The 226,532-nt window shown below is 62.0% G+C and carries 225 protein-coding genes, 2 tRNA genes, 3 pseudogenes and 1 riboswitch (2 of these 231 cut by a window edge); of the genes and pseudogenes, 120 read left to right on the top strand and 110 right to left on the bottom strand.

Annotated elements, in window-relative coordinates:
- The 5 genes from J2857_RS06100 to J2857_RS06080 form a co-directional block, all read left to right on the top strand.
- Positions 1–592 carry the 3' portion of a metallophosphoesterase family protein gene (locus J2857_RS06100; protein WP_210009090.1) on the top strand. It extends 251 nt beyond the left edge of the window, so the window shows 592 of its 843 coding nt (coding positions 252–843); its start codon lies beyond the left edge, outside the window; it ends in the stop codon at positions 590–592.
- Between the two features lie 22 nt (positions 593–614).
- Complete coding sequence (locus J2857_RS06095) at positions 615–1,910, top strand: ABC transporter substrate-binding protein (protein WP_210009089.1); 1,296 nt, start codon at positions 615–617, stop codon at positions 1,908–1,910.
- Between the two features lie 81 nt (positions 1,911–1,991).
- Positions 1,992–2,942, top strand: a complete 951-nt coding sequence (locus tag J2857_RS06090) for a carbohydrate ABC transporter permease (RefSeq protein ID WP_210009088.1) — start codon at positions 1,992–1,994, stop codon at positions 2,940–2,942.
- On the top strand, positions 2,932–3,795 hold the full coding sequence (locus J2857_RS06085) for a carbohydrate ABC transporter permease (RefSeq protein WP_210009087.1): 864 nt from the start codon (positions 2,932–2,934) through the stop codon (positions 3,793–3,795). The genes J2857_RS06090 and J2857_RS06085 overlap by 11 nt, the downstream gene beginning before the upstream one ends.
- Before the next feature lies 1 nt (position 3,796).
- On the top strand, positions 3,797–4,537 hold the full coding sequence (locus tag J2857_RS06080; RefSeq protein WP_210009086.1) for a tyrosine-protein phosphatase: 741 nt from the start codon (positions 3,797–3,799) through the stop codon (positions 4,535–4,537).
- A gap of 35 nt (positions 4,538–4,572) precedes the next feature.
- Here J2857_RS06080 and J2857_RS06075 read toward each other — a convergent pair whose 3' ends face one another.
- Positions 4,573–5,550: a S1C family serine protease gene (locus J2857_RS06075; protein ID WP_210009085.1), complete on the bottom strand. Its 978-nt coding sequence runs from the start codon at positions 5,548–5,550 to the stop codon at positions 4,573–4,575.
- 102 nt (positions 5,551–5,652) lie between these two features.
- Positions 5,653–6,447: an NAD-dependent epimerase/dehydratase family protein gene (locus tag J2857_RS06070; RefSeq protein WP_210009084.1), complete on the bottom strand. Its 795-nt coding sequence runs from the start codon at positions 6,445–6,447 to the stop codon at positions 5,653–5,655.
- A gap of 233 nt (positions 6,448–6,680) precedes the next feature.
- Between J2857_RS06070 and J2857_RS06065 the strand changes: the two genes are divergently transcribed.
- From J2857_RS06065 to J2857_RS06030, 8 genes are all read left to right on the top strand, one after another.
- Positions 6,681–7,433: a FadR/GntR family transcriptional regulator gene (locus J2857_RS06065; protein WP_210009083.1), complete on the top strand. Its 753-nt coding sequence runs from the start codon at positions 6,681–6,683 to the stop codon at positions 7,431–7,433.
- A 75-nt stretch (positions 7,434–7,508) separates the two neighbouring features.
- A complete protein-coding gene (gene kdgD / locus J2857_RS06060; RefSeq protein WP_210010055.1) occupies positions 7,509–8,414 on the top strand; it encodes a 5-dehydro-4-deoxyglucarate dehydratase in 906 nt (301 codons plus the stop codon).
- A 4-nt stretch (positions 8,415–8,418) separates the two neighbouring features.
- Complete coding sequence (locus J2857_RS06055; protein WP_210009082.1) at positions 8,419–9,555, top strand: mandelate racemase/muconate lactonizing enzyme family protein; 1,137 nt, start codon at positions 8,419–8,421, stop codon at positions 9,553–9,555.
- Positions 9,555–10,421 (top strand): amidohydrolase family protein, encoded by an 867-nt coding sequence (locus J2857_RS06050; RefSeq protein WP_210009081.1) that lies wholly within the window; start codon positions 9,555–9,557, stop codon positions 10,419–10,421. Before J2857_RS06055 ends, J2857_RS06050 begins: the two co-directional genes overlap by 1 nt.
- Positions 10,422–10,503: 82 nt before the next feature.
- A complete protein-coding gene (locus J2857_RS06045) occupies positions 10,504–11,475 on the top strand; it encodes a TRAP transporter substrate-binding protein (RefSeq protein WP_210009080.1) in 972 nt (323 codons plus the stop codon).
- A gap of 85 nt (positions 11,476–11,560) precedes the next feature.
- Positions 11,561–12,082, top strand: coding sequence for a TRAP transporter small permease (locus J2857_RS06040; RefSeq protein WP_037083455.1), 522 nt, complete (start codon positions 11,561–11,563; stop codon positions 12,080–12,082).
- A complete protein-coding gene (locus J2857_RS06035; protein ID WP_210009079.1) occupies positions 12,082–13,362 on the top strand; it encodes a TRAP transporter large permease in 1,281 nt (426 codons plus the stop codon). Before J2857_RS06040 ends, J2857_RS06035 begins: the two co-directional genes overlap by 1 nt.
- A 69-nt stretch (positions 13,363–13,431) precedes the next feature.
- Positions 13,432–14,865: an aldehyde dehydrogenase family protein gene (locus J2857_RS06030; RefSeq protein WP_210009078.1), complete on the top strand. Its 1,434-nt coding sequence runs from the start codon at positions 13,432–13,434 to the stop codon at positions 14,863–14,865.
- Positions 14,866–14,923: 58 nt separating this feature from the next.
- On the opposite strand, the gene msrA is transcribed toward J2857_RS06030, so the two are convergent.
- The 8 genes from msrA to J2857_RS05990 all read right to left on the bottom strand — a co-directional run bounded on the left by msrA (position 14,924) and on the right by J2857_RS05990 (position 23,057).
- Entirely contained in the window at positions 14,924–15,448 is a 525-nt protein-coding gene (gene msrA, locus J2857_RS06025) for a peptide-methionine (S)-S-oxide reductase MsrA (RefSeq protein ID WP_210009077.1), read from the bottom strand.
- Positions 15,449–15,521: 73 nt separating this feature from the next.
- Positions 15,522–16,214 (bottom strand): hypothetical protein, encoded by a 693-nt coding sequence (locus J2857_RS06020; protein ID WP_210009076.1) that lies wholly within the window; start codon positions 16,212–16,214, stop codon positions 15,522–15,524.
- Between the two features lie 8 nt (positions 16,215–16,222).
- The gene (locus tag J2857_RS06015; RefSeq protein ID WP_210009075.1) at positions 16,223–17,275 is read right to left on the bottom strand and encodes an ABC transporter ATP-binding protein; all 1,053 of its coding nucleotides are present in this window, start codon (positions 17,273–17,275) and stop codon (positions 16,223–16,225) included.
- A gap of 33 nt (positions 17,276–17,308) precedes the next feature.
- A complete protein-coding gene (locus tag J2857_RS06010; RefSeq protein ID WP_210009074.1) occupies positions 17,309–18,151 on the bottom strand; it encodes a carbohydrate ABC transporter permease in 843 nt (280 codons plus the stop codon).
- Complete coding sequence (locus J2857_RS06005) at positions 18,141–19,073, bottom strand: carbohydrate ABC transporter permease (protein ID WP_210009073.1); 933 nt, start codon at positions 19,071–19,073, stop codon at positions 18,141–18,143. The genes J2857_RS06010 and J2857_RS06005 overlap by 11 nt, the downstream gene beginning before the upstream one ends.
- A gap of 10 nt (positions 19,074–19,083) precedes the next feature.
- Positions 19,084–20,358, bottom strand: a complete 1,275-nt coding sequence (locus J2857_RS06000; RefSeq protein ID WP_210009072.1) for an ABC transporter substrate-binding protein — start codon at positions 20,356–20,358, stop codon at positions 19,084–19,086.
- A 51-nt stretch (positions 20,359–20,409) separates the two neighbouring features.
- Entirely contained in the window at positions 20,410–22,011 is a 1,602-nt protein-coding gene (locus J2857_RS05995; protein WP_210010054.1) for an FAD-dependent oxidoreductase, read from the bottom strand.
- Positions 22,012–22,025: 14 nt separating this feature from the next.
- The gene (locus tag J2857_RS05990) at positions 22,026–23,057 is read right to left on the bottom strand and encodes a LacI family DNA-binding transcriptional regulator (RefSeq protein WP_210009071.1); all 1,032 of its coding nucleotides are present in this window, start codon (positions 23,055–23,057) and stop codon (positions 22,026–22,028) included.
- A gap of 108 nt (positions 23,058–23,165) precedes the next feature.
- Here J2857_RS05990 and J2857_RS05985 point away from each other — a divergent pair, with 108 nt between their 5' ends.
- On the top strand, positions 23,166–23,828 hold the full coding sequence (locus J2857_RS05985) for an SGNH/GDSL hydrolase family protein (protein WP_210009070.1): 663 nt from the start codon (positions 23,166–23,168) through the stop codon (positions 23,826–23,828).
- Positions 23,829–23,892: 64 nt separating this feature from the next.
- Here the strand turns inward: J2857_RS05985 and J2857_RS05980 are convergent, their stop codons facing one another.
- From J2857_RS05980 to J2857_RS05945, 8 genes are all read right to left on the bottom strand, one after another.
- Positions 23,893–25,074 carry a mandelate racemase/muconate lactonizing enzyme family protein gene (locus J2857_RS05980; RefSeq protein ID WP_210009069.1) on the bottom strand — a complete coding sequence of 394 codons (1,182 nt, stop codon included), beginning with the start codon at positions 25,072–25,074 and terminating at the stop codon, positions 23,893–23,895.
- A 10-nt stretch (positions 25,075–25,084) separates the two neighbouring features.
- Positions 25,085–25,996 (bottom strand): dihydrodipicolinate synthase family protein, encoded by a 912-nt coding sequence (locus tag J2857_RS05975; RefSeq protein ID WP_210009068.1) that lies wholly within the window; start codon positions 25,994–25,996, stop codon positions 25,085–25,087.
- Positions 25,993–26,829, bottom strand: coding sequence for a carbohydrate ABC transporter permease (locus J2857_RS05970; protein ID WP_210009067.1), 837 nt, complete (start codon positions 26,827–26,829; stop codon positions 25,993–25,995). Before J2857_RS05970 ends, J2857_RS05975 begins: the two co-directional genes overlap by 4 nt.
- A 1-nt stretch (position 26,830) precedes the next feature.
- Positions 26,831–27,763, bottom strand: a complete 933-nt coding sequence (locus J2857_RS05965; protein ID WP_210009066.1) for a carbohydrate ABC transporter permease — start codon at positions 27,761–27,763, stop codon at positions 26,831–26,833.
- Between the two features lie 185 nt (positions 27,764–27,948).
- Entirely contained in the window at positions 27,949–29,220 is a 1,272-nt protein-coding gene (locus J2857_RS05960) for an extracellular solute-binding protein (RefSeq protein ID WP_210009065.1), read from the bottom strand.
- 85 nt (positions 29,221–29,305) lie between these two features.
- The gene (locus J2857_RS05955; protein WP_210009064.1) at positions 29,306–30,112 is read right to left on the bottom strand and encodes an SDR family NAD(P)-dependent oxidoreductase; all 807 of its coding nucleotides are present in this window, start codon (positions 30,110–30,112) and stop codon (positions 29,306–29,308) included.
- The gene (locus J2857_RS05950) at positions 30,109–31,203 is read right to left on the bottom strand and encodes an ABC transporter ATP-binding protein (RefSeq protein ID WP_210009063.1); all 1,095 of its coding nucleotides are present in this window, start codon (positions 31,201–31,203) and stop codon (positions 30,109–30,111) included. Before J2857_RS05950 ends, J2857_RS05955 begins: the two co-directional genes overlap by 4 nt.
- A 17-nt stretch (positions 31,204–31,220) precedes the next feature.
- A complete protein-coding gene (locus J2857_RS05945; RefSeq protein ID WP_210009062.1) occupies positions 31,221–32,945 on the bottom strand; it encodes an SMP-30/gluconolactonase/LRE family protein in 1,725 nt (574 codons plus the stop codon).
- A gap of 142 nt (positions 32,946–33,087) precedes the next feature.
- On the opposite strand from J2857_RS05945, the gene J2857_RS05940 reads away from it, so the two are divergent.
- From J2857_RS05940 to J2857_RS05920, 5 genes are all read left to right on the top strand, one after another.
- Positions 33,088–34,239, top strand: a complete 1,152-nt coding sequence (locus tag J2857_RS05940; RefSeq protein WP_210009061.1) for a mandelate racemase/muconate lactonizing enzyme family protein — start codon at positions 33,088–33,090, stop codon at positions 34,237–34,239.
- Between the two features lie 18 nt (positions 34,240–34,257).
- Positions 34,258–35,181: a 2-dehydro-3-deoxygalactonokinase gene (locus tag J2857_RS05935; RefSeq protein WP_210009060.1), complete on the top strand. Its 924-nt coding sequence runs from the start codon at positions 34,258–34,260 to the stop codon at positions 35,179–35,181.
- A 2-nt stretch (positions 35,182–35,183) separates the two neighbouring features.
- Entirely contained in the window at positions 35,184–36,113 is a 930-nt protein-coding gene (locus J2857_RS05930) for a 2-dehydro-3-deoxygalactonokinase (RefSeq protein ID WP_210009059.1), read from the top strand.
- Positions 36,114–36,125: 12 nt separating this feature from the next.
- On the top strand, positions 36,126–36,746 hold the full coding sequence (locus J2857_RS05925; protein ID WP_210009058.1) for a 2-dehydro-3-deoxy-6-phosphogalactonate aldolase: 621 nt from the start codon (positions 36,126–36,128) through the stop codon (positions 36,744–36,746).
- Between the two features lie 94 nt (positions 36,747–36,840).
- Positions 36,841–37,491, top strand: coding sequence for a class I SAM-dependent methyltransferase (locus tag J2857_RS05920; protein ID WP_210009057.1), 651 nt, complete (start codon positions 36,841–36,843; stop codon positions 37,489–37,491).
- Positions 37,492–37,498: 7 nt separating this feature from the next.
- On the opposite strand, the gene J2857_RS05915 is transcribed toward J2857_RS05920, so the two are convergent.
- On the bottom strand, positions 37,499–38,350 hold the full coding sequence (locus tag J2857_RS05915; protein WP_038588004.1) for a MurR/RpiR family transcriptional regulator: 852 nt from the start codon (positions 38,348–38,350) through the stop codon (positions 37,499–37,501).
- Positions 38,351–38,578: 228 nt separating this feature from the next.
- Here J2857_RS05915 and murA point away from each other — a divergent pair, with 228 nt between their 5' ends.
- The 10 genes from murA to J2857_RS05865 all read left to right on the top strand — a co-directional run bounded on the left by murA (position 38,579) and on the right by J2857_RS05865 (position 50,136).
- Positions 38,579–39,835, top strand: coding sequence for a UDP-N-acetylglucosamine 1-carboxyvinyltransferase (gene murA, locus J2857_RS05910; RefSeq protein WP_210009056.1), 1,257 nt, complete (start codon positions 38,579–38,581; stop codon positions 39,833–39,835).
- Positions 39,832–40,716, top strand: a complete 885-nt coding sequence (locus J2857_RS05905; protein ID WP_210009055.1) for an N-acetylglucosamine kinase — start codon at positions 39,832–39,834, stop codon at positions 40,714–40,716. The genes murA and J2857_RS05905 overlap by 4 nt, the downstream gene beginning before the upstream one ends.
- Positions 40,717–40,897: 181 nt before the next feature.
- Positions 40,898–41,821, top strand: a complete 924-nt coding sequence (gene murQ / locus J2857_RS05900; protein WP_210010053.1) for an N-acetylmuramic acid 6-phosphate etherase — start codon at positions 40,898–40,900, stop codon at positions 41,819–41,821.
- Positions 41,822–41,898: 77 nt separating this feature from the next.
- Positions 41,899–43,419, top strand: coding sequence for an ABC transporter substrate-binding protein (locus J2857_RS05895; RefSeq protein WP_210009054.1), 1,521 nt, complete (start codon positions 41,899–41,901; stop codon positions 43,417–43,419).
- A gap of 38 nt (positions 43,420–43,457) precedes the next feature.
- Entirely contained in the window at positions 43,458–44,420 is a 963-nt protein-coding gene (locus tag J2857_RS05890) for an ABC transporter permease (RefSeq protein WP_210009053.1), read from the top strand.
- On the top strand, positions 44,420–45,259 hold the full coding sequence (locus J2857_RS05885) for an ABC transporter permease (protein WP_210009052.1): 840 nt from the start codon (positions 44,420–44,422) through the stop codon (positions 45,257–45,259). Before J2857_RS05890 ends, J2857_RS05885 begins: the two co-directional genes overlap by 1 nt.
- Positions 45,256–47,001, top strand: a complete 1,746-nt coding sequence (locus J2857_RS05880) for an ABC transporter ATP-binding protein (RefSeq protein ID WP_210009051.1) — start codon at positions 45,256–45,258, stop codon at positions 46,999–47,001. Before J2857_RS05885 ends, J2857_RS05880 begins: the two co-directional genes overlap by 4 nt.
- Before the next feature lie 13 nt (positions 47,002–47,014).
- Complete coding sequence (locus J2857_RS05875) at positions 47,015–48,040, top strand: serine hydrolase domain-containing protein (protein WP_210009050.1); 1,026 nt, start codon at positions 47,015–47,017, stop codon at positions 48,038–48,040.
- Positions 48,041–48,051: 11 nt separating this feature from the next.
- A complete protein-coding gene (locus J2857_RS05870; RefSeq protein ID WP_210009049.1) occupies positions 48,052–49,167 on the top strand; it encodes an anhydro-N-acetylmuramic acid kinase in 1,116 nt (371 codons plus the stop codon).
- A gap of 48 nt (positions 49,168–49,215) precedes the next feature.
- Entirely contained in the window at positions 49,216–50,136 is a 921-nt protein-coding gene (locus tag J2857_RS05865; RefSeq protein WP_210009048.1) for a DMT family transporter, read from the top strand.
- A gap of 6 nt (positions 50,137–50,142) precedes the next feature.
- On the opposite strand, the gene J2857_RS05860 is transcribed toward J2857_RS05865, so the two are convergent.
- The 5 genes from J2857_RS05860 to J2857_RS05840 all read right to left on the bottom strand — a co-directional run bounded on the left by J2857_RS05860 (position 50,143) and on the right by J2857_RS05840 (position 54,876).
- On the bottom strand, positions 50,143–50,886 hold the full coding sequence (locus J2857_RS05860) for an ABC transporter permease (protein ID WP_210009047.1): 744 nt from the start codon (positions 50,884–50,886) through the stop codon (positions 50,143–50,145).
- The gene (locus J2857_RS05855; protein ID WP_210009046.1) at positions 50,883–51,821 is read right to left on the bottom strand and encodes an ABC transporter ATP-binding protein; all 939 of its coding nucleotides are present in this window, start codon (positions 51,819–51,821) and stop codon (positions 50,883–50,885) included. Before J2857_RS05855 ends, J2857_RS05860 begins: the two co-directional genes overlap by 4 nt.
- A complete protein-coding gene (locus tag J2857_RS05850) occupies positions 51,818–52,984 on the bottom strand; it encodes an ABC transporter permease (RefSeq protein ID WP_210009045.1) in 1,167 nt (388 codons plus the stop codon). The genes J2857_RS05855 and J2857_RS05850 overlap by 4 nt, the downstream gene beginning before the upstream one ends.
- Positions 52,985–53,077: 93 nt before the next feature.
- Entirely contained in the window at positions 53,078–53,989 is a 912-nt protein-coding gene (osmF, locus tag J2857_RS05845; RefSeq protein WP_210009044.1) for a glycine betaine ABC transporter substrate-binding protein OsmF, read from the bottom strand.
- A 200-nt stretch (positions 53,990–54,189) separates the two neighbouring features.
- Positions 54,190–54,876, bottom strand: coding sequence for a GntR family transcriptional regulator (locus tag J2857_RS05840; RefSeq protein ID WP_210009043.1), 687 nt, complete (start codon positions 54,874–54,876; stop codon positions 54,190–54,192).
- Between the two features lie 155 nt (positions 54,877–55,031).
- Here J2857_RS05840 and araD point away from each other — a divergent pair, with 155 nt between their 5' ends.
- On the top strand, positions 55,032–56,762 hold the full coding sequence (gene araD / locus J2857_RS05835) for an L-arabinonate dehydratase (RefSeq protein ID WP_210009042.1): 1,731 nt from the start codon (positions 55,032–55,034) through the stop codon (positions 56,760–56,762).
- Positions 56,763–56,786: 24 nt separating this feature from the next.
- Positions 56,787–57,512: a ribonuclease activity regulator RraA gene (locus J2857_RS05830; RefSeq protein ID WP_210009041.1), complete on the top strand. Its 726-nt coding sequence runs from the start codon at positions 56,787–56,789 to the stop codon at positions 57,510–57,512.
- Positions 57,513–57,539: 27 nt separating this feature from the next.
- On the opposite strand, the gene J2857_RS05825 is transcribed toward J2857_RS05830, so the two are convergent.
- Positions 57,540–58,784 (bottom strand): ROK family transcriptional regulator, encoded by a 1,245-nt coding sequence (locus J2857_RS05825; RefSeq protein WP_210009040.1) that lies wholly within the window; start codon positions 58,782–58,784, stop codon positions 57,540–57,542.
- A 315-nt stretch (positions 58,785–59,099) separates the two neighbouring features.
- Between J2857_RS05825 and J2857_RS05820 the strand changes: the two genes are divergently transcribed.
- The 14 genes from J2857_RS05820 to J2857_RS05755 all read left to right on the top strand — a co-directional run bounded on the left by J2857_RS05820 (position 59,100) and on the right by J2857_RS05755 (position 72,831).
- Positions 59,100–60,125 (top strand): sugar ABC transporter substrate-binding protein, encoded by a 1,026-nt coding sequence (locus tag J2857_RS05820; RefSeq protein ID WP_210009039.1) that lies wholly within the window; start codon positions 59,100–59,102, stop codon positions 60,123–60,125.
- A gap of 143 nt (positions 60,126–60,268) precedes the next feature.
- Positions 60,269–61,333 carry an ABC transporter permease gene (locus J2857_RS05815; protein WP_210009038.1) on the top strand — a complete coding sequence of 355 codons (1,065 nt, stop codon included), beginning with the start codon at positions 60,269–60,271 and terminating at the stop codon, positions 61,331–61,333.
- A 2-nt stretch (positions 61,334–61,335) separates the two neighbouring features.
- Positions 61,336–62,115, top strand: a complete 780-nt coding sequence (locus J2857_RS05810; protein ID WP_037083513.1) for an ATP-binding cassette domain-containing protein — start codon at positions 61,336–61,338, stop codon at positions 62,113–62,115.
- Between the two features lie 595 nt (positions 62,116–62,710).
- Positions 62,711–63,328 carry an HAD-IA family hydrolase gene (locus J2857_RS05805; protein ID WP_210009037.1) on the top strand — a complete coding sequence of 206 codons (618 nt, stop codon included), beginning with the start codon at positions 62,711–62,713 and terminating at the stop codon, positions 63,326–63,328.
- 18 nt (positions 63,329–63,346) lie between these two features.
- The gene (locus J2857_RS05800; protein WP_210009036.1) at positions 63,347–64,417 is read left to right on the top strand and encodes an ABC transporter ATP-binding protein; all 1,071 of its coding nucleotides are present in this window, start codon (positions 63,347–63,349) and stop codon (positions 64,415–64,417) included.
- An 86-nt stretch (positions 64,418–64,503) separates the two neighbouring features.
- Positions 64,504–65,697 (top strand): extracellular solute-binding protein, encoded by a 1,194-nt coding sequence (locus J2857_RS05795; RefSeq protein WP_245363028.1) that lies wholly within the window; start codon positions 64,504–64,506, stop codon positions 65,695–65,697.
- A gap of 60 nt (positions 65,698–65,757) precedes the next feature.
- A complete protein-coding gene (locus tag J2857_RS05790; protein ID WP_210009034.1) occupies positions 65,758–66,678 on the top strand; it encodes a carbohydrate ABC transporter permease in 921 nt (306 codons plus the stop codon).
- A complete protein-coding gene (locus J2857_RS05785; protein ID WP_210009033.1) occupies positions 66,675–67,538 on the top strand; it encodes a carbohydrate ABC transporter permease in 864 nt (287 codons plus the stop codon). The genes J2857_RS05790 and J2857_RS05785 overlap by 4 nt, the downstream gene beginning before the upstream one ends.
- A 178-nt stretch (positions 67,539–67,716) precedes the next feature.
- The gene (locus tag J2857_RS05780) at positions 67,717–67,866 is read left to right on the top strand and encodes a hypothetical protein (protein ID WP_210009032.1); all 150 of its coding nucleotides are present in this window, start codon (positions 67,717–67,719) and stop codon (positions 67,864–67,866) included.
- A 361-nt stretch (positions 67,867–68,227) separates the two neighbouring features.
- Positions 68,228–70,054, top strand: a complete 1,827-nt coding sequence (locus J2857_RS05775) for a BTAD domain-containing putative transcriptional regulator (protein ID WP_245363027.1) — start codon at positions 68,228–68,230, stop codon at positions 70,052–70,054.
- 95 nt (positions 70,055–70,149) lie between these two features.
- Positions 70,150–70,305 (top strand): hypothetical protein, encoded by a 156-nt coding sequence (locus tag J2857_RS05770; RefSeq protein WP_210009030.1) that lies wholly within the window; start codon positions 70,150–70,152, stop codon positions 70,303–70,305.
- Positions 70,306–70,577: 272 nt separating this feature from the next.
- Positions 70,578–71,849 (top strand): YcaO-like family protein, encoded by a 1,272-nt coding sequence (locus tag J2857_RS05765; protein WP_245363026.1) that lies wholly within the window; start codon positions 70,578–70,580, stop codon positions 71,847–71,849.
- Positions 71,846–72,586, top strand: a complete 741-nt coding sequence (locus J2857_RS05760) for a TfuA-like protein (RefSeq protein ID WP_210009029.1) — start codon at positions 71,846–71,848, stop codon at positions 72,584–72,586. Before J2857_RS05765 ends, J2857_RS05760 begins: the two co-directional genes overlap by 4 nt.
- Entirely contained in the window at positions 72,583–72,831 is a 249-nt protein-coding gene (locus J2857_RS05755) for a hypothetical protein (protein WP_210009028.1), read from the top strand. Before J2857_RS05760 ends, J2857_RS05755 begins: the two co-directional genes overlap by 4 nt.
- A 15-nt stretch (positions 72,832–72,846) precedes the next feature.
- Here the strand turns inward: J2857_RS05755 and J2857_RS05750 are convergent, their stop codons facing one another.
- Complete coding sequence (locus J2857_RS05750) at positions 72,847–73,275, bottom strand: helix-turn-helix domain-containing protein (protein WP_210009027.1); 429 nt, start codon at positions 73,273–73,275, stop codon at positions 72,847–72,849.
- Between the two features lie 344 nt (positions 73,276–73,619).
- Between J2857_RS05750 and J2857_RS05745 the strand changes: the two genes are divergently transcribed.
- The 8 genes from J2857_RS05745 to J2857_RS05710 all read left to right on the top strand — a co-directional run bounded on the left by J2857_RS05745 (position 73,620) and on the right by J2857_RS05710 (position 82,173).
- Positions 73,620–74,654 (top strand): ABC transporter substrate-binding protein, encoded by a 1,035-nt coding sequence (locus J2857_RS05745; RefSeq protein WP_210009026.1) that lies wholly within the window; start codon positions 73,620–73,622, stop codon positions 74,652–74,654.
- A gap of 26 nt (positions 74,655–74,680) precedes the next feature.
- Positions 74,681–75,475 (top strand): ABC transporter ATP-binding protein, encoded by a 795-nt coding sequence (locus J2857_RS05740; RefSeq protein ID WP_245363025.1) that lies wholly within the window; start codon positions 74,681–74,683, stop codon positions 75,473–75,475.
- Complete coding sequence (locus tag J2857_RS05735; protein ID WP_210009025.1) at positions 75,472–76,305, top strand: ABC transporter permease; 834 nt, start codon at positions 75,472–75,474, stop codon at positions 76,303–76,305. The genes J2857_RS05740 and J2857_RS05735 overlap by 4 nt, the downstream gene beginning before the upstream one ends.
- Positions 76,306–76,425: 120 nt before the next feature.
- Entirely contained in the window at positions 76,426–77,784 is a 1,359-nt protein-coding gene (locus J2857_RS05730; RefSeq protein ID WP_210009024.1) for an FAD-dependent oxidoreductase, read from the top strand.
- A complete protein-coding gene (locus J2857_RS05725; protein WP_210009023.1) occupies positions 77,781–78,938 on the top strand; it encodes a CaiB/BaiF CoA transferase family protein in 1,158 nt (385 codons plus the stop codon). The genes J2857_RS05730 and J2857_RS05725 overlap by 4 nt, the downstream gene beginning before the upstream one ends.
- Positions 78,935–79,711, top strand: a complete 777-nt coding sequence (locus tag J2857_RS05720) for an enoyl-CoA hydratase-related protein (protein WP_210009022.1) — start codon at positions 78,935–78,937, stop codon at positions 79,709–79,711. The genes J2857_RS05725 and J2857_RS05720 overlap by 4 nt, the downstream gene beginning before the upstream one ends.
- Positions 79,712–79,849: 138 nt before the next feature.
- Positions 79,850–80,773, top strand: coding sequence for a LysR family transcriptional regulator (locus J2857_RS05715; RefSeq protein WP_210010050.1), 924 nt, complete (start codon positions 79,850–79,852; stop codon positions 80,771–80,773).
- Positions 80,770–82,173 carry an amidohydrolase family protein gene (locus J2857_RS05710; RefSeq protein WP_348635663.1) on the top strand — a complete coding sequence of 468 codons (1,404 nt, stop codon included), beginning with the start codon at positions 80,770–80,772 and terminating at the stop codon, positions 82,171–82,173. The genes J2857_RS05715 and J2857_RS05710 overlap by 4 nt, the downstream gene beginning before the upstream one ends.
- Here the strand turns inward: J2857_RS05710 and fdxA are convergent.
- A complete protein-coding gene (fdxA, locus tag J2857_RS05705) occupies positions 82,170–82,508 on the bottom strand; it encodes a ferredoxin (RefSeq protein ID WP_210009021.1) in 339 nt (112 codons plus the stop codon). The two genes, J2857_RS05710 and fdxA, sit on opposite strands and share 4 nt — an antisense overlap.
- Before the next feature lie 194 nt (positions 82,509–82,702).
- On the opposite strand from fdxA, the gene J2857_RS05700 reads away from it, so the two are divergent.
- Positions 82,703–84,505, top strand: a complete 1,803-nt coding sequence (locus J2857_RS05700) for an adenine deaminase (protein ID WP_210009020.1) — start codon at positions 82,703–82,705, stop codon at positions 84,503–84,505.
- Between the two features lie 12 nt (positions 84,506–84,517).
- Here J2857_RS05700 and J2857_RS05695 read toward each other — a convergent pair whose 3' ends face one another.
- The 19 genes from J2857_RS05695 to J2857_RS05605 all read right to left on the bottom strand — a co-directional run bounded on the left by J2857_RS05695 (position 84,518) and on the right by J2857_RS05605 (position 105,038).
- Positions 84,518–85,915: a M20/M25/M40 family metallo-hydrolase gene (locus J2857_RS05695; protein ID WP_210009019.1), complete on the bottom strand. Its 1,398-nt coding sequence runs from the start codon at positions 85,913–85,915 to the stop codon at positions 84,518–84,520.
- 80 nt (positions 85,916–85,995) lie between these two features.
- Positions 85,996–86,853, bottom strand: a complete 858-nt coding sequence (gene nadC / locus J2857_RS05690) for a carboxylating nicotinate-nucleotide diphosphorylase (RefSeq protein WP_210009018.1) — start codon at positions 86,851–86,853, stop codon at positions 85,996–85,998.
- 3 nt (positions 86,854–86,856) lie between these two features.
- Positions 86,857–88,398 carry an L-aspartate oxidase gene (locus tag J2857_RS05685; RefSeq protein WP_210009017.1) on the bottom strand — a complete coding sequence of 514 codons (1,542 nt, stop codon included), beginning with the start codon at positions 88,396–88,398 and terminating at the stop codon, positions 86,857–86,859.
- Complete coding sequence (nadA, locus tag J2857_RS05680; protein WP_210009016.1) at positions 88,395–89,366, bottom strand: quinolinate synthase NadA; 972 nt, start codon at positions 89,364–89,366, stop codon at positions 88,395–88,397. The genes J2857_RS05685 and nadA overlap by 4 nt, the downstream gene beginning before the upstream one ends.
- A 68-nt stretch (positions 89,367–89,434) precedes the next feature.
- A complete protein-coding gene (locus tag J2857_RS05675; RefSeq protein WP_210009015.1) occupies positions 89,435–90,337 on the bottom strand; it encodes an NUDIX hydrolase in 903 nt (300 codons plus the stop codon).
- A gap of 97 nt (positions 90,338–90,434) precedes the next feature.
- A complete protein-coding gene (locus J2857_RS05670) occupies positions 90,435–91,379 on the bottom strand; it encodes an ABC transporter substrate-binding protein (protein ID WP_210009014.1) in 945 nt (314 codons plus the stop codon).
- A complete protein-coding gene (locus J2857_RS05665; RefSeq protein ID WP_210009013.1) occupies positions 91,376–92,158 on the bottom strand; it encodes an ABC transporter permease in 783 nt (260 codons plus the stop codon). Before J2857_RS05665 ends, J2857_RS05670 begins: the two co-directional genes overlap by 4 nt.
- Before the next feature lie 136 nt (positions 92,159–92,294).
- Positions 92,295–92,398, bottom strand: a riboswitch (TPP riboswitch).
- 68 nt (positions 92,399–92,466) lie between these two features.
- On the bottom strand, positions 92,467–94,155 hold the full coding sequence (locus tag J2857_RS05660; protein ID WP_210009012.1) for an ABC transporter permease subunit: 1,689 nt from the start codon (positions 94,153–94,155) through the stop codon (positions 92,467–92,469).
- Positions 94,152–95,201: an ABC transporter substrate-binding protein gene (locus J2857_RS05655; RefSeq protein ID WP_210009011.1), complete on the bottom strand. Its 1,050-nt coding sequence runs from the start codon at positions 95,199–95,201 to the stop codon at positions 94,152–94,154. The genes J2857_RS05660 and J2857_RS05655 overlap by 4 nt, the downstream gene beginning before the upstream one ends.
- A gap of 21 nt (positions 95,202–95,222) precedes the next feature.
- Positions 95,223–96,248, bottom strand: coding sequence for an ABC transporter ATP-binding protein (locus tag J2857_RS05650; RefSeq protein ID WP_210009010.1), 1,026 nt, complete (start codon positions 96,246–96,248; stop codon positions 95,223–95,225).
- Entirely contained in the window at positions 96,238–97,869 is a 1,632-nt protein-coding gene (locus J2857_RS05645; RefSeq protein ID WP_210009009.1) for a CocE/NonD family hydrolase, read from the bottom strand. Before J2857_RS05645 ends, J2857_RS05650 begins: the two co-directional genes overlap by 11 nt.
- A 5-nt stretch (positions 97,870–97,874) precedes the next feature.
- A complete protein-coding gene (locus J2857_RS05640; protein ID WP_210009008.1) occupies positions 97,875–98,690 on the bottom strand; it encodes a creatininase family protein in 816 nt (271 codons plus the stop codon).
- A gap of 22 nt (positions 98,691–98,712) precedes the next feature.
- Positions 98,713–100,227, bottom strand: a complete 1,515-nt coding sequence (locus J2857_RS05635) for a class I adenylate-forming enzyme family protein (RefSeq protein WP_210009007.1) — start codon at positions 100,225–100,227, stop codon at positions 98,713–98,715.
- Positions 100,228–100,367: 140 nt separating this feature from the next.
- Positions 100,368–101,351 carry a LysR family transcriptional regulator gene (locus J2857_RS05630; protein ID WP_210009006.1) on the bottom strand — a complete coding sequence of 328 codons (984 nt, stop codon included), beginning with the start codon at positions 101,349–101,351 and terminating at the stop codon, positions 100,368–100,370.
- 136 nt (positions 101,352–101,487) lie between these two features.
- Positions 101,488–101,748, bottom strand: coding sequence for a cell division topological specificity factor MinE (gene minE, locus J2857_RS05625; RefSeq protein ID WP_007759331.1), 261 nt, complete (start codon positions 101,746–101,748; stop codon positions 101,488–101,490).
- Positions 101,745–102,560, bottom strand: coding sequence for a septum site-determining protein MinD (minD, locus tag J2857_RS05620; protein WP_038543948.1), 816 nt, complete (start codon positions 102,558–102,560; stop codon positions 101,745–101,747). Before minD ends, minE begins: the two co-directional genes overlap by 4 nt.
- A 31-nt stretch (positions 102,561–102,591) precedes the next feature.
- On the bottom strand, positions 102,592–103,320 hold the full coding sequence (gene minC, locus J2857_RS05615) for a septum site-determining protein MinC (RefSeq protein ID WP_210009005.1): 729 nt from the start codon (positions 103,318–103,320) through the stop codon (positions 102,592–102,594).
- Positions 103,321–104,115: 795 nt separating this feature from the next.
- Positions 104,116–104,262 carry a DUF1127 domain-containing protein gene (locus J2857_RS05610; RefSeq protein WP_210009004.1) on the bottom strand — a complete coding sequence of 49 codons (147 nt, stop codon included), beginning with the start codon at positions 104,260–104,262 and terminating at the stop codon, positions 104,116–104,118.
- Between the two features lie 257 nt (positions 104,263–104,519).
- Positions 104,520–105,038: a Dps family protein gene (locus tag J2857_RS05605; RefSeq protein ID WP_210009003.1), complete on the bottom strand. Its 519-nt coding sequence runs from the start codon at positions 105,036–105,038 to the stop codon at positions 104,520–104,522.
- Positions 105,039–105,503: 465 nt separating this feature from the next.
- On the opposite strand from J2857_RS05605, the gene J2857_RS05600 reads away from it, so the two are divergent.
- Both J2857_RS05600 and J2857_RS05595 read left to right on the top strand, forming a co-directional pair.
- Positions 105,504–105,740, top strand: a complete 237-nt coding sequence (locus tag J2857_RS05600) for a BrnA antitoxin family protein (RefSeq protein WP_210009002.1) — start codon at positions 105,504–105,506, stop codon at positions 105,738–105,740.
- Positions 105,741–105,811: 71 nt separating this feature from the next.
- On the top strand, positions 105,812–106,897 hold the full coding sequence (locus J2857_RS05595) for an ornithine cyclodeaminase (RefSeq protein WP_210009001.1): 1,086 nt from the start codon (positions 105,812–105,814) through the stop codon (positions 106,895–106,897).
- Positions 106,898–106,951: 54 nt separating this feature from the next.
- Here the strand turns inward: J2857_RS05595 and J2857_RS05590 are convergent, their stop codons facing one another.
- Positions 106,952–107,206 carry a DUF982 domain-containing protein gene (locus J2857_RS05590; RefSeq protein ID WP_052753938.1) on the bottom strand — a complete coding sequence of 85 codons (255 nt, stop codon included), beginning with the start codon at positions 107,204–107,206 and terminating at the stop codon, positions 106,952–106,954.
- 193 nt (positions 107,207–107,399) lie between these two features.
- Here J2857_RS05590 and J2857_RS05585 point away from each other — a divergent pair, with 193 nt between their 5' ends.
- From J2857_RS05585 to rfbA, 6 genes are all read left to right on the top strand, one after another.
- Positions 107,400–109,739, top strand: coding sequence for a PBP1A family penicillin-binding protein (locus J2857_RS05585; RefSeq protein ID WP_432420142.1), 2,340 nt, complete (start codon positions 107,400–107,402; stop codon positions 109,737–109,739).
- A 170-nt stretch (positions 109,740–109,909) separates the two neighbouring features.
- Positions 109,910–109,983, top strand: a tRNA-Gln gene (locus J2857_RS05580).
- 297 nt (positions 109,984–110,280) lie between these two features.
- On the top strand, positions 110,281–110,877 hold the full coding sequence (gene rfbC, locus J2857_RS05575; RefSeq protein WP_210010047.1) for a dTDP-4-dehydrorhamnose 3,5-epimerase: 597 nt from the start codon (positions 110,281–110,283) through the stop codon (positions 110,875–110,877).
- A gap of 28 nt (positions 110,878–110,905) precedes the next feature.
- Positions 110,906–111,964 carry a dTDP-glucose 4,6-dehydratase gene (gene rfbB, locus J2857_RS05570; protein WP_210009000.1) on the top strand — a complete coding sequence of 353 codons (1,059 nt, stop codon included), beginning with the start codon at positions 110,906–110,908 and terminating at the stop codon, positions 111,962–111,964.
- A complete protein-coding gene (rfbD, locus tag J2857_RS05565; protein WP_210008999.1) occupies positions 111,961–112,890 on the top strand; it encodes a dTDP-4-dehydrorhamnose reductase in 930 nt (309 codons plus the stop codon). Before rfbB ends, rfbD begins: the two co-directional genes overlap by 4 nt.
- Before the next feature lie 4 nt (positions 112,891–112,894).
- Positions 112,895–113,803, top strand: coding sequence for a glucose-1-phosphate thymidylyltransferase RfbA (rfbA, locus tag J2857_RS05560; protein WP_210008998.1), 909 nt, complete (start codon positions 112,895–112,897; stop codon positions 113,801–113,803).
- Between the two features lie 21 nt (positions 113,804–113,824).
- On the opposite strand, the gene J2857_RS05555 is transcribed toward rfbA, so the two are convergent.
- The 12 genes from J2857_RS05555 to J2857_RS05500 all read right to left on the bottom strand — a co-directional run bounded on the left by J2857_RS05555 (position 113,825) and on the right by J2857_RS05500 (position 126,036).
- Positions 113,825–115,879, bottom strand: coding sequence for a response regulator (locus J2857_RS05555; RefSeq protein WP_245363021.1), 2,055 nt, complete (start codon positions 115,877–115,879; stop codon positions 113,825–113,827).
- Positions 115,880–116,110: 231 nt separating this feature from the next.
- Positions 116,111–116,734 (bottom strand): cytochrome c oxidase assembly protein, encoded by a 624-nt coding sequence (locus J2857_RS05550; RefSeq protein WP_210008997.1) that lies wholly within the window; start codon positions 116,732–116,734, stop codon positions 116,111–116,113.
- Complete coding sequence (locus J2857_RS05545; protein WP_210008996.1) at positions 116,731–117,114, bottom strand: hypothetical protein; 384 nt, start codon at positions 117,112–117,114, stop codon at positions 116,731–116,733. The genes J2857_RS05550 and J2857_RS05545 overlap by 4 nt, the downstream gene beginning before the upstream one ends.
- Positions 117,111–119,627 carry a cytochrome c oxidase subunit I gene (gene ctaD, locus J2857_RS05540; RefSeq protein WP_210008995.1) on the bottom strand — a complete coding sequence of 839 codons (2,517 nt, stop codon included), beginning with the start codon at positions 119,625–119,627 and terminating at the stop codon, positions 117,111–117,113. Before ctaD ends, J2857_RS05545 begins: the two co-directional genes overlap by 4 nt.
- On the bottom strand, positions 119,624–120,676 hold the full coding sequence (gene coxB / locus J2857_RS05535) for a cytochrome c oxidase subunit II (protein ID WP_210008994.1): 1,053 nt from the start codon (positions 120,674–120,676) through the stop codon (positions 119,624–119,626). The genes ctaD and coxB overlap by 4 nt, the downstream gene beginning before the upstream one ends.
- Positions 120,677–120,807: 131 nt before the next feature.
- Complete coding sequence (gene arsK, locus J2857_RS05530; protein WP_210008993.1) at positions 120,808–122,034, bottom strand: arsenite efflux MFS transporter ArsK; 1,227 nt, start codon at positions 122,032–122,034, stop codon at positions 120,808–120,810.
- On the bottom strand, positions 122,031–123,425 hold the full coding sequence (locus tag J2857_RS05525; RefSeq protein WP_210008992.1) for an NAD(P)-binding domain-containing protein: 1,395 nt from the start codon (positions 123,423–123,425) through the stop codon (positions 122,031–122,033). Before J2857_RS05525 ends, arsK begins: the two co-directional genes overlap by 4 nt.
- Before the next feature lie 55 nt (positions 123,426–123,480).
- Positions 123,481–123,801 carry an ArsR/SmtB family transcription factor gene (locus tag J2857_RS05520; protein WP_210010045.1) on the bottom strand — a complete coding sequence of 107 codons (321 nt, stop codon included), beginning with the start codon at positions 123,799–123,801 and terminating at the stop codon, positions 123,481–123,483.
- A gap of 141 nt (positions 123,802–123,942) precedes the next feature.
- On the bottom strand, positions 123,943–124,368 hold the full coding sequence (arsC, locus tag J2857_RS05515; RefSeq protein ID WP_210008991.1) for an arsenate reductase (glutaredoxin): 426 nt from the start codon (positions 124,366–124,368) through the stop codon (positions 123,943–123,945).
- A 2-nt stretch (positions 124,369–124,370) separates the two neighbouring features.
- Positions 124,371–125,075: an aquaporin gene (locus J2857_RS05510; RefSeq protein WP_210008990.1), complete on the bottom strand. Its 705-nt coding sequence runs from the start codon at positions 125,073–125,075 to the stop codon at positions 124,371–124,373.
- Positions 125,072–125,581: an arsenate reductase ArsC gene (locus J2857_RS05505; RefSeq protein WP_210008989.1), complete on the bottom strand. Its 510-nt coding sequence runs from the start codon at positions 125,579–125,581 to the stop codon at positions 125,072–125,074. The genes J2857_RS05510 and J2857_RS05505 overlap by 4 nt, the downstream gene beginning before the upstream one ends.
- Before the next feature lie 104 nt (positions 125,582–125,685).
- Entirely contained in the window at positions 125,686–126,036 is a 351-nt protein-coding gene (locus tag J2857_RS05500; protein ID WP_210010044.1) for an ArsR/SmtB family transcription factor, read from the bottom strand.
- An 87-nt stretch (positions 126,037–126,123) separates the two neighbouring features.
- Here J2857_RS05500 and J2857_RS05495 point away from each other — a divergent pair, with 87 nt between their 5' ends.
- Positions 126,124–126,531 (top strand): hypothetical protein, encoded by a 408-nt coding sequence (locus tag J2857_RS05495; RefSeq protein ID WP_210008988.1) that lies wholly within the window; start codon positions 126,124–126,126, stop codon positions 126,529–126,531.
- Between the two features lie 447 nt (positions 126,532–126,978).
- On the opposite strand, the gene J2857_RS05490 is transcribed toward J2857_RS05495, so the two are convergent.
- From J2857_RS05490 to J2857_RS05470, 6 genes and pseudogenes are all read right to left on the bottom strand, one after another.
- On the bottom strand, positions 126,979–128,184 hold the full coding sequence (locus J2857_RS05490) for a DNA cytosine methyltransferase (RefSeq protein WP_210008987.1): 1,206 nt from the start codon (positions 128,182–128,184) through the stop codon (positions 126,979–126,981).
- Positions 128,181–129,359 (bottom strand): HNH endonuclease, encoded by a 1,179-nt coding sequence (locus J2857_RS05485; protein ID WP_210008986.1) that lies wholly within the window; start codon positions 129,357–129,359, stop codon positions 128,181–128,183. Before J2857_RS05485 ends, J2857_RS05490 begins: the two co-directional genes overlap by 4 nt.
- A 130-nt stretch (positions 129,360–129,489) precedes the next feature.
- Positions 129,490–129,891 carry a very short patch repair endonuclease gene (locus J2857_RS05480; protein WP_210010043.1) on the bottom strand — a complete coding sequence of 134 codons (402 nt, stop codon included), beginning with the start codon at positions 129,889–129,891 and terminating at the stop codon, positions 129,490–129,492.
- 128 nt (positions 129,892–130,019) lie between these two features.
- The gene (locus tag J2857_RS05475; protein ID WP_210008985.1) at positions 130,020–131,525 is read right to left on the bottom strand and encodes a hypothetical protein; all 1,506 of its coding nucleotides are present in this window, start codon (positions 131,523–131,525) and stop codon (positions 130,020–130,022) included.
- 21 nt (positions 131,526–131,546) lie between these two features.
- A pseudogene (locus tag J2857_RS31475) lies at positions 131,547–131,705 on the bottom strand (DUF6538 domain-containing protein); the annotation flags it as partial.
- Between the two features lie 107 nt (positions 131,706–131,812).
- Positions 131,813–131,888: transfer RNA gene (locus J2857_RS05470), tRNA-Ile, on the bottom strand.
- 239 nt (positions 131,889–132,127) lie between these two features.
- On the opposite strand from J2857_RS05470, the gene J2857_RS05465 reads away from it, so the two are divergent.
- Positions 132,128–132,877 carry an SIMPL domain-containing protein gene (locus J2857_RS05465; protein WP_210008984.1) on the top strand — a complete coding sequence of 250 codons (750 nt, stop codon included), beginning with the start codon at positions 132,128–132,130 and terminating at the stop codon, positions 132,875–132,877.
- A gap of 166 nt (positions 132,878–133,043) precedes the next feature.
- Here the strand turns inward: J2857_RS05465 and J2857_RS05460 are convergent, their stop codons facing one another.
- The 6 genes from J2857_RS05460 to J2857_RS05435 all read right to left on the bottom strand — a co-directional run bounded on the left by J2857_RS05460 (position 133,044) and on the right by J2857_RS05435 (position 137,334).
- Complete coding sequence (locus J2857_RS05460; protein WP_210008983.1) at positions 133,044–133,400, bottom strand: hypothetical protein; 357 nt, start codon at positions 133,398–133,400, stop codon at positions 133,044–133,046.
- Positions 133,401–133,554: 154 nt separating this feature from the next.
- Entirely contained in the window at positions 133,555–133,977 is a 423-nt protein-coding gene (locus tag J2857_RS05455) for a secondary thiamine-phosphate synthase enzyme YjbQ (RefSeq protein WP_210008982.1), read from the bottom strand.
- 81 nt (positions 133,978–134,058) lie between these two features.
- Positions 134,059–134,412 (bottom strand): DUF1428 domain-containing protein, encoded by a 354-nt coding sequence (locus J2857_RS05450; protein ID WP_037076181.1) that lies wholly within the window; start codon positions 134,410–134,412, stop codon positions 134,059–134,061.
- A gap of 148 nt (positions 134,413–134,560) precedes the next feature.
- On the bottom strand, positions 134,561–134,959 hold the full coding sequence (locus tag J2857_RS05445; RefSeq protein WP_210008981.1) for a DUF427 domain-containing protein: 399 nt from the start codon (positions 134,957–134,959) through the stop codon (positions 134,561–134,563).
- 115 nt (positions 134,960–135,074) lie between these two features.
- Positions 135,075–136,115 (bottom strand): zinc-dependent alcohol dehydrogenase family protein, encoded by a 1,041-nt coding sequence (locus J2857_RS05440; RefSeq protein ID WP_210008980.1) that lies wholly within the window; start codon positions 136,113–136,115, stop codon positions 135,075–135,077.
- A 124-nt stretch (positions 136,116–136,239) separates the two neighbouring features.
- Positions 136,240–137,334 carry a DUF930 domain-containing protein gene (locus J2857_RS05435; RefSeq protein ID WP_210008979.1) on the bottom strand — a complete coding sequence of 365 codons (1,095 nt, stop codon included), beginning with the start codon at positions 137,332–137,334 and terminating at the stop codon, positions 136,240–136,242.
- Positions 137,335–137,577: 243 nt separating this feature from the next.
- On the opposite strand from J2857_RS05435, the gene J2857_RS05430 reads away from it, so the two are divergent.
- The 3 genes from J2857_RS05430 (at position 137,578) to J2857_RS05420 (ending at position 138,857) form a co-directional block, all read left to right on the top strand.
- Entirely contained in the window at positions 137,578–138,063 is a 486-nt protein-coding gene (locus tag J2857_RS05430; RefSeq protein ID WP_432420141.1) for a TetR/AcrR family transcriptional regulator, read from the top strand.
- A gap of 5 nt (positions 138,064–138,068) precedes the next feature.
- Positions 138,069–138,413: a DMT family transporter gene (locus J2857_RS05425; protein WP_210008978.1), complete on the top strand. Its 345-nt coding sequence runs from the start codon at positions 138,069–138,071 to the stop codon at positions 138,411–138,413.
- 204 nt (positions 138,414–138,617) lie between these two features.
- Complete coding sequence (locus J2857_RS05420; RefSeq protein ID WP_210008977.1) at positions 138,618–138,857, top strand: DUF2798 domain-containing protein; 240 nt, start codon at positions 138,618–138,620, stop codon at positions 138,855–138,857.
- A 68-nt stretch (positions 138,858–138,925) separates the two neighbouring features.
- Here J2857_RS05420 and rpoD read toward each other — a convergent pair whose 3' ends face one another.
- The 3 genes from rpoD to J2857_RS05405 all read right to left on the bottom strand — a co-directional run bounded on the left by rpoD (position 138,926) and on the right by J2857_RS05405 (position 144,272).
- A complete protein-coding gene (rpoD, locus tag J2857_RS05415; RefSeq protein ID WP_210008976.1) occupies positions 138,926–140,989 on the bottom strand; it encodes an RNA polymerase sigma factor RpoD in 2,064 nt (687 codons plus the stop codon).
- Between the two features lie 656 nt (positions 140,990–141,645).
- Positions 141,646–143,649 carry a DNA primase gene (gene dnaG, locus J2857_RS05410; RefSeq protein ID WP_210008975.1) on the bottom strand — a complete coding sequence of 668 codons (2,004 nt, stop codon included), beginning with the start codon at positions 143,647–143,649 and terminating at the stop codon, positions 141,646–141,648.
- 170 nt (positions 143,650–143,819) lie between these two features.
- Positions 143,820–144,272: a GatB/YqeY domain-containing protein gene (locus tag J2857_RS05405; protein WP_373426834.1), complete on the bottom strand. Its 453-nt coding sequence runs from the start codon at positions 144,270–144,272 to the stop codon at positions 143,820–143,822.
- A 327-nt stretch (positions 144,273–144,599) separates the two neighbouring features.
- Here J2857_RS05405 and carA point away from each other — a divergent pair, with 327 nt between their 5' ends.
- A complete protein-coding gene (carA, locus tag J2857_RS05400) occupies positions 144,600–145,805 on the top strand; it encodes a glutamine-hydrolyzing carbamoyl-phosphate synthase small subunit (RefSeq protein WP_210008974.1) in 1,206 nt (401 codons plus the stop codon).
- Between the two features lie 95 nt (positions 145,806–145,900).
- Positions 145,901–146,251, top strand: a complete 351-nt coding sequence (locus J2857_RS05395; RefSeq protein ID WP_210008973.1) for an antibiotic biosynthesis monooxygenase — start codon at positions 145,901–145,903, stop codon at positions 146,249–146,251.
- A 31-nt stretch (positions 146,252–146,282) separates the two neighbouring features.
- On the opposite strand, the gene J2857_RS05390 is transcribed toward J2857_RS05395, so the two are convergent.
- Both J2857_RS05390 and J2857_RS05385 read right to left on the bottom strand, forming a co-directional pair.
- Complete coding sequence (locus J2857_RS05390) at positions 146,283–147,680, bottom strand: MATE family efflux transporter (RefSeq protein WP_210008972.1); 1,398 nt, start codon at positions 147,678–147,680, stop codon at positions 146,283–146,285.
- A 127-nt stretch (positions 147,681–147,807) separates the two neighbouring features.
- Positions 147,808–149,067 carry a TCR/Tet family MFS transporter gene (locus tag J2857_RS05385; RefSeq protein ID WP_210008971.1) on the bottom strand — a complete coding sequence of 420 codons (1,260 nt, stop codon included), beginning with the start codon at positions 149,065–149,067 and terminating at the stop codon, positions 147,808–147,810.
- Positions 149,068–149,346: 279 nt separating this feature from the next.
- Here J2857_RS05385 and J2857_RS05380 point away from each other — a divergent pair, with 279 nt between their 5' ends.
- Positions 149,347–149,826 carry a DUF2938 domain-containing protein gene (locus tag J2857_RS05380; RefSeq protein ID WP_210008970.1) on the top strand — a complete coding sequence of 160 codons (480 nt, stop codon included), beginning with the start codon at positions 149,347–149,349 and terminating at the stop codon, positions 149,824–149,826.
- Here the strand turns inward: J2857_RS05380 and J2857_RS05375 are convergent.
- Positions 149,823–150,146, bottom strand: coding sequence for an ArsR/SmtB family transcription factor (locus J2857_RS05375; protein WP_210008969.1), 324 nt, complete (start codon positions 150,144–150,146; stop codon positions 149,823–149,825). The genes J2857_RS05380 and J2857_RS05375 overlap by 4 nt on opposite strands.
- Before the next feature lie 47 nt (positions 150,147–150,193).
- Here J2857_RS05375 and J2857_RS05370 point away from each other — a divergent pair, with 47 nt between their 5' ends.
- Complete coding sequence (locus J2857_RS05370; RefSeq protein WP_210008968.1) at positions 150,194–150,676, top strand: SRPBCC family protein; 483 nt, start codon at positions 150,194–150,196, stop codon at positions 150,674–150,676.
- 131 nt (positions 150,677–150,807) lie between these two features.
- Here J2857_RS05370 and ypfJ read toward each other — a convergent pair whose 3' ends face one another.
- The 3 genes from ypfJ to J2857_RS05355 all read right to left on the bottom strand — a co-directional run bounded on the left by ypfJ (position 150,808) and on the right by J2857_RS05355 (position 153,647).
- Entirely contained in the window at positions 150,808–151,656 is an 849-nt protein-coding gene (gene ypfJ, locus J2857_RS05365) for a KPN_02809 family neutral zinc metallopeptidase (RefSeq protein ID WP_432420150.1), read from the bottom strand.
- A gap of 151 nt (positions 151,657–151,807) precedes the next feature.
- A complete protein-coding gene (locus J2857_RS05360; protein ID WP_210008966.1) occupies positions 151,808–153,019 on the bottom strand; it encodes an MFS transporter in 1,212 nt (403 codons plus the stop codon).
- 145 nt (positions 153,020–153,164) lie between these two features.
- Positions 153,165–153,647 (bottom strand): DUF2306 domain-containing protein, encoded by a 483-nt coding sequence (locus J2857_RS05355; protein WP_210008965.1) that lies wholly within the window; start codon positions 153,645–153,647, stop codon positions 153,165–153,167.
- Positions 153,648–153,764: 117 nt separating this feature from the next.
- Here J2857_RS05355 and J2857_RS05350 point away from each other — a divergent pair, with 117 nt between their 5' ends.
- Entirely contained in the window at positions 153,765–154,565 is an 801-nt protein-coding gene (locus J2857_RS05350) for a LytTR family DNA-binding domain-containing protein (RefSeq protein WP_210008964.1), read from the top strand.
- A 17-nt stretch (positions 154,566–154,582) separates the two neighbouring features.
- Here the strand turns inward: J2857_RS05350 and J2857_RS05345 are convergent, their stop codons facing one another.
- On the bottom strand, positions 154,583–155,674 hold the full coding sequence (locus J2857_RS05345; RefSeq protein WP_210008963.1) for a phosphatase PAP2 family protein: 1,092 nt from the start codon (positions 155,672–155,674) through the stop codon (positions 154,583–154,585).
- Between the two features lie 257 nt (positions 155,675–155,931).
- Here J2857_RS05345 and carB point away from each other — a divergent pair, with 257 nt between their 5' ends.
- Entirely contained in the window at positions 155,932–159,420 is a 3,489-nt protein-coding gene (carB, locus tag J2857_RS05340) for a carbamoyl-phosphate synthase large subunit (protein ID WP_210008962.1), read from the top strand.
- A 56-nt stretch (positions 159,421–159,476) separates the two neighbouring features.
- Here the strand turns inward: carB and J2857_RS05335 are convergent, their stop codons facing one another.
- Positions 159,477–160,517, bottom strand: coding sequence for an endonuclease/exonuclease/phosphatase family protein (locus J2857_RS05335; protein WP_210008961.1), 1,041 nt, complete (start codon positions 160,515–160,517; stop codon positions 159,477–159,479).
- A 106-nt stretch (positions 160,518–160,623) separates the two neighbouring features.
- On the opposite strand from J2857_RS05335, the gene J2857_RS05330 reads away from it, so the two are divergent.
- A complete protein-coding gene (locus tag J2857_RS05330) occupies positions 160,624–161,832 on the top strand; it encodes a T6SS phospholipase effector Tle1-like catalytic domain-containing protein (RefSeq protein ID WP_210008960.1) in 1,209 nt (402 codons plus the stop codon).
- An 11-nt stretch (positions 161,833–161,843) separates the two neighbouring features.
- Here the strand turns inward: J2857_RS05330 and J2857_RS05325 are convergent.
- Positions 161,844–162,070 (bottom strand): annotated as a pseudogene (locus J2857_RS05325) (putative DNA modification/repair radical SAM protein); the annotation flags it as partial.
- 239 nt (positions 162,071–162,309) lie between these two features.
- Here J2857_RS05325 and greA point away from each other — a divergent pair.
- Both greA and J2857_RS05315 read left to right on the top strand, forming a co-directional pair.
- Positions 162,310–162,786, top strand: coding sequence for a transcription elongation factor GreA (greA, locus tag J2857_RS05320; protein WP_024164099.1), 477 nt, complete (start codon positions 162,310–162,312; stop codon positions 162,784–162,786).
- A 31-nt stretch (positions 162,787–162,817) separates the two neighbouring features.
- Positions 162,818–163,876 (top strand): glycosyltransferase family 4 protein, encoded by a 1,059-nt coding sequence (locus J2857_RS05315; RefSeq protein ID WP_210010040.1) that lies wholly within the window; start codon positions 162,818–162,820, stop codon positions 163,874–163,876.
- Here the strand turns inward: J2857_RS05315 and J2857_RS05310 are convergent.
- Positions 163,860–164,885, bottom strand: coding sequence for a glycosyltransferase (locus tag J2857_RS05310; RefSeq protein ID WP_210008959.1), 1,026 nt, complete (start codon positions 164,883–164,885; stop codon positions 163,860–163,862). The genes J2857_RS05315 and J2857_RS05310 overlap by 17 nt on opposite strands.
- 343 nt (positions 164,886–165,228) lie before the next feature.
- Here J2857_RS05310 and J2857_RS05305 point away from each other — a divergent pair, with 343 nt between their 5' ends.
- Complete coding sequence (locus J2857_RS05305) at positions 165,229–166,008, top strand: glycosyltransferase family 25 protein (protein ID WP_210008958.1); 780 nt, start codon at positions 165,229–165,231, stop codon at positions 166,006–166,008.
- 27 nt (positions 166,009–166,035) lie between these two features.
- On the opposite strand, the gene J2857_RS05300 is transcribed toward J2857_RS05305, so the two are convergent.
- The gene (locus J2857_RS05300) at positions 166,036–166,518 is read right to left on the bottom strand and encodes an Lrp/AsnC family transcriptional regulator (protein ID WP_245363019.1); all 483 of its coding nucleotides are present in this window, start codon (positions 166,516–166,518) and stop codon (positions 166,036–166,038) included.
- A 219-nt stretch (positions 166,519–166,737) separates the two neighbouring features.
- Here J2857_RS05300 and trxB point away from each other — a divergent pair, with 219 nt between their 5' ends.
- The 4 genes from trxB to J2857_RS05280 all read left to right on the top strand — a co-directional run bounded on the left by trxB (position 166,738) and on the right by J2857_RS05280 (position 170,700).
- Positions 166,738–167,712: a thioredoxin-disulfide reductase gene (trxB, locus tag J2857_RS05295; protein ID WP_210008957.1), complete on the top strand. Its 975-nt coding sequence runs from the start codon at positions 166,738–166,740 to the stop codon at positions 167,710–167,712.
- Positions 167,713–167,727: 15 nt separating this feature from the next.
- Positions 167,728–168,624 carry a LysR family transcriptional regulator VtlR gene (locus tag J2857_RS05290; protein WP_348635672.1) on the top strand — a complete coding sequence of 299 codons (897 nt, stop codon included), beginning with the start codon at positions 167,728–167,730 and terminating at the stop codon, positions 168,622–168,624.
- A gap of 618 nt (positions 168,625–169,242) precedes the next feature.
- Positions 169,243–169,539 (top strand): ArsR/SmtB family transcription factor, encoded by a 297-nt coding sequence (locus J2857_RS05285; protein ID WP_007757092.1) that lies wholly within the window; start codon positions 169,243–169,245, stop codon positions 169,537–169,539.
- Between the two features lie 39 nt (positions 169,540–169,578).
- Complete coding sequence (locus tag J2857_RS05280) at positions 169,579–170,700, top strand: alkene reductase (protein WP_210008955.1); 1,122 nt, start codon at positions 169,579–169,581, stop codon at positions 170,698–170,700.
- A 54-nt stretch (positions 170,701–170,754) separates the two neighbouring features.
- Here J2857_RS05280 and J2857_RS05275 read toward each other — a convergent pair whose 3' ends face one another.
- Positions 170,755–171,765 (bottom strand): NAD-dependent epimerase/dehydratase family protein, encoded by a 1,011-nt coding sequence (locus J2857_RS05275; protein WP_210008954.1) that lies wholly within the window; start codon positions 171,763–171,765, stop codon positions 170,755–170,757.
- 90 nt (positions 171,766–171,855) lie between these two features.
- Between J2857_RS05275 and J2857_RS05270 the strand changes: the two genes are divergently transcribed.
- Complete coding sequence (locus tag J2857_RS05270) at positions 171,856–172,764, top strand: LysR family transcriptional regulator (RefSeq protein WP_210008953.1); 909 nt, start codon at positions 171,856–171,858, stop codon at positions 172,762–172,764.
- Positions 172,765–172,769: 5 nt separating this feature from the next.
- On the opposite strand, the gene J2857_RS05265 is transcribed toward J2857_RS05270, so the two are convergent.
- Positions 172,770–173,033 carry a DUF2188 domain-containing protein gene (locus J2857_RS05265; RefSeq protein WP_210008952.1) on the bottom strand — a complete coding sequence of 88 codons (264 nt, stop codon included), beginning with the start codon at positions 173,031–173,033 and terminating at the stop codon, positions 172,770–172,772.
- A gap of 230 nt (positions 173,034–173,263) precedes the next feature.
- Between J2857_RS05265 and J2857_RS05260 the strand changes: the two genes are divergently transcribed.
- From J2857_RS05260 to J2857_RS05245, 4 genes are all read left to right on the top strand, one after another.
- On the top strand, positions 173,264–174,367 hold the full coding sequence (locus J2857_RS05260; RefSeq protein WP_210008951.1) for a calcium:proton antiporter: 1,104 nt from the start codon (positions 173,264–173,266) through the stop codon (positions 174,365–174,367).
- Between the two features lie 169 nt (positions 174,368–174,536).
- The gene (locus J2857_RS05255) at positions 174,537–175,655 is read left to right on the top strand and encodes a 5-methyltetrahydropteroyltriglutamate--homocysteine S-methyltransferase (RefSeq protein ID WP_210008950.1); all 1,119 of its coding nucleotides are present in this window, start codon (positions 174,537–174,539) and stop codon (positions 175,653–175,655) included.
- A gap of 106 nt (positions 175,656–175,761) precedes the next feature.
- Complete coding sequence (locus J2857_RS05250; RefSeq protein WP_210008949.1) at positions 175,762–176,184, top strand: DUF3597 domain-containing protein; 423 nt, start codon at positions 175,762–175,764, stop codon at positions 176,182–176,184.
- Between the two features lie 231 nt (positions 176,185–176,415).
- Positions 176,416–177,642: a PQQ-dependent sugar dehydrogenase gene (locus J2857_RS05245; protein ID WP_210008948.1), complete on the top strand. Its 1,227-nt coding sequence runs from the start codon at positions 176,416–176,418 to the stop codon at positions 177,640–177,642.
- Between the two features lie 138 nt (positions 177,643–177,780).
- Here the strand turns inward: J2857_RS05245 and J2857_RS05240 are convergent.
- A pseudogene (locus J2857_RS05240) lies at positions 177,781–178,045 on the bottom strand (type II toxin-antitoxin system Phd/YefM family antitoxin).
- Positions 178,046–178,145: 100 nt separating this feature from the next.
- Positions 178,146–179,348 carry a pyridoxal phosphate-dependent aminotransferase gene (locus tag J2857_RS05235; RefSeq protein ID WP_037076262.1) on the bottom strand — a complete coding sequence of 401 codons (1,203 nt, stop codon included), beginning with the start codon at positions 179,346–179,348 and terminating at the stop codon, positions 178,146–178,148.
- A gap of 216 nt (positions 179,349–179,564) precedes the next feature.
- Here J2857_RS05235 and J2857_RS05230 point away from each other — a divergent pair, with 216 nt between their 5' ends.
- Together J2857_RS05230 and J2857_RS05225 are read left to right on the top strand one after the other, a co-directional pair.
- Positions 179,565–180,515: an EAL domain-containing protein gene (locus J2857_RS05230; protein ID WP_210008947.1), complete on the top strand. Its 951-nt coding sequence runs from the start codon at positions 179,565–179,567 to the stop codon at positions 180,513–180,515.
- A gap of 531 nt (positions 180,516–181,046) precedes the next feature.
- On the top strand, positions 181,047–181,262 hold the full coding sequence (locus tag J2857_RS05225) for a cold-shock protein (protein WP_003494703.1): 216 nt from the start codon (positions 181,047–181,049) through the stop codon (positions 181,260–181,262).
- An 82-nt stretch (positions 181,263–181,344) separates the two neighbouring features.
- Here the strand turns inward: J2857_RS05225 and J2857_RS05220 are convergent, their stop codons facing one another.
- Together J2857_RS05220 and J2857_RS05215 are read right to left on the bottom strand one after the other, a co-directional pair.
- Entirely contained in the window at positions 181,345–181,992 is a 648-nt protein-coding gene (locus J2857_RS05220; protein ID WP_210008946.1) for an MBL fold metallo-hydrolase, read from the bottom strand.
- A 70-nt stretch (positions 181,993–182,062) separates the two neighbouring features.
- Positions 182,063–182,284, bottom strand: a complete 222-nt coding sequence (locus tag J2857_RS05215) for a hypothetical protein (RefSeq protein ID WP_210008945.1) — start codon at positions 182,282–182,284, stop codon at positions 182,063–182,065.
- Between the two features lie 167 nt (positions 182,285–182,451).
- Between J2857_RS05215 and J2857_RS05210 the strand changes: the two genes are divergently transcribed.
- The 5 genes from J2857_RS05210 to J2857_RS05190 all read left to right on the top strand — a co-directional run bounded on the left by J2857_RS05210 (position 182,452) and on the right by J2857_RS05190 (position 186,546).
- The gene (locus J2857_RS05210; protein WP_210008944.1) at positions 182,452–183,099 is read left to right on the top strand and encodes a DUF1236 domain-containing protein; all 648 of its coding nucleotides are present in this window, start codon (positions 182,452–182,454) and stop codon (positions 183,097–183,099) included.
- Between the two features lie 245 nt (positions 183,100–183,344).
- Entirely contained in the window at positions 183,345–183,821 is a 477-nt protein-coding gene (locus J2857_RS05205; protein WP_210010039.1) for a MarR family winged helix-turn-helix transcriptional regulator, read from the top strand.
- Positions 183,822–183,835: 14 nt separating this feature from the next.
- Positions 183,836–184,534, top strand: coding sequence for a response regulator (locus tag J2857_RS05200; RefSeq protein WP_210008943.1), 699 nt, complete (start codon positions 183,836–183,838; stop codon positions 184,532–184,534).
- Positions 184,535–184,565: 31 nt separating this feature from the next.
- On the top strand, positions 184,566–185,945 hold the full coding sequence (locus tag J2857_RS05195) for an ATP-binding protein (protein ID WP_210008942.1): 1,380 nt from the start codon (positions 184,566–184,568) through the stop codon (positions 185,943–185,945).
- Between the two features lie 19 nt (positions 185,946–185,964).
- On the top strand, positions 185,965–186,546 hold the full coding sequence (locus J2857_RS05190; RefSeq protein ID WP_210008941.1) for a DUF1349 domain-containing protein: 582 nt from the start codon (positions 185,965–185,967) through the stop codon (positions 186,544–186,546).
- A gap of 45 nt (positions 186,547–186,591) precedes the next feature.
- Here J2857_RS05190 and J2857_RS05185 read toward each other — a convergent pair whose 3' ends face one another.
- From J2857_RS05185 to J2857_RS05170, 4 genes are all read right to left on the bottom strand, one after another.
- The gene (locus J2857_RS05185; RefSeq protein WP_210008940.1) at positions 186,592–186,933 is read right to left on the bottom strand and encodes a tRNA-binding protein; all 342 of its coding nucleotides are present in this window, start codon (positions 186,931–186,933) and stop codon (positions 186,592–186,594) included.
- A 10-nt stretch (positions 186,934–186,943) separates the two neighbouring features.
- Entirely contained in the window at positions 186,944–187,762 is an 819-nt protein-coding gene (gene proC / locus J2857_RS05180) for a pyrroline-5-carboxylate reductase (protein WP_210008939.1), read from the bottom strand.
- Complete coding sequence (locus J2857_RS05175) at positions 187,762–188,262, bottom strand: YbjN domain-containing protein (protein ID WP_046631097.1); 501 nt, start codon at positions 188,260–188,262, stop codon at positions 187,762–187,764. Before J2857_RS05175 ends, proC begins: the two co-directional genes overlap by 1 nt.
- 1,018 nt (positions 188,263–189,280) lie before the next feature.
- Positions 189,281–189,535: an accessory factor UbiK family protein gene (locus J2857_RS05170; RefSeq protein WP_037076291.1), complete on the bottom strand. Its 255-nt coding sequence runs from the start codon at positions 189,533–189,535 to the stop codon at positions 189,281–189,283.
- A gap of 221 nt (positions 189,536–189,756) precedes the next feature.
- On the opposite strand from J2857_RS05170, the gene lgt reads away from it, so the two are divergent.
- The 8 genes from lgt to J2857_RS05130 all read left to right on the top strand — a co-directional run bounded on the left by lgt (position 189,757) and on the right by J2857_RS05130 (position 196,865).
- On the top strand, positions 189,757–190,614 hold the full coding sequence (gene lgt / locus J2857_RS05165; protein WP_373426836.1) for a prolipoprotein diacylglyceryl transferase: 858 nt from the start codon (positions 189,757–189,759) through the stop codon (positions 190,612–190,614).
- Positions 190,615–190,629: 15 nt separating this feature from the next.
- Positions 190,630–191,730, top strand: a complete 1,101-nt coding sequence (locus J2857_RS05160) for a class I SAM-dependent methyltransferase (RefSeq protein WP_210008937.1) — start codon at positions 190,630–190,632, stop codon at positions 191,728–191,730.
- Positions 191,731–192,086: 356 nt separating this feature from the next.
- A complete protein-coding gene (gene pgeF / locus J2857_RS05155; protein WP_210008936.1) occupies positions 192,087–192,881 on the top strand; it encodes a peptidoglycan editing factor PgeF in 795 nt (264 codons plus the stop codon).
- A gap of 1 nt (position 192,882) precedes the next feature.
- A complete protein-coding gene (locus J2857_RS05150) occupies positions 192,883–194,034 on the top strand; it encodes a M24 family metallopeptidase (protein ID WP_210008935.1) in 1,152 nt (383 codons plus the stop codon).
- 81 nt (positions 194,035–194,115) lie between these two features.
- Complete coding sequence (locus J2857_RS05145; RefSeq protein WP_210008934.1) at positions 194,116–194,886, top strand: hypothetical protein; 771 nt, start codon at positions 194,116–194,118, stop codon at positions 194,884–194,886.
- A gap of 150 nt (positions 194,887–195,036) precedes the next feature.
- Positions 195,037–195,969: a ribose-phosphate pyrophosphokinase gene (locus J2857_RS05140; protein WP_210008933.1), complete on the top strand. Its 933-nt coding sequence runs from the start codon at positions 195,037–195,039 to the stop codon at positions 195,967–195,969.
- Positions 195,970–196,031: 62 nt separating this feature from the next.
- Positions 196,032–196,493: a Kazal-type serine protease inhibitor family protein gene (locus J2857_RS05135; RefSeq protein WP_210008932.1), complete on the top strand. Its 462-nt coding sequence runs from the start codon at positions 196,032–196,034 to the stop codon at positions 196,491–196,493.
- A 114-nt stretch (positions 196,494–196,607) separates the two neighbouring features.
- Positions 196,608–196,865, top strand: a complete 258-nt coding sequence (locus J2857_RS05130; RefSeq protein ID WP_037076303.1) for a hypothetical protein — start codon at positions 196,608–196,610, stop codon at positions 196,863–196,865.
- Between the two features lie 10 nt (positions 196,866–196,875).
- Here the strand turns inward: J2857_RS05130 and J2857_RS05125 are convergent, their stop codons facing one another.
- Positions 196,876–198,939 carry a putative bifunctional diguanylate cyclase/phosphodiesterase gene (locus J2857_RS05125; protein WP_210008931.1) on the bottom strand — a complete coding sequence of 688 codons (2,064 nt, stop codon included), beginning with the start codon at positions 198,937–198,939 and terminating at the stop codon, positions 196,876–196,878.
- A gap of 136 nt (positions 198,940–199,075) precedes the next feature.
- The gene (locus J2857_RS05120) at positions 199,076–200,521 is read right to left on the bottom strand and encodes a hypothetical protein (protein WP_210008930.1); all 1,446 of its coding nucleotides are present in this window, start codon (positions 200,519–200,521) and stop codon (positions 199,076–199,078) included.
- A gap of 243 nt (positions 200,522–200,764) precedes the next feature.
- Between J2857_RS05120 and J2857_RS05115 the strand changes: the two genes are divergently transcribed.
- The 6 genes from J2857_RS05115 to prmB all read left to right on the top strand — a co-directional run bounded on the left by J2857_RS05115 (position 200,765) and on the right by prmB (position 207,051).
- Positions 200,765–201,370, top strand: a complete 606-nt coding sequence (locus J2857_RS05115) for a 50S ribosomal protein L25/general stress protein Ctc (RefSeq protein ID WP_210008929.1) — start codon at positions 200,765–200,767, stop codon at positions 201,368–201,370.
- Between the two features lie 217 nt (positions 201,371–201,587).
- On the top strand, positions 201,588–203,963 hold the full coding sequence (locus J2857_RS05110; protein ID WP_210008928.1) for a bifunctional diguanylate cyclase/phosphodiesterase: 2,376 nt from the start codon (positions 201,588–201,590) through the stop codon (positions 203,961–203,963).
- A gap of 67 nt (positions 203,964–204,030) precedes the next feature.
- Positions 204,031–204,756, top strand: a complete 726-nt coding sequence (locus J2857_RS05105; protein ID WP_210008927.1) for a substrate-binding periplasmic protein — start codon at positions 204,031–204,033, stop codon at positions 204,754–204,756.
- Between the two features lie 78 nt (positions 204,757–204,834).
- The gene (gene pth, locus J2857_RS05100; RefSeq protein ID WP_210008926.1) at positions 204,835–205,563 is read left to right on the top strand and encodes an aminoacyl-tRNA hydrolase; all 729 of its coding nucleotides are present in this window, start codon (positions 204,835–204,837) and stop codon (positions 205,561–205,563) included.
- 5 nt (positions 205,564–205,568) lie between these two features.
- Positions 205,569–206,018, top strand: a complete 450-nt coding sequence (locus J2857_RS05095) for a GNAT family N-acetyltransferase (RefSeq protein WP_210008925.1) — start codon at positions 205,569–205,571, stop codon at positions 206,016–206,018.
- Positions 206,019–206,103: 85 nt separating this feature from the next.
- Entirely contained in the window at positions 206,104–207,051 is a 948-nt protein-coding gene (gene prmB, locus J2857_RS05090; protein WP_210008924.1) for a 50S ribosomal protein L3 N(5)-glutamine methyltransferase, read from the top strand.
- A 3-nt stretch (positions 207,052–207,054) separates the two neighbouring features.
- Here prmB and clpS read toward each other — a convergent pair whose 3' ends face one another.
- From clpS to J2857_RS05075, 3 genes are all read right to left on the bottom strand, one after another.
- Positions 207,055–207,363, bottom strand: a complete 309-nt coding sequence (gene clpS / locus J2857_RS05085) for an ATP-dependent Clp protease adapter ClpS (RefSeq protein ID WP_210008923.1) — start codon at positions 207,361–207,363, stop codon at positions 207,055–207,057.
- A gap of 96 nt (positions 207,364–207,459) precedes the next feature.
- Complete coding sequence (locus J2857_RS05080) at positions 207,460–207,864, bottom strand: type II toxin-antitoxin system VapC family toxin (protein WP_306873235.1); 405 nt, start codon at positions 207,862–207,864, stop codon at positions 207,460–207,462.
- Complete coding sequence (locus J2857_RS05075; RefSeq protein WP_210008922.1) at positions 207,861–208,118, bottom strand: AbrB/MazE/SpoVT family DNA-binding domain-containing protein; 258 nt, start codon at positions 208,116–208,118, stop codon at positions 207,861–207,863. Before J2857_RS05075 ends, J2857_RS05080 begins: the two co-directional genes overlap by 4 nt.
- A gap of 137 nt (positions 208,119–208,255) precedes the next feature.
- Here J2857_RS05075 and ychF point away from each other — a divergent pair, with 137 nt between their 5' ends.
- Genes ychF through J2857_RS05060 form a run of 3 tightly spaced genes read left to right on the top strand, consistent with a single transcriptional unit; the run spans position 208,256 to position 210,315 of the window.
- Entirely contained in the window at positions 208,256–209,359 is a 1,104-nt protein-coding gene (ychF, locus tag J2857_RS05070; protein ID WP_210008921.1) for a redox-regulated ATPase YchF, read from the top strand.
- Between the two features lie 21 nt (positions 209,360–209,380).
- Entirely contained in the window at positions 209,381–209,851 is a 471-nt protein-coding gene (locus J2857_RS05065) for a MaoC family dehydratase (protein WP_210008920.1), read from the top strand.
- Complete coding sequence (locus J2857_RS05060) at positions 209,848–210,315, top strand: MaoC family dehydratase (protein ID WP_210008919.1); 468 nt, start codon at positions 209,848–209,850, stop codon at positions 210,313–210,315. The genes J2857_RS05065 and J2857_RS05060 overlap by 4 nt, the downstream gene beginning before the upstream one ends.
- A gap of 49 nt (positions 210,316–210,364) precedes the next feature.
- On the opposite strand, the gene J2857_RS05055 is transcribed toward J2857_RS05060, so the two are convergent.
- The 4 genes from J2857_RS05055 to petA form a co-directional block, all read right to left on the bottom strand.
- Entirely contained in the window at positions 210,365–210,904 is a 540-nt protein-coding gene (locus J2857_RS05055) for an adenine phosphoribosyltransferase (RefSeq protein WP_210008918.1), read from the bottom strand.
- Positions 210,905–211,017: 113 nt separating this feature from the next.
- Complete coding sequence (locus J2857_RS05050) at positions 211,018–211,893, bottom strand: cytochrome c1 (protein ID WP_210008917.1); 876 nt, start codon at positions 211,891–211,893, stop codon at positions 211,018–211,020.
- A 27-nt stretch (positions 211,894–211,920) separates the two neighbouring features.
- Complete coding sequence (locus tag J2857_RS05045; protein ID WP_210008916.1) at positions 211,921–213,192, bottom strand: cytochrome b; 1,272 nt, start codon at positions 213,190–213,192, stop codon at positions 211,921–211,923.
- Between the two features lie 14 nt (positions 213,193–213,206).
- The gene (gene petA, locus J2857_RS05040) at positions 213,207–213,785 is read right to left on the bottom strand and encodes a ubiquinol-cytochrome c reductase iron-sulfur subunit (RefSeq protein ID WP_210008915.1); all 579 of its coding nucleotides are present in this window, start codon (positions 213,783–213,785) and stop codon (positions 213,207–213,209) included.
- Between the two features lie 392 nt (positions 213,786–214,177).
- Between petA and J2857_RS05035 the strand changes: the two genes are divergently transcribed.
- Positions 214,178–215,116: an endonuclease/exonuclease/phosphatase family protein gene (locus J2857_RS05035; protein ID WP_210008914.1), complete on the top strand. Its 939-nt coding sequence runs from the start codon at positions 214,178–214,180 to the stop codon at positions 215,114–215,116.
- A gap of 9 nt (positions 215,117–215,125) precedes the next feature.
- On the opposite strand, the gene J2857_RS05030 is transcribed toward J2857_RS05035, so the two are convergent.
- On the bottom strand, positions 215,126–216,988 hold the full coding sequence (locus J2857_RS05030) for an ABC transporter ATP-binding protein (protein ID WP_210008913.1): 1,863 nt from the start codon (positions 216,986–216,988) through the stop codon (positions 215,126–215,128).
- 129 nt (positions 216,989–217,117) lie between these two features.
- On the opposite strand from J2857_RS05030, the gene J2857_RS30860 reads away from it, so the two are divergent.
- Together J2857_RS30860 and J2857_RS05025 are read left to right on the top strand one after the other, a co-directional pair.
- Positions 217,118–217,333 (top strand): CopG family ribbon-helix-helix protein, encoded by a 216-nt coding sequence (locus tag J2857_RS30860; RefSeq protein ID WP_373426833.1) that lies wholly within the window; start codon positions 217,118–217,120, stop codon positions 217,331–217,333.
- Positions 217,333–217,611 (top strand): type II toxin-antitoxin system RelE/ParE family toxin, encoded by a 279-nt coding sequence (locus J2857_RS05025; protein WP_210008912.1) that lies wholly within the window; start codon positions 217,333–217,335, stop codon positions 217,609–217,611. The genes J2857_RS30860 and J2857_RS05025 overlap by 1 nt, the downstream gene beginning before the upstream one ends.
- Before the next feature lie 59 nt (positions 217,612–217,670).
- Here J2857_RS05025 and J2857_RS05020 read toward each other — a convergent pair whose 3' ends face one another.
- Complete coding sequence (locus J2857_RS05020; protein WP_210008911.1) at positions 217,671–219,527, bottom strand: ABC transporter ATP-binding protein; 1,857 nt, start codon at positions 219,525–219,527, stop codon at positions 217,671–217,673.
- A gap of 380 nt (positions 219,528–219,907) precedes the next feature.
- Between J2857_RS05020 and J2857_RS05015 the strand changes: the two genes are divergently transcribed.
- The 3 genes from J2857_RS05015 to J2857_RS05005 all read left to right on the top strand — a co-directional run bounded on the left by J2857_RS05015 (position 219,908) and on the right by J2857_RS05005 (position 221,524).
- Entirely contained in the window at positions 219,908–220,387 is a 480-nt protein-coding gene (locus J2857_RS05015) for a tRNA (cytidine(34)-2'-O)-methyltransferase (protein ID WP_210008910.1), read from the top strand.
- Positions 220,388–220,458: 71 nt separating this feature from the next.
- Entirely contained in the window at positions 220,459–220,938 is a 480-nt protein-coding gene (gene soxR, locus J2857_RS05010; protein WP_281068609.1) for a redox-sensitive transcriptional activator SoxR, read from the top strand.
- Positions 220,939–221,041: 103 nt separating this feature from the next.
- Complete coding sequence (locus J2857_RS05005) at positions 221,042–221,524, top strand: hypothetical protein (RefSeq protein ID WP_245363018.1); 483 nt, start codon at positions 221,042–221,044, stop codon at positions 221,522–221,524.
- Between the two features lie 9 nt (positions 221,525–221,533).
- Here J2857_RS05005 and J2857_RS05000 read toward each other — a convergent pair whose 3' ends face one another.
- Positions 221,534–221,791 carry a hypothetical protein gene (locus tag J2857_RS05000; protein ID WP_037076370.1) on the bottom strand — a complete coding sequence of 86 codons (258 nt, stop codon included), beginning with the start codon at positions 221,789–221,791 and terminating at the stop codon, positions 221,534–221,536.
- Between the two features lie 175 nt (positions 221,792–221,966).
- Here J2857_RS05000 and hemF point away from each other — a divergent pair, with 175 nt between their 5' ends.
- The 3 genes from hemF to J2857_RS04985 all read left to right on the top strand — a co-directional run bounded on the left by hemF (position 221,967) and on the right by J2857_RS04985 (position 223,570).
- Complete coding sequence (gene hemF / locus J2857_RS04995; protein WP_210008908.1) at positions 221,967–222,881, top strand: oxygen-dependent coproporphyrinogen oxidase; 915 nt, start codon at positions 221,967–221,969, stop codon at positions 222,879–222,881.
- A gap of 127 nt (positions 222,882–223,008) precedes the next feature.
- The gene (locus J2857_RS04990; protein ID WP_245363017.1) at positions 223,009–223,275 is read left to right on the top strand and encodes a hypothetical protein; all 267 of its coding nucleotides are present in this window, start codon (positions 223,009–223,011) and stop codon (positions 223,273–223,275) included.
- Between the two features lie 103 nt (positions 223,276–223,378).
- Positions 223,379–223,570 (top strand): DUF1059 domain-containing protein, encoded by a 192-nt coding sequence (locus J2857_RS04985; RefSeq protein ID WP_037076377.1) that lies wholly within the window; start codon positions 223,379–223,381, stop codon positions 223,568–223,570.
- A 79-nt stretch (positions 223,571–223,649) separates the two neighbouring features.
- Here J2857_RS04985 and J2857_RS04980 read toward each other — a convergent pair whose 3' ends face one another.
- The 3 genes from J2857_RS04980 to J2857_RS04970 are packed head-to-tail and all read right to left on the bottom strand — an operon-like array spanning position 223,650 to position 226,164.
- Positions 223,650–224,912 carry a CCA tRNA nucleotidyltransferase gene (locus J2857_RS04980; protein WP_210008907.1) on the bottom strand — a complete coding sequence of 421 codons (1,263 nt, stop codon included), beginning with the start codon at positions 224,910–224,912 and terminating at the stop codon, positions 223,650–223,652.
- Positions 224,909–225,544: a CoA pyrophosphatase gene (locus J2857_RS04975; RefSeq protein WP_210008906.1), complete on the bottom strand. Its 636-nt coding sequence runs from the start codon at positions 225,542–225,544 to the stop codon at positions 224,909–224,911. The genes J2857_RS04980 and J2857_RS04975 overlap by 4 nt, the downstream gene beginning before the upstream one ends.
- Positions 225,541–226,164 (bottom strand): DUF1285 domain-containing protein, encoded by a 624-nt coding sequence (locus tag J2857_RS04970; protein WP_210008905.1) that lies wholly within the window; start codon positions 226,162–226,164, stop codon positions 225,541–225,543. The genes J2857_RS04975 and J2857_RS04970 overlap by 4 nt, the downstream gene beginning before the upstream one ends.
- Before the next feature lie 201 nt (positions 226,165–226,365).
- Here J2857_RS04970 and J2857_RS04965 point away from each other — a divergent pair, with 201 nt between their 5' ends.
- On the top strand, positions 226,366–226,532 hold the start of the coding sequence (locus J2857_RS04965; RefSeq protein ID WP_210008904.1) for an AAA family ATPase. The gene runs 847 nt beyond the window's last position; 167 of the gene's 1,014 nt are visible here — the first part of the coding sequence; its start codon is at positions 226,366–226,368; its stop codon lies beyond the right edge, outside the window.

The following is a 226,532-nucleotide window of genomic DNA, read 5'->3' as shown; positions in this document are numbered from 1 at the left end:
TCACGACACCCGCCCCGGCTTCTACGAGGGCATGGGCATCGAGGCGCATGATCCGGATGCGCCCTACGACCACGACACGATCATCGACGGCATCCACATCATCACCATCGACTCGACGACGCCCGGCCTGATCGGCGGCACGATCGATCCGGAACAGTTCGACTGGCTCGCCTCGACGCTCGACAGCCATCCCGACCTGCCGAAGCTGATCGTCGTCCACCACCCGCCGGCACTCGGCGAGGAAGCCGATGCCACCCACTGGCGGACGATCCATTTCCCGCAGTCGGAACGTTTTCGCGAACTGCTGAAGGGCCGCAACATCATCGGCATCCTGAGCGGCCATATCCATCACGACCGCGTCTCGGTTTGGCACGGCATCCCGGTCGTCGTCGGCACCGGCCAGCACGCCGCCACCGACATCCTGCGCACCGACATCCTGCGCATGGTGCGCGGCGCCTCCTTCGGCATCGGCACCATCCGTCCGTCCGGCCTCACCATGGCCTTCGTGCCGCTGCCGTCCGATCGCGCCGAGCTCAACACCTATCCGCTCGAACTTCTGATGGCCCGGGCAATGCCCGTCGCCGCTGAATAACCCTCACCCGGAGACACGCAAAATGCTGCGCAGAAACACGCTCAAGCTTCTGGCGACGCTCACCGCCGCCTCGATGTTTCCCTTCGGCGCTTTCGCCGAAATGCCCGCCACGGTCGACAAGCCGGTCACGATCAGCTTCTACAACTACAACCTCGCGTCCGCCGGCATCGGCTCCGAGGCCACCAAGGAACTGATCGCCGGCTTCGAGAAGAAATTCCCGAACGTGAAGGTCGAGACGGTCGCCGTGCCGTCGAACGAGATCATCAACCGCGTCCAGGCAGATATCGTCGCCGGCAAGCAGCCGGACGTCGCCCAGCTGACCTTCCGCGACCTGATCTTCATCGCATCCGACCTCGGCGGCAATGCGCTTGAGGACATGGTGAAACCGGCTGAACTGAAGGACCATCTCGCCGGCATGATCCCCAAAGGTCTCGAACTCGGCAAGGTAGACGGCAAGACCTATGGTCTCGCCTACACTTTCTCGACGCCCGTCCTTTATTACAACGGCGACCTCTTCAAGCAGGCAGGTCTGGACGCGAACAACCCGCCCAAGACCTGGGCCGACGTCAACATCGCCGGCAAGGCGATCAAGGAAAAGACCGGCAAGAACGGCTTCTTCCCGGGCGCTTACGGCCCGAGCGACGGCACTTTCGTCTACCAGGCGATCGTCATGTCGAACGGCGGCAGGGTGCGCGACGGCAACAAGCTCACTTACGCGGACAAGAATGCTGCCGAGGCCGTCAAGATGCTGCGCGACATGGTCGATAGCGGCGCCCATGCCAGGATCGATCCGGCCAGCGGCTCGGATACTTTTGCAGCCGGCAATCTCGGGATGTTCGTCTATACGACTGCGGTGCTTGGCTCCTACAAGAAGGCCGCCCAAGGCAAGTTCGATCTGCGCATCGCCCCGATGCCGTCCTTCGGCGAAAAGCCGACCGCTCCGACCAATTCCGGCAGCGCACTGTTCGTCTTCAGCAAGGACCCGGTCAAGCAGCGTGCGGCTTACGAACTCCTCAAGTATCTGACGAGCAAGGAAGCCTATACGGTCATCACCAGCAAGATCGGCTACCTGCCGCTGCGTCTCGATATCGTCGACGACCCGAACTATCTCGGCCCGTGGGTCAAGGAAAATCCGATGTTCCGCGCCAACCTGGAACAGCTGAACCGTCTCACGGCCAACGTCGCCTTCCCCGGCCCGAACTACCGCCAGGTCGAGAAGATGATGATGGACTCGGTGCGCGAAGCCGTCTTCGGCAAGGGCGATCCGGTCGCAACGCTGAAAGCCGCCCAGGACCAGGGCCAGGACCTGATGCCGTAACCAATCACGAGGAGATGCCGGGCGGGTCTCGCTTTCCCGTCCGGCATCGTTGTCCCTTCGGGGACCTTTCGGGGAAATTTCATGACCGACATCCAGGCCGATTTCGCAAGACCGCTCGCCGTTGCCCGGGCGCCCGCGGCTGGCCGCCAGCGCGGCCCATTCACCGTGCAGCCCTGGCTCTATCTGGCCCCGGCGCTGTGTCTCCTCATGATGTGGACCTATGTGCCGTTGGTCGAGGCCTTCCAGCTCTCGTTCTACCAGTGGAACATGCTGCCGACCTCCCCGCAGCGCTACGTGGGCCTCACCAACTACCAGCGCCTGTTCGCCTTGCCCGAAATGCGCGCCGCCCTCTGGAACACGCTTTTCTACATTCTCGGCCTCTTCCCGATGTCGGTGATCATTCCGCTCTTCGTGGCGATCTGGACCCAGGATCTCGAGGGCCGCGCGCGGACGATTTACCGCGCGCTGATCTTCGTGCCGATGATCGTCGCCCCCGTGGTCGCCGCCATCCTCTGGCGCTGGCTGCTCAACGAGGACCAGGGGCTGATCACACTTGGCCTGGAGACGATCGGTCTCGGCCGCATCGGTTTTCTGACCGACCCGAACTATGCGCTTGCGACCCTGACCTGGATCACCGGCTGGAAGCTGATCGGCTTTTCCACCCTGCTGTTTTCCGCCGCCAATGCCGGCATCAACGCCTCCTATATCGAGGCAGCACGCATCGACGGCGCCAGCCGCTGGGGCATCATCCGCGATATAAGACTGCCGCTGCTGTCGCCGACCATCCTGCTTCTGTCGATGATGACCATCCTGTTCGGGGCGCAATGGAGCTTCGCCTATATCAACGTGCTCACCAATGGCGGCCCGCTGAAATCGACCACCAACATCTTCTACCTGCTCTGGGAATACGGTTTCCAGACCATGTCGGCCGGCTGGAGTTCGGCGGCCGGCATGATCGCCTTTGCCGGTTTTGCGGTGGTTGCAGCGGCCTGCATGTGGCTCACGAAAAGGTTCGCGGTCTATGACAATTGACGTTTCGCCTGATCTTGCCTCGCTTGCCACCGCCGGGCCGAAGGCTGGCCATGCCCGCCGGTTGGCTGTGCATGCTGTCATGATCGTCCTGTCTTTCCTGTCGATCTTTCCGATCTACTGGATGATCGTCACCTCGCTTCGGCCAGAGAACGAGATCTTCTCCACCTCGCTCTGGCCGTCCAACCCCTCGCTCGAAAACTATGTCTTCGTGCTGACCCGCATTCCGATGATCGGGATGCTGATCAACACCACGATCGTCTCGGCCGCGACGGCCCTCCTGCAGGTGGTCACCGGCCTGTTTGCGGCTTATGCGCTGGTCCGCTGGCGCATGCGCCTTTCCGGCGTCATCCACGGGCTCATCGCGCTTTCCTGGCTGGTGCCCTTCCAGGTGACGATGATCCCCAACTACGTGCTCGCCTCGCGGCTCGGTCTTCTGGATACGCTGACCGGTCTCATCGTGCCGAATGCGGCGCATGCCTTCGCCATTCTGCTGCTCTACAACGCGATGCGTTCCTTCCCGACCGAAATCCTCGAAGCGGCGCGCATCGACGGCACGAGAAGCTGGAAGATCCTCTGGCAGATCGTCGTGCCGAACATGGGCGCACCGATCGCCTCGCTGTCGATCATCGCCTTCATCTCCGCCTGGAACGAATATTTTTGGCCGCTGCTGCTCTCGCGCAAGCCGGAAAACTCGGTCGTCCAGATCGGCCTCCAGATGTTCATGACCCAGGAGGGCAATCTCTGGGGACCTCTGATGGCCGCTGCCACACTCGCCAGCCTGCCGATCCTGATCATCTACCTGGTCCTGCAACGCCACGTCATCGAATCCTTCATGAAATCCGGAATCCGCTGAGATGCTGAGTTACGAACGCCTGATCGCGCTGGAAGGCGCCCACAATGTCCGCGACCTCGGCGGTTACAGGACTGCCCGCGGCGGCCTGACCCGCTGGCGCTCGATCCTGCGCGGCGACGCATTGCACCGCCTGAGCGAGGCCGATATCGACACCTTGCTGGACAACGGACTGACCACCGTCATCGACCTGCGCAACGCCCACGAGATCGCCGCCGAGGCCAATCCGTTCGCGGGCCATGCCGAAGTGCGCTACCATAACACGCCGCTGTTTTCGGCACTGGCGCCGGTGGAGATGATGGCAAATGCCGCAGTGAGCTTCGGCATGGGCGACCGTTACTGCCAGGCGATCGACGACTGCCAGCCGGCCATCGCCGAAGTCTTGAAAACCATCGCCGACGCGCCCGAAGGCGCCGTGCTCTTCCACTGCAGCGCTGGCAAGGACCGCACCGGCGTGATTTCGGCGCTGCTGCTCGCCAATGCCGGCGTCGATGAGACGACCATTATCGAGGATTACGCCCTGACAGCGACGATTTCCGGTCCGCTGATCGCGAGGCTCAGGGATCGTGCCCTCGGCCGCGGCACCCCCGCAGCTCTCGTCGATATCGTGCTCGCTTCGGAACCGCGCAGCATGCGCCAGGCGCTCGACCATATCGGCAAGAACTACGGCAGCGTACGGGACTACCTCGTCCATCTCGGTTTCGACGAACCGGCGATGGAGCGGTTGAGAAGCCGTCTGTCTTAAGGCAGGGCGCCTCGGCTGACAGCCTCTCCGGGCTGTCATGCGCCGTTATGCGGCCGGGCGGCGGGAACGAGCACGCGATCGACGATCCGTGAGTCGAGATCGTAGACGGAGATCGGCGTGTCCTTGCCGATCCGGGTCCCGTCCAGGAGACGGATCAGATCGTCGGCGCCGCCGACCGGCTGGCCGTCGATCGCCAGGATGAAATCGCCTTCCTTCAAACCCGCTTTGTCAGCCGGGCTGCCCGCATCGATGCGGCGGATGCGCACCGTCGTCTCCTGCGTCATCCCGGCCTTCACCGCCACACGGCGCGGCAGCGCGGTCGTATCGACGACGATGCCGATGAAGGCGCGCCGCACATGCCCGAAACGCAGGATCTCCGAGACGACGAAATTGGCGGTGTTGGAGGCGACCGCAAAGGCAATGCCCTGCGCGCCGCGGATGACCGCGGTGTTGACGCCGACCACCTCGCCGGAAGCCGAGACCAGCGGTCCGCCGGAATTGCCCGGATTGAGGGCGGCGTCGGTCTGCACCACGTCGTCGATCAGCCGGCCCGTGGACGAGCGCATCGAGCGGCCGAGCGCGGACACGACGCCTGAGGTCACCGACCAGTCGAAGCCGAGCGGATTGCCGATTGCAATCGCGATATGGCCGCGCCGCAACTTCTGGGAATCACCAAGCCGTGCCCAGGCCTGAACGTCCATGTCAGCACGCACCAGCGCGATATCGGTGTCAGCGTCGCGACCGAGAACAGCGCCCTGCCCGACCGCACCGTTGGCGCTGCGGATGCGCACCGTCTTGGCGTCGGAAACGACATGATGGTTGGTGATGATCAGGCCATCGGGCGAAATCGCAAAGCCCGACCCATGGCCCCCTTGGCCGGCAACGCCGCCGAGCCGCTCGATGCGGCTAACGGCAGGACCGACGCGGTCGACCGCGCCGGCAACCGTCTCCGAATAGGCGTCGAGAAGGACGCTATCCTCGGGGACGGGAGGATTAATATCGATAAATCCCATGACAAGAACTCCACAAAACACCTTCTAAGAGAGGAGAAGGTTTTAGTAGGAGCTGATGTGGTGGGTTCGAAAGCCGGAAACAAGAACCCGGCAATCGCCGGCTCAGTCCTCCGAAAAGATCGGGTCCTGAGTGAACATGCCGCCCTGATAGATGGCAGCCGGCGACGTCGGTTCCGGACGCCCCTTGGCATCCAGCTCGGCGCGGAAGCGCTCGGCATTGTCCTTCGGTTTCCAGCCGAGATAGGAGGCGTGGGAATTGTCCCACCACTTGCTATCATTATCGGAAATGCCCCAGATGATTGGGCAGCCGAGCATCGGCGCGCGGAAAACGCAGTCGATCAGGGACGCGAAATCGTCATAGGACATCCAGCCGGACAGCATGCGGTGGTTGATCGGTTTTTCGAAGCAGCTGCCGATCCTGACGAGCGCCGTCTCCTGGCCGAATTTTTCGAAATACATGCGCGCCAGAGCCTCGCCGAAACATTTCGACACCCCGTAGAGACCGTCCGGCTTCATCGGAGCCTTGACGTCGATATGCTCGTCCTGGCGATAGAAGCCGACGACGTGGTTGGAGCTGGCGAACAGGATGCGCGGCTGACCGTGGGCGCGCGCCGCTTCGTAGAGATTGTAGAGGCCGAGCAGGTTGGCGTTGAGGATTTTCGAGAACTTGTCCTCCACGGAGATGCCGCCGAGATGCAGGATACCGTCGCAGCCCTCGACCAGCTTCATGACCGCATCCGGGTCTCCGAGGTCGCAGGTGACGACTTCCTCATTCGGCCCGGGAGTGCCGATATCGACGATGTCCGAGAGGCGAAGCGTCTCGGCAAAACCGGCAAGTCGCGAGCGCATGGCGCGTCCGAGGCCGCCGCCGGCACCGGTGATCAAAAGTCTTTTCAAGAAATCATCCTCCGAAAGCGGCCCGTCGACCGCGGCAATCCAGTTCATTGGCCAGTTCATCGGCCGGTTTGTCGGCCGGTTTGTCGGCCAACTTGTTCGTGACAAGCGTCGATACTTATCATACATGTTGAGAAAGCTCGGTCAACAAGTCGGGGCCTGTGTGGCGCAGCGGCTCAGCTTGACATTCGAGTTGGCGCCATAGTGTGATGCGGCGCCGAGCAGGGAGGAATGAAATGAGCGTTGAAACCAGACTCGATACCGGCAGGGGATCGAGGACGCTTGTTTCCCGCCTCGGAGAAACGCTGCGTCAGGCGATTGCGGCAGGACAGTTTCCGCCGGGCTCGCGCCTGCCAAGCGAAGCGCAGCTGACCGAGGCGCATGGCGTCAGCCGCACCGTCGTGCGCGAGGCAATCGCATCTCTGCGCGCCGACCGGCTGGTGGAGGCGCGTCAAGGCGCCGGCGTCTTCGTGCTGGAGCCTTCGCGTAACGTGCAGCCGGTCATGCTGTCGCTCTCGAATATCGATCTCGCCCGCGTATCCTCGATGATCGAGCTCCTGGAGCTTAGAACCGCGGTGGAAGTCGAGGCCGCGGGGCTTGCCGCCCTTCGTCGCTCGCCCGCGCAGGAAGAGGTCATCCTCGATCGTCATTATGCGGTCCGGGCCTGTCTCGAAGCGGCAAAACCGACCAGCGAGGCGGACTTTGCCCTGCATCTGGCCATCGCCGAGGCGACCAACAATCCCCGGTTTCGCGAATTCCTGACGATGATCGGCCGCAGCCTGATTCCGCGCGCAGCCCTGCGCCCGGACGATTCGGAGGCCGACCAGGCGACCTATATCAAGCTGCTCGACGAGGAGCACAACGCCATCGTGGTGGCGATTTCCGACGGTGACGAAGAAGGCGCCCGCGACGCCATGCGCCGGCATCTGCGGGGTGCGCAGCTGCGTTATCGCACCCTCCTGCGCGAGCTCCGTGAATCTGTAAGATGACTTGTTGACACAAGTCAGCGCAACCTGTACGACAATTTCTGTCTGGAGGAGACGCTTACAGAGGAAATCCGCATGATGACGCCTGAAGAAATCAAGGTCGCACTTGGTGCCGGCCTGCTGTCCTTTCCCGTCACCCATTTCGACACGGAAGGCCAGTTCCAGCCGGAAAGCTATCGCCGCCATGTGGAATGGCTGTCGGGCTACGACGCACCGGTCCTGTTTGCCGCCGGCGGCACGGGCGAATTCTTCTCGCTGTCCCCCAATGAAGTTCCCGGTATTGTTTCAGCCGCCAAGGAAGCCGCTGGCAAGACCGCGATCGTCTCCGGCTGCGGTTTCGGCACCCAAGTCGGCGTCGAGATGGCCCGTGCCGTCGAAAAGGCCGGCGCCGATGGCATCCTGCTCCTCCCGCACTACCTGATCGATGCGCCGCAGGAAGGCCTTTACCAACATGTGAAGCGCATCTGCCAGTCGGTTGGAATAGGCGTCATGGTCTATAACCGCGACAACTCGATTCTGACCGTCGACACGCTGAAGCGCCTCTGCGACGAATGCCCGAACCTGATCGGGTTCAAGGACGGCAGCGGCGATATCGGGCTTGTCCGACAGATCACCGCCACGATGGGTGACCGGCTGATGTATCTCGGCGGCATGCCGACCGCCGAACTCTTCGCCGAAGCCTATCTCGGCGCCGGCTTCACCACCTATTCCTCGGCGGTCTTCAACTTCGTGCCGGGTCTTGCCGTCGATTTCTACAAGGCGCTGCGCGCCGGCAACCGCGCCCGCTGCGAGGAGATCCTCAAGGACTTCTTCTATCCCTTCATGGCGATCCGCAACCGCCGCAAGGGTTATGCCGTCGCCGCCATCAAGGCTGGCGTGCGCCTGCAAGGCTTCGATGCCGGCAAGGTGCGCCCGCCGCTCGACGACCTGACGGCGGAGGAAGAAGAGATGCTCCTGAAGCTCATCGGCCCCTGGAAGCGGTGATCCCATGAAGATCGTTTCCGTTCGCACCCATCTCCTCGAACACAGGCTCGACGTCGCCTTCGAAAGCGCCTCGATGCGCTTCGATCGCCGCGCCCATGTGCTCGTCGAGATCGAGTGCGATGACGGTACGATCGGCTGGGGCGAATGCCTCGGCCCTGCCCGGCCGAATGCCGCCGTGGTCGCAACCTATGCGAACTGGCTGATCGGCGAAAACCCGCTCGAAACCGAAAAGATCTGGGCGCGTCTCTATAACGCCCTGCGCGACCAGGGCCAGCGCGGCCTTGCCGTCACCGCACTGTCTGGCATCGACATCGCGCTCTGGGACATCAAGGGCAAGCATTTCGGCGTGCCGGTCTCGATCCTGCTCGGCGGTCGGTTCCGCGAGAGCGTCAAGGCCTATGCGACCGGCAGCTTCAAGCGCGACGGCGTCGATCGCGTCGAGGACAATGCGACGGATGTCGCCCGCTATTGGGGTGAAGGTTTTCACGCCAGCAAGATCAAGATCGGCTTCGGCGTCGAGGAGGATTTGCGCGTCATCCGCGCCGTGCGCGACGCCGTCGGTCCCGACATGCGGCTAATGGTCGATGCCAACCACGGTTATGACGCCATCGAGGCGATCAGGTTCGGCCAGGCGGCGGCAGAACTCAACATCGACTGGTTCGAGGAACCCGTCGTGCCCGAACAGCTCGCCGCCTATCGCGAAGTCCGCGCCCGCCAGCCGATCCCGGTTGCCGGCGGCGAGACCTGGCACAGCCGCTGGGGCATGCGCGAGCCGGTGGAAACCCGTGCCGTCGATATCCTCCAGCCCGACCTTGCCGGTGTCGGCGGCTTTACCGAAGCCAAGCGCGTCGCCGATCTCGCCTCGCTGCATGGCATCCGCGTCGTACCGCATGTATGGGGCACCGCTGTCCATATCGCCGCCGCATTGCAGTTCATGGCGGCGATGATCCCGAGCCCGGTTCGGGTCAATCCGATCGAACCGATCCTCGAATTCGACCGTACCCACAATCCGTTCCGTCAGGCGGTGATCAAAACCCCGATCGAACACGAGCGCGGCGTGGTGCAGATCCCGAACGGCCCAGGCCTTGGAATCGAAATCAACCGCGATGCGCTCAAAGAATTCCGCATGGGAGATATCTGATGCTCGTTCGCACCCTTTCCGGCACGCCCCCCCAGACCAGACTGCCAAAGGGCGCGATCGACACTCAGATGCATGCTTATCTGCCGGGTTTTCCATCGCTCCCCGGCGGTCCCGGCTTGCCTGCGGGAGATTTGCCAACGCCCGCCCAATATCTCGAGTTCATGCGCTGGATCGGCATCGATCGGGTGATCGTCACCCAGGGCAATGCCCAGCAGCGCGACAATTCCAATCTCAACGCCTGCCTTGCGGAATTCGGTTCGATCGCCCGCGGCGTCTGCGTCATCGACAGCACCACGTCGGAAGCCGAGCTGGATAGCCTCGCAGCGGCCGGCAATGTCGGCGCCCGCATCATGGACCTGCCGGGCGGCGCGGTGAACCTGTCGGAACTCGAAGCCGTCGACGCCAAGGCTGCCTCCCGCGACTGGATGGTCGCCGTCCAGTTCGACGGTAGCAACATTCTCGACCACGAAGAGCGTCTGAAGAACCTGAAGTCCCGCTGGGTCTTCGATCACCACGGCAAGTTCTTCGCCGGCGTCACGCCCGACAGCCCGCAGGTCGACGCCGTCAAGCGCCTCATTGACGGCGGCAAATGTTGGTTCAAGTTCGCCGGCGTCTACGAATCCTCGAAGGCTGGCGGCCCGGACTATGCCGATGTCGCCGCGGTCGCCCGGGAAATCGCCAAATATGCACCGGAACGCATCGTCTGGGGCACCAACTGGCCGCATAACCTCGCCCGCGAACAGGCCGATTATCCGGATGACGCGGCGCTGACAGATACCGTGCTCGGCTGGTTCCCCGACGATGCGGCACGCGAGCTCGCGCTCGTGAAAAACCCCGAAGAACTTTACGGCCTGCCCGCCCGATAGACGGCAAGGGAGGCCCGGGGAAGACTGATAGATTCAACGACCGGGGCGTGGAGGCTCCGGCGCTCACCCAGAGGAGGACAACATGAAACTCACGAAACTGCTCGGCCTTGCCTTCGGCCTCGCGCTCGGCGCGACGGCCGCCAATGCACAGGTTACCCTGCGTTCCGCCGACATCCATCCGGACGGTTATCCGACCGTCGATGCCGTGAAATACATGGGCGAACTGGTCTCCCAGCGCACCAATGGCCGCATCAAGATCCAGGTGATGAACAACTCGGTACTGGGCGGTGAAAAAGACACGATCGAGCAGACCCGTTTCGGCGTCATTGATATGAACCGCGTCAATGCTGCGCCGTTCAACAACCTCGTGCCGCAGACCACCGTTCTCGGCCTGCCCTTCCTGTTCCGCTCGACCGAGCACATGCACAAGGTCGTCGACGGCCCGATCGGCGACGAAATCCTGAAGGCCTTCGAACCGCACGGCCTGATCGGCCTTGCCTACTACGATTCCGGCGCGCGCTCCTTCTATACGACCAAGAAGCCGATCACCAAGCTTGCCGACCTGAAGGGCATGAAGATCCGCGTCCAGCAGTCAGATCTCTGGATCGCCATGATGCAGGCCTTCGGCGCCAACCCGACGCCGATGCCGATGGGCGAAGTTTATTCCTCGCTCGAAACCGGTGTAGTCGACGGCGCGGAAAACAACTGGCCTTCCTATGAATCGGCCCGCCACTACGAGATCGCCAAGAACTACACGCTGACCGAACATTCGCTGAACCCGGAAATCCTGGTCATGTCCAAGATCTCCTGGGACAAGCTGACCCCGGAAGACCAGAAGATCTTCCGCCAGGCGGCCAAGGACTCCGTCGTCAAGATGCGCGAACTCTGGACGGCTCGCGAAAAGACCTCGGAAGCCAAGGTTCGTGCCGGTGGCGCCAACGTGATCAAGGTCAACAAGGACGAGTTCTCGGCCGTCATGAAGCCGGTCTACGACAAGTTCGTCACCGATCCGAAGCAGAAAGCCCTGCTGGAACAGATCCAGGCCGTCAAGTAAGCCGACCGGAGACCGGCCCTCGCCAAGAGGGCCGGTTTTTTTCTTGCATATCCGGCAGCCTTGCTGCCGCGAAGAGGACAGGATCATGAGAAACTTCATGCTGGCCATAAAGCCCTATCTGGGCGGGCTTAGCCGCATATCACTTTATATCTCCGGCATCGGCATGATCGCCATGACCCTCATCGTCGGCTGGCAGGTGTTCGGGCGTTATGTCCTGAACGACTCGCCGAGCTGGTCCGAGCCGCTGTCGCTCTATCTGATGTCCTGGTTTATCATGCTCGGAGCAGCCGTCGGCGTGCGCGAGAGCGTGCATCTCGGACTCGATATCGTTCGCTACGTCATGCCGCCGGCAATCCAGAAGGCCATGGACCTCCTGAGCCTGGGCCTGATCGTGTTCTTCGGCATCGGCATGGCCTATTATTCGACGCTGCTGGCCATGGGGACCTGGTCGGCCACCATTCCCGTTCTCGGCTGGCCGGGCGGCACCGACTTCTTCCCGATGATCGTCGGCGGCGCCATGATCTCCCTTTTTGCTCTGGAGCGCTTCGTCGACGTCGCCATCGGCGAGGAAGTTGCTGCCGACGTCCTCGTGCAGGAGGCTGCGTAATGGCCTATGCCATTCTTTTCGGTTCGTTCACATTCCTCATGCTCATCGGCATGCCGATCGCGTTCTGCCTCGGCATCGCATCCTTCGCGACGGTCCTCTACATAGGCCTGCCGCCGATCGTCGTCTTCCAGCAGCTGAATTCCGGCATGAACGTCTTCGCCATGATGGCGATCCCGTTCTTCATCTTCGCCGGCGACCTGATGGTGCGCGGCGGCATTGCTCAGAGGCTGATCCGCTTCGCGGCAGGCCTTGTCGGCCACATGCGCGGCGGTCTCGGCCAGGTCAACGTCGTCGCCTCGACATTGTTCGGCGGCATTTCCGGCTCGGCCGTGGCGGACGCGTCGGCCGTCGGCGGCTTGATGATCCCGCAGATGGCTGCGCGCGGTTATGACAGGGACTATGCAGTCAACGTGACGGCCAACGCCGCCATCATTGCGCTGATGATCCCGCCCTCGCACAACATGATCCTCTATTCGATCGCAGCAGGCGGCAACGTCTCCGTCGCCGACCTCTTCACCGCCGGCATCGTTCCCGGGCTGCTGCTCGCCGGCGCGCTGATGGTCACGGCCTGGTGGGTTGCCGTCAAGCGCGGTTATCCGGCCGATCCCTTCCCGGGCTTCGCCCGTGTCGGTTATTACCTGCTGGCCTCGCTGCCGGGCATCCTGCTGATCGCCATCATCTTCGGCGGCGTCCGCTCCGGCGTGTTCACGGCAACGGAAAGCTCCTGCATTGCCGTTCTCTACGCCTTCCTCGTCGCCATGCTCGTTTATCGCGAACTGAACTGGGACGGTTTTATCGAGGCCGTGATGGGTGCCGTGCGCACCACCGCGATGGTACTGCTGGTCATCGGCACCGCCGCCTCGTTCGGCTGGCTGATGGCGTTCCTGCAGGTCCAGACGCTGATCATCGCCGCGATCGGAGCGATCTCGGACAATCCGATCATCGTGCTCCTGATGATCAACGTCATCCTGCTGGTCCTCGGCACGTTCATGGACATGGCGCCCATGGTCATCATATCGACGCCGATCCTGCTGCCCGTCGTCAAGGCCTTCGGCATCGATCCGGTCCATTTCGGCGTCATCATGATCCTCAATGCCGGCATCGGTCTCAACACTCCGCCGGTCGGAACCGTGCTCTTCGTCAGTTGCGCAGTCGGCGGCATCACGATACGTGAAGCGATGCGTACGATCTGGCCTTTCTTCGGAGCCAGCATCGCAGTATTGCTGCTCGTGACTTACATCCCTGCCCTGTCGCTCTGGCTGCCAAGCGTTTTCAGATGAGCGACTGAACAAGCTTTATCTGCCGGTCCCGCCCCCATGGCGGGACCTTTCACATGAAAGGAGAGGTCCATGACCATCTACCAGAACCTGATCGCCGGCGAATGGGTCGGCTCCGACGCTTCCAAGAACATCAATCCCTCCGATACGAATGACATCGTGGGCATGTATGCTCAGGGCGGCGCCGACGACGCCAGGCAGGCGATTGCCGCCGCCAAAGCCGCTTTCCCGGCTTGGTCGCGCTCCGGCATCCTGGAACGCCACGCGATCCTCAGAAAGACCTCCGACGAGATCCTCGCCCGTAAGGAAGAGCTCGGCGCGCTTCTCGCGCGCGAGGAAGGCAAGATCCTTCCCGAAGCGATCGGCGAAGTCACCCGCGCCGCCCAGATTTTTGATTTCTTCGCCGGCGAAGCGCTGCGCCTGACCGGCGAAATGGTTCCGTCCGCCCGTCCGAACATCGGCGTCGAGATCACCCGCGAACCGCTCGGTGTCATCGGCATCATCACGCCCTGGAATTTTCCGATCGCCATCCCGGCCTGGAAGATCGCTCCGGCGCTCTGCTATGGCAACACGGTCGTCTTTAAGCCTGCTGATCTCGTGCCGGGATGCGCCTGGGCAATCGTCGATATCCTGCATCGCGCCGGTCTGCCGAAGGGCGTGCTGAACCTTGTCATGGGCCGCGGCTCGGTGGTCGGCCAGGCCATGCTCGACAGCCCGGATCTCGCCGGCATCACGTTTACCGGCTCCACCGGCACGGGAAAACGCGTCGCACTTGCCTCGATCGAGCATAACCGCAAGTTCCAGCTCGAAATGGGCGGCAAGAACCCGATGGTCGTCCTCGACGACGCGGACCTCAACGTCGCCGTCGAAGCCGCCGCCAATTCCGGTTTCTTCTCGACCGGCCAGCGTTGCACCGCTTCGTCCCGCCTGATCGTAACCGAAGGCATCCACGACAAGTTCGTCGCAGCACTCACCGAGAAGCTGAAGACGCTCAACGTCGATAACGCCATGAAGGCCGGCAGCCATATCGGCCCGGTCGTCGACGACAAGCAGCTGAAGCAGGATACCGACTATATCGAGATCGGCAAAAACGAAGGCGCCAAGCTCGCCTTCGGGGGCGAACTCGTCAAGCGTGACACGCCCGGCTTCTATCTGCAGCCGACGCTGTTCACCGAAGCGACCAACCAGATGCGCATTTCGCGCGAGGAAATCTTCGGACCGGTCGCATCGGTCATCCGGGTGAAGAACTACGAGGAAGCGCTGGCAACCGCCAATGACACGCCGTTCGGCCTCTCCGCCGGCATCGCCACCACCAGCCTCAAGCATGCGACGCATTTCAAGCGCAACTCCGAGGCCGGCATGGTGATGGTCAACCTGCCGACCGCCGGTGTCGATTTCCACGTGCCGTTCGGCGGCCGCAAGGCCTCGTCCTTCGGCCCACGCGAACAGGGCAAGTATGCCGCTGAATTCTTCACCGTGGTGAAGACCGCCTACACGCTGGCCTAAACAAAAAAGGCGCTGTCATTTCGAAATGGCAGCGCCTTCTATTCAGAAATCGAGATACTTATTCGGCAGCAGCCACGCTGGCGCGCTTCGGCAGCTTCCAGTTCGGACGCGGGAAATGGCAGGTATAGCCATTCGGATAGCGCTCCAGGTAGTCCTGATGCTCCGGTTCGGCCTGCCAGAAATCACCGACCGGCTCCACTTCCGTCACCACCTTGCCCGGCCACAGACCTGAAGTATTCACATCGGCGATCGTGTCTTCGGCGACGCGTCTCTGTTCGTCGTTCTCGTAGTAGATAGCCGAGCGATAGCTCATGCCGATATCGTTGCCCTGGCGGTTCTTCGTCGACGGATCATGGATCTGGAAGAAAAACTCCAGGATATCGCGATAGCTGGTCTTGGCCGGATCGAAAATGATCTCGATCGCCTCGGCATGGGTGCCGTGATTGCGGTAGGTCGCGTTCGGCACGTCGCCGCCGCTATAGCCAACGCGGGTCGAAACCACGCCGGGCAGACGCCGGATCAGGTCCTGCATGCCCCAGAAACAACCACCGGCCAATACGGCCCGTTCGGTAGACGTCGTCATGCTTTCCTCCTTCGGTTTTGGATTTGCCTTAAAATGGCGATCCGACGGAAGAAATTCAATCCATCTCCACCACTCAACCGGCCGCCGCCTCGACGATCGGGCGAACCGCCGCTTCCAGGCTCTCAGGCGTCGTGCCTGTGACGATGACACCGAGCAGCGGCGCCGCAATGCCGGCCGCCTTCAGCTTTGCCATATCGTCGGCCACGAAACGCTTCTGGCTCGGGGCGATGACGGGAATATCGGCCTTCGAGGTGATTTCCCCGTAGCGGTCGAGATCGGCCTCGTTGAGCGGCCTGGCGTAATCGGCAAACGACGCGACCGAAGCCTCCATCATCGCGCCGGGAATGGCGACGATGGTCTTCAAATCCTCGTCAGTGCTTTTTTCGCCCAGCGCCGGGATCGGACGGAGCTTCGATTGCAGCAGATGCGGCTGAAGATGGTCGAAATAGACGTTGAAACCTTCAAAACCCAGATCCGCCAGGGCATCGAGCTCATTCAGGGTCGGCACCGTCTCCTGGCCGGCCATCACCAGCAGCGGCACCCCGAGCGTCGAAAGCTTTTCAAAAAACGGCCGTTCCTGCGAAAAGCTGCCGAAGGTCGTGCCGGTGGCGCGGTGGTAGGCGTTGAGATGCACCTTGATGGCAAATGCCCCTGCCCCGATCGCCGCCTTGGCGAGATCGAGATCATGGCGAGCGAGCGACACGATGACCGGGAAATTGCCGCCGCGCAGCGCCCTGGTGAGCTTGGTTTCAGGATAATCAGGCATGATAAGCCTCAGTTCAGCCGCTGGCCGTCATCGGCCGCGAAGAGATGGATATTGTTGAGCTCCGGCCACATGCGGATCGTTGCTCCGGGCGAGAGCGACACGCGCTCACGAAACACGCCGGTCACCAGCGTCTCGCCGAGCTTCATGGTCACCTGCGTTTCCGAGCCCATCGGCTCGACCAGCACGATTTCCGCAGGCACGCCGGTCTCATCCAGGGCAAAGTGTTCCGGCCGGATGCCGTAGACGGCCTTTCGGCCCATGTGCCCAAGCGCTGTTTCGGGTATCGGCAGCATGACGCCGGGTGCCGTAAAACCCTCCGACGTGATCGTGCCGGTGAGGAAATTCATCGACGGCGAGCCGATGAAGCCGGCGACGAACTGATTGGCCGGCCGGTCGTAGAGGTCGAGCGGCGCACCGATCTGCTCGACCCGGCCGCCGTTCAGCACGACGATCTTGTCGGCCATGGTCATCGCCTCGACCTGGTCGTGGGTCACATAGATGGTGGTCGTCTTCAGCCTCTGGTGCAGGCTCTTGATCTCCCCGCGCATGACCACACGCAGCTTGGCATCGAGGTTCGACAGCGGCTCGTCGAAGAGGAACACCTTGGGATCGCGCACGATCGCCCGCCCCATGGCGACGCGCTGGCGCTGGCCGCCGGACAGCTGGCGTGGGTAGCGGTCCAGCAGCGGCGCGAGGCCAAGGATGTCGGCTGCCCATTTCACCCGTTCGGCAATCTCCGCCTTGCTGCCGCCGCGATGTTCCAGCGAGAAGCCCATGTTGGTCGCAACCGTCATATGCGGATAGAGCGCGTAATTCTGGAAAACCATGGCAATGTCGCGATCCTTCGGATCAAGGTCGTTGACCACCCGCCCGCCGATCTTCACCTCGCCGCCGGTGATCGTCTCCAGCCCAGCGATCATCCTCAGCAGCGTGGATTTGCCGCAGCCGGATGGTCCGACCAGTACGACGAATTCGCCGTCGGTGATGCCGAGATCGATGCCGTGGATGATGTCGACGGCGCCATAGCTCTTGCGGACATTGGAAAGGGTAACTTCAGCCATCAATCATATTTCCGTTTCTTCAGCCCCGGGATTTCAGCCCTTGAGGCCGGTATGCGCGAGCCCTTCGACGAATTGCTTCTGCGCGATGATGAAGACGATGAGAACGGGGAGCGCCGTCAGGGTCGCTGCGGCAAGCTGGATGTTCCACATCGGCCCGCCATAGGCGTCGGTATATTGGGTCAGCGCCTGCGGCAGCGTGAATTTGTCGGCGCTCGACAGGAACACGATCGGCTCGAGATAGAGGTTCCAGGAGTGCAGGAAGGTGAAAATCGCCACGGAAGCGAGCGCCGGCCTTGCAAGCGGAAGCGCGATCTTCCGAAAGATCTTGAAGCGCCCGAGGCCATCGACGCGCGCCGCCTCTTCGAGCTCGGCAGGCAGCGCAATGAAGAACTGCCGCATCACGAAGGTAGCGAACACGCTCGGCGCGCCGAAGATAGGCACGAGAATCAAAGGCCAGTGGGTGTTGACCATGCCGGCCTTCAGGAACATCTGGAACAGCGGCACGATCGTCACTTCCGACGGGATCAGCAGCCCCAGCAGCACGACCATGAAGATCGTATTGGCGAACGGAAACCTGATGCGCGCGAAGGCATAGCCAGCCATGGAGGAGACGACCATCGTGCCGACCGTCACCAGCGCCGCGATATAGGCCGAATTCCAGTACTGCTTAACGAAGGGCTGCAGTTCGAAGACCTTGGAATAGGTTGTCCAGTCATAGCTTTCCGGCACGAGCTGCGGCGGAAAGGCAAAGATGTCGCTGATCGGCTTCACCGACGACGTCACCATCCACCAGGTCGGAAAGACGAAGGGGACCAGGAGAACGCAGAGCAGGCCGTAGAGAAAAACCTGCATGCGCGGGGAGAGCTCAGCTTTCATAAAAGACGATCCTCTTGCGCATCTGCCACTGGGCGAAGGTCAGCACGGCGACGATCGCGAACAGCACGATCGACAGCGTCGAGCCGTAGCCGAAGAGGTGGAACTGGAAGGCCTGCTGGTAGAGGTAATAGACGAGCACTGTGGTCGTTAGACCCGGCCCACCTTGGGTCAGCACCGCGATCTGCGCGAACACCTGCAGCGACCCGACGATGGTGATGATCGAGGTCAGCAGGATGGTCGGGCTGATCAGCGGCAGGGTGATGCGGCGGAACTGCTTGAAGCGCGGCGCACCGTCGATGCGGGCGGCCTCGTAGAGTTCGTTCGGCACGCCCTGGAGGGCGGCCAGGAACAGGATCATGTTGAGGCCGACATTCTTGAACACCTGCACCACGATCACCGAGATCATCGCCGTCACCGGTTCACGCAGCCAGTTCGGCCCCTCGATGCCGAAGACGAGCAGCACGCCGTTGATGCCGCCGTTCTTCTGCAAGAGGAAACCCCAGACGATCGTCCAGGCGACAAGCGACACGACGACGGGCGAGAAAAACAGCGTGCGGAAGATGGTGATTCCGGCGAGCTTTTGGTTGAGCAGCACCGCGAGCAGCAATGCCAGGCTCAGGTTGAAGATCACCAGCCCCGCGGAAAAGATCGCCGTCGCCCCGAGCACCGAAGGCAGGTTCGTGTCCTCGAGCAGCATCTGGTAGTTGGTGGCGCCGGTATAGGTGAAGGTATTGGCGAGTACGTTCCACTCGTGCAGCGAATACCAGAACACCAGGCAGAGCGGGATCAGCACGAAAAGCGTGATCCCGATCAGCTGCGGGGCGATGAAGAGAAAGCCGGCGAGGCTGTCGCGCCGCGCGACCGTCCAGAACGACGATGAGGAGCGGCCTTCCGGACGGGCGGTTTGCTGCGCGACAGCCATCAGTTTGTCCTCAGCGCTTCAGAAGCGGGCCGATCTGGCCGCAGATCTGCTGGAGGGCCGCCGGGATATTCGCATCCGGGCGCCAGACGGCATCGAGGCCGGAGCGAACCGCCTGCTGGATCTGCGCAAAGCCCGTATGACCCGGAATGACCTTGCCGGTGGCGATGCCGGAGATCACGACCTTGTCGATCTGTTCCTGGCTGAGCAGCGGATTGGTCTTCTTCAGGACCTCGGCGTTCAGCAGGGATTTGCGGGCCGACGGGAAGAACTGGCTGAGTTTGGCCGAATTTTCCGGGTTCGTCATATAGGCGACGAATTCGGCGGCCGTCTTGGCGTTCTTGCCCGCCTGCATGACACCGACGCCGGCCTGGCCGATCAGCGCATAGTTGCCGGCCGGTCCCTTGGGCAACGGCACGAGATCCCAGGCGAAAGGCTTGTCCTTCGGCAGCAGCGAGGCGCGGCTGATCTGCGTGATCGTCATCGCCGCATTGCCGGCGAAGAAGTCGACGCTTTCGCCGGGACCCGGCATTGCCTTGTTCTTGAAGGCCGCCTCATGGATGAAGGTCAGTGCATCGACCATCGGCTTTTCGGTCATCGTGCAGGTCTTGCCGTCGGCGCTCCAGGGCGAGGCGCCCCAGCCGTTCCAGATGGAAGCGAGGTTCTGCCAGGTCTGGTAATTGAAGTCGCGAACGATCAGGCCGCCCTTGCCCGGGACCTTGCCGACGGCAGCGGCCGTAGCGATGGCGTTGTCCCAAGTCCACTGGTTGGCGGCGATCATTTCTGCCGGCGTCTTGACGCCGGAGGCCTTGATGAGGTCGTTATTGACGAACATCGCAAACGGCGAGGTCGAGAACGGATAGGCAAACAGCTTGCCGTCCTTGGTCCAGCGCTCGGCGGCCGTCGCGCTCAGTTCTTCCGCGTTATAGCCCTTGGTGGCCTTGAGCGTATCCGTCAGCGGATAAAGCGCGCCGGAATTGACGAAGTCATAAGCGGCGGTTTCGAATATCCAGGCCATGTCGGGCGCATTGCCGCCGGCGATCTGCGTGGTCAGCGCCGTCGTATAGGTTTCGAACGGCAGCGACTCGTAGGTCACCGTGACATTCGGATGGTCCTTCTTGAAGCCGGCGGCGATCTCGTTGAAGAGCTTCAGATGCGCCTCGTTGGCGCTCCAGATCGTCATGCGCAGGTTGACCGCGTCCTGCGCGTTGGCGATGCCGCTCCAGCAGAGCGGCACGGCCAGGGCCAGTGCCGCGACCGCAGATTTCAAAGTCCGATGATAGTTCATTCCCGTTCCTCCTCCAAAGGTTGGTTTTGTTGGACAGGCCTGCGACCGTCCTTAATAGGCCGCGATATCCGGCCAGCGCATTTCGATGCCTTCGCGGCTGAGCTCTCTCTGGAAATTCTGGAGCTTCTCGTCGTTTTCCTGGACCTGATGGGGCGTCAGTTGCTTGTCGAGGCAATGGGCGGCGAGCATGCCGGCGACCTCGCCGACGTTCCATTCGACCGGGTGCAGCCGGTAGCAGCCATTGGTGATGTGGGTGGTGCCGATATTCTTGCCGGCGGGGATGAGGTTCTTCACCCGCTGAGGCAAAAGCGCACCGAGCGGAATCTCGAACGGGCAGGACGGTACGTCGATATAGTTGTCGCCGCCGGTCGAGGGATGCAGGTCGATGCGGTACATGCCGATGCCGATGCTGTCGCGGTAGTTGACCGCGCCCTTCTCTCCGCGCACCGAATAGGAAAGGTCCTGCTCGACGATGCGGGTGACCGGCTTGATGCGGCGGCTCTCACGGATATAGGGAGCCATGGCGAGCCCATGCTCGGTGCCGGTGATGTCGCCGCGCAGGCGAAGCCCCGGAAAACCCTGGCCGCCATCGACGCGCGGCGCTTCGGTCTGCAGCCAGTAGAACAGCGAGTAGGAAAGGTCGGCCGCGGCTTTCAGCTGCTTTGCCTTGTCCTCTTCGGAAAGGTCGATAATCGTCCCTTCCATATAGTCGATCATCGGCCAGTTCACGAGGCAGATATCAGAAGCATAAGCGCCGGGCACGAAGTTGTTGCGCGCGGCGATGCGGCGGAAGATCCACAGGTTCTCGTCACCGCCGCCCTTGCGCTGGTCGGCATCGACGGCGAGCGGATCGTCATTGGGATTGGGCGTGAACGAGCGGGTGGTGAAGTCCAGCGTGCGCGGATGCGGCGCGGTGAAGCCGAGCAGCGGGCCACCCCAGAAATGCGGCTGGTACTTGCGCCAGTAGTCGTAGTTCTCCGGCTTTTCGATCGTCTGGTCGCCGTCGACGTGATCGATCGCAAAGCAGATCGACACGGCCTGGACATTGTCCGGCTGCGCCTCTGACGGCGCACTCGGCTCGCCAGTGTCGGATTGGGCCTCGAAACCCTTCACATATTCCGTACCGGTCATCGGCAGCAGGTCACCGAGCTCGGTGGCATCGAGAATATAGGCGGCGGAAATGGTGATCTCGCGGCCGGTGTCGCGATGACGGACTGTGACGGAACGCACCGTATCGCCTTCGACGTCGGCTGCCACAGGACGGTATGGCTGCAGCACTTTCAGCTTGCCGGCGCCGCGATAGGGCGCAAGCATCGCCTCCATCACGGCAAGGCTGACGCGCGGTTCGGCGCAGATGCGGCTGACCCAGCCGGCACCCGGATTGAGGTCGCCCCAGGCGCGCGCGCCCTCGGTCAGCGGATAATGGTCGCGGTAATATCGGCGGATGCCTTCCCGCAGCTTCCTGTAAGAGCGGGTGATGCCGAACTGTTCGACCCAGGTGTGCTCGTCGGAAGGTACTGCCTGGCTGGTCAGCTGGCCGCCGATCCAGTCGAACTCCTCGGTCATGATGACGTTGCGGCCGGCCCGGCATGCGCCGAGTGCTGCCGCAACACCGCCAAGGCCGCCGCCCACCACCAGAATATCCGTATGCATCTCTGTCACGTTGATCACGTCCGTCTTTTTGCGGGTCCGAGGGTTTCCCCCTCGACCGGTTCACAGGTCAGAAGAATTTGGCTGCCAGGCTCGCCGCGCTCGATGCGGCGCACCAGCATGGCAGTCGCCTGCCGGCCCATCTCCTCGCGGGGGATGTCGAAGGCGGTGAACTGCACATGGCTGCGCTCGGCGCGGATATGGCTACCAAGCACAACAGCGGAAAAGTCACCCGGGATAGACAGGCCGCGCTCACGGGCGGCTGCCTCCACGCGCACCGCATCGGCAAGTTCGACGAAGAAGGCCACGGTCGCACCGCAGCCGAGAAGAGCGTCGAGGATCTCCTCCGCCGCACGTCCGACCGTTTCGACATGCAGCACGAGTTCGAGACCGTCACCGAGCGCACCATAAAAGCCCGACCACCGATCGGCAGTCGATTCCGCCGGTCCCGGCGGGCCGATATAGGCGAGCTTCGAATGCCCGAGCGCCCTTGCCTTCTCGACCAGCGCACGTGTGCCGTTGGCATAGTCGCCGCCGACATAGGGAACTGGCCCGCCGGCATCCTCGCGTCGGCCTATCGCCACGAACGGATAGTCGCCCCCCACCAGCCGCGTCAGCTCTTCGCGATCGAACTCGCGGCCGAGCACGAGGCAGCCGTCCGCGATCCGCAGCCGGTTGCCGTCCGCAAAGATTTTTCGATCCTGTCCGACGCCGGCGCCGGTCAGGAGCAGAAGGTCGTAGTTCTGGATCTGGGCCTCCTCCTCGATGCCGAGCAGGAAGGGCGTGAAAAAGTCCGCCTGGGCGCTGGGAAATGCCGGCTCGTAGGTGAACACACCCAGAATGCGATTGAGCCCCTTCGCCATCCGGCGCGCAATCGGATCGGCGACATAGCCCGTCGTGCGGATGACATGCTGGACGCGTTCGCGAGTCTCCTGCGGAATGCGCGCCAAAGCGGTCGGCGCACCGTTCAGCACAAGCGAAACGGTTGCCTGGCTGACGCCGGCAAGCTTCGCAATATCGTGCTGAGTCAAACGCTTAGGCGCGGCCACGCAACATCCTCCCACTCTCCTCTTGACTGCTAATACGCATTAGCAGCTAATACGTATAAACAGGATTACCTCGGCAGCTGTCAAGCGGGAAAATGAAGGAGGAAATTGATGATATTTGCGGAGCATCTGAAATCGCTGGAGATTTCCGGCATCCGCGTATTCGGCGACAGCATCACCGCCGGCTTCAACGCCTCCCGCCCAGAACTTGCCTGGCCGGCGCTGTTTGCCGGTGCGGTCGATGGCTTCCCGATCCGCAATCACGCCATCCCGGGAACGGTGTTGCAGGGTTCAAGGTTCGCCGAGGGAAAGCCGAGGCCGAACAATGGAGTCGGGAGGTTTGTTCAATCACTTCTTGATCGGCCGCACGAGGACGCGATCCTGATCCTTTATGGTTACAATGACGCCCGCTACACCGCGGCCCCCGAAACGATGAACGTCGCAAGCTTCGTGCGGGATTATAGCCGTATCCTGAAGGCGCTGATCGCCGCCGGCCACGGGCCACGGATCGCGATCGGCAGCCCGCCCTATGTTCCGGGTGCCGGATTCTCGGTTGGAAGTGCGGGGTTCACCGGCCAGACTCGCCGGGGTTTTGAGCGTTATGTGGAAGCGGTCCGCGATCTTGCTGGGCAATTCTCGGTTTTTTACGCCCCGGTCTACGAACGGATGATGGAGCACGACGACGGCCTCCTCACCTCGCCCGACATCACCCACCCCAACGACGCCGGCCACCGGGTGATCTTCGAAGCGTTCCGGGATGCAGCACGGCGATGATCTCAGGCGCCGCGCCACAGTCTCCATAAGGTGACAGGCCCATCAGCAGTCAGCGCCGATCCTGTCACCGTCTGACAACAAACTCGAACACTTCCTCCTTCGGCTCGACGCCGAGGCCTGCACCGGTCGGCACCACATAGGTGCCCTCGACCGACGCCATGTCGCCCTTCGTATAGGTAAGGTTCCGGTCGAAGATCGAGTGCTGGTATTCGTGATAGGGGACGTTCTGCAGTGCCGACGACGCCTGCAGGCTGGCCGCCATGAAGATGCCGACGCTGATCGAGGCATGCGGCATGATGTTCATGTGAAAGGCCTGCGCCATCTGGCCGATGCGGATGAATTCCGTGATGCCCGTATGGCCCATTTCCGGCTGTACGATGCTCATCGCCCGCTTCTCGAAACGCGGCCGGTATTCGTAGGTGGTGCGCAACTCCTCGCCGAGCGCCAGCGGCACGCCGATACCGGCCGCCACCCGCGCCTGGCCTTCGAGGTTTTCCGGCTGGACCGGCGCTTCTGCGAAATAGAGATTGTACGGCTCCAACCGGCGGATGATGCGGATCGCCTCACCCGCCTCGAACTTCCAGTGCAGATCCACCATCAGGTCGATATCGGGGCCGACGGCTTCGCGTAAGCTCGCCATTTCCCTGACGATATCCTCTTCGGAAACGACTGCGGCGAACTTGATGCCCTTGTAACCCTTGCCGACCCAACAGGCAGCAAGGTCGCAACGCTCCTTCAGCGTCGCCTTTGGCAGGCCAGAGACATAGGCGCGGATCGTATCATGCCGCCGCCCTCCGAGCAGCGTCGAGACCGGTATGCCAAGGTTCTTGCCGGTGAGATCCCAGAGCGCGATGTCGACGCCCGCCAGCGCATCGAGATAATAACCGCCGAAGAAACCCCTCACCCGCATCAGGTCGTAGAGGTCTTCGTGGATGACCGCCGCATCCCCCGGATCGCGACCGATGATGACCGGGCCGAGTACGTCGTCGATGATCGCCTTGGTCGCCTCCGGCGCGACGATCCCATAACACTCGCCCCAGCCGACCTTGCCGCTCTCGCCGGTGACCTTGATCAGCAGCGTCATGTCGGTCGAGGGATAGATGGTGCGGTTGCCCTTGCGGATCAGGTAGCCGCGCGCGTTGATCGCCTCGCCTTCCTTGAGCGGCCCGAGATAGGGTACCTCGCGGGGAATGGAGATGATGAAGGTCTCGACCGAGACGATCGCATCGACGACGTTTTTCGGCATGGGTCTCGGCTCAGTTAGGCTTGTGATTGGTATAGGGCAGATCGGCCTCCGCCAGAAGCAGCGCCAGTTCCTTGGCGTCGCCTTCGTCGAATTTCGGACCCTTGCCGCGCACGAACGTGTGTCTGATCACACCACGGCGGCGCAGCACTTCCTTGGTCATGTGCATGCGGAAGATCGCCTGGAAATTCAGGAGCGGCAGCGAAACATTGTAGAGTTTTCGCGTGGTCGCCACATCGCCGTTCTGCCACGCGTGGATCATCTGGGCGTGGATATCGGCAAGCTCGGCAGCCGGCATGGTGCCTGCCGCCCCGCGCGCCAGTTCGTCCGTGACGTAACGTCCGCCGGCACCGCCGAAGATCGCATCGAGAGAACCGTTGGCCGCCGCCTTGATGCGGGTCAGGTGCTGGCCGCAGGGCGCGGTCTCTTCCTTGACATAGCGGATTTCCGGCACTGCATTGGCAACGGCCGCGACCTCTTCCGGCGTCAGCCCCGCGCCAATCGGCTTCGGCTGGTTCTGCAGCATGATCGGCACGCCGGCATTGGCGGCCACTTGCCTGAAATAGGCCGTCTGAGCGGCAATATCGTTACCGAGCGACAAGGGCGCCATCACCATAGCCGCCCCTGCCCCGATCTCGGCCGCTTGCGCCACATGTCTCGCCGCAGCCTTCGGATCCGGATCGCTGGCGCCGATGATGATCGGGATGCGCCCGCCGATCCGCTCCGCAAGCAATTCCACCTGCCGCTTGCGTTCCTCCGGCGTCAGCGTGTCCACTTCGCTGGCGACCCCCGGATACACGACGCCGTCCACGTTGCTCTCCAGCGCGAAGTCGATGACCGACAGGAAATCCGCCTCGTCGATCGAACCGTCGTCTCGAAACGGGGTGGGAAGAACGGGGAAAGCTCCGGCTAAAATCTTGCTCATTTGACTGCTCCGGCGGTGACGCCCTGAATGAAATAACGTTGGAGGAACATGAAGGCCGCGACGATCGGGGCGGACGCGATCAGCGAAGCCGCCATGGCGCCGCCCCAGTCGGAATTGACCTCGTTGAGATAGGTGAGAAGCAGGCCGGGCCCGATCGTGCGCTTCTCGTCCGAGACGATCAGCGTCATAGAATAGAGAAGGTCGTTCCAGGACCACATGAAGGAATAGAGGAAGACAGTGACGATCGGCGGGATCGAAATCGGGATGACGATCGTGTGGAAGATGCGCAGGTCGCTCGCGCCATCCGCCCGCGCCGCGTCGATCAGTTCGTCCGGCACCTGGGTAAAGTAGCTGTAGAGCATGTAGGTCGAGACCGGCAGCGCGAAGACGATATAGCTGAGGATCAGCCCCGGCCGCGTATCGAGCAGGTTCATCTCGCTCATCAACGGGTAGATAGAGATCAGCAGCAGGCCGAACGGAAACATCTGCGCCGACAGCATGAACAGCATCACCGGCTGGCGACCGAAATAACGGTATTTCGCAAAGCTGAAGCCGGCATAGAGCGCCAGAAGCGTCACCAGCGCGGCGCTGCAGGTCGAGGTGATCAGGCTGTTCATCAGATACATCGGCAGTTTGCCTGCGGTCAGCGCCCGAATGAAGTGCTCAAGGCTCGGCATGGTCGGGAACGGTGTCGGCACGACCCGGTAAAGCTCGGCATTCGCCTTCAAGGACGAAATCACCAGCCAGTAAAGCGGGAAGAACAGGAAGAAGCCGATCACAGCAAGCGCCGCAAAGAAGACAATCTTGGCCTGTCGGGAGGAAAGATCGAACATCTCAGTTTCCTTTCACCAGCATGCGCAGATAGAGGAAGGCGGGTGGCAGGAGTGCCGCGACCCACAGCACGCCGACGGCGGACGCAAAGCCAATATCCCACTGCTCGAAAGCCCGGCGATAGACCTCGACGGACAGAACCGTCGTCGCCCGTACGGGCCCGCCGCCGGTCAGCGCATAGATCGTGTCGAACTGCTGCAGGTTGCCGATCACCCCGAGAACGACGACGATCATCAGGACCGGGCGAAGGTGCGGCAGGATATGGTCGCGCAGCACCGCCCAGTTGCCAGCACCGTCGACGCGGGCCGCATCGATCTGCTCCTTGTCGAGGTTCTGCAGGCCGGCGAGGAAGAACGACATGAAGAGCGGGATGGAGAGCCAGATCTTGGTCAACACCACCGCCAACATCGCGCCTTCAGGCGTCGACAACCAGGCCTGCGGGTAGTCGATCAGGCCAAGCTCCATCAGGAAGGCGTTCAGTACTCCGTAACGGGAATTGAAGATCCACCCCCAGATGAAGGCGCTGACAGTCGAGGGCAGCACCCAGGGCAGCAGCGACATCGAGCGCAACACGGCGCGGCCGGCGAATGGCTGGTTCATGATCAGCGCCCAGCCGAGACCGGCGGCCAGCGTTCCGGTCGTCGTCAGCGCCACATAGATGGCGGTCGTCCAGAACGCCGCCCAGACATCCGGGTCCGAAGCGATCTTGTAAAAATTCTCGAAACCGATGAAGCGCGGCTCCATCATCTCGACGGTGTATTCGAACAGAGACAGGCCAAGTGCCGACAGGAACGGATAGAGGATGACCGCCGCAAAGGCGACTGCCGCCGGCAGCAGCAGAAGAAGCCCGATGCGGTTCTGCCCGGCTTTCAAGCCGCCGCGGTTCGCATGCGGCGAGACCGGATAGGCTCCGACATTGTTTTCGATCACGGCCATGAGGTCATTTCCTGTAGATATCATTATGCCAGCAAGCACAGAGCACGACGCCCCCTCACCCGGCCTCCGCTATGCTCGGCCACCCTCTCCCCGCTGGGGAGAGAAGGGATGGCGACGGCGCCGCATATCTCTTCTCCTCTCGGGGAGAAGGAGCCGGCAGGCGGATGAGGGGGGCCTCGACCGACCTATTCCGACTTCTTCGCCTTCTCCATGCTTGTCGTCAGCCGAGCCTGCATGGACTTGATGGCATCGTCCGCCGACTTCTGGCCGAGCAGCGCGCCCTGCACTTCCTCGCCGATGATGTTGGTGAGGTCGGCCGCATTCGACCAGATGCCGACTTCGTTACGGCGTGCGTCACCTGTCGCGGCCGACCAGTTCTTGAGATAGGCGTCGTCGGCAACGGCCGCGCGGGCGGACTTGGTGACCGGCAGGGCGCTCATCTTCAACGGAAGGTCCGTCTGCACCTTGTCCGAAATGATGTAGGTCAGGAACTTGTCGGCAGGATCATCTGCCTTGGCCTTGCCGCCGGCGGCGAACTGCACGAGCAGATGCCCCCACTGGACGGAAACAGGCTTGTCACCGGCCTTCAGCACAGGTGTCGGCATTGGCAGGACATTGGCGTCGAAGGCCTGACCCTTGCCGGAGAAATCACGCAGGAAGGTGCGGGTTTGCGGCGCGTCGAGATAGAAGGCTGAAGCGCCCTGCGCCAGCAGCCGACGCGAGTCCGGGCGGTCTATTTCCGGGGCCGCCAGACGGTCCTTCAACAGGCCGACCATGAAGCCGAGCGCATCGCGGCTCTGACGACTGTCGACGACGACCTTGCCGGCGTCATCGATGATCCGGCCGCCATGCACCCAGTTCCAGACCATGAAGTCGATCAGGATCGAGCCGTTGTTCTTGGTCGCCATCGAATACGGCACCGAGTTAGGCACCTTGTCGCGCACGGCGACCAGAGCCTTCTTGAAGTCGTCGACGGTCTTCGGCGCATCATTGATGCCGGCTTTGGTCAGCACTTCCCTGTTGGCCACCATGCCGATCGAGCCGGACAGAAGCGGCAGTGCAAGCTGCTTGCCGTTGATATTGCCCATGGCGAGCGCGTCCGGCGCGAAAGCCGCTTCGAGCTTGTCCTTGCCGTAGACCGTGTTCAGGTCGACCAGATTGTCGAGGCTCGCAAAGGTCGGCAGCCAGCGTTCTGAAAGCTGGGCGATGTCAGGCAAAGTCTTCGACCGGGCGCGCAAAAAGATGTTCTTCTGCATGTCGCCCCAGGCGAAGCCGAGCGGCTCGACCGTCAGCTTCTCGGCCTTCTGAAAATTATCCAGGACGCCCTGGACGATCGCCTTGTTGGCCTCTTCCGCGTAGGTGAAGCTCATGAAGCTGAGATCGGCTGCCTTCGCGGCACCCGAGCCGAGCGCAAGCGCGACGGCGGCAGTGCCGATCAGTCTGGTAAAGGTATTCATCAGATCCTCCCGAAACGATGATGATGGAACTCTGTTTCAACTTGAAAAAGGTCAAGCGGCGAGCGCCGTATCCGCCTTGCCCTCGTTAGACGACGCCTCCATCGACGATGAATGTCTGTGACGTGATGAGGCGGGAATCATCCGCCGCCAGAAACAGCGCCATGCGGGCGATATCGGGCGGCAGCAGATGCTCCTTGAGGCACTGGACCTCGAGGTATTCGGAAAACTTGCCCTGGTAGACACGCTTGGCGCGCTCCACCTGGCGCTCGGTCAGCACCCAGCCGGGCGCGATCGAATTGACGCGGATATTGCGTGTCCCCAGTTCGCGGGCGAGCGACTTGGTCATGCCCATGACGGCAGATTTTGCAGTCGTATAGAAGATCAGGCCGGCCGCCCCGCGCATCCAGGAGATCGATCCCATGTTAATGACCGACCCGCCGCCGGCCTCCGCCATTTCCGGCACGACGGCCTGCACCGCGAAGAACTGATGGCGCAGGTTGGTCCGGAAACGCTCGTCCCAGTATTCCGGCGTAACCTCTTCGAGCGGCTTGCGGTCGTCATTGCCGGCGTTGTTGACGAGCACCCGGATAGGTCCGATCTCGGAGCGGAGTGCCTCGATCCCTTCCTTCAGGGCGTCGATGTCACGCAGATCCGCGGCGCGGTAAAATGGCTTGTTGCCGGTCTTCCTTGCGACGATCTCGGCCGTCTCGTCCGCCATATTGGCATGAAGTTCGAGGAACCCAACCTTACAGCCCTGGGCGCAAAAATGTTCGACCAGTGAGGCACCGATGCCCGATCCGCCGCCGGTGATCAGTACGCCCTTGGCCTTGAGGCTCGGGTACTTCGCGGCCTCGACCTCGACCTTTGCGATAAGTTCAGGATGGATAGTCATGCGGCCTCCAGGGCAACGGGACGCGCGGAGGCAAGCGAAAGGCCATCAGCGGAAAAGACGTGGATCATCGCCGGATCGACATATACGCCGATCGGCTCGCCCCGTTTGACGGCGCGGTCGCCGGACAGACGGACGACCACCATGTCTTCGGCACCTTCGAGCGCCACGTAGGCATAGGTGTCGCTGCCGAGGTGCTCGGTCATGGTGACGATACCGGCAAGCGAATCCGGTATCCCGCGGCTCACCAGTTCCACATGTTCCGGCCGGATGCCGATTTCGACGGGTGAAGAAGACAGGTCGCGTGGCAAGCGGACTTCGCCACCCGGCACGGCAAAGACACCCTCACCCTTCCTGGCGCCGAGGCCTAGGAAATTCATCCGCGGCGAACCAATGAAGCCCGCGACGAAACGGTTGACCGGCTTGTTGTAGAGATCGAGGGGTGAGCCTATCTGCTCGACCCGGCCGGAATTCAGCACGACGATCTTGTCGGCCAGTGTCATCGCCTCGATCTGGTCGTGGGTGACGTAGACCATCGTGGTCCCGAGCGTGTCCTTCATCCGGGCGATCTCGATGCGCATCTCGACACGCAGTGAAGCGTCGAGGTTCGAAAGCGGCTCGTCGAACAGAAAGATACGCGGTTCGCGAACGATGGCGCGGCCGATCGCGACGCGCTGGCGCTGGCCGCCGGAGAGCTGGCGGGGCTTGCGTTCCAGGTAAGTGTCGATGCGGAGTTTCTTGGCCGCCTGTGCGACACGGGTGTCGATCTCCGCCTTCGGTGTGCCAGCAAGCCGCAGCGCATAGCCCATGTTCTCGGCAACCGTCATGTGCGGATAGAGCGCATAGGACTGGAAGACCATGGCAATGCCGCGTTTGGCGGGCGGCACGTCGTTCACCAGCTCACCGTCGATCGCCATCTTGCCCGAGGTGATTTCGTCGAGCCCGCAGATGAGCCGCAGCAGCGTCGACTTTCCGCAGCCCGACGGCCCGACGAAGGCAACGAATTCACCGTCCTCGACCGTCAGGTCGATGCCCTTCAGCACCTCGGCCGAACCGAAGGATTTACGGATGTCTTTGAGTTCAAGCTTGGCCATTGATGTCTCTTGATTTCTCAGCCCGCGAACATCTGTGCCGCCTGGCCCTTGATGCCGGTGTCGATGGAAAACACGCTGCCGGAGAGCGGCGCTTCGGAAAGCTGCGCTGCCGACAGCCGGATACGGGCGGAAGTCACGAACAGGGTCTGCATGTCGGGACCGCCGAAGACGCAGCTCGTCGGACGCGGTATGGGCAGGTTGATCACCCGCTCCACCTTGCCCTGCGGATCGTATCGGGTAACGCACCAGCCGTCCCAATGTGCGATCCAGACGAAACCTTCCGCATCGACCGTCATGCCGTCCGGCTTGCCTTCCGCCTCCGGCACGGTGATAAAGGTCCGGCGATTGGCGACTTCGCCGCTTTCGATATCGAAATCATAGGCATAGACCGTCTGCCGGTTGGTATCGGTGAAGTAGAAGGTGCGGTCGTCCGGGCTCCAGCCAAGCCCGTTCGAGACGTGGAAACCGCGATCCATCTCCTGCGAGCGCCCGTCCGGATCGATCCGCCACAGCCGCCCCTGGTCCGGCGTCGTGTCGATCGCCAGAGTACCGGCCCACAGCCTGCCGCGACGGTCGCATTTGCCGTCGTTGAAGCGATTGCCGGGGCGATCGGATTCCGGCCGCGAGATTGTCGTGATGTCGCCGGTCGAAAGATCGATGCCGCGGATCTCGCCATGCATGGCTGCAACGAAACCGCCGCGGGAGCGTGGGATCACGAAGCCGATCAGTTCCGGCACTTGCATGGACGTATAGGTGCCCTTGGCGGGGTCCCCGGTATGGACGGCCGGCGCCAGGATATCGACGAAATAGAGTTTCTTGTGCTCCGGCGACCAATGCGGACCTTCGCCGAGGAAAGCGCTCGCAGGAATGACGCAGCGCACATCGGCGCGATCGGGGCCGAGCGGACGCGGCTTGACCGCAAGCGACATGGGGAATTCTCCAAAATTACCGGATGTGCGGCGCGCCGCTTCGATGACGTCGCGGCCGAAGGCGTGCAGCCGGTCGACCGGCAGGCGGAAGGACGGCCCGATGATGCCGATCGCGCCGATCGGCTCGCCGCGATGGTTGAGGACGGGGGCTGCGACCGAGGAAATGCCGATATGTTGCTCATCGACCGAGACGGCGTAACCGCGCGCCTTGGTGAGATCGAGCTGGCGGCTGAGCTCTTCGGCGTTGACGATCGTGTTCGGGGTCAGCCGTTCCAGCTCGATGCCGTCGAGCAGCGCGCGACGTTTTTCGAGGGAAAGATGCGCCAGGATCGCCTTGCCGAGGCCACTGGCATGCGGTGCTGCGCGCGATCCGACGCCGTTGTTAAGGCGCAGCGGCTGCGGCACTTCCCGCTGATCGATGTAAAGGACGCTGCCACCGTCAAGCACACCGAGACGGATCGCCTCGCCCGTCAGGTCGCGAAGCCGCGCCAGTTCCGGCTCGGCAGCGCCGCGCAGGTCGAAATTGTCCCAGACCTTGTGCGCCCACTGGAAGAGCCGTGGCGCCAGGCGATAGACCTGGTCGCGGGTATCGAAGTGAAGTAGCCGCTCGTCGACAAGTGCCTGCAGCAGCCGATGCAGCGTGCCTTTTGGCAATTGCGTCTGGTCGAGCAGGTCGGTGAAGCGCAGGCCGCGGACTTCCGCCGCCACCGCATCGACGATCTGGATGCCGCGGGTCAGCGCCTGGACGCCCGGCACGCCGCCCGTATCGTTGGCGGCATCCTTGTCGATCGCTTCCAATTGTACCTTGGCCATGCCCTCTCCCTGGACGACGATTTCTGGTGCCGCTCCCACAGCATGCCGCCTCGCTCTTGCCAAGAGAGTTATCTTGGAACTAAGTTCCATGTCAACAGCGAAACTGAAGCGGCCATTGAACGGTCGTCCATGGGAGGGTATTTTGCGCATTACCAAAGTGGACCACTGGCTGGTCCGTATGCCGTTTACCGAGGACATTCTCTGGGGTTCCGGCCGGCGAATTGGCACGACGCGGCTAATCTGCCGAATCGAGACCGATGCCGGGATCATCGGCTGGGGCGAGACGATCTCGCTGATCGCCAACGTGCCGGCGGTGTTTGCCGATATCGTCGCGCCGCTGGCGATCGGATATCCGGTCGCGGATGCGGAGCGGTTCCACCGCCATGTGCTCGGCGCCGGCTTCTATCACCATAAGCGTGCGGCGGTGATGGCGATCTGCGCCATGGAAATGGCAATGTGGGACGCGCTCGGCAAACAGGCGAACCTGCCGCTCCATGCCATGTGGGGTGGCCGCTGGCGCAAGGATGTCGAGGCCGCCGCCTATCTCTTCACCAACGATCCCAAAGGTCTTTCGGAGCGCCTGAAGCGTTTCCTCGATCTTGGATACACCACCTTCAAGGTGAAGATCGGCTTCGATGAAAGGACCGACATCACGCTCGCGGAGACCTCCAGAAAGGTGATCGGCGACCATCCGCTGCGGCTCGACGTCAACGGCGCATGGAACCCGGCAACCGCCAAGCGCCAGCTCGAAAAGTTGAAGGCCTTCGATCCCGCCTATGTGGAACAGCCACTGGAACTCGACGACCTTGCCGGCCATGCGGCTCTCGTCGCAAACTCCTCCGTGCCGATCGCGCTCGACGAAAGCGCCTATACCCTCTCCGACGTCGGTAACATCATCCGCGCCAATGCCGCCGATGTCGTGCTCCTCGATCCGCATGAGGCCGGCGGCCTGTGGCAGACGATCAAGGCTGCCGCGATCTGCGAGGCGGTCGGCATCCCGGTGACGCTGCATTCCGGCGCCGAACTGGCCCTGTCGCAATCGGCCTATATCCATCTCGCGGCATCGCTTCCCAACATGTCGATCGCCATCGATACCGAACGCGCCTATCTCGGCGGCGATATCTCGCCCAATCCGCCAGTGCTGAAAGGTGGCCGGTTCAAGGTACCGGAAGGGCCAGGCCTCGGCGTCGAGATAGATATCGAAATGCTCGAAAAATACCGCGTGCCCGGCATTGCCGGCGCCTATCTCGATACCGAGCGCAAGGACTGGTTCCCGGTCAAACCCGCTTACTGATTCCTTGAGGATTATTTCATGTATATTGCAATCGAATGGACCTCCGCCGCCTTCCGTGCACTGCTTCTCGACGACGAAAAAGCACTCGGAGAAAGGAAGAGCGATCGCGGCACCACCAAGGTCGCTGCCGGCGATTTCGAGACCGCGCTCAGGGAAGAGCTCGGCGAGTGGACCGACAAGGCGGAAAAGATCCTGTTCTCCGGCATGGTCACCAGCCGCAACGGCTGGATCGAAAGCCCCTTCGCACCGGTGCCGGCTGGGCCTGCGGATTTGTTGGCCCAAGCTGTGACACATCAGGTCGAAGGCCTCCCCCCGCTGATCTTCCTGCCCGGCATCGCCCAGACGAAGCCACTTCCAGACGTGATGCGCGGCGAGGAAATGTCGCTCTTCGGCCTCCCGGCAACCGACGGCATCTTCGTACTGCCCGGTCCTCATGCCAAATGGGTGACAATGAAAGGCGGTCGCATCACCGCGATCACCACCTATATGTCCGGCGAGATCCTCAATCTGCTCAAGAAGGATTCGCTTGTCTCGCGCCTTATCCCGGCAACCTACGAGGCGCGCCCGGAAGCCTTTCGCCGTGGCGTCCAGACAGCGCTTGAACAAGAGACCCTGCCCGGTCGCATCCTCGCCCGCGTCTTTTCAGCGCGCAGCCTCGTCCTGTTCGACCGTCTGGCGCCGGAAGAGATCGCCGACTACCTGGCCGGCCTGATGATCGGCGCGGAAATCTCCGAGGCGCTCGGGCAGGACAAATCGAAGAAAATCAACGTCGTCGGTCACGCAGCGCTCGCCGAGCATTACAAAGCGGCGCTCGAGATCTTCGGGGCGGGCGCTAATCTCGTCACGCCCGACATCGCCGCCGGTTTCCGCCGGGTCGCCTCTCGACAGGGTGATAGGTCACGGGCTATCGAAGGGGCGAAAGCCGCTTCGGGAGAAATGTGACCATGCCCAAACCCACCTCGATCATCCTCGATTGGGGAACGAGCTCGCTGCGCGCCATGCTGGTTTCGGAAACAGGCGAAACGCTCGATACCCGCGATACGTCGAGCGGCGGCATCCAGTTCGTCAAGGACGGCGCCTTCGAGCAGGCGTTGATGGAAACGGTGGGCGAATGGTTTTCGGCGCACGGCCCCCTGCCCGTCCTGGCAAGCGGCATGATCACCAGCCGCAACGGCTGGGTCGAAGTACCCTATGTGGATACGCCCGGCGGGATCGCCGAGCTTGCCGCCGGCACGCGCAAACTCGCCCTTCAGAACGGCGCCGTCATCACCTTCCTGCCCGGCATGCGCGATCCGGCCGCCAAGCCGTTTCCGGATGTGATGCGCGGCGAGGAAACCCAGATCGTCGGCTACGGCCTCGACCGCGACCGCACCCTGGTCCTACCCGGCACCCATAGCAAATGGGCACGGGTCAAGGACAACCGCATCGACGGTTTCCAGACCTACGCGACCGGCGAGGTATTTGCGCTTCTGACCAAACATTCGTTCATCGCCAAGGCTCTGGAGCCGAAGCCCGGTGCCGAACCGGACTGGCAGAACTTCGATCGCGGGGCGGAATTTGCAGCCAGCGATTCGGCGGCCGCCGATGCCTTCCTGTCGGCAATCTTCAGCGCCCGCACCGGCATTCTCGACGGCAAATTGAAACCTGATGATATCCTCGACTACGTCTCCGGCCTCGTCATCGGCTCGGAATTCCGTCAGGCCCGTGCCGCCGGCTGGTTCAAGAACGGCGACACGATCGGCATCGTCGGCAACAACGTGCTCAACAGCCGCTACGGCCGGATCGCACCCCTGTTCGGCCTGACGGTCGAACCCGGTCCGGAAAACGCCGCGAAACGCGGCATCATGCTGATCGCGGCCGAAGCCGCGCAATAAAGGAGTTTCGAGATGACCTTCGAAGAGGCGCTCAGGGCATGCAATCTCGTCGCAATCCTGCGCGGCATCAAGCCAGAGGAGGCTGAAAGCGTCGGCGAGGTGCTGATCGAGGCCGGCTGGCGGATCATCGAAGTGCCGCTCAACTCCCCCGATCCGCTGAAGAGCATCGAAAAGCTCGTCAAACGTTTCGGGGACCAGGCCCTGATCGGAGCCGGCACCGTGCTGACACAGGCCCAGGTCGCCGACGTTGCCGCGACCGGCGCCAAGGTGATCATCTCGCCGAATGCGAATGTCGAAGTCATCAAGGCCAGCCGCGCGGTCGGCATGGTGAGCCTGCCCGGCGTCGCGACCCCGACGGAAGCCTTCGCAGCGATCGGGGCCGGCGCGACCGGCATCAAGGCTTTTCCGGCGGAAGCGATCCCGCCTTATGTCATCAAGGCGTGGAAGGCGGTACTGCCCAAGGAGATCCCGGTGCTCGCCGTCGGAGGTGTCACACCTGAAAACATGGCCGTCTACGCGCAGGCAGGCACGGCCGGCTTCGGCATCGGCTCCTCCCTTTACAAACCCGGCGCCGACATCGCCTCCATCCGCGAGAAAGCGAGAGAGTTCATCGAAGCAATGCGCGCGCTGTAACATCAGAAAACCCGTCGCAAATCCGTCGTGAAGCGGAACTATCGTTTTCGTCCTGAGTTTCAGCCGACCCATGGCAAGCCGGAGGGGGACGATCTTGGCAGTGATCCGCAACAGCGCCGAACATCAGCAGAAAGTGTATGAACGGTGGGCGCCGGTCTACGACCGGGTCTATCGCGGCTTGCTGCGCGACGGGCATCGCACGGTCGCAAGGCTCGCCGCCGAGGCCGGACGAGACATTCTCGAAATCGGCGTCGGCACCGGGCTCGTATTGCCATATTATCCGAAACATTGCCGCGTCACCGGTATCGATCTTTCCGAACACATGATCGCCAAGGCGCGTGAGAAGGTCGCCCGTAACCGTCTTACTCATGTTCAGGCGCTGCGGGTCATGGATGCGCACAACCTGGACTTTGCCGCCCGCTCGTTCGATGTCGTCTGCCTGCCCTTCGTCATCACCCTGATCCCGGATCCGGAACGGGCGCTCGACGAATGCGCCCGCGTCCTGCGTCCCGGCGGCGAGATCATCGTTGCGAGCAAGCTCGGTGACGGGCGCGGTCTGCAAGGCGCAATCGAACATGCCGTTGCGCCATTGGTACATCGGGTCGGGTGGAGTTCCTCCTTCCGCATCGCCCGGATCGTCGAATGGGCCGAGCGTCGCGGGGATTTCGAAGTCGCGGAGATCCGGCGCGTGTTTCCGAATGGCTTCTTCAAGGTGATGCGCCTCAGGCATCGCCTGGCCGCCTGACCTTGGGTCACTTTGCCTTCAGGACCGAGACCGCCAGTTCGCTGTTATGGACATATTCATTGGCGTCCGGCTGGCGTTGGACGAGCAGGATGAACAGCAAGTCCGTCAGCATCAGTTGCGCGTCGCGCGCGGTAATGGACGACGACCGCACGCGTTCCTCGTCGGCCACCGTATAAAGCCGGATATCCGCAGCCTGCATCAGCGGATTTCCGTTGAGGCCGGTAATGGCGATCACCGTCGCGCCGCGCTGGCGCGCCAGTTCGGCAATCCTCAGCGTCTCGAAACTGGTGCCGGAATAGGAAAGTGCCAGCAGTACGTCCTGGCTGTTGAGCGTCGAGACATTCGCCATCTGCACATGGCTGTCGCTGTCATGCAGCACATTGCGCCCGAGCTTCATCAGCTTGTAGGAAAAGTCGCGCGCGACCAGCGACGAAGCCCCAACGCCGGCCATATGGATGCGGCGCGCATCGTTGAGAGCCGTCAGCGCCCGCTCGATCTCCTGTTCGTTGTTGACCGCAAGCGTCTGCTGCATGGACAGCATCTTGCTGCCGATCAGCTTCTGCAGGATCGTCAGATAACTGTCGCCGACCTCGATCGAGCCGTGGATCATGCCGGGAGGTGCATGCCATTCCTGCGCCTTCGCCTCGCTGACGGCGAGCTTCAGCTCCTGGTATCCGGCAAAACCCAGCTTCTGGCTGAACTTCACGACGCTCGACTGGCTGCGCCCCGTCTCGGCGGCAAGCGCTGCCGAGGAAAGCCGCAGCATCTGGTCCGGATTGTCGAGGATGAACTGGCCGATCTCCCGGTCCGCCGGTGCCATATCCTCGATCTGCGCGTTGATCTTCTTTAAGACTGACATGCGTTCCTTCAGAAGCTTCCCGATGCGGTTTTGGCGATGGTGGAGGATATCACCGCAACGGTCGTCCGCAACAGCGTTTCCATCCCCGAGCCGAGGATGAATTATCGCAGATAATGCCGCGCAAAGGAATAAAAAATTCCGAATGATTGACAGGGGCGCCTTGTGGTTTAGTTTCGAGGGAGCGCAGATTGTTTTGAGATTCACTGCACCTCTTCGACAGGTTTCGTCATGGACAGATTACGGATCGTCGGCGGTCATCGGCTCCAGGGAGCCGTCACCATTGCCGGGGCGAAAAACGCGGCGCTCCCGCAGATTGCGGCAACGCTGCTCAGTCCCTACCCGGTCGAGCTCACCAACCTGCCGCAGGTCAGCGATGTGGAAAACATGCTGGGGGTCGTCGAGCTCCATGGCGCCGCCATCACCCGCACCGGCCATTCCACCATCGTCGATGCCAAGGCAATCGTCTCGAAGGAAACTTCCTACGACACCGTCCGCAAGATGCGCGCCACCGTGCTCGTGCTTGCACCGCTGCTCGCCCGCTTCGGCCAGGCACGCGTCTCGCTGCCTGGCGGCTGCGCCATCGGTGCGCGCCCAGTCGACATGCATATCAAGGCGCTCGCAGCGCTAGGGGCGGACATCGATATCGAGAACGGCCTGATCGTCGCCTCGGCATCGGGCGGCCTGAAGGGCGGACGCATCGTGCTTCCCTCCCCCTCCGTCGGTGCCACGGAGACGGCGATGATGGCCGCCACCGCCGCCAAGGGCGAAACCGAGATCCTCAACGCCGCCCGCGAACCCGAAGTCGGCGATCTCGCCGCCTGCCTGATCGCCATGGGTGCACGCATCGAAGGCGCCGGCACCCATCGCATCCTGGTAGAAGGCTCGACCACCTGGCAGCCGGCGAAGCATCACGGCATTCCCGACCGGATCGAAGCCGGAACCTACGCGGTCGCAGCCGCCATTACGGGCGGCATGCTGGAGCTCACCAACGCCCGGCTGGAGAACATGGCCTCCATCGTGCAGGTGCTGGAAGCAATGGGCGTCAGCATCTGGCCGAGCGATCGCGGCCTCGTCGTTTCGCGCGAAGGTCCGCTGAAGGCGACCGATATCACCACCGAGCCCTATCCGGGTTTCCCGACCGATCTTCAGGCGCAGTTCATGGCGCTTGCAGCCTGTGCCGAAGGTGCATCGCTGATCCGCGAAACCGTCTTCGAAAGCCGCTTCATGCACGTGCCGGAACTGATGCGCCTCGGCGCCAATATCGCGTTGCAGGGCACCACCGCACTGGTACGCGGCGGCGCCCCGTTGAAGGGAGCGCAGGTGATGGCGACGGATCTGCGCGCCTCCGTCTCGCTGGTGCTCGCCGGGCTGGTTTCCTCGGGTGAAACGGTTATCAACCGCGTCTACCATCTCGACCGCGGATACGAACAACTCGACCGCAAGCTTGGCCAATGCGGAGCCGATATCGAGCGGATCAGCGCATGACGGCCGGAACGGAACGCTTTTTCCTCGGCGTCGATGGAGGCGGTACCGGCTGCCGCGCCCGTATCGAGGACCAATCCGGCTCTGTCCTTGGCCAGGGCCTTTCCGGCCCTGCCACGACGCGGCTCGGTATCGAAGAAGCCTGGGCCTCGATCTCGCGCGCGTTCAATGCCGCCTTTGATGAAGCCGGGTTCGGGTCCGACGAGATAGCCCGCACCCATGTGGGCATCGGGCTTGCTGGCACCGGTCGCAAGGGTTCGGTCGAGGCCTTGAAGGCGATCCCCCACAGGTTCGCCAGCATCGATTTCGTCAGCGACGGAATGGGCGCCTGCCTCGGCGCCCATTCCGGCCGCGACGGCGCGATCGTCATCGCCGGCACCGGCTCGATCGGGCTCGGTTTCGCCGAAGGACGCAGCCTGCGCGTCGGCGGATACGGATTTCCCATTTCCGATGAAGGCAGCGGTGCAGATCTCGGCCTGAAAGCGGTACAACTGGCACTCCGGGCTCACGACGGACGGATTGAGAAAACCGCCCTCCTGATCGAGGTCATGCAGCGCTTCCAGAACGATCCTTTCGAAGCCATAGCCTGGATGGACCGTTCGTCCGCCACGGACTATGCCTCGCTTGCGCCGATGGTGATGCGGCATGCGGACCAGGGTGATTCCGCCGGCCGTCGCATCGTCCAAAGTGCTGCCGAACAGATCGACACGCTGGTCCGCACGCTGTTCGATCAGGGCGCTCCGCGCGTTACCCTGCTTGGCGGCCTGTCGAGCCCGCTGGAGGCCTGGCTGGCGCCCGACGTCCGCCGCCGCCTGAAGCCCGCAGACGGCGATGCCGTCTCAGGCGCGATCATCCTTGCCCGCCAAGCTGTCAAAGCCTCCTGAACCGCAATCCCGCCTTCAGAAAAGGCGGAGTGATGTGGAATAATATATTCCAATTTTCCATTGACTCATGGAATGGATGATCCTAATCCTCAAGGAAAGGATAACAAAGGGTGAGGAGCAACATCGTATGACGCCGATCCTGCGAAGCGCTGCGCCGCCCTCCGATCTCGAAGGCAGGGTCATGAGCGACGAACGGCTGATATCCGAACTGGAAAGACTGGTTTCGGAAGACCGCAATCCCCGCTCCATGGATATCGATCTCCTGCCGACAGTCGATGTCCTTCGCGAGATCAACGAGGAAGACCAGGGCGTTCCCGCGGCCGTGGAGAAGGTGATCCCGCAGATCGCCGAGGCCGTGGAGGAAATCGTTCGCGCTTTCCAGAAGGGCGCCCGGCTGGTCTATATCGGCGCCGGCACCAGCGGCCGCCTCGGCGTACTGGATGCCTCTGAATGCCCGCCGACCTTCAGCGTCCCGGAAGGCATGGTCGTCGGTCTGATCGCCGGCGGCAGCCACGCCCTCCAGCACGCCGTCGAAGGCGCAGAGGACAGCCCGGAACAGGGCCAGCAGGATCTCGCCGACATCGGCCTGACCGCAGACGACGTCGTTGTCGGCATCGCCGTCAGCGGCCGCACGCCTTACGTCATCGGTGCCTTGAACTATGCCAAGGGGCTTGGGGCGAAGACGGTCGCCCTCTCCTGTAATCCCGATGCCGTCATCGCCGATATTGCCGATATTGCCATTTCGCCGGTCGTCGGCCCGGAAATCCTCACCGGCTCGACCCGGCTGAAATCCGGCACGGCCCAGAAGCTCGTACTCAACATGCTGACTACGGCGAGCATGATCCGCATCGGCAAGAGCTATCAGAACCTGATGGTCGACCTGCATGCCAGCAACCAGAAGCTCGTCGCCCGCGCCGCCCGCATCGTCATGCAGGCAACCGGCTGCACGACGGAAGAGGCGCGCCGCGTGCTTGACCTCACCGGCAACGACGTCAAACTGGCGATCCTGATCGCGCTGACGGGAATGGATGTCGATACGGCGCGCGGGGCGCTCGACGATGCCGGAGGCTTCCTCCGCAAGGCAATTGATGGGAAGACAGCGTAAAGCTGCTGAATGACGGACCGCTGCTCGAATGTGGCTGGTCGAGACGACGAACAGATATCAAGAGAGGGAGAATAAAAATGGGAAGACATCTTTCGACTAAACTGCTGTCCGGCCTTGCGCTGGCGGTCACCATCGGCGCAACCGCAATCGCCTCGCCGGCCTCCGCCGCGTCGCTGAAAATGGCCTGGAAGCAGGATGCGACCGGCCTTGATCCGCACAAGCAGACCGCATTTTCTTCGATCCGCCTGCTGGAACTGATCTATGAACCCCTCGTCCGTTTCGACAAGGACCTGCAGATCGTCCCGGCCGTCGCCGCTTCGTGGGAATTTGCGCCCGATGCCAAGCAGATCACGTTCAAGCTCAACCCGAGCGCAAAATTCCAGGACGGCAAGCCGGTGACCGCAGCCGACGTGAAGGCTTCCTTCGAGCGCCTTCTCGACGAAAAGACTGCAGCCGCCGCGCGCGCCAACTTCCTGTCGATCGCTTCGATCGAGACCCCCGATCAGGCGACCGTCGTCTTCAAGCTGTCGCAGCCGGACGTGCCGTTGCTGACCGCCATGGCAAGCATTAACGCGGCGATCGTACCGGCAGCTGAAATCACCGCCGGCACGATCGGCACCAAGGCGCTTGGCTCGGGCCCGTTCAAGCTCGACAAGTGGGAGCCGAATTCCAGGGAAACGCTCTCCGCCAACAAGGACTGGGCCGGCGGCAAGATCGCCATCGACGGCATCGATATCAGCGTCCTGCCGGACGAAACCGCAATTCTCGCGGCGCTGCGCACCAAACAGGTCGATTTCGCGCTGATCAACGATCCGCTTGTGGCGACCCTCGTGCCGAAGGAAACAAGCCTGGTCCTCAACCGCACGCCGGTTCTCGCCTACCACGTGCTGCAGATGAACCCGTCCCGCAAGCCGATGGACGTGCTCGCCGTGCGCCAGGCGATCTCCTGCGCCATCGACCGCAAGGACGTGCTCGATACGGCCTCCGTCGGCGAAGGCAAGGTTACCGGTCCGCTGACCATGCCCGGCTACACGTCCGATGCCAGCACGCTGTTCTGCTACAAGCAGGACATCGCCAAGGCGAAGAAGCTGATGGCTGATGCAGGTTTTGCGAACGGCTTTACCGCGACCGTCATCGCCGCCAACGGCGAACCCGCGACCGCTGCCGCCGAAGCGCAGGTTCTGCAGTCCCAGCTCGCCGAAATCGGCGTCAAGCTCAACATCAAGATGATGGAGCTCAACGTCTATGTCGACGCCTGGCTGAAGGGCGATTTCGATATGGCGGTGGCGCTGAACGGCGGCCGGGCCGATCCCTATTCCATGTACAACCGTTACTGGACCAAGACCGGCAACCTGCAGAAGGTCACCAACTACATCGACGACACGCTCGACGGCCTGATGCAGAAGGGCCGCGTCGAGACCGATCCTGCCAAGCGCAAGGTCATCTTCGCCGACTTCGAAAAGCACCTCGTCGAAGTCGCTCCGTGGGCCTGGCTCTACACGTCCTACAGCTACACCGCACAGCAGAAGAACGTTCAGGGCTTCGTACCGACGCCGGAAGGCTCGCTGTTCGGCCTGAGCAAAGTCACCCTGCAGTGATGTTTGCCTGACGTTACGTATACGAGGTTGGTTGACCCATGAACTATCTGACGCGACGGCTTCTGACGTTTCCGCTCGTCATGCTCGGGGTTTCCATCCTCGTGTTCGTCGCAATCCGCTTGGTGCCGGGCGACGCGATCACCGCGATGCTCGGCACCGAAGCCGGCCTGCTGACGCCGGCGCAGCGGGCGGCGCTCTCTGCCTATTTCGGCATCGACAAGCCGATCCTGGTACAATACTGGAGCTGGCTTCTGGGCGTCCTGCAGGGCGATCTCGGCATTTCCGTGATCCACGGCAAGCCGGCTCTGGCCATCATCCTCGAACGTTTTCCGTTGACGCTGCAGCTCGCATTGATGTCCATGTGCGTGGCGCTTCTCGTCGGCCTGCCGGCTGGCGTATTTGCCGCCACCCGCAACGAAAAGATGTCCGATCTTGCAGTGCGGATCTTCGCAATGATCGGCCAGTCGACACCGAACTTTGTCGTCGGCCTGCTGATCATCTATGCTCTCTCGGCCGGCTTCGGCATCCTGCCGACGATGGGTGAGTTCACGCCGCTATTCACCGATCCGCTACGCAATCTCGGCCAGATGATCCTGCCTGCGGTGACACTCGGCTTCGCTTTCGCCTCCTCCGTCACCCGCATTTCGCGGTCCGCCATGCTCGATGTGCTGAGCGACGACTATGTCCGCACGGCCCGCTCGAAGGGCGTGCCGAAGCGGAGCGTCATCTGGCGCCATGCCCTGCCGAATGCGCTGATCCCGGTGGTCACCCTGAGCGGCGTCGAATTCGGCTACCTGCTCGGCGGCGCCGTGCTGGTGGAGCAGATCTACGCTCTTCCCGGCCTCGGCCGCCTCGTCCTCGAAGCGATCCTGCAGCGTGACTATGCGCTGGTGCAGGGCTGCGTTCTGTTCATTGCCTTCAACTTCATGGTGGTCAATCTGCTCGTCGACCTCGCTTATGTGACGCTCGATCCGCGCATCCGGCTCGGAGAGAGCAAGTGATGTCGATATTGCGTGCAATTTTCAGCCATCCCAGCGGCAGGATCGGCGGTACGATCGTTGTGATCTATCTCGCCGTCGCGCTGCTCGGCATGTTTGACGTCACTCCCTACAGTCCGCTGCAGCAGTTCCGCATCGACAGGCTGCACGCGCCGAACGCGGTCTATTGGATGGGCACCGACCTGTTCGGCCGCGATATCGCGAGCCGGCTGATGAACGGCATCGGCCAGTCCTTCCTCGTCGCCTTCTGCTCGGTGGCGATCGCGACGTTTGCCGGCACCATACTCGGCCTTACCGCCGCCTGGTTCGGCAAGGCCTGGGACGGCCTCGTGATGCGCATCATGGACGTGCTGCTCGCTTTCCCGGCCATCCTGCTCGCCCTCCTCATCATCGCCGTTGTCGGCCCAGGTACCTGGACCAGCGTGGCTGCGATCGCCATCGTCTATACGCCGATCTTCACCCGCGTCGTGCGCGGCCCGGCCCTCTCCATCAAGGCTCGCGAATTCGTCGATGCGGCGCGCACCTTCGGCTCAAGTAGGCGCTATATCCTGACCCGGCACCTTCTCCTCAATCTCGTGGCACCACTGACGGTTCAGGTCACGCTCGCTTTGGCATGGTCGCTGCTGACCGAAGCCGGCTTGAGCTTCCTCGGCCTCGGCACCCAGCCGCCGGCCTCCTCGCTCGGACTGATGCTTGCCGACAGCCGCAACCTGATGGAAAATGCGCCCTGGATGCTGATCTTCCCGGCGGTCGCCATCATGATCAGCATTTTAGGCTTCAACCTGCTCGGCGACGCTTTGCGCGACATCCTCGATCCCAAGACGCGGAGGTCCGCTCCATGACGCCGCTTCTCTCGGTATCGAACCTGCGCGTCGGTTTCGGGCGCAATCCCGAAGCCAACGAGATCGTCAAGGGCGTCAGCTTCGACCTCGATGCCGGCGAGACGCTGGCGATTGTCGGCGAAAGCGGCTCCGGCAAATCCGTCACCGCGCTCTCCGTCAACCGGCTGGTGGATTTCGGCGGCGGTCGCATCATCGGCGGCTCGATCACCCTGAAACGCGCCGACGGCAGCGTTCTCGACATCACCAAAGCCGGCGAGCCGGTGCTCGAAAAGATCCGCGGCTCCGAGATCGGCATGATCTTCCAGGAGCCGATGACCTCGCTGAACCCGGTCCTGACGATCGGCCGCCAGATCGAGGAATCGTTTCGCCTGCATCGCGGGCTGACCGGCAGGCAGGCGACGGCCGCGGCCAAGGACGCACTCGACCGGGTACGCATTCCCGACGCGGCACGGCGCCTCAAATACACCCCGAACCAGCTTTCCGGCGGCATGCTCCAGCGGGTCATGATCGCCATGGCACTGGCCTGCAATCCGCGCCTGCTGATCGCCGACGAACCGACGACCGCGCTCGACGTCACCGTCCAGGCGCAGATCATGGCGCTGCTCGGGGAACTGAAGCGCGAGACCGACATGGGGATGATCTTCATCACCCATGACATCGGCCTCGTGGCCGGTATCGCCGACAAGGTCATGGTCATGCAGGCCGGCGAAGCGGTCGAGCAGGGACTGCTTGGTGATGTCCTCGACCAGCCGAAACATCCCTATACCCAGCATCTCCTGAGCGCCGTGCCGCATTTCGAATCCGGCCGCGCCGCGCGTTCCGATTTCAACCGCGAGCAGTCCGAAGCAATCGTCCCTGCCCTGACGGTCGAGGGCCTGACGGTTCGCTTCAAGGTGGCCGGCAGCATTCTCAGCCGTTCGCCGGGCTCGGTCCACGCGGTCGAGAATGTCGGTTTCGACCTGATGCCGGGCGAGACGCTGGCGATCGTCGGCGAAAGCGGCTCCGGCAAATCGACCACCGCCCGCGCCATCTTAGGTCTCGTGAAGCCCACCCGCGGCAGTTTTTCCGCCAACAACGGAACGATCGTGGATGGCAGCGATCCTTCCGTGCAGATGGTCTTCCAGAACCCCTATGCCTCGCTCAATCCGCGGCTGCGGATCGACAGCATCCTTGCGGAACCGGTGATCGCCGCCGGCGGCCGGATCAATGCCGAAACGCGCGCGAAAATGGTGGCGCTGCTGAAGCGCGTCGGCTTGCCCGAAAACAGCCTGCTGCGTTACCCGCACGAATTCTCCGGCGGCCAGCGCCAGCGCCTCTGTATCGCCCGCGCGTTGATGCTCAATCCATCGATCGTGGTGCTCGACGAAGCGGTTTCGGCGCTGGACGTCTCGGTACAGGCCAAGGTGCTGGAACTGCTGGTCGATCTGCAGCACGAATACGGCCTCGCCTATCTCTTCGTGTCACACGACATGGCTGTCGTCGAGCGTATCGCCCATCGCATCGCCGTGCTCTATGCTGGCCAGATCGTCGAGATCGGTAATGCCGCATCGGTTCTGTCCGACCCGCAGCATTCCTACACGAAGCGGCTGATTTCCGCCGTCCCGAGCATCGAGCGCCGCAACCAGCATTTCGAACTCGACACGCGCCAGGTCCCGTCGCTGGTCCGTCCGCAGGGCTTCGAACCGCCGCCCGCCGAATGGCGAACCTATGGACGCGATCACCGGGCACGAGCGGAAGCCTGAGGATGTAACGATCATGAACGATAAAGCTTCCGCCAGTCCCGAACTTGCCACCGTCTTCGAACGCGCCTTCGCCCCACTGACGCAGTCCGTCGCCGATAATCGCATCCCGGGCGGTGTGCTGGGCGTTGTCGACCTGAAGCACGGCCGCATGACCCGCGCCATCGGCTCGGCCCAATTCGTTCCCACTCAACGTCCGATGACCTTGGACACCTGGTTCGACCTCGCCTCGCTCACCAAGGTGATCTTCACCACGGGGCGCATCCTGAAGCTTGCCGACGACGGCGTGATCGATCTCGACGCGCCGCTCACCACGCTGCTGCCGGACCTGCGCCAGTACAATGCCGAGGCCTGGGAACGGAAGATCACCTTCCGCCAATGCCTCGGTCACCAGACGCCGTTTCCGGGCGTCGAGCCGATCTATACCTATGGCCGCGATCCGGATCTGCTCCGCGCCTTCATCCTGCAGCGCGAATGGAAAGCGGGCCCGCCGGTCTATTCCGACATCAACTTCATCCTGCTCGGCTTCGCGCTCGAACGGCTGGCGAAAAAGACGATCCGCGACATCGATCCCGGGCCGGGCTTTGCCTGGTCCGCCGATCCGGAAAACGCCGCCGCCACCGAAGACTGCGCCTGGCGGCACCGGGTTCTCTGCGGCGAAGTGCACGACGAGAACTGCGCGGCGCTGCAGGGTTCCGGCCATGCCGGCCTGTTCGGCACCGTAACGTCCGTTCTGGACTTCGCCGAAAGCCTGCTCGACGGCACCGGCGCCTCCAGGAACGCGATCGCATTGATGCGCACGCCGCTCTCCAACAGACGCACCCACGGCTGGGAACATCCCTTTGCCGACTGGTGGGGCGGCGAGCTGTGCGGTGCCGGCACCATCGGCCATACGGGCTTCACCGGCACCAGCCTGTTGATCGATTTCGACAAGGGCCGCGCCGTGACCCTGCTCACCAACCGCATCCATCCGACCCGCCATTTCGACAGCGGCATCCTGACGCTGCGCCAGGCGGTCTGCAATCTCGTCAATCAACCTTGAGGAACCAGACTATGGAGCCAATCTGGGCCGTCGGCCTGATGACCGGAACCGTTCTCGACGGCAATATCGACGTAGCGCTCCTGAAGACCGACGGCGAAACGATCGAGACCTTTGGCGCCTATACGCTTGCCCCGTATCGGCCGGAAATCCGCGCGCTGCTGGAGGAGACGCTGGCGCAGGCCCGCGTCTGGAATTTCGAAGGCCCCGATCCGGCGATCTTCAAAGAGGCGGAAGAGGCACTGACAAAGGCACAGTCCTATGCCGTCAGGGAACTGGTCGAAAGCACCGGGCTGACCATGGCCGATATCGGCATCGTCGGTTTCCACGGCCAGAGCGTGCTCCACCGCGCGCCGACGAAGGAGCGGATCGGCGACACCCGCCAGCTCGGCGATGGCGAGTTGATGGCCTCGATTCTCGGCACCAAGGTCGCCTACGACTTTCGCTCGGCGGACGTGCGCGCCGGCGGCCAGGGCGCCCCGCTTGCCGCCGCCTACCATTCCGCTCTGCTGCGTGGCGTCGATACCAGCGGCGATACGGCCGTGCTCAATCTCGGCGGCGTTGCCAACATCACTTGGTGGGACGGCAAGGACCTGATGATCGCCTTCGATACCGGCCCTGCCAACGCACCCCTCAACGATTTCATCAAAGCGCGCGGCCTCGGCGAAATGGACCACAACGGCGCACTCGGCGCCTCTGGCATCGTCGATGAGGAACGCCTCGCCAAACTGCTTGAGCATCCCTATCTCGCAGCGCCCTATCCGAAATCGCTCGACCGCTTCGACTTCACCGCCGCCATGGCGGACGGTCTTGATGACGCCACCGGCGCGGCGACCCTGTCGGCCTTCACCGCTTCCGCTGTCGGCAAGGCGCTCGATCTCCTGCCGCATCGGCCGAAGCGGCTGATTGTCAGCGGCGGCGGGCGTCACAACCCGACGATCATGTCGATGATCGAAAGCCGAGCGGGCGTCAAAGCCGTCTCCGCGGATACGCTCGGCTGGCGCGGCGATGCGGTCGAGGCCGAGTGTTTCGCTTTCCTCGCGGTCCGCGTGCTGCGCGGCATGCCGATCAGCTTCCCGACAACCACCGGTGCACCAAAACCCTTGCAAGGTGGCAGGCTCGCCGGGTAAGTCCCGGCTTTCGAATTGCAGGATCAGAGTCGGGAGCGGCCGGACGTCATGAACAAAAGAGCCTCTTCCGCCCTCGGCGGCAATGCCGTGCTGGCCGGCGTTCTGCTGTTTCTGCTTGGCGCCTTCATGTTCTCGCTGAACGACGCCATGGGGAAATGGCTGGTCGCGAGTTTCTCGGTCGGCCAGGTTCTGGTGATCCGCTCCTTCGGCGCCTTCTTCGTGCTTGGCCCGATGATCGCCCGCCAGCCGATCTCGACCTTGTACAAGGTCGAACGAATTCCGCTGCAGGTGCTGCGCATCGTGTTCGCCACCGGCGATCTGGCGCTGTTTTATGCGGCCGTAATCTATCTGCCCCTTGCCGACGTAATGACCTTCTACATGGCCGGGCCAATTTATGTGGCGGCCCTCTCTCATTTCCTGCTCGGCGAGCGGATCGGCTGGCGGCGCTGGCTCGCCGTCCTCATCGGGTTCGTCGGCGTCGTGATCGCGCTTCGGCCTTCTTCGCAGATGTTGGCATGGCCTTCCGTCTTCGGCCTCGTCGGCAGCCTGTCCTTCGCGCTCACCCTGGTCCTGAACCGCAGGCTGCGCGCGACGACCGATGCGACGCTCGTTACCTGGCAGACGGTTGCCGGCCTCGTTGCCGGCATATTTCTCAGCATCGGCCACTGGAGCCCGTTCAATGTCGGCGAATTGCTGGCGCTGCTGCTGCTCGGCGTCGTCGCCTGCATCGCCCATCTCCTGATCACCCGCTCATTGAAGCTCGCGCCTGCCTCCGTGCTCGCGCCGCTGCAATATACGCTGCTAGTCTGGGCGGTCATTCTCGGCTGGCTGTTCTTCGGCGACCTGCCAGATGCGCAGACCTGGATGGGCGCGGGCATTATCGTCATCGCCGGTCTGTTCATCTTCCACCGCGGCAACCTGAAAGAGGATGTGGAACCGGTCGTGCCGACTGATTCCAGCCACGGTTGACAAAGCTCAGGCCGAACCCGTCCGACGGGCCAGCATGCCTTCGATCGCCGAGAGCCCGTCATAGATCAGCACGGCCAGCGCGCCGACGATCAACCCGCCCTGCAGCACGAAGGCGAGGTTATTGGATTGCAGCCCGGCGATGATCACCTCGCCGAGCGTCTTTGCCGCAACCGTCGAACCGATCGTCGCCGTGGCAAGGCTGATCACCACCGAAAGCCGGATGCCCGCGACGATCACCGGCAGCGACAGCGGCAATTCGATCTGCATCAGACGCTGGAAATTGGTCATCCCCGCCCCGCGCGCCGCCTCGATCACCGAGCGCGGCAGGTTGGTCAGCGCCGTCAGCGTGTTTTCGAAGATCGGCAGCAGGCCGTAGAGAAACAGCGCGATCAACGTCGGCTTCTCGCCGAAACCGACAGCCGGCACGGCAAGCGCCAGCACCGCGACCGGCGGAAAGGTCTGCCCGATATTGACGAGGCTGCGGGAGAGCGCCAGGAACTCCGTCCCGAACGGCCTCGTGACGAGGATCGCCAGAAGCACGGCGATGATCGTCGCAGCCAGCGTCGCGATAAAGACCGTCCGTAAATGCAGGAGCGCTAGGCTGAGCAGGCTGCCCTGATTGTAGATCGCCGGTGCGTTCTGCTGCACGAGCGGCTTCAGCAACGGCTCGAAACTTCCCGGCGACAGCAGGAAGGCGATCAGCACCACAAGCAGCAGGCCGCGCAGGATGGTCGGCGCCCAAGCCCTCATCGCGGCCTCGCAGCACGTTTGAGGATCGCGTCCAGCGTCACCCGGCCCATCGGCACACCGTTCTTCGAGATGACCGGGAGCGCATCTCGGCCGCTCCAGATCAGATCGGCAAGCGCCTCCTGCTGGCTCCTGTCCTCGCTAATCGGCGCGCCGTCCGCATCGCCCGGCTCTGCCGCAGCACCGGTCTTGGCGATAGAAAGCAGCCGGAACGGCCGCTCCGCATCGCCGATCAACGTTTCGACGAAAGGCGTGGCCGGCGATCGCACCAGTTCGGCCGGCGGCCCGTATTGCACCACCCCGCCCTTGTCCATCACCGCGATCTTGTCGGCCAGATGAAAGGCCTCGTTCATATCGTGGGTGACAAGCACGATCGTCGTGCCGAAATGTTTCTGGATCGCCAGCAGATCCTCCTGCGCCTTGGCGCGGATGATCGGGTCGAGTGCTCCGAAGGGCTCGTCCATCAGAAGCACGTTGGGTTCGGCTGCAAGCGCCCGCGCCACGCCGACACGTTGCTGCTGGCCGCCGGAAAGTTCGTGGGGATAACGGGGGCCGAAGGTCTTCGGCTCAAGTTGGAAGAGCGTCAGCAATTCCTCGACCTTGGCGTCGATGCGGGCCTTCTTCCAGCCGAGCAGGCCCGGCACCGTCGCGATATTCTGCGCCACCGTCCGGTGCGGGAAAAGCCCGTGCCCCTGGATCGCGTAACCAATCCGACGCCGCAATTCGTAACCGGGGATCGACCGGTTGTCCTCGCCGTCAAGCCGGATCGCGCCTTCACTTGCCTCCACCAGCCGGTTGATCATCCGGATCAGCGTCGTCTTGCCGGAGCCCGAGGTACCGACGACGACCGTGACGGTGCGCGGCTCGATCACCATCGAGACGTTGTCGACGACGGGTACCCCATCGTAGCGCTTGGAAATGGCGTCGATCTCGATCATGCGGATCTGGCTCCGTTGGGGACGAGGGAGTTCATCTCGATCAGCGCGTCGAGGACGACGGCCGAGGCAAAGGCGAGCACCACGGTCGGCACGGCGCCGAGCAGCACGAGATCCATCGCCGTCTGGCCGATGCCCTGAAAGACGAACACGCCAAAGCCACCGCCGCCGATCAGCGCGGCAATCGTCGCCATGCCGATATTCTGGACGAGGACAATGCGGATCGCCGTCAGGATGACCGGCAGCGCCAGCGGAAACTCGATCTTGAACAGCCGCTGGCGACCGGTCATGCCGATGCCACGAGCCGCGTCATTAGCGGCACGCGGCACGCCGGCGAGTCCGACGACGGTATTGGCGACGACAGGCAGCAGCGAATAGAGAAACAGCGCCACGAAGGCCGGAGCCACCCCGATGCCGCGGATGCCGATCGCGGCCGCCCCCGGCACATTGGTGGCGATCCAGCCGAGTGGCGCGATCAGGACGCCGAAAAGCGCGATCGACGGAATCGTCTGGACGAGGTTCAGCGTGTTCAGCACGCCATCCCTCAGCGGCGCCACCCGATGACAGAGAATGCCGAGCGGCAGCCCGACCAGGACTGCGGCAAACAGTGAGCCAAGCGCCAATTCCACATGCTTGCCCGCCTCGACCCAGAAGACATCGGCGCGGCCGGAATATTCCTTCATGATCGACAGCCCGTTCCAGCTCCCCGACATCAGCAGCGCACCGATCGCCACCGCCGCCAGAAGCAAAAACAGGACCCGCATCCCCGGCGGCGGATCGAGCCGCGTGATCGCATCGGCCGCCAGAAGCGCGAAGGCGAACAGCAGGATCCAGAAGCCTGAAGCGGGTGACACCCGGGCATAGGTATTGCCGGCCGGTGTCAGGAATGTCGCGGCGTATCCGATCGAAAGCGTCAGCGCCGCAAGTGCTGCGACGGCAGCGATCAGCTTGATCCAGGGAGACGCGCGAAAGAGTGCTGCCGCGATTGCGACAACCAGCACGCCGATCAGTGCCCAGCCTGCCCAGGCCGGCAATGAATCGAGCATCGATCCCGCCTTCCCCTGCACGATGCGATTGGGCTTGAGCGTCGCAAACGACGACCAGAGCGCACCGTAGGCGGCTAGAAGGGCGATGACGATGCCGAGCTTATCGAACCGAACTCTCAAACCGTCCCTGCCTATAAGCGACTCACCACCGATGAAAAAGCCGGACGCTTGAGCGCCCGGCCCATGTTGACACAAAACAGCTCCGAAAAGGAATTACTTCAGGAAGCCGTTTTTCTTGAGAAAGTCCTCGGCAACCGCCTTGGCCGGCTCGCCACCCACCTGCACGCGACCATTGAGATCCTGAAGGGTGACGAGATCCAGCTTGGCGAAGACCGGCTTCAGCACCGCCTCGATGTTCGGGTTCTTCTTGAGCACCGCTTCGCGAATGATCGGGGTCGGCTGATAGACCGGTTGAACGCCCTTGTCGTCTTCGAGAACCACCAGGCCGGACGGCGCGATGCCACCGTCGGTGCCGTATACCATGGCGGCATTGGCATTGTTGGTCTGGTTGGCGGCCGCAGCAATGGTTGCCGCCGTATCGCCGCCGGAAAGCGTGATCAGCTGGTCGGGCTTCAGCTTGAAGCCGTAGGTCGTCTGGAAGGCCGGTAATGCTGCGGCCGAATTGACGAATTCGGAGGAGGCCGCCAGCACGATCTTGCCGCCGGCCGTGACATATTTGCCGAAATCGGTCAGCGTCTTCAGCTTGTTCGCATCCGCGACATCCTTGCGAACGGCGATCGCCCAGGTGTTGTTGGCTGACGACGGCGTCAGCCAGACGATCTTGTTGGCATCGTAGTCGAGCTTCTTGACCGCTTCATAGGCCTTTTGCGGGTTCTTCCAGGCAGGATCGTCGCCCTTCTCGAAGAAGAACGCGCCATTGCCGGTATATTCCGGATAGATGTCGATCTCGCCGGCAGTGATCGCCTTGCGCACCACCGGCGTCGCACCGAGCTGGATGCGGTCGGTGGCCTGAATGTTGTTTGCCTTCAGCATGGCAAGGATAATGTTGCCGAGCACGCCGCCCTCGGTGTCGATCTTGGACGAGACGACGACCTGCGCATTGGCCATGGTGGCCGAAACGCCAAGCGCAAAAGCAATGCCTAAAAGCTTCTTTTTCAAAGACATGACAGAATTTCCCTCCGGATCGCCAGTCCCACCTCGTTTGACTTGGCCTGGAACACATAAAAGCCACTGTTATGTAGGGCGGCTTGTGCAATGTGCGAGTTCTGGAAGGGCGCATCCGACAAATATTTTGTGCGGTGCATTTTTCTCCGCCGAGCGATCTAGCTCATCAGATTTGCGGTCATCAAAACCCCTCCCCGATTTCATGCCTGAGACACGCGAACCAGATGTTTCTCGCCCGAGCGAATGACGTGATCGCGCATCAGGCGCTCGGCGAGATCGGGATCGCGGTCGACGATCGCATTGGCAATGGCCTCATGCTCCTCGACCGCCAGAAAGCGCTCCCGCTCCTCCGACAGCACGCTGAGACGGGCTGCATGGGTGTAGATGCTCTGGCCACCCTGCAGGCGACGCAGATAGCCGCAGCCGGATGCTTCATGGATGACGTTGTGGAAGCGCTCGTTGAGAGCGATGAACTGGAGCACGTCCACCGTCTCGAGGCCGGTCCGCATCTCGACGATGAGTTCGCGCATCACGGCCACGTCCTCATCCTTCACCCGCTTGGCGGCCTGGCGAGCAATCATGCTCTCGATCGCAGCACGCGCCAGCATCATCTCTTCCGCCTGGCCGGCATTGAAGGTGACATAAATCCCGCGGCGAGGCTCCGGCCGCACCAGCCCTTCGGCCTCGAGCACGCGCAAAGCCTCCTTCAGCGGTGTCGTGCTGATGCCGAGCTGGCCGGCGAGATGGCGTTCGTTCAGCTTTTCGCCGCTCTTCAGCCGGCCGGAAAGAATGGCATCGCGTACCAGCCCGTAAACGTGGTCGCGCAGGCTTTTCAGAAAAACCGGCGCCACTGGCAGAAGCGCGTTATCGCCGCCTCCCATCCGCATTCTCCACCTTGTCCTTGTGCCGATCTAGCACCTGAAATTTGATATATCAATTTAAAACCAGCGTGTTTAAGCTGGCGCCGGGCGGGAGGAGCTCCGTCCCCATGATCGACCATGAACGATCGTGGAGTGATGGCAGAATTTCTGGAAGAACAAGCATGACTAAGGAAGCAGCCGATCTCCGCAGCGCCCGTTGGTTCGCGCCGGATGATCTCCGTTCGTCGGGACACCGCTCCCGAATGATGCAGATGGGTTTTGACGAGAAGGATTGGGGCAAGAAGCCGATCATCGCCATCCTCAATACCTGGTCCGACCTCAACGCCTGCCATGCGCATTTCAAGGATCGCGTCGAACACGTTAAGCGCGGCGTGCTTCAGGCCGGTGGCTTCCCGGTCGAACTGCCGGTCCAGTCGCTCTCCGAAAGCGCGCTGAAGCCGACATCGATGCTCTATCGCAACTTCCTCGCCATGGAGGCCGAGGAACTCTTGCGCGCCCATCCGGTCGACGGTGCGGTGTTGATGGGCGGCTGCGACAAGACCACGCCGGCTCTGGTCATGGGCGCCATCAGCGCCGGTTTCCCGATGATCTTCCTGCCCGCCGGCCCGATGCTGCGCGGCAACTACAAGGGCGAATGGCTGGGCTCCGGCTCGGACGCCTGGAAATACTGGGACGAACGCCGCGCCGGCACGATTTCCGAAGAACAATGGACTGGCGTCGAAGAGGGCATTGCCCGCTCCTACGGCCATTGCATGACCTTCGGCACCGCAAGCACCATGACCGCGATTGCCGAAGCGCTCGGCCTCACCCTCCCCGGCGCGAGCTCCATTCCGGCCGCCGACGTCAACCATATGCGCATGAGCACGCGCTGTGGCCGCCGGATCGTCGAAATGGTCTGGGATGAACTGACGCCTGACAAGATCATCACGCCGGATGCCGTCCACAATGCGACGACCGTCGCCATGGCGACCGGCTGTTCCACCAATGCGGTCGTGCATCTGCTGTCGATGGCCCGCCGCGCCGGCGTGCCGCTGACACTGGACGATCTGGACAAGGCGGGACGCACGACGCCAGTCGTCGCCAACATCCGCCCGTCCGGCGACAAATATCTGATGGAAGACTTCTATTACGCCGGGGGCCTGCGCGCCCTGATGTCGGAAATCAAGGATCTCCTGAAACTCGACGCCATGACCGTCAGCGGTGTCCCGCTCGGCGAGACGCTGGAAGGCGCGGAAGTCTACAACAGCGACGTCATCCGCCCCTTGTCGAACCCGATCTATCATGAGGGTTCCCTGGCGGTCCTCAAGGGCAACCTCGCGCCGGACGGCTGCGTCATGAAACCTTCCGCCTGCGAGCCGCGGCTGCGGGTCCACGAAGGTCCCGCCCTCGTCTTCGACAGTTATCCGGAAATGAAGGCGATGATCGACCGCGAGGACCTCGACGTCACCGCCGACCACGTGCTGATCCTCCGCAACGCCGGCCCCAAGGGCGGTCCCGGCATGCCGGAATGGGGCATGCTGCCGATCCCGAAGAAGATCCTGAAACAGGGTTATCGCGACATGCTGCGCATATCCGATGCCCGCATGTCCGGCACGAGCTACGGCGCCTGCATCCTGCATGTGGCGCCTGAAGCCCATGTTGGCGGCCCGCTGTCGCTGGTGCGCACCGGCGACATCATCCGCGTCGATCTGCCGAACCGCTCGATCGACATGCTGGTGGACGAAGCAACGCTCGCCAGGCGCCGTGCCGAATGGGTGGCGCCCGCCGACAAATACGAACGCGGCTACGGCTGGATGTTTGCCAAGCACATCAAGCAGGCCAACGAAGGTTGCGACTTCGACTTTCTCGAACGGGAATTCGGCGCCACCGCCGGCGAGCCCGATATTTTCTGACCCGATATCTCCGAGTGGAACCCCATGACCGACTACGTTCTTTCCGACGCCACACGCCAGAAATACGCGGCCGTCAGCTGCGCGACAATCTGCACCGCGCTCTTCAAGCGCGGCCTGCGCAACCAGTTCATCCAGGATGTCCGGCCGCTTTCCCAGAAACCCGGAAACATGGTCGGCCAGGCCTTCACGTTGCGCTACATCCCGGCGCGCGAAGACCTGAACCCGCTCTCGGCGTTTCAGAACCCGGAGCATCCGCAGCGTGCCGCCGTCGAGCAGTGCCCCCCCGGCCATGTCATGGTCATGGACAGCCGCAAGGATCCCCGCGCGGCCTCCGCCGGCTCTATTCTCGTATCGCGCCTGATGGTGCGCGGTGTCGCCGGCGTCGTCACTGACGGCGGTTTTCGCGATAGCCCCGAGATCGCCGAACTCGGCATCCGGGCCTACCACAACCGCCCCTCCGCCCCGACTAACCTCACCCTACACCAGGCACTCGACATCAACGTGCCCATCGGCTGCGGCGACGTCGCCGTCTGGCCGGGCGACGTGGTGGTCGGCGACAACGAGGGAGTCGTCATCATCCCGGCGCATATCGCCGACGAAATCGCCGACGAGGTGATCGAAATGACTGTGTTTGAGGATTTCGTGACCGAGGAAGTCCTGAACGGCCGCTCGATCATCGGCCTCTACCCGCCGACGAAGGAGGAAAGCAAATCCGACTTCGCCCGCTGGCGTCAGGCCAAGGGCCGCTGAAGCGACCTCTGGCCGATATCCAGCCGCCTATGAACCTGCCGCCGTTTCGCGCAGGTCCTTGAAAAGCACGTTCTGGTCGGACAGGTATTTGGCAAAGATCGGCAGGCTGGCCCCGCCGATCGCCCGCGCCTGCGAACCGACCATTCCCTCGATGATATCGGGGATGATGACGCCCTGAAGGTCGAGCCGCGCCACTGCATCGATGGTCGATGCGACGATCCGTTGCCTGACCCAGGCCGGAAAACCGCCATCGATCACGGCCGCGCCAAAATCGATGATCGAGGCTGCCGCAACGATCGCCTGGGCAAGCGCATCCGCGGTTTGCCGGATCCAGAGATCAAGCGGCTCCCCGAAATCGATCCAGTCGTCGGCGGAATACCAGAGCGGCTGCGGATCGATGTTCCGCTCTTTCAGAAGATTCTCCAGAACGAAGATCGAGGCGATATCGAGCAATTGGCGTGTCTCGCCATCGCCGCCGCGCACGGGAAGCGGCCCGACCGCGCCCGCGGTCCCGGTCCGGCCGGAAAAGATCGCCGAATTCAGGACGATCCCGCCGCCGATGAACGATCCGATGAAGAAATACACAAAATCCGGATAGGAGGGGCCAACGCCGAACACCAGTTCGGCGCCGCAGGCGCTTGTCGCGTCGTTCTGCAGGTAGACCGCGTGCTGGACCTGGCCTGCGATCTCCGCCTGCAGATCGAACCCGCGCCAGACTTCCATTGCCCCTTGCGGCGCGCCCACCTCCTCGGCCCAGTTCCAGAGTTCGAACGGCGCGGCGATCCCGATCCCGGCGATCCGGCCGCGCTGCACCTCGTTCAACTGGCCTTCGAGCCGCGCAATGCCGGATGTGATGATCTCGATGATCTTCCCGGGCAGCGGATAGGCGTAGGATTCGTGATACTGCAGCCGGATGCGGCCGACAAAATCCATCAGGACCAGGTCGGCGCTCCGCCGGCCGATCTTCACGCCGAACGAATAGACCGCATCCGGATTGAGGCGCATCGGCACCGAAGGCTGCCCCACCCGGCCACGCACCGGTTCACCGCGCAACAGAAGGCCGTCCTTTTCGAGCGCCCGCATGATGACCGAGACGGTCTGGGCCGAAAGCCCGCTGCGCCGGGTGATATCCGCCTTCGACATGGAACCGTTCAGCCGCACCAGCGAAAGCACGAGCCGCTCGTTATAGGCCCTGACCCGCACCTGGTTTGAGCCGCCGGTGAAATTGCCCAGCAGCGCATGGCCTTGCGCCACGCTATCTGAAACTGACATGGCTCTTCCTCCCAGAAGCGTGGAACCGACGGCAGTACCTCATTCGGGAATGCAAGGTATCTCCCTGATATCCCGAGTTAAACCCTAGGGCACACCGTACATAGATCGTCAGATTCCGAACCTCCACTTCGGCAAACTATGGCATGAGAAATAAATAATTCAATCGGAATTAATTATTGACAGGCTATTTCAACTCGTTCTTAATTAGGGTGCAAGGACACAGGACGGCTTGGAGGAGACGCCTGTCGAACTCGGTGGCACCGGTGTCCGAACATTGGTCCGCATGGCGGACAGTCTTAACTCTGGGAGGAGACCATGAAGAAATCCGTATTGTCCGCCGCATTCGGCGCCCTTGTCCTGGGCGTCGCGTTTTCCGCCCCCGCGCAGGCCGCAGGCGTATCCGCCTGCCTGATCACCAAGACCGACACCAACCCCTTCTTCGTCAAGATGAAGGAAGGTGCGACGGCCAAGGCCAAGGAACTCGGCGTGACGCTGAAGTCCTATGCCGGCAAGATCGACGGTGACAGCGAAAGCCAGGTCGCAGCCATCGAAAGCTGCGTCGCCGACGGCGCCAAGGGCATTCTGATCACCGCCTCCGATACCAAGGGCATCGTGCCGACCGTCAAGAAGGCCCGCGACGCCGGCGTCCTGGTGATTGCGCTCGACACCCCCCTCGACCCGATCAATGCCGCCGACGCCACCTTCGCCACCGACAACCTTCTTGCCGGCAAGCTGATCGGCCAGTGGGCCAAGGAAACCATGGGCGACAAGGCCAAGGATGCCAAGGTCGGCTTCCTCGACCTGACCCCGGATCAGCCGACGGTCGACGTGCTGCGCGACCAGGGCTTCATGATCGGTTTTGGCATCGATCCCAAGAACCCGGACAAGATCGGCGACGAGACCGACAAGCGCATCGTCGGCCACGACGTGACCAACGGCAATGAGGAAGGCGGCCGCAAGGCCATGGAAAACCTTCTCCAGAAGGATTCCGGCATCAACGTCATCCACACGATCAACGAGCCCTCCGCCGTCGGCGCCTACCAGGCCCTGAAGGCGGTCGGCATGGAAAAGAAAGTGTTGATCGTCTCGGTGGACGGCGGTTGCCCGGGCGTCAAGTCGGTCAAGGAAGGCGTGATCGGCGCCACCTCGCAGCAATATCCGCTGCTGATGGCATCGCTCGGCATCGAAGCGATCAAGAAGTTCGCCGACACCAAGGAAAAGCCGAAGCCGACCGAAGGCAAGTCCTTCTTCGACACTGGCGTTGCGCTCGTCACCGACAAGCCGGTCCCTGGCGTCAAGTCGATCGACGTCAAGGAAGGTACGGCCAAGTGCTGGGGTTGATCCTCACCATCTAGCCCCATCCCGGCCGGGGGTTGATATCCCCGGCCACTTTCGACCAGTGATGCGCCGCTGGGAAGCAACCGGCGAAGACCGGGCAAACCCAACGGACGGTTCCTGCGCATTCGGCGCGCGGAGGAGGAAACATGAGCGGAACCCAGGAATTCGAGCGCGTTCTCGACGGCAGCGACAAGAACGTTGCCTCGTTCGAGAGCCAGGACGTCTCTCTCTTAAAACGCGCGCAACATTTTCTGCACTCGACACCCGCTGCCGTGCCGCTGATCGTGCTGATCCTGTCCATCATCATCTTCGGCGTCGCCATCGGCGGACGGTTCTTCTCGTCCTATACGCTGACGCTGATCCTCCAGCAGATCGCGGTGGTCGGCATTCTCGGCGCGGCCCAGACGCTGATCATCCTCACTGCCGGCATCGATCTCTCGATCGGGGTGGTGATGGTGATATCGGCTGTCATCATGGGCAACTTTGCCGTGACCTACGGCATGCCCACAGGCATTGCCATCCTCGTCGGCCTGATCACCGGCGGCGTCTGCGGCTTTTTCAACGGGTTCCTCGTCGCGGTCATGCGGTTGCCGCCGTTCATCGTGACGCTCGGCTCCTGGAACATCATCATGGCGACGAATTTCATCTATTCCGCCAACGAGACGATCCGCGACGCCGACGTGGACGAAAAGGCCCCGCTCCTCCATCTCTTCGCGCTCAATTTCAGGATAGGCAGCGCCATCCTGACGCTTGGCGTCATCGCCATGGTCCTGCTCGTGGCGGTGCTCTGGTACATCCTCAACCACACGGCCTGGGGAAGGCATGTCTACGCCGTCGGTGACGACCCGGAAGCTGCAAAACTCTCCGGCATCCAGACCCGCAAGGTTCTGCTCAGCGTCTATACGATCGCGGGGATCATTGCCGCCTTCGCCGCCTGGGTATCGATCGGCCGCAACGGCTCGATATCCCCCTCCTCGGCGGTGACAGACTTCAACCTGCAGGCGATCACCGCAACGGTGATCGGCGGAATCTCGCTGTTCGGCGGCCGCGGCTCCATCCTCGGCACGCTGTTCGGCGCCATGCTCGTCGGCGTCATGTCGATGGGGCTCAACATGCTCGGGGCCGATCCCCAATGGAAAGTCATGCTGACCGGCTGGCTCATCATCGCCGCAGTCGCAATCGATCAGTGGATCAGAAAGGTCTCGGTGTAATCATGAGCGTCGAACCCATTCTCACAGCCCGCGGCCTGGTCAAGCGTTACGGACGCGTGACTGCTCTCGACAACGCCGACTTCGATCTCTATCCCGGCGAAATCCTTGCCGTCATCGGCGACAACGGAGCCGGCAAGTCCTCGCTGATCAAGGCGATCTCCGGCGCGGTACGGCCCGACGAAGGCGAGATCACGCTGGAAGGCCGGCAAGTGCAGTTCAAGTCCCCGCTCGAAGCACGCGATGCAGGCATCGAGACCGTCTATCAGAACCTCGCGCTCTCGCCTGCCCTGTCGATCGCCGACAACATGTTCCTCGGTCGGGAAATCCGCAAGCGTGGCGTGCTCGGACAGTGGTTCCGCATGCTCGACCGGCCGACGATGGAAAAGCAGGCACGCGACAAGCTCACCGAACTCGGGCTGATGACGATCCAGAACATCAACCAGGCCGTCGAGACCCTGTCGGGCGGCCAGCGCCAGGGCGTCGCCGTGGCACGTGCCGCAGCGTTTGGCTCCAAGGTCATCATTCTCGACGAACCAACCGCCGCACTCGGCGTCAAGGAAAGCCGGAAGGTTCTGGAACTCATCCTCGACGTGCGCTCGCGCGGCATCCCGATCGTGCTCATCTCGCACAACATGCCGCACGTGTTCGAAGTCGCCGACCGCATTCATATTCATCGGCTGGGACGACGGCTGACCGTGATCGATCCGAAGGAATACACGATGTCCGACGCGGTCGCCTTCATGACCGGCGCCAAGGCGCCTGCCCAGCCGGTCGCGGCGTAACAGCCGCCTCGATCAAGCCGCTATCAAGCCGCCTTCCGATCGCCTGGAGATACAGGCGATCGGGTAGCTCAGGGTATCTCCTCGCCCCTGCCCTACCGTGACCCGCTTGCGGAAGAGGACCGCGGCGTTGATGCTGCCGACCTTGCAGAGAAGCAGCGTTTCCCCCTTGGGGCTCGAGCTGCGCGCACTCCAACACAATCAACCGCCTGCCACGATGATATCAATCGCCGGACGATAGGGATCTTCCCGTCGCTCGTTCGATCGGCAGTCCCAGTCGCCGAAAACAGCTTCGATAGAAAATTCCCAGCATAAACGATATTAAGAATTTTATATTCCATTCCGCTTCGCGGCATTGCTGCCGTGGCATGACCGGCGCATTCCCAAATGAGGCGCATTTCTAGACCTTACCGCTTGTGGTTCACGACATCCCGCACCCATGCCCACAGCAGACCCGCCATCGAAATTGAGCGAAGGCCACGCCAGCCTGTTGAAAACATTCGGTACGAATAAAAAATTCCATACTTAATTGACAGGGCGGAATTATCTAATAGGTTGTTAACGCTCAAGGGTGAGGGAGTGGTGCTGGAACCGGCTCATGAAGAAACGCGAAAAACTCTTCATTTTTGATATTGGCGGAGTATTCGTGAAGCTCGATCCGGCTTCCCGTGACCAGGCGGTATCCAAGGCTGGCAGTGCAGGCCCTTCCCTGCGTTACGGTGACGTTCCGGAAGCGGTCTTCCGGGATTTCCGGCTGGGGCGATCGACCGAACCCGACTACGTGCAGGCGCTGGCCAGGGTATTCGATGTGCCGCACGAAAGCATCTACGAAGCCGAACATGCCTATGTCGCCGAAGGTTTTCACGAATTCATCGAGTTTGTCCGCAAGCTCCGGGAAAACCATCGCGTCGTTTGCCTTAGCAACAATCAGGCGATCCATTGGCGCCATATAAGCGAGAAGCTTCTGGGCGCCGGTTATTTCGACCGCGAATACCTTTCCCATGAAATGGGCCTTGAGAAACCGGACCGCATGATCTTCGAGGCAGTATCGCAGGCGGAAGGATGTTCGGAAAAGGACGTCTTCTTCATCGACGACATAGAGGAAAATGTTTTGTCGGCTCGCGAAGTCGGATGGCAGCATTGCATCGTCCATCGCGATTCGGTTGAAACAGCAAAATTGCTCATGGCGCTCGCCGCCGAGCAGACTTTGAATTGACGAGTACGGAGTTTCGGCATGGCTCGAATGACCCTCAGCGGCATCAAGAAAAGCTTTAAATCTGTCGATGTGCTGCATGGGATCGACCTCCAAATTTCCGACAGGGAGTTCGTCGTTTTCGTCGGCCCGTCGGGATGCGGAAAATCCACGCTGCTGCGATTGATCGCCGGCCTCGACACGATCAGTTCCGGCGAGTTTCACCTCGACGACCGCAGGATGAACGACATCGCTCCGTCGCGCCGCGGCATCGCCATGGTGTTCCAGTCCTACGCGCTCTATCCGCATATGGATGTCTACGAAAACATGGCATTCGGCGCCCGACTGATGGGCCTTGAGAAGGACGAGGTCGAAAAGCGCATCGACGAAGCCTCCAAGATGCTGCGGCTCGATCCGCTCTTGAAACGCAAGCCGCGAGAGCTTTCCGGCGGCCAGCGCCAGCGCGTCGCGATCGGCCGCGCGCTGGTCAGAAAGCCTAAAGTCCTGCTTCTCGACGAGCCGCTTTCCAACTTGGATGCGGCTCTTCGCTCCGACGTGCGCCTGGAAATCGCAAGGCTTCACCGGGAAATCGGCGGCACCACCATCTACGTCACCCACGACCAGGTGGAAGCCATGACGCTTGCCGATCGGATCGTCGTCATGAACAACGGCAAGGTGGAGCAGTTCGGCAGCCCGCGCGAACTCTACGAGAGGCCGGCGAACACGTTCGTTGCGACCTTCATCGGCTCTCCACGCATGTCGCTTCTCGATGTCGAGCGAAACGGCAATCATCTGGCGCTTGCCGGATCAGGTGCGGTCAACGCCTCCCGCCTCCCCCATTCGGACGAACGGGATCTGGTCATCGGGGTCCGGCCGGATGCGATGACGATCTCCACGGACGAGAACATCGAGGGCTTCAATGGCAGCGTCGTCTACACCGAATACCTCGGCGAGAACACGTATGTTTATGTGCGCCTCGGCGACGGCACACTGGTCGGCATCAGGTCGTCGGCCTCGGTCGATTTGCCTCCAGACACCCCGGTCGTCATCACGGTCGCTTCAGAGGAAATCCACTATTTCAGCCGCGCGACGAGGGAGAGGTTGGCGGCCTGAAAGCACTTTCGTCTCCTATAATATCAAGAGGATGGAACCAGATGAAAAAGCTAGTTTGTAGCACGATAGTAGCCTTGGGAGCCCTGATGACCGCTCTGCCGGCAATGGCGGAGGAGTTGACTTTCTGGAGCTGGCGCCAGGAAGACAAGGCCCAGTACGAGAAGTTTATCGACGCTTTCGAGGCGAAGAACCCGGGCATCACCGTCAAGTTCGAGACGTTCGAAGCGACGAACTACAACACCATCCTGTCAACGGCACTTGCCGGCGGTTCGGGGCCGGACCTGATGTTCGCGCGCGCCTATGGCGGTCTGGAAAACGTCGCCAACGCCGGCTACCTGCTGCCGCTTGACAAGACCAACGTTCCGGCGCTCGAGAAATTCGCACCGGCCGCCGTCGCCGCGGAAACCGCCCGCTCGAGCAAGATCACCTACGCGGTGCCCTTCGCCAGCCAGACGATGCTGGTGATCTATAACAAGGACATCTTCGACAAGAACGGTCTGAAGGAGCCGGAAACGCTTGACGACCTCGTCAAGGCTGCCGAAAAGCTGAAGGCAGCAGGCGTCATGCCATTCGGCAACGGCACGGCGACAGCCTGGCAGAACGAAGTCATGGTCGGCGGTATCGCCTCCACCCTGATGACCCGCGGCTTCTATGACGACCTGATGGCCGGCAAGGCCGACTTTATGGACAAGCGTTATGTCGAGGCCCTCACCAAGCTCAAGGAAATCACCAAATATTTCCCGGACGGCTTCATCGGTCTCGACTACGCTTCGTCGCAGCAGCTTTTCGCATCCGGCATGGCCGGCATGTTCGTCGGCGGCTCCTATGAGCTTTCGAACTTCAAGAAGCAGAACCCCGGGATCAAAATGGGCATCTTCGCGATGCCAGGCCTGAAAGCCGGTGACGAAAAGCTGGTGGCCCAGTATTTCGACGGCGGTTATGCGGTCAACGCCAAGACCACCAAGAAGGAAGCGGCGCTGAAGTTTGTCAATTTCCTCGCCAGCCAGGAATTCGGCCAGATGTTCGCCGACGACCTGAACAATATCTCAGCTGTGCCGGGTGTGAACTTCAAGGACCCGCTGCTGGGCGAAGTCGCCGAACTCAACAAGCATTCCATTCCCTACATCATGCTGGTGCACTTCCGCTACGGTGAGCCGTCCGGTTCCGTCCTGCTGCAGGGCGAAATCCAGAAGCTGTTCGGCGGCAAGGCGACCCCGGAAGAGGTCGGCAAGAACCTGACGACCGGCCTCGCCGCCTGGTACGCACCGTTCAAGAAATAATCGAAAGGGGAGCGGCCGGACGGCGGCCGTTCCCATATTTTCCAACCAAAGAGAATTGTGATGCCCGGATCGCCTCTCGTGGCGCGACGTCTATGGATCACGGCGCTGATCGTGCCGCCGCTCGCCTTCGTCGCCCTGTTCGTCGTCTATCCCATCATCTCCGCTTTTGCCTATGCCTTCTTCCAGTGGCACGGGCTGGCGCGGGGCGAGTTCGTCGGCTTCGCGAATTTCTACAAGGTCCTGTTCACCCAGCCCTACGCGGACTGGACGTTGAATGCATTCACGCACAACGTGCTGGTCTTCTTCGCGCTGATGGTGCTGCAGAACGGCGTCGGTTTCGTGCTCGCCTACTGTCTGTGGCGCGAACTCCCGGGCGCCGCCTTCCATCGCGTCGCGGTTTTCCTGCCGGTCGTGCTGTCGACCATCATCGTCGGCTTCCTCTGGAAACTCTTTCTGCACCCGCTTTTCGGCGTCGTGAACATCTCGCTGCGCGGCACTGGCCTTGGTGGACTTGCCCAGCCCTGGCTCGGCCAGGGTACGACGGCGCTGTGGGCACTGATCATCGCCAATGCCTGGCACATGGTCGGCTTCCCGACCCTCGTTTTCCTCGCCGGCATGCAGCGAATCCCCGGCGAAATCCTGGATGCAGTGCGCATGGAGACCGAAAGCGAATGGACGAAGATCACCAAGGTCGTCTGGCCGCTGGTGGCGCCCAGCGCAACCGTCGTCTTCACGCTGCTTTTCGTCGGCTCGTTCAACTGGTTCGAACTGCCTTATATCATGGTCGGTGTCGACGGCTCGCCACATAAGGCGACGGACGTCCTCGGCCTCTATTTCTATCGCACCGCCTTCGGTGACCAATCCGGCTCGGGCCAGGATTTCGGCGCCGGCAGCGCGCTTGCCGTGCTGATCTTCGTCTTCATCGCCCTTGTCGCCGGCGTCATCACCTTCAAGCTGCGGGCCAGGGAAATTCAGTTATGAACACCGCTTCGCAAAGCTATTACGATCGGCGCGGCATGCTCGCCACGCTCGGCAAGGACGGGCTGATCCAGATCATCCTGATCCTGAACACGGTGGTGATGCTCGCTCCCATCGTCATCATGCTGTTTGCCGCGTTCAAGACCAACGCCCAGATCTTCCAGTCGCCGTTCTCGATCCCTGATTTTTCCAACTTCGCAAACATCACCAGGATCTGGAGCCAGACCAACTTCTTACGCTACCTCCTGAATTCGGTGATCGTCACCGGCGCGTCGATCGTCGTGATCCTGACGCTCGGGACGATGGCGGCCTATGCCGTCGGTCGCTACAAGTTCCGGGGCTCGAGCTTCGTGCTGATGTTCTTCCTGGCCGGGCTGACGCTTCCCCTGAAGCTCGCGATCATCCCGCTCTTCATCCTGATGCGCGACCTCGGCATCCTGAACACGCAGCTGTCGCTGATCGTCATCTATGTGGCGATGGGCCTGCCGACCACCGTCTTCATCATGACCGGCTTCATCGCCACGCTTCCGAACGAACTCGAGGACGCGGCGCGCATGGACGGTGCCAGCGAGCCGCGGATCATGTGGTCTATCATGCTGCCGCTGGTCAGGCCCGCCATGGTGATCGCCGGCATCCAGAACGTCGTGCCGATCTGGAACGACTTCTTCTTCCCGCTGATCTTCATTCAGAAGGACAACCTGAAGACCCTGCCCCAGGGCCTGACGACCTTCATGGGCGAATACACGACGGATTGGGGCGTGCTGTTTGCGGGGCTTCTGCTGTCCTCGGCTCCGGTCATCATCGTCTACATCATCCTGTCGCGCCAGTTCATCAACGGCATGACGGCGGGAGCCGTGAAGTAGACCGGCAGCTGACTGCGCTGGGAATGGCCTGTGAACGGAGAGATTGCTATGAATACGGGAAGTTGAATGCCGATCGATGTGCTGTTATGCCCCTCGCGGATGCCGCTCACAGCCGCAACACGACAAAACAATCGCAACCCCATAGCGGTTCAAGACGTTCAGCGGTAAAAGCAGATCCATGAACGACAACATCATCAAATTCCGACGCCCGGAACCGCCGCCGCGGGAGCCAAACCCGCTGCTGCGCAAGTTGGCGGTTGTTGCAGTCGTGATCGTGTGCCTTGTTCTCGCCTGGGCATATTTCCAATTCCTCGGAAACCCGACGTAACCTGGATTCTGGGTCGAACCGGCGCCGGCATTCTGGAGACGCGGATCGCCCTGTTGCTTTCGGCGCACTACCTTCAATGCAAAGATGGTGACAGGAACACATTTCGACCATTGCGATAAAAGCCGGTTTGACGAAGCGCGCGATAGCTGTATCTTACTGGACTAAAGTCTGAAGAAATGCATGTACAGGCAGTCCCCATAACGATACATATTTCCGACACCAACGCGTAGTTCCGAACAACAATACAATGCTCGAAAATACGACGCTCAAAATCCGGTTGCTTGGTCGCCCTTCGTTTGAGTTGGACGGCGCGAGCATAGCTCTGCCGGAAAAGGCGTATTTTCTATTTGCCGTCATTGCGATGGCGCCCAAATTGACGGTCGACCGCGAAACGATACGGCGGCTTCTCTGGCCTTCCCACGACGCGGAGAAGCGTGCAAACAGCCTGCGTCAGCTTTTGGCACGCATCGCCAAGGCCGTCGGTCCGGATGCCCCGGCCATCCTTGTCACCGACGAAGAAGCGCTGAGGCTTGATTGCGATCGGTCCGACATCGATCTCCTCGCCCTGATGGAGCCGGGGCCCCTAAGGGAAGAGGACTGGGACGTTGTTCGAGGCGAACTGCTCGAAGCCGTGGAGGCTCCGACCGGCGGCGCGGAAGACTGGTTGTTGGACGCACGACGCAAGGTCGGGGACTGGCGATCGAGCCACATCGAAAGCCTGCTGGCGATATCGTCCCACCAGCAGTCCCCGTCATTGCCCTTGCTTGCCAATCGCCTGATCGAACTGGATGCCTCCCATGAGGGCGCCGCGCGAGCGTTGATGAAGTATCACGTCGGCCATGGTGACTTCGCCGCCGCTCGCCAGGCCTATAGCCGATGCCGGGACCAGCTCAGGGCCGATTACGGCACGCCGCCGACACCGGAGACGGTTGCGCTCGCCCACGAACTCGGCATCCTGAGCAGGCCCGCCTCGGACCGCACGCCTGCGCCGGAGGAACGTCCGAGGGACATCATGCCGGCTCAGCCGCGCGTGGTGATCCTGCCGCCCGAGACAATCGTCCAGGACGCGCTGGTCCAACGCCTCGGCAGGGCTCTTTTGGAAGACGTCACGATCGGCCTCAGCCATCAGCGTGTTTTCAAGATCATCGCCGCCCATACGAGTTTTGAACTGCTCAATCGCTCGGCCGATCCAAGTCAGAGCCAATCGGCCCTTAGCGACCTTCAGTTCGACTATTCCGTGTTCGTGACGATCCAGGGCGAAGGCGACGAGATTTTTGCGACCTGCAGGCTAACGAGGGTCGGCACCGGCGAGGTGCTCTGGGCCATCAACCTGCCGCTCGACGTCCAGCAGATGAGGGCGTCTTTCGGCCAGTTGGCGCGGCGTATTTCGATGTCGCTGACCGATGTCATCGAGCGGCATGAAATCGCCAAGTCCCTCGACGACGTCGACCCCTCCGCCTACCGGCTCTACCTCGAAGGGAAGCGCTACCTGTCCGGCACGGACCTGCAGCATCTGCGCCAGGCGCGCAAGTGGTTCAAATCGTCGGTCAAGCGTTGCGACAGCTTTTCTCCGGCGCATGCCGGAATTTCACGCTCGCTCGGCATGGAATGGCTGGTTCGCGGCATGAAGGACAATGAGCTGCTGGACGTGGCCAATCAATCCGCCCGCGCATCCCGCGATCTCGATCCTGGCAGCGGCCGCGCCTTCCGCGAGCTTGGCTTCATCTCCCTCTATCGCCGACGTTTCGACGAAAGCCTGGATCTTTTTCAGGAGGCTCAGAACCTCAATCCGAGCGATGCGGATGTGTTGGTCGATTATTCGGACGCGCTGTCGCATGCCGGCGACCTGGACAAGGCTCTCGATCTCGGGCTCGCGGCCTTCAAGCTGAACCCGCTGCCGCCGGATTATTACTACTGGATCCTGGGCTCCACCTATTACGTCCGCCAGGAATATTCCAAAGCGATCGATACGATCGACCCGGTCAAGACCCAGCACGCCACCGCAAGGCTGCTCGCCGCCAGTCACGCGATGGCCGGAGACATGCCCGCCGCGCGTAAATATGCGGCAATCGTCAGGGAAAATTTCCCGGACTTCCGCAGCGAGGATATCCGTTACTTCGTGCCGGACCGCAATCCGGCCCATGCCGAGCTCCTCATTCATGGCCTCCGGCTCGCCGGGCTGCCGTAAACGGGCGTGAAAATGCCTGTCACGCCGGAATAACACCCGGTGTGGTCCTTTCTCGATGCAACGCAGCACACGCTGCTTATTCGCGGAGAGAAAGCATGGAAACGAAGTTCAAGACCTCCAAGCCTGTTGAAGCCACCGCCTCGGCCCCGACCCTGCGGTTTTCCGCCGCTGCCGAAGCCGTGCTCGGCCGTCGGACCGAAATTGCGCCGAATGCGCTCTCTCAGGTCACGCATGCCATGAGATATCAATAATGAGCCTGGAAGCCCAAGGTGCCGACGGCTGCCTTGGGCTTAACCACGAGCCCCCCAAGCAAAAGAACGGTCAAGCAGCCAGACGAGCCCTCTAAACAAGCCTGTCACGCCCAAGTCACGGTGCCTTTGGTTTCTTCTCCACTACAGACCCTTGGAGAGGACGATTCGACCAGATGAGTTCGGCACAGCAATCGCTTTTGCAGACCCGGCAGTCGCCCGCCCGGTCTCACTCCAGTTCAGGGCCTCTTGAAACTCGGCCGCCGGAAATGACGATGCAGATCCAGTCATCGACGCAGACGATCCAGACATTCGCAGCCTCCCTTTCGCAGCGGGAAGAAGGTTTCAGCACGTATCACGACCGGCGCGTCTCGCCGGCGGAAACCTTCGACGCGATCAGCCCGTTTTTCCGGGATCTCGGCATTACCCGGGTCGGCTTCCTGACCGGCCTCGACCGGGTCGGCATTCCCGTCGCCTTCGCGACGCGGCCGAACAGCTACACTCTTTCCGTCTTCCAGGGCAAAGGCGTCGATGCCGATGCGGCACGCACCTCGGCCGCCATGGAGGCCTTGGAGACGCGGGTCGCGGAAATCGAACCAGCATCGCTCACCTTGGCGACCGTCAACGACGTTGCGGGCTCCGCCGCTGGGATGATCGACCTTCATTCGACCGCACGGTGCGTGCCCTCCGAAATCGGCGACCGTCAGATACCTTGGGTCCCCGGTCTGGATATCCTTTCCGGCAATCAGGTCATGGTGCCCTGGTGGCTTGCCGGAATGGACCACCGGGGCGAACGGCCGGCCGGTTTCGAACAGTCCAGCGATGGTCTCGCTTCCGGAAACACCCGCGCCGAGGCACTTCTGCACGGGCTCTGCGAACTCGTCGAGCGTGACGCCTGGACCCTTGTCCAGCTCAAATCCGAGCAGGAACTGAATGCCTGCCTCGTCGATCCAGCCACGGTCGAGGATGCCTTGATCGACCTGATGGTCGGTCGCCTCCGCGATGCAGGCATGCAGCTCCTCCTCCTCGACATGACGACGGACCTCCAGGTTCCGGCATTCCTGGCCGTGCTCATCCCGGATTCGACATCCAAGCGATCAGACCCGCGCTGGAGCCAGATTTGCGGCGGCTGCGGCTGCCATCCTGATCCGGTACGCGCAATGCTGCGTGCCATCACCGAGGCCGCGCAGAGCCGCCTGACTGCGATTGCCGGTAGCCGCGACGACTTTTCGCCCCGCATCTATCAGCACATACGGGCGGACAACGCTCTCAGCCGCCTGGTCGCCCTGTCGTCGCTGCACAGGCGCCCGGTCCGGTATCGCGAGCTTGACGCAACCCGCTACTCCATCAACGGCACGATCGATCACATACTCGCCCGCCTCAGGCTGGCCGGCATCAGGCAAGTTGTTGCTGTTCCCATGCAGGATGCCGGGCTCCCCGTATCGGTCGTCCGCGTCGTCGTTCCCGGCTTGGAAGTTGAGCTTTCAGGACAATATTTGCAGCTCGGTATCCGCGCTGCAAACGCCATAAGGAGGTCACGGCATTGAAAGTCGTTTTTGTCGGACCGAGTCTCGGGTCTTCGACCCACCAGATGAAGCAACGATTTCCCTCGCTGACCTTCCGCGGGCCTGCCGCGCGTGGCGATATTCTGAAGGCGGTCGAAGACGGCGCCAAGGCGATCGCGCTGATCGACGGCTATTTCGGCGAGTCCGCCTCCGTGTGGCACAAGGAGATTCTTTATGCGCTGAGCTGCGATGTCTCCGTCGGCGGCGGCTCGAGCATGGGAGCGTTGCGCGCTGCCGAATGCGAGGCATTCGGAATGGTCGGCATCGGCAGGATATATTCGGACTATGCCGCCGGCCGCTTGATCGACGACGAAGCCGTCGCACTGATCCATGGTCCCGAGGAACTCGGCTGGATGCCTCTCTCGGTGCCGCGCGTCGATTACGAGGCGACAATCCGCAAGCTTGGGCGGATGGGGCTCATCTCGGCTGCCGAGCGGGAGAGATTTTTCCTCGCCGCCAATTTCATGCACTACACCGAGCGGACCTATCAGGCCATTCTCGAACGATGCGAATTCAGCGATCCCCAGCGCAGTGCAGTGATCCTTCACGACATCAAACGCCATCAGGTGGAATTGAAGCGTGAGGATGCGAGAGCCGTCCTCGTCTGGCTAAACGGCATCAGCAGTTCCAACAAACACTCCAAATGGACGTTCGCACAGACCGCCCATTGGGAAAAACTGCGCGACGAGGTCGACTCGGCGCAAGGATCCATGAAATGATTGATCTTGCAAATGACGTCGCCAGCGACGAATACGCCCGCCTGTTCCGCATGCTTTCTGCGGTCAACAAGGAAGCGGAATCGCTTCAGCTCTCCACGGTCGTCCATCTGACGAACATGGCACTTCTTCAACTCTCGCTCGATTGGGAAGGCGTCAATCCCGAAAACGAGAGGAGCGTGAAGCTGAATGCGATATTCCGCAGCAAAACGAAGCTGGCCCTCGATGAGGATGGTCCCAGGACGTAAACCGTCAGGGACCGATCACTGGGCCGGCTGTCTTTCGATCTCGGCGAAAAACGCTTCCGCCTCGAATTCTTTTGCGGCAACCGCCTGAACCAGTTCAAGGATGCGTCTGCGAAGAATCGGGTTCGAAATGCTCATGAATGCCGTGCTCATCAGCAGTGCTTCATGCGTGAAATCGAATTGCGGGTCTTCGCGCTGATTGTCGTTCGACGGCTCGACTGTCGGGATGCGGTCGAAGAACGCCACCATCTCGACCCTCAGCGCGGTCGCAATCTCCACAAGCTTGCCGACAGCAATCCGGTTGATGCCGTTTTCATACTTCTGAAGCTGCTGAGACGTGATGCCCACATGGTGGGCAAGTTGCGGCTGCGTAAGTTTTTTCTCTCGCCTGTAGAGGCGGATCCGCTTTCCAACCTCTCTGTCGGCGGCATTCGGTGCTTTGCTCACTGCAGGACCATCTCTCCGGGCTAGGATACATAGGTGTTATTTGTATCCTATCATCGATAGGTTGCCGAGTACCCTTCAAGCATTTTCTATCTTGAGTGGATAAATAAATAAATCGTCTACCATGAACGCCGGCCCCCGCGGCGTTTTCCGGTATCGCGATCGAGGCTGTGGTGCCTTCAACGGAAGTCGGTGACACATTGGCGTTGCCTTTTCGGCAACGAAATATGCGAATTATTGTTCTTTATTAGAACGCAACATTGCGCCATCCTCTTCTTAATCCGGCAGCTGAGACCGGCCAAGTCAAGCGAAAATGTATCAGGCCAAAAGGCCAACAGGGGAACGCTATGTCTCATTTCACACTGAATCGCCGCCGCTTCATCTCCAATGCCGCGGCCTTGGGCGGCCTTGCCGCCACTTCCAGCTTCCTCGGCATCCGGGCCGGCAACGCCAAGGATGTGGCCAAAGTGCGCATGCAGCTCGGTTGGCTTGTCTCGAACGGCGTGCTCGGCGAAGTCGCCGCCATGAAGAAGGGTTTCTTCCAGGAACAGGGCATCGAGCTTGAAATCGTCCCCGGCGGACCGAGCGTCGATGGCGTCGCCGGCGTCGCGTCCGGCCAGTCCGCAACCGGCCAGATTTCGTCCAGCCCGTCCGTGATGCTGGCGCGTTCGGCTGGCCTGCCGGTCAAGGCCTTCCTGTCCGGCTACCAGAAACACCCCTTCACCTACTTCTCGCTGAAGAACAAGGCGATCAAGACCCCGAAGGATATGATCGGCAAGACGATTGCCACCCAGCCGACCGCCTTCATCCTGCTGCGCGCGCTTCTCGCCCAGAACGGCATCGCCGAGGACCAGGTGAAGATGGTCAACATGGGCTCGGACATGAACCAGTTGATCACCGGCCAGGCAGATGCGGTCACCGGCTGGCTTACCAACGTCAACGCACTCGACGTGCTCGGCGACAACCGAGTCGATATGATGCTCTGGGACAGCGGCCTGCAGCTCTACGCCAACGTCTACTACACGACCGACGACCAGATCGCCAAGCATTCCGATGTTCTGGAACGCTTTACCCGTGCTGCCGCGAAAGGCTGGGGTTACGTTCGCAGCAATCAGAAGGAAGCGGTCGAGATGCTCTGTGAGGCCTACCCGATCCTCGACAAGGCCAGTGAAATGAAAGCCGTCGGACCCTGCGTCGACTTCTCGTTCGGCGCCACCACCAAGGCATCCGGCTGGGGTACCATGTCGCGTGAGAACTGGGCGGCGCAAATCAAGGCCTATGCCGATCTCAAGCAGTTCAAGGGTACCGTTCCGACGGTCGACGACGTCGCGAACTTCTCCATCCTTGAAGCCACCAGCGACATCCGCAAACAGGTGGGGTGATGGCCATGTCAGGAGCGGCGAAGTTGATGCCGAGCGTTCCCCAGGCAGAACCGGCGGCCACGGCGGTTTCGATCCAAAACCTCTCAGTCCGGTTCGGTGACAGGAACAACGAATTCACGGCCCTTTCCGATGTTTCCGTGGACATACCGGAAGGCGCCTTCGTCACCATGCTCGGCCCGTCCGGCTGCGGAAAATCGACCCTGCTGAGATGTGTGGCGGATCTCGTCCACATCAGCGACGGTTCGATTTCCGTCTTTGGCCGGAGCCCGCAGGAGGCTCGCGAGAGCCGCGACTTCGCCTTCGTCTTCCAGGATGCGACTTTGCTCCCCTGGCGGAACGTACTCGACAATGTCCGACTGCCGCTGGAAGTCGGAAAGCATGCCCAGAACGGCAACAATGCGGATCCGCATGAACTGCTGGCCATGGTTGGGCTGAAGGGGCGCGAAAATGCGCTCCCTCACGAGCTCTCGGGCGGCATGCGCCAGCGCGTGGCAATCGCCCGCGCGCTGATCACGCGGCCGCGCATCTTGCTGATGGACGAGCCCTTCGGGGCACTCGACGAGATCACCCGTGACCGGCTGAACGAGGAACTGCTGCGCGTCTGGCAGGAGACCGGAACGACGATCCTGTTCGTTACCCATTCCATCCCGGAAGCGGCCTTCCTCGGCCAGAACGTGCTGATGCTCCAGGCCCATCCGGGCCGCGTCAAGGAGTTCATGAAGGTCGACCTGCCCTTCCCGCGTTCGCTCGCCGTGCGCGACACGGTGGAATTCATCGGCGTCACCGCGCATCTGCGCCGCCTTCTGGAGGAATGCCTGTGAGCCACATCGTTTCCTCCACCACCAAGAGCGGCGGCGCCCCCGATCGCAAGATCGCGTTTCTCGATTCAACGGCCGGCGTGCTCGTCAAACATATGCCCGCGATCGGAGCCGCCGTCGGGCTCGTGGTCCTCTGGCAGTTTGTCGTCTGGTTCTTCAAGATACCGACCTTCATGGCCCCAAGCCCGGTCGATGTCGCCTATGCCTTCCACGACAACGCCAAGATCCTCTGGACCAACGTGCTGCCCACGATCCTCGAGGCGTTCCTCGGCTTCGTCTTCGGCAATCTCGTCGCCATTCTTCTGGCAATCTGGTTCGTCCACAGCTCGACTGCGGAAAAAGCCTTCTACCCGATTGCGGTCTTCATCAAGGCGATCCCGATCATCGCGCTCGCCCCGATCCTGGTGCTGATCTTCGGCAACGGGCTAGCGCCCAAGATTATCATCGCCGGGCTGATCTGCTTCTTTCCGACGCTGGTCAACATGGTCCAGGGCCTGAAATCCGCAAGCCCCGCCATGCTCGACCTGATGCGGGTCCTGTCCGCCAGCAACACGGAAATCCTCTGGAAGGTGCGGTTGCCGAGTTCGATGCCGTTCCTGTTCGCGGCTTTGAAGATCGCTGCGACCAGCAGTGTCATGGGTGCCATCGTCGCCGAGTGGATCGGTTCGAGCTTCGGCCTCGGCGCTCTCATCATCGAGGCGACCTACAATTTCCGCTCGCCCCTGCTCTATGCAACCGTCGTGATCGCCGCCGCCCTCGCCGTCGCCCTCTTCTTCATCGTCTCGGTGATCGAAGCCCGGATGATCCGCTGGAAGCCGGCCGGCTCGCACTAGAGCAATTCCAGCAAAAGTGCACAGCGGTTTTGCGGCTGAATTGCGTGAAAACAAAGAGGTAGAGCGGAACGCTCTAGCCCGACGACGTTATCAGACCCGGTTCTTTGGGAGTTTGAACCAATGCAACAGACAATCCTTCAGGCGGCGCGCAACGTCGCAGTGGTAGACCGTTCCGATGTGGTCGTGGTCGGCGGGGGACCGGCGGGCATTTCCGCGGCCGTTTCCGCAGCCCGCAACGGCGCCAAGGTGACCCTTCTCGAACGTTACCCCTATGTCGGCGGGCTTGCCGCCGGCGGCATGGTGCTGGTGCTCGACGACATGATCAATCAGCTCGAAATCACCGTGCAGGGCATCTGCATGGAGATGATCGAGCGCATGAAGAAATGGGACCTCTGCGTCACCCCGACCGGCCGCGACCGCGAACTCGACATCCGCGAAACACCGGAAGCCTGGCGGCGCTGGGCCCGCTGGGGCCTGTTCGATTTCCACACCCAGTCGATGCCGCACCCGATCTGCTTTTCCGCCGCCTTCGATCCGGACGGCTTCAAACGCGCCTCCTACGACGTGCTGACCGAAGCTGGCGTAAAACTCCGGACCCATAGCTGGTTCTCCTCCGCGATCATGGAGGGCAAGACCATCAAGGGTGTCATCTGCCAGACCAAGTCCGGCATGGAAGCGATCCTCGGCGACGTCGTCATCGACACCACCGGCGACCTCGACGTCGCGGCCTCGGCCGGCGCTTCGCACGTGGAATCGAACTTCATCCTGACCACCGTCTCCCGCTGGGGCGGGGTCGATACGGAAGCCGCCGAGCATTTCGAGTTCGAGGAACCGGAAGCCTTCAAGAAGATCGACCATGAGGCCAAACGCCTGATCGGCGGCTGCTGGTCCTTCTGGTGGCTGAAGACGCCGCTGCCGGGCGTTGTCTGGCTCAACTGCCCGCATATGCCGAACCTCTCCGGCCTCAAGACCGAGGACCTGACCAAGGCGGAGCTGGAAGGCCGCGCCCGCATCGCCCGCCTGCTCGATTTCACTCGCGAAAAGATGCCCGGTTTCGAAAAGGCCTACGTCGTCGATTTCGCGCCGCAGACCGGCGTACGCCAGACGCGGCTGCTGGAAGGCGAATACGTCGTCACCAAGGACGACGTGATGAACCGCATCCACTTCTCCGACACCGTCTGCCGCGGTCGCGACTATTACACGCCCTACCGGTCGATGCTGCCGCGCGAGGTGGATCAGCTGATCGTCGCCGGACGTCACTACTCGGCGACACCCCAAGCGCAGAAATCGAGCCGCGAGATCCCGCCCTGCATGGCGATGGGCGAAGCGGCGGGCGTCGCGGCCGTCGTGGCGCTCAATGCGGGAACCACCGTTCGGAAAGCCGATGTTCGGGCAATCCAGAAACAGATGCGGGCGCAGGGTGCCGATCCCGGTGACGTGCCCTCCGACAATGCAACATTCCTGGAGGCTGCGGAATGAATTCTTTACCCCTCGACGGTATCCGCGTGATCGATTTCACGCAGGTCATGCTCGGCCCCTGCTGCACCCAGACGCTCGCCGATTACGGTGCCGAAGTCATCAAGATCGAAAAGAGCAAGATCGGCGACCTCTCCCGCTGGTCGCTCGGTTCCGATCCTGATGGCCTCAACAACCCGGTCTTCTGCTCGCTGAACCGTAACAAGAAAAGCCTGGCGCTCGACCTGAAGCTCACAGAAGCCCGCGACGCCGTGCTCGCCCTGATCGCTGGCGCGGATGTGGTGGTCAACAACTTCCGCCCCGGCGTCATGGAGCGCATGGGCTTCGGCTACGAGGACCTGAAGAAGATCAACAAGCGGCTGATCTATGCCGTCGGCACCGGGTTCGGCCTCACCGGCCCCTACCAGCACAAGGGCGGCCAGGACATTCTCGCCCAGGCGCTCTCGGGCGTCATGCGCCGCAAGTCGGACAGCGCCCACCCAACCTCGATCTATGCGACCCCGCTCGCCGATTATTCCGCCGGCATGCATCTGGTCCAAGGCATTCTGCTGGCGATCCTGCACCGGGAAAAGACCGGCGAAGGCCAGCACGTGGCCGTCAGCCTCTACAATTCCATGCTCGCCATGCAGATGCAGGAAGGTGCCGCGCACATGATGCGCGAAAAGGATCTGAACTGGGGTGCCTTCCCGCTCACCGGCGTGTTCGACACCACCGACGGCGCGATCGTCATGGTCGGCGCCTTCAAGCAGAACCCGTTGCAGGACATCTGCAACGCGCTCGAAATCGAGGATCTCTCCGCCCAGCCGCGCTACAAGGATTTCGATTCCCAGATGGCGCATCGCCCGGAACTGCAGGAGATCTTCCGTGCGAACTTTGCGAGGAACAGCAATGCCCACTGGCTGAAGCGCCTGGAAGAGGTCGATATCCTCTGCGCACCGGTGCGCAATCTCGCCGAAGCGCTTCAGGATCCGCAGACCGTCATCAACAAGATGATCCTCGAAGCGGGTGAAACCGCTGCCGGCCCGATCCGCCTCATCGGTTCGCCGATCGACATGTCCGCTGCCCCGGTTTCGGTTCGCATCTCCCCGCCGAGCCTCGGCCAGCACAATGACGAGATCCTTGCCTCGTTGGAGTCTCGCCGCGGAGACGCGGCATGACCGTCGGCTTTTCCGTCGAGAACCGTGTCGCACGGGTCACGCTCGACCGCCCGGACCGCATGAATGCCGTCGATGCCGCGACCGAAAGGGAGCTCGACGCCATCTGGTCCGAGATCGAAGCCCGCGACGATATCTCCTGCGTGGTGCTGACCGGCAGCGGACAAAAGGCCTTCTGCACGGGCGCCGACCTCAAGGGCGGCGCCACCAAGTCCGGCCTCGAATACTGGGCGGAAAGCCGCGTGAACGGTTTCGGCGGCATTGCCTTCCGCAAGACGCTCGACGTGCCGGTCATCGCCCGCGTCAACGGTTACGCACTTGGCGGCGGCTTCGAGATGGTACTCGGCTGCGATATCGTGATCGCCGCCGACACCGCGAAATTCGGCCTGCCGGAAGCCCGCGTCGGCCGCATGCCGCTCGACGGCGGCATGGTACTGCTGCAGCGTAAAATCCCGTACAACCTCGCCATGTCGGTGATGCTGACCGGCCGCCAGTTCACTGCAGCCGAAATGCAGGGTTTCGGCATCGTCAATGAAACCGTCCCCTTCGATGCGCTGGATGCGGCCGTCGACAGATGGGTGAGCGATATCGTCGCCTGCGCCCCGCTGTCCTTGAAGGCGATCAAGCAGACCGTCAACCGCACCGGCCATCTCAGCCCCGCCGAAGCCCAAGGCCTGCGCACCCCCGCGCTCATCCGTGCGCTGCAGAGCGAAGACGCCGTCGAAGGCGTCACTGCCTTCCGCGAAAAGCGTGCGCCGGTTTGGCAGGGCCGCTGATGCATGGCGCGCAAAAGTGTGCGGCGGTTTTGCGGTAAAGACATGCATCGAACAAAGAACGGAAGCGTGGCAAGCGAATCCGAAGGATCGCAACACGCTTCGGCCATGCTATGAATTTCAGGATCTTGGGGGATGAGTATGCACGCCAGTATCCTGAAATATTTCGTCGAAGTCGCGCGCGCGGGCTCGATCCGCAAGGCCTCCGAAGAGCTGCATGTGGCAACCTCCGCCGTCAGCCGCCAGATCCGCAAGCTTGAGGACGAACTCGGCACGCCGCTGTTCGAACGGTTTTCCGATGGCCTGCGCCTCACCTCTGCCGGCAAGGTGGTGCTGAAGCACGCCAAGGAGACGATCCACCACTACGAGATCATGAAATCCGATCTCGGCGACCTGCAGGGCAAGCGCACCGGCCGCGTCCACATCGCCTGCCTCGACAGTCTGGCCGTGCAGTTCATGCCGGAATTCGTCATGGCCTTTCACCACAAGAACCCGGCCGTCGATTTCCGCATCCGCGCCGACAATTTTAACAACATCTTCCATTTCGTCGCCGATGGTGATTGCGATATCGGCATCACCTTCGATCTCGCTCGCCCGCACGACATCAAGCTGGTGCACGGCGTGCGGATGCCGCTGATGGTGATCGTCGCCAAACACCATCCACTCGCCCGCCAGAAAAGCGCCACCCTTCAGGAATGTGCCCAGTTCAAGCTGCTGCTGCAGCTCGACAATGAGGTGATGAGCTCGATGATCGCCGTCGAACTCGCCTCGCTCGATCGCGTCGGCCGCACCTTCGTCGCAACCAACAACCAGATGATGCTGAAGCCGCTGATCCTGTCCGGCGAAGGCGTCGCCTTCTTCACCCCGCTCGGCCTCCTCAAGGAACTGAAGGCCGGCGACGTGGTCGCCCTGCCGATCGCCGGCTCCCGCCTGCAGAACTTGGAGGTCGGCATCGTCGCGCCCCATAACCGTCAACTCACCCATGCCACCGAAGCTGTGATCGAGGCGCTGAGCGTCGATCTCGAAAAATTCAGCAACCAGATCGCGGAGGTCATCAAGCGGTGACATCGAACGAAGACACACGCTTCCTGCAGCATCCGGGCCATGGAAAAGCCCTGCGCGGCGATGCGGCGTGGGCAGCCCTTCCCGCTCCGGCCTCAGCCATCCCGCTTGCCGCCGGCGACCTCGTCCTGCCGATGCCGGTCAACGCGCATGATCATGGCTACGGCATCCGCACGCTCGATTTCGGCAGCCTTGACGACGCGCTGGAGACCTGGATCCCGACCATGCGGCTCCGCCCCCGCACCGACGCCTATCTGGAAGCCTTGGTTGCTTTCGGTCGCTTGGCAAAGACCGGCGTCGCCGCGACCATCCACTGCCACAATTCCCTGAATGCGGCCCGCATGGTCGATGAGGCCCTGGAGGTGATCCGCGCCGCAAAAGATGCCGGGATCCGCCTCGGCCTCTCCTGCCCGCTGCTCGATCACGACGCCTGGGCCTATGATGGCGGCCCGGAGCGGCTGAAGCCGTTTCTGAGCCCGGCGGATTGGGAGGCCCTTTCACCGCTTGCGCCGCGCTATGCGCCTTTCCGCGATCAACTTGCCGCCGCCGACGCAGTGGCGGCGGCGAATTCCAATCCGCTGGTCGATGTCCAATACGGCCCGATCGGCCCGCAATGGTGCTCGAACGCCCTGCTCGAAGCGATCGCCGAGGCCTCCGCCGCCAACGATCGCCGTATCCACATGCATCTCCTGGAAAGCCCACGACAGAGAGCCTGGCTGGACCGTCGCTTCCCGCAGGGCATCGTCCGCTATCTCGACGATATAGGCTTCCTGTCACCGCGCCTGGCGGTCGCCCACGGCGTTCAGCTCCGGCCGGACGAATACGAATTGCTGGCCGAGCGCGGCGTCCAGCTCGTGTCCAATCCCTCCGCCAACCTGCGCCTGCGTTCCGGCACCGCGCCGCTCGCGGATGCCGTCAAGCGCGGCCTGCGCTTCGGCATCGGGCTGGATGGTGGTGCCTTCGACGACGACCAGGACCTCTGGCGCGAAATGCGGCTTCTCTATTTCCTGCATGGCGGGCGCGAGCTTGAGAGAGATTTTACCGCTGCCGACATCTTCGACGCCGCGATCCGCACCGGCGCGGCCGTCGTCAACGCGCCTCTCGGCGAGGATTTCACGGTTATCGACTACGAGGCCCTGATCGCCGACAGCGTCTTCGACGATCTCGACGAGGCCGAAGTGCTGCTGAACCGCATGTCCGCCGCCCATGCCAAGGCCGTCTATGTCGCCGGCCGGCCGGTCATGCGGGACGGCAGGCTCGTGAATGTCGATTTCGACGCTGCCCGTAAGGAATTGCTGGCGCAGGCCAAGGCGGACTTGCCGCGCCTCGCTGTCGAGCGGGAAAGATGCGGCAAACTGATCACTGCCACCCGCGCCTATTATGGAAGCTGGACCAACGCCTAGTGGGCCGCCTCACGTACGGGGACGGCTGTCACCGCCGGGTGATCGACGGCCCGCGTCCGGCTTTTGTCCCAGCCGCCGGGTGATCCCAACCCGGTGACCTCGGCCCCGAAATAATCCCGGTTGACCGGAATGAACGCCATCTGTGCCTCGGTCGCCTCCTCGTCATAGGCGATGGCATCGACCGGACAGATGGAGAGACAGAGGCCGCAATTGATGCATTCGTCCGGATGGATATAGAACATCCGCCCGCCCTCGTAGATGCAGTCGACGGGACAGGCTGCGGTGCATGCGCCGTCCTTCACGTCGATACAGGGTTCGGTGATGATATAGGCCATCGGATCGTTTGCCTCTTATTGCCTCAGCCGCACTATCCCAGACCGGGGCGTTGCTGAAAAGCAGCATATTTCGTCGCGAGAGTTCGAATTTCGGCAACGCTCCAATTGCGTTGTCTCCCTATTGGCGCTTCCTTGCCTCGGCGGCTTTCCCTACAATCCACCTGTCCTCCCCGAGTCCCGGAAATGAGATTTTCATGAGCACCCTCACCCGCTTCTCCGTTCAGCCGCTTTCGACCATGACCCGCCGTCTCGCCGATGTCGCATCGGCCCGTCGCGACCCCGATCTGGTCATCCAGGGTGCGCGCGTGCTGTCCACGTATTCGGAACGCATTCTCGACGGACGCGAGATCTGGATCTCGGGCGGCCGCGTCGCAGCCGTAAAACCGGCCGGCAGCTACCGGAACGGATCGGCAAAGCTCTACGACGCCAAAGGCGGCATCATCGCTCCGGGCCTCGTCGATCCGCATATTCACATCGAATCCTCGATGGTCACAGCCTGCGCCTATGCCGAGGCAGCACTCCTCAACGGCACCACCACGATCTTCTGCGACAGCCACGAGATCGGCAATGTCATGGATGTCGCAGGCGTCGAGGCCATGCTCGAAGATGCGCGCCAGGCGCCCCTGTCGATCTTCCTCACTGTGCCGAGCACGGTGCCGGCCACGTCACCGGAACTCGAAACCGCCGGGGGTGACCTGACGCCTGCCAAGATCGCCGCCCTCTTCGACAAATGGCCTGAGGCGGTGGCGCTTGGCGAAAAGATGGATTTCGTCCCCGTCGCCATGGGCGACGAGCGCAGTCATGCCATCCTTGCCGCAGCGCTCCAGCGCGGCCGGCCGGTCTCCGGCCACGTCTACGGTCGGGAATTCGTCGCGGCCTATGCCGCGTCCGGCGTCACCGATACCCATGAGGCGATCGACCGCGACATTGCCGACGACCTGCTCGAGGCCGGCGTCTGGCTCTTCCTGCGCGGCGGCCCGCCGACGACGCCTTGGCATTCGCTGCCGCATGCGATCAAGACGATCACCGAACTCGGCGCCTCGCATAAACGCGTCGCGGTCTGCACCGACGACCGCGATGCCGAGGACCTGCTCGCCTTCGGCCTCGACTGGGTGACGCGCGAAGCCGTCAAGGCCGGCATGACGCCGGAACAAGCCTGGGCGATGGGCTCGCTGCATGGCGCAACCCGTTTCGGCATGGAAGGCGAGATCGGCGGTCTCGGCGGCGGACGAAGGGCGGACCTCGTGCTTCTGACCGACGACCTGAAACCGGTCAGCACCTGGTATGGCGGCGAACTGGTGGTCGACAATCGCAAGATCACCTCGGTTCTCGATGCGGCACTTTCGAAGCCTTATCGCTACCCGGAGGCCGCCTATCATACCGTCAAGCTGCCGAAAAACCTCAAACTGGCGCCCGATCTTCCCGTCGATACCGTCACTGCCCATACGATCCGCACGGAGCTTCCCGGCATCACGCTCGGCCATGTCACGGTGACGCTCGAACCCGCCAACGACTGGCAGGCGCATTTCGACCGTCATGACCTCTGCTTCGTCACCGTTGTCGAGCGGCACGGCAAGTCATCCGGCAACGTGGCGCACGGCCTGCTGAACGGTTTCGGGTTGAAGAAGGGCGCGGTCGCCTCCTCCGTCGGCCATGACAGCCACAACATCATCGTTGCCGGCACCAACGAGACGGACATGCAGGTGGCGCTGGACGCGATCGAGGAAAAACAGGGCGGCGTCTGCGTCGTGATGGATGGCAAGGTCACGGCCATGGTGCCACTGCCAATCGCCGGCCTGCTGTCCGACAAACGCGTCCACGACGTCGCCGACGAAGTGAAGGCCCTCAAGCTCGAATGGGAAAAGGCCGGCTGCACCATCGCCTATATGGGCTTCAACCTCATCCCGCTATCGGTCATCCCCGAGATCCGTATCACCGACAAGGGACTTGTCCTGGTGCCGGAAATGGTGATCTCGCCGCTCTTCGAAAAAGCCTGAACTGCGGCGGGATCAGTCCGCAAGCTCGGCGAGAATGCGAACCCACGAGCGGATGCCCTTGTGGAAGCTCGACAGGTCGTATTTCTCGTTCGGGCTGTGAACGCGGTTGTCGAAGCGGGCAAAGCCGACCAGCAGCGCATCGCAGCCGAGCCGGCGCTTGAACTCGCCGATGATCGGGATCGAGCCGCCGGTTCCGGCAAGTGCTGCCTCGCATTCCCATTCGGTGGAAAGCGCTGCGAGCGTCTTCGTCAGGAACGGGCTCTCGACCGGCATGACGGTGGCCGGCGCCAGGCCGAAATCCTTGAACGTCACCGAGCAATCCGCCGGGATGCGTGCCTGAACATGCGCCTTGAAAGCATCGCGGATCTTCTCCGGCACCTGCCCCTCGACCAGACGGAAGGAAATCTTGGCGGTCGCCCTGGCCGGGATGACGGTCTTGAACCCCTCGCCGGTATAACCGCCGCTCATGCCGTTGATCTCGCAGCTCGGCCGCGCCCAGACCTGTTCGAGGATGGACCGCCCCGCCTCGCCCGCCGGAATATTCAGCCCGATATCGGCGAGAAAACCCTTCTCGTCGAACGGCAACCGCTGCCACTGCGCCTTGATGGCTTCCGGCAGTTCCTTGACGCCGTCGTAAAAACCTTCGACCGCAACTCCGCCATCCGGCGTCCTCAGGCTCGATACGACATCCGACAGCACCTGCAGCGCGTTGCGGGCAGCATTGCCGAACATGCCGGAATGCAGGTCCCGGTCGGCGCAGGCGATCTCGATCTCGGTGCTGTAGAGCCCGCGCAGCATGGTGGTCACGGCCGGCGTTTCGCGGTCCCACATGTCGGTGTCGCAGACATAGACCATATCCGCCTTCAGCTCGGCGGCAGTCGCATCGAGGAACGGTGCAAGGCTCGGGCTACCCGCCTCCTCCTCGCCTTCGAAGAGAATGCTGACCTGCACAGGCAGTTTTCCGGTCACCGCTTTCCAGGCACGGCAGGCCTCGACGAAGGTCATCATCTGGCCCTTGTCGTCCGAGGCCCCACGCGCAACGATCGCGGTATCTCCATTCGGCAGCGGCTCCAGCCGAGGCTCGAACGGATCGCTGGTCCAGAGCGCCAGCGGATCGACAGGCTGGACGTCGTAGTGCCCGTAGAACAGCAGATGTGGCCCGGCCGCCTCCTTCTGGTGCGCGACGACCATAGGATGGCCCGTGGTCGGCCTCACGCACGCATCGAAGCCGATGGAGGCGAGGTCGCGGCTCAGCCACTCGGCTGCCGCCTTGCACTGATCGCGATAGCCGGGATCGGTGGAGATGCTCGGAATGCGGATCAGATCGAAGAGGCGCGCGAGGCTCTTGTCGATATCGGCATCGACAAGCGCCAACACCGCATCGATCTGGTCCCCGGATATTTTCGGCATCTCGCACTCCTTGCCCGTTCGCTGTTTCGGATCAAAGATCTAGCACTGTTTTCAAGGGCTCCGAAAGCACTCGGGCGCCGCTAATTTGCAGAGCGGAAATCGAGCCCGATATCCAGCGTCGGCGCGCTGTGGGTGATCCATCCGACGGAGAGCAGGTCGACACCCGAGGCGGCAACGGCTAGGGCCGTCGCCGGCGTGATCCCGCCCGAGGCCTCGGTGATCGCCCGGCCACCGACGATGCCGACAGCTTCGCGAAGCTGGTCCGGCGTCATGTTGTCGAGCAACACCGCATCAACGCCGACCTCCATGGCTTCGTGAAGCTGGTCGAGCGTATCCACCTCCACCTCGATCTTCACCATATGCCCGACGCCGGCCTTGGCACGGCGGATGGCTTCGGCGATGCCGCCGGCGATCGCCACGTGATTGTCCTTGATCAGCACCGCGTCATAGAGCGCAAAACGATGGTTCATGCCGCCGCCGGCGCGAACGGCGTATTTTTCGAGCGCGCGGAGCCCCGGCGTGGTCTTGCGGGTGCAGACGACCGAGGCTTTGGTACCTTCTATCGCCGCGACGATGCCGGCCGTGACGCTGGCGATGCCGGAGAGGTGGCCGAGGAAATTGAGCGCCGTGCGTTCGCCGGTCAGAAGCCCGCGGGACGGACCTTCGATCGTCGCAATCACGTCCCCGGGCTTCACCGCCCCACCGTCCTCGATATGGCGGGTCATGACAATCTTCGGATCGACGAGCTGGAAGGCGAGTTCGGCGGCGTCCATACCGGCGATGACGCCAGGTTTGCGGGCCGCCATGACAACGGTGGAGCGATGCTCGGCGGGAATGACTGCTGTCGAGGTCACGTCACCGGCAAGTCCGAGGTCCTCCAGAAGTGCTGCGCGCACGGGCGGTTCGACAAGAAGTCGCGGAAGGGCGGCAAGGGTCATGTGTCAGGCACTCCGGGCAAGGGGATGGGAGGCAGTCGCGCGGGCAATGTCCAGCGCCTCGGCAAGGCTCATCTGCCGCCGCTCCACATAGGCGAACTTCAACGGGAAATCGGTGCGGGCATGGGCGCCGCGGGATTCCTTCCGCAGCGATGCGAAGACAGCGATCAGCAAAGCGACGATCGCCGGATCGGCAGCGGATCCTTCGCTTTCGACAAGCGGCAACAGGCCTGCGATCGCGCCATGAATAGCACCGGCATTTCTGAGGACACCGAGATGCCGTGAGACGATCGGCCGCACGGCGGAGATATCCGCCGGCACGGGCAGCTCGACATCGGTTACCCTAAACGCGGTTTCGGCGGAAGTTCCCGAGAGGTCCCGCGCAGCCTGCATGCCCGTGACCGCCGCTTCGAGCAGCGAGTTGCTGGCCAGCCGGTTGGCGCCGTGGAGGCCGGTCGAGGCGGCCTCCCCGACCACCCACAGCCCTGGCAACGAGCTGCGCCCGTTCACGTCGGTCGCCACCCCGCCCATGTGGTAATGAACGGCGGGGCGAACCGGAATGAGGTCGGAATTGGGATCGACGCTCGCCTCCCGGCAGAGCGCGTCGATCGCCGGGAAACGGCTCGAGAAACCGCTTCCAAGCGCCGGCCGGGCATCGAGGAAGACGCGACCACCCCGGGCAATCTCGGCGCTGATCGCCCGTGCCACGATATCGCGCGCAGCAAGTTCGGCACCCGGTTCGCGGGCGAGAAAACGCTCGCCCTTTTCGTTGACCAGCACCGCGCCCTCGCCGCGTACCGCTTCACTCACCAGAGCCAGCGGCCGTCGCTGCGAGTCCAGCGCCGTCGGGTGGAACTGTACGAATTCCATATCCGCAACCACCGCACCGGCGCGCGCAGCAAGCATGACGCCCTGGCCGAAATTGCCGGTGGGGTTGGTGGTCGCGTCATACAACCCGCCGAGACCGCCGGTCGCCAGAACCACCCGCGCGGTCGGAACAACAACCGCTCCCGAGCCCGCCGCGCAGAGCAGGCCGGAAACCGCATCGTCATTTGTCAAAAGCCGACGAACCTCGACGCCATCAAGCACCGTAATCGACGGCGTCCTGGAAACGGCCTCGACCAGAGCCCGGACGATCGCCGCACCCGACCCGTCGCCTGCCACATGCACGATTCGGCGCCGCGAATGGGCAGCCTCCAGGCCAAGCGAAAGCGAGCCGTCGGCGACCCGGTCGAAACGCACACCGAATTTTTCCAGGATGGCAATGGCGTTCGGGGCTTGCCTCAGGATCGAAGCCGCCACAGTCGGATCGCAAATTCCGTCACCGGCGGCGAGCGTATCCGCCAGATGCAGGTCCGCACTGTCGTCGGTACCGAGGCTCGCCGCAATACCGCCCTGTGCCCAGGCGCTGGAGGTTTCCGCACCCAGCGCCGCACGGGTGATCAGGACGACGGGCTGCGGCGCCAGGGTCAACGCCGTCACCAGCCCCGCCAGACCGCTGCCGACGATCGCGACGCGGCCGGCGAGATGGTCTAAAATCTCGGTCATATGGCGAGCATCCTCTCGACCGCGCGGCGGGCGGCGACCGCGATCGACGGATCGACGGTCACCTCGTGCCGGTTCTCCTCCAGCGCCTTGCGGATGTTCGACAACGTGATCCGCTTCATGTGCGGGCAGAGATTGCAGGGCCGCACGAATTCCACATCCGGGTGATGCACGGCGACATTGTCGCTCATCGAGCATTCGGTCAAAAGCACGACGCGAGCCGGCTTTTTCTGGCCGACATAATCCGACATGACGGCCGTCGAACCGGCAAAATCGGCCTCGGCCACCACTTCCGGCGGACATTCCGGATGCGCCAGCACCACCACGCCCGGATGCGCCTCGCGCAGATCGCGAACATCCTGCGCATTGAACAGTTCGTGGACTTCGCAATGGCCGTGCCAGGCGATGATCTCGACACTGGTTTCCCGCGCCACGTTCTGCGCCAGGTATTCGTCCGGGATCATCAGCACTTTCGGGACACCAAGCGACTCCACCACCTGCTTGGCATTGCCGGAGGTGCAGCAGATATCGGACGCCGCCTTCACCGCCGCCGACGTATTCACATAGGTGATGATCGGCACGCCCGGATGCGCCTGCCGCAGCAGCGCGATGTCTTCCGGCGTGATCGAATCCGCCAGCGAACAGCCCGCCGCCATGTCCGGGATCAGCACCGTCTTGCCCGGGTTCAGCAGCTTTGCCGTCTCCGCCATGAAGTGAACGCCCGCCAGCACGATCACATCCGCATCCACGTCGATCGCCTTGCGGGCGAGCGCCAGGCTGTCGCCAACGATATCGGCGACGCCATGGAAGATCTCCGGCGTCTGGTAGTTGTGCGCGAGGATGACGGCGTTGCGCGTGCGCTTGAGTTCGAGGATCGCTGCGACATCCGCCTCGTAGCTCATCCACTCGGCTTTCGGGATGACGCGGCTGACACGGTCGTAAAGCGAGGAAACCGAAAGCGGAGAATTCATGATCTGCTCCTTTTATACTCGAAGTGAGTATATCCGGCGCAAAGAGATATTCTCGATTCGAGTTTATGTCAATTGCGTGAAAGCGGAAGTTTCGAACCCGAAAGCGCGCGCTCTTCGAGCACGGCATGGCGGTAGCGGAAAAGCTTGGCAGGCCGGCCGCCGGTCTCGCTGGTTGTCTCGCCGGTTTCCTCGATCAGCTCCTGCTGGTCGATCAGCCGGCGGAAATTCGGCTTGTGCAGGGTGAGGCCGGCAAGCGCCTCGACGGTGTGCTGCAATTGCGACAGCGTAAAACTCTCCGGCATCAATTCAAAGACGACCGGGCGGTATTTGATCTTGGCGCGCAATCGCGCGATCCCGGTCGCCAGGATGCGGCGGTGATCGGCAAACATCGAACGGCCGAAACTTTTGGCCGGCGCGCAGCCCGCCTCGGTGACGAGCCCCGCCTCGTACATCAACTCGTAGCGCTGCAGGCCGAGATCCTCGTTCCAGGCGGCACCGTCGAGGCCGAAGGCGAAATCGACGCGGCGCCGGCGGTGCTCGCGCCGCGCCGGTTCGGCCGCAACCCAATCCTGCAGACGGCCGGTGATGGCGGTGAGGATCTCCGGCGTCCCGCCGCGATGGTCCTCCCAGGGGAAATATTCGTACCAGCCATGCCAGCCGGGTTTTCCCGCGCCGGGTGCTGCCTGTTCGCGGACGAGGCCGAGATAGCTGATCGAGATCGTCCGGCCCTCGGCATCCTCATGGGTCCGGTCGCGGTCGGCGAACGTATAGAGCTGTTCGAGATAGCCGAGCGGATGGCCCGTCTGGTCCCCCACCCATTCGCGAAGCCCGGCCTGCAGGCTCCTGTGGCCGAGCTCGAAAGGCCCCGACGGCAGCGCATCTCCGGAGCGAACCGTCATGACACGCGGCTCGTCGCCGGTGACGGCGGACAGAACCGCGATCAATTCCGCATGGGCAAGTCCGATGGTCAAGCAAACTCCGGGGTACGTAACGTGGAAAGCCTATCTGGCATGGAAATCACGTTACGCGAACCCCGGAGCTCAAATCAAACGATATCAGCGACTTGGCCTATTTGATTTCGACCGCGACGTCGCCGGTCGGCGGCGCGGTCTTGATCAGCCCCATTTCCTGCATGAAGGTCGCGAAACGCTGGTAGCGGCCCTGGTCGAGCGCGGCCGGACGCTTGGCGAAGCGCGGCAGCGTGTCGAAGAAGGCCGTGCGGTTCAGCTCGTCATCGAGGTTCGGATAGGCCTTGATGAACAACTGCCAGGCTTCCTGCGGATGGTTGGTGATGAAGATCGAAGCCTGTTCGACGGCATGCATAAAGCGCGGCAGCCGGCTGTCGGCAGCAGAATCGCGGCGGGTGACGAAGATCAGTTCGTCATAGGCCGGCACGCCGTGTTCCTCGGGGAAAAACGCACGGCCTGGATGGCCTTCGAGCTTCATCTGGGTCAGCTCGAAATTGCGGAACCCGCCGAGCGTGGCATCCACCTTGCCTCCGATCAGTGACGGCGACAGCGAGAAATTGACGTTGATCAGTTCCACATCGTCGTTGGAAAGACCTTCCGAAGCCAGCATGCGCTTCAGCATGGCATCCTCGAAGCCGGTGACGGAGAAGCCGACCTTCTTGCCCTTCAGGTCCCTGAGGCTCTTGATCGGACCGTCCGCCAGAACCGTCACGGTGTTCAAGGGCGTCTCGACCAGCGTGCCGAAACGTATGAGCGGCAGGCCGGCCTCATGATCCAGATAGAGGTTTGGCTGGTAGTGGATACCGATATCCGCCTGCCCCGCCGAAACCAGCCGCGGCACTGCGGACGGATCGGATGGCGGGATGAGCTCGACGTCGAGCTTTGCATCGGCAAACAGCCCGCGCTGCTGGGCGATGACCATCGGCGCATGATCCGGATTGACGAACCATTCGAGCAGCACGCTGAGCTTGTCGGCCGCCTGGGAGGGTGCGGGCGCAGCCAGACTGGCCAGCGCGATGAAGGACGCGGTGAGGATACGGATCATGATCGGACGGAGCTCCTTGATGCGGATGAGAATGCAGGATCGGCTTCGCTCGCCCAAGGGGCGAGACCGGCCGTCAGCCGGTCGATGAGAAGCCGCAAGATGAGGGTGAGGATGGCGAGTATGGTCATGGCCGCGAACACCGTGTCGGTCTGCATGCGCGCATTGGCCTGGACCATGACGAAACCGAGCCCGCCGGACGCGCCGACCCATTCGCCCACGACAGCTCCGAGCGGCGCCAGCGGTGCCGCGACCCTGAGGCCTGAGACGAGGCTCGGGATCGCCAGCGGCACGCGCATCGAGACCAGCGTCTGCCAGTGGCTTGCACCCTCCAGCGAGACGGCGTCGAGGATTTCCTGATCGGTGCGGCGAAGGCCGTCGGCAAAGGCGGAAGCGACGGGAAAGAAGATGATGATCGTCGTCATCGCCACTTTCGAGGCAAGCCCGAAACCGAGCCACAGAACCAGGATCGGCGCCAGCACGAAGACGGGAAAGGCCTGCAGGATCAGCACCATCGGCCAGACGACACGGCCAAGCCGCGGCAGCGCCGCAACACCGAAGGCGGTGGCGATGCCGAGGGCAGCCCCGATCACCAACCCGAGCGCGATTTCCGTCAGCGTGACGACGCTGTTCTGCAGCAGGAAACCCGGCTGCCGCCAGAAGGCGGAAGCGACGGCAAGGGGAGACGGCAAAATATAACGCGGCGGAGCGAACAGCCAGACGCCCGCTTGCCAGAGAACGACAAGCAGGACGAGGCCGATGACCGCATGGGACGCGCGCATGATGCTACACGTCGGACCTGCACGCCAGGGCCGGATACCCCTTGGGGACAACGGAAAGAATGGATATCATCGGTCGATCTCCAGATCAGTCAATCACGGAGATCCAGGTGAAAGCGGAGAAGAGAAAGTGCCGTCGGAGGACGCCTATTTCCGTTCCTACGCCGGCATGACCCGGATCAGGTTCAAGGGTCCGGCTCACCGCCATCTCAGCATCGTCAAGATGCCCCCCTCGGAATTGAGAGGATAACTGTCGGTTTTCAGTATGCCTGTCAAGCGGGCCGGACGACCGGCCCGCTGTCGTTTGCCATTTATCGTGCGTAGAGACGATCGAGGCGAACCACCCTGCCCACCAGCACCAGCGCGATGACGGTGAAGACGATCAGCACCGCCGAGATCGCATGCGCGGTCGGCTCCAGGCTGAAGGTCGATTCCGAGTAGATGCGCACCGGCAGGGTCGTCAGTCGGGCGGTGGTCAGGAAGCTCGTGACGGTCACCTCGCCGAAGCTCAGGAGGAAACCGACGATGCCCGCCGCAAACAGCCCTGGCGCCAGTCCCGGCATGATGATCAGGAAGAACCGCCGCGCGGGGCTTGCCCCGAGGCTTGCCGCCGCTTCTTCCTGCGCCCGGTCGAGGCCCATGACCGAGGTCGTCAGCAGCGTGATCGCGAAGGGCAGGATGACGATCACATGGATTGCCACGAGGCCGAGGAACGGCGGCACGATCAGGTAGATCTGCAGGAGCCGCAGCATGCCGACGCCGATTGCCACATGCGGCAGCGACATCGGCAGCAGCCAGAAGGTGAGCAGCGCGGATCGCCCTTTGAAGGGATAGCGGGCGAGCGCGAAGGCAGCCGGCAGCGACAGGGCCAGCGCCACCAGCATCGAGGTAACGGCGAGCCGCACCGAGACCCAGAAGGCATCCGCATAGGTCCCCGCGAAGAATACGGCCTCGTACCACTTCAGCGTGAAGCCACGAAAACCGGAAGCCGTCGCCTGCGGCACGTCGTTGAAACTCTGGATGCAGACGAGCACCAACGGCAGCAGCAGCAACAGCAAGGAGGTGGCAAGCAGCAGTTTCGAAACGATCGGCCCGAAAATATCGATCACCGGCACGATCCAGCGCGGAATGCTCCAGGGATTGCTGGGCCTCCCCCTCAGCCACGGCATCAATCGGTTGAGGCAATAGGCGCAGAGCGCAGCAAAGGCGAGACCGGTTACCGTCATGATCATGGCGAGGGCGGCCGCGAGCGGCGCGTTGAGGTTTTTGATCGCCTCCTGCAGCACCAGCATGCCGGTGGTCCAGACCTTCTTGCCGCCGAGCAGCGAGGCGGAAACGTAAGCCGTGGTCGCCATCAGGAAGACGATGACGGCGCCGGAGCGCAGGCCGGGCAGCGAGAGCGGCAGATCGACGGTGAGGAACCGGACCGCCGGCGAGGCACCGAGGCTCTGGGCCGCCTCATGCACGCGCGGCGAAGTGCCCTGCAGGTTGTCGTAGAGCGCGAGCACCATGAATGGCAAAAAGACCTGCGCCAGCGCCACGGCGACGGCGCCATGGGTGAACAGCATGTATCTCGCCGGCGGAATGCCGATCAGGCCGGTGACCGAGTTGATCAGACCCTCGGGTGCCAGCAGCAGGATGATGCCGAGCGAGCGCACCACGACGTTGGTCAGCAGCGGAATGAGGATGACGGCGAAGGCGGCCGCGCGGTATTTCACCGGCATGCGCGCCAGCCAGTGGGCGAGCGGATAACCGAGAAGCGCGGTGATGACGGTGACGCCGAGGCCGAGCAGGATGGTTTCGGAAACGACGCCGAAATAGAAGCTGTCGGAGACGATATCCCGGAACTGGGCGATCGACGGCGTTATGAACAGCGGGCCGAAAGGATCGGGATACTCGTGCAGGGAGAGCACGAGTACCACGAACATCGGCGCCGCGAAGGACAGAAGCAGCCAAAGGGTAACCGGCGCTGCAAGCGCCGGCCCGATCCAACGGTTCATCCCGCGATCTCCCGATCGTATTTCGCCTGCCACTTGGCGCGGCTGGCATTGATCACGTCCCAATCAAAATCGACGAGCTTGCTGACCTGTTCGTCGCCGAGCACGAGCTTCGCCTTGAGGTCGTCGGGGACCGTGATGTTGCTGACGGTCGGCGAATAGTAGATCTGGCGCGCATAGGCGAGCATGCAGGGCTCGGAGAGATGCAGGTTGATCCACTCCTCGGCGAGCTTCTGGTTCTTCGTGCCTTCGGTGATGCAGGCGACGTTCATCGAAAGCGCCTGCCCCTCGACCGGCTTGGCGATCGCTATGTTGGGATTGCGGGTTTCGACATAGGACTGCGTGAAGCTGCCGAACTCGACGGAAAGATCGGCGAGCTTCTGGTCGAACATTTCGAAAAGCTGCGCCTGGCTGCCCTGGATCGCCGCGAACGGCTTCAGTTGCTTGACCTTTTCGAAGGCGATGTCGGCATTCTTTTCATCGCCGCCCCAGACGCGGGCGGCCATCATCAGCGCGGAAATGCCTTCGGCACCCAGACCATCCGGCCAGGCGATGCGGCCCTTCCATTCCGGGTTCCACATGTCCTTCCAGGAGGTGATCGGCTTCGACGCCTTGGTCTTGTCGTAGACGATGGTGCAGGGGTTGAAGGCAACGCCGTAACCGCCCTTGCGAGCGCTCGGGTAAAGCGCCTCGAAGTTCTTGACCGCCGGCGTCGGCGCCTGGGTCACGCCGTCCTTCACTGCCTGGCGGCTTTCGAAGATGTTGAGGTAGAGAACGTCGAAGCTCGGACGGCCGCGCTCCGCATAGGCGCGGGCGCGCCGATCGCCGGTACCGCCGAGAACGTAGCTGACCTTGCAGCCGTATTTCTCGACCAGCGGCTTCTCGACATGTTCCTTGACGATCTTTTCCTGCGCGCCGCCCCAGATGCCGACGACGAGTTCGTCGCCCTTCTTGGGCTCCTGTGCTGAGGCGGGACGGATGATATGGAACGGTGCGGCAAGGCCGGCACCGGCAATCAGCTTGTTGAATGTACGACGCGAGACGTTCATGTCTTGGTTCCCCTTGTTCGGTCAGATGAATGTGGCGCCACCCGGCTGGGTCTGGATGCTGCACGGCGTCCCGAGGGGCGGAGGCGGCATATCCGAAGGCACGATCAGGCGGATCGTGCCGCATGCGGATTGGATATCGGCTTCGTATGTGTCGCCGAGGAAAGCTGCGTTGACGAGCGTGCCGGAGAGATGCAACGGCCCCGGTTCGTCGGAAAGCCTGAGGCGCGAGGCGCGCAGCACGAGGCGGGTCGCACCGGGAGGCGCGCCTTCGCAGGTCAGCCCAGGCGCGCTGAACAATCCATTCTCCGTCCGCCCCTCGATCACCGTGCGGGCACCGAGGAAGGAGGCGGTGAACGGCGAATGCGGCCGGTCGCAGAGCGCGACGGGCGTGCCGATCTCGGCGAGCAGCCCCTTGTTCATCACGGCGACGCGGTCCGACATCGCAAGCGCCTCCTGCTGGTCGTGGGTAACGAACACGGTGGTGATGCCGAGCCGCTGCTGCAGCGTGCGGATTTCGGTGCGCATGTCGGCCCGAAGATGGGCGTCGAGGTTGGAAAGCGGCTCGTCGAGCAGAAGCACGTCCGGCTCGATCACCAGTGCGCGGGCAAGCGCCACGCGCTGCTGCTGCCCCCCGGAAAGCTGGCCCGGATAACGATCGTAATAGGCGCCGAGACCAACGGTATCGAGAGCTGCGGCAGCACGGGCGCGGCATTCCGCCTTGCCGACATGGCGCATGCGCAGGCCAAAACCGACATTGTCGAGCGCCGTCAGATGCGGGAACAGCGCGTAGGACTGGAAAACGACACCGATATTGCGAGTGTGCACCGGCCGCTTGCTGATGTCCTCGCCGTTAAGGATGACGCGGCCTTCGGATGGCTGCACGAAACCGGCGATCATCCTGAGCGTCGTCGTCTTGCCGCAGCCGGAAGGCCCCAGCAGCGATAGGAGTTCCCCCTTGGCGACCTCGATCGTGAGGCCGCTGACGGCAACGGAATCGCCGTAGGTGGCCGTGATGTTGTCGAGCGTCAGGTAGTGCTTATGCGACATTTTCGGGAGCCTCGGGCATGATCAGGCGGGAGCGCGTCGCCCCGCCATGGCAGATGGAAATCGTGATGGGGCGCCGCGCCATCTCGGGCACGGAAGCGAACGGCCCGTCGCCGGGATGAACTTCAAAGGCCGGCGCGCCGGCGCCCTGCAGCGAAAGCCGCAAGGAAGACCCTTCCGACACGGTGACACAGACCGGGCGCAGGCTGACGCGCACTGACAACCGCCGGCCGCCTTCAAGGCGGGCATAACCGGTGCTCAGCACCCTCGCCTCTCCGGACGACGCGACGAGCGACAGCGTCGCGCAGAGATCGAAGCCCTCGGAGCGTGTATCCACCTCGATCTCGGCCGCGGCCTCGCCGACGAAGAACCGCGCCGCCTCGAAAGGCAGGGTCGTGTAGACGGCGACGTCGGCACGATTGTCGTGGCTACCACGGTCGGCAAAGCCTTGCGGCACCCCCAGATGGCCGCCGACGAGCGGTGTCGGGCGGGTCGGATCGTGGACGAACGTATCCCGCATCTCGCCGCCGGTTTCGCCAAGGAGCCTGCCGTCGCTGACCATTGCCGCGCCGAGCCCGGAGGAAGAGAGGAAAAAGTCGGCTTCGGAAACCTCCGGTCGGCCGGAAAGGCTCAGCCAACGCCGCTGCCCCATGTCGAAGAACCGCACAGGCTGCGGCCGTTCGCCAAAACCCTTGAGATAGAAATCGAAGAAGGCGAGTTGCGCGCGATCGATCGAAAATTCCGCATCCGCCCCCATGTCGGTGCCGCCGCCGGCGCGGTTCCAGGGCGCATGCGCCCAGGGGCCGATCACCAGATGGGTACTGTTCCGATGTTTCCGCCGGAAGGCTGTATCGGCAGCCCAGGTGCCCTGGAGCAGGAAATCCGCCCAGCCGCCGGTGTGGAGAACCGGAATATCGAGCGGATCATCGGCCAGCAGCACGCCGGGAGATACCGCGTCCCAGTAGTCCTTCTCATCGGCCACCCACTTGTCGAGATGCGATATGTCGGGCCTTGAGACAAGCAGGTCGCGAAGGGCGCCATCGTCACCGGCGGCACCGATCTCCGCATAGGTCTTGGCATCCTCCCGACGCGCCGCCGTCAGTTGCGCCATCTGCGCCGCCCAGCCGGCATTGAGCCCGAGCCGGAAGGCATTGCCTTCGTAAGCCCAGTCGTCGCGCGGCATCCAGGAGCCCATGGAAGGCGCGATCGCATCCGGCCGCACGCTTCCCTTGCCGGCAACGGCGAAATACTGTGTCACCGCCTGGTAACTGAAGCCGTAGAGGCCCACCTTGCCGTTGCTTCCAGGCAAGTCGGCTGCCCATTCCAGCGTGCGCGCACCGTCGGCCAATTCGCCGACGAAGGCCTCGAAGACGCCGCCGGAATCGCCGCAGCCACGCACATCCTGGATGACCACGATGTAGCCATGCGATGCGTACCAGGAAGGATGCGCGAGCACCAATGTGGAGGCGATGGCCCGCCCATAAGGCTGGCGCATCAAGAGGACCGGGAATGTGCCCTCACCTTGCGGACGATAGATATCGGACACCAGCACGACGCCGTCATCGAGCAGGAGCTCGCCCCTTTCGGGGCCTGCAACGCCGTATGATGCGCGTGGGGTCGTCAAGTCGGTCAACCCCTATACATGGTTCTGGAGGTAATCCGGTCGAGCGGGAAATCCAGGACTTCTCTGATCAGCTTCAGGAGGTTGGCGGCGCTACGCTCGACATAGAGGCGGCCGCGCTCGGCATCGGCGGCCGCAGCATTTCCGCAGGCGCCAGAGGGCTGGACGTCCTGGGTCTGCCAGCCGTAACCGATCCGGCCTTCCGGCATCAGCAACCCGCCGGCCGCTTCGAGCTCGACGGAGACCGGCACGAAATCCTCGGCATACTGCATGTCGATCAGCTCGCGATGCAGGTGCAGCATGACGCTGGTCTCCGCCTCGCCGCCATGGATGCCGTGCTTCATCTCATGGGCGCCGAACAGGTCGGAGAAGTCGGCGCCGGCACTCGCCCAGGCGCTGACGGCGAACATGTCGAGCTTGATGCGCAGCTCGCGGCAGACGATGTCCATCACCTGCGGCTGGCCGCCATGCGAATTGACGAAGATGATCTTGCGGCAGCCGGCGCGATTGACGCTTTCGCCGAGCTCGAACCACATTTTGGCGAGCGTATCGTAGTTGAAGGTCAGCGTGCCCGGATAGGCGGTGTGCTCGACCGACTTGCCGACCGGCATCATCGGCAGGACCAGCACCGGCAGGTCGTCGTCCATCAGTTCGACCGTGCGCGCGACGACGCCCGCGTTGATCGCGGCATCGACGCGAACCGGAAGATGCGGCCCGTGCTGCTCGACAGCGGCGATCGGCAGGATCGCGACGAACTTCTCCATCTCGAATTCGGAGAAATCCCTTGCAGTATGATCCCACCACCAATGCGATTTCAGCTTCATGGACACGTCCTCGATTTCATTTTCAGGGAGCAGCGGCGCGCGCCGCCAGCTCCGCCTTGGCGATCTTGCCGGTGGGGGTCATGGGCAGTTCGGTCAGGGAAATGACCGTCATGACGGAGAGGTCATAAGGAAGCGTGGCGGCGATCTCAGCCTTGACGGCCTCGCCGTCGACGGGCGCGGAAGCCTGCACGAAAGCGACCGGCCGGGTCTTCATCGCCGCATCGGGCACGCCGACGACGGCCGCCTGCTCGATGCCGGGCACCGTCGAAAGCGCCTCTTCCACGTCGCGCGGGTACCAGGTCTTGCCGCCGACTTCGAGAAGCTCGGAACGACGTCCCAGCATGGTGACAAAACCGTGCCGGTCCATCGTGCCGATATCGCCGGTCCAGAGCCAGCCGTCGCGCAGCGTCTCGGCGGTCTTTTCGGGCTTGCCCCAGTAACCCCACATGAAGCCGCCGCGAAGGGCGATCTCGCCAACAGAGCCGCATGCCAGTTCGGTGCCGTCGGAATTGAGGATGCGCACTTCCTTGTCCGGCAGGGGCATGCCGGCGCGACGGGTCTCGATATCGGCCGCATCGAGCTTCGGGAAACCGAGCGCCACGAAGCCGCCGAGCTCGGACTGGCCGTAGCTTTCGACCAGCGGCAGCTTCAGCTTTTCCTGCCAGCCGGCTTTCAGCACCGGCGGAACCGGACCGCCGCCGGACATGCTCAGGCGCAGCGTCGGCGGCGCATGGCCGCGAATGGCAGCCTCGTTGAGCACATCGGTCAGAATGGGCGGATTGGCGATCAGCATGGTCGCGCCACGGGCTTTGAGCGCGTCGAAACCGGTCGCCTGCGTCCAGCGGCCCATGACGTTGATCGCGGCACCGCGCGAAAGCTGCGGCAGAAGGTTGCCGACCAGCTGATAGGAGCTCGACAGGGCGCTCGGGCCGAACGAAACGTCGTCCGCCGTGATCTGCAGCCGCTCCGCGATGCAGCGGGCTGCACGAACCGTCGGCTCATGCTTCAGGCAGGCGCCCTTCGGCTTGCCGGTGGTCCCGGAGGTGTAGGAAAGATGGGCAATCGCATCTTCGTTGCCCGGATCGGCGGGCGCTGGCAGGGCAGCCGCCATCAATTCCGGCAGCGAGTGAGCACCCGGCTGCGCCCCATCCATGCAGATCAATGCCCGGATTGTCGGCACGCCTGCGGCTGCGGCACTCACCTGTTCATGCTTGTCGTGCGTATAAACGACCACGGCCGGCTGGTGATCGCCGAAATAATAGGCAAGTTCGTCTGCAAATTTGACGTTCACAAGGGCTGAGATCGCACCGAGCCGCCAGCAGCCCAGCATCGTGGTCAGATAATCCATGCCGTTATGGGCAAAGATCGTCACCCGGTCGCCCGGCTTGACGCCAAAACTGTGCAGCGCGCCCGCAGATCGTTCCATTGCATCGACGGCCTCGGCATAGGTCAGGCTCTTGTCGCGATCGACCCAGTGGAAACAGGCATGATCCGGATCGCGATTGGCGCCATCCACGAGAAGGGTATGCATCAACATTCGAAATTCCCGGCGCTAAACCTGCCTGCTCAATTGTTTGGCAGATGAAAATCCTGCCTGCAGCATGGGCAAATTTGTTCCCTGGGTGAATGCCATGGCCATCGATAGCGGGTATATCCGTTTGCTTATACCGAAAGACCTCAAGAAACCGCCCGCAGCGGAATTGCGGATGGCACGGGATGCAGCGTCTGGTCGAAACGGCGTGCCACGGTGCGGATGACGTTTCGCAGCCAGCGGTTGGCGCCGCTGTTATGGGCCCGTTCGTGCCAGAGGAGGTAGAGGTTCATCTGGTCGAACTCACGCGGCGCTTCGACGAGCTGCAGGTGATTGGCCGGCGCGTTGGCGACGATATATTCGGCATAGGGCCGCGCAGTGGTGAAGATCAGATCCGTTTCGGCGAGGATCGCTGGAATCAAAGCATATTCCGGCACCGACATGGCGATGCGCCGGCGATGTCCGAGCTGCGCCAGCCGGCCGTCGATCGGGCTGTAGACGGCATTCGAGCCGGGCGTCGGTGAGACATGATCCGCGTCGAGATAGGCATCGAGCGGTAGGCGTCCGCGCCGCGCCAGCGGATTGGCTTTCTGCACCACGCAGGCGATATCACAATGCAGGAGTGTGCTCGACTTCAGGCTCTGCTGCGGCGCCGGCCAGTTGCCGATCACCATGTCGACCCGGCCAGAACCCAGGTCCTCGATCAGATCGCTCTGTTCGGAAGGCGCGAAGAAATCGACCGAAATGCCGGGCGCCTCGTTTCGGATGCTCGTGGCGATCGGCGGGATGAGGAAGGCCCCGAAGCAGTTGACCGCGGCGATCCGCATCCGGCTGTGGACCATGCCAGGATCGAACTGGCTGCTGCGGTTGAGCGTATCCAGCAGGCCTTCGAGCATGGCCGCAATCGAGGTCATCACCTCTTCGCCACGCTCGGTAAGCACCAGTTTCTGGCCGCTGCGCACGAGAAGCGGATCGGCAAAGACCTCCCTCGCCTTCTTGAGGCAGGCGCTCACCGCCGGCTGGCTGTGTCCGAGCAGCACCGCGACTTTGGAAACATTGCGCTCCCTGAGCAGCAGATAGGTGGTGCGCAGCAACCTGACGTCGATGGAGGGATTTATGTTCGCGTACACGGCCGTTTCCTCTTGCAGGGACAACCGTTTAACGAAGCAAGCGACGTGCCAGACACGCTGCCTTCGTCACTCAAGAGAAAACGCGGACAACAGGGTTATCCGCGTTTCGAACCGAAGCTCAGGACAGCCTACAGCCTCAGGCGGCCTGGCTGACGGCACCCAACGGGATCTCGACGTCGATCTCGAGGATCGTGACGTTCTCGTCGCGATCCATCTTGACCTGCACCTTGTCGCTATCGACCTGCACGTGTTTGGCAATCACGGCAAGGATCTCTTCCCGAAGCAGGGATACGAGGTCTGAGCCGTTCGATGAGCGTTCGTGGGCGAGAAGCACCTGCAGGCGTTCGCGGGCCGTGGGTGCGGAACGCTGTTTGCGGAAAAGGTTGAATATAGTCATGCGGCCCTCCGTGCGAAGATCTTGCCGAATATCCCCCGCTTTTCCCCGGGGATCGTGATCGGCAGAACTTCTCCTGCAAGCCGGCGTGCGGCATCGAAATAGGCCATGGCCGGTGCGCTGCGTGCGTCGGCCAGGGTGACCGGCGCGCCGATGTTCGATGCCCGCAGGACATCCATGCTTTCCGGGATGATGCCGATGAGCGGGATGGAGAGGATCTCCAGCACGTCCTCGACCTTCAGCATGTCGCCCCGCTCAGCGCGGTTGGCGTCGTAGCGCGTCAGAAGCAGGTGCTTTTCCATGCGCTCGCCGCGCTCGGCTTTCATCGTCTTGGAGTCGAGCAGACCGATGATCCGGTCCGAATCGCGGACGGACGAGACTTCCGGGTTGGTGACAACCACCGCCATGTCGGCGTGGCGCATGGCGAGCGTGGCACCGCTCTCGATCCCGGCTGGGCTGTCGCAGATGACCCAGTCGAAGACCCGCTTCAGCTCGGTAATGACCCGCTCCACACCCTCGGGTGTCAGGTTGTCCTTGTCGCGCGTCTGCGAGGCCGGCAGCAGGAACAGCGTCTCCAGCCGCTTGTCGCGGATCAGCGCCTGCGAAAGCTTGGCTTCGCCCTGGATGACGTTGATCAGGTCGTAGACGACCCGGCGCTCGGCGCCCATCACCAGGTCGAGATTGCGCAGCCCGACGTCAAAATCGACGACGACCACCCGTTCGTTTCGCTGCGCCAGAGCCGCTCCCAATGCGGCAGTCGAAGTCGTCTTGCCAACCCCGCCCTTGCCTGAAGTGACTACGATGACTTTCCCCATCTTGCTCTCCTGTTTGCTGGCCGGCTTCGGCTCAAATAAGTTTCTCTGCGATGATCGAATCCCCTTCGAGCCAAAGCTGGACTGACTGTCCGCGAAGGCCGGGGGCCATGTCTTCCGCCATCTTGTAGATGCCGTCGATTGCCAGCAGCTCGGCCTCGAGCTTGCGGCAGAAAATGCGGGCGGATGCGTTTCCAAGCGATCCCGCCATGGCTCGGCCACGCAGGGTCCCGTAGATATGGATCGATCCGCCGGCGATGATTTCAGCCCCCGAAGCGACCGATCCGATGATCGTCACATCGCCTTCCGGAAAGATCACCGACTGGCCCGAACGGACCGGCTCGCGGATGAGCATCGACTGCAATGCGGTACGAACCTCCGGCGCGGCCGGCTTCGCTTCGCCGTTGCGCAGCTCGATGATCGGCTCCTTGGCGACGGCCTCGTCGGAGACCGGCCGGCCACCTTTAAGTGCCGGAGGCATGCCCGGACCGAGGATCGAGGGACGACCGCCCTCGATGCCCATGATGTTGACGTTGCGCCCGGCCAGTTCGGTAATGAGATCCTTCAGCTGGGCGCGATCGATCGGCAGATCGCTCACGTCGAGCACGACAGGCCGACCCAGGAAGAAACCTGCGGAACGAGCCGCGAGATCATCCAGCCTGACAAGCCAGTCGTCAAAGGGAAGATCGGGGGCAAGGACGACCGCAAGAAATGAGCGGCCCTTGATGCGGATAGATCGAGCGTCCGTTAGCATTTTGGTCATCTGCGTAAAGAAATCGTTGACTGATTTCTAGCGCCGACATGGTTAACAAAAGGTAAACAAAGGCCCCGCGGAGGGCCTGGTTTTAACCGATCATTACGATCTTCCCTTCCATCAGGCGCGCCTCGGCAGATATCGGCTTGGCGATGAAGAGAAGGTCGGACGTGAGGAGGAAAAAGACCGGTCAACACGACAAGGCGCGCAGGACACGAACCATCTCTTCTGGCGCTTCGGTGATGGCTGTGATTCTGGGCTGCCTCAGGGATCCGGCCGTGTCCGCGAAAACCCGCAGTCCGCTCCCTGCAACTCGAAGGGGCTTTCGGCAGCAGCAGCCGCCTTCCCGGGCGATAAATCGCCCCGCCGTGCGCGCGACTTCCAAGCACGCATCGATAGCGCCGGGGGCACGCTCGAATGCGCGCAATTCGAATTCCGGAAACCCTCGGCCCCAAAACGAAAAAGCCTGCCGCGGGAGGAGGTGCGGCAGGCTTTCCGAAAAGAACCGAACAGCGACTGGGAGGAGGAGTGCCGCCGTTCCTACAGACGCCCCTGGGAGGAGGAGTGGGGCGCCTGATAACACGAAGCTCTGCGGGAGGAGGTGCATTGCTTCGATAAATATGACTATACACCGGTCAGGCTGGATTGATAGTCATTATGTTGCAGTGCAGCTATACGAAAAACGCATACCGGAAATTGGATGGGAGACCTTTGAAGAGGCCGGCACTGCTCCGGTACCCTCCGACACGAAAACGCCCGCGGCAATGGCGGGCGTCATGCAAATTCCAGGCAGGGCTACTTCGGTCAGCGACCGATGGCTGCGCGGGCGACGTTACGGATGTCGGCGCGGTCGATGCCGAGGTCCTGCAGCTCGCGGCTGGTCATGCGACCGAGTTCGGAGACGGTCTGACGATACTTGCGCCAGTTGTTGAAAGAGCGTGCTACGTTCATGATCGGGTCCCTTTCTTGAGACTGTCTGACGTCAGCGACCGTTCTTGGCTCCGGCGTCGTTCGATGACAGTGATATAGGGATCTGGAACTGCCCTGAAAAGCAACAATACCTCAGGCCACCCATGCATCATGCGCATTGATCCAGAGACTATGTCTCGGCCGATGCCGCAGCGCACACCATGATCATCTCGACCACCGCGACGCAAACGGCGGCAGCGATGCCGCCGCCGGGATGCCTTTCTCTGTTGGCGAGCGGCCTATTCGTCGTTGCGGGTCGTCTCGAACAGGAACCAGGCGCGGCGTTCCGTCTCGTCGATCCAGACTTCCAGCAGGCTCGTGGTGGCCACGTCGTTGTGTTCGGCACAGACTTCGTGAGCCTGGCGCAGGAACGAGACCAGCTGCTGGTTGTCATCCTTCAGCTCTGCGAGCATATCGCGCGGGGTGACGAAATCAGCATCGTTATCGAGAAGGCGTTGAAGCCGGCTGATATGGCCGATCGAGCGAATGGTCGTGCCGCCGATCTTGCGGGCACGTTCGGCAATCGCGTCGGTCATGGCAAAAATCTGCTCGCCCTGTTCGTCGAGCATCAGGTGGTAATCGCGAAAATGCGGGCCGCTCATATGCCAGTGAAAATTCTTGGTCTTGACGTAGAGCGCGAACGTGTCGGCAAGCAGCGCCGCAAGTGCGCCCGCAATGTCGGTAGTGGCGTTGGAGGGCAGATCGGAGGGAGTGTTCAACGATGCCTTGCGGCGTCTTTCAACTGCGGTGCGGTCCATGCTTGTTCTCCTTGGCTGAGACGGATGGGCTTCGGACTTCGATAATACCTGACCGAGGCCAGTGGAACGGGATTGATCCGACGGACGACCAGCCGATCGCATGCTAGACCCGGAGGCCTGGGGGAACATTCTCCTGAGCACCGGTTCCCTGGCGGCGACATTCCTGCCGCTGGATGCTGCGACAGATCGATAGCCGACGTCGCCGGGGCTGCCTGATCGGATAAGATCAGGATATGACGCTATGCCTCCCCGCGTTTTCGAATGACGAGAATGAGCTTTCCGAGTGAATAAGACGTCTTCCGGTTCGATCGTCAAGATGTCTCGACCGGCATCTGGATCGAGCACTCATCGGGTCGTTCCTGCGCGGCGATTGCTATTTCGCCACGCTTGCTGATAGTTCGGGACGGGAGCCGCGTCTGCAGACGTGAACTGCAACGTCCCCCTTCCCTTTCCACGGAGATGATCATGACACGTCCCCCGCGCCGGCCCGTCAATCCGCTCGACGCCGCAGAGGCTCTGTTTGCGCCGGCCAAGAAGGCCGCTCCGGCTCCTGCCGTCGAGCGGCGCGCGCCGCCGAACGTCAAGGAACTTGTGTCCCTGAAGCTGGACAGCGATGTGCTCGCCTATTTTCAGGAGGACGGCCCCGGCTGGCAGGATCGCATCAACGACGCGCTCCGTGACGCGATGAACGACAAGGGGTGAATGAGGGGAGCAGCTATGGCATGCATGGCGTGCGTTGCCTGAAAAGGATATGATCTCCCAAGGAGACGACCATGCCAGCTTTGCCAAACCTGAACATCGTGCCGTTCATCAGCGTCGAGAACATGATGGATCTCGTCCTGAACGTGGGCGTGGAGAACTTCCTCACGGAGCTTTCAGCCTATGTCGAGGCGGATTTCCGCCGTTGGGAGGCATTCGACAAGGTGGCGCGCATCGCCTCCCACTCGCAGGAAGGTGTGATCGAGCTGATGCCGACCAGCGACGGCAAGCTCTATGGCTTCAAATACGTCAACGGCCACCCCAAGAATACCCGCACCGGCCGCCAGACCGTTACCGCCTTCGGGGTGCTCTCCGATGTCGACAGCGGCTATCCGCTCCTCATTTCCGAAATGACCATCCTGACCGCCCTGCGAACCGCGGCGACCTCGGCCGTGGCGGCCAAATATCTGGCGCCGGAAGGTGCCGATTGCATGGCGATCATCGGCAATGGCGCGCAGAGCGAGTTCCAGGCGATCGCCTTCAAGGCACTGGTCGGCATCAGGAAACTGCGGCTCTACGACATCGACCCGCATGCCACCGAACGATGTGCCAAAAATCTTTCCGGGATGGGCTTTGAAATCATCCGATGCCAGTCCTCCCAGGAGGCCGTCGAGGGTGCTCATGTGATCACCACGGCGACGGCCGACAAACAGAATGCCACGATCCTCACCGACAACATGGTCGGACCGGGTGTCCACATCAATGCGGTCGGAGGCGACTGCCCCGGCAAGACCGAGCTTCACAAGGACATCTTGCTGCGCTCGGACATCTTCGTCGAATATCCGCCGCAGACGCGGGTCGAAGGCGAGATCCAGCAGATGCCGGCGGATTATCCTGTCACCGAGCTATGGAAGGTGATCTCCGGCCTTGCGACAGGCAGGACGAGCAGCGCTCAGGTGACGCTGTTCGACAGCGTCGGTTTTGCGACCGAGGATTTTTCGGCGCTTCGTTATATCCGCGACAAGCTCGCAGGCACCGGGCTTTACGAAAATCTCGACCTTCTCGCCGACCCCGACGAGCCGCGCGACCTCTTCGGCATGCTGCTCCGGCGTGAAGCCTCGCGGAAAGCCACGATGCGAAACTCGATTCCGAACGGATGACGCAACCGCAAGATGGGCGCTCCGGATTTCATGCCCCGTTCACGCCCGGCGGGCTTATTGGAGCATGCCCGCCTCGAGTGCGGCGGACAGAAACGTCTCGCGTGCAGCCGCCGCGTCTATCTGTCTGCGGAGCGCTGCGGAGCAGACCTCGGTCGCCGCTCTGTAACGTTCGTTGCGCGCCGCCGGCCATTTGTTGGTGAGATAGATCAAGGCCTCTGCGGGCGTTCGAATAATCTCCGGAGATCGCCGCCCCACCGCCACGACCACCGGCTCCGGCCAGTTCGGATCGCTTTTCACCCGTTTTTTCATGCATTTCCTCCGCCTGCAGATCAAAGCTTGCGGATCGGAGTGTGGCACGGCTTCCGCCGTCTATCTATTTGACCTGACTTACCCCATTGGGAGTAGAGCATCGCCGCTTGTGATTACCGACAGATGCCAGGGCATCTTCCTTTTGCGCCAAGATGCTCTAGTTCCCTTTTCAAATCCAACCGCTACGCAGTGAATGACCCGCCCTGAAGACCGCTCCAAGAACCCGGATGAACATGCCCCCAGCGACCCTGCGCGCGTGACTGAGGTAGAGGCAGCACCAGAAGGCGCGCCGGAGGCTGGCGAGCGTCGCGAAGAACCCACCAGTTCGGGCGAGCCGAAAGCGGGCGACAATTCCACTCCGGCTTTTGGGCAAAGCGGACGGGCTGTCCGTGAATTGCTGGCCGCGCTCCGGCATGATCTGGGAACTTCGTGGCAATCGGGTTCCCTCCGGATAAGGAAAGCGGCTGCCGCTCTTCGGGGGAGATACGCAGGGCCGAAAGAGCAGGAATCAAACCCGACACCCGGATCGGCGGCGAAACGCTTTTCAGCCTTCCGCGATAAAGCCCTTTTGCGAATGACCGCCTTGCGGCATTGGCGGCGCTTTTCACGGCAGGACCGGCCATCCGGGCGATGGTCGTGGATAACCGTGGCCGCACTCGCATCATTCGCCTGCGTCCTTGTCCTGGCGGGTGTTCTGACATGGGCATTGAAGGACGTCCCATGGCGGGAAATTGCCGCTGGCACGCTGAAGCCGGTCATCGTGCTGGAAACGGCGGACGGAGCGCCGCTGGTCCGACAAGGCCCCTATCAAGGGCCGTATGCCGCTTACGGCCAGTTTCCGCAGTCCCTCATCGAGGCTGTCCTGTCGATCGAGGACAGGCGGTTCATGAACCATTACGGTATCGATCCACAGGGTATCGGCCGTGCCCTGATCCGGAACTTTCAGGCGGGCTCGGTCGCCCAGGGCGGCAGCACGATCACGCAGCAATTGATCAAGGTGCAATATCTGGAAAGCGACCGAACGCTGAAGCGGAAGATCCAGGAAGTGGTCATTGCATTCTGGCTCGAATGGAAGCTGGGCAAGCAGGAAATCCTGACCCGCTATCTGAACACCACCTATCTCGGCTCGGGTGCCACCGGAATGCCGGCCGCCGCGCGGGTCTATTTCAACAAGGACATCGGTGACCTCGACGTCTCGGAGTCCGCAATGCTCGCCGGCCTCCTGAAGGCGCCGAGCCAACTCAACCCCATCGCCAATTTCGAGGGCGCCCGTCAGCGAACGGCGACGGTGCTCGCCGCAATGGTCGCCAACGGCAAGCTGACGCCCGACGAAGCCGCGGCCGCGAAGGCGAAGTTCGGCAAACTTCGCCCGACAACGCCGACACCGCGCTCGGGAAGCTGGTTCGCCGACTGGATATCGCCGCAGGCTAGCGAGATCGCCGGCACCTCGCCGGGATCGACGACGGTGCGCACGACGCTCGTGCCGCGCCTGCAGCGTATTGCCGAAAGGGTTGTTACACAGGCTCTGGACGAGGACGGAAAGACGCTCGGGGCAAGCCAGGCGGCGCTTGTGGCAATGACACCCGAAGGCGCGGTCGTCGCCATGGTCGGGGGGCACGACTACAAGACGAGCCAGTTCAACCGGGCCGTCACGGCGATGCGGCAGCCCGGCTCCACGTTCAAACTGTTCGTTTATTATGCAGCCTTGAAAAAAGGGCTGACCCTTTTCGACCGCGTCCTCGACGCCCCGATCGAGATTGAAGGTTGGTCGCCGGAAAATTCCGGCGGCGGTTACCGCGGTTGGGTCACGTTGGCGGAAGCTTTCGCCCGGTCATTGAATGCCGCAACCGTCGCCCTGGCGCAGGAAGTCGGGCTCGATAACGTCATCGCGGCCGCCAAGGAACTCGGCATCGACGCGCCGCTCGCGCCGACGCCGTCCCTCGCGCTCGGCACTTCGGAGGTCAATCTGCTCGATCTCACCAGCGCCTATGCATCGGTTCGTCTGGGGAAGGCACCGGTCGAGCCCTGGGGGATTATCGATTTTCAGGCGGCAGGCCAATCCCAGGCCTTCAGGGTGGGCGAAAAGACAACACCTTCCATCGATCTCTCACCCTATCAGTCCGATCTTCTTGGCCTGCTGCAGCTGGTCATCGAACGTGGCACCGGCCGCGATGCGGATCCCGGCACGTTCGCCGCCGGCAAGACAGGCACCAGCCAGAACAATCGCGATGCCTGGTTTGTCGGCTTCACCGAGCCGCTGGTCGTCGGCGTCTGGGTCGGGAATGACGACGACACGCCGATGAAAGGCGTGACGGGCGGCTCGCTTCCGGCCCGGATCTGGCGGGACTTCATCCGCGCGGCGATGGCCGAGCCCGCCCCTGACTTCGATCTGGACAAGGGTCAGGCGGCAGGTGAGACGGGGACAGCGCCCTCCTGCAATATCACTGCCTGCTCCCGCAGCTACCGATCTTTCCGGGCCTCCGACTGCACCTATCAACCTTTTCGGGGCGAGCGCAGGCTGTGTGAAAGATAAACGCTGGCGCCGGGGGCGGGCAGCGGCAGCACAGCAGCCCTGAGAAAACTTGCAAAGCCAAATGAAACTACGACATTTAACAAAAAACGACCGCTCCGTGATTGCTCGCCGAATGAAGCTTTGCTAGAGCAACTCGCATTCCCTGAGCGGCGTCATCGCCGCCATCATGGTGGGGCGTCGCCAAGCGGTAAGGCAACGGTTTTTGGTACCGTCATCCCTGGTTCGAATCCAGGCGCCCCAGCCAATTTCTGATGGGTCCGTTCTATCATTCATTGGTGCCGGCACCGGCAAATCGTAACTTCGCAGGCCACCTGCCCGCACAGTTCAGTGACGCCCGGCCAGGTCCTGCGCTGGCGGCAAACGCCGTTGTTCTGGTGAGAGCAGCATAGTCGTCTGGGTAACCAGAGAACGGGCGTAGGCTTCAGTCTACCGCTTATTGACTATCCCATCGCCCATCTGATGAGCCGCATCCGAATTGCGCTCAGAATATCCGTATGGCTTTATCACTAAACAGCCGGAACTTCAGGATCATGAGGAATTTGTGCGCTTCGAAGGTACGAACATTGAGGATGTACTTCTTTTAGTGTCGAAGAAATTCGGCGATCCTCGAGGCTATTTCATGGAAACGTTTCGGAAGAACCTCTTTGAGTCAAAAGTTGGTTCCTTCACGTTCGTCCAGGACAACCGGTCTTACTCGGCACAGGCGGGGACTGTTCGTGGTCTCCACTTTCAAATCCCCCCTCATTCGCAAGGGAAACTGGTGTCATGTTCGAGCGGCGCGCTTCTGGATGTGGCGGTTGATATCCGGACCGGATCGCCGACCTACGGGAAATTCGTCGCGGTGGAACTATCGGCCGAAAATGCCTTTCAGCTTTGGCTGCCGCCAGGTTTCGCACATGGGTTTTGCACGCTGATGGCAGATACGGTCATCACCTACAAAGTGACCGACTATTACAGCGCCGAACATGAACGCGGCCTGCTTTGGAGCGATCCGGCGCTTGGGATCGAATGGCCAGTCGCTGCAGACAAGGCAATCCTGTCGGAGAAAGATCGGGGGCAGCCTACGCTCTCCGAGCTTCAATCCAACTTTATCTATGCCGTCAACGACGAATTCGGCAGACGCAGTCGGAGCCTGTGACGAGAACTTTTTGGGGGTAATCGAACGCATGCGCGTGCTTGTAACGGGTGGGGCAGGTTTCATCGGCTCGGCGGTCATCCGCCACCTCGTGCTCGACAAGGGATACGAAGTCCTGAACATCGACAAACTGACCTATGCCGGCACGTTGAGCTCGCTCAAGTCGGTTGACGACAAGCCGTCCTACCGGTTTCTCAAGATCGATATATGCGATGCCGCGGCGATAGCTTCCGCGATGTCGACGTTCAGACCGGACCGGGTGATGCATCTGGCTGCCGAAAGCCATGTCGACCGCTCCATCCTCGGCGCACGGCAATTCGTTGAAACCAATATTCTCGGCTCTTTCACCATGCTCGAATGCGCGCGAGCCTATTGGCAGGCACTTCTTCCCCGAGACCGAAATCGCTTCCGCTTCCTGCATGTCTCAACCGACGAGGTCTACGGCTCCCTGGGAGCGGAGGGACTATTCACGGAAGCAACGCCCTACGATCCGAGCTCGCCCTATTCGGCGTCGAAGGCAGCATCGGATCATCTCGCCAAGGCATGGGCACGCACCTACGGCATGCCGGTCGTCGTCTCCAACTGCTCGAACAACTACGGCCCCTACCATTTCCCGGAAAAGCTCATTCCGCTGACCATCCTGAACGCGCTAGAGGGCAAACCCCTGCCGGTTTATGGAAACGGGGCCAACATCCGCGACTGGCTCTATGTGGAGGATCACGCCCGGGCGCTGGATCTCGTCGCCGAGCGAGGCAGGGTCGGCGAGACCTACAATGTCGGAGGCCGCAACGAGCGCAGCAATATCGATGTCGTCAAGCGGATCTGCGAGATCCTCGACGATCTGCGTGCGATCGGGCGCCCCCACGAAAAGCTGATCCAGTTCGTGGCCGACCGGCCCGGGCATGATGTGCGTTATGCGATCGACGCGACCAGGCTCGAAACGGAACTGGGCTGGAGGGCAAAGGAGAGCTTCGAGACGGGGATCGAAAAGACGGTACGCTGGTATCTCGACAACGAATGGTGGTGGGCGCCGCTCCGGCAAGGATATGACGGCAGCCGACTCGGGCTCCTCAAGGCCGGGGCCGGATGATGCGCGAACCGAGGCGATACGTGGTAACCGGGCTCAGAGGGCAGGTCGTTCAATCCCTCATCGAGAATGCGATCGGGCAAAGCGAGGTCGAGATTATTCCGCTTGGCCGTCCTGAACTCGATCTGGCCAAGCCGGAGACCGTCGCGGCGACGGTCGAGGCCGCCAGGCCCGATCTGATCGTCTCCGCAGCTGCCTTCACAGGTGTCGATCAGGCCGAAATCGACAGGGCCACGGCTTTCGCCGTCAACGCAGCAGGCCCGGCAGAACTGGCGCGAGTAGCGAACACGCTTCGGGTCCCGATCGTTCATCTGTCCACGGACTATGTCTTCGACGGCAGCAAACCCTCTCCTTATGTCGAATCCGACCCGGTCGCACCGCTTGGCGTCTATGGCCGCGACAAGTTGGTGGGCGAGCGGAACGTGGCGGCGGCAACCGAAAATCATGCCGTCCTCCGCACCGCCTGGGTCTACAGCCCGTTCAGCCGAAACTTCCTGCGCACGATGCTGAAGATCGCAGAGGCTCGGGAAGAGGTGCAGGTCGTCGACGATCAGATCGGCAACCCGACTTCGGCATTCGACATAGCCGAAGCCATCATGGTGGTCGGGCAAAACCTGCTGGCTTCAAACGATCCCGCCTTGCGCGGCGTCTTTCATATGGCCGGAACGGGTGCGGCGAGCTGGGCGGATTTCGCAGAAGAGATCTTCAGAATTTCGGGAGCGAACGGCGGGCCTTCGGCAAGGGTCGTCCGCATCCCCACCAGCGCCTATCCGACACCGGCTCGGCGACCGGCCAATTCGCAACTGGACTGTTCAAAACTGTACAGGCGCCACGGCGTCGTCATGCCCGATTGGCGGGGCTCGGCGGGGCACGTCGTCAGGCGCGTTCTGCAGCCTGTTGACCTTGAAGACAGACAATACGGGAGGTGAGTTGATGAAAGGGATTATTCTCGCCGGCGGCAGCGGCACGCGGCTACACCCGATGACCCAGGTGCTGTCGAAACAGCTCATGCCGATCTATGACAAGCCAATGATCTATTATCCGCTGTCGACGCTGATGCTCGCGGGGATCCGCGACATCCTGATCATATCGACGCCGAAGGACATGCCGAATTTCCAACAGCTGCTGGGCGACGGCTCCAAATGGGGCCTCTCGTTATCCTATGCGGAACAGCCCTCTCCTGATGGTCTGGCGCAGGCCTATATTATCGGGGCCGACTTCATCGGCTCCAACTCGTCCTGCCTGGTGCTGGGCGACAACATCTTTTTCGGCCATGGCATTACCGATCTCTTCAAAAGCGCCATGTCGCGGGAAAGCGGCGCCACGGTTTTTGCCTACCACGTCAACGATCCGCAGCGCTACGGCGTGGTCGAGTTCGACGAGCAGATGAGGGCGGCTTCGATCGAAGAGAAGCCGGAACATCCTCGTTCCAGCTGGGCCGTCACAGGCCTCTATTTCTATGACGAGGACGTCATCGACATCGCGGCCAACCTGAGGCCGTCCGCCAGAGGGGAACTGGAGATCACCGACGTCAACCGGGCCTATCTCGATCGTGGAACGCTCCATGTCGAGATGATGGGACGCGGTTATGCCTGGCTCGACACAGGCACGCCCGATAGTCTCCTTGAAGCATCCGAATTCGTGTCGACGCTTGAACGCCGACAAGGCGTCAAGATTTCCTGCCCCGAGGAAATTGCCTATCGCCAGAACTTTATCGACGCCCGCCAGCTCGAATGCCTCGCCAGGCAATATGGGAAGAGCGCCTATGGACGATATCTGACCGGGCTCCTGGAGGCTCCCATTGCCTCGCAGGTCCACAAGCCGCTCAGCTTGGTCGGGTAAATTGAAGCGTTCTCGAGTCGATCAGCTTTTCGCCGGGATCTCCAGGCGCACGACGTTCGTTGATTTTTCCATCGACATTTTCGCAGCCTCCAGCGAAGCAGCCAGGTCTTCGATCTTGAACGGCTTCGCTACAACCGGACACCCGACCTCCGTGCCAGCTTCAAGCTTGTCGCTATAGCCGGTCATCAGGACAACCGGCAGCCGCGAGTTCTTCCGGCGTATTTCCTCGGCAAGCTCAATGCCGGACATCCCCGGCATCATGATGTCGCTGATCACCGCCTCGATTTCGGGGTGACGCTCCAGAACCTCAATTGCCTCGCTGCCGCCTGTCGCCACAAAGATCGTCGAAACGAGCCCTTCCAGGGCCAGGCGCGCTGATTCCAGTGATGATGGGGTATCGTCAACTATCAAAAGCCTGCCCGGAAGGCTTACCGCCGGCGTTACCGGCTCGCGGGCGACGCTCTGTTCGTTTGACCGGGGAAGGAGCAGCGTGAAGGCGCTGCCATGGCCGACCACGCTCGCCACCTTGACAGCACCGCCGCTGCCCTTGGCGAAGCTGTGAACCTGGGTCAGCCCTAGGCCCGGACCACCGGTCTTCTTTGTCGAGAAAAACGGCTCGAACACCCGCCCAAGATGCTCGGGTGTGACGCCTGTTCCGGTGTCCGTGATCGTCAAGGCAACAAATTGTCCTTGAAGCGTCGGATCTTCCGCGGCGCCGTCGAGGACGTTTCTGGCCGAAATCGTCACTTGACCACCGTTGCCCATTGCCTCGCGCGCATTGGTAAGGAAATTGATCAGCGCGTTTTCCAGACCCGCGGGATCGACATGAATGGGCCAGATATCGTTGGGAACGTTGATATCCATGACGATCGTGTCATCGATGGCCTGTCGCAGCAGCGGTCTCAATTCGGCGAGCTTGATGCCCAGCTCCACATGCCCGGCACCCTGATTGGAGCGCCTCGAGAACGACAATAGCCGCTGCGTGATCGCCTTTCCCCTCGTCACTCCCTCGCTCATATGCGAAAGGAGCTGCGTCACCCGCTGCTCGTCGTTCCGCCTCCTCTTGATGCCCTCGACGCCCGATTGAAACACCATGAGGAGGTTGTTGAAATCATGCGCTGCCTGGCCCGTCAGCTTTCCGAGCGCATCCATCCGCTGCCAGTTTGCCATGCTTTCGCGCTCGCGGTTCCTGGCGCGGACCTCCCGGTGGAAGAGAAATGCAGCCGAACCCGAGAGTAGCAGCGTAAAGCAGCTGGCTGCGGCGAGCAGCAACGTCGCCTTGCGTGCCAGCCTATCGTATTCGGCAACCGGCAGGCCTACCCTCACCCGCCACGGCGTTTCCCCAAGAGCGACTTCGGCCACCCGCACCTCCAGCCCGTTTTTGAGCGTTGCTATGCCAAAATCCGTTCCGGAAAAACTTGCGAACTCGCTTGCCGCATTGCCGGCGAGAGCAGGGGCACCGGTCGAAGCGACAAGGCGATCCTGACCATCGACGATCCAGGCCGCCCAGGTTTCGGGGAGCCCGTTGGCGTAGAGGAGGTTTGTGACGATCGTCGGGCGGATGACAACCGACAGAATGGCTCGCAGCTTGTCATTTCTCTCGATCGGAACCCTCACGGCAAAGGCAGCTTGCCCCCGAGGCCCGAGGGAAACATTGCCGATCACAGCTTCGCCCGTACGAACCACGGTCCGGTGGCTCTCCATGTCCACGACCTGTTTCTCAGCCGAACCGTCCAGGACCGGCGAGGACAGCACGATCTCGCCTTTCTCATCCGATATCCGGATCTGCTCCCATTCAGGCACTCTCTCACGCAGACGCCGAGCAGTCTCTGCGAAGGCGGAACGGGGGATCGGCGGATCGAGCCGGGGCGAATCCGCAACGACCGACAGAAGCTGAACCTGGCTTTTAAGCTCACGTTGAAGCGTCGCAGCCATGGCGGTCGCTTTGCTGCGAACGTCGGCGTCAAGCGCGTTCTGCTGTTCCTGAATAAAGAACCTGCCCATTACGGCGGCGAGAATGATGAGCGGGATCAGCGACGCCGTGACGAGGAGGAGCGCTGGCCGGGTTTGATTCAACTGACACTCCGATATCCGTTGTCCACGCTCCATCAAATAGGCCGGAGCCTGAAACTTGCAACGCCAACTTCGGCCGGAGGGCCAGGGTCGCGCCAAATAGCTGGGGAGATTGCACCGATCAGCGTCATTCCCATGGCGATGTCGACCGCTGGCTGCGCTTTCCCTCTCCTTTTTCACGCACGACGACGGCGGCTCGACAGAACGGGAGGACGTCTATCTCTACGCCTCTCCTCACCGATCCGGCAGCGGCGCGTTCAGCGTACGGGCCAACAGCGCCAAGCCACCGGCCAAATAGACTGCAGCCCCTACCAAAAGCATGACAACGCCGCCGGCCTGCTGGTCCACCGCAGCGGACAAGGTCACGCCGAGGCAACTCACCTCGCCATCACCGTAGAGCGGACGCGGCGACAGCGTCAACAGCGCGCCAAGCAATGTCATGTGCATGGAGGTAAAGAGCAGACCGAATGTGCCGGCAAGCCGTCGCTCCTCCCGGCCCGCCGCCGCTCCGCCGAGGCAGGAGAGCCAGAGAGCGAGACCTGCGCCGAGAAAGATGAGCTGCTCCAGCGCCGCAAGGATGGACGATGTTTCGGACAGGGCGCGGAGGGCAGGAATATGCCAGGTCCACACGGCGAACATTTCGATCAGCGAGGCAATGATTGGCGTAAGCCAGGGCAGACTGGACAGAAAATCGAAACGCGTTCCGGAAAGGCCGATTGCAATCAACGGCGCCGCACCCGCCACGACGACCATGTGGGCGATCATGTGCACCGTGAAGGAAGCCCGGTCGGCAAGCGGGAGCACGGTCCACAGCGCCAACAGCAGAACAAACCCGGTGATCAGCACCGCCTTCTTCACGGCTGGCACCCCGCGATGAAGATCATCGGAATGGCCATGTAGAGGACCGCGACGAAGCTCAGGCCTGACAGCAGCAGCGTCGCGAATCCTTGGAACAATGTCCGCGCGTTGCGGGTCGCCTCGTCGTGCGGCGGATCGTCGGAGCCGAAACCCCATTGCCGCCAGGCAAGCCAGGCCGACAGCACGATCATCGCCAGCGCCAGCGCCGTCACCACGCCGAGCCCGATCCGCACCGTATCGAAGGATATCTCCGAAGCGAGGCCCCTGGCGCAGAAGACCGCCACTGTCGCATAGCAGACGACGAAATGCAGCGCCCACACCGTCGGGGCGGTGAATAGGGTCCAGAGGGTCTCCACCTCGCGCGGAATGAAGCTCTTCATGTGTTCACCACGGGAAACAGGCCGATGACCGCGAAAGTAACGACGGCGGTGAATGCCATGAAATGCCAGTAAAGTGCGACGTTGCGGATATCCTGGTCGTAGTCCGCAGTCATCCGTCCGGCGACACTGCGCGCGAGGCAATAGCCCTGCATGATCGCGCCGACCATGCCATGAGTCACAGTCCAGATGGCCACGATCCAGACGACGGCCGGATAGACATGGGAGGTCGGATCCATGCCGTGCAGATAGGGACCGGCAAGGCCCGCAAACGAGGCCGCGATCGAAACGGCGAGGGCCGCGGTGAGCGCCGACCGCGCACCCGTTGGCCCCCTTTCGTTGAGTTCGCGCGCCAGCAGCGTCAGCGCCCAGGCGATGACGTAGAGCAGCAGCGCCACCATCGGCCACAGGACGCCGGGTCCCTTGGCGATCGTGGTGAAGTCGCCATGGATGGTCCAATAGAAGAAATAGCCGAAGATCAGGCTCGCGAATGCCGTACCGTCGCCGACCATGGTGATGAACATCGCCCACCAGCCGACCGAAGCGGGCCCGGAGACATAGATCGGCAGCCGCTCGCCCAGCCCCACATCGATCTCCGGTGCCTCCGGGATCGGCGCCGTTCCGTTCCAGAGCCAATGGATGATGGCTATGAAGGTGATGATCGCGAAGACGATCGTGGTGATCCACAACTTGAAGGTCAGCGCGATGAACACGCCGCCGAGCGCGAGCGCTGCGATGATCGTCACGTACGATACGCCTCCCACCCGCAGGCACTGGATCGGCTTCGCATCGAGCACCGAGGTCACCAGCGTCTCGCGCCTGCCGGATTTGGCATCCGGCAGATAGAAGCGTCCGGCCTCGATATCCACCTGCAGGTTCGGCTGATCCCAGAGCGGATAGCGGCTGGTGATGACCGGCACCGAGCGCATGCCCCAGCTTTCCGCCGGATCGTTGGTCCATTCAAGCGTCCCGGAATTCCAGGGGTTGAGATCGCGCCCTTCGGGTTGCTGTTTCGGGCGCAAAATGTCTATGACGAAGGTCGCGACACCGGCGGCGAAGACGAAGGCGCCGATGGTCGAGATGAGGTTGAACCAGTCCCAGCCGATATCTTCCGGATAGGTGAAGACCCGCCGCGGCATCCCGCGCAGGCCGGAGAAATGCATGGGGAAGAAGGCGACGTTGAAACCGACGAACATCAGCCAGAAAGCGGTTCTGCCCCAGGCATCGCTGAGCTTCTTACCCGTCACGAACGGAAAGTAGTAATAGATGCCGGCGACGACCGGAAACAGCATGCCGCCGATCAGCACGTAGTGAAGGTGGGCGACGATGAAATAGGTGTCGTGCGCCTGCCAGTCGAAGGGTACGAGCGCCACCATCACCCCCGTCAGTCCGCCGATCACGAAGATGATAAGCCCGCCTGCCCCGAACAGCATCGGTACCGAAAAGATCACCCGGCCGGCGAGCATGGTGGCGATGAACACGAAGATCTGGACCCCTGTCGGGATCGCCACCGCTTCCGACGCCGCCGAAAAGAAGGCAAGCGAGATCTGCGGCAGGCCGGTCGTAAACATGTGGTGCACCCAGAGCCCGAAGCTCAGGAAACCCGTGCCGACGGCCGCCAGCACGATCCAGGAATAACCGACGATCGGCCGCTGCGAAAAGGTCGGCACGATCATCGCCATCAGCGCGATCGCGGGCAGGAAGATGATGTAGACTTCCGGGTGTCCGAAGATCCAGAACAGGTGCTGCCAAAGCAGCGGATCGCCACCTCGCGTCGCGTCAAAGAACGGCCAGTCGAACATCCGCTCCATCTCGAACAGGATGTCGCCGGCAATCAGCGGCGGAAAGGCGAACAGGATCATGCCCGCGACGATCAGCAGGTACCAGGCGAACATCGGCATCAGGTTGATCCGCATGCCTGGCGCCCGGCATTTCATGATACCCACGATGATCTCGACGGCGGCGGCGATCGAAGCCACCTCGATGAAGGACAGGCCGAGCAGCCAGATATCCGCGCCGATGCCGGCATATTCGTCATCGGTCGCAAGCGGCGGATACATGAACCAGCCCGCGTTCGGCGCGGCGTTGAAGAAGATCGACCCGCAGACGAAGACGCCGCCGATGAGGAAACTCCAGAAACCGAAGGCGGACAGCCGCGGGAACGGCAGTTCCCGCGCGCCCAGCATCGACGGCAGCAGGAAGATCGCAACGGCTTCGAAGATCGGCACCGCGAACAGGAACATCATCACCGTGCCATGCAGCGTGAAGGCCTGGTTGAAGAGTTCGGCGGAGATGAGGTCGTTCTGCGGCACCGCCAGTTGCAGGCGCATCAAGAGCCCGAGCAGGCCGGCGAACAACATGAAGGCAAAGGCGGTGACGCCATACCAAAGCCCGATCTGGCTGTTGTTGACAGACGTCCAATAGCGGATGCCTTTCGGCGTCTCCCATACCTTGCGGAGCCGTTCCTCCTGCGCCGCCCGCTCTTCCGGCGAAAAATTGCCGAGCTCCATGGTCATCTGAGCCCTTTCAGGTAGGCAGCGATCCGGTCGATCTCCGCCGCTTCCAGCATGGAGAAGTGCGGCATGCGGGCCTCCGGTTTGATCTGGCCGGGATCACGTATGAAGCGGGCGACATGCTCCTGTGCATTGGGAAGCGTCCCCGCCCCCACCGAACCCCGCTCGCCGAAGGCCGTGAGATCCGGACCGATCGCCCCCCTCGCCTCCGTGCCGGAAATGGCATGGCAGGCGGCGCAACCATGGCGTAGGAAGAGCGCCAACCCCTCCTGATCCTGCCCGCCGGACGCCTTGCGACGCGCAGCGACCCAGGTCTCGTATGCCTCCGGTTCCATCGCATGGACGGTGAAAGCCATCAGCGCGTGACTGGTACCGCAGAACTCGGCGCAGACGCCCCGATAGGTACCGGGCTTTTCCGCCTGCAACGTCAGGCGATTCTTGCGACCGGGTATCATGTCCATCTTGCCACCGAGCACGGGTATCCAGAAGGAATGAATAACGTCGGGCGATTTCAGCAAAAAGACGACACGCTCTCCAGTGGGCACGCGCACCTCATTGGCCGTTTCAAAGATGACCGCGCCGCCTTCGTCGAGATAGCGCACCCGCCACCAGAACTGTTCGCCTATGACCTCGACCCGCCGTACGTCCATATCCTCGCTGAACCAGGGCCGAACATTGGGCATCAGCCACACGGCATAGGAAAGCAGGGCTGCGAGGATGACCGTCGGGAAAACGGCCCCTCCCCAGAGGATGAGCTGCCCCGCCCCCTTTTCGGAATAAGATCTACGCTTGCGCGCCGCGTGGAACAGCAGGACGACGACACCCGCCCAGATGACCACGCCGCCGATCAGCATGGCGAAAAATAGGTTCGCGACATCGCTCGCCTCGCGGCCAGCCGGATCGAGTGCCGACTGGACGCCGGAACACGACGCCAGCAGCGGAAAGAGAAGGAAGAACTTGACAACCCGGATTGCCGGCCGATACCCGCCACGGCCGATGTCTCGTCCTGATCGGATTGGCCGGCCAGCGCCGGTCAAGCGGTCATCATCCATTCGGCAAGCACCCATCGCGCCATCGGCTGTCAGCCGGACATTGGGCCGCAACGCACGACCCATGGCTTTGTTCCGAGCAGAAACGGAACGGATCTAACCGAAATTCCCGGCCCCTGGCGCAGGGCGAGGTATCATCGACTCGGGGCCTCCGAGATGGGCGCGCATGCGCCCAGCCGGACTGTCATGACAATTCCCAGAAATGCTAGGGTCGCTATCGTCCCGATCGCCACAGTCCACCAGATGGACGGCACGACGCCCATCCCCGCCAGCAAGATCGACATTGCGAGCGGAGCGACGGCCGACATCATCTGCTTGGCCGACGTCACCCAACCCATGCGGCTGCCGTAGCCGGCCTTCCCGAACAACTCCAGCGGCAACGTTCCGCTCACGATACTTGTCAATCCGGAACCAAGTCCGAAGCAGACCGCGAACAGGATGGCACCAGGGACGGACGGCGTCGTCCAAATGAGGATCGTCAGGCCGAACGGGATCAGCGCCGTGGCGATCACCGCCAGCCATCTCTGCGGCAGTTCGCGCCCGAAGACCAGGTTGATCAGGCGGCTTGCGACCTGCGAAGGACCGAACAGCGAGGCGACGACGAGGCCCGCGGTTCCCATACCCAGCGCCTGGGTCAGCGGGACCATGTGAACGAGGATGGCGGACAACGCATATCCTTCGATGGCGAAGCCAAACAGCATCAGGAAGAACAGCAGGTTCCTGTTTGCTACCGCCCGGACGGGTGCCGCCGTCGGAGGATTGGCTTTGGACGCCGACACGGCGCTGGTCGTCAGACGCGCCAGGGCGAGGTGGACGGGAAAACAGGCGGCCAGGTTCATGGCCGCGAAGACCAGGTAGATTTCACGCCACGACAGGAATCCGTGCATCCAGGAAGTCAGCGGCCAGAACATCGACGACGCGAACCCGGCCATCAGTGTCAGGTGAACGATCGAGGTCTGGGCCTTCTTCCCTCCCGCCTGCACGATCGCGGTGAAGGCCGTCGCGTAGAGCACGGCGGCGGAAACAACCTCCGTCAACGCCAGCGAAACGGCAAAGGTCAGTGGTCCCGACGACATGGACATCATCACCAGGCAGGCAGCCGCCAGCAGCGACCCTATGGCCATCAGGCGTCCCGCCCCGATCCGGTCGGCAAGAGTGCCCGAAAGCGGAGCGGCGAGGCTGCCGGCCAGCAGTGCGATCGAAAACGCTCCGAACACCCACTGCTGCGACCGCCCGATGTCGCGAGCGATCTCCGGAACAAGAATACTGAAGGCATAATAAAGCGTGCCGTAGCCGATGTTCTGCGAAGCTCCCAGACCAATCAGGGCCCAGAGCGGCAACTTCTGCTCGCTGGGCATCATGCGCGCTCGATCTCGACCTCTGTCTGGCCGCAACCGCAGCCAGCTCTGCCTTCAGATTTCGCTTCGGCGTCAGCGGCACAGCATGCATCTACCGTAGCAAGGGGCGGGCCTCCACAACACCCTGAAGAGACCGAAATCGGTGGAGCAGCGACGCAGACGCCTGTCTCGGGAAGCACGAGTTCGACCCGTCGGGCGGCGGCATGATCGCCAGCCAGTTCCGCCACGACAGACCGCACCTGCTCGTAACCCGTCCTCATCAGGAAGGTCGGCGCTCGGCCGTAAGACTTCGATCCCACGATGTAGAAGTCCTTCTCCGGATGCGACAGTTCATCGACTCCATGCGGGGGGACGGTGCCACAGGAATGAAGGTTCGGGTCGATAAGAGGAGCCAGTGCCGGCGGCGCCTCGACAGCCGGATCGACGCTCAGCCGCAATTCCCTCAAGAACGAGAAGTCCGGGCGGAACCCGGTAGCGACAACGACCTGGTCCATCTCAAGTTCGATCGCCTCCCCATCGGCCGTCGCGGTCACGACGACCTTGTCATCTCTCCTGGCGATCCTGCTTGCCGAGAAGGACGTGAGCATCTTGAGCTTTCCCGCGTCCATGGCCTCCTTCGCCGCAAGGCCGAGAGCGCCCCGTTCCGGAAGCTGGTCGTTCAAACCACCGCCCAGCAGCCTGGCGACGCCGTGACGGCGAAGCGCCCAGTGGATTTCGGTAGACGGATCGGCCTGCTGAAGCTCCAGCAACGCAAGGGCGACGTTGATTGCCGAATGGCCGCTCCCCACCACCAGCGTACGCTTGCCCACGAAGTCCGAGCGCCTTTCTCCTAAAACGTCAGGGATGCCATAGGAAACCCGTCCGCCTGCGCTCTCGCCGAGGACCGGAATGCCGTTTACGCCTATTGGGTTCGGCTGCGTCCATGTGCCGGAGGCATCGATCACTGCCCGCGCGACGACCTCGTGCTCGCCGTCCTTGTCCTGATATCGGATTGCGAACGGCGCGTCGAAGCGGTCCCCGGAAGAAACCTTGTCCAGCCCCCGACGGGCAATGGCCGTGACGGGCGCGCCGAGTTTTATCGCCTGCTCCATGGCCGGAACGCGCGACAGGGGCAACAGGTAGTCATCGACGATCTCGCGCCCGGTCGGCAGGTATTCGGGCGAAGGAGCAACCCAGCCGTTGCTCTCGAGCAGCCGCCGCGCGGCGTCATCGATATTGTATTTCCATGGCGAGAACACCCTGACATGCCCCCACTCCGCCAGGGCTGTCCCGACAGAAACGCCCCGCTCCAGAACGATCGGCGCCATGCCGGCTTCAAGCAGCCTTGCCGCCGCCGCCAGCCCGACCGGACCTGCACCGACTACCGCAACGGGAAAGGCGTCATTCGACTTCATCTTGATCTCCATCGGTATTTCTGGAAACTTCGAAATTAACATGAAAAAAATGCGGTCAGGCGACGATCCTGGTCGCCGGCCCATCGCATCCCTGGTCGGCGCAGCACTCGTCGACGAGATAGCCGATGAGTGCATTCATGTGCTTGTAGTTCGCGGTACAGATCAGCGTCGTCGCCTGCCGGTCCTGAACGACCAGCCCCGTATCGACCAGACGCTTCAGATGGTGCGACAGCGTCGATCCGGGGATATCCAGCTTTTCCTGAAGTCGGCCGACGGGAAGCCCCTCCTCGCCGGCGCGAACCAGAACACGGTAAATCTTGAGGCGGGTGACGTTGCCAAGGGCTTCGAGTTGGGATGCTGCTTTTTCGATGATCATGGAAATACGGTAGCGGTGAAAGCTGGAGCGGTCAAGGCTATTTCCACAATCATCGAAATACATCAGGTTGATTTGACCCAAACCTGGCCCTCATCGCGATCGGGCATGCGGAAATGCTCGGGCGATGCGGCAGGAAACGTTTCAGGCAATACGCTTTCCTTCATCATCGAGAACGCGTTCGCCGTCTTCCTTTGTGAACGGCCCCTTGAACGCGTCCACAGGCAGGATATCCAGGACCAACTCGGACGGCCGCGACAGGCGCGTACCCATCGGGGTGACGACGAACGGTCGGTTGATAAGGATCGGGTCCTTCAGCATCGCATCGAGAAGCTGGTCGTCGGTCAGCTCCGGATTGTCGAGGCCGAGCTCCGCATAGGGCGTGCCCTTTTCGCGGATCGCCTGGCGTACGGTCAGTCCGGCGTCTGCAATCATCCTGACGAGCTGCTCGCGGGTCGGCGGGGTTTTCAGATACTCGATCACGGTTGGCTGGATGCCTGCGTGCTGGATCAGTTCCAGAGTGTTTCGGGAGGTCCCGCAGGCGGGGTTGTGATAGATGGTGACGTCCATGTTCAATCGGCTCCTTGCGCGGTAATAGGGGGAACTTCGTTGCCTCGTTCGGAAAACAGCCATCCCGCCATGGCGGCGGCGATGAGCGCTCCGAGGATTTGGGCAACAATGAAGCCCGGCAGATCGGTGGGGCGAATGCCGGAGAAGGTGTCGGTGATGCTCCGTGCGATGGCGACCGCCGGATTGGCGAAGGATGTCGATGCCGTGAACCAGTAGGCCGCCGTGATATAGAGGCCCACCAGCAGAGGGACCGCCTCGACCCTGAAGCGCAAGCCGCCAAGTATGGTGAGCAGCAGGCCGAAAGTCGCAACCGACTCCGCAATCCACTGAGCCGATCCCGTACGGATCGTTCCGGATATTTGGAGGAGCGAAAGATCGAACATCGCGTGAGCGACCATCGTTCCGGACACGCCGCCCGCTATCTGCGCCAGGATGTAAGGAGTGACCGCAGAGACCTTGAATTCCCGACGCACGGCGAAAACCATTGTCACGACGGGATTGAAGTGCGCTCCCGAGATCGGGCCGAGGATCGTGATCAGCACGAACAGGATTGCTCCGGTCGGTATCGTATTGCCCAAGAGGGAAATGGCCGTGTCGTCGGTCAGCCGATCCGCCATGATGCCCGAACCGACGACGGTTGCGACGAGGATCGCGGTGCCGAGGGCCTCCGCGACCAGGCGGCGTCCAAGATCGACCGCCACGCTCATTCGGCCTTCTGGGAGTCGCGGCCGATCTCGTCCAGTCGTTTCTGGAGTGCCAGCTTGTCGAGGCTGGTCATCGGCAGGCTGGTGAAGATGGAGAGGCGGTTGTTGAGCATCCTGTAGGTATCGTCGAAAGCGAAGTGCTTCTCGGCTTCGGTCCCTTCGGCGGCGGCAGGATCGGGAACGCCCCAGTGGGCGGTCATCGGCTGTCCCGGCCAAACCGGGCACGCCTCGTTGGCGGCGTTGTCGCAAACGGTAAACACGAAATCCATCTGCGGGGCGCCTGGAGCCGCAAACTCCTCCCAGTTCTTCGAGCGGGCGAAGCTGGTGTCGTAGTTCAGGGTCTTCAAGAGCTGGAGCGTGTAAGGGTGGACTTCGCCTTTCGGCTGGGAGCCGGCCGAATAGGCCTTGAACCTGCCCTGGCCGAGCCTGTTCAGGATGGCCTCCGCGATGATGGAGCGGGCTGAGTTTCCGGTGCAGAGGAAGAGGACGTTGTAGGTGCGATCAGACATGACGGTTGTCCCTGGTGACGTTGTTCCGATAGGCTTGTTCTGTTTCCCGCTTCGGATGCTCCGGACCGACCGCCAAGGACGGTGGCACCGGCGACTTCGAGCCGTCACGCCTTCGCCGCAGCGGGAGCGCAACAGGCGGCAACCTCTATGGCGGGAGCACAAATTTCCGGATGGCCCGCGCAGCAGTCCTCCATCAGGAAGCGCACCAAATCGCCCAGCACCTCGATATTCGCCCTGTAGATGATCGAGCGCGATTCACGCTGCTGGAAGACCAGGCCCGAGTGTTCGAGCTCCTTGAGATGAAACGAAATATTGGACGCCGACACCCCTGCCCGCTCGGCAATCAAACCTGCCGCCATGCCCTCGGGTCCGGCGACAACCAGCATCCGGACGATGTGCAGTCGCGTCTCTTGCGAGAGAGCACCGAAGGCCCCCAGAGCCTGCTGCTGATTCAACATTCATATAATCCTTGAAATATTGAATCATGGGTACTCCAGTGAGGCTGACTTTGCAAGAGGACCACCATTCGCGGGGTGCTGGTTGTGCTCTTCGGCTACCTTCAGCGCCTCGCATTCGGCGGGAAGGTGAGAGGGCAAAATTTCGGCGTGTCGATGCTCGGCGGTCGCTTCAATCTCATGAAGCTCGTCACCAAGGTCGAGGCCGACGTCTTCGAAGAATACGCCGGCCATAGGCTCAAGCGCGGATGGAAATATACGCTGCAGTTGGCCGTCCATTACGTGGATGCCCCCAAAGTTGGCCCGGCATTCAGCGAGGAAGCTGGCGTGCTGTCCGGGCATGTTCTGCAGTACGATTTAGGCGGCGGTCAGACGCCAGGCTTCTTGGCGGCCAAGCGCTCCTCGCAGTTCCTTTGCGGCGTGCCGATCGATCATAAAGGCTCGGATGTCTTTGTGCCTGTGCCTCAATTCGCTTTTCTGACCGCCGGCTATTGATTTGGAGTGCGCGGCGCTTTCCTCCGGAGAATCAGCGCATGACCTGCGAGTGCATGATGTGCGACGGCTTGGCGACGGATGTCTCTAGTGCGGCGGCAGTGGCGGCAATAAGTTTGCCTATGCCACGCGGGGCCTCGTCAACATTTTTGGTTGAGTGGGTAAGGTTCGGCTCAGCGTCGCAGGGCTCGGATACGAGCCCCCGGCTCAATTCGCCGTCAATGGCGGCTTTACATTTTCAGCGGCTGCGTTCAACATTTGAGAACATCCTGTGAAAACCGCCGGAGGCTTGCAGCCCGTTGATGGCGGTTTTTCAATGCTCCGTCGTCGGCGTGACGCGGTCAAGCGCCCATCGCTTTCGTCGTAAGAGAGCAAGCGCTCTCCTCAACGAACTTTGTGGCCCATCCCAGAATCGGTGTTGTCGCGTTTAGGTGTCATCACGGAGTCCGCTTAGAAGTACGCTTTGGCGACTTGCGTAGCTAGAGTAGCCGCGAGAACTGGCGGAACGGCGTTGCCGACCTGCGTGAACTGCCGCGCGTTTGGTCCAAGGAATCTGTAGCTATCGGGGAACGTCTGGAGACGCGCGCATTCGCGTACACTAAGAGTCCGCGGGATTTCTGGGTGCAGGTGCGAGCGGCCACCGCCGTTCGTGCCTCCGGCAATAACCGTCTTCGATGGACGTGTAGGCGTCAGGCGGTCGACTCGACCGAGCTGGTCGCGCTTGCCGTAGTCCAAGACTCGATAGCGCATGATCGAAGCGACTGCATGCCTCCGCGTCTCGTGGTTCTCGTCCATTGACTTTGGAAGGGTATCCAGGACGCTGCCGCAGCCGACGTGTGACAGTCTCTCTGGCATCTCGAACTTGCCGCCGACGCGCGATCCCACAACGAACATTCGCTGACGGAATTGGGGTACTCCGTAGTCCGCAGCATCCCATACTTCCGGGTCTTCTACGGCGTAGCCCGCTGCAGTCAGGATCTTGATTGCCTCGCCGAGCTGCTCGCCGCCATCTAGGTCACGGAGTCCGGGCACGTTCTCGATGATGAAGGCCGCTGGCCGGAAGTGTACGACAAGATCGACGAACTTGAACAGCAGGTTGCCATTTTTAGAGTGGGCGAAGCCGACCCGCTTGAAGTTCTCTCCGGACTTCGAGAAGCGTTGATTTGCCGCGATGGAGAACGGCTGACAAGGTGGCCCCCCAACGAAGACGCCTTCGAAAGGATTGGAGATGATACCGGTCAACTGTTCGATGATCTCCTCGGTCTTGGAGACGTCGCCGTTATAGTGTGGGGGGCCGAAAACCTTCCACTTGGGGCGGTTGACCCTGAGCGTCTTGCAGAAGATCTCGTTGAACTCGAACGCGGCCTTGTGCTCGAATCCTAGAGCCTCCAGTCCGAGATCCATACCGCCGCAGCCCGTGAAGAATGACACGACGGGGACTCCCTTTGCGGCCGGAGCGAAATCCTTCAGCGAACGCGGACGTGCGCCGGTCCACACAAGGGATCTGCTGTTGGAGTACACCAAGTCGTCTATCGTGCAGCCAACACGCTCCATGACGTCGCAGATGTCTTCGCCAGCGGCAGCCGCATTAAGTAGCTTGCTGTGAGCCGTGAAGAGATCCTGCGAGGACTTGGGAGAGATGCTGAGCATGTTCATGTAGTCGCCGCCTTATATGCGCCTTTGGCCTCCCCGTAGACCACTTTAGCCTGCTCGGCGTCAAGAAAGTCCCGCTGGCCGGAATTTTTCAACCACGCGTCGTAGAACCGGTGGATACCGCGATGACACGTTGGGCATACCGCAACCAGATCATCGAGCATTGTTCCGTCCTTCGACGTTCTCGCGCCGGAACAAAGCGGCAACAAGTGATGTATGTCAAGGATCCGCGGTGTCCAGGGGTACGTTTTCGAGGTGTCTGTCTCACAAAAGTCGCAGACCGGCGAAGGGTTCGTTTTGAAGAACTCGAGCCGGATTTTCCCATTGCGCTCAATGATCAGATGGGTCTTCCGAGACTTCGCGCCCTCGGCGAATGTCGTGGTTGCAGAGAATCCTGCTTCTTCGACGTCGCTGACTGCTGTCGTCGCGTAGTCGAGCTCCAGGTTGTCGACCGCAGATTCGAAGAGGTCGGTGATTCGGAAAACTTCCTCGGCGCCGTCTCTGAGGGGGTCGCCCCCGATCGGATCAAGCTGGTCGAACAGATTGGCGGCGTCTTCCTTTGTCAGCGAGACCGTCAGCTCCCGCTTGTCCAAGGAGAGGTAGGAGATCTGGGCGATCACCTGGATGCTCTCGGCGGCCTGTCGGTCTACCTTGTCCGCGTCATGGCCCTCGTTGATGAGGTCGACAAACGCTGCCTGATCCTCGTCTCCAACAAATCCGGAAGCCCCATAGGAGGCGACGATTTCGGAGATACTTGTCGTGAAGACCCCGACTGCGGCGCGGGCCAGCATGAACTTCAGCGAGAACAGCAGGGGGTATCGGCGCACTGTCGCGTGATTCCAATCCTGGAGGACCGGTGACGGATCGGTGGTCGCCTCGCAGAGGAAGTGGAAGTACTCGTCCGTCGTGACGCCGCCGTCCGAGGCAAGCAGTTGCGCAATCTTCGTTGGGCGCGACCCAGTGCCGACTCTCGCGCAGATCAGCGACAGGCCAAAGACGCGACTGTAGTTCCTCCATGGAGGATATCTGTCGTCGTCGGGCAGAAACGGCAGCCTCGTGACGCCATGAAGGGTCTTGCGGTCAGTAAGGCGCAGGTCGTTGTTCAGCGCGAACTTAGCGATTTTCTTCAGGTTGTCGAATTGGAAGTAATCCAGCCGGCCCTGATCCCAACTCCACATAGTCCCCCCTGCGACATAGACCTCCGGTAGCTTCGCTGAAACACGGGTGAGTCGCTAGATCTGAGCCGCGAATATTCGACTCGATCGTCGCTCTGGGGGAGCCTAAGGGTGCTTGTGAGGGGGCACGCCGTCATGCGGAGTGCGTGGCTTCGTCGCATAGGAAGTGTCTTATCTCCTCGCAAAGGGTAGGCAGGTTCTGATTCTTGACCTGGCACTCCCAGATAACGAGTTGACCCCATCCCAATGCATTGAGCTCGTTACTGATCTTGGTGTCGCGGGCGACATTCTGCTCTAGCTTCGGTAGCCAGTAGTCAAGCCGCGACTTAGGAAGGCGGCCATTGTTACAGCCTGCGCTGTCATGGCGGTGCCAGAAGCAGCCGTGCAAGAATATGACCTTCCTGCGGTTCGCGAAAACCAGATCCGGTTTTCCTGGAAGCTCCTGCTTGTGGAGTCGATATCGGAACCCCATCCTGTGGACCAAGCGCCGAACGATCATCTCCGGCTTCGTGTCCTTACTGCGAATGCGAGCCATTCGCTCAGAACGCTGTCCGGGGCTCAGGGTGTCCGTCAAGCATCACCTAACAACGCTGTTGTAGAGCCCTACTGCACGGCGATGACGGCGCCCAGCAGCCTCCCAGTTGCAGACTAGGAGAGCAGTATCTAGTAACTATTCGGCGGAAACTTGGTGAACTCAGAAAAGTCGACGCCTTCCGGAGGGGGCATAGCCATGATCTGCCGGACTTCCTTCGGTTTTAGGAGCTTGGCCCCGTAATTGGCGCTCACACCTGAAAAGGCATGGCCGCACTGCTTATCGGCGAGACGTTCGCCGACATGGTCGCGGAACCAGTCTTTCGCACTATGCCGAAGACTGTGGAACACTTGCCGCTGCGTCTTGTGGATCCCGAGCGCGTTCATCCAGTTATACATCTGTTTTTGGGCGGCGTCCGCCGGATCGTCTGCCGTGTGGAAGTGGCTAAACACGAAGCCATCAGGGGACTTCACATTCTTCGCGTACTCGATAAAACCGCACTCGTGGAGCAGCGGATGAATTGCGACGTACCGCTTCGAGGTCTTCGTCTTAACTGGGCGGTCGATGTCCTGTCCGCCCAGCCGAAGCGGGCGTGTCAGGTCAATGACTTCGTTTCCCTCGGCATCCACGATGTCGGTCCGTTGAAGATAGATCAGTTCCGTGAGCCGCATCCCAGTGAGTAGGCCAGCTAGCGGCAACCAGGCTTTGTGCGGTTTCTTCATGAGCTTGGGCGTTGCCGCATCGCGCAGCCAGATATTGAGGGAAGGAATGGCCATCGGTTCCCGATCAATGGACGAGACGGTATCCTTCGGCATCGATACCCTGTAGGCGCCCATGTCGCGCAACCCCGGCACCCCCGCCGAAAAACGGGACCAGATGTTTTTTACTTCCGAGAGATAGCTGGCAACGGTCGTTTCCGACATGCACGGCTTTCGTTGGTCGAGGGGCAACTTCGCATTCTTCTCGACAGTCTGCTCCAACGTTAGTCCCTTAAAAAGCGCGATCTTCGAACGGTTCGTAGGAACGCGGGCGAGGAAGGTTGCGAAGTCCTGCATATGGATCGGAAGGTAGTACGTCAAAGGCTTGTCGCCGATAATTTCCAAGAACGCCGTGAATGCTGTTTCGAGCCTGTCTTCATACCGGGGCGCGCTCTTGCCGCTGGGGTTCACTGCGTCCTTGCGAGCATCGAGAATCGCTCTGCCGGCCACACTCAGCAACGTGCTCGGTTTGAACGCCCTTTCATCGGCCTCCGGCTCAGGGACCGGCTCCAGCGCCGCTGCAGGAGCTGGAACGGCGATCTGACGCTCGATCCGCCCGAGAAGCCCGACGACCGACTCGTACGTCGCCCGCTCGGATTCCCACGCAGTCTTGTCGGACGCCAGCGCCTGCCCGATCCTACCAAGCCGTTCCTGAAGTGCCGCAAGCTGTTTTTTGCGTTCGTAAAGCGGCCCCACATGTTTTGTTAATCTCTCTAGGCGCCCAGCAGTATTGGGGTACTCCTGCTCCTCATGGTACGCTTCGCGACGGCTGGCCTGGAGCTTCGCCATCTGTATGTTTAACGAACTCGCCTGCCTCTTCGCGTCGGCGAGTTCGGCGGAAAGCGCCGCCAAAGTGGATGTCAGGACGTCGCGCGTCATCTCCGGCTCCTCAATAAGGGCAGTCGTCGCGCCGGCTAGGATTCGCGCTCGACGCCTAGCTTCCTCGATAGGAAGCGGGCCGAGGTTGAGCCGAATGGGCGATTCCCCGAATTTTTCCCGGAGGGTAACCGGAACACGTTGTTGGAAAGTGAATCCAGATGGTCGACGCCAAAGGTACATCCATGCCCCCGTTAGTGGGCCCGGCATGTGTACGGTCGTGCGTACAGCGGTGTGTACGCTGAAAACGGGCGCCTAAAACTTTAAGGAAATTCAGCGCCTTAGGATGCTGGTGGGCCCGGAGGGACTCGAACCCCCAACCAAGCGGTTATGAGCCGCCGGCTCTAACCATTGAGCTACAGGCCCGCCGATCCGGCAGAAGTGGGGCGCAATGGTCCGCCGTCACATCGAGGTCCGCTCTAACGCAATTCACGAGATGCTACAAGCCGTTGCCGCAATAGCTTCACAATCAACCGGCAGGTAGGCTCGTCTGGCGCGAACAGGCCGAGCCGATTCCCGTTTCGGCGGGTTCGCGCGGCAGACGGAACATTACGGGCGGGTTAGGGAACAGCATTCCCTCCGCTCTGGCAGATCGGAGAACATCCATGCGCGTTGCGCTTTCGTCGTCACGTCTCGTCCTTGCAGCCGCATTTGCCGGTGCGGTCGCCGTCTCTTCCTCGGGCCAGGTTTTGGCCCAGGATATCCGCCCCCGCGAGCCAGTCATCAATGTGCTCGGCGAGGGCCAGGCTTCCGTTGCGCCCGACATGGCCATCCTGACGCTTTCGGTGGTTCGCAACGGCAAGACGGCGGAAGCGGCGCTTTCGGCCAGCAGCGCCGCCATGAAGGACGTACTTTCGGCTATAAAGAGCGACGGCATCGCCGATCGCGATATCCAGACCAGCAATTTCTCGATCTATCCGCAATATCGCCATCCCGAACCGAAGGAAGGCGTCATCGAGCCGCCGCAGGTGATCGGCTATGAGGTGTCCAACACACTCACCCTCAAGGTCCGCGATCTTCAGAAACTCGGCGGTCTCATCGACCGTTCGGTGAAGCTCGGTGTCAACCAGGGCGGCCAGATCGCCTTTACCAACGACAAGCCCGACGACGCGATGACCGAGGCGCGCAAGAAGGCGGTCGCCGAGGCGCTCGCCAAGGCAAGGACGCTGACAGAAGCGGCCGGCGTGAAGCTCGGCCGGATCCTGGAAATCAGCGAGAACTCCATGCGCCCCGCGCCGCAGCAGATGGTGCGCATGGCGATGGCCAAGGACATGGCCGCCGAAGCGGTTCCGGTCGCCGGCGGCGAGAACACCTATACGGTGACCGTCAACGTCACCTTTGCTCTGGAGCAATAATTACGGGTCGCCGAACAGAGCCGGACGCCCTCCCCAAGGGCGCCCGCCCTCCCTCGCCTGCAAATAGGCAGAAAATAAAACGCCCCCACCAGATCGTCAGACCTGGTGGGGGCGCTTGTCCTCCGTCAACGGGCGATGGAGACGGAAGGGTTCTTGGGGATGAAGCCTAGCGGCGAATGACCGGGCAGCCACGCTCGTTGGCGAAGACGACCCGGTCCGGGCCGCGGCGGCCGAAACCGGCAACGATGACGACCCGGCGGCCGGCATCCACGACGCGGGCGCGGCGCAGGCCCATCCGGCTTGCCTTTTCTTCTGCCAGCCAGGGAGCGCAGCCGCGGGGCCCGCGATCCGGACGCCAGTCACGATCACCGCCGCGATCGGGACGCCAATCGCGGTCACGGTCGCGATACTGCACCTGGATGGCGAATTCCGGGCCGGCGGCAGCAGCCGTCGGGGCTGTTGCGGAAAGGCCGGTGAGCGCGATGAGGGCGGCCACACCGGCTTTGATGATCATGCTGGTCATAGAATGTTCTCCGAAATCCGGGCCAGGTTCTGCGGCCCCAAAGGTTGTTGCTCTCGCCTTTCCGAGCGATTGGCGCGACCCTAGCCCAAGGGGTCTGAACAACATCCTAACCGGTCATTCAGCCGGTATTCATCTGCCGCTCGGACCCGAAAGGTCACGGCGAAAGATGCAGCACGACCTGGCGGACATGCGGCTGGTCGCGATGTTCGAAGAGGTAGATGCCCTGCCAGGTGCCGAGCACCAACCGTCCGTCCCTGACGGGAATGCCGAGCGAAACGGTGGTCAGCGCCGCCTTGATATGCGCCGGCATGTCGTCGGGGCCCTCGGTGGTATGGGTGACCCAGCGCATGTCGGGATCGGTGGTCGGCGGCACCAGCCGGGAGAAAAAGGTCTTCAGGTCGCGGCGAACGTCCGGATCGGCATTTTCCTGGATGATCAGGGAGCAGGACGTATGGCGCACGAACACGGTGAGCAGCCCCTCGCCCGCCTGCGTACGGCGCAAAAAATCCTGCGCCGCATCGGTGAATTCGTAGAGCCCCTGGCCGCTTGTGGAGATCGAGATCATGGTCTGGGGCATGGGACGGTCCTCATCGGCGGTCGGCGCCGGCAGCAAGAACGGAAGCGCCGGCAGGCAGACGGCACTCCTATCATCGGCCGGCTATAATGTCAGGAAGGGCTCGAAGCCGCCGAAGATCATCCGTTTGCCGTCGAAGACCTGCGTCCATTCGTCTCCGGAAAACCGCTCGTCCTTCATCACCCTTGCATTGATTTCGTCCCGGCGGGCCCGGCTTTCATAGGTGATCCAGGAGAAGATGACGATCTCGTCCTCCTTGGCCTGCACGGCCCGCGGGAAGGAGGTGAGCTCTCCGTAGGGCACGTCGTCGGCTAGGCATTCCACATAGGACAACGCGCCGTTTTCCATCCAAACGGCACCGGCAAGGCGCGCCATGTCCTTGTAGCGTTCGAGATTGGCCTTGGGCACGGCCAGAATAAACCCGTCGACATAGGGCATGATTTTCCTCCTTGTTGCGTCAACACCCCAAGGACGTGGGAGGGAAAGCAAAGCCGACAAGTGCACCCGCTTTTTCTTTATCCTCCGGGGTTTTCCCCCACAAAGCTCCGAAGGGCGGCAAGCGCACGCTCGGCCGCCCATCCGCCGGTCAGAACTGACCTGCTTCAGGCGCGCCAAGCTCCTCGATGGAATCGACCCGGTCGGGATAGAAGGCGACATGCTCCTTGATCCCGGAGACGGCTTCGTAAGGGTTTTCGTAGGACCAGACGGCATTCTTCGAACGCTCGCCGCCGGCCGGAATGCTGAAATAGGAAGCCTCTCCCTTATACGGGCAATAGCTCTGGTGGTCGGTCCGCTCGAGGAGCGACATATCTATATCCTTGCGCGGGATATAGTGGACCGGCGGGTAGGAGGACTCGCGCAAGGTGAGCGAATTGACGCTGTCGGCGATCACCTTGCCGCCGAGCTTCACCACCACCCGCGCCGGATTGTGCGCAACGGTGATCGGATGATCCGGCCCTGGAATTTTCTGTGCCCTGACATTCATGGTTCGTCCTTTCGGGTTCGACGTGTACCCTCGATATAGGGCGCCCCTAAACGCCACCAAGCGGCCGAAGCGGAACGCTCCGGCCATCGACGGCGAACAATCGCCGCGTCACCCGTCAGAACGTGGTGATCACGCTGATGCCGGGCGTTTCGGACCTGTCGAGCGTCATCAGGCCCGGCACCGCCTCTTCCAGGCTGATCCGCTTGGCGATCAGCTGCTGCGGCTTCATCTTGCCAGCCTTCAGCATGGCGAGCATGGCATCGTAGCGCCAGGCCTGCATGCCGTGACTGCCGTAAATCTCCAGCTCGTGGCCGATCACCTGCGCCATCGGGATCGAGGGCGTAGCATGTTCGCCAAGCATCAGCCCGACCTGCACGTGCCGGCCGCGGCGGCGGAGGTTCTTGATCGAGTTGAAACAGGTGACCGGGTGGCCGAGCGCGTCGATCGACACATGCGCGCCACCGCCGGTGATCTCGCGAACCGCCTCGACCACATCGGCAACCGCGCTCGCGTTGATGGTTGCGACCGCACCGCATTGGCGGGCAAACGCCAGCTTGTCTTCGGAAAGATCGATGCCGATCGCGTTGGCTCCAAGCGCGGTGGCGATCATGATCGCCGACAGGCCGACGCCGCCGCAGCCATGCACCGCGACCCAGTCGCCAGGCCCGGTGCGGGCCTGGTCGGCAACGGCGCGGAAGGAGGTGGCGAACCGGCAGCCAAGGCTCGCCGCCGTCGCATCGTCGATCTCCTCAGGCAGGTGCACGAGGTTCGTGTCGGCATAGTCGATCGCCACATATTCGGCGAACGAGCCCCAATGGGTAAAGCCCGGCTGGAACTGGTTGGGGCAGACCTGCTGGTTGCCGGAATGGCATTCCGAACAATGGCCGCAGCCCGACACGAACGGCACCGTCACCCGGTCGCCTATCTTGAAGCGCATCACGCCCTTGCCGGTCGCCACCACCTTGCCGGCAAGTTCATGGCCCGGCACATGCGGCAGTTGGATATCCGGGTCATGCCCCATCCAGCCATGCCAGTCGCTGCGGCAGAGCCCGGTCGCGCCGACCTTGACCACGACGCCGTCAAATGTCGGCTCCGGATCGGGAAGATTGCGGATTTCCGGTGCCTTTTCAAAGGCTTCGTAGAACATGGCTTTCATTGGAGGCCCCCATCTTGATGCGGCCGCAGCATAATCGACGCGGCTCACGGGTCAATCAACCCATGCGGCACCTTTTACCAAACCTGCATCGATTACGTCACGACTAGGCGTTGCCGGAGGTTTCTCACAACTCCGGAAAGCCGCGCTTGCGCCACTCGCTTTGCGGCACCGGCGCGCCGATGTCGAATGCGAAGGACACGATTTTGGTGGCATCCTCGTCAACCTCGCAGCGGAAACTCAGGTCGTACCACTGCGCATTGGCCCGGAATGCGCCCCGCTTGACTTCAAGGACAGTGCCGCTCGGTAGACGATAGGCCGGCAGCATTTCCGGTCTGTAGGATTGAGCCGAATGCCGGAGTTGCTCGCGAAGTTCCGTCGCACAGAGCTGGCCGGCGCGCACCCCTCGCGGCACATTGCCCATCGCCGTCGTGGCGATGGCATCACCCGTAGCGCTCTGCGAAAACAGCGTCTTTGCCTCGGTCAGCTCGACCGGCTTGTCGGCGGTCGGCGTCTTGGAGGGGGCGCTCTTGGGCGAAGCGGTCGGCGGTGCAGTCACGATTTCGGTTTTGGTCGCATCCGGCGAAACCCCAGCGACCGGACCGTTCTGCAATCCGTTGGCTGCAGCAACGCCGACCTCCGGCAGTTGGATATCATCCGGCACCGGATTGGCCGGTGGTGCCTCCACGACGATAGGGGCCTCTTTCGCCTGCTTTACCGGCTCGGCGGCCTCCGCATCCGCCTTGCTCTCGGCAGGCGGGCTGGTCGTTTCCTTCGATGCATTACCGGTTTCGGATTTCTTCGGTCCGCTGTCCTTCTCGCCGAATTCGAAGACGGGGCGCAGAACCGGCAAAGGCTGCCCCTTGGCCTCCTTGGCGGACGGCGGCGGCTCGGCAGGCTTTTCCTGAGGCGCCGGCGGAGGCGGCGGAGGTGGCTCCGCCTTCTTGGCCTCTTCCTGTTTTGCAGGTTCCGGAGGCTTCTTTTCCTCCGGTTTCGCCTCTTCGGTCGGCTTCTTCTCTTCGGCCTTCTGCTCTTCCGGCTTCTTCTCCGGCTCTACCGGCGGAGGCACGATCTCGACCTGGACGCTCTCCTCCTTCTCCGGCTCGGACTGATCGACCGGCAGGTGGAAGAACAGGGCCGCCACGAAAACGACATGTACCAGGATGGAGGCAGGGATGCCCCATCCTATGTCACCGCGCGGCCTTCCAGATAAATCCGTCATGGCAGCGGATGTAAGATGGAAAGCCGGCCGGATCGAGTCCCCGAGTGATCAAAACAACGCAAAATCCAGCTTTCCGGAAGCGAGTTGCGCTGCCGCCCCTCTTCAATGGGATTCGGAGACAGTTTGCCCATTGCAAACAAACCGACCATATGGTATGTTTATCCCATGTCGAAAGCTCACAGGCGAGAAAAACAACCCGAACAGGTACGGCGATCCCTTCTGGACCACGCGGCACGATGCGCCGTGGATGAAGGTCTCGGCAGCCTGACCCTGCAGGCGGTCGCGGACGCGGCATCGGTCACCAAGGGCGGGCTGCTGCATCATTTCCCGAGCAAGCAGGCCCTGGTCGAAGCCGTCTTCGAAGACCTGCTCGGCAAGCTCGATATGGAGATCGACCGGCTGATGAGCGAGGACGCAATCGACCGGGGCCGGTTCACGCGCGCCTATGTCGACGCCTTTTTCCAGGTGACCCGCGATGGGGCCGAAAGCCCCTGGGCGGCACTGTCGATTTCCTGCATGACCGATCCGCGGCTCAGACAGCTCTGGTCGGAATGGATGCACGATCGGCTCGAACGCCATGCGCAGACCGACAGTCACCCGGCCTTCAAGCTCGCGCGCTACGCGGCGGATGGCATCTGGCTCGCCAATCTCATGGAAGCGGACGGTTTACCGGCAAAGGAACTCGCCGAACTCCGCGACCACCTGCAAAACCTTACGATACAAGAGTAACGAAAATGAACCCCGCCCTCCTCACCTACGGTTCGCTCGCCGGTGCAATCGTGCTCGAAGTCATCGGCACGACCTTCCTGCAGCAGAGCCAGCAGTTCACCCGCGCATTGCCGACCATCCTGATGGGGCTGTGTTATGCGGCCGCCTTCTATCTCCTGTCGATCGCCTTGCGCACCCTGCCGGTCGGCATCGCCTACGCGATCTGGAGCGGCCTCGGCATCGTGCTGATCTCGGCCGTCGGCCTTGTCCTGTTCCGCCAGACCCTCGATACCGCCGCCATCATCGGCCTCGGCCTGATCATCTCCGGCGTCGTGGTGGTCAACGTGTTTTCGAGCTCGGTCGGGCATTGAAAAATGAATGCCAGGTTTAGGTGACCGCCCGATATTGCCCGGCGATCTGCTTTTCGCTATGGAAACGGTCGCTGGATCTGAACTCAGCCGTAAGCGTCTAACGTGAAGCAACGCATCCCAACCCCGGATCGTCGGTAGTGGCGATTTTGATCGGATGCATATGCTCGATATCGATCGACGATCCTCTTCAGAAAAGTCTTCTCCATGAAGCTTATGCGCCTCCCCGCACGCTATGCGGCCCTTCTCATGCCGTTCGTTCTGTCCATCCTGATGACTTTTGTCGTGTCAGGTGTCGCGACACTCAAGAACCTCGGTTTTGCTCCCGAATTTCTGCCGAGCTGGATGTCGGCATGGCTGGTCTCCTGGCTTATCGCGTTCCCGACCCTGCTTGGAGCCCTGCCGGTGACGCGGCGGATCGTCCAGTCCTTGATCCGGCCGGCCTGATCACCAAAAACAGAAAACCCGGCCTGCTTTCGCGGGCCGGGTTTTGCATTTTCCATATCTGAAATCGCTCAGCTATCCAGGAAGCTGCGCAGCTTGCGGCTGCGGCTCGGGTGCTTCAGCTTGCGCAGCGCCTTCGCCTCGATCTGGCGGATACGTTCGCGGGTGACCGAGAACTGCTGGCCGACTTCTTCGAGCGTATGGTCGGTGTTCATGCCGATGCCGAAGCGCATGCGCAGCACGCGTTCTTCACGCGGCGTGAGCGAGGCGAGAACGCGGGTCGTGGTCTCGCGCAGGTTCGCCTGGATGGCGGCGTCGATCGGCAGGAGCGCGTTCTTGTCCTCGATGAAATCGCCGAGATGCGAATCCTCTTCGTCACCCACCGGGGTTTCGAGCGAAATCGGCTCCTTGGCGATCTTCAGGACCTTGCGGACCTTTTCGAGCGGCATGGCGAGCTTCTCGGCCAGTTCTTCCGGGGTCGGCTCGCGGCCGATCTCATGCAGCATCTGGCGCGATGTGCGGACGATCTTGTTGATCGTCTCGATCATGTGCACCGGAATGCGGATCGTGCGGGCCTGGTCGGCGATCGAACGGGTGATCGCCTGCCGGATCCACCAGGTCGCATAGGTCGAGAACTTGTAACCGCGGCGGTATTCGAACTTGTCGACCGCCTTCATCAGGCCGATATTGCCTTCCTGAATGAGGTCGAGGAACTGCAGGCCGCGGTTCGTGTACTTCTTGGCGATCGAGATGACGAGACGAAGGTTCGCTTCGACCATCTCCTTCTTGGCGATGCGCGCTTCGCGCTCGCCCTTCTGCACCATGGACACGATACGACGGAATTCGGCGATCGAAATGCCGGTTTCCGTCGCAAGGTTCTGGATCTCCTGGCGGATGTCGCGGATCGTCGTGTTCTCGGCGCGCGCGAATTCCTTCCAGCCGCGGGCGGCCAGATTGGCGATCGACTTCATCCAGTTCGGATCGAGCTCGGCACCCTGGTACTGTTCCAGGAACGAGTCACGCTTGACGCCGTAGGATTCAGCGAGACGCAACAGACGGCCTTCGTTCTGCATCAGGCGCTTGGAAATGTCGTAGAGCTGCTCGACCAGGCTATCGACGCGATTCTGGTTGAGCGACAGCGACTTGACCGCGGTGATCAGCTCGTCCTTGAGCTCCTTGTAGCGGCGCTCCTGGGCCGATGAGAGCGTACCGGTCGCCGCGAGGCGCTGCTCGACCTGCTGGTCCTGCAGCTTGCGCAGCTTCTTGTACGTGTCGGCAATCGTGTCGAGCGTCTCCATGACCTGGGGACGCAGCTCGGCTTCCATCGCGGCGAGAGAAAGGCTCGACTCGTCGTCGTCCTCTTCCTCCTCCTCGAGGTTCATGCCATCGCCGCCGACGGCCGTGATATCGTCGTCATTGGCAGCGGAGAAACGGGCCTTGCGGGTCTTTTCCTTCTCCTCGGCGGCCTTGCGGTCGGCCTCGATCTTTTCCGGGCTCTGGAACTGCGGCGCAGCCTTGGCTTCAGGACCGGAATAGGTCGTTTCGAGATCGATGATCTCGCGGAGCAGGGTGGTGCCCTCGTTCAGTTCGTCACGCCAGATGATCAGCGCCTGGAAGGTCAGCGGGCTCTCACAGAGCCCGGCGATCATCGTTTCGCGGCCGGCCTCGATGCGTTTGGCGATCGCAATTTCGCCTTCGCGCGAAAGAAGCTCGACGGAGCCCATCTCGCGCAGATACATGCGCACCGGGTCGTCGGTACGGTCGGTCGGCTCTTTCTTCTTCGCTGTCGCGAGCGCGGTGCTGGAGGTGGTGGCGATTTCGCCGCCTTCGCCCTCGTTATCGTCGCTATCGCCGTCGGCGTCGTCGTCGCTGGCGGCAGTTTCTTCCGCCTCTTCGTCTTCGACGACATTGATGCCCATGTCCGACAGCATCGCCATCGTGTCCTCGATCTGCTCGGAGGTGACTTCCTCCGACGGCAGCACCGAGTTCAACTCGTCCATGGTGACATAGCCGCGCTTCTTTGCGGCTTTGATCATCTTCTTGACGGCGTCGTCAGAAAGGTCGAGAAGCGGACCGTCGTGCGAGCCTTCGCGTTCGTTCTCTGCTTCTTCGTTTTCTTTGACTTTTGTTGCCATGTATTTAGTCGCTTTCCCTGAACGCTACTTTCGCCGCGCTTCGTGGCCACCGGCTGAAGACGGGGTTGACCGCCTTAGTCGCGAATCACTGTCCAACACGTAACGGAATGACCTTTAATTCCCGATTACCATTCGGCGGCCGTTTTTCACTCAGGACCGTCCTACAAGAGGATCACCGGTCATGTTCGGTGCTATTGACCCACTCCGCCTATTTTGCCTTGAAATGGTGATTCCCACAAATTAACGCCCCGTCAAGCCTTTCCATGGGTCATACCCAGGAAAAGTCAAAAATATGCCCTTTGAGGGGCCCTAATAGGGGTACGCTCACCAGATTTAACCGATATGTAGGCGGTAGCCCCTGAAAGACAAGGGTTTGCCTAGACATAAAGGCCTATGCTTTTCGTCCGGCATATTCCCTAGCGGGAAGCACCGTCATACTGGGTTACCGCCAGCGTGGCAATGTCGATTTCCAGCGCGCATCTCAGATTGATCGCCACCGTCTCCGCGCCATTCGGCATCGTCGCCTTGCTGAACGGTGCGACACCGCAATTGGCGCAAAGTCTGCATCGAGCTCCCCACTTAAGCCGACTCAACGCGATACAATAGGGCCGCGTCATTATTCGGCAAGGGCAGCGTTTTACGACGGCCGCTTGTTCTCAGCCGTGGCTGACGGCGGCACCCTTCACCCGACCCGAAAGCACCCCGAACCCGTCAATGATCGCTTCCTGGTTTTCCATCCGCAGGATTTCGAGCTGGACTTCGGAAAGTGCGCGCAGCAGCGGCTCGATCTCGCCGGCGTCGCCCGCTTCCGTCGTTTCGGCGATCTCCCGCTCCAGCTCGATCTTCTGGAGCCTGAGCGCCTTGGTGCGCTTGTGCAGCGACAGCGCTTGCCGATAGCCCTCGCGCGCGTCTTCCAGCGCGGCGATCTCGGTCGCCGTCCAGAGCCGAGCGTTGCGCACCTGCTGGTCCAGGGACTTCAGCATCACGTCGAACCCCTCGCCGGCAAGCCGCTGCATCAGGTATTCGCGCGAAAGGTTGGCGCCCGCTGTCGCGGCTGCCGGCAACATCGCCGACCAGAAGCGCTGCAGGTCGCGGTTCTCGAAATCGATCGCAGCGATCTCGTCATATTCCTCCAGAAGAAGCTGGGGATGGTTGACGATGGTGAGCGCCAGGACGCTTTCGCGAAGCGCCGGCAGGTCGCTGTAACCGCGCACAAGACCAGAGCGCGCGAGCCGGTCCGAGACGCCGGCAGCCCGTCCCGCGGCACGCGGTCCCTGCGGCGGACCGCCCTGGCCTGGCCTGCCGCCGCCCGAACCGCGCTGAAAATTCTGGCGCCGGTCGCCCCCGCCGCGCGGAGCCGGCGCGAAAAAGCTGTTCAGCCGGTCGCGGATGGCTTGCTGGTAATGGCGGCGCACGTTCTCGTCGGCGATGACGGAAACGATCTGCTTCAGCCGCGCCTCGAGCTCGGCGCGTTTTTCCGGCGTATCGAAACTTGCCGACGACGCCTCGCGCTGCCAGATCATCTCGACCAGCGGCTTTGCATCGTTGAGCACCTTGTCGAACGGCGCGCGGCCTTCGTGCTTGACGAGATCGTCCGGATCCTTGCCATCGGGCAGAAGCGCGAAACTCACCGATCTTCCGGGCTTCAGGAACGGAAGCGCCAGATCCGCGGCACGGCTTGCGGCCCTCAGGCCCGCGCCGTCGCCGTCGAAGCAGAGCACCGGCTGGGGGGTCATCCGCCAGAGAAGCTCGAGCTGGTTTTCGGTGAGCGCGGTGCCGAGCGGCGCCACCGCATTCTCGACGCCTGCCTGATGCAGCGCGATGACGTCCATGTAACCTTCGACGGCGATGATCGTCCCGCCTTCGCTCTTACCTGGACCGGCTTGCGCCGCGCGCCGGGCGCGGGCGAAATTGTAGAGCACCTGCCCCTTGTGGAAGAGCTCGGTCTCGTTGGAGTTCAGATATTTCGCCGGCGCGTCCGGCGCCATGGCCCGCCCGCCGAACGCGATCACCTTTTCCCGCGACGACAGGATTGGAAACATGATGCGGTCGCGAAAACGGTCGTAGGAGACGGCGATCCCCTCCCCGTGCACGACGAGGCCGCAGGCCTCGATCTGGTCTTTCGGCACGCCCTTGCCGACGAGATGTTCCTTCAGCGCATTGCGGCTTTCCGGTGCGTAACCGAGACGGAAGGTCTCGATGGTACGGCCCGTCAGCCCGCGGTCGCGCAGGTAGGCGCGCGCCTTGGCCCCGACGGCGCTCTGGAGCTGGTCCTGGAAAAACTGCGTCGCCAGCTCCATGACGTCGAGCAGCGTCGTGCGCTCCTTCTCGCGCTTCTCGGCCTGTGGATCCGGCTGCGGCATGGCGATGCCGGCCATGTCGGCGACCGTCTGCACGGCTTCCGGAAAACTCTGCCCTTCGAGCTCGGTCAGGAAACGGAAATGGTCGCCCGTGACGCCACAGCCGAAGCAGTGGTATCGGCCCTTGCGGTCTTCGCAATGGAAGCTTGGGCTCTTCTCGCCGTGGAAGGGGCAGCAGGCCCAATAGTCGCCGCGCGACACATTGGTCTTCTTGCGATCCCACGTCACCCGACGGCCGACAACGGCCGATATCGGCACGCGGTCGCGGATCTCGTCGAGGAAACTGTTGGAAAAGCGCATTTCTACCTCTCGGGGGCCAGCCTCCATATAAGCGCAGGCGTCCGGTAACGCCACCATCAAGACAAACGCTGCCCGCTATTCACAGGCGGCTCGCGAGATCCGGAAGAGAAAAAGGCGGGAAGCCGATGATCGGATTCCCGCCTTTCATTTGCCAGTCTCGAAAAGGCCGCTTACTTCAAAAGCTCTTTCACCAAACCGGAAGCCTTGGCGAAATCCATCTGGCCCGGATATTTCTCTTTCAGCACTGCCATGACCTTGCCCATGTCGCGCAGACCCTGGGCACCAGACTCCGCGATCGCCGCCTTGATCAGTTCCTGGACTTTATCGTCCGAAAGCTGTTCGGGCATGAATCCCTTGATGACGTCGATTTCGTCGCGCTCCTGCGTCGCAAGCTCTGCGCGTCCGGCATCCTGGTAGATCTTCGCCGATTCCTCGCGCTGTTTCACCATCTTTTGCAGGATCTGCAGGATATCGTCATCGCTGACCGGGTCCTTGCCGAGACCGCGATTGGCGATGTCGCGATCCTTGATCGCGGTCTGGATCAGCCGCACGGTCGAAAGCCGGCGGGTATCCTTGGCCTTCATGGATTCCTTGAGCGCATCGGAAAGCTTGTCGCGCATCATCTTTCTTTCTCCTTGGGAAAAAGCCGGCCGCAGGCATGGTGAATTGTGGCTTTTCCTTGGCATTCACTCCGCTGTCATAGACGACAGGTCCAGGTCGATCAAATCAAATCACCCAAACCGTTGAATCCCATGGACTATAATCCTCGTGGAATTCTTGAGCGGCGAGATTGACCACCTCGTCCGCTTTGTCTATTTTCCGGCACCTGCACGAGATTTAGAGGTTTGGGCTTGCGCCGGGATTTCCGCGCGCCCGTCTCTCAACGACCATAGATGGCCCTCGCAGCCTGTCTCTTCAAGGGACGGGACCGGCGAGGCAGAAGGATGGACATGACCGCGACCGCCCCCTGGACAATCAAAAAACCTACCGCATTGCTCGTTCTGGCCGACGGCACCGTGATCGAAGGAACTGGCATCGGCGCGACCGGCAAGGTGCCGGCCGAAGTGGTGTTCAACACCGCGCTGACCGGCTACCAGGAAATCCTGACCGACCCCTCCTATCTCGGCCAGATCGTCACCTTCACCTTCCCGCATATCGGCAATATCGGCACCAACGAGGAAGACGTCGAGGACCTGACGCCGGCAGCCCGCCGCGGCGCGGTCGGCACGATCTTCAAGGCCGACATTACCGAGCCCTCCAACTACCGCGCTGCCAAGGATCTCGACTTCTGGCTGAAGGCCCGGGGCATCATCGGCCTCTCGGGCATCGACACCCGAGCCCTCACTGCCTGGATCCGCCAGAACGGCGCCCCGAACGCCGTCATCGCCCATGACCCCAACGGCGTCTTCGACATCGAGGCGCTGAAGGCCGAAGCCCGCGCCTGGAGTGGTCTCGAAGGCCTCGACCTCGCCAAGGAGGCAACCTCCGGCCAGTCCTCGCAATGGGGCCAGAAACCCTGGGTCTGGAACGAAGGTTACGGCGAACTTCGGCCCGAAGACGCGAAATATCACATCGTCTGCGTCGATTACGGCGTCAAGCGCAACATCCTGCGCCTGTTCGCCGGCCTCGACTGCAAGGTGACCGTGGTGCCGGCCCAGACCTCCTCCGAAGACATCATGGCGCTGAAGCCGGACGGCATCTTCCTGTCGAACGGCCCCGGGGACCCGGCCGCAACCGGCGAATACGCCGTGCCGGTCATCAAGGATGTCATCAAGACCGACATCCCGACCTTCGGCATCTGCCTTGGCCATCAGATGCTCGGGCTGGCGCTCGGGGCGAAGACCGAGAAGATGCACCAGGGCCACCACGGCGCAAACCATCCGGTCAAGGACCACACCACCGGCAAGGTCGAGATCGTCTCGATGAACCACGGCTTCGCAGTCGATTCGAAGTCTCTGCCGCAAGGCGTTGAGGAGACTCACATTTCACTCTTCGACGGAAGCAATTGCGGCCTGCGCGTCACCGGCAAGCAGGTCTTTTCGGTGCAGCACCACCCGGAAGCCTCGCCTGGCCCGCAGGACAGCCACTACCTCTTCCGTCGCTTCATCAACATGGTGCGCGAGAAGAAGGGCGAACCTGCCCTTGCGGAACGCTGATTTCGGCGCTTCGAAAAATTTGGCAACCCTATTGACCTCAACTTTGGTTGAGGTCCCATAAACGCCCCTGTTCATCTCGAGCAGGGGTTTTTCATATGAGCGAAATACGCAGCGGACGCGTGGTGCGCGTCAACAGGTTCTCGGTGCCGGAAGAGGCACGGCCGGAATTCATGGAGCTTCTCGAACGCACCCACCGCGTAATGCGCGAGCAGCCCGGCTTCATCGACGACATGATATTGGAACAGCAGGCAGGCGCCGGCATCCTCAGCCTTATCACCATCATCCGGTTCGAGGGCGAGCACGTCCTCCAGCCAATCATCGCCGCAGTCGCGAAATCGGACCGGGAAGCGGGCATCGACCGGCAGGCGCTCAGCCGCGACCTCGGCGTCGAGTCGCATGTCGGCTTCTATGCGCCGATCACATTTCGTGAACTTCTGCCGGCCTGAGCATCCTCGCCGTCAGCGGCCCGCTGGCTCTTCAGCGGGTCGTTCTGGCCCGGCGTCTGACCAGCAGCCAGAAGCGGCCGCAAAGCAGAACCGCGGCCGCTGCGAGGCCGGTGACGAAGCCGAACCAGACGCCCTCACCGCGAAAACCGAGCGGGAATGCGAATACCCAGGCGCAGGAGAAACCGATCGGCCAATAGGCGATCAGCGCCAGCACCATCGGTACCCGCGTATCCTTGAGCCCGCGCAACAGGCTGGCACCGACCACCTGCAACCCATCGACCAGCTGGAAAGCCCCGGCGATCACGATCAGCGGCACCGCCAATTCCAGCACGGTCGCGGCATCCTCCTTGCGTACATCCAGGAAGAGATTGCCGAAGAAGCGCGGGATCGTAGCGTACAGCACGCTGCCGATCGTCGTGAAGAGCACGCTGACCACCAGCACGGCGATGGCGGCACGCTTGACACCCAGGAGATCGCCGCGGCCATTGGCGAGCCCGACGCGCACCGTCGCAACCTGTGACAGGCCGAGCGGGATCATGAAGGCGATCGCCGCGAGCTGCAGCGCGATGCCGTGGGCTGCGAGCTCCAGCTTGCCGATGATGCCCATCAGCAGGGAAGCGGCCGAAAACAGGCTGGTCTCCGCCAGAATGGTGAAGCTGATCGGCAGGCCCAGCACGACGATCTCGCGCACCATGCTCCAGTCCGGCCGCCAGAAGCGCACGAAGATCTCGTAGGCGCGCATCTTCGGCTGGCTTTCCACATAAAGGAGGGCGGCTACGAACCCGAAGAGGTTGGCAGCGACGGAAGCGATCGCAGCCCCGTGCAGCCCCATGTTCGGCGCGCCGAAATGGCCGAAGATCAGCAGGTAGGCAACGCCGGCATTGATGAAGAACATCACGATCGTGACGTAGAGCACGATGCCGCCTTTCTCGAGCCCGGTGACGAAGCTTCGAAGCGCCATCAGCCCCAGTGCCGGGAAAATACCCCATTGGGCGATGCGCAGATAGCTTTGCGCATTCGCCGCGACGTCCGGCTGCTGCCCAAGCGCGAGAAGGATGGGCGCCGAAAACCATAGCAGCGGCGCCGTCAGCACGCCGAAGGCAAGCGCGATCCACAGCCCCATGCGCACCGTACGTCGCACCGAGCGGGTATCCCCATGCCCGAGCGCCTGTGCCACCATCGGCACCACGGCGCTGGTAAAACCGGTGCCGAAGATGAAGACCAGGAAAAACATCTGGGTGGCGAGCACCACCGAGGCGAGTTCGGTCGTGCCGAGCCAGCCGACCAGGATGACGTCGGTGGTGTTGATCGCCATCTGCGCCAGTTGCGCCCCGACCAGCGGCACGCCGAGCGCAAACGTCGCGCGCATATGCGCAGACCAGGAATTGTCCGTCGTCGTCATTGCCATGGTGGTGGAAAGGCTCGACATGACACTCCTCCTCAGACGAAAAAAGCCGCTTCCAGAAACTGGTGAGCGGCGCGTGTGCAGCCTATAGAGGAGCATCAACCGTGCGGCAACACTTAGAGGTGATTCAGCAGAATTTTTGGACGTCTCTTCAAGAAATCTGATGCTCAAGCTCGGCTGCGAACGGAACCGCAGCCGTCTTTCGTGAAATCCGCGCTAAAAACACCAGAATGGCACAGGCCATGAAAATCGCCGCCATCATGTATGGCGCCCCCGCGAACTCCATTGTTGCATTCTTTCCGGTGAACGCGCTAAACAGCTGCGTGAAGATCGCCGGGCCGACGATCGTCGTCAGGCTGGTGAGGCTCGTCATCGCGCCCTGCAGTTCCCCTTGCGCCGATGGCGGCACCTTCGCCGAGGCGATGCTGCGAAGTGCCGGGTCGGCGACGTTCTCGATCGTCGTGACAAGGATGACGGCATAGACGACCCACCCCTGCCACGCGAAGGCATAACCGGTAAGACCGAGGCAGGAGAAACAAAGCCCGAGCACCGCTGTCCTCCATTCGCCGAGCACCGGCACCAGTTTCGGCAGGATGAATCCCATGACAAATGCGGCGCAGATGCCGAACAGTCCGAGCGACAGGCCGATCTGCCCTTCGCTCCAACCGTAGCGATAGGCCGACACGAAGGACCAGACCGACGGATAGACCGCATGCGCCAGCCAGTAGAGGAACATCACCAGCATGACCCAGCCGATGCCCGGATAGTGGCGCATCTGGCGCAACGCCCCGAGCGGGTTGGCGCGCTTCAGCTCGAACTTGCGGCGGTTCGCCTTGTCGAGCGTTTCCGGCAACAGGAACCAGGAGGCTGCGAAATTGGCGAGCGACAGCAACCCGGCGCCGAGGAATGGCACGCGCGGCCCGAGTTCCCCGAGCAGCCCGCCGATCACCGGCCCGACCGTGAAACCGACGCCGAAGGCGATGCCGATCAGGCCAAAATTCTTGGCGCGGTTATTGTCATTGCTGATATCGGCAATGTAAGCCGAGCAGGTGGCGAAACTACCGCCGGAAATACCGGCGAGCACGCGCCCGACGAACAGCATCCAGAAACTGGTGGCGGCCGCGCAGATCAGATTGTCGAGCGCGAAAGTGAGGACCGAAGCCAGAAGGATCGGCCGACGGCCGAAACGGTCGCTGAGGTTGCCGAGCAGCGGCGCAAACAGGAACTGCATGGCGGAATAGATGAGCAGCAGCCAGCCACCGTCGACCGCCGCCGCACTCAGATCGTCGCCCGTCAGTTCGCGCAGGAAGGCCGGCAGCACAGGCATGATGATCGCAATCCCGATGACATCGAGGAAAAGGATCATGAAGACCAGGAAAAGGCCGCGGCGCACAAATTTCGGGTCGAGCATAAAATGTCTCTCTAGCAATGCTGTTTTCTGCAAAGACGATCAGCTCGCCGGGTTGCCTACATAACGGCAAAAGAAAACCGAAACAATACGTGAACATTTCAAAGTTTTTGATGAAAGGCTCAACCGCCGCGGATCGTTCAGCCGTTTCGGTGATCTCGGTGTCCCGTGCCCCTCCCACCAGAGGTTTTCCCAGGTCTGGAAGTCCGGAAGATCTCGACAGCCCTGACTAGAGCCCATAGAGATTGGAGGTGACCTTCCTCTCTCCGGCAGACCTCACCCATGATCGAACTTCTCTGGCGCGGCATCCTGATCGGCCTTGGTGCCACCATTCTGATGGATCTCTGGGCGATCGTGCTCAATAAGGTGTTCGGCCAGCCCAACGCGAACTGGGCACCGGCCGGCCGCTGGTTCTGGCACCTTGGTCGCGGAAAAGTCTTTCACGACAGCATCGCCGCCGCCGAGCCCTATCAACACGAACTCGCGCTCGGCTGGGCCGGCCATTATGCCGTCGGCCTTCTCTACGGGGTGATCCTCGCCCTGATCATGGGGCCGAACTGGTTCGCTGCGCCGACCTTCATCCCCGCCTGGATCTTCGGTATCGTCACCATCGGCGCCGGCTGGTTCCTGATGCAGCCGGGCCTCGGTCTCGGCTGGGCCGCTTCGAAAACGGCGAAGCCGAACAAGGTGCGTCTCCTCAACTTCGCCGCCCACACCGTTTTCGCGCTCGGGCTTTACGGCACCGCGCTGCTGATCCGCTAGTCTTCCAGATCCCGCTTCATCCGGTCGAGCATGTCGACCGCACGCGCCGCATAGGCGCCGATCCAGCGGTCGTGGATAGCCTTGATCGGCAGCGGATTGAGGTGGTTCCAACGCTCCCTGCCCTCACGCTTCACCAGCACGAGGTCGGCGCCTTCCAGAACCTTCAGATGCTGCATGACCGTGCAGCGGTCGAGGTTTGGAAAGCGGACGCAGAGATCGCCCGTCGTCTGCGGCCGATCCTTCAGCTCGTCCAGAATCTCCCTGCGAACCGGAGCCGCCAGGGCCTTGAAAATAAGGTCGTTTTTTTCGCCGCTTGACATGTTATATTTTTATAACATGATAGAGGGAGAAACAAGGGAGAAAGATCATGGAACTGAAATTCAAGGTATCCGGCCGAATTTCAAAACCGGTCGAGGAAGTGTTCGAAGCCGTCGCCGACCCGAAGAAACTGTCCGGCTATTTCACGACAGGGGGCGCCAAGGGTCGGCTCGAACCCGGCGCGGCGGTCACCTGGGATTTTCACGACTTTCCGGGCGCCTTTCCGGTCGAGGTCGTCGAGATGGAGAAGAACAGGAAGATCGTGCTGCGCTGGGATGCGACGGAAGGCAATGCCGCCGAACAGGGGCCGGAAAACGTCGTCCTCGCCAACTACAAGACGACCGTCACCATGACCTTCGAGCCGCTGGAGGATGGCCGCACACTGGTGACCATCGCCGAAGAAGGCTGGCGGGAAACGCCCGGCGGACTTTCCGCCTCCTACGGCAACTGCCAGGGCTGGTCCCAGATGCTCTGCGCCATGAAGGCCTATGTGGAATATGGCATCAACCTGCGCGAGGGGATGTATAAGTAGGCCCCGGGGGGACCGATCATCGTTGCTCGGCAGTTACGCTACGCCCGAAACCGGGAAACATCGAGAGGGGGCGATCTGGCGATGCCCTCTCCATTGTCTTTCCCAGGTCAGCGGATGCCGAAGCCGGCTCCTCAAACATTCCCCGAAAACGTATCGCAGGCCTTCATGTCACCCGTATCGAACCCGCGCTTGAACCAGCGCGCGCGCTGTGCCGACGTTCCGTGGTTGAAGCTTTCCGGCACGACATAACCCTGGCTGCGCTTCTGCAGCGTATCGTCGCCGATCTGCTGGGCGGCGTTCAGCGCCTCTTCGAGATCGCCGGTGCTGAGAATGCCCTTCTGCTGGGTGAACTTGCCCCAGACGCCGGCAAAGCAGTCGGCCTGCAGCTCGACGCGCACCGACATGCGGTTGGCATCCGCCTCGCTCATCCGCTGGCGGGCCTGGTTGAACTTCGGCAGGATGCCGAGCAGGTTCTGGACATGATGGCCGACTTCGTGGGCGATGACATAGGCCTCGGCAAAATCACCGGCCGCGTCGAAGCGCTGTTCGAGTTCCTTGAAGAAATTGGTGTCGAGATAAAGCTTGTGATCGCCGGGGCAATAGAACGGCCCGGTCGCGGAAGACGCAAATCCGCAGGCGGAATTCACCTGGCCGGAGAACAGCACCAGCACCGGCTCCTGGTATTGCTGGCCGTTGGCCTGGAATATGCCGTTCCAGGTATCTTCCGTCTCGGCAAGCACGGTGCGCACGAACGCCGTCGTGTCATCGTTGGCGGGCGTGCCCCGGGTCGTCTGCTGCTGCTCGAAGCCCGAACCGTCCATGCCAAGTTCGCCGGAGAGCAGCGAAAGCGGATTGATGCCGGTGATCCAGCAAATGATCAGGATGACGATGATGCCGCCGATGCCGAGCCCGCCCCCGCGTCGGCCACCACCGCCGACCGGAATGCGAAAACCGCCCCGGCCCATCGGGCTGCCGCCCATGGAAGCGCCACGCTGGTCCTCGACATTGTCGGATTGCCGCCGCCCTTTCCATTCCATGTCGTGCCCTCCTGTTCGACCATACCTTGGGCCGATATAACGCTCACGGACGCAAAAGCGATCCGTCCCGCATCACTTAGCCGAAGATTCGTCCTCAGGCGACCCGCAGAGCCTTTTTCCCCGGCAGGAAAACCGTCAGCAAGCCGAGCACCGGCAGGAAGGCGCAGACATTGTAGACGAAGGTGATGCCGTATTTGTCGGCGAAGACGCCGAGTACGGCCGCGGCGATGCCGCCGATGCCGAAGGCGATCCCGAAGAAGATGCCGGCGATCATGCCGACCCGTCCCGGCACCAGTTCCTGCGCCATCACCACGATCGCCGGGAAGGACGACGCCATGATGAAGCCGATGATCGCCGAGAGACCGATCGTCACCGGCAGGTTGGCAAACGGCATGGCGAGCGTGAACGGCAGCACGCCGAGGATTGAGAACCAGATCACCACCTTGGAGCCGAACTTGTCGCCGACCAGCCCGCCGATCACCGTGCCGAGCGCCACGGCACCGAGGAAGATGAACAGCATGACTTGCGACTGCGGCACCGTGACCTGGAAGCGCTCGATCACGAAGAAGGTATAATAGCTGCTGATCGAGGCCATGTAGGCATTCTTGGAGAATGTCAGGATGGTCAGCACCGTGAGGGCGATGGCGACCGTGCGCCTTGAAAGGTTATGGGCCTTCAGCGCCCGCTTGCGACCCTGGTTGGCCAGCATATGCGCCTTGTACCAGCGCGCCACGCCTGTGAGGATGACGATGCCGAGGAGCGCGCCGACCGAGACCCAGGCAACGCTGCCCTGCCCGTTCGGCACGATGATGAAGGCTGCAAGCAGCGGGCCGATCGACTGGCCGAAATTACCGCCGACCTGGAAGACCGACTGCGCCATCCCGTAGCGTCCACCCGATGCCAGCCGAGCGACACGCGAGGATTCCGGATGGAAGACGGCCGAACCGATGCCGATCAGCGACGCGGACATGACCAGCACCGCATACGAATGCGCGTTCGCCAGCATGAACAGGCCGATGAAGGTCGAGCCCATGCCGACCGGCAGCGAATAAGGGAAAGGCTTCTTGTCGGTGACGATGCCGATCACCGGCTGCAAGAGCGAGGCCGTGCACTGAAAGGCGAGCGTCAAGATGCCGATCTGCCAGAAGTCCAGCGCATAATCCGTCTTCAGCATCGGATAGATCGCCGAAATCATCGACTGCATGATGTCGTTGATCATGTGGCAGAAGCTGACCGCCAGGATGATCGGCAGGATCGTCACTTCGGCTGAAGTCGCTGAAACGGGCTTGGATGTTGCATCGGCCATGGAATTTCCTCCGCGCAAGCGGTCGTCATCGCGGATGGCCGTTGCTGCAAGTTTCTTAGGGGCAGCTCTAGCCCCGTAAGCCGGGCCTGTCCATGACGGCAAGGCGCCGAACGGTACGCTTCGAGGAAATTCTTGATGCGGGCACTTAGAACCGCCGCGACGCCAGCCTCTGCTGAAGAACAAGCGTCCCGGCGAGCGCGGCGAGCGTCAGAAGCAATATCCAGCTTGGTCCGCCGGAGAAGACCACGGCATTCATGATCCGCCCCGGGATCAGCGTGAACAGGCCGGCGATCACGATGCCGCCGAAATACATGCCGATGACGGCCGCCTTGTGCGCCCGGATATTTTTGGCACGCGCGGCGGTGATGGCCCGCCACGCCCCGACAAGCACGGAGACCGAGAGGAGATGGATCGGGCTGAAACCGTAGAACAGATTGATCTGGTGGATAAAGAAGCTGGAGAGCGAGGTGACGACCATCAGCACCATCCAGATCTTGCCGAGCAGCCGATGTGCCGGCGTGCCCTTGCGGTTGACGAGGATATAGGCGCCGAGCAAGGCGGCAGGCAGCACGGCCGCGACATGGACTTGCACGGCGAGCGGGGCATCGAGGAGCGGCTGAAGGTTCATGGGAAGCACCTGTCGAAGTCATCGCGCGATTGGAGGCGAGACGATTGAACTCGGCGCCTGTTTCCGCCATGACTGGCTCACCCTCAACCGGAATGGCGCAGACGACGGACAAACTTCGTGAATCACCCGTTTTTGAGCTCCACGCTTCGTGAATTGCAGCTCTTCACCCGCTCTTGGCGCTTCTGGACGACCTTCTCGCTCGTCGTCCTGCTCTTCGTCGTCAGCGGTCCCTACGGTACGCTGGAGCGGATGACGCCCGGCATCCGGCTCGGCTACTGGCTGATCGTCCACGCCGTCACCTGGTCAATCGCCATTTCCCTGGCAATCATGGCCGAAATCCTGCTGCGCAACCACCTCAGCCACACGCTCGTCCGCATGATGATCGGCTCGCTGGTCGCTGCCCTGCCGATCGGCTTCGCACTCGGCGTCATCGACTTCGCCTTCTTCGGCCGCTGGACCGAGATGGAAACCGGCTTCCACCGGGCACTGTTCGCGCTGCCGCTCTGCGCTCTCTTCTGTCTTCTGACCTACACCGCCATGCACCGGCAGATCGCCGAGGTTTCCGCGCCGCGGCCGCTTGCACCTGCACCCCCGATCTCCCCCTCATCCGAACCCGAAATCCTCGCCCGCCTGAAACCCCAGAACCGCGGCGCGCTCCTGCGGCTTTCCGTCGAGGACCATTACACCGAGGTCGTCACCAGCCGCGGCCGCGAACTGGTCCTCCTGCGTTTCGCGGACGCCCTGAGGGAACTTGGGGCCACGCCCGGCCTGCAGGTGCATCGCTCCCATTGGGTGGCGGATGCCCATGTCGAGGGCTTGAAACGCGAAGGCGGCAAGCTTTTGCTTGTCATGAAGGACGGCACGGAAATCCCGGTGAGCCGACCGAACGCAGATGCGGTGCGCCAACGTTTCGGCTAGATTTGCACCGTCGTCGGTTATGCTGGGGTAGCATCCGACCGCCGCGCAAGCGCCAAAGACGTTGGCCGCAATGCCGACGCCGAGAAATAGGCCAGCATCACGACGATGAACGAGACATATCCATCGATGGCATAGTGCCAGCCGAGATAGACTGAGCTGAGCTGGATGAAGCCGACGTAAGCGAAACCCACAATGGCGAGGCGGCGAGAACGTTCAGCCAGGAAAAAGGCGTTGAGCGTGATCAGGCCGACGTGAACGCTCGGAAAAGCAGAGATACCCCCTCCGAAGCCCGGCTTTCCCTCTTTGTACAGGCTCCAGAGATAAGACTGGTAATTCGCCGCAGAACTCGCCCACTGGCTCGGAGCAAGAAACGCCGTTAACTCCGCAAACCGCGCGTGGTCGCCGGTCACCGCACCGTAGAAGGCCGGACCGGCCGACAAAAATGTACCCGCAAGCACGTTGCCGCACATGATCCAGACGAACAGGAAAAACAGCATATAACGCTGGCGAAAGCCATCAGCCGTTGGTGACGTCAAGACAAAGGACAAAGTACCGAAGCAGATGATGAACCACACCACATTGTAGTTGAATTCGACGATGGTACGGACCACGTCATAACCGGCCACGGCATGCAACAGCCGCCAAGGATCGACTCCGAAAGACAGCCAGGCATCGATATCCGCCTGGATCTTGTCGTATTGGAAACCGCCTTCGAGCGCCGGCAAGGCGTTCTTGATCGAGGTGAACGTTCCCTGAAAAATCATCAGGGCCATCATCAGGAGCACGCCGGAGAGCAGCGAAGCAATACGCCGGGCGGAAAAGGTGCGCCGATAGGCAAGCAGCCGCCGCCTGTCGAAACGCAGTATCGGGATGGAAAGATCGACGACGATCACCATCAGCGGCATGACGACCGCAAAGACCTGCGGCCACTGCCGGAAATAGAGCTGATGCGAAATCATCTCCGTCGTGTCGGTAAGGCCGAGAAATATCAGCCCCCCGAGCGAGTACAGGCCGATAAGTACATAGAGCAACGCATCCTTGCGCAGCCGAAACGCGCACGCGCGTGCCAAACATGCCAAAAATTGCGCTACCTGCTCTTTGTACGCCATCCATCGCTGCATTTGCTGACGTCTCGATAGAAGCCCCCAATTTCCTGACAGTGCTGAAATCTGATTAAGACTTCGCTATTGCAACGATCAAAACCAGGCCCCGATTTCTGTCGATTTGGCGATTTATGGGGTTCCGTTCGCCAGAACATTTGCCTATAAGCCGCGTCTAGCCTGAAAAGACATGCTCGCGCGACCCGACCGGTGGTAGTCCACGCCGTGCCGGTTTTCTGCGCAGGAAAAAAGCGGAAAGACGACCCATGCCCAAGCGCCAAGATTTGAAATCGATCCTCATCATCGGCGCGGGTCCGATCGTCATCGGCCAGGCATGCGAATTCGACTATTCCGGCACCCAGGCCTGCAAGGCTCTGAAGGAAGAGGGTTACCGGGTCATCCTGGTCAATTCCAACCCCGCGACGATCATGACCGATCCGGGCCTCGCCGACGCGACCTATGTCGAGCCAATTACCCCCGAAGTCGTCGCCAAGATCATTGCCAAGGAGCGCCCGGACGCGCTTCTGCCGACCATGGGCGGCCAGACAGCGCTCAACACTGCGCTGTCGCTGAAGCGCATGGGCGTCCTCGACCGCTACAATGTCGAGATGATCGGCGCCAAGCCGGCCGCCATCGACATGGCCGAAGACCGCGCCCTCTTCCGCGAGGCGATGTCCCGCATCGGGCTCGAAACCCCGAAGTCGATGCTGGCCAATGCCACCGACATCAAGGATGCCGACCGCAAGACCCATGAGATCGAGCGCAACCGGGTCAAGGAAAGCCTGACGGGTGCCGAACTCGACAAGGCGCTCGACGCGCTCGAAAACCAGTGGAACCTCGGCGAGACCGACCGCAAGCAGCGCTACATCAGCCACGCCATGGCGATCGCCGCCCAGGCGATCGACGTGGTCGGCCTGCCCGCCATCATCCGCCCGTCCTTCACCATGGGCGGCACCGGCGGCGGCATTGCCTACAACCGCTCGGAATTCTTCGAGATCGTCGGCGGCGGCCTCGATGCCTCGCCGACCACCGAAGTGCTGATCGAGGAGTCGGTGCTCGGCTGGAAGGAATACGAGATGGAGGTGATCCGCGACAAGGCGGACAACTGCATCATCATCTGCTCGATCGAGAATATCGACCCGATGGGCGTCCACACCGGCGATTCGATCACTGTCGCGCCGGCTCTGACGCTGACCGACAAGGAATATCAGATGATGCGCAACGCCTCGATCGCGGTGCTGCGCGAGATCGGCGTCGAGACCGGCGGCTCGAACGTGCAGTTCGCCGTCAACCCGAAGGATGGTCGCCTGGTCGTCATCGAGATGAACCCGCGCGTCTCGCGCTCGTCGGCGCTCGCCTCCAAGGCCACCGGCTTCCCGATCGCCAAGGTCGCCGCCAAGCTCGCCATCGGCTACACGCTCGACGAACTCGACAACGACATCACCGGCGGCGCGACGCCTGCCTCGTTCGAACCGTCGATCGACTACGTGGTCACCAAGATCCCGCGTTTCGCCTTCGAGAAATTCCCGGGCGCCTCGCCGGTCCTGACGACCGCGATGAAGTCGGTCGGCGAAGTCATGGCGATCGGCCGCACCTTCGCGGAATCGCTGCAGAAGGCGCTGCGCGGCCTCGAAACCGGCCTGACCGGCCTCGATGAGATCGAAATCCCCGGCTTCGAGGACGGCGAGAACTCCAGGAACGCCATCCGCGCCGCGATCGGCACGCCGACCCCGGACCGGCTGCGCATGGTCGCCCAGGCGCTGCGCCTTGGCCTCACCGAAGGCGAGGTTCACGAGGCCTGCAAGATCGACCCGTGGTTCATCGCGCAGTTGAAGGCCATTACCGACATGGAAGCCCGCATCTGCGAGCACGGCCTGCCGGAGGACGCCGAGAACCTGCGCATGCTGAAAGCCATGGGCTTTTCCGACGCCCGCCTCGCAAGCCTCACCAAAAAGCGGCCGAAGGAAGTTGCGGAATTGCGCAACAGCCTGAATGTCCGCCCGGTCTTCAAGCGCATCGACACCTGCGCCGCCGAATTCGCCTCGCCGACTGCCTACATGTACTCGACCTACGAGACGCCTTTCGTCGGCAGCCTGCGTTCTGAAGCCGAAGTCTCGGCGGCCAAGAAGGTCGTCATCCTCGGCGGCGGCCCGAACCGCATCGGCCAGGGCATCGAGTTCGACTATTGCTGCTGCCACGCCGCCTTCGCGCTGAAGGATGCCGGTTATGAAGCGATCATGATCAACTGCAACCCGGAAACCGTCTCGACCGACTACGACACCTCGGACCGGCTCTATTTCGAGCCGCTGACCGCCGAAGACGTGATCGAGATCCTGCGCGCCGAGCAGGAAAAGGGCGAAGTGGTCGGCGTCATCGTCCAGTTCGGCGGCCAGACGCCGCTGAAACTTGCCGAGGCGCTCGAAAAGAACGGCATCCCGATCCTCGGCACCGCGCCCGACATGATCGACCTTGCCGAAGACCGCGACCGTTTCCAGAAGCTTCTGATGAAGCTCGACCTCAACCAGCCGAACAACGGCATCGCCTATTCTGTCGAACAGGCCCGCCTCGTCGCCGCCGAAATCGGCTTCCCGCTGGTCGTGCGCCCGTCCTACGTGCTCGGCGGCCGCGCCATGCAGATCATCCATTCGGAATCGATGCTGCAGACCTACCTGCTCGACACCGTGCCGGGCCTGGTGCCGGAAGACATCAAGCAGCGTTACCCGAACGACAAGACCGGCCAGATCAATACCCTGCTCGGCAAGAACCCGCTTCTGTTCGACAGCTACCTCAGCAACGCCATCGAAGTCGATGTCGATTGCGTCTGCGATGGCACCGACGTCTATGTCGCCGGCATCATGGAACATATCGAGGAAGCCGGCATCCATTCGGGCGACAGCGCCTGCTCGCTGCCGCCGCGCACGCTTTCCAACGAGATGATCGACGAACTGGAACGCCAGGCGAAGGCCATGGCCAAGGCCCTGCATGTCGTCGGCCTGATGAACGTGCAGTTCGCCATCAAGGACGGCACCGTCTACGTGCTGGAAGTCAACCCGCGCGCCTCGCGCACCGTGCCGTTCGTCGCCAAGACCATCGGCGCGCCGATCGCCAAGATCGCCGCCCGCGTCATGGCCGGCGAGAAGCTCGACGCGACGTTTGCCGCCTACGGCACCAAGCCGGATCCGCGCGCACTGAAGCACATAGCCGTCAAGGAAGCCGTCTTCCCGTTCGCCCGCTTCCCCGGCGTCGACATTCTGCTCGGACCGGAAATGCGCTCGACCGGCGAAGTCATCGGCCTCGATACCGATTTCGCGCTCGCCTTCGCCAAATCGCAGCTCGGCGCCAATGTCGAACTGCCGCGTGACGGCACGGTCTTCGTTTCCGTCCGCGACGAGGACAAGATCCGCGTGCTGCCGGCGATCCGCATCCTGACCGATATCGGCTTCAAGGTTCTGGCGACCAGCGGCACCGCCCGCTTCCTCGCCGAAGAGGGTATCGCCTCGACCCGAATCAACAAGGTGCTGGAAGGCCGTCCGCATATCGAGGATGCGATCCGCAACCGCCAGGTCCAGCTCGTCATCAACACGACGGACGGCAACAAGGCGATCTCGGATTCGAAATCGCTGCGCCGTGCAACGCTGATGCAGAAAGTGCCCTATTACACCACCATGGCCGGCGCCGAAGCAGCCGCCATGGCGATCAAGGCGCTGAAAGCCGGCAATCTCGAAGTCCGTCCGCTGCAGAGCTATTTCGCCTGAAACTGACGGTGTGGCCGAAGAAACGCCTTCGGCCGCCACGCTTTGCGTCCACGCCTTTAAGCATCGCGCCCATTTATGGTGACGATGACCGGCGCATGGTCGGAGGCAATCCCCTTCGGCGGCCCGTCCCGGAAATGATCGTCGAAGACCTCCACCTTGGTTACCGCGCCGCGCCGGCGCGGATTGTTCGGATTGAGCCCGTTGGAAACGATCGCATAGTCGAGGATCGAGCCGTGGCCCGAACTGCTGTGGGTGATCGGCCGGCCCTGGAGCTGCGTCGGCACGAGGGGCCAGGTGTCGTAGAGCTTGTAGACGTGTTTGAGGAATGCGAATTCCGGCGGAATGCCGTTGCCCGGAATGCTGCCCCAGGAAAACACCCGTTCGCCCTGGGTCAGAATGCCGATCGTGTGCGAATCCGGCCCCTCGTTGAGGTCGCCGAGCAGCAGGACCGGCGCATCGTTGTCGCGGTCGATCGCACGGCGGAACAGCCGGTAGACGACGCCCGCTTCCGCCGCACGCTTGGCGACCTGGTCGACGCCGGCGGCATTGCGCAGCGAATAATAGGTCTTGATCTTCTCCGCCCAGTCCTCGATCGGATCGACGTCGCGCGGATCGACGAATGCGCCCTGCGATTTCAGATGGCACACATAGATATCCACCCCGCCAATCCCGGCCAGGTCGATGCGCGCTGCAACCGGCGTGCGGGAAAACCTGAAACCGGGATCGACGACCGTATCGACGTCGATATCGACAACGCCGATCAGGTCGCCGACCTCTGCGAAAGGATGACGCGAGGCGATCGCCACCGTGGCGTTCACGTAGATCGCACTGTCCTCACTGTCGAAAATCGGCGCGCCGGCATTGTAGAAATGCGGATAACCGGCAGCGGCAACAAGGTCTTTCAGCGCCTCGAATGAAACCACTTCCTGGAAGCCGATCACATCGGCGTTCATCTGCGCCAGCATGCCCGAAATCCAGGCCTGTTTGGCCTGCCACTGCTCCGGCGTGTAAGTCGATTTCGGATCCCGCTCATGCCAGAAAATGCCGGGTGCTGCGAAGTGATAGAGATTGAAGGTCGCGAATCTGAAATCGGCCATGCCTGCCTCCCGCAAAATGGTAAATGCCAAGATTGATGCACCTACTTAAAATTGTAAACATGACATGGTGATGATAGTCTCCGGGCTGGATCATCCGGGGGAAGCCATGTCAAAGAATATCGTCATTCTGTTCGACGGCACGTCGAATGAAATATCCGCCGACCGCACGAATGTCCTGCGGCTGTTCGGCTGCCTGAAGCGGTCGGATGAGCAGATCGTCTATTACGACCCCGGTGTCGGCACCTTCGGTGCTGCAAACTCCTGGTCGCGATTCTATCGCAAGGCCTTCGAAGTCTGGGGGCTGGCCACCGGCTGGGGTTTGGACGAGAACGTCAAGGAAGCCTATCGTTTCCTGGTCGAAAACTATGAGCGCGGACCCAAGAACGTCGAGGGCCGGCATGCGGATCGGGACCGCATCTATATATTCGGCTTCAGCCGCGGCGCCTATTCGGCGCGTGTCCTTGCCGGCTTCATCCACGCCTTTGGGCTGACCACCAAATATCACCTGAACCTGTTGGACTACGCCTATAAGACCTACAAGGGCATTCCCGAGCAGGAACAGCACAGCGAAGATGCGATCGAGGATGAAGACGCATCCTCGGCATTCGCCAGCATGCGCCTCTACGAGCGAATGCTGCGCAACGACCGTCCGCCGATCGCGCTCCTCGGCCTTTTCGATACGGTGGCGTCGGTCATCGAATCCGGCAAATGGCGCCCGCAATTGAAGACCCATCCGTTCACCCGCAAGAATCCGAGCGTCGAATGCGTGCGCCACGCGGTGGCGATCGACGAGCGGCGCACCATGTTCCAGCCGGAACTCTGGATGCCGGACCAGGATTATTGGGGCGGCCCGTTCAAGCCGAAGACAGTCGCGAAACAGGACTTCAAGGAAGTGTGGTTTTCCGGCGTGCATGGCGATATCGGCGGCGGTTACCCGGAGGCGGAAAGCGGCCAGATCAAGCTCCCGCTCGACTGGATGATCCGTGAGACCGGGTCGACCGGCCTCATCTACGTCACGCGCACCATCAACAATATCGTGCTCGGCAAGAACGCCAACAAATACGTCCCGCCGGATCCCGAAGCCCAGTTGCACGACTCGATGACGAAGGGCTGGAAAATCCTCGAATACATTCCGCGGCGGGTCCCGGAGAGCTCATGGCGCAAACGGGGCGATCGCACAGGCCTGTATTTTCCGCTCGAAGACCGGCGCCTCATTCCGGACGGGGCGAAGCTTCACGACTCGGTCAAGACCCGGCTGGATGCCGGCGCCTACAACCCGCCCAACCTGCCGAAAGACCCGACCTTCGTCCCTTGAGCCGCCTGCGAGGAGCGGATGATGCCGCCGGACAGGAACAGGCCTTCGATATAGTTGCAGCGGTAGAATTCCAGCGCCAGCCAGATCACTTCCTTCGGCGTAAAGCGAGCCCGCTCCACATTGCTGGAGGACCGGTTGGTGCAATCTGTCGCGGACGAGTCCCGCTGGAGGCGCAGGAAGCATCGTATTTGGCGGCATCCGAAAGGATCTCCAGGCGTTCTTTCAGCGACTTCTTCATTAAAATGTTCACTAAATGTTCTTTTTCGGCCCGTCAAGTCATTGACAAACGGTGCCGCTTGCAATCTCATGGTGAAGGAGGGGCACACGGACAAGGTTTCGAAATTCCTAGCGCTCGCTGTCGAAATTCTGTTATAGTGACCCACATTCTGATTTTACGATGGTTCCGAAGTTTCGCTCCGGAACCTGTTTCTTTTTGTGTCCGCGGTATCCGCGGGCATGCGCCTGAAGGACAAGGAAATGGTTGAAAAGGTACCGATGACGCAGAGTGGTTTTTCCAAGCTGCAAGAGGAGCTGCGCTGGCGTCAGCAGGAGGAGCGTCCCCGTATCATCGAGGCAATCGCGGAAGCGCGCGCCCATGGCGACCTTTCGGAAAATGCCGAATACCATGCCGCCAAGGAGGCCCAGAGCCATAACGAAGGCCGCATCACCGAGCTTGAAGACTTGACTGCGCGTGCGGAAGTCATCGACCTGTCGAAAATGTCCGGCTCGAAGATCAAATTCGGCGCTACCGTGAAGCTCATCGACGAGGACACCGACGAGGAAAAGATCTACCAGATCGTCGGCGACCAGGAAGCCGATGTGAAGGCTGGCCGTATCTCCATCTCTTCGCCGATCGCGCGTGCGATGATCGGCAAGGAAAAGGGCGATTCCATCGAAGTTGTCGCCCCTGGCGGCTCCAAGGCCTACGAAATCCTCGCCATTTCCTGGGGCTGATACGCCCGTGGGCAAACAAGGCGACCCCGCCATCATCGATATCCGTGACGTCGAAGTGATCGCGCCGAATTTCAAGCGGCGCCTCTCCGGCGTCACGTCGACGATCATCCAGCTCGTGCCAGTCCAGAGATCGCTCGGCCAGAAGGTTGCAGCGCTTGGGCCTGGCCTGCCCGCTGATCTGCCGCATGTCCGTTATCGCGACCTCTTCCGCCTCTGGTCGCCGCCGCGCGGCAAACGGTGCCGGATCTGGCACGCGCGCCGCAATATCGAGATGCTGCCGGCGATTTTCATGCGCGACGTGCTGCGCATGCCGCTGAAGATCGTCTTCACGTCTGCCTCGCAAAGGCACCATACCGGCTGGACGAAATGGCTGGTCTCGAAGATGGACAGCGTGATTGCCACCAGCGGCAAGACGGCCGATTACCTGACGGTCAAAAACACCGTCGTGCTCCACGGCATAGATACCGCCCGCTTCTCGCCACCATTGGACAAAGGCGAGGCCAAACGCGCTCGCGGCCTCGATCCCGCCCAGAAGATCGTCGGCTGCTTCGGCCGCGTGCGGCGCCAGAAGGGCACCGATCTCTTCGTGGATTCAATGATCCGGGTGCTTGCCGAACGCAAGGACTGGTCGGCGATCATCGCCGGCCGCGCCACCGGTCCGCATGTGGATTTTGAAGACGGACTGAAGAAGAAGGTCGCAGCCGCCGGTCTCGCAGACCGCATCCTGTTCGTCGGCGAACACACCGACATCAACGAATGGTATCGCGCCCTCGACCTGTTCATCGCGCCGCAGCGCTGGGAAGGGTTCGGGCTGACGCCCCTGGAAGCCATGGCAACCGCGGTCCCGGTGATCGCCACCGATGTCGGCGCCTTCCCGGAACTGCTGGTGACGGGCGACGAAGAGACAGGCCTGATCATCGCCCGCGACAGCGTCGATGCGATGGCAGAGGCGGCGGCTGCCTTCATGGATAACGAGGCCCGCCGCAAGGCCGCCTCGGCCCACTCCCGCGCCCACGCGCTTGAAAATTTCAGCATCGAGGGCGAAGCAAAACTGCTCGGCAATATCTACCGGATCACGGCTTCCGCTTGAACAGGTCGATATAGGCGCCCGCCACCGCCTCTTCCGAAAACTGCCCGACCAGCGTCGCCCTGCCCTTTTCGCCAAGGCTCGCAGCCAGCTGAGGGTCGGCGATCAACTGGTTGATGGCGCGCGAATAGCCCGGAACGTCGTCGATATCGACGAGCAGGCCGTTCTCACCGTCCTGCACGAACCAGGACGGGCCTTCCGAGCGCGAGGAAATCACCGGCTTGCTCTGCGCCCAGGCTTCGAAGATGACGTTGCCGAGCGGCTCGTGGCTGGACGGCATGATGAAGATGTCGGCGGCGGCAAGATAGGGCCGCGTATCCTTGTGCCATCCGAGGAACCGGACCCGGTCCTCCATCTTGTGCTCGCGCATGACCGCCTCCAGCGCCTCGCGCTCCTCGCCGTCGCCGGCGATCCACAGATAGGCATCCGGCACCGCGACCATCGCCTCGATCAGCAGGTGGAACCGCTTGCGCTTGACGAAACGCCCCATCGTCATGATCAGCGGCACGCCTTCCGGCGTGTTGGCAACCGAGCGGGAGATGGGCGCCACGACCGACGTATCGGTGAAGTTCGAGATCACCTCGACGCCGCGGGTCCAGCCGAGATTGTTGCGCACGTGGTCGGCGATACCTGGCGTATTGCAGACGAGAATGTCGGAATTCTTGAAATAGCCGAGATGGGTCGGGTAGTCGCCGAGACGGGAGAGCTTGATGCCGCCCTTGTAGTCGGGCATCAGGCGAGCGCCGCGGGTGGACCAGGAAATGATCGCGTCGGCCTTGTCGCGCTTTGCCAGCGAAAGCACCTTCATCGGCAGAAGGATGCGATCGATCGACAGGTTGCGGAAATTGCTCTCGATGACGCGGGCATGGGCTTCGACATCCGGCTTCCAGCGGCGATTCCAGCGCATCACGGCCGTCTGCTCCACGCCGCGCCGTGCAAGCGCGCCGACCAGATGCACGAAGAACTTCTCCGCGCCGCCGTCCTTGCCGAAAATATACTGATGAACCCGCATCGATGTCGCCTCGTCTGTCTGTTTCCGCCGCTTTATACCGGAAACCAGCATCTATAGGCAGCGCCGCCTATATGTTACGGTTGAAAAACCTGCGCAAGGGGTATGGGAATGGTTGCCGCTGAAATGTTGGGGCTGGGCAGGATGCCGCTGCGGTGACGCTTTCGCACCGGATCGGACGATGCTATCGGGAAGAAAGCCACGCTTATTCCAAAAACGGCCCGGCCACGATATAGCAAAACTCAAACAGCTTCGACCACGTCGATGCACCATCACAAGTCTACCGGCGACGGAAGCCGCCGTGGCGGACCAAAGCCGCTGCGCCTCCCCGCCGAAAAAGGGTAAAATGCAATCGCTTGAGACCTATGTCATCAATCTGGATGGCAGCAATGACCGCCTGCAGACCATCAGCGACCGTCTTTCAGCCTTCGGCGTCCCCTTCGAGCGGATCTCCGCCGTCGACGGCCGCAAGTTCGACCTAGCAACGATCCCGGATTACGACGCCGAGCGCGCCGAGAGCTATATGGGCCGCACGCTGGTCGGCGGCGAGATCGGCTGTTACCGCAGCCACCTGAAGGTCGCCGAACATTTCCTGAAGTCCGAGGCCCGTTATGCGCTGGTGCTGGAAGACGACGCACTGCCGCTCTGCAATCCCGTCGAACTGCTGGAAGCCGCCCTCCCCGATCTTGAAAAGGTCGATCCCGACTGGCGGCTGATCAATATCGGCAACAACAAGCTGAAGATCGCCACTCCCCTTTCCCGCTACGGCATCGGCGGCCATGACTGCGAACTGGTGGCCGCCCACTATTTCCCGATGACGACGAGCGCCATCGTCTGGTCGCGCGAAGGCGCCCGGCTCTTCATCGAGGAACACCGCAAGATGTTCGCGCCGGTCGACAATTATTTCCGCCACTGGCTGACCCGCACCGGCCATGGCTATTCCTTCTGGCCCTCGCCCGTTACCACAACGGACGCGGCGAGCGAAATCCTTGCGAGCTCCGGACGCGCCAGAAAGACCAACAAGCGGAAATGGTTCTATGCACTCTCCAAACAGCGGCGCCTGATGGAAGACAAGCTGATCGCCTTCATTCACAAGAAGCGCTTCCGCCCCGCCGGGAGCAAGTGACGCAACACCCGCCAGCGGCGGCGAGCTTCAGATCTCGACCAGACCCAGCTGCTTCACCTGCCGGATGGTGAGCATGGTGCGCACCGTGTCCACATGCTGGTCGGCGGTCAGCACTTCGATGACGAAGTCCTGGAAGACAGTGAGGTTCTGGGCAGCGCAGCGCAGCAGGAAGTCGCTGTCGCCGTTGACCATCCAGGCCTCCCGCACCATCGGCCATTGCTGAACCTTCGCCGCAAACGCCTTGAGGTCGGCATCGGACTGGCGCTTCAGCCCGACCATGCAGAAGGCGACGAGATCGACGCCCAGCTTCGGGGCATTGAGCAGCGCATGATAGCCCTCGATGATCCCGGCTTCTTCGAGCTTGCGCACCCGGCGCAGGCAGGGCGGCGCCGAAATGCCGACGCGCTCGGCGAGCTCGACATTGGTCATGCGCCCGTCGCGCTGCAATTCCCTCAGGATTTTTAGGTCGATGGCATCAAGATCGGCGCGAAGCACGGAAGTCCCCTTCATTCTGCAGTGCTTTTATCGCAAGACGAATTTTAAGCAAGAATATGTCGTCGAGCGGTTCAGGGCCGTTCCCATGCCAACTGATCTGTTGTTAGTGCAAGGCTGCCCTTGCATTGCTGCATGGATCGATCTTACATGGCGCTTCTAAAGCGGCAGACCGGACATCGACCACCTATATGAGGGGCAACGAAACGTCGACCGGTCTTTGAAAGGAAATTATCCATGTCCTCCCGTCATACCGAGGTCCTGATCATCGGCTCCGGCCCGGCTGGCTATACGGCCGCCATCTATGCTGCGCGCGCCATGCTGAAACCGGTGTTGATCGCCGGCATGGAACAGGGTGGCCAGCTGATGATCACCACGGATGTCGAGAACTATCCGGGCTTCGGCGATCCTATCCAGGGTCCCTGGCTGATGGAGCAGATGCTGAAACAGGCGACCCATGTGGGCGCCGAGATCGTCAACGACCTCGTCACCGAAGTCGAGCTCAACCATCGCCCCTTCACGGTGCGCACCGATTCCGGCCAGGTCTGGACCGCCGAGACGATCATCATCTCGACCGGCGCCAAGGCAAAATGGCTCGGCATCGAAAGCGAGCAGCATTTCCAGGGTTTTGGCGTCTCCGCCTGCGCCACCTGCGACGGCTTCTTCTATCGCAACAAGGACGTGATCGTGGTCGGCGGCGGCAATTCCGCGGTCGAGGAGGCGCTCTATCTGTCGAACATCGCCAAGTCGGTGACGGTCGTGCATCGCCGTGATTCGTTCCGCTCGGAAAAGATCCTGCAGGAACGCCTTTTCCAGCGCCCGAATGTCAATGTGCTGTGGAACACCGAAATCGCAGAGATCACCGGCAAGCCGGCCAAGGCGCCGATGCCGCCGTCCGTCGAAGGCGTCAAGCTGCGCAACACCCAGACGGGTACGGTCACCGATTTCCCGATCCATGGCGTCTTCGTGGCGATCGGCCATGCGCCGGCGACCGAACTCTTCAAGGGCAAACTGAAGATGAAGCCGAATGGATATCTCTGGACGGCTCCCGATTCGACCGCCACCGACGTGCCCGGCGTGTTTGCCGCCGGCGACGTGACGGACGACACTTTCCGCCAGGCGATCACCGCCGCCGGCATGGGCTGCATGGCAGCGCTCGAAGCCGAACGTTACCTCTCCGGCATACAGCCGGTTGCCATAGCCGCGGAGTGACGTTGAACGATGGGTGTGCCGCTCGACTGGGATAAACTGCGCATTTTCCACGCGGCGGCGGAGGCAGGGTCCTTCACCCATGCGGCCGACAAGCTGCATCTTTCCCAGTCGGCGATCAGCCGCCAGGTCAGCGCGCTCGAACAGGATGTCGGGGTAAAGCTCTTTCATCGCCACGCGCGCGGCCTGATCCTCACTGAACAGGGCGAACTGCTCTACCGCACCGCCCATGACGTGCTGCTGAAGCTCGAGACGGTGAAAATGCAGCTCACCGAAACGACGGAAAAACCGTCCGGCAAGCTGCGGGTGACGACGACCGTCGGCCTCGGCCAGGGCTGGCTCACCGACAAGGTACAGGAATTCCTGCAGCTCTATCCGGAAATGTCGATCCAGTTGATCCTCGACAACGAGGAGGTGGACGTCAACATGCGCCATGCGGATTGCGCCATCCGCCTGCGCCAGCCGGTACAGTCCGACCTCATCCAGCGCAAGCTCTTCACCGTGCACATGCACGTCTATGCGGCCCCCTCCTATATCAACCGCTATGGCGAGCCGCAGTCGGTCGAGGATCTCGACAATCACCGCATCATCACCTTCGGGGAACCGGCGCCGAACTACCTGCTCGACGTCAACTGGCTGGAATATGCCGGCCGGTCGTCGGACAATACCCGCACGCCGCATCTGCAGATCAACAGCCAGACCTCGATCAAGCGCGCCTGCCTTTTGGGGATAGGCATTGCCTGCCTGCCGGATTACATCGTCGGCCGCGATCCGGGCCTCATTCAGCTGGCGATCAATGCCGACATCCCGTCCTTCGATACCTATTTCTGCTACCCGGATGAAATGAAGAACGCCGCGAAGCTGAAAGTCTTTCGCGATTTCGTGGTCGGCAAGGCCCGGAACTGGAGCTTCTGACCGGCACCGGTCCGAACTGAATGTACCCCCGAAAGACCATATAACTCTGGGGATTCGCGGCTTCTGCGGCCGCCTGATATGTAACCACTGAGCGCATTAATTCAAAGCATTGCAGCTCACGCATGGCTGTCCTGCACAAAAGAGTATTGTTCACTGCACAAAAAACCACCATATCGCACACAGCTGATGCACATGGCGGCTTTTCCTCCCAGTTCCGCCGCAGCAGCTGTTCCCCTCTGGAGGTTTTTTTGACCTTCACACTTATAGGGCCCTGGAGCGATCCAGTGGCCCTCTTTTTTTGCCCGCAACCCGTCCGGACTCATTCGCTGATTTTCACGGGGACGCTCCGCGTCAAAACTTCTGTTCAATATCCCATCCATGCCCTTGTCGAGCGAAACCCACCTCCCCATATTAGGTTGAGCTGGCGCGCTTCGGCGACGTCCCTGTCGTCTGTGCCGGCTGTTCCCCTCTGGAGGTTTTAACCTTCACAATTATTGGGCCTCGGAGCGATCCGGCGGCCCATTTTTTTTACAATCTCCCGTTTCTCCGCAAATTGCGCCCTTTAAATCGCCTTTGGGCGATCTATATATCGGGAAACTCCGATATTGGATCCCGATCATGGACAAGACGGAAATTCTGAAAGCGCTGGCGCATCCGGCCCGGGTCGAATTCCTGGAGTGGATGAAGGAGCCGGAACGCCATTTCTCCGATCAGGCGCACCCGCTCGAAATGGGCATCTGCGCCAGCCAGTTCGAAAAACGCTGCGGCCTCTCCCAATCCACGGTCTCGGCGCATCTTTCGACGCTCGAAAAGGCCGGCCTGGTCAAAATCGACCGCGTCGGCCAATGGGCATTTTACCACCGCGACGAGAAGAACATCGCGGCCTTCCTCGACGAGCTCCGATCGACCCTCTAGATCCGGCCCGTCTCCTCCCAACCACATAAGGAATTTCCGATGGCCAGCATTTTTGATCCGACCAAATTCGGCGATATCGAACTTTCGAACCGCATCGTCATGGCTCCGCTGACGCGCAACCGCTCGCCGAAAGCGATCCCCAACAACCTCAACGTCACCTATTACGAACAACGCGCCACCGCCGGCCTCATCATCACCGAAGGCACGCCGGTCACCCAGCAGGGCCAGGGTTATGCAGATGTGCCGGGCCTCTATCTGCCGCAGGCGATCGAGGGCTGGAAGAAGGTGACCGAGGCCGTGCATCGCAAGGGCGGCAAGATCGTCACCCAGATCTGGCATGTCGGCCGCGTCTCGCATGTCTCGCTGCAGCCGAATGGCGCAGCTCCGGTTGCTCCCTCGGCCATTCCTGCCGGCGGCAAGACCTATATCCTCAATCCCGATGGCAGCGGCGCCTTTGCCGACACCTCCCACCCGCGCGCATTGGAAACCTCCGAAATCGCCGGCATCGTCAATGATTTCGCCAAGGGCGCCCGCGCCGCGATCGACGCTGGCTTCGACGGTGTCGAGCTGCACGGCGCCAATGGCTATCTGATCGACCAGTTCCTGAAGTTGGGCGCCAACCAGCGCACCGACGAATATGGCGGCTCGATCGAGAACCGCGCCCGCTTCGTGCTCGAAGTCGTCGATGCGGTGACGAAGGAAATCGGCGCCGGCCGCGTCGGCATCCGCCTGTCGCCGGTCACCCCCGCCAATGGCGTCAGCGATCCAAACCCGCAGGCTGTCTTCAACTATGTCGTCGAACAGCTCGGTCCCCGCGGCCTCTCCTTCATCCACGTCGTCGAAGGTGCGACCGGCGGCGACCGTGCCTTCTTCCAGGGCGACAAGCCCTTCGACTACCAGGAACTGAAGAGCGTCTATCGCAAGGCCGGCGGCACAGGCGGCTGGCTGGTCAACAACGGGTATGACCGCGAAAGCGCCATCGAAGCCGTCGAAAGCGGTTATGCCGATGCGGTCGCCTTCGGCAAGCTCTTCCTCGCCAACCCGGACCTCGTGCAGCGCTTCCGGGACAACGCGCCGCTCAACGAAGCCGACAAGTCCACCTTCTACGGCGGTGGCGCCAAGGGCTATACCGACTACCCGGTGCTCGAAGCAGTTGCCTGATTGAGCTTCGGAAGGGGCCGCCCAAAAGCGGCCCCTTCCTTTTAAGAATATTGCTCAGGCCAGAAGCGCCGCCGGCTTTGCGGCCCCGGTTGGTTTCGGTTCCACGCAGCCGAGGTCGACAAGCGTCGTCCGAACTGCGTCATCGATCGGCGTCGAAGGCTCCTCGCCGAGGAAGGCGAGCAGCTTGTTATTGCCCATCCTGACCGGCACGTTCCAGAGATAACGCATCTCGCCGAGCTCGCGGAAGATCGGCACGAAGGGCGAACCGAGCTTCAGCAGCCACCACGGGAACGCCCTGACCTTGACCTCACGCCCCACAACCCGGCCGATCACGGCGATCATCTCGCCGCCATCCCGGTCCCAGAAGCCGCGCATCTGGAAACGTGCGAAACGCGGCAGCTCCGCGTGGCGGTCGATCAGCCGCAGCATGGTTTCGGCGACATCCGGCAGATAGGCCCATTGATGCCCGACACCCCGGGCATTCGGCCGGCTGACCGATGTCACCGGCTTGCCAGGCTTCACCAGTCCCTGCGCGAACCAGCTATTTGCCGATCCCGGACCGAAATAGTCGCCGGCCCGCACGATCAGCACCGGCACACCCTCGCTCGACGCAACCTCGAGCCGCCGTTCCAGCTCCACACGGATCGCGCCCTTGCGCGTCACCGGGTTCTGCGGGCTTTCCTCGGTAATCTCGGGAAAGACATCCGGCCCGTAATTGTAGACCGTGCCGGGCAACAGGACACGGGCGCCGACGGCGCGGGCCGCAGCGATCGTATTGTCCAGCATCGGCAGGACCAGCTTTTCCCAGTCCTTGTAGCCCGGCGGGTTGACCGCATGGACGATCAGCTTCGCATCTTGGGCGGCGCGGCGGACATCGGCGGCATTCATCGCGTCGCCCTGGAGCCAGTGGAAGCGCGACTCGCGCTTGGCCGTTTCCCCGGCCTTGCGATTGAGCGCCCGGACGGTCCAGCCGCGGGCGACAAGGCCGCGCGCCACATGGCCGCCGATCCCGCCGGTGGCGCCGAGAACGAGTGCAATGGGCTTTGACGTAGATTGTTCCGACATGGCGATAGTCCTTCTGTTTTCGATGGCTGGACTATCGCGCTTTTCGCCAATATACGGAATTGACAGAATTTATTTGGCATCCATACAAAAATGAATGACATCAGCTGGGATTTCTACCGAACCTTCCTCGCCGTCCTGCGGCTCGGCTCACTGTCTGCCGCCGCGCGCGAACTCGGCCTGACCCAGCCGACCGTTGGCCGCCATATCGACGCGCTTGAGGAGGCCGTGGGCTACCAGCTCTTCACGCGCTCGCAGCAAGGCCTGCTGCCGACCGAACCGGCGCTGGCGATGCAACCCTATGCGGAAAACCTCGCCATCACGACCGCCGCCATGCAGCGGCTGGCCTCGGGAGAGATCGGCGCGGTCAAGGGAACGGTGAGGATCAGCGCCAGCGAGGTGATTGGTATCGAAGTCCTGCCGCCGATCCTGGCTGCACTCCAGGACGAATATCCCGGGCTGGAGCTGGAATTGTCATTGTCGGATTCGCTGGAAGATCTTTTAAGGCGCGAGTCGGATATCGCCGTGCGCATGACAAGCCCGGCCCAGGATGCGCTCGTCACCCGCCATATCGGCGAGATCCCGCTCGGGCTGTTCGCCCATCGCCGCTATCTGGATCGACATGGCTATCCGCAGAAACCTGGTGACCTGGCAACCCACCGGCTGATCGGCTTCGACCGCCGCACCGCCTTTGTTCGTGCCGCTGCGGAGCGTATCCGCATGGCGTCTCCGGCCTTTCCCGATATCGAAAATATCCGCTGGAGCTACCGGGCCGACAACAATCTCGCGCAACTGGCGGCGATCCGCGGCGGCGTCGGCATCGGCATCTGCCAGGTCGGCCTCGCCCGGCGCGACCCGGATCTGGTCCGGGTGCTTCCTGGCGTCTTCGAGCTGCCGCTCGATACCTGGGTTGCCATGCACGAAAACCTGAAATCGTCTCCCCGCTGGCGCGTCACTTTCGACGCACTCGTCAAAGGCCTGCTGGACTATGTCCGCCGTTGACGCTTTCAGTGGGTGGTCGACCCCTCCTCGCCATCCATGACCTCGGCCTCGGGCCGGTCTCCACCCTCGCTGTACTCGGTATGCCAGATGCCCTTTTCGTCCTGCCAGCTGATCTCTTCCGGGTCCCCGCCGACCTGCTGCTCGGCCGCAACGATGCGCGCCGCCTGCAAAGCGTCGGAATGGCTGGGAAAGGTTTCCGAATAGACCTCGCCCTGGCGATAGGCCCAGCCGCCGTCATGCGGCACGACTTTATAAGTAACCTTAGTCATACTCCCTCCTGTCTTTCACGGCTGCCTCGATCCATTCGGATCCTTGTCCTGTCGCGGCACCGGTAAAAAATTGAAAAGGTGCCACGAAGTTCCAGGCCACATCGCAAATCACGTCATAAATTATGGCATCAAAGGCCGCCGACCGCAAATCCTCGAGGCGAAAACGGAACCTTGCTTGATGCCGCAGATTGCCGCGTTAGATTGTCATCGGGCAAGGTCAGGAGTGGAATGTGGGTTTGTTGTCCCTGCTGAAGCAGGAAAGATTTCTCATCGTCGCGCTGGCCGCAGGCCTGGTCGCTTACTCCATCGAACATTCCGTGCTCGAGGCCGGCCAGACGGCTTCGTTGATCGCTGCCGTCGTCCTGATCGGCATCATCATCCTCGCCTCGACCCGTGTCGCCCACCATGCCGAAGTGCTCGCACGCAAGGTCGGCGACCCCTACGGCACGATGATCCTGACGCTGTCGGCGGTGGCGGTCGAGGTGCTGATCCTCGCCATCATGATGGGCAATGCCAGCTCTCCCACCCTTGTGCGCGACACGATCTACGCGGCGGTCATGCTGGACATCAACGGCATTCTCGGCCTTGCTGCCCTGCTTGGTGGCCTGCGCCACGGCGAGCAGCCCTATAACGACGATTCCAGCCGCACCTACAGCGTGATGATCCTGACGGCCATGGGCATTTCCATGATCGTCCCGGAATTCATCCCCGGCGACCGCTGGCACTATTATTCCGCCTTCACGATCTGCGCGATGATCGCGCTCTATGCGGTCTTCCTGAAGATGCAGGTCGGCCCGCACAGTTATTTCTTCAGCTACACCTATCCGCGCGCCGAGACGGCAACCGGCGGCCAGACACCGCGACACGAGGCTGAGCACGAATCCGCGGCGATCTCCATCGGCGTCATTCTTGTCGGCGTCCTGATCATCGGCTTCCTCGCCGAATTCATGTCCACCTTGATGAATGCCGGCCTGGAGGGCAGCGGCGCACCGCTGACCTTGATGGCGGTCGTGGTCGCGGCGATTTCCGCGGCACCGGAAATCCTGACCGCACTGCGCGCGGCGCTGAAAAACCGCATGCAGTCCGTCGTCAACATCGCCATGGGCGCTTCGCTCTCGACCGTTATCCTCACGGTGCCTGTGATGGAAAGCATCGCGCTCTACAGCGGCCAGCCCTTCGTCATGGCGATGACGCCGGTGCAGACGGTGATGGTCGCCATCACCCTCGTGGTCGCCGCCATCAACCTCAACGACGGCCAGACCAACGCCATCGAAGGCATGACCCATTTCGTCCTTTTCGCCACCTTCGTGATGCTGACGGCGCTGGGCCTCTAGGCAAAAAAGATTCCGCATCAAAGGCTTGCGCGGGAGAACGGAATCGGATCGGGAAGAGGTTGAATCAATGTCTGAAATATGGTCGTGTCCGCCGCAGCGAAGGCCGGCTTGCCAGCCGGTCGTCCAGCAATGGGCGCGACCACCGTGTTGCGCATGAAGGAGATTTCAAATGTCTACACCTCCCTACAGAGCCGACCACGTCGGTTCGCTGCTGCGTCCGGCCTCCATCAAGGACGCCCGCAAGAAGTTCTATGAAGACAAGAGCATTTCCGCCGAGGAACTGAAGGCAGTCGAAGACGAAGGCATCAAGGACCTCATCAAGCTGCAGGAAAGCGTCGGCCTGAAGGTCGTGACCGACGGCGAAGCCCGTCGCCACTTCTGGCACTACGATTTCATGGGCCTGCTCGATGGCCTGGAATTCGTCACCCGCGAAGCCCACAAGGGCGTCACCTTCCACGGCGTCAAACTGCCGCCGACCTTCCCGACCATCAACGGCGAGCTCGACTTCCCGGACGATCACCCGCATCTGGAACACTTCAAGTTCCTCGCCGCCAACACCAAGGTGACGCCGAAGATTTCCATTCCCGGCCCGAGCGTCGCCCATTACCGCACCGCCCGCGCCGACGTGACCTATCCGGAATACCAGGATCCCGAAGCGCTGTTCGCCGCTCTCGCCCGCACCTATGCCAAGGCCGTGCAGAAGTTCTACGAAGCCGGCTGCCGCTACCTGCAGATGGACGACATCTATTTCGCCTATCTCGGCGACGAGAAGCAGCGCGCCATGAAGCGCGAGGAAGGCTACGATCCGGACTGGCTGATCCAGAAGTATGCCGAGACCATGCACGAAGCGATCAAGGACCGCCCGAAGGACATGCTGATCGGCATGCACATGTGCCGCGGCAACTTCCGCTCCACCTGGGCTGCCGAAGGCGGCTACGATGCGGCGGCCGACGCGATCTTCAACAAGACCGGCGTCGACATGTTCTTCATGGAATACGACACCGAGCGTTCCGGCGGCCTGCAGCCGCTCTCCCTGCTCCAGAAGGGTTCCAAGCAGCGCGTCTATCCGGGCTTCATCACCACCAAGACCGGTGAGCTCGAAACGCTCGACAGCCTCCGTCGCCACTTCGACGAAGCCTCCAAGTTCGTTGACATCGACCAGCTCGGCATCGCGCCGCAATGCGGCTTTGCCTCGACGGAAGAAGGCAACTCGATCACCGAAGACGACCAGAAGCGCAAGCTGGAACTCGTCGTTAAGACCGCCGAAGCCATCTGGGGCACGGCCTGATCTGATATTCGTCGGCCGCGGGTCGAATAACCCGCGGCCGCCACTTGAGAAATCATTGTCCTAGCTTAGGTTCCTATTCGGATTTAACCCGAGGGAGACTGCGACAATGGGTATCTTCGACAAGATTAAGAATGCGATTTGGGGCGCTGATGAAGCGGCGCCGGCCGCCGAACCTCTGAAACCGGCCGCTCCGGTTTCGGCGTCCGCCGCTCCGGCGTCCAATCCGACGCCCATCCCCTCGGCAACGCCGTCGGCCCCCTCCTCCGCCACGCCCGTCGACATCACCCCGATACTCGACGCCGCCGTCAAGAAGAGTGGCCAGAAGCTCGACTGGCGCAAGTCGATCGTCGACCTGATGAAGGCGCTCGACCTCGATTCCAGCCTGACCGCCCGCAAGGAGCTGGCCGCCGAACTGCACTATACCGGCGACACCAACGACTCCGCGACCATGAACGTCTGGCTCCACAAGGCGCTGATGAAGAAGCTCGCCGAAAACGGCGGCAAGGTTCCGGCCGATCTCGCCGACTGATCAGCGGCATCGTGCGGGCTGATCAGCGGCACATTCCGATGACGGAAGCCCGCCCCTTTTGGCGGGCTTTTTAGTTCTGACGCGGCAATAAACTAATCTTGAATGAGATGTGTCGGGTCCTGTGCCGATGAACGCCCTAGATGAAAGCTCTTATCGATGCTCTTTCGCCGCGTGCGGGAGGGTCGTTTCAGGCCTCGGCGGTCAATCCGCCGCATCTAAAGGAAGCCCACGATGAAACGCCTCAGTCTTCTCCTGACCGGTTCCGCCCTCTCCATTGCGCTGGCTGCCGGCTCCGTCCTTGCTCAGAACGCCGGACAGCCCGCGGAAACCAAGGCCCCGAACGCCCTCGACCAGAAACCTGCCTTCGCCAACCAGACCCGTGCCCCGCAGCCCGCCCGGATGCCGAGGATCACCCATGAAGTGGTCGCCGACGGGCTGCCGCACCTCTGGGCCCTGGAATTCCTGCCCGATGGCCGCATGCTGGTGACCGCCAAGCAGGGCGCCATGCATATCATTTCGGAGGAAGGGCAAGCCGGCCCGAAAATCGAGGGCGTGCCGAAAGTGCTCTCCGGAGGCCAGGGCGGTTTGCTCGACGTGGCGCTCGCCCCCAACTTCGCCACCTCCAGCATGATCTTCTTTTCCTTCTCCGAACAGCGTGACGACGGCAACGGTACATCGGTCGCATCAGCCAAACTCGTCCCCGACGACCGCGGCGGCGGCAGACTGGAAAACCTCAAAGTCATCTTCCGCCAGATGCCGAGTTATGACGGCAACAAACATTTCGGCTCGCGCCTCGTCTTCGGCCCCAACAGTGAGCTCTATGTCACCGTCGGCGAGCGTTCCGACCCGCAGCCGCGCGTCCAGGCCCAGGATATCGCAAGCGGCCTCGGCAAGATCTTCCGCATCAACATGAACGGCAAGGCTCTGCCCGACAATCCGTTCGTCAACCGCCAGGGCGCAAGACCGGAAATCTGGTCGCTCGGCCACCGCAACCTGCAGTCCGCCACCCTCGACGGACAAGGCCGTCTCTGGACCGTCGAGCACGGACCGCGCGGCGGCGACGAGCTGAACCGCCCGGAAGCCGGCAAGAACTACGGATGGCCGGAAGTCACCTACGGCATCGATTACAGCGGCCGTCCGATCGGCAAGGGCATCACCGCCATGAAGGAGACCGAACAGCCGGTCTATTTCTGGGACCCGGTCATCGCCCCCTCCGGCATGGCCTATTACGACGGCGATGCCATCCCCGAATGGAAGAATTCGTTCCTGATCGGCGGCCTCGTCGCCCAGGGCGTCGTGGTCCTCCACATGGATGGCGACAAGGTCGCCTATGAGGAACGCGTGCCGCTCGGGGCCCGCATCCGCGACGTCAAGGTCGGCCCCGACGGCGCCGTCTATGCCGTCACCGAGCAGCGCGGCGGAGGGGAATCGACGATCGTGAAGCTGACCAAGAGCTGATGGGGCAATAATCCGGGCGGGCGGCGCTTTCCGCCGCCGCCTCGCCTAGAATTTGAATGCGAGGTGATGTCCGACAAGCGCCCGGTCGATCGTCACCAATAGCCAGAATGATATGCGTGTCGAGAAGACACGACTTGCTCAAGGCAACGGCCTCAACAGGAAATCTTCCGGCAGCGGATCGTCGAAATCATCCGCAATATATGGAACGGGATTGGTAATACCCCGAGCACGAAGATGAGCCTGGATTGCATCCAAATCAATCCCGCCTTTCTTCTTCGGCAGCTCTGTATGCGGCACCAAATCAAACACCGGCTTCCCGTCCCGTCACGGTCTCTCCCTGCTCCACATCCTGGGCAAGTTCGTCGAGACGGTCCTGGGCCTCGCGGATTGATACGGTTTTCATGCCCGAAATGTACGTCCGGTTGCTGTCATCATCAACGCGAGCGCTCGAAACAAAAAGCCCGCCGTCACCGGCGGGCTTCGTGCAGAAAATCTGCCGGAGCTTACTTGCAGTTGGCGCAGAAACGCTGGATCCGCTTGCAGGCCTCTTCAAGCTGTTCTTCAGAAGCCGCATAGGAGATGCGGAAGTTCGGGCCGAGGCCGAAAGCCGAACCGTGCACGACGGCGACGCCTTCCGTTTCCAGAAGCTCGGTGACGAAATCCTCGTCGGTCTCCATGACCTTGCCCGAGGGCGCGGTCTTGCCGATCAGGCCGGCGCAGGAGGGGTAGACGTAGAAGGCGCCTTCCGGAGACGGGCAGACGATGCCCTTCGCCTGGTTGAGCATCGAGACCACCAGGTCGCGGCGGGCTTCGAAGATCTTCTTGTTGGCGGGAATGAAGTCCTGCGGGCCGTTGAGCGCCTCGACCGAAGCCCACTGGGCGATCGTGCAGGCGCCGGACGTCTGCTGGCCCTGGATCATGTCCATCGCCTTGATCAGTTCGAGCGGGCCGGCCGCATAACCGATACGCCAGCCGGTCATCGCATAGGCCTTGGAAACGCCGTTCATCGTCAGCGTGCGGTTGTAGAGTTTTGGCTCCACTTCGGCCGGCGAGACGAACTTGAAGTCGCCATAGGTCAGGTGCTCGTACATGTCGTCGGTCAGCACCCAGACATGCTCGTGCTTGACGAGCACGTCGGTCAGCGCCTTCAGCTCGTCGTGGGTATAGGCGGCGCCCGACGGGTTGGACGGCGAGTTGAACAGGAACCACTTGGTCTTCGGCGTGATCGCCTTTTCGAGATCGGCGGCGGTTACCTTGAAGTTGTTTTCCTGGCTCGCCTTGATGATCACCGAAGTGCCGCCGCAGATGGCGACCATCTCCGGATAGGAAACCCAGTAGGGCGCGGTGATGATCACTTCATCGCCGGGATTGAGGGTCGCCATGAAGGCGTTGAAAAGAATCTGCTTTCCGCCGGTGCCGACGATCGTCTGGGCCGGCGTGTAGTCGAGATTGTTCTCGCGCTTGAACTTCCGGGCGATCGCCTCGCGAAGCTGGGGAATGCCGGAAACCGGCGGGTATTTGGTCTCGCCGCGATTGATCGCGTCGATGGCGGCTTTCTTGATGTTTTCCGGCGTATCGAAATCCGGCTCGCCTGCGCCGAGCCCGATGACGTCCCGGCCCTTTGCTTTCAGGTCGCGGGCTTTCTGGGAAACGGCGATGGTGGCAGAGGGCTTTACGCGGGAAAGTGCGTCGGCAAGAAAGGCCATAATCTTCGTCCTGAAGAGCTGTTGAACAAGGCGGCATCGCGCGCCGAAAACCGCCCGTACGCTCTATGTCTAAACTATGACGCCGTTTCAAGCACAAAGCTTGAATGTGAGCCATGAAAGAAGCTGATTAAAACCTTCGAAACCTTCTTTACAACCGCGTAACCCTTGGCTGCTACAACCAGGAGGGATGGATAACGGAAATCGACGGGCACGGGCATGACGCCGAGAAGCATCTTCGCCAATCTGGTTCGCAGCGACAATGGGTCGTTCTCCACCATCTACGGTCCTTTCCTGCTGCAATCCGCGCTGCAACCGATCTTTCGATCAGGCCCGGAAACCGGCCTTGCGATCGAAGCTTTCGAGGGCCTGTTGCGTGCCTCCCGCGACAACGAACCGGTCTCGCCGGGCGAATTCTTTCCGCTTGTCTCGCCGGTCGACATGGCCGATGTCGACAGCATCCTGCGCACCATCCACATCCTCAATACCGGCCGGCTGAACCGGGCGCGTGCCGGGATTTTCGTCAAGTTCCATCCCGGCCTCTTCCGCACGCCGCAGGAAATGCGTCAGGAAGTGGATCGCATCAAGGTCGCCAGCCACGAGGCCGGCCTCGCACCGGAACGCATCGTCTGCGAAATCTCGGAGCGATCCGGTGCTGCCGACGACACCGTCGTCGCCTTTACCGAACACATGCAGGCGATCGGCTTCCGCATCGCGATCGACGATTATGGCGCCCGCGATTCAGATCTCGACCGGCTGAAGCGCATCAGGCCGGACTATGTGAAGTTCGAAGCCGCCTGGGTGCGCGACTTCCTCGACAATTCCGCCGGTTACGCCCTGCTGCGCGTCATCGTCCGGCAGATGCTCGACGACGGTATCGAACCGATCTTCGAGGGGCTCGAAGAACTGTGGCAGGTGGACCTCTGCGAGGAACTCGGCGTGCCGCTGATGCAGGGTTATGCGCTGGCCCGGCCCGAACTCGCACCGACGACATTCAACGAGAGCTTTCCGGAAAGCCTTGGCGAACTCGCGCCGCTCCAGGCAGCCGGCGACGAACCCACGCTCGGCGTCAGCCGGGCCGCAGCGGTCGCCTCTCCTTCGGCCCCGGCCCGGCCGGTTTTCGCCAGGCCGGCCCGCGCCTTCGGCCGCCGGCAACCCATCAGCGAGTAACACCGGAGAACCGCAGCCTGTACGCTCCGGACGCCCGCCGTCGTCATTGGCGAGGGGTCGGCGTGAAAGTTGTCCCGCATTGCCCCAAACACATGAGCGACGTAAATTTTTCTTTTCGCGCCATACGCCCCAAAATGGCACAGAACAGCGTTAAGAAAGCATTGCCAGCGATGATTCACATTCCCAGGGCGTCGGGGAAAGGCGCAAAGCCCGTATTTTCAGGGGTTCTGGCGCTTTGCAATTTCGCATTGTAGCGACAATTCAAAAAACTTTTTCTTGCCAATTTTCGATAAACACAGCACTCTGTGCAAGTTCGGGCAATTTACGAGCATGGGAAGACCTATAATGACGCGCTCCGAAGGCGCTAAGACTTCGGGCGATAGGCCGGGGGCGGAGATTTCAAAGCTATTCCTTCCGGCCATCGCGGTAAAGACAGGGACCCTTTCTTAAAGCTGCCTGCCGCCGCCCTTCGGGGCTACACTGTGATGCTGTCCGCCGCTGAACACGGACAGAGAGAAAAGGACCTGCTGCATGGCCGAGACTGGCACTGTAAAATTCTTCAATACCGACAAAGGCTTCGGCTTTATCAAGCCTGACAATGGTGGCGCCGATATCTTTGTACACATCTCTGCCGTACAGGCTTCCGGCCTGTCCGGATTGTCGGAAAACCAGAAAGTAAGCTTCGACACGGAACCGGATCGTCGCGGCAAAGGCCCCAAGGCCGTCAATCTGCAGATCGCCGGTTAAGCCTTTCGAGGCTTACTGTTTCGAGTTGAAGCCCGGCAGACATGCCGGGTTTTTTTGATCATACGCTGTCGCGGTTTCAACCTCAGAGGCCGCGGAGGAACGGATTGGTGCGCCGTTCGTCGCCGACCCGGCTGCCCGGCCCGTGGCCGCAGATGAACCCGACCTCGTCCCCGAGCGGCAGAACCTTGTCGCGGATCGAAGCGAGCAGCGTATCGTGATCGCCACCCGGCAGGTCCGTGCGCCCAATCGAACCGTTGAACAGCACGTCGCCGAGATGCGCGAAGCCCTGGGCGCGGTTGTAGTAGATCACGTGGCCCGGCGCATGGCCGGGGCAATGGAAAATCTCGAAGATATGCTCGCCGAACGACACCGTGTCTCCTTCGTTGAGCCAGCGGTCCGGCAAGACGTTGCGCACCTCCATCTTGACTCCGAATTTTTCCGCCTGCGTTTCCAGCCGCTGCAGCAGTGGCAAATCCGCTTCATGCGGCCCCACCACCGGGGTGCCAAGAGCCTCGCGCAATTCGTCGGCGCCGCCGGCATGGTCGATGTGCCCGTGCGTCAGCCAGATTTCCGTGACCGTGATGCCGTTTTCCTTAATGACCTGGAGGATCGTCGGCACGTCGCCGCCCGGATCGACGATGACGCCCTGCTTGGTCTCCTCGTCGAAAAGGATCGTGCAGTTCTGCTGGAATGGCGTAACCGGAATGATACCGGCCTGTAACTTGCCCATGATGCCTCGGCCTGAACGATGATGCTTGCCGGGGTATACCGATAAACGGAGAGCATTTCAGCCGAAAAGATCAGTTCGAGGCAAGGGTCGTATAATGCGCGTTGGTGGAAACCGGCGGTGCGAGCGATACGGTGGCGATCAGGAAAGCCGCAATCGCGATCTTCAGCACGAAAACGGTCACCAGAACGCTTCTGAGCGGATTGGCTGCGTTGGACGTTTCCATCCTGATCGGCGGCAATGCGCTGAAGGTCTGGGCGCTGAAGGTCTGGGCGGTCACGGTCGGGTTCGTCATGGGTCTCTCCGGTGCTTCTGGCGGGATCAATGGATTGGCGGCACAAAGGTTCCGCGCCCCATTCTGCCTGTGGCACCCCCGCCACAGCTTGCAGAATCCACCCGTATTCGGCGGAACCACTGGGGGACGCGGGTGTTACCCCGCCAGTCAACATGAGGAGAAAAACCATGACGACTTGGTTGAAATGCCCGGAATTGAAGTGGCGGGACCTGACATGGCTGGGCCTCGGCGCCGTCCTTTCGGCGCTCGCCCTGCCCGCCCAGGCGCAGATGACCACCACGACCGCCTCGGACATCATCGTCCGCTCCGGTCCCGGCCAGAATTATCCCGAGATCGGGATGGCGACCCGCGGTAGCCCGGCGATGATGGACGGCTGCCTCCAGGGTAGCAAATGGTGCCGCATCGACGTCAACGGCATGCGCGGCTGGGTCTATGCGGAATACCTCACCATCCGCCACAACGGCTCGGCGGTAGCGGTGGAAGAATACCGCACCCAGTATGACGTGCCGTCCGTTACCTACGAGACGACGGCAAGCGTCTCTCCGCCAGCCGCCGTCCCAGGTCCGGGCGATATCCTGCTCGGCCCGGTCGGTGCGGTCGAGGCCGTCGAACCGCCGGAAACCGTCATCAGCTACATCGAAGAGCACCCGGTCCAGCCGGTCTACGTCCGCAACGAAGTGGCGATCGGCGCGACGCTGCCGCCCGGGGTCGTGATCCAGCAAGTGCCGGACTACGACTACGACTACGTCGTCGTCAACGACCGCCCGGTTCTCGTCGATCCCGGCACCCGCCGTATCGTCCACATCTACGATTGAGCTCCACCGTAAAAGGGCGCTGTTCTGCAGCGCCCTTCTCGATGGCCCGCAGCACCCCCGCTTTCCCCAACAAATGCTGTTGATTGTTCAGCCTGTTCGCGCTTTATGGCGTGCGTCGGGTTACAGTGCGAGATCGGCAATAAGAGCTTCGGCCCCAAGATCTTCGGACCCTGGGGCAAGCAGCCACAAAGGGAAAGGAAACGCGAGTGTCGCGCGCATCGACGGGAAAAGCCGTCAAGAAGGTCATGCCGGCAATGCCGGCAGTCGACGAAGCCCAGATTGACTTCGAGACCATCGAACTGCTTTTCTTCGCCTACCGCGATTTCGTGTCCGATCCGGATGCGATCCTCGCCAAGATCGGCATGGGCCGCGCCCACCACCGCGTCGTCTATTTCGTCTGCCGCCAGCCGGGCATGATGGTCACCGACCTGCTCGATACGCTGCAGATCACCAAGCAGAGCCTTGCGCGCGTTCTCAAGCAGCTGATCGAATCCGGCTATATACGCCAGATGGCCGGCGCCAAGGATCGCCGCCAGCGCAGGCTCTATCCGACCCTTGCAGGCCGTGAGCTGGCTCTCGCCCTTTCCGAGCCGCAATCGCGCCGTATCGCTCGCGCCATGGAGGATCTGACCCCGGACACGCGAGCCTCGGTTAAGGAATTCCTGCGCCGCATGCGCGGCCGCGACGAAAGCATCGAGCCTATCGACAGCGACCTGGATTAAGTGGGACCTTTGAGATGACGACACCGCCCCCTTCCGATGATGCACCTCATCTTCTCGTGGTCGATGACGACACGCGCATCCGCGATCTTCTGAACCGCTACCTGATGGAACAGGGTTTTCGCATCACCGTCGCGGGCGATGCCGCCGAAGCCCGCCGCAAGCTCGAAGGACTGCATTTCGATCTGATCATTCTCGACGTGATGATGCCGGGGGAATCCGGCATTTCGCTCACTCAGTCGCTCTACCAGAACAAGACCGTCCCGGTGATCCTGCTGACGGCCCGCGCCGAATCGGAATCCCGCATCGCCGGTCTCGAAGCCGGCGCCGACGACTATCTGTCGAAACCTTTCGATCCGCGCGAACTGGTGCTGCGCATCAACAATATCCTGCGTCGCAGCACCTCGCCCGACACGCCCAAGATCGAGCAGATCATGTTCGGCCCCTTCACCTTCTCGATCCCGCGCAAGGAGTTGCGCAAGGCCGCCGAAACTATCCGGCTGACCGATCGCGAACAGGAGATCATGCTGCTTTTCGCGCTGCGCGCCGGCGACACTATTCCCCGCCACGAGCTGATCGGCGACGATGCCGAGGTCGGCGAGCGCACGATCGACGTGCAGATCAACCGTTTGCGGCGTAAGATCGAGGAGGATCCGGCCAACCCCGTCTATCTCCAGACGGTGCGCGGCATCGGATACAGGCTGAGTATCGATTAGCCGGGAGAGACCGGCACAGGCTGAAGGCAGGATGGCACTTTTCGACCCTCTGAAACGCGACATGGACCGGCTCACCTTGCCGGGCTGGCGCCCGATGACCCGCTGGCTGCGCCGCCGCCTGCCGACCGGCCTCTACACCCGTTCGCTTCTGATTGTCATCCTGCCGATGTTGCTGTTGCAGGGTATCGTCGCCTCCGTCTTCATGGAACGACACTGGCGGATGGTCACCGAACGCCTGTCGGAAGGCACCGTCCGCGACATCGCCGGCATTATCGAGGTGATCCAGGCCTATCCGCAGGACAGCAATTATGATGCCATCAGCCGCATCGCCAGCGACGCGCTGAACCTCACCATCGCAGTCGAGGAAAACGGCCAGCTCCCGCCGCCCCGCTCCCGCCCCTTCTTTGAGATCCTCGACGATATCCTCGCCGACCAGATCACCCGCCAAATCCAGATGCCCTTCTGGATCGACACGATCGGAGACAGCCGGCTTGTCGAGATCCGTATCAAGTTCGATACCAGGGTGCTGCGCGTCTTCGTCCGCCGCGGCTCCACCTATGCCTCGAACACCCATATCTTCCTGGTCTGGATGATCGGGGCGGCCTTCGTTCTGGTGATCATCTCCATCCTTTTCCTGCGCGGCCAGATCCGGCCGATCCTGACGCTTGCGCGTGCCGCCGAAAGCTTCGGCAAGGGGCAGAAGACCGATGGTTTCGCTCCCCGCGGCGCTGACGAAATCCGCCGCGCCGGCCTTGCCTTCATCCAGATGCGCGAGCGCATCGAGCGGCAGATGGAACAACGTACCGCCATGCTGGCCGGCATCAGCCACGATCTGAGGACCATCCTCACCCGCTTCAAGCTGCAGCTGGCACTCGCCGGCAACAAGCCGGAACTGGCGGGCATGAGCCAGGATGTCGACGACATGCAGTCGATGCTGGAAGGTTATCTCGCCTTCGCCAAGGGCGAAGCGGAAGAAGATTTCGGCGAACTGCGGTTGAGCGAACTGCTCGAAAAGCTCCGGTCGGAATTCGCGCTGCACGGCAAGACCATGACCTACGAGATCGACGGCGAGGACGAGATCGCCGTGCGGCCGAATGCCTTCGCCCGGCTGGTCGGCAACCTCGTGTCCAACAGCGAGCGCTATGCCAGGACGCTCCATGTGGATGCACGCCATAGCGCCAAATGGTTGACCCTGACGCTGGACGACGACGGTCCGGGGATTCCGCCGCAATCGCGCGAGGACGTCTTCAAGCCGTTCTACCGCCTGGACGAGGCCCGCAACCTCAACGCATCCGGAACCGGACTTGGCCTCGCGATCGCCCGCGACATCGCCCGCGCCCATGGCGGCAATGTCACGCTCGCCGACAGCCCCCGCGGCGGCCTGCGCGCCGTCGTGCGCGTCCCCGCCTGATCATTCTTTCGAGGAACCGATGCCGATAGACCTTTCCCAGATGACCTGGCTGAACCCGCCGCCGGAAAGCCGTGAGGAGAATGGCAGTCTGGTCGCCCGCTCCGGCTTCGAGACCGACTTCTGGCAGGGCACCTATTACGGCTTTCACCGCGACAGCGGCCACTTCCTCCATAGGGCCCGAAGCGGCGACTTCACCGCCGAAACCTCCTTCGTCGGCCGCTACCAGGCACTCTACGACCAGGCCGGCCTGATGATCCGTCATGACGAAAAACACTGGATGAAATGCGGCGTCGAATTCACCGACGGCGCCTGCCATTTCAGCGTGGTGGTGACCAACGGCCATTCGGACTGGTCCGCCTTCCGCCTGACCGACGATTTCGAGGAAATCTCCGTCCGCGTCACCCGCATGGGCGACGCCCTCTTCGTCCAGTACCGGACCGACGTGCAGCCTGACTGGCGCATGGCGCGGCTCGCGTTCTTCCCGCCCGAGCTCACCGAACTCTCCGTCGGCATGACTTTCTGCTCGCCGCAGCGTGAAGGCTTCGAGGTGGAATTCCGGTCGTTCAACCTCACTGAGGTCGACAGCCGCGATATCCACTGACGATCCCACAGTCCATCAGACGGGTTGAGGCGCGCCGCCGCTCGGCTACATCAGCTTCCGGCCGTTCGGCACCGGCTGTTCGACGGCGGCAAGCACGATCGCGCCGTTCTCGTCCTCGAAGCCGAGTGTCAGCACTTCCGAGCGGAACGGCCCGATCTGCCTCGGCGGGAAGTTGACGACGCCCAGCACCTGCCGACCGACAAGCGTTTCCGGCGTATAATGCACGGTGATCTGCGCCGAGGATTTCTTGACGCCGATCTCCGGGCCGAAATCGATCTTCAGCTTGAACGCCGGTTTGCGGGCTTCCGGAAACGGCTCGACCTCGACGATCGTGCCGACGCGGATATCGACGCGCTCGAAGTCGGAATAGGTAATCTCTTCAGCCATTCGAACTCACTCAAGCGCCGAGTTCTTCGGCTCTGTCGCGCGCGGCGGCGATCGCCTTGTCGAACAGCGGCTGCATGCCATCGTCGGCCATCAGCACGGCAAGCGCCGCAGCCGTCGTGCCGTTCGGCGACGTAACGTTCTGGCGAAGCCTGGAAGCGTCGTCCGGGGACTGGTGGAGGAGCTCACCAGCCCCCGAGACAGTTTCCCGAGCAAGCCGCATGGCGAGGTCCGCCGGCAGGCCGGCTTTGCGGCCCGCTTCGGCCATGCACTCCACGAGATAGAAAACATAGGCCGGACCGCTGCCTGAAACGGCGGTTACCGCATCGATATCCGCCTCGCTTGAAACCCATTCCACCGGCCCGCTGACCTTGAGAAGGGATTGCACCGCTTCGCGCTGGGCATCGGTGACCTTGGGATTGGCATAGGCGCCGGTCACGCCGCGGCCGATCATCGCCGGCGTATTCGGCATGGCGCGTACCATGGCCGCTTCGCCGAGATGCTTTTCGAGATAGGCGAGCGTCTTGCCGGCCGCCACCGAAACCACCGCCGTGCCGGGCCTGACGACAGACTTCAAAGGCGGCAGGACCGCATCCATCAGCTGCGGCTTGACGGCGAGAAACAGGATGTCGGCGGAAGCAGCGTCGGGCACCGACGCAAAATGACGCGCGCCGGCTTCCGAGATCATCGTCTTCATGGCGTCCGAAGGCGACGGATCGATCACCGTCACGGACGCGCCTGGCACGCCCTTCTTCAGCCAGCCGGACAGCATGGCGCCGCCCATATTGCCGGCGCCGATCAGGATGATGGATCCCAAATGACCCAAGGCCATCAGCATTCGCCCACGGTTTCGAACAGAACGGCTTCCATGGCGGCCTTCGCCTCCATGCCCGACCATACGACAAACTGGAACGCCTGGTAATAGGACTCGCAGGCTTCGAGAGCGCTCGAAAGCAGCACTTCGACCTGCTGGTTGTTGGGCTCCGCGCCGCCGGCCAGCAGCAGCGACTGCCGGAAGATGACCACGTCTTCCTGGCGCCATACGTCGAAATGACCCATCAGCACCTGGCCGTTGACGTGGCTCAGCAGGCGGATGACCTCGTTGACCCGGGCGTCGGGGATCTTGATGTCGAAAGCGCAGGCGAGATGCAGCGCCTCGAACTCCTCCATCCAGGAGAAGGAAACATGGTAGTCCGTCCAGCGGCCTTCCACGGTCATGGCGATTTCATCCTCACCCGACCGTTCGAACGTCCAATCGTTCGAGGCAGCAACGAATTCGATCATATCGACCGGATTCGACTGGCGTTCGATTTCCATTTCCATAAGCGTCATGCGGCACCTTCTTGACCGGGATGAATGCGAATTCGTGCGGTGAAACGCCAAAACACGCGAACAATTGACCGGGAACAACACTGTCGATGATCGTCCGACGCTTCCAGAATAACGCAGTCACCCTGTCTGGAGCTTACCAAGCCGTTTCGAATCATCCTTTAAAATCAGTGTACCTAGACGGAGTCCGCCTGCCAGCCCCTCCCTCGGTTTTTACATGGGCAAATCGTTAAACTTGTTCGCAACGGAGATCAGAACGGAGTCATAAGCGACTCTGGACACTGGCTTTTTTGAATGTGTCCACAGGGCGTCATTTTTTTGGTTTCAACACCTGCGCCCGCGCCGAAAATCTGCTCGGCACGGTGCGTTGGGAGAGCCCACACGAATGCGGAACCTCATGTGATTTTGTAATGGTGGCTCCGCATTCGCGTGGCCTTCGGCGTCTTGTCAGGGCTTCCGGCCCCTACAGGTGATCACCTTGCCCCACTGCGTGGCTTTGTTCGCGGCTTCCTTTCGGGAAACCTTGCCACTTGCACGGCCAATCCGAACCCGGCCCGGCGGCCAGGGGGAGGCTTGATAGGCAGCTTCATCCGAAGACATCGCCGCCATGGCTTTCACCTCCCTCACCTTCCCCGCACGTTACGGTTCCAATAAGGGCGCCGGCCCCCGCCTGCCCGCGAACGTCTCGCGAAACACTCCGGCGACGGAAGCAGGGGGATTGTAGGCATGGGAGGAAGAGGCGGGGAAAATTGAGGGGCGAAAAAGAGTTAAGGCGTTGAAATCTGGAGGGGGAATTTTCCGATCGAGGGAAAAACCACCCCCCTCGGGCCAGCCTTCCCGGGCTTGCCGGTGCAGATCGAACAAGCGGTGGCCCGTCCCTGATCCGCCGGCCGCCACCTTCCCCATTCGCGGGGCAAAGGCGATATGCCGCGCCTTCTCCGTCCCGCTCCAGCGTTTCGCGTCCCCTCGCCCCGCCTGCGAGGAGAGGGTTAGGGTGAGGGGCAATCCCGGCGGATGAAAATCACTGCCCCGAAAGCTTCGCTTCCAGCGCTTCGATCCGTGCCTTCAGCGCTTCGTTCTCGTCGCGGGCGCGGGCGGCCATTTCGCGGACAGCCTCGAATTCCTCGCGCTTGACGACATCCATATTGTTGAGAAACCGCTCGGCCTGAGCATGGAATGCCGTTTCGACCTCCTTGCGCACGCCCTGGGCAGCGCCGGCCGCATCGGTCATCAGCCGCGCGAAATCGTCGAGAATGCGGTTCGTGCCGGTTGCCATGGTTTTGAACTCCCATATCGTCTGGCCGGCAATCCGGGCCGGCGAATATCCATAGGGATCAAGTAGGGCCTGTGCGGGCCGCTTGCAAGCATCATCCACCGTTAGCATGAGCACTCGCTTAGATTCACCTTGACCGTCGATGGCCGCAACGCCATGTTCCGCGCAATACCGTTAGGTGGGAACCCTGTAACTTGTACGAAGCGCTTCATCTTTTCGCTCTGATGCCGTTCCCGAATATCGATCCGGTGGCCTTCTCCATCGGACCGCTGGCTGTCCATTGGTATGGGCTCGCCTATGTCGCCGGCATCATGCTCGGCTGGTTTTATGCGCGCCGGCTGGCAGCGAACGCTTCGTTGTGGAGAGACGGTCAGTCGCCGATCACGGCCACCCAGCTCGACGATTTCCTCGTCTGGGTCGCCGCCGGCATCGTGCTCGGCGGCCGCATCGGCTATATCCTGTTCTACGACCTGGCGTCCGTGGTGCAGAACCCCATCCGCGCGATCGAAATCTGGAACGGCGGCATGTCCTTCCATGGCGGCTTCATCGGCGCGACGATCGCGATGATCATCTTCGCCCGTCGCAACGCCATTCCCGTCTGGAGCATGTTCGATACGGTCGCCGCGGTCGTGCCCTTCGGCCTGTTCTTCGGCCGCATCGCCAATTTCATCAACGGCGAACTCTGGGGTGCCAAGACCGACATGCCCTGGGGCGTCGTGTTCTGCAACGATCGCCTGCGGCAGCTTCACATGTTCTGCCCGGCGGAAGAAGTTCCGCGCCATCCGAGCCAGCTCTACGAGGCCGGGCTGGAGGGCATCGTCATGGTTCTCGTGCTGGCGTTGATGATCTACGTCTTCCGCGCGCTGAAGGTGCCGGGCACGATCTCCGGCACCTTCGTCGTCGGCTACGCGCTCTGCCGCATCTTCGTGGAATTCTTTCGCCAACCGGATGCGCAACTGGGTTACCTGCTCGGCACCAACTGGCTGACCATGGGCATGGTACTGTCGCTGCCGATGATCGCGGCCGGCCTCTGGGCCATTGTCCGTGCCCGCGCGGCGGTAACGTCCGCGGCGAAGGCTTGAGGGGAGACGCGCCCGTTGAGCACCCCCCTCACCGAAAAGATCAAGACCCTGATCCGCGCCAACGGCCCGATCAGCGTGACCGACTATTTCGCGCTCTGCCTCGCCGATCCGGAATACGGTTATTATCGCACCCGCGAGCCCTTCGGCCGTCACGGCGACTTCATCACCGCGCCGGAGATCAGCCAGCTGTTCGGCGAGATGATCGGCGTCTTCATGGTGCATGCCTGGCAGCAGCACGGCACGCCCACCGGCGTGAGGCTGGTGGAGATCGGCCCTGGCCGCGGCACGATGATGGCCGACATGCTGCGGGTGATCAAACGCATCGCGCCGCGGTTTTTCGAAGACCTGCACGTGCATCTGGTCGAGACCAGCGAGCGCCTGCGCGGCGTCCAGCGCATCACGCTCGAGGCCTTCTCCACCAAGATCTCCTGGCACGACAGTTTCGAGGAAGTCCCCGAAGGATTTACGCTGATCGCCGCCAACGAGCTGTTCGACGCGATCCCGATCCGCCAGTTCGTCAAGACGCCGACCGGCTTTCGCGAACGCCTCGTCGGCTTGACCGCCGAGGACGAACTCGGCTTTGCCGCAGGCGTCGCGACGCTCGATCCGCAGCTGCTGCCCTCACCCGTCGCCGGCATTCCCGACGGCACCATCTTCGAACTGTCACCGGCCCGGCAGGCCGTCATGCTGACGCTGTGCGAACGCCTGCGAACCTTCGGCGGCACTGCCTTGATCATCGACTACGGCCATCTGGTCACCGGTTTCGGCGACACGCTGCAGGCCATCCGTTACCATGACTACGATCCGCCGCTCGAACATCCGGGCGAAGCGGATCTGACCAGCCATGTGGACTTCGAGGACCTGGCGCGTATTGCGGTCTCCGTGGGCGTGCACCTGAACGGCGCCCTGCATCAAGGCGACTTCCTGTTCGGCCTCGGCCTCGCCGAACGCGCCACCGCGCTCGCCAAGGACAAGGAGCCCCCCGAGCAACGCCTGATCGCCGCCGCCGTGGACCGGCTGGCCGGCGAAGGTGCCGGCAAGATGGGCCAACTCTTCAAGGTCATCGCGGTATCGAGCCCGGCCTTGAGCCTGATGCCGTTCCGGGCGGTGGGGTGAGAGGGATACTTGGGCGCCACCGCCACCACTTCACTTGCAATTTCCAACACCCAACTAAAGCTAAAGTGTTGAAATTACTATTTTTCCCTCAAGGAGAGAGATAAAGATGCCGCGCCCTCCCGCGAGTCTACCTCTCCCTTGGCGGGAGAGGTTACAAAATCAGGATCTTAGCCAACGGCTAAGTCTTAGATTTTGTTGGTGAGGGGTAAGCCGCTCCCATTGCCACATCTTCTTGCACCTGTCCCCGATTGACATCCGCCCTTTTCTTGCGCCACTCTCGCCCTAGATCGAAGCAGCAGGCGTATTTCGAAAAGCTTGCACAAAACCCCTTCAAATCAACAGGATAGAAACCGCCGATGCCGGATAGACCCTTGCCGGAGCCGATCGAAAGCCCCCTGTTGAACGACAGGGCCGGCGCCCGTATCCGCCACGGTTTCTTCACCCGCAAGGGAGGCGTTTCGCAAGGCCTCTATGCCGGCCTCAATGTCGGTATCGGATCGGACGACGACCGCGAGAGGGTCACCGAGAACCGCGCCCGTGTTGCTGCCTGGTTCGGCCTGCCGCTCGAAAAGCTTGCGACCGTGCACCAGGTCCATTCTCCCGATGTCTTCGTCGTCGACGAGACCTATGCCGGCGAGCGGCCTAAAGTCGACGCGATGGTGACGAGCATGCCGGGCGTGGCGCTCGGCGTGCTTGCGGCGGACTGCGGCCCGATCCTGTTTGCCGACGGCGAGAACGGCGTGATCGGGGCTGCCCATGCCGGCTGGAAGGGCGCGCTGACCGGCGTGCTCGAGAACACCATCGAGGCGATGCTCTCGCTGGGCGCCGCGCGCGAAAACATCACCGCCGTTCTCGGCCCTTCAATCGGTCCGGCGAGTTACGAGGTCGGCCCGGAATTCGTCGAACGGTTCCTGAGCCACGATCCCTCCTACGAGGCTTTCTTCACACCGTCATCGAACCCGGGGCATTCTATGTTCGACCTGCCGTCGCTGACCATCAACCGGTTGAGGGCATCGGGCGTGCGGGCCGAAAGCCTCGGTCTCGATACCTATCCGGATGCGGAACGGTTCTATTCCTACCGCCGCACCACCCATGCCAAAGAGCCGGATTACGGCCGTCAGATTTCAGCAATCGCACTTCGGGAGAATTGATATGGCACTGCATTTCGAGAGGAGCGAATACGCCGACCGGCTGACGCGGCTGACGGAAAAGATGCGCGCCGACAAGCTGGACGCGCTTTTGATCTTCGCCCAGGAAAGCATGTACTGGCTGACCGGCTACGACACGTTCGGCTACTGCTTTTTCCAGACCCTGATCGTCAAGGCGGACGGGGCCATGACGCTGCTCACCCGCTCCGCCGACCTGCGCCAGGCCCGCCATACCTCGATCGTCGAGAACATCGTCGTTTGGGTGGATCGGGTGAATGCCGACCCGACCCTCGACCTCAAGAACCTGTTGAGCGACATGGACCTGCTCGGCGCCAGGATCGGCGTCGAATACGATACCCACGGCATGACCGGGCGCGTCGCCCGCCTCATCGACAACCAGCTTGGCACCTTCGGCCAGATCAGCGATGCCTCCTACCTGGTCAGCACGCTGCGCCTCGTCAAAAGCCCGGCCGAAATCGCCTTTGCCCGCCGTGCCGCCAAGCTTGCCGACGACGCGCTCGATGCGGCGCTGCCGCTGATCAAGGCCGGTGGCGACGAGGCGGAAATCCTCGCCGCCATGCAGGGCGCGGTCTTTCTCGGAGGCGGAGACTATCCGGCCAACGAATTCATCATCGGCTCCGGCGTCGACGCGCTGCTCTGCCGCTACAAGGCCGGGCGCCGCAAGCTCGACGCGACCGACCAGCTGACGCTCGAATGGGCGGGCGCGGCCGCGCATTACCACGCGGCGATGATGCGCACGGTCATCGTCGGCGAACCGTCGCCTCGTCACCGCGAGCTTCACAAGGCATGCCTCGAAACCATCACGGCGATCGAGGAGGTTCTGCGGCCCGGCCAGACTTTCGGCGACGTGTTCGACACCCATGCCCGCATCCTCGACGAGCGCGGCCTGTCGCGTCACCGCCTCAACGCCTGCGGTTATTCGCTCGGCGCGCGTTTCTCGCCCTCCTGGATGGAGCACCAGATGTTCCACTTCGGCAATCCGCAGGAAATTCTGCCGGACATGACGCTGTTCGTGCACATGATCATCATGGATTCCGACAGCGGCGCCGCCATGACCCTCGGCCACACCTACCTGACGACCGAAGGCGATCCACAGCCACTTTCCCGCCACACCCTGGAGCTCATTCAGCGCTGAATGCCGCAAAAATCAGGCGATTGACAGGTTGGGAACGCCAACCCTAAGCTCCGGCCGAGGAATCTGAGGCAGGAGACGGGCATGCGGCTTTTCGGAACATTGCTGTCCGCTGCCCTGCTGGCGGTCGTGCTTGCCTCCTGCAACACGACGGAAGCATTGACCCCGCAGGCGAATGTCGGTGGCGGCGCGCGGGCCTCCTCGCCGGTGACCCAGGCCGAAACCGACCGCATGGCCAGCTCCGCGCAGCCGGAAACCTATAGCGGCGGATATCGCTCCGGCCCTCAGAACACGCTCGAGGCCCAGGCGCGGGCGCTGGAATCCGGCAGCGCCGTCTCGCCCTCCTCCTCCGGCGCCCCGCCGCAATGGGAGGGACAGGAAAGCCAGGGCCAGCAACAGATCATGCAGCAACCTCAGGCGCAGCAGCCAGCGGCTGCGCCCCAGCAGCAGCAATCCCGTCAGCAGCAGAGCGCCTCGCTGCTACCCGCATCCGGCCCGACGGTCCGCTTCCTGCCGATCATCGGCGCCCCGGTCCAGGCGGTGACGCCGCTGTCGCGCCAGCTCGGCGCCCAGGCCCGCGCCAACGGGCTGACGATCCGTCCGTCGAGCGACAACAGCACCGAGCACATCCTCAAAGGCTATTTCTCCGCCTTCTCCGACGGCGGCAAGGTCACCATCGTCTATGTCTGGGATATCCTCGACGGGTCCGGCGCCCGGCTGCACCGCATGCAGGGCCAGGAAAGCGTGCCCGGCAGCGGCCAGGACCCCTGGACTTCGGTGCCGGCTTCGACCATGGAGACCATCGCCGCCAAGACGATCCAGGATTATGTGGCATGGCGCCAGTCCCGAGGCTGAGCGGTCCGGGAGACCTATCCTTTACTGAACCTCAAAAGCCACGGGTCACAGTTTCTTCATAAAAAAGAGTGAGCGGGTAAGAAACGCACTTGCATTCGAAGGCCGCGGCGGTAAAAGGCCCGCATCCAGCTTCAAAACAGGCGGACCGCAATGAAGGTTTTCGCAGGCAATTCGAACCGGCATCTTGCCGACGCGATCTGCAGCTATCTTAATGTTCCAGTCGGAAAAGCCAGTGTCAGGCGATTTGCAGACCAGGAAATCTTCGTTGAAATTCAGGAAAACGTGCGCGGCGAGGATGTCTTCATCATCCAGTCCACGTCATTCCCGACCAACGACCACCTGATGGAACTGCTGATCATGATCGACGCCTTCCGTCGGTCGTCGGCCAAGCGCATCACCGCTGTCCTCCCCTATTTCGGCTACGCCCGCCAGGACCGCAAGGCCGGCCCCCGCACGCCGATCTCGGCAAAGCTCGTCGCCAACCTGATCACCGAGGCCGGCGCCGACCGCGTCCTGACGCTCGACCTGCATGCCGGTCAGATCCAGGGGTTCTTCGATATCCCCACCGACAATCTCTTTGCGGTGCCGGTTCTCGCCCGTGACGTCAAGGAACACTACGACCTCAACAACGTCATGGTCGTCTCGCCCGACGTCGGCGGCGTGGTGCGCGCCCGTGCGCTTGCCAAGCGCATCGACTGTCAGCTGGCGATCGTCGACAAGCGCCGCGAACGCGCCGGCGAGTCCGAGGTGATGAACGTCATCGGCGAGGTCGACGGCAAGGACTGCCTGCTGATCGACGACATCGTCGATTCCGGCGGCACGCTCTGCAACGCGGCCGAAGCGCTTCTGAACCACGGCGCCACCAGCGTCACCGCCTATATCACCCATGGCGTGCTCTCGGGCGGCGCGGTCGCCCGCATCGCCGCTTCCAAGCTCAAGGAGCTGGTGATCACCGACTCGATCCAGCCGACCACGGCGGTCCAGTCGGCGCACAATATCCGGGTCATCACTACCGCCAACCTGCTCGGCGAAGCGATCAACCGCACGGCGATGGAATCCTCGGTCTCCAGCCTGTTCGACTGACCTTCTTCTGTCACAAGTATTTGGATAGACTCGCCCCGAACTCAAACTGAGGGTGAGTCGCAATGTCTTCCTTGATTGGCCTGTCGAAGAAACTGGCCATTTTCCTACTTATTCCGCTGCTGTCGGCCTGCGTCGATGGCGGCAGCAGGCCCGGCGGCTATTATCCGCCGGAACGGCCGCGGCCGGACTGGAACCGTCCTCAAAGGCCTGATCGCCCCGATTGGGACCGCCCCGGAATTCCGGACCGCCCCGGCAGGCCAGACCGTCCCGACTGGGATCGCCCGCAGAGACCCGACCGCCCGGACTGGAACCAACCCGGCAGGCCCGGTCGTCCGGACCGGCCGGATCGCCCGGACTGGAACCAGCCGGGCCGTCCCGGAAGGCCAGAGCAACCCCGCTTCTGCACACGGGAATACCGCCCCGTCTGCGGCCAGCAGGGTGGACGTACCCAGACGTTCCCGAATGCCTGCGAGGCGGCGAACGCCGGCTTCGGCGTCGTCGCATCCGGCGAGTGCCGCCGCTAGACGACCGGCTTGAAGCAACGGTAAATCCTCGATGGAAAACGCCGGAACCTGGTTCCGGCGTTTTGCTTTGTGCCGGAGCTTCGGCTAGAAGGCCCCCCGAAGAAGGAGACAAGCATGGCCGCACGCGACCGCTATTCCCGAAAGCTCGAATGTTCCCAGTGCGGCAATGTCGGTTTTGCCGAGGTTTCCGAGACCGACGACAGGCGGCAGGGCAATCGCGATTTTCGCATCGACGAGCTGCCGAAAGGCTTCCTGACGGAATTCGCCTCGACCGATCCGCGTAAATACATGATCCGCTGCAGCCAGTGCGGCCACAAGTTTCGTTTCGAGCAGAAGACGGTCTATGCGCCGGGGGGCGAACCCCGGCGCTGACGCGCGGGGTTCAGGCGACCTTGGTAGCCGGCAGGATGATCTCGTCCTCGATCTCGCCATTGACGATGTGCTCGATCCCCGCCCGTGGACCGGGCTTGCCGAAAAGGTAGCCCTGGACCTGCATGCAGCCTTCCCTGCGCAGGAAGGCGATGTGCGCATCGGTCTCCACCCCTTCCGCAAGCACCGGGATGTGGAGGCTTGAGGCAAGGATCAGAGTCGAGCGCACGATCGCCGCCGACTGTTCATTGCTGGAGAGCCCGTCGACGAAAGTCCGGTCGATCTTGATCTTGTCGAACGGGAAGGACATCAGCGTCGAAAGCGACGAATAACCGGTGCCGTAGTCGTCCATGGCGATCTTGACGCCGAGGCTCTTCAGGTGGCGGACGGTCTGAAGCGCCCGCTGATGATCGGCGATGATGCCGGATTCGGTGATCTCCAGCTCGAGTCGGCCAGCGCTGAGCCCTGTCTCCCTGAGGATATCGCGCACCCTCGTCGGGAATTTCGGATCAGCAAGCTGCTGGGCGGCGACGTTGACGGCAATGCCGAACGGCTTCTTCCAGGTTGCCGCCTCCACGCAGGCGTTCCGGAGCACCCAATCACCGAGCTCGACGATGAAGCCGGTGCGCTCCGCGATCGGAATGAATTCGCCGGGAGGGACCAGGCCCCGTACCGGATGGTTCCAGCGCAGCAGGACCTCGAAGCCGACCACCTCTCCCGAAAACGTATCGTTCTGCAGCTGGTAATAGAGTTCGAACTGCCCTGCCACGAGCCCCGAGCGCATGTCCATGGCGAGCGCGTTGCGTTCGCGGGCGGCCTGGTCCATCGAAGAGTCGTAGAAGCAGATCATGTTGTCGCCGGATTGCTTGGCGCGGTACATGGCGACGTCCGCCTGTGCCAGGAGATCGTCGACCGTCTTTGCTTCGCCGGGATAGAGCGCGATCCCGACACTCGAGCCGACCGTCAGCGTATTCCCGTTCCATTCGATCGGCCTGCAGATTTCTGCAAGCAGCCGATTGGCAAGCAGCATCGCGTCGGATCGCTTGTAGTACATATGTTTCAGCGCGACGAACTCGTCGCCGCCGACCCGGGCAATGAACTCGCCCTCGCCAGCGGCCTGGGCAAGCCGCCCGCCGATTGCGCGCAGCACCTCGTCGCCTGCCGCATGGCCGTGGACGTCATTGATCTCCTTGAAGCGATTGAGATCGAAGGAAAGCACCGCGATGCGAACGGCCAGGTCAACCGGACGGGCAGCGATATCGGCGATTTGCTCGTTGAAGGCGGCGCGATTGGCAAGGCCGGTCAGCGCGTCGTGCAGGGAAAGGTGGCGGTACTGCTCGACGGCTGCCTGGGTCGTGCGGGCATCGATCAGGTAGGTGGCCGCCGTCAGCGCCAGCAGGATCAGCATCAGCGACAACACGCCGAAGCCGAGCACGATCGGCGGAACGACCTCGTTCTGCAGCACGGCGCTGGGATCGAGGATGACCTCCATCGCGCCCATGCCGGTGAAATGGGTCGAGGCGATCGCCACGATCATCGCCAGCACGGAGCTGTATTTGCAGAATCGCGTCATCGGACGTATAGCCCGATTGGTCGCGAGCGCACCGAACAGCGCCGCGAAGATCAGCGAGGCGATCACGTAGGAACGGTCCCACTCGATGACGCCCTGCACGTCGTAGGCGGCCATGCCCGTGTAGTGCATTGCGGCGATACCGAGCCCCAGGACTATGCCGCCGGCTTCCGCGAGCACGGACCGGCCGCCATAGCTCGCTACGCTGAGCCCGATCGTTGCGGTCGCGACCGCGATCACGAAAGACAAAAGCGTTTGAGCCGGTTCATATCCCGCCTGCCCGCCCGGGAGATAACCGAGCATGGCCAGGAAATGGGTCGTCCAGGTGGCCGATCCCCCCATGAAGCCTGCCAGGAAAAGCCAGATGACCTTCTCGATCCCGCTCCCCGTCCGAGCCCGGGAAAAAAGCCGGATGGTCAGGAAGGACCCCGCCATGCAGATCAGAACTGCGCAGGCGATATAACGAAGGTCGTGCTCGACGAAGATGCAGGAGAAAACGCGAAACATGAAAGCCCGTTACTTATCAACTGGTTTGGTCGAGAAGTTCTAGCAGCGAAACATGTGCGAAACGTTCCTTGGAATGGTAAATGCCGGCTGACTGGCAAAAGCGAGGCCGGCACCAAAAAGGATAGGTGTCGTCAGATCATTGAATCGGCTGCCCGTTCACGCTGAAGCTCTTGCCGTCCTCGAACTTGATGTCCCAGCGCAGGCGGCCGTCCGGTTCGGTCTTCGCCATGCCCTTCGCCATCATCATCGCGAATGAAACCTGGTTGAATTCGGGGTCGCTCTTGGCGGCGGCCTGGAAATACTGGATCAGCTTGTCGATGTCGCGGGCAAGGATCGAGGTTTCGAGCGTGTAGCGGTCCTTCTCGTCCGGATAACCCTTGACCTTGCCGGAGGCTTCGACATCGTAGAGAGCGGATTTCGCGGCAACCCGCGGGAAATCGACGGTCAGTTGTCCGTCGTTGAGGAAGGCCTTGCCGAGACGCTCGCCCTCCGCGTCCGGCAGCGGACCGGTATTGGAAAAATCGATTTCCAGGAAGGTATCGATGAAACGCTGGAAGTTGAGGTCCGCGACCCCGACCTCCACTTCCGCCATGTCCGGCACCAGCTGGGCATAGAGCGGGGGGATGATGCCGGCGGGCGTGGAGATAGTCTCGACGCGCGCGCCGAAGCCGATCCGGGTTGCCGCGGCGGGCTCGCTCATCGTGAACGTGTAGTCGAGCTTGTTGAGGCCGAAATCGCCGATCGGACTTGCCACGGTGAACTGCTTGAAGCTGATCTTCTCCGAAAGTGCCGTGAAGAACGGCATCGCGCCGCGGATGAGATCCTTGAGCTTGGCGATCTCGGCCTGTGAGGGCTTTTCATCGTTGACGAGTTCCAACACGAAAGCAACGAGATTGCGGAGCTTTTCGGCCATCACGCCTTGGAGACCGACGTCGAAATCGAGGCTTTCGGCGCGGATCTGTATCGGCGGAGTTTCGGGCGTCACAACCCTTTCGTAGAAGCGCAGGAACGAGCCCTTGCCGGTGAAATCCGTACCGCCGGCTGCAGCACTCGCCGTAGACGCCAGTGAGTAGTTCATGCCGGCAAAGCTCGCCTCGACCTCTTCCGCGCCGCTCTTCGAGACCATGCGGATCGGGCCGGACGTCGCCTCGCCCGAGCGCAGATAGCTGATCGCCGGATCGAAAATGCCGGAGAACACCATGTCGGTGACGGAATAGCTGAGGTTGGTCGGCTTGCCGTCCGGCATCTTGCCCTTGACGGTGAAATTCATGTCGCTGTCGCTATTGAACTTCCACTGGCCGTTGTCGAGGGGCGCGGCGAAGACCGAAAACGGCTTCAGCCCGGAAACCGTGAAGTCCTTCTTCTTGACGGACTTGAGGAGCTTGGCCAAATCGTAGCTGATCTCGTAGCGCTCGCCAGCCGGCTTGACGGTCAGGAAGCCCGTGGACCTGACCGTATCCGGCAGGAAGTAGGTGAGACTTTCCTTGAGGGTGCGGGCACCCTTGTCGTTGATCTCAGCCGCCGCAACCGGATATACGCAGGACGCAGCCATAACACTGGCCGCAATCAAAGTCCGTTTCATGAATCAAGCCCTTCCCTCGTTAAACGGGCACCAAATTGGAAGACGGGCCGCCGAAGTCAAGCGTAAGCCCTTTGTTTTCAGGCCGAAAAGCTTGCACATCCTCGATCGTTGTATTATAGCCCGCCCGTCCGCGTAGACACCCTTGGAGGCAACGCGGATGAAGCGCATCGGATGGTGCCCTTCAGTTTGACGCGGTGAGCTTCACTGCCGAGAACTCTCCAAATAACCTCGAAAGGATATGCCATGAGCCACGCATCTTACGAGCTCAAGGCCGAGGCGCGCGAACGGGTAGGTAAGGGGTCCTCCCGTGAACTTCGCCGCAACGGTTTCATTCCTGCTGTCATCTATGGTGACAAGCAGTCCCCCCTCGCGATCGCTCTGTCGACCAACGAAGTGACGAAGCGCATCCATGCCGGCGGTTTCATGACCACGGTTGCCACGATCGAAGTCAACGGCGAGAAGATCCAGGTCCTCCCGAAGGACTATCAGCTCGATCCGGTCCGCGACTTCACCATGCACGTGGATTTCCTGCGCGTCTCGGGCAACACGGAAGTTTCCGTTGAAGTTCCGGTCCACTTCATCAACGAAGAGAAGTCCCCGGGCATCAAGGTCGGCGGCGTTCTCAACATCGTCCGTCACGAAGTCGAGCTGCTTTGCCCGGCCAACGACATTCCGGAATTCCTGACCATCGACCTGACGGGCGCAAAGATCGGCGACAGCCTCCACATCTCCGCCGTCAAGCTGCCGGCTGGCGTACGTCCGGTCATCTCCGACCGCGACTTCACCATCGCGACGATCGTCGCCCCGGCTGCAGGCGTTGCCGAGGAAGAACCGGCTTCTGCTGAATAACCACGACCGAAATTCTTGAAATGGAACCCGCTTTCGCAAGAAAGCGGGTTTTTTATTGTCGGCTGAATACAATTTCGTAACCCTGCCTGCGTATTTCGTTCGAATCTTGGCATCGTCGTTTCAGTGAAGTTTAATGAATAGGTGAAACGATGCACGCTACTTCAGCATGACGGGGAAAGTCCGGCGGCAGCCGGACGATGAAATGCGGGGAAGACGGATGACTCATTCCGTTGAGAGTCGTTTTATTGCGATCATTTCGGGCGCCCTTCTGGTCGTCGTCGCTCCGCTGTTCACGCTGTTTCTGGCGCTTTCCTCCCAGCAGGCCGCCAAGAACCTCAGCGAACATGTCAACGTCGTGCTGGTGACCAATTCCCAGGCGCTGGGCAAGCCGCTCTGGGATCTCGACACCGACAGCATCCACCAAGTCGCCTCGATGCTGATCGCCGATCCCGCCATCAACGGCGTGCAGATCAGCGACAATACGGGCAAGCTCAATATTTCCGAAGTCGATGTCAATCCGGCCGACTTCCGCGGCCTGCAGGCGATCTCCGAGCCGGTCTTCTACAAGTCGCAGCAGGGCGCCCGCAATGTCGGCAGCATTACCGTCTATGTGCCGAAGCTCGGCTGGTTCTCCGCCCTGCACCAGATGGAAATGGCCTTCATCTCCATCTTCATCATCACCATCCTCACGGTCTTCGGCGCAGCGATCCTCGGCAATCGCGTCATGGTCATCAAGCCGCTGATGCGGTTGACCGCCGCCATCGAGGCGACCCGCAGGCTCGGTTCGCGCCACCATGTCGACTGGCGCTCGAACGACGAGATGGGGCGGCTGGCGAAGAGCTTCAACGAGATGCAGACGCTGCTGGAGCGCGAGGAGCGCGAACTGAAGCGCGCGCATCAGCAGACCACGGAAATCTACAACCTGACGCCGGCCATGCTGTTTTCGCTGACTGCAGGCGACCAGATCGCCGCCGTCAGCGATTATTGGCTGCTCGCGACCGGCTATCGCCGTGACGAGGTCATCGGCCATCCCTTTTCCGAGCTTGTCGCACCTGCGGACCGCCAGATCTATGCAAGGCGCAAGCAGCAGGCAAAATCGGGCCCGGCGATCGAAGTCACGGTCCGGTTCCTGCGCACCGACGGCCGCCTGATGGACGTACTGATCGTCGAGACCGAGCTTGGCACGGCCGGCGGCAGCATTCCCGGCTCGCTGAGCGTAATGACGGACGTCACGGAACTCAGGCAATCGGAACTGCGCAACCGCCGGCAGGCCATTTCCGACCATCTGACCGGGCTCCTGAACCGCCAGGGTTTCGAGGCGACGCTCGACCAGAAGATCGCCGAGGCCGACAGGGCCCACACCGAGGTCGCCTGCCTGTTCGTCGATCTCGACCGCTTCAAGGCGATCAACGACAATCTCGGCCATGCCGCCGGCGACGCCGTGCTCTGCCAGTTCGTCGAACGGACGAAGCCGATGCTCAACGACGGCGATACCGCCTCCCGTCTCGGCGGCGACGAATTCGCCATCCTGATCACCGGGGACGGTGCCGAACGCCGCGCGACCGAGCTCAGCCAGAAGATCGTCGACATGTTCGAGGTTCCCTTCCGGATCGAGGGCACCGGCGTGCGGTTGAGCGCCAGTATCGGGCTTGCCTTCTATCCGAGCCATGCCGCCAGCGCCGCCGAACTGCTGCAGAAATCCGACATGGCCATGTATGCCCGCAAACGCGACGGCAAGAACGGCGCACAGGTCTACGATCCCGCCATTCTCGACCAGACGCGCGAACGGGCGGAGATCGAGAGCGATATCGAAGTCGCGATCGCCGCCAGCTGGTTCGAGGCGCATTTCCAGCCGATCGTCGATATCGAAACCGGCATCCCGTTCGGCTTCGAGGCCCTGATGCGCATGCGTCACCCGAGGAAGGGCCTGATGTCGCCGGCCGGCATCATCAGCGTTGCCGAGGAGACCGGCTCGATCGGCCAGATCGGCAACCTCATCCTGGAAGACGCGATGGCGAACCTCGCCCGTGTCTCCCGCCTGCCCGGCATGGGCGAGACCTATGTCGCGGTCAACTTCTCGCCGCTGCAATTCGAGCCCGGCCTGCCGGCCCGCCTTGCCGGCCTGCTCGGCCGCTACGGCATCGATCCGTCGCGCCTGGTTGTGGAAATCACCGAAGCCGTGCTGATGCACGACAATCCGGAAATCCGCACCATCCTCAACGAGATCCACCACTTCGGCTGCCGCATCGCGCTCGACGACTTCGGCACCGGCTATTCTTCGCTGAGCTATATGAGCCGTTTCCCGGTCGATATCGTCAAGATCGACCAGTCCTTCATCCGTTCGCTCACCGAACAGACAGGGGACATAGGCAGTAAGAACAGGATGCTTGTCGAAGGCATCAGTGCTATTTCTCACAAGATGAATTGCAAGGTCGTCGCCGAAGGCGTCGAGACGGAAGAACAGCGCTCGTTGCTGCGGCAAATGGGCATTGACTATGCCCAGGGCTATCTCTTCTCGAAGCCCCGCGAAATTTCCGAATTGCTCTCGGCCCTATCCACCCGGCAGGCCGAAATCGAGTCCATGGCGAGCTGACACGTTCTCTCCTCCGGACCAGATGCTGGGTCAGAAATGACGACATGTGCGTTTGGAAGGGGGACAGATGAAAATCGCAGCGCCGCTTCTTGCCAGCCTCAGCCTCGCGGCAGGCGCCCATGCCCAGCAACCCGTCGCCTTTTCGACGGAGTCCTACCCGCCCTTCAGCTACCAGGAGCCGGGCGGCAACTACCGTGGCGTCGGCATCGACCAGGTCGAGATCATCATGCAGGATGCGGGCACGCCCTACACGCTGGAGATCATGCCCTGGGCACGCGCCATCGCCATGGCCGAGACGCAACCCATGCACTGCGTCTTCGCCGCCGCCCGCACGCCGGATCGCGAGCCGCGTTTCAAATGGGTCGTGCCGCTGTTCATCGACCGCAACATCCTCGTCCGCCATGCGGGTTCGAAGGTCGCGGCGACCACCCTGGAGGAGGCCAAGCAATATACGGTCGGCACCCACCGTGCCGATTATACCGAGGGGCTTCTGAAAAGCTTCGGTTTCCCGAAGATCGACCTCAGCGCCGATATCGACACGACGCTGAGAAAACTGCTGCAGGACCGTATCGACATGATGCCCATGTCGGAAAGCGTCTATCAAAAGCTGAAGGCGGACGGAACGCCGATCGAAAAGGTCGTCCTGTTCTCCGAACAGCATCTCGGCATTGCCTGCCACCTGGATGTGCCCGACGAACTGATCGCCGGAATGCAGGCAGGCCTCGACCGCCTGATCAGGGACGGCGTCCAGAAGGCAATTCTCAAGCGCTACGGCATCGAGGAGCCCCAATAGAGGCTCAGGCATCGAAACCGGTTGACTTTGGCGGCGTTTCGCGGTGGTGAAAGCCAGCAGTCAAGGATGGATGTCTCCATGCTCATCATCGCCGGCCTCGGCAATCCCGGTTCCCAATATGCGGGCAACCGCCACAATATCGGCTTCATGGCGGTGGACGCGATCCAGCGTCGGCCCGGCTTTTCGCCGTGGGCCAAGAAGTTCAAAGGCCTGATTTCGGAAGGCGAGCTTGCCGGCGAAAAAGTGTTGCTGATCAAGCCGCAGACCTTCATGAACCTCTCCGGCGAGTCGGTCGGTGAGGCCATGCGTTTCTACAAGCTCGGCCCGGAAAACATCATCGCCATCTACGACGAACTCGATCTGCCGGCGGCCAAGGCCCGGATCAAGACCGGCGGCGGCCATGGCGGCCATAACGGCGTCAAGTCGCTCGACGCCCATTGCGGCCGGGAATACCGCAGGCTTCGCCTCGGCATCGGCCATCCAGGCGCCAAGGAACTGGTCCACAACCATGTGCTCGGCGATTTCGCCAAGGTCGACCAGACCTGGCTCTCGCCTCTCCTCGACGCAATCGCCGACAATGCCGAGATGCTGGTGAAGGGGGAGGATTCGCAGCTGATGAACAAGCTGGCGCTCGCCGTCGGCGGCAAGCCGGACGAGGAGAAGCCGAAACCGGAAAAGAAGCCCGTCGCCAAGCCGGCCGGGCAGTCGCATATCCACCAGGCCCGCAGCGGCGGCAAACCGAACCTTCCGACATCAGGCCCGATGGCCGAGATGCTGAAGAAGATGTTCGGCGGCAAGGGCGAATAATGTCGATGCCCGCTGCCGACTTCGTCATTCGCCCGGCCCGCGACGGCGATCTTGCCGACCTGATCGAACTCTATCACCACCTGAACCACGATCCGGACCCGGAGCCGGCGCTGGCCGAGCGGCGTTTCGCCGCCATTCTCGCCCAGCCCGGCATGACGGTGTTGATCGGCTTCGCAGACGGGCGTGCGGCGGCCACGGTGACGCTGATCGTCGTGCCGAACCTCACCCGCAAGGGCGCGCCCTATGCGCTGATCGAAAACGTCGTCACCCATGCCGACCACCGCAGGCGGGGTTATGCCGGCGCCCTTATCCGCACGGCCATCGATCAGGCCTGGAATGACGGCTGCTACAAGGTGATGCTCATGACCGGCTCCACGGACCCGGCGACGCTACGCTTCTACGAAAACTGCGGTTTCCTCCAGAACAAGACCGGCTTCCAGATCCGCCGCGCTTAGACAGCCCGGTATCGCTCCGGTCAAAGGGGTGGCGCGTCGCTTTCGGAGCGGCTATGGGAGGCCGATCGAACAACGGAAGCGCGACATGAACCAAGCCCCGAAAACGGATGACATCACCGGCGAACTCGTCACCCTTCGCGACTACTGGCGTTTTGCCATCTCCCGCTTCAACGCCGCAAACCTCAGCTACGGCCACGGCACGACAACCGCAAGCGACGACGCCGCGTTCCTGATCCTCGATAGCCTCGACCTGCCGATCGACGTGCTCGATCCCTTCCTCGACGCACGGCTGCTACCGGCCGAGCGGCGGCTGCTGGCCGAGCGGATCGACGCCCGCGTCACCACCCGCAAGCCCACCTCCTACCTGACCGGCCACGCCTATATCCAGGGCGTGCGTTTCCTCGTCGACGAACGGGTCATCGTGCCCCGCTCCCACATCGGCGAGATCCTGTTCAGCGAATATCTCGGCGAAAACGGCTCCACCTTCCTGCCCGATCCGCTGAGCGTCGAAAGCGCCGTCGATATCTGCACCGGCTCCGGCTGCCTGGCGATCCTTGCCGCGAAATTCTTCCCGAATGCCGCCGTCGACGCGGTGGACCTCTCCCCTGACGCATTGGAAGTGGCCAAACTCAACGTCGCGGAACACGCCGTCGAAGATCAGCTCACGCTGTTCAACGGCGACCTCTTCGCGCCGCTCGAAGGAAAGAAGTACGACCTGATCATCACCAATCCGCCCTATGTGGACCACGAGGCGATGGACGGTTTTCCGGAGGAATTTCGCTCGGAGCCGGCCATGGCCTTCGACGGCGGCGTGGACGGGCTCGACCTCGTCCGCCGGCTGCTGGCGGAAGCACCGGCGCATCTCAATCCCGATGGCGGGATGATCTGCGAAATCGGCTCGGGCCGCGAAATCCTCGAAGAGGAATTCCCCGATCTCGATTTCCTGTGGCTGGAAACGGCGGAATCGCAGGATGCGGTGTTCTGGATCAGCGCCGAGGCGCTGGGCGTCAAAGCCGGCAAAAAGAGGAAATGAGCCCTATTCCTCGGGCTCGGTGATGAACATCAGCGGGAAACCCGCCTCCTTGGCAAGGTCGATGGCTTCCTTCGCCTTGGTCTCGGCAATGTCCCTGGTACAGACGACGACCACCGCAAGGCCCATCCGGTGCGCCGTCAGCATCACCCGGTAGCCGGTTTCCTCGCTCATCCGGAACACGGCTTTCAGCACCATGGTGACGAATTCACGTGGCGTATAGTCGTCGTTGACGAGCAGCACCTTGTAGAGCTTCGGTCGCTCCAGCTTGGTCTTGGTTTTCGTCTTCGGTTTTACGGTGGTATCTTCAGCCATCGGCGGTTCCTGATGACAAAGGCCTCTGCGGAGCCATGCGGGGCTATATCGCACCGCAACCGGGAAATTTCAAGCAGCCGGATGGTGAATGGCAGGTCAGCTGGCGTCGGAAAGCAACAGACAATCGCGGCCCTTTGCGCGGGTAATCGATGCGGCCCGCTTGTCGAAGGTAGCGAAGGTGTCGCCGCCGAGCTTGCGTCCCTCGAATTCGATCACACCATCGGCGAAGTCGCCTCCGGCTTCCAGGAACGTGAGACCGGCTTCGACCGCCCCGCGATCGAGCGCTACGGTTTGCACATTCATCCACGTCCGGATTGCCGTCACCAGATCGCTCTGGCTTCTTTTGTAGAGCCGACGAAGAACCCACACCAATTCGCATAGGGTCTGGTTTGGAATGATCACCTCGTTCGAAGCCAACAGGGCCTGGGCTTTGGGGCTTTCGACGTCATGATCGACGATCATCGCCCTCAAAAGGATATTGGTATCGACGATCAGGCTCACTGATCCGCCTCACCGGCATAGCTCGCTGCAATAGCCTCGTTGATCTCATCGATCGAATAACTTTTACCCGTCGTGTTCTTGAACATTCCGAAGACGCTTTCGATCGGCAGTTTGCCGGCAATCGGATGGATCGTAGCCTGCCGCTTCGGTTGGAGATCGACATCGATCTCGTCGCCGGGCTTGATGCCAAGATGATCAAGAACTTCCTTTTTCAAGGTAACCTGTCCCTTCGCGGTAACTTTCAATCTAACCATCGCCATTCTCCATTGGCCTAAAGTAAGGCAAATATGCCTTACGTGCAAGGATAGCCTGACAGCAGAGCCTTGACCGCCCGGGCACTTTCCCCCATAGCCACACCAACGAAATTTCTTACAATACAGGGTCCGGACCCATGGGTTTCAAATGCGGTATCGTGGGCCTGCCGAATGTCGGCAAGTCCACTCTCTTCAATGCGCTCACCAAGACGGCGGCCGCCCAGGCAGCCAATTATCCGTTCTGCACGATCGAGCCGAACACCGGCGAAGTGGCGGTCCCCGATCCGCGCATGCAGAAGCTGGCGGCGATCGCCGGCTCCAAGGAAATCATCCCGACCCGTATCTCCTTCGTCGATATCGCCGGCCTGGTGCGCGGCGCGTCGAAGGGTGAAGGCCTCGGCAACAAGTTCCTCGCCAATATCCGCGAAGTCGATGCGGTCGTGCACGTTCTGCGCTGCTTCGAGGATGACGACATCACCCATGTCGAGGGCCGCATCAACCCGGTCGGCGATGCCGACACGATCGAGACCGAGCTGATGCTCGCCGACCTCGAAAGCCTTGAGCGCCGCGTCGAGCAGACCCGCAAGCGCGCCACCGGCAAGGACAAGGATTCCATGGCGCAGCTGCCGGTCATGGATGCGGTGATCAAGCTGCTCAACGACGGCAAGCCGGCACGCTTGCTCTTGAAGACGCTGGCGCCGGAGGAGATCGAGATCCTCAAGGGCCTCAACCTCCTGACCTCGCACCCGGTCCTCTATGTCTGCAACGTCGCGGAAGCCGATGCCTCGACCGGCAACGAACACACTGAGGCCGTCGCCGCCATGGCCAAGGAACAGGGTGCCGAATGCGTGATCATCTCGGCCGCGATCGAGTCCGAAGTGGCGCAACTTCCCGAGGAAGAGTCCAAGGAATTCCTGTCGGCCCTCGGCCTTGAAGAAGCCGGCCTCGACCGGTTGATCCGCGCCGGTTACCACCTGCTCGACTTGATCACCTATTTTACGGTCGGCCCGAAGGAAACCCGCGCCTGGACGATCGTGCGCGGCACCAAGGCACCGGCTGCCGCCGGCGTCATCCATACCGATTTCGAGCGGGGCTTCATCCGCGCCTTCACGATCTCCTATGACGACTACATCGCCTATAAGGGCGAAGTCGGCGCCAAGGAAGCCGGCAAGGGCCGCGACGAAGGCAAGGAATATGTCGTCCAGGACGGCGATGTGATCCACTTCCGCTTCAACACCTGAGACCGTGGGCGGGAGGGCCACATGACGGAAGCCGCATATTATTTCGAAGACTTTTCGATCGGGCGGGTTTTCCAGCTCGCCGAAAAACAGGTGACCGCAGACGAGATGGTCGAATTCGCCGCCGAGTTCGATCCGCAGCCCATGCACCTCGACGAGGCTGCCGGCAGGGCGAGCATCCTCGGCGGCCTGTCCGCGTCGGGCTGGCATACGGCGAGCATGTTCATGCGCATGATGTTCGACGGCTGGCTGTCCAGCAGCTCGTCGGAGGGGTCGCCGGGCATCGACTTCATGGAATGGAAAAGGCCGGTTCTGGCCGGCGACACGCTGTCCGGCCGCTCGACCGTGCTCGAATCCCGCTCGCTTCGCTCACGCCCGGGCATCGGCATCGTCAAGTTCCTGCACGAGGTGGAGAACCAGCGCGGCGAGACCGTCATGCGCGGTGAGAACCCGATCATGATGCGGCTGCGCGACGCCCGGGAGGACGCCGCATGAGGCTGATCGAGCTTTCTCCGCCCGGCCAAAAAGTCATCACCGGCACACTTCTCTTCACCGCCGAGGACATCGTCCGCTACGCGAAGAAATTCGATCCACAGCCCTTCCACGTGGATGCCGAAGCGGCAAGGAACTATGTTTTCGGCGCGCTGTGCGCCTCAGGCTGGCATACCTGCGCCGGCTGGATGAAGACCTATGTCGCCTACTGGAAAGCCGAGGTGGCACGCCTCGAAAGCGAGGGCATCACAGCCCCGAAGCTCGGGCCTTCGGCCGGCTTCAAGAAGCTGCAATGGCTGAAACCGGTCTATGCCGGCGACAGCATCACCTATTCCGTCGCGCTGACCGAAAGCCGGCCGCTCACGTCCCGCGCCGGCACGTTCATCAACATGACCATCTGCGACGGTACCAACCAGCATGGCGACGTGGTGATGCGCTACGAAGGCACCGTGCTGGAATTCGCGTAGGAGTATTGGCAGGCGCCCTCGCCTGCCACCTGTCGTTCTGCCCGAAATTTCAGTGGCCTGAAAACTCGACGAGCGTTCTGACTTCGACGCCGAGCTCTTCGAGCTTCCGGCGGCCGCCGAGATCCGGCAGGTCGATGACAAAGCAGGCGGAGACGATCTCGACGCCCAGATGCCGCAACAGCTTTACGGCACCTTCCGCGGTGCCGCCGGTGGCGATCAGGTCGTCGGTGAGGATCACTTTCTCTCCGGCCTTCACCGCATCCACATGGATCTCCATTTCGTCGGTGCCGTATTCGAGGCTGTAGGCCATCCGCACCGTCTGGTGCGGCAGCTTGCCCTTCTTGCGGATCGGCACGAATCCGGCCTTCAACTGGTGCGCCAGCGCCCCGCCGAGGATGAAGCCGCGCGCCTCGATGCCGGCGATCTTGTCGACCCCGAGGCCTGCATAGGGCGCCACCAGCTCATCCACCGCCTGCCCGAAGGCAACGGCGTCGCCAAGCAGCGTGGTGATATCGCGAAAGATGATGCCCGGCTTCGGATAGTCCGGGATGGAACGAATGGCGGCGGAAAGAGCGTTTTTGGAAGACATGTTACCCACATATTTGGCGGCAGGGACGGAAAACGAGCCTACCAACTGATGGCTCTCCTCCCAACAAAAAAGGCGGCCCGGAGGCCGCCTTTTCGCAATCACGAGGTGAAACCTCAGTGCTCCTTGCTGGCATAGACCGACTTCTTGGTCAGGTAGATCAGGCCGGTGAAGATCACCAGGAAGATCAGCACCATGAAGCCGGTACGCTTGCGCTCTTCGAGATGCGGCTCGGCAGCCCACATCAGGAAGGCCGAGACGTCCTTGGCATACTGGTCGACCGTCTGCGGCGCGCCGTCGTCATAGGTCACCTGGTCGGCACTGAGCGGCGGAGCCATGGCGAGCGCGGCCGCACTGGCGAAATACGGATTATAGTGGGTGCCCGGAGCAACCTCGACGCCGGCCGGCGGCTGCTGGTAACCGGTCAAAAGCGAATGGATGTAGTCCGGTCCGCCTTCCTGGTACTGGGTGAACATATCGAAGATGAACTGCGGGAAGCCGCGGGTGACGCCGCGGGCCTTGGCAAGCAGTGACATGTCCGGGGGCGCCGCGCCGTTGTTGGCTGCAGCGGCAGCCTGGGCATTGGCGAATGGCGACGGGAAGTAGTCGGATGGCACGGCGGCGCGTTCGAACATTTCACCGTCGTCGTTCGGGCCGTCCTGAACCTTATAGTTGGCAGCGAACGCCTTCACCTGGGCTTCCGAATAACCAAGGTCCTCCAGCGTGCGGAAGGAGACCAGACGCATCGAGTGGCAGGCGGAACAGACTTCCGTGTAGATCTTCAGGCCGCGCTGCAGCTGGCCCTTGTCGTAGTGACCAAACGGACCCGCAAAGCTCCAGTCGGTTTCCTTGGGATGGTGGATCGGAAAATGCGGCGTTTCCGCATGTTCTGCAGCCGGCGCAGCAGCATGGTTTTCCTGCGCCACGGCCGAGGCAACGCCCGCTCCCGCCAGGAAGGCCAGCGAGACGAGGCTTGTAACAAGCTTGTTCATAATTCTAATCCCTCTCGGTCGCAGGCGTCAGGCGCGGGCTTCGGCGGATTTGCCGTTCTTTTTTTCAAGAACCGCTTCCGTGATGGAGTTCGGAATGCGCCTCGGCGTTTCGAACAGGCCGAGCAGCGGCATGATCACCAGGAAGAAGCCGAAGTAGTAGACGGTGCCGAACTGCGACATGAGCGTGAAGATGCCTTCCGCCGGCTGCGAGCCAAGCCAGCCGAGCATGATGGCGTTCGCAACGAAGAGCCAGAAGAACAGCTTGTACCACGGGCGGTAGACGGCGGAGCGAACCTTCGACGTGTCGAGCCATGGCAGGAAGAACAGGATGATGATCGAGCCGAACATCACCAGAACGCCGCCGAGCTTGGAGTCGATCGGGCCGACATTGAAGGTGATGGCGCGCAGCATCGCGTAGAATGGCAGGTAGTACCATTCCGGAACGATGTGAGCGGGGGTCTTCAGGGCGTCAGCCGGAATGTAGTTGTCCGGATGGCCGAGAAAGTTCGGCATGTAGAAGATAAACCATGCGTAGACGATCAGGAAGACGGAGACGCCGAGCGCATCCTTCATCGTCGCATAAGGCGTGAAGGCGACGGTATCGGTCTTGGTCTTCACTTCGACGCCGGTCGGGTTGGTCTGGCCGGTGACGTGCAGCGCCCAGATGTGCAGCACGACGACGCCTGCGATCATGAAGGGGAGCAGGTAGTGCAGCGAGAAGAAGCGGTTCAGCGTCGGCTGATCGACGGCAAAGCCGCCGAGCAGGAACTGCTGGATCCACTCGCCGACCAGCGGGAAGGCCGAGAAGAAGCCGGTGATGACGGTCGCGCCCCAGAACGACATCTGACCCCAGGGCAGAACATAGCCCATGAAGCCGGTCGCCATCATCAGCAGGTAGATGACCACGCCGAGGATCCAGAGGATTTCGCGGGGCGCCTTGTAGGAACCGTAATAGAGGCCGCGGGCGATATGGAGGTAGACGGCGACGAAGAAGAACGATGCGCCGTTGGCATGCATGTAGCGCAACAGCCAGCCGTGGTTGACGTCGCGCATGATCTTTTCGACCGAGTCGAAGGCAGCACCCGTCGACGCGACATAGTGCATCGCGAGCACGACGCCGGTGAGGATCTGGACGATCAGCATCACCGACAGCATGGCACCGAAGGTATAGGCATAGTTCAGATTGCGGGGGACGGGGTAGGAGATGAAGCTGTCATGGATCATGCGCGGCAGCGGAAGCCGCGAATCGATCCACTTCTCGATGCCGGTCGATGGCTGGTATGTGGAATGACCGCTCATAAGTATGTATCCCCTCACCCGATCTGGATAACTGTATCGGACTTAAAACTGAAAGTCGGAATGGCGAGGTTCTCCGGAGCCGGGCCTTTGCGGATACGGCCGGCCGTATCGTAGACCGACCCGTGGCACGGACAGAACCATCCATTGTATTCGCCGGACTGGCCGAGCGGCACGCAGCCGAGATGGGTGCAGGAACCGATCATCACGATCCAGTTTTCCTTGCCGGCGCCGCCGGAACGGTCGATGCCGGTTGCCTGCGCATCGGCCGGCAGGTTGGCGTTGCGGGCGGCCGGATCCTTGAGTTCGGCCATTGGCACGTCGGCGGCAGCCTTGATTTCTTCCGGGGTGCGGTTGCGGATGAACACCGGCTTGCCGCGCCACTTGACCGTCAGCGACATGCCCGGCTGGAGAGCCGCGACATTGACTTCGATCGAGGCGAGCGCCAGCGTCGAAGCGTCCGGACGCATCTGGTCGATGAAGGGCCATGCCACGGAAACAGCGCCGACGGCGCCGGCCATACCGGTCGTCAGGTAAAGGAAATCACGGCGAGTGGGCTCGCCCAGTGTTTCGCTATGTGTGTCGTGCTCGCTCACGGCTCAATCATCCTTCTCACGCAATTCGCGGAAACCGCTCTGCCCCCGTCCCGGCGAATCTCGGTTGAACACAATTCGACCATAGATTCCCCAGCAATCCGGCGCGTTCTATGCTTGATCGCAAAATATGTCCAGCCTTGGCAAGGGGTGCCGGCCAGTTTGTCGCCGGAAAACCCGGAGGGTTCCGGACCAGCGTGACAAGCAGAGCACAGGCCTGCGAAACATGGCCTGCAATGGCCTCTCCGGTCAGGGAAAACCAGGCGTTTTTCAAAGGAAATGGCGGGGATGGCGCACTTCCCGTTAACTGCCCTGCCGGGCACCGCATTGCAACAAATCGGGCCTCATGTTAGGCCAAGCCCACGACAGAAGGCGGCCGTCCCGGACATACCCGAATGAGACAAACACTATCGGTTGCCATCTGCGTCATCGTGTCGCTTGTGTTGATGGCGATCGGGACGCGTTATATACATCCTCACTGGATTCTGGGAACGCTTTACAGCCTGCAACTGCATGCGGCACTCGGCTGCGTGGCGGCCATGGTCGTAGCACTTCTCGTCAAGCGCCACTTCGTGGTCTGGCTGCTTTTCGCCGCCTCACTTCTCTTTGTCGGCCACGCGGTGTTGATGAGCCGCGAATTCGCCGCGCCGATGACGCCCGCCGAGGCGAATGCACCGACCTTCCGGCTGATGTCCTTCAACATTCTCAATGACAATTTCGCCAATGCGGAAGACATCGTCGAAACGATCCGCTCTTCCGGCGCCGACCTGGTCAACATCATGGAGGCAGCCCCGCTCCGGGTCTATATGGACGAGCTGGCGAAAACCTATCCCTACCGGGTCGGCTGCGGCCTTCTGATCGAGGATTGCGACCAGCTCATGCTATCCAAGGTGCCGATCGAAGCGCCCACGGTGCAATCGCTCAGCGAGATCTTTCCGGACCGCTTTATCCTTGCCAAGGTGACGGTCAAAGGCCGAACGATCAATTTCGTCGGCGTGCACACGACCAAGCCCTATTTCGACAGTTTCCACTCGGTGGAACTGAACAGAGCCGCTCTCGCAATCAGCGAGGCAACCGGTCCCCTGCTGCTCTCCGGCGATTTCAACGCCTCAAGCCTGGCGCCGAACATGCGCCGGTTCCTCCGCAATACCGACTTGGCGACTGCCGGCTTCGAGCCCGCCACCTGGCCGATCCGGGCGGGCGTGTTCGGCCTGCCGATCGATCATGTCTATGCGCGGGCGCCGCTCAAGATAAAGTCGCTGACCCGCATTCCCCAAGGACACGGCTCGAACCACTACGGGCTGATCGCCGAGATCGCCATTACCGGAGAGTGAGCTGGAGCGCTATTGGGCGGCGTCCGCGGCGAGAAAACCGCCGGACTGCCTTGCCCAGAGCTCCGAATAGAGCCCTCCCCGCGCAATCAGTTCGTTGTGTGTGCCGTCCTCGATGATCCGGCCCCTGTCCAGGACGATGAGGCGGTCCAGCGCCGCGATGGTCGAAAGCCGGTGGGCGATGGCGAGCACGGTCTTGCCCTGCATCAGCCGCTCCAGGTTCGACTGGATCGCCGCTTCCACCTCCGAATCGAGTGCCGAAGTGGCCTCGTCGAGCACCAGGATCGGCGCATCCTTGATCATCACGCGCGCGATCGCCACGCGCTGGCGCTGGCCGCCGGAAAGCTTGACGCCGCGCTCGCCCACATGCGCGTCAAACCCCTTGCGGCCACGCTGGTCTTCGAGGGCGGCGATGAACGTGTCGGCTTCCGCCTTGCGCGCCGCCTCGACGAGCTGCGCCTCCGTCGCGTCCGGCCTGCCGAACAGGATATTGTCGCGGATCGACCGGTGCAGCAGCGAGGTATCCTGCGTCACCATGCCGATCTGTGCGCGCAGTGATTCCTGTGTCGCTTTGGCGATATCCTGACCGTCGATCAGGATGCGTCCGCCTTCGAGATCGTAGAAGCGCAGCAGCAGGTTGACGAGCGTCGATTTGCCGGCGCCCGAACGACCGACAATGCCGAGCTTCTCGCCCGGCCGGATGGTGAGCGACAGGTTGTCGATGACGCCCTTCGCCTTGCCGTAGTGAAAGCTGACATTCTCGAAGCGGATTTCCGGGCGCTTGACCACCAGCTGCGTCGCGTTCGGCGTATCCACCAGCCCGATCGGCTGCGAGATCAGCTCGGCCGAATTCTGGATCGTGCCTATATTGCGCATGATGCCGTTGAGCTGCGTCATCAGCCGGCCGAGCAGGAAGTTCAGCCGCAGCATCAGCGCCATGGTGAAGGCGACGGCACCGGATGAGATCAGGCCGGAGAGCCACAGATGCACGCTCATCGCCGCCATGGTGACGATCATCGTGCCGGAGAGAAAGGCCATGGAGGCGCGCACGCTGGTGAGCAGCCGGGTGAACGCGATGATCGTGTCCTGAAAACTCTCGAAACCCGACAGCATGTAGCGGTCATTGGCCTCGTCGCGGCCAAACAGCCTGAGCGTCTGGATGTTCGAATAGGCGTCGACCATGCGGCCGCTGATCATCGATCCGGCCTCGGCGGAGGCCTTCGAGTGTTCGCGAATACGCGGCACGTAATATCTGGCGAGCAACGCGAAGATCGAAAGCCACGCGACGACGACCACCGCCAGCCGCCAGTCGAGCCCCGCGACCAGCGCGATGGTCGAGACCGAATAGATGCCGACGAACCAGACGCTTTCCATGAAGGAGGTCAGAACGTCGCCGGTCGCCTGCCCGGCCGACCAGACTTTCGTGACGATACGGCCGGAAAAATCGTTCTGGAAGAAGGACAGCGACTGGCGCGATACGTGGATGTAGGATTGCCAGCGCACCAGGTTGTAGAAACCGGGCGTGATGATCTGCTGGTCGACCAGCGCCGTCATCAAACCGATCAGGAAGCGGCCGATGCCGACCACCAGCGCCATGACGACCAGTTCGGTCCCGTGGTTGGCAAGCAGCCCCGACCATCCCTCCGAAGGTTGGGTCGTGTCGAGGATATCGACCAGCCGGCCGACATACCAGAACATCGCTGCCTCGACGCCGGCGGCAAGACCGCCAAGCACCAGCATGGCGAAGAAGGGGAGCTTGGCTTGACTGACATAGAACCAGACGAAGCCGATCAGGCCCGCAGGCGGCTTCAGGTCGTCCCGCCTCGCAAACGGCTTGATAAAGCTTTCGAAGATGCGGAAGACCGGTTTCAACATGGACCGGATATAGGCGGATTCTGATCATCGGCAAAGCGAAAGCGGCCAGGCGCCGGCTTACATTTTCTTAATGTAAACTCCAGCCATATGGGTTTTCGTGCCGGTTGGGCATAATCATGATCAATCACTATGATTGCTCAAAAGGTGTTCCCATGCCTCGAACGCTCGAGAGGATGGGTGGTCAAGCAGGCACTCGCGAACTGCGTCGAGCTGGAAGAGGCACGGCGGCGCCTGACATTGGAGGCAATGGCGGACGTGGATAAGGGAAATGTGGTCGATCAGGAAGAGGTCGAAAGATGGGTTTCCAGTCTGGGAACTGACAAGCCTCTGCCGCGTCCCCTCTGATGGAATTGAAGTGGTCGTCAAAGGCGGTATCCGACCTCGACCGCCTTCATGATTTTCTGGCTGCGGTGAATGCACCCGCGGCGGCGCGCACGGCTCAAAACCTGGCTGCAACACCCAAGAAGCTTATCCAGCATCCGCGGCTTGGTGAAAGGCTGGACGAGTTTGCACCGTGTGAAATTCGACGCCTTCTGATCGGTGATTACGAGTTGCGATACGAGATACAGGGCGAGACGATTTTTCTTCTTCGTAGCGGGCACACCCGCGAAAACCGAATCTGAATTCCGCGGAAGCATTCCTTAGGATACTAACCTCAGAGCGAGAAATGAGACGGCGGAGATTACTCCGCCGCCGCCTCTTCGATCACATCATCATGGCCGATGAAGCCGCCGGACTGGCGGTTCCAGAGGTCGGCATAGATGCCGCCGGTGGCAACCAGTTCGCGGTGCGTGCCGGCCTCGATGATCCGGCCGCGGTCGAGCACGATCAGCCGGTCCATTTCGGTCAGCGTCGACAGCCGGTGGGCGATGGCGATCACCGTCTTTCCTTCCATCAGCGCGAACAGGTTCTCCTGAATCGCCGCCTCGACTTCCGAGTCGAGCGCCGAGGTCGCCTCGTCGAGCACCAGGATCGGCGCGTCCTTTAAAAAGACGCGGGCAATCGCGATGCGCTGCCGCTGGCCGCCGGAAAGCTTCACGCCGCGTTCGCCCACATGCGCATCGAGACCCTTGCGTCCCTGCATGTCGGCAAGCCCGTCGATGAAGTCCCAGGCATTCGCCCGCTTCGCCGCCTCGATGATATCCGCGTCGGTCGCATCCGGCTTGCCGTAGGCGATGTTGTCGCGGATCGACCGGTGCAGCAGCGACGTATCCTGGGTGACGACGCCGATCAGCGAACGAAGGCTGTCCTGCGTGACGCCGGCGACGTCCTGGCCGTCGATGGTGATGCGGCCGCCTTCCAGATCGTAGAAGCGCAGCAGCAGGTTCATCAGCGTCGTCTTGCCGGCGCCGGAGCGGCCGACCAGACCGACCTTCTGGCCGGCCGGGATATCGAGCGTCAGGCCTTCGATGACGCCCTTGCCCTTGCCATAGTGGAAGTGGACGTTGTCGTAGCGGATATGACCCTTTTTCGCGGTGAGCGCCGAAGCGCTCTTCTGGTCCACCACGTCATGCGCCTTGGTCATCATCGACATGCCGTCATAGACGGTGCCGATGTTTTCGAAGAGCGCCGAGACCTCCCACATCACCCATTGCGACATGCCGTTGATGCGCATCGCAAGGCCGATGGCGATGGCGATCGCCCCGATCGAGATGACGCCGTCCAGCCAGAACCAGATTGACAACGCACCGACCGTAAACAGCGCCACGCAGTTGTAGAAGTAGACCAACGCCTGGAAACCCGTCACCTTGCGCATCTGTGCATGCACGGTCTTCAGGAAGATATCCATGGCGTCGCGCGCATAGGTCTCTTCCCGTCCCGCATGCGAAAACAGCTTGACGGTGGCGATGTTCGTATAGCTGTCCACAACGCGGCCGGTCATCATCGAGCGGGCATCCGCCTGTTCGGCCGAGATCTTGCGCAGGCGAGGCACGTAATAGGCGACCGTCATCGAGTAGAGGATGATCCACAGCACGAGCGGCACCGCAAGGCGCAGGTCGGCTGCCGCCACGATCGCGATCATCGAGATGAAATAGGTGAAGACGTAGACGAACACGTCGAGCACCTTCATCACCGTTTCGCGGATCGCGAGCGAGGTCTGCATCACCTTGGTGGAGACGCGGCCGGCGAACTCGTTGGCGAAGAACGTCATCGAGTGGCGCAGCAGGAAGCGGTGCATCTGCCAGCGGGCGATCATCGGGAAATTACCCATCAGGATCTGGTGCATGATCAGCGAGTTCAGCGTCGCGACCGCCGGCAGGCCGACCAGCACCACGAAGGCCATGAAGAACAGCTTCGGCCCTTCCCTTTCCAGGAAGGTCGCCCGATCGGCATTGCTCAGCCAGTCGACGATATCACCCAGAAACTGGAACAGCGCCACTTCGCCGATCGCGATCAGCATCGTGCAGGTCGACATGATGACGACCCACGGCCAGACCGGCTTGGTATAGTGCCACAGGAAGGCCGCAAGGCCGACGGGCGGTAGTGAGGGCGCCTCGTCCGGATAGGGATCAACGCGCCGTTCGAACCACGAGAACATGAAAAAAGCTCCGTAAATCGGATGCCGCACCGGTTCAGCACGCAAGGCGGCCGGAATCGGGCGACGAAAACCTGGGTAGCGAGGCCGGGTGTCGGCCGCGTAACGATTGAGGAAGGAAAAAGTTTGCGAGAAACCGCGAAACGCCTAGGCCAGAGACACAGAAATCCGGCAGCGGAGGCGCGAGAGCACGGTCATATCCATGTGGGCCTCCTTGAGTGGGCGTTGAGCTACGCAAGTCTTCTACCCTCTCGGGTACAAATTGAAAAGAGCAAATCACCGCGTCCGGCCACCCAGGGCTTTTCTGTTGCCCGATCGTCACAGCCATGCCGCGCATCGAAAGGGCTTGAGACCGAACACCGGTTTCCCGTAAGGACGGGCATATGAGCAACATTTCCTCTGGCCTGCACATCGCCCTCTACCAGCCGGATATCGCCGGTAATACCGGCACGATCCTCCGGCTCGCCGCCTGCCTCGGCCTGTCGGTCGATATCATCGAACCGGCCGGCTTCGACATTTCCGACCGGAACCTGAAACGCTCCGGCATGGACTATCTGGACAGCGTCACGCTCGCCCGCCATGTCAACTGGCAGCGCTTCGACGAATGGCGAAGGGCGAACGGCCGGCGCGTCGTGCTTGCCTCCACCAGGGCCGCCCTGCCCTATACCCGCTTCGAATTCCAGCCGGACGACATCCTGCTCTTCGGGCGCGAAAGCGCCGGCGTTCCCGATCACGTGCATGAGGCGGCCGACGCCCGCATCCTCATCCCCATGGTCGAAGGCCAGCGGTCCATCAACGTCGCCATGTCGGCGGCGATGATTGCTGGCGAGGCGCTGCGGCAGAACGATTTTCGTCTTCATTGAACCGGGCTCCGGTTTTCTTTCACGGAGCCTCTGCTATAAAACCTCAAGTAATATTGAGGTCAACAGCGATGATGAAGAAAAATCCGGGCGGGCGGCTGGAGCTTGAACTGACGGTCGGGGAAGTCGCGACACGCAGCGGCGTGGCGGTGTCTACCCTGCATTTCTACGAGACCAAGGGACTGATCCAGAGCCGCCGCAACCGCGGCAACCAGCGCCGTTATCCGCGCGTCGTGCTGCGCCGGGTCGCGGTTATCAAGGTCGCCCAGAAGACCGGCATACCGCTTGCCGACATCGCCGAAGCCCTCTCCGTCCTGCCGCATGACCGGCCGCTCACCGCCAAAGACTGGCAGCGCCTTTCGGAAACCTGGAAACGCCAGCTCGATGAACGGATCGCCAGCCTCACGGCGCTGCGCGACCACCTGACCGGCTGCATCGGCTGCGGCTGCCTGTCGATGCAGGACTGCCCGCTCAGGAACCCGCTCGACATGCTCGGCGAAAAGGGCGCGGGGGCGATCTTGCTGGAGGCGGACGAGCAGGTGGCTGCGGATTGATTGCGCGGATAGGCCTACACCCTGCTTCCGCCCGTTTAGCATCTTTCGAGAAAACACATGTCAAACCGATCGAAGCCCATGGGCCCAACATCGGAGATCGCATATGTTTCCGCAATCGGGCTTCGTACTTCCCAGCCCCAAGCCCTCAAGGACCGAGATGCGCAATCTGCCCTGCTACCTGATGACCGCTGCCGCCATAATCCTGTTGGCCTCGCCCGTCCACGCCCAGGAGGCCGAGCACTATACCGCGGTGAGCAAGACTGCGATGAGCGTCACCGGGGACGTCTGGCTCGACGATTTCGGCATCACCTTCGAGAACGAGGAATCCCTCGAATTCTCCGACCTCGTCGCCGACAATTTCCGTGTCGACGGCAAGCGGGTACCGGCATCCGTCTACCGTGTCGCGGAACCGGCCGATCCGGAACTCGAGAACGGCAACCATCTCTGCGGATCGGGGGACGTCACCTATGTCGCCAACTGGGCGTCGGCCAAGGGAATGTCGGCGATCGCCGTGTTTACGGGGAGAAATCCGCCGAAGAGCAGCGCCGAAATGTGCGCGCTCTACACCTATGAGGACCCGAGGTGACGGATCGGATCAATCCGCGGTCGGCAACCTGCGCATGGTGAATTCGATCTGGTCGCCTTCGAGCTGGCGCCAGCTTTCCACTTCGGTCCAATAGGCTGCCTTCGGAAATTCGTGAAACCATTCGCGCGCCTTTTCGCGCGCTTCTTCCCGCGAGAGCTGGAAGGTCTGCCGTACGAACATGCCCTGGCGCTCGCCGGCTTTTTCCTGCCGGTGGCGGTCGATCCTGCGTTTCAGCCCGTCGAGCGGCGGGGGTGTGAACTTTGCCATGAAAGCCTCTGATCAGCACCTGCTTATGCGGTAAAGATAATGCCGGGCGACCCACTTTGCGAGTCTCATTTTCCACCTGCGACAACCGATGGAATGGCTCGCGAAAGCCAGAAATGTTAATCCCCGATCGGAAAAATGCGAATCGCGCCAAGGGGATGGCGAGAGGAATAGAGACATGGAACGGCCGGTACTGCCCAAGGGATTGCCCGCGGACATCGAAGACAAGAAGGCGGCGGCGAGAGCCTGGTTTGAGAGCCTGCGCGACACGATCTGCGCCTCGCTGGAAGGCCTCGAGGCCGAACTGACCGGACCTCTCTCCGATCAGGAGCCCGGCCGCTTCAAAGCCAAAGACTGGCTGCGCGACGGCGGAGCCGGCGGCGGCGGCAAAATGTCGATGATGGAGGGCCGCGTCTTCGAGAAGGTCGGCGTCCACACCTCGACCGTGCATGGCGAGTTTTCCGCCGATTTCCGCAACCAGATGCCGGGCGCGGAAGAAGACCCAAGCTTCTGGGCGTCGGGCATCTCGCTGATCGCCCATCCGGTCAATCCCAACGTGCCGACCGTCCACATGAACACCCGCATGGTGGTGACGTCGAGCCAATGGTTCGGCGGCGGGGCCGATCTCACGCCGGTGCTCGACCGGCGCCGTACCCAGACGGACCCCGACAGCGCCCTCTTCCACCGGGTCATGGAGATCACCTGCAAGCGCCACGAGGCGGTCGCCGACTATGACCGTTACAAGGCCTGGTGCGACGAGTATTTCTTCCTGAAGCACCGCAACGAACCCCGCGGCGTCGGCGGCATTTTCTTCGATTGGCTGCATCCGGTCGAGGAAAAAGGCGGCTGGGATGCGGATTTCGCCTTCGTGCAGGACGTCGGCCGGGCCTTCAATCTCGTCTACCCGAAGATCGTCCGTGCCAATTTCAACAAACCCTGGACGGAGCATGATCGCGACGAGCAACTGATCCGCCGCGGCCGCTATGTCGAATTCAACCTGCTCTACGACCGGGGCACTATTTTCGGGTTGAAGACTGGCGGCAATGTCGAGTCCATTCTGTCGTCACTGCCTCCGGTTGTAAGGTGGCCTTAGATCAAAGATCACAAAATTAACGATTTCGAGTATAAATAGGCCCCAATATCTCATCCTTAACAAATGCGATATCGGAATCGATGCGATGGTGGTAGCGTCCCCTTGGTTGTACCGGAGGAGGATCGCCATGATGGCACCGAATAGCATGCCAATGCCGGATGCGTCTGAGGAAAAGGACGCCCGTTCCCTTGATACTGCTGACATGATCGACCGCCTCGCGACGGAAATGCGCGCGAGAACCGGTGGTGAACTCCCCCATTCCTTTTATGTGGACCAGGTAAGGCGCCAGCTTGCCGGCAAGTCGGTTGCCATGTCGGCCGCCAACGACGAGGCGGCGCGGGAAAAGGGTCAGGAACAGGCTTCCGTTTTCCACGCCTGGGCGCTTTCCGAATAAGCGCCGGGAACGGTCCTTGTAGTTTCCGAGTTATCGAGATTGGCGCCGGCGGATATGGGAGATATCCGCCGCCTCCAGTCCAACGCTAACAGGAGGAAATGTCATGCGACTGTTCGAATGCGGGACCCTCGTGCCCGGTTGCCAGTGGCATACCCGTGCCGATGAGGACGCCGAAGTGGTCCGCCGCGCCGTGGAGCATCTGCGCACGGTGCACGGGGAAGAGATCATCCGCGAAAATATGGTCGAGAACATCAAGGCGCGTATTCGCGACGAAAACGGCGCGGCCGCGGCCTGACGCCCAATCGTATCGAGGCGGCCGGCCACCCCGCATGGGAGCGCTCGCGCCCGGCTTCACAGCGGCAGGCCGCCTGATGTCAAAGCGAGCTGCGGATCATATCCTCCAGCCGGGCGGTCAGCGCCGCCCGGTCCGGGGCAAAATTGCGCTCCACCCAGAAGTCTTCCAGCTCCTTGAGAATTTCTCCGACCCGCTTGCCGGCCGGCACCCCGGCTGCCACGATATCGCCACCACTGAGTGGAAAGACCGGCTTCTCGTAGTTCTCAGCCCTCTTCAGCAGCACCGACAGCCGCGCGGACTTGCGCATCGCCGCGGGATCGCCCTCGGCCGCAGTTCGCGCAGAGGCCAGAGCCAACCTCAGCCGCATGACCAGCCCCTCCGCGCCATGGCGGTAGAGCAGCCGGTCGAAGCCGACATCCGTCACCTCGTCGGGCGGCACCGGCGCATTCGCCCAGGTGGCAAGCCGCCCAGCTTCCGCATTCGACATCTTGAGCCGCTTTGCCAGGGCATCCAGCCGCTCCGCGTCGGGCGGCACGATCGCCGCCAGCCTCAGAAGCGGGTCGGGCGTCCAACCGAGCGACTTCTCAGCCGCCACGAGGCCGTGGATGCCGTCGATACCCCACTTTTCCGTTTCGGGCAGGACTTCGGTGAGCACCCCCGCCTGCCGCATCCAGAGCAGCGCGCGGGAGGGATCGACGGCAGACAGCAGCTTCTTCGTTTCGGCCCAGACGCGCTCGGCCGACAGCGTCGAAAGCTTGTCTTTGGCTCGGGCGCAGGCCCTCAGGCCATCCGCATCCGGCCGGCCGGACCCGTAATGGGCGAAGAAACGGAAGAAGCGCAGGACGCGCAGGTAGTCCTCGGCGATCCGCTCGGCCGCCTCGCCAATAAAGCGGACAGTGCGCGTCTCGATATCCGCAAGCCCGTTCACGAGATCGATCACCTCGCCGCGGGCGTCCGCATAAAGCGCGTTGATCGTCAGGTCCCGCCGTTCGGCATCCACCTGCCAGTCCGTGCCGAAGGCGACCTTGGCGCGTCGGCCATCGGTCTCCACATCGCGACGCAACGTAGTGACTTCGAAACCATGGCCGTCTATGACCAGCGTCACCGTGCCGTGCTCGATGCCGGTCGGCACGGCCCTGATACCGGCCGTTACCGCCCGCTCGACCACCTTTTCCGGACGAAGCGTGGTGGCAACATCGACATCGGCGACGGGAAGCCCCATCAGCGCATTACGCACCGCGCCGCCCGCCACCCGCGCCTCGCCGCCGTCGGCATTCAGCAGGGTCAGGATGCGCTGCAGCGCCGGGTCTTGGAACCAGGCCTCGTCGGCTACGGTCGTCATGCATAAAGCCTTTCATAGAGCGTGCGCAGAATGCCCGCGGTAATGCCCCAGATGTTTCGTTCCTCGTAAGGCATGACGTAGAAATGCCGCTCCTTGCCATCCCATTCACGGCTGCCGCGCTGGTGGTTCGCCTCGTTCATCAGGAAGGACAGCGGCACCTCGAAGACGTCTTCCACCTCGGCCGGATTGGGCGTGATCTCGAAGCCGCGCCTGACGACTGACAGCACTGGCGTGATGCGGAAGCCGGTCGCGGCATAATAGGTCGGCAGCCGCGCCAGAGTTTCGACGAAGGAGCGGTCGAGGCCGATCTCTTCTTCCGCCTCGCGTAGCGCCGCCTGTTCCGGCGAACGGTCCTCCGGATCGATCCCGCCGCCCGGAAAGGCGATCTGGCCGGAATGCTTGCGCATCGTCGAGGTCCGCTGCGTCAGGATCACCTTCGCGTCGTCGCCGTCGTCGACGACCGGCACCAGCACCGCCGCATCCTTCAGCTTCAGCCCGGCTGCGAAATCCACGAGCGTTGGATTGAGCAGATGGTCGCCGTGGTGGCGCCAGGCGTGGTCGATCGGCCCGCCATTCTGGTTCAGAGCCCGGCGGCGGAAATCGCCGGCCGAAAAAAGGGGAAAGTCACTCATTGCGATAAGGCGTCCAATTCGGCCTCGGGCATCACGGGAAAGACCTCCGTTCCGGAGCGGACGGAGAACATCGGCACCCCGTCTATCACGATCGCCTCGCCCAGTTCCACGAGATCGTACATGACCGCGCGGGAAACGAGCGCCTCCAGCCGGCCGCGCACCGTGAGATAGGGTTTAAGCTCGCGGTTTTCGCCGGATATTTCGAAGCGCAGGGGGTGTTCCGGCCCAGCCTCGACCACATCACCGACATTTGTCCTGAACGTGAGGACCTGTCGGCCTTCACGCTGCGTCACCTGCATCTCGACCGCCAGAAAGGGTGCGTCCACGACCCGGATGCCGACTTTTTCCACAGGTGTTACAAGATAGGTCCGCCCGTCTTCATCCCTGCGCAGCACGGTCGAAAACAGCCGCACCAGCGGTGCGCGGCCGATCGGCGTGCCCATGTAGAACCAAGTGCCGTCGGCACGGATTTCCATGTCGATATCACCGCAAAAGGGCGGATTCCACTTGTCGACGGGCGGCAAACCGCGCTTTCCGTCGCCCGTTTGCTCGGAAGCGCGCGAAATCAGGGCCGCAAGGCCCGCGGCATCGGCTGCCGAATTTATCGTTTGCGCTGCCATCTTTCAGTCCCGGTTCGTCCGTAAGCATTGGCGAAGGCAATTGTTCCTCACGAGATAGTCATTCAATACGTGCTTGTCAGCCATGTTTCGGGGAATAAGTTTGATCGGATAGGGCGGATGCTGCGATGCAGCGATTCGCCGCCGGGATATGAATAAGCCCGGCCTTGGAAAGCCTGCCGGTTCTGGATGATGGAGAGCGACATGGGCCTGATGAATTCCACCGATAGCGTCCTCGATGAAAAAGCCATCATCGCCTCCGCCGAAATGGCCCTGTCCGACATCGCCGCCATTCGCACCGAAATCGCCAAGGTGATCTTCGGCCAGGAGAAGGTGGTCGAGAACACGCTGCTGGCGGTTCTCTCCGGTGG

Origin of the sequence: Neorhizobium galegae (assembly GCF_017877055.1) — a bacterium.
Taxonomy (GTDB): domain Bacteria; phylum Pseudomonadota; class Alphaproteobacteria; order Rhizobiales; family Rhizobiaceae; genus Neorhizobium; species Neorhizobium galegae_D.
This window is presented reverse-complemented; position numbering and strand designations above follow the sequence as displayed.

Bases quoted from the DNA above. Each gene is read 5' to 3' on its own strand.
- J2857_RS05275 (WP_210008954.1), bottom strand. From the start codon at position 171,765: ATGTCGGAACAATCTACGTCAAAGCCCATTGCACTCGTTCTCGGCGCC.
- pth (WP_210008926.1), top strand. From the start codon at position 204,835: ATGCTCATCATCGCCGGCCTCGGCAATCCCGGTTCCCAATATGCGGGC.
- ypfJ (WP_432420150.1), bottom strand. From the start codon at position 151,656: ATGGGCGGCAGCCCGATGGGCCGGGGCGGTTTTCGCATTCCGGTCGGC.
- J2857_RS05140 (WP_210008933.1), top strand. From the start codon at position 195,037: ATGAAGGTTTTCGCAGGCAATTCGAACCGGCATCTTGCCGACGCGATC.
- J2857_RS05135 (WP_210008932.1), top strand. From the start codon at position 196,032: ATGTCTTCCTTGATTGGCCTGTCGAAGAAACTGGCCATTTTCCTACTT.
- J2857_RS05610 (WP_210009004.1), bottom strand. From the start codon at position 104,262: ATGAACGTAGCACGCTCTTTCAACAACTGGCGCAAGTATCGTCAGACC.
- J2857_RS06095 (WP_210009089.1), top strand. From the start codon at position 615: ATGCTGCGCAGAAACACGCTCAAGCTTCTGGCGACGCTCACCGCCGCC.
- J2857_RS05375 (WP_210008969.1), bottom strand. From the start codon at position 150,146: ATGTCAAGCGGCGAAAAAAACGACCTTATTTTCAAGGCCCTGGCGGCT.
- J2857_RS05270 (WP_210008953.1), top strand. From the start codon at position 171,856: ATGAATGACATCAGCTGGGATTTCTACCGAACCTTCCTCGCCGTCCTG.
- J2857_RS05895 (WP_210009054.1), top strand. From the start codon at position 41,899: ATGGGAAGACATCTTTCGACTAAACTGCTGTCCGGCCTTGCGCTGGCG.
- J2857_RS04985 (WP_037076377.1), top strand. From the start codon at position 223,379: ATGCGACTGTTCGAATGCGGGACCCTCGTGCCCGGTTGCCAGTGGCAT.
- J2857_RS05950 (WP_210009063.1), bottom strand. From the start codon at position 31,203: ATGGCCAAGCTTGAACTCAAAGACATCCGTAAATCCTTCGGTTCGGCC.
- J2857_RS05170 (WP_037076291.1), bottom strand. From the start codon at position 189,535: ATGGCAACCGGCACGAACCGCATTCTCGACGATTTCGCGCGGCTGATG.
- J2857_RS05050 (WP_210008917.1), bottom strand. From the start codon at position 211,893: ATGAACAAGCTTGTTACAAGCCTCGTCTCGCTGGCCTTCCTGGCGGGA.
- J2857_RS05925 (WP_210009058.1), top strand. From the start codon at position 36,126: ATGACCTTCGAAGAGGCGCTCAGGGCATGCAATCTCGTCGCAATCCTG.
- J2857_RS06055 (WP_210009082.1), top strand. From the start codon at position 8,419: ATGAAGATCGTTTCCGTTCGCACCCATCTCCTCGAACACAGGCTCGAC.
- J2857_RS06015 (WP_210009075.1), bottom strand. From the start codon at position 17,275: ATGGCTGAAGTTACCCTTTCCAATGTCCGCAAGAGCTATGGCGCCGTC.
- J2857_RS05780 (WP_210009032.1), top strand. From the start codon at position 67,717: ATGAACGACAACATCATCAAATTCCGACGCCCGGAACCGCCGCCGCGG.
- J2857_RS06050 (WP_210009081.1), top strand. From the start codon at position 9,555: ATGCTCGTTCGCACCCTTTCCGGCACGCCCCCCCAGACCAGACTGCCA.
- nadC (WP_210009018.1), bottom strand. From the start codon at position 86,853: ATGACCCTTGCCGCCCTTCCGCGACTTCTTGTCGAACCGCCCGTGCGC.
- J2857_RS05945 (WP_210009062.1), bottom strand. From the start codon at position 32,945: ATGGCCAAGGTACAATTGGAAGCGATCGACAAGGATGCCGCCAACGAT.
- hemF (WP_210008908.1), top strand. From the start codon at position 221,967: ATGGAACGGCCGGTACTGCCCAAGGGATTGCCCGCGGACATCGAAGAC.
- murQ (WP_210010053.1), top strand. From the start codon at position 40,898: ATGAGCGACGAACGGCTGATATCCGAACTGGAAAGACTGGTTTCGGAA.
- J2857_RS05015 (WP_210008910.1), top strand. From the start codon at position 219,908: ATGAGCAACATTTCCTCTGGCCTGCACATCGCCCTCTACCAGCCGGAT.
- J2857_RS05905 (WP_210009055.1), top strand. From the start codon at position 39,832: ATGACGGCCGGAACGGAACGCTTTTTCCTCGGCGTCGATGGAGGCGGT.
- J2857_RS05395 (WP_210008973.1), top strand. From the start codon at position 145,901: ATGAGCGAAATACGCAGCGGACGCGTGGTGCGCGTCAACAGGTTCTCG.
- J2857_RS05345 (WP_210008963.1), bottom strand. From the start codon at position 155,674: ATGGCGTACAAAGAGCAGGTAGCGCAATTTTTGGCATGTTTGGCACGC.
- J2857_RS05600 (WP_210009002.1), top strand. From the start codon at position 105,504: ATGACACGTCCCCCGCGCCGGCCCGTCAATCCGCTCGACGCCGCAGAG.
- J2857_RS05110 (WP_210008928.1), top strand. From the start codon at position 201,588: ATGACTCATTCCGTTGAGAGTCGTTTTATTGCGATCATTTCGGGCGCC.
- J2857_RS05635 (WP_210009007.1), bottom strand. From the start codon at position 100,227: ATGTTGATGCATACCCTTCTCGTGGATGGCGCCAATCGCGATCCGGAT.
- J2857_RS05215 (WP_210008945.1), bottom strand. From the start codon at position 182,284: ATGACGAACCCGACCGTGACCGCCCAGACCTTCAGCGCCCAGACCTTC.
- J2857_RS06045 (WP_210009080.1), top strand. From the start codon at position 10,504: ATGAAACTCACGAAACTGCTCGGCCTTGCCTTCGGCCTCGCGCTCGGC.
- J2857_RS05930 (WP_210009059.1), top strand. From the start codon at position 35,184: ATGCCCAAACCCACCTCGATCATCCTCGATTGGGGAACGAGCTCGCTG.
- J2857_RS05305 (WP_210008958.1), top strand. From the start codon at position 165,229: ATGCAATCGCTTGAGACCTATGTCATCAATCTGGATGGCAGCAATGAC.
- J2857_RS05890 (WP_210009053.1), top strand. From the start codon at position 43,458: ATGAACTATCTGACGCGACGGCTTCTGACGTTTCCGCTCGTCATGCTC.
- J2857_RS05770 (WP_210009030.1), top strand. From the start codon at position 70,150: ATGGAAACGAAGTTCAAGACCTCCAAGCCTGTTGAAGCCACCGCCTCG.
- J2857_RS05585 (WP_432420142.1), top strand. From the start codon at position 107,400: ATGACCCGCCCTGAAGACCGCTCCAAGAACCCGGATGAACATGCCCCC.
- J2857_RS05650 (WP_210009010.1), bottom strand. From the start codon at position 96,248: ATGTCGCATAAGCACTACCTGACGCTCGACAACATCACGGCCACCTAC.
- J2857_RS06020 (WP_210009076.1), bottom strand. From the start codon at position 16,214: ATGCCTGATTATCCTGAAACCAAGCTCACCAGGGCGCTGCGCGGCGGC.
- fdxA (WP_210009021.1), bottom strand. From the start codon at position 82,508: ATGGCCTATATCATCACCGAACCCTGTATCGACGTGAAGGACGGCGCA.
- J2857_RS05840 (WP_210009043.1), bottom strand. From the start codon at position 54,876: ATGCGGATGGGAGGCGGCGATAACGCGCTTCTGCCAGTGGCGCCGGTT.
- J2857_RS05590 (WP_052753938.1), bottom strand. From the start codon at position 107,206: ATGAAAAAACGGGTGAAAAGCGATCCGAACTGGCCGGAGCCGGTGGTC.
- J2857_RS05435 (WP_210008979.1), bottom strand. From the start codon at position 137,334: ATGACGGATTTATCTGGAAGGCCGCGCGGTGACATAGGATGGGGCATC.
- nadA (WP_210009016.1), bottom strand. From the start codon at position 89,366: ATGAATTCTCCGCTTTCGGTTTCCTCGCTTTACGACCGTGTCAGCCGC.
- J2857_RS05280 (WP_210008955.1), top strand. From the start codon at position 169,579: ATGGCCAGCATTTTTGATCCGACCAAATTCGGCGATATCGAACTTTCG.
- J2857_RS05480 (WP_210010043.1), bottom strand. From the start codon at position 129,891: ATGGCTCGCATTCGCAGTAAGGACACGAAGCCGGAGATGATCGTTCGG.
- J2857_RS05005 (WP_245363018.1), top strand. From the start codon at position 221,042: ATGTTTCCGCAATCGGGCTTCGTACTTCCCAGCCCCAAGCCCTCAAGG.
- J2857_RS05885 (WP_210009052.1), top strand. From the start codon at position 44,420: ATGTCGATATTGCGTGCAATTTTCAGCCATCCCAGCGGCAGGATCGGC.
- J2857_RS05670 (WP_210009014.1), bottom strand. From the start codon at position 91,379: ATGATCCGTATCCTCACCGCGTCCTTCATCGCGCTGGCCAGTCTGGCT.
- J2857_RS05700 (WP_210009020.1), top strand. From the start codon at position 82,703: ATGAGCACCCTCACCCGCTTCTCCGTTCAGCCGCTTTCGACCATGACC.
- J2857_RS05460 (WP_210008983.1), bottom strand. From the start codon at position 133,400: ATGACCAGCATGATCATCAAAGCCGGTGTGGCCGCCCTCATCGCGCTC.
- J2857_RS05310 (WP_210008959.1), bottom strand. From the start codon at position 164,885: ATGCGGGTTCATCAGTATATTTTCGGCAAGGACGGCGGCGCGGAGAAG.
- J2857_RS05820 (WP_210009039.1), top strand. From the start codon at position 59,100: ATGAAGAAATCCGTATTGTCCGCCGCATTCGGCGCCCTTGTCCTGGGC.
- J2857_RS05970 (WP_210009067.1), bottom strand. From the start codon at position 26,829: ATGTTCGATCTTTCCTCCCGACAGGCCAAGATTGTCTTCTTTGCGGCG.
- J2857_RS05595 (WP_210009001.1), top strand. From the start codon at position 105,812: ATGCCAGCTTTGCCAAACCTGAACATCGTGCCGTTCATCAGCGTCGAG.
- J2857_RS05505 (WP_210008989.1), bottom strand. From the start codon at position 125,581: ATGTCTGATCGCACCTACAACGTCCTCTTCCTCTGCACCGGAAACTCA.
- J2857_RS05955 (WP_210009064.1), bottom strand. From the start codon at position 30,112: ATGACTATCCATCCTGAACTTATCGCAAAGGTCGAGGTCGAGGCCGCG.
- J2857_RS05075 (WP_210008922.1), bottom strand. From the start codon at position 208,118: ATGGTTAGATTGAAAGTTACCGCGAAGGGACAGGTTACCTTGAAAAAG.
- J2857_RS05980 (WP_210009069.1), bottom strand. From the start codon at position 25,074: ATGCCGAAAAACGTCGTCGATGCGATCGTCTCGGTCGAGACCTTCATC.
- J2857_RS06075 (WP_210009085.1), bottom strand. From the start codon at position 5,550: ATGGGATTTATCGATATTAATCCTCCCGTCCCCGAGGATAGCGTCCTT.
- J2857_RS05335 (WP_210008961.1), bottom strand. From the start codon at position 160,517: ATGGCCGATTTCAGATTCGCGACCTTCAATCTCTATCACTTCGCAGCA.
- J2857_RS05235 (WP_037076262.1), bottom strand. From the start codon at position 179,348: ATGGCCTTTCTTGCCGACGCACTTTCCCGCGTAAAGCCCTCTGCCACC.
- J2857_RS05205 (WP_210010039.1), top strand. From the start codon at position 183,345: ATGCCGGCAATGCCGGCAGTCGACGAAGCCCAGATTGACTTCGAGACC.
- J2857_RS04990 (WP_245363017.1), top strand. From the start codon at position 223,009: ATGATGGCACCGAATAGCATGCCAATGCCGGATGCGTCTGAGGAAAAG.
- J2857_RS05265 (WP_210008952.1), bottom strand. From the start codon at position 173,033: ATGACTAAGGTTACTTATAAAGTCGTGCCGCATGACGGCGGCTGGGCC.
- J2857_RS06000 (WP_210009072.1), bottom strand. From the start codon at position 20,358: ATGAACTATCATCGGACTTTGAAATCTGCGGTCGCGGCACTGGCCCTG.
- J2857_RS05860 (WP_210009047.1), bottom strand. From the start codon at position 50,886: ATGAGGGCTTGGGCGCCGACCATCCTGCGCGGCCTGCTGCTTGTGGTG.
- minE (WP_007759331.1), bottom strand. From the start codon at position 101,748: ATGACTATATTCAACCTTTTCCGCAAACAGCGTTCCGCACCCACGGCC.
- J2857_RS06065 (WP_210009083.1), top strand. From the start codon at position 6,681: ATGAGCGTTGAAACCAGACTCGATACCGGCAGGGGATCGAGGACGCTT.
- J2857_RS05490 (WP_210008987.1), bottom strand. From the start codon at position 128,184: ATGAACATGCTCAGCATCTCTCCCAAGTCCTCGCAGGATCTCTTCACG.
- J2857_RS05995 (WP_210010054.1), bottom strand. From the start codon at position 22,011: ATGCATACGGATATTCTGGTGGTGGGCGGCGGCCTTGGCGGTGTTGCG.
- J2857_RS05935 (WP_210009060.1), top strand. From the start codon at position 34,258: ATGTATATTGCAATCGAATGGACCTCCGCCGCCTTCCGTGCACTGCTT.
- J2857_RS04970 (WP_210008905.1), bottom strand. From the start codon at position 226,164: ATGGCAGCGCAAACGATAAATTCGGCAGCCGATGCCGCGGGCCTTGCG.
- J2857_RS05725 (WP_210009023.1), top strand. From the start codon at position 77,781: ATGAATTCTTTACCCCTCGACGGTATCCGCGTGATCGATTTCACGCAG.
- rfbD (WP_210008999.1), top strand. From the start codon at position 111,961: ATGATGCGCGAACCGAGGCGATACGTGGTAACCGGGCTCAGAGGGCAG.
- J2857_RS05695 (WP_210009019.1), bottom strand. From the start codon at position 85,915: ATGCCGAAAATATCCGGGGACCAGATCGATGCGGTGTTGGCGCTTGTC.
- J2857_RS05455 (WP_210008982.1), bottom strand. From the start codon at position 133,977: ATGCCCCAGACCATGATCTCGATCTCCACAAGCGGCCAGGGGCTCTAC.
- J2857_RS05745 (WP_210009026.1), top strand. From the start codon at position 73,620: ATGTCTCATTTCACACTGAATCGCCGCCGCTTCATCTCCAATGCCGCG.
- minC (WP_210009005.1), bottom strand. From the start codon at position 103,320: ATGACCAAAATGCTAACGGACGCTCGATCTATCCGCATCAAGGGCCGC.
- J2857_RS05420 (WP_210008977.1), top strand. From the start codon at position 138,618: ATGAAGCTTATGCGCCTCCCCGCACGCTATGCGGCCCTTCTCATGCCG.
- J2857_RS06030 (WP_210009078.1), top strand. From the start codon at position 13,432: ATGACCATCTACCAGAACCTGATCGCCGGCGAATGGGTCGGCTCCGAC.
- J2857_RS05640 (WP_210009008.1), bottom strand. From the start codon at position 98,690: ATGAAGCTGAAATCGCATTGGTGGTGGGATCATACTGCAAGGGATTTC.
- J2857_RS05055 (WP_210008918.1), bottom strand. From the start codon at position 210,904: ATGTCTTCCAAAAACGCTCTTTCCGCCGCCATTCGTTCCATCCCGGAC.
- J2857_RS06080 (WP_210009086.1), top strand. From the start codon at position 3,797: ATGCTGAGTTACGAACGCCTGATCGCGCTGGAAGGCGCCCACAATGTC.
- J2857_RS05025 (WP_210008912.1), top strand. From the start codon at position 217,333: ATGGAATTGAAGTGGTCGTCAAAGGCGGTATCCGACCTCGACCGCCTT.
- ctaD (WP_210008995.1), bottom strand. From the start codon at position 119,627: ATGACCATGGAGCTCGGCAATTTTTCGCCGGAAGAGCGGGCGGCGCAG.
- kdgD (WP_210010055.1), top strand. From the start codon at position 7,509: ATGACGCCTGAAGAAATCAAGGTCGCACTTGGTGCCGGCCTGCTGTCC.
- J2857_RS05225 (WP_003494703.1), top strand. From the start codon at position 181,047: ATGGCCGAGACTGGCACTGTAAAATTCTTCAATACCGACAAAGGCTTC.
- J2857_RS05440 (WP_210008980.1), bottom strand. From the start codon at position 136,115: ATGAAAGCCATGTTCTACGAAGCCTTTGAAAAGGCACCGGAAATCCGC.
- J2857_RS05715 (WP_210010050.1), top strand. From the start codon at position 79,850: ATGCACGCCAGTATCCTGAAATATTTCGTCGAAGTCGCGCGCGCGGGC.
- J2857_RS05020 (WP_210008911.1), bottom strand. From the start codon at position 219,527: ATGTTCTCGTGGTTCGAACGGCGCGTTGATCCCTATCCGGACGAGGCG.
- J2857_RS05755 (WP_210009028.1), top strand. From the start codon at position 72,583: ATGATTGATCTTGCAAATGACGTCGCCAGCGACGAATACGCCCGCCTG.
- murA (WP_210009056.1), top strand. From the start codon at position 38,579: ATGGACAGATTACGGATCGTCGGCGGTCATCGGCTCCAGGGAGCCGTC.
- J2857_RS05485 (WP_210008986.1), bottom strand. From the start codon at position 129,359: ATGTGGAGTTGGGATCAGGGCCGGCTGGATTACTTCCAATTCGACAAC.
- J2857_RS05765 (WP_245363026.1), top strand. From the start codon at position 70,578: ATGCAGATCCAGTCATCGACGCAGACGATCCAGACATTCGCAGCCTCC.
- pgeF (WP_210008936.1), top strand. From the start codon at position 192,087: ATGCCGGATAGACCCTTGCCGGAGCCGATCGAAAGCCCCCTGTTGAAC.
- J2857_RS30860 (WP_373426833.1), top strand. From the start codon at position 217,118: ATGATTGCTCAAAAGGTGTTCCCATGCCTCGAACGCTCGAGAGGATGG.
- J2857_RS04975 (WP_210008906.1), bottom strand. From the start codon at position 225,544: ATGAGTGACTTTCCCCTTTTTTCGGCCGGCGATTTCCGCCGCCGGGCT.
- J2857_RS05960 (WP_210009065.1), bottom strand. From the start codon at position 29,220: ATGAATACCTTTACCAGACTGATCGGCACTGCCGCCGTCGCGCTTGCG.
- J2857_RS05775 (WP_245363027.1), top strand. From the start codon at position 68,228: ATGGCGCCCAAATTGACGGTCGACCGCGAAACGATACGGCGGCTTCTC.
- J2857_RS05520 (WP_210010045.1), bottom strand. From the start codon at position 123,801: ATGATCATCGAAAAAGCAGCATCCCAACTCGAAGCCCTTGGCAACGTC.
- J2857_RS05665 (WP_210009013.1), bottom strand. From the start codon at position 92,158: ATGCGCGCGTCCCATGCGGTCATCGGCCTCGTCCTGCTTGTCGTTCTC.
- J2857_RS06090 (WP_210009088.1), top strand. From the start codon at position 1,992: ATGACCGACATCCAGGCCGATTTCGCAAGACCGCTCGCCGTTGCCCGG.
- J2857_RS05790 (WP_210009034.1), top strand. From the start codon at position 65,758: ATGCCCGGATCGCCTCTCGTGGCGCGACGTCTATGGATCACGGCGCTG.
- J2857_RS05720 (WP_210009022.1), top strand. From the start codon at position 78,935: ATGACCGTCGGCTTTTCCGTCGAGAACCGTGTCGCACGGGTCACGCTC.
- J2857_RS05810 (WP_037083513.1), top strand. From the start codon at position 61,336: ATGAGCGTCGAACCCATTCTCACAGCCCGCGGCCTGGTCAAGCGTTAC.
- J2857_RS05660 (WP_210009012.1), bottom strand. From the start codon at position 94,155: ATGAACCGTTGGATCGGGCCGGCGCTTGCAGCGCCGGTTACCCTTTGG.
- J2857_RS05545 (WP_210008996.1), bottom strand. From the start codon at position 117,114: ATGAAGAGCTTCATTCCGCGCGAGGTGGAGACCCTCTGGACCCTATTC.
- J2857_RS05685 (WP_210009017.1), bottom strand. From the start codon at position 88,398: ATGACCGAGATTTTAGACCATCTCGCCGGCCGCGTCGCGATCGTCGGC.
- rfbA (WP_210008998.1), top strand. From the start codon at position 112,895: ATGAAAGGGATTATTCTCGCCGGCGGCAGCGGCACGCGGCTACACCCG.
- J2857_RS05200 (WP_210008943.1), top strand. From the start codon at position 183,836: ATGACGACACCGCCCCCTTCCGATGATGCACCTCATCTTCTCGTGGTC.
- J2857_RS05145 (WP_210008934.1), top strand. From the start codon at position 194,116: ATGCGGCTTTTCGGAACATTGCTGTCCGCTGCCCTGCTGGCGGTCGTG.
- J2857_RS05255 (WP_210008950.1), top strand. From the start codon at position 174,537: ATGTCTACACCTCCCTACAGAGCCGACCACGTCGGTTCGCTGCTGCGT.
- J2857_RS05450 (WP_037076181.1), bottom strand. From the start codon at position 134,412: ATGCCCTATGTCGACGGGTTTATTCTGGCCGTGCCCAAGGCCAATCTC.
- J2857_RS05425 (WP_210008978.1), top strand. From the start codon at position 138,069: ATGAACCCCGCCCTCCTCACCTACGGTTCGCTCGCCGGTGCAATCGTG.
- J2857_RS05785 (WP_210009033.1), top strand. From the start codon at position 66,675: ATGAACACCGCTTCGCAAAGCTATTACGATCGGCGCGGCATGCTCGCC.
- J2857_RS05405 (WP_373426834.1), bottom strand. From the start codon at position 144,272: ATGATGCGCGACAAGCTTTCCGATGCGCTCAAGGAATCCATGAAGGCC.
- coxB (WP_210008994.1), bottom strand. From the start codon at position 120,676: ATGGATGATGACCGCTTGACCGGCGCTGGCCGGCCAATCCGATCAGGA.
- J2857_RS05095 (WP_210008925.1), top strand. From the start codon at position 205,569: ATGCCCGCTGCCGACTTCGTCATTCGCCCGGCCCGCGACGGCGATCTT.
- J2857_RS05800 (WP_210009036.1), top strand. From the start codon at position 63,347: ATGGCTCGAATGACCCTCAGCGGCATCAAGAAAAGCTTTAAATCTGTC.
- J2857_RS05250 (WP_210008949.1), top strand. From the start codon at position 175,762: ATGGGTATCTTCGACAAGATTAAGAATGCGATTTGGGGCGCTGATGAA.
- J2857_RS05115 (WP_210008929.1), top strand. From the start codon at position 200,765: ATGAGCCACGCATCTTACGAGCTCAAGGCCGAGGCGCGCGAACGGGTA.
- J2857_RS06010 (WP_210009074.1), bottom strand. From the start codon at position 18,151: ATGAAAGCTGAGCTCTCCCCGCGCATGCAGGTTTTTCTCTACGGCCTG.
- J2857_RS05220 (WP_210008946.1), bottom strand. From the start codon at position 181,992: ATGGGCAAGTTACAGGCCGGTATCATTCCGGTTACGCCATTCCAGCAG.
- araD (WP_210009042.1), top strand. From the start codon at position 55,032: ATGACTAAGGAAGCAGCCGATCTCCGCAGCGCCCGTTGGTTCGCGCCG.
- J2857_RS05130 (WP_037076303.1), top strand. From the start codon at position 196,608: ATGGCCGCACGCGACCGCTATTCCCGAAAGCTCGAATGTTCCCAGTGC.
- J2857_RS05030 (WP_210008913.1), bottom strand. From the start codon at position 216,988: ATGTTGAAACCGGTCTTCCGCATCTTCGAAAGCTTTATCAAGCCGTTT.
- J2857_RS06035 (WP_210009079.1), top strand. From the start codon at position 12,082: ATGGCCTATGCCATTCTTTTCGGTTCGTTCACATTCCTCATGCTCATC.
- J2857_RS05360 (WP_210008966.1), bottom strand. From the start codon at position 153,019: ATGGCCGATGCAACATCCAAGCCCGTTTCAGCGACTTCAGCCGAAGTG.
- J2857_RS05300 (WP_245363019.1), bottom strand. From the start codon at position 166,518: ATGAAGGGGACTTCCGTGCTTCGCGCCGATCTTGATGCCATCGACCTA.
- J2857_RS05880 (WP_210009051.1), top strand. From the start codon at position 45,256: ATGACGCCGCTTCTCTCGGTATCGAACCTGCGCGTCGGTTTCGGGCGC.
- J2857_RS05060 (WP_210008919.1), top strand. From the start codon at position 209,848: ATGAGGCTGATCGAGCTTTCTCCGCCCGGCCAAAAAGTCATCACCGGC.
- dnaG (WP_210008975.1), bottom strand. From the start codon at position 143,649: ATGCGCTTTTCCAACAGTTTCCTCGACGAGATCCGCGACCGCGTGCCG.
- J2857_RS05105 (WP_210008927.1), top strand. From the start codon at position 204,031: ATGAAAATCGCAGCGCCGCTTCTTGCCAGCCTCAGCCTCGCGGCAGGC.
- J2857_RS05655 (WP_210009011.1), bottom strand. From the start codon at position 95,201: ATGAACGTCTCGCGTCGTACATTCAACAAGCTGATTGCCGGTGCCGGC.
- J2857_RS05000 (WP_037076370.1), bottom strand. From the start codon at position 221,791: ATGGCAAAGTTCACACCCCCGCCGCTCGACGGGCTGAAACGCAGGATC.
- J2857_RS05985 (WP_210009070.1), top strand. From the start codon at position 23,166: ATGATATTTGCGGAGCATCTGAAATCGCTGGAGATTTCCGGCATCCGC.
- J2857_RS05740 (WP_245363025.1), top strand. From the start codon at position 74,681: ATGCCGAGCGTTCCCCAGGCAGAACCGGCGGCCACGGCGGTTTCGATC.
- J2857_RS05185 (WP_210008940.1), bottom strand. From the start codon at position 186,933: ATGGCTGAAGAGATTACCTATTCCGACTTCGAGCGCGTCGATATCCGC.
- J2857_RS05065 (WP_210008920.1), top strand. From the start codon at position 209,381: ATGACGGAAGCCGCATATTATTTCGAAGACTTTTCGATCGGGCGGGTT.
- proC (WP_210008939.1), bottom strand. From the start codon at position 187,762: ATGGCCTTGGGTCATTTGGGATCCATCATCCTGATCGGCGCCGGCAAT.
- J2857_RS05865 (WP_210009048.1), top strand. From the start codon at position 49,216: ATGAACAAAAGAGCCTCTTCCGCCCTCGGCGGCAATGCCGTGCTGGCC.
- J2857_RS05525 (WP_210008992.1), bottom strand. From the start codon at position 123,425: ATGAAGTCGAATGACGCCTTTCCCGTTGCGGTAGTCGGTGCAGGTCCG.
- J2857_RS05195 (WP_210008942.1), top strand. From the start codon at position 184,566: ATGGCACTTTTCGACCCTCTGAAACGCGACATGGACCGGCTCACCTTG.
- arsC (WP_210008991.1), bottom strand. From the start codon at position 124,368: ATGGACGTCACCATCTATCACAACCCCGCCTGCGGGACCTCCCGAAAC.
- J2857_RS06040 (WP_037083455.1), top strand. From the start codon at position 11,561: ATGAGAAACTTCATGCTGGCCATAAAGCCCTATCTGGGCGGGCTTAGC.
- J2857_RS05245 (WP_210008948.1), top strand. From the start codon at position 176,416: ATGAAACGCCTCAGTCTTCTCCTGACCGGTTCCGCCCTCTCCATTGCG.
- J2857_RS05465 (WP_210008984.1), top strand. From the start codon at position 132,128: ATGCGCGTTGCGCTTTCGTCGTCACGTCTCGTCCTTGCAGCCGCATTT.
- rfbB (WP_210009000.1), top strand. From the start codon at position 110,906: ATGCGCGTGCTTGTAACGGGTGGGGCAGGTTTCATCGGCTCGGCGGTC.
- J2857_RS05385 (WP_210008971.1), bottom strand. From the start codon at position 149,067: ATGCTCGACCCGAAATTTGTGCGCCGCGGCCTTTTCCTGGTCTTCATG.
- J2857_RS05475 (WP_210008985.1), bottom strand. From the start codon at position 131,525: ATGACGCGCGACGTCCTGACATCCACTTTGGCGGCGCTTTCCGCCGAA.
- J2857_RS05150 (WP_210008935.1), top strand. From the start codon at position 192,883: ATGGCACTGCATTTCGAGAGGAGCGAATACGCCGACCGGCTGACGCGG.
- greA (WP_024164099.1), top strand. From the start codon at position 162,310: ATGGTTGAAAAGGTACCGATGACGCAGAGTGGTTTTTCCAAGCTGCAA.
- J2857_RS05175 (WP_046631097.1), bottom strand. From the start codon at position 188,262: ATGACGCTTATGGAAATGGAAATCGAACGCCAGTCGAATCCGGTCGAT.
- J2857_RS05975 (WP_210009068.1), bottom strand. From the start codon at position 25,996: ATGAGCAAGATTTTAGCCGGAGCTTTCCCCGTTCTTCCCACCCCGTTT.
- J2857_RS05870 (WP_210009049.1), top strand. From the start codon at position 48,052: ATGGAGCCAATCTGGGCCGTCGGCCTGATGACCGGAACCGTTCTCGAC.
- J2857_RS05875 (WP_210009050.1), top strand. From the start codon at position 47,015: ATGAACGATAAAGCTTCCGCCAGTCCCGAACTTGCCACCGTCTTCGAA.
- rpoD (WP_210008976.1), bottom strand. From the start codon at position 140,989: ATGGCAACAAAAGTCAAAGAAAACGAAGAAGCAGAGAACGAACGCGAA.
- osmF (WP_210009044.1), bottom strand. From the start codon at position 53,989: ATGTCTTTGAAAAAGAAGCTTTTAGGCATTGCTTTTGCGCTTGGCGTT.
- carB (WP_210008962.1), top strand. From the start codon at position 155,932: ATGCCCAAGCGCCAAGATTTGAAATCGATCCTCATCATCGGCGCGGGT.
- J2857_RS05730 (WP_210009024.1), top strand. From the start codon at position 76,426: ATGCAACAGACAATCCTTCAGGCGGCGCGCAACGTCGCAGTGGTAGAC.
- J2857_RS05830 (WP_210009041.1), top strand. From the start codon at position 56,787: ATGACCGACTACGTTCTTTCCGACGCCACACGCCAGAAATACGCGGCC.
- J2857_RS05825 (WP_210009040.1), bottom strand. From the start codon at position 58,784: ATGTCAGTTTCAGATAGCGTGGCGCAAGGCCATGCGCTGCTGGGCAAT.
- J2857_RS06085 (WP_210009087.1), top strand. From the start codon at position 2,932: ATGACAATTGACGTTTCGCCTGATCTTGCCTCGCTTGCCACCGCCGGG.
- J2857_RS05510 (WP_210008990.1), bottom strand. From the start codon at position 125,075: ATGAGCGTGGCGGTCGATCTTGGACGCCGCCTGGTCGCGGAGGCCCTC.
- J2857_RS05390 (WP_210008972.1), bottom strand. From the start codon at position 147,680: ATGTCGAGCCTTTCCACCACCATGGCAATGACGACGACGGACAATTCC.
- J2857_RS05285 (WP_007757092.1), top strand. From the start codon at position 169,243: ATGGACAAGACGGAAATTCTGAAAGCGCTGGCGCATCCGGCCCGGGTC.
- J2857_RS06005 (WP_210009073.1), bottom strand. From the start codon at position 19,073: ATGGCTGTCGCGCAGCAAACCGCCCGTCCGGAAGGCCGCTCCTCATCG.
- J2857_RS05795 (WP_245363028.1), top strand. From the start codon at position 64,504: ATGACCGCTCTGCCGGCAATGGCGGAGGAGTTGACTTTCTGGAGCTGG.
- J2857_RS05855 (WP_210009046.1), bottom strand. From the start codon at position 51,821: ATGATCGAGATCGACGCCATTTCCAAGCGCTACGATGGGGTACCCGTC.
- carA (WP_210008974.1), top strand. From the start codon at position 144,600: ATGACCGCGACCGCCCCCTGGACAATCAAAAAACCTACCGCATTGCTC.
- arsK (WP_210008993.1), bottom strand. From the start codon at position 122,034: ATGATGCCCAGCGAGCAGAAGTTGCCGCTCTGGGCCCTGATTGGTCTG.
- J2857_RS05380 (WP_210008970.1), top strand. From the start codon at position 149,347: ATGATCGAACTTCTCTGGCGCGGCATCCTGATCGGCCTTGGTGCCACC.
- J2857_RS05125 (WP_210008931.1), bottom strand. From the start codon at position 198,939: ATGTTTCGCGTTTTCTCCTGCATCTTCGTCGAGCACGACCTTCGTTAT.
- clpS (WP_210008923.1), bottom strand. From the start codon at position 207,363: ATGGCTGAAGATACCACCGTAAAACCGAAGACGAAAACCAAGACCAAG.
- J2857_RS05045 (WP_210008916.1), bottom strand. From the start codon at position 213,192: ATGAGCGGTCATTCCACATACCAGCCATCGACCGGCATCGAGAAGTGG.
- J2857_RS05605 (WP_210009003.1), bottom strand. From the start codon at position 105,038: ATGGACCGCACCGCAGTTGAAAGACGCCGCAAGGCATCGTTGAACACT.
- minD (WP_038543948.1), bottom strand. From the start codon at position 102,560: ATGGGGAAAGTCATCGTAGTCACTTCAGGCAAGGGCGGGGTTGGCAAG.
- prmB (WP_210008924.1), top strand. From the start codon at position 206,104: ATGAACCAAGCCCCGAAAACGGATGACATCACCGGCGAACTCGTCACC.
- J2857_RS05445 (WP_210008981.1), bottom strand. From the start codon at position 134,959: ATGAATGTCAGGGCACAGAAAATTCCAGGGCCGGATCATCCGATCACC.
- J2857_RS05370 (WP_210008968.1), top strand. From the start codon at position 150,194: ATGGAACTGAAATTCAAGGTATCCGGCCGAATTTCAAAACCGGTCGAG.
- soxR (WP_281068609.1), top strand. From the start codon at position 220,459: ATGAAGAAAAATCCGGGCGGGCGGCTGGAGCTTGAACTGACGGTCGGG.
- J2857_RS05965 (WP_210009066.1), bottom strand. From the start codon at position 27,763: ATGGCCGTGATCGAAAACAATGTCGGAGCCTATCCGGTCTCGCCGCAT.
- J2857_RS05915 (WP_038588004.1), bottom strand. From the start codon at position 38,350: ATGTCAGTCTTAAAGAAGATCAACGCGCAGATCGAGGATATGGCACCG.
- J2857_RS04980 (WP_210008907.1), bottom strand. From the start codon at position 224,912: ATGACGACCGTAGCCGACGAGGCCTGGTTCCAAGACCCGGCGCTGCAG.
- J2857_RS05815 (WP_210009038.1), top strand. From the start codon at position 60,269: ATGAGCGGAACCCAGGAATTCGAGCGCGTTCTCGACGGCAGCGACAAG.
- J2857_RS05210 (WP_210008944.1), top strand. From the start codon at position 182,452: ATGACGACTTGGTTGAAATGCCCGGAATTGAAGTGGCGGGACCTGACA.
- J2857_RS05805 (WP_210009037.1), top strand. From the start codon at position 62,711: ATGAAGAAACGCGAAAAACTCTTCATTTTTGATATTGGCGGAGTATTC.
- lgt (WP_373426836.1), top strand. From the start codon at position 189,757: ATGCCGTTCCCGAATATCGATCCGGTGGCCTTCTCCATCGGACCGCTG.
- J2857_RS05035 (WP_210008914.1), top strand. From the start codon at position 214,178: ATGAGACAAACACTATCGGTTGCCATCTGCGTCATCGTGTCGCTTGTG.
- trxB (WP_210008957.1), top strand. From the start codon at position 166,738: ATGTCCTCCCGTCATACCGAGGTCCTGATCATCGGCTCCGGCCCGGCT.
- msrA (WP_210009077.1), bottom strand. From the start codon at position 15,448: ATGACGACGTCTACCGAACGGGCCGTATTGGCCGGTGGTTGTTTCTGG.
- J2857_RS05120 (WP_210008930.1), bottom strand. From the start codon at position 200,521: ATGAAACGGACTTTGATTGCGGCCAGTGTTATGGCTGCGTCCTGCGTA.
- J2857_RS05190 (WP_210008941.1), top strand. From the start codon at position 185,965: ATGCCGATAGACCTTTCCCAGATGACCTGGCTGAACCCGCCGCCGGAA.
- J2857_RS05330 (WP_210008960.1), top strand. From the start codon at position 160,624: ATGTCAAAGAATATCGTCATTCTGTTCGACGGCACGTCGAATGAAATA.
- ychF (WP_210008921.1), top strand. From the start codon at position 208,256: ATGGGTTTCAAATGCGGTATCGTGGGCCTGCCGAATGTCGGCAAGTCC.
- J2857_RS05230 (WP_210008947.1), top strand. From the start codon at position 179,565: ATGACGCCGAGAAGCATCTTCGCCAATCTGGTTCGCAGCGACAATGGG.
- J2857_RS05355 (WP_210008965.1), bottom strand. From the start codon at position 153,647: ATGAACCTTCAGCCGCTCCTCGATGCCCCGCTCGCCGTGCAAGTCCAT.